Origin of the sequence: Sphingobacterium sp. ML3W (assembly GCF_000747525.1) — a bacterium.
Lineage (GTDB): Bacteria > Bacteroidota > Bacteroidia > Sphingobacteriales > Sphingobacteriaceae > Sphingobacterium.
In genome coordinates, this window is sequence record NZ_CP009278.1 from 3,112,738 (window position 1) to 3,343,423 (window position 230,686).

Annotated in this window: 186 protein-coding genes, 7 tRNA genes and 3 rRNA genes (2 of these 196 running past the window's edge); 116 read left to right on the forward strand and 80 right to left on the reverse strand. The window is 37.0% G+C overall.

Going from position 1 to position 230,686, the window contains the following annotated elements; genetic code table 11:
* The 5 genes from KO02_RS13300 to KO02_RS13325 form a co-directional block, all read left to right on the forward strand.
* On the forward strand, positions 1–2,007 hold the 3' portion of the coding sequence (locus KO02_RS13300) for an SEL1-like repeat protein (RefSeq protein ID WP_051959937.1). Its footprint begins 549 nt before the window's first position; only the last 2,007 of its 2,556 coding nucleotides appear in the window; its start codon lies beyond the left edge, outside the window; its stop codon occupies positions 2,005–2,007.
* A gap of 28 nt (positions 2,008–2,035) precedes the next feature.
* Positions 2,036–3,292 carry a hypothetical protein gene (locus KO02_RS13305; protein ID WP_051959938.1) on the forward strand — a complete coding sequence of 419 codons (1,257 nt, stop codon included), beginning with the start codon at positions 2,036–2,038 and terminating at the stop codon, positions 3,290–3,292.
* 23 nt (positions 3,293–3,315) lie between these two features.
* Positions 3,316–3,831 (forward strand): hypothetical protein, encoded by a 516-nt coding sequence (locus tag KO02_RS13310; RefSeq protein ID WP_038699021.1) that lies wholly within the window; start codon positions 3,316–3,318, stop codon positions 3,829–3,831.
* An 18-nt stretch (positions 3,832–3,849) separates the two neighbouring features.
* A complete protein-coding gene (locus KO02_RS13315) occupies positions 3,850–4,317 on the forward strand; it encodes a hypothetical protein (protein WP_038699023.1) in 468 nt (155 codons plus the stop codon).
* Positions 4,318–4,557: 240 nt separating this feature from the next.
* A complete protein-coding gene (locus tag KO02_RS13325) occupies positions 4,558–4,848 on the forward strand; it encodes a hypothetical protein (protein ID WP_038699027.1) in 291 nt (96 codons plus the stop codon).
* Positions 4,849–4,985: 137 nt separating this feature from the next.
* On the opposite strand, the gene KO02_RS13330 is transcribed toward KO02_RS13325, so the two are convergent.
* The 5 genes from KO02_RS13330 to KO02_RS13350 all read right to left on the reverse strand — a co-directional run bounded on the left by KO02_RS13330 (position 4,986) and on the right by KO02_RS13350 (position 13,321).
* Positions 4,986–5,870 (reverse strand): endonuclease/exonuclease/phosphatase family protein, encoded by an 885-nt coding sequence (locus tag KO02_RS13330; RefSeq protein ID WP_081918384.1) that lies wholly within the window; start codon positions 5,868–5,870, stop codon positions 4,986–4,988.
* Positions 5,871–5,977: 107 nt separating this feature from the next.
* A complete protein-coding gene (locus KO02_RS13335; protein WP_051959941.1) occupies positions 5,978–7,738 on the reverse strand; it encodes a RagB/SusD family nutrient uptake outer membrane protein in 1,761 nt (586 codons plus the stop codon).
* A gap of 20 nt (positions 7,739–7,758) precedes the next feature.
* The gene (locus KO02_RS13340; RefSeq protein WP_158500296.1) at positions 7,759–11,283 is read right to left on the reverse strand and encodes a TonB-dependent receptor; all 3,525 of its coding nucleotides are present in this window, start codon (positions 11,281–11,283) and stop codon (positions 7,759–7,761) included.
* 183 nt (positions 11,284–11,466) lie between these two features.
* A complete protein-coding gene (locus KO02_RS13345; protein WP_051959943.1) occupies positions 11,467–12,681 on the reverse strand; it encodes a FecR family protein in 1,215 nt (404 codons plus the stop codon).
* A 55-nt stretch (positions 12,682–12,736) separates the two neighbouring features.
* Entirely contained in the window at positions 12,737–13,321 is a 585-nt protein-coding gene (locus KO02_RS13350; RefSeq protein WP_038699029.1) for an RNA polymerase sigma factor, read from the reverse strand.
* A gap of 338 nt (positions 13,322–13,659) precedes the next feature.
* On the opposite strand from KO02_RS13350, the gene KO02_RS13355 reads away from it, so the two are divergent.
* The gene (locus tag KO02_RS13355; protein WP_038699031.1) at positions 13,660–13,938 is read left to right on the forward strand and encodes a hypothetical protein; all 279 of its coding nucleotides are present in this window, start codon (positions 13,660–13,662) and stop codon (positions 13,936–13,938) included.
* 111 nt (positions 13,939–14,049) lie between these two features.
* Here KO02_RS13355 and KO02_RS13360 read toward each other — a convergent pair whose 3' ends face one another.
* Together KO02_RS13360 and KO02_RS13365 are read right to left on the reverse strand one after the other, a co-directional pair.
* Positions 14,050–14,628: a hypothetical protein gene (locus KO02_RS13360; protein ID WP_038699033.1), complete on the reverse strand. Its 579-nt coding sequence runs from the start codon at positions 14,626–14,628 to the stop codon at positions 14,050–14,052.
* Positions 14,629–15,148: 520 nt separating this feature from the next.
* The gene (locus KO02_RS13365; RefSeq protein WP_038699035.1) at positions 15,149–15,835 is read right to left on the reverse strand and encodes an aspartyl protease family protein; all 687 of its coding nucleotides are present in this window, start codon (positions 15,833–15,835) and stop codon (positions 15,149–15,151) included.
* A 706-nt stretch (positions 15,836–16,541) separates the two neighbouring features.
* Between KO02_RS13365 and KO02_RS13375 the strand changes: the two genes are divergently transcribed.
* On the forward strand, positions 16,542–17,663 hold the full coding sequence (locus tag KO02_RS13375; RefSeq protein ID WP_200878551.1) for a glycoside hydrolase family protein: 1,122 nt from the start codon (positions 16,542–16,544) through the stop codon (positions 17,661–17,663).
* Between the two features lie 168 nt (positions 17,664–17,831).
* On the opposite strand, the gene KO02_RS13380 is transcribed toward KO02_RS13375, so the two are convergent.
* The 3 genes from KO02_RS13380 to KO02_RS13390 form a co-directional block, all read right to left on the reverse strand.
* Positions 17,832–18,272 (reverse strand): SRPBCC domain-containing protein, encoded by a 441-nt coding sequence (locus tag KO02_RS13380; RefSeq protein ID WP_038699038.1) that lies wholly within the window; start codon positions 18,270–18,272, stop codon positions 17,832–17,834.
* Between the two features lie 474 nt (positions 18,273–18,746).
* Positions 18,747–19,910 carry an iron-containing alcohol dehydrogenase gene (locus KO02_RS13385; RefSeq protein WP_038699040.1) on the reverse strand — a complete coding sequence of 388 codons (1,164 nt, stop codon included), beginning with the start codon at positions 19,908–19,910 and terminating at the stop codon, positions 18,747–18,749.
* A gap of 63 nt (positions 19,911–19,973) precedes the next feature.
* On the reverse strand, positions 19,974–20,849 hold the full coding sequence (locus tag KO02_RS13390; RefSeq protein WP_200878552.1) for an AraC family transcriptional regulator: 876 nt from the start codon (positions 20,847–20,849) through the stop codon (positions 19,974–19,976).
* A gap of 300 nt (positions 20,850–21,149) precedes the next feature.
* Between KO02_RS13390 and KO02_RS13395 the strand changes: the two genes are divergently transcribed.
* Entirely contained in the window at positions 21,150–21,503 is a 354-nt protein-coding gene (locus KO02_RS13395) for a bleomycin resistance protein (protein WP_038702699.1), read from the forward strand.
* A gap of 360 nt (positions 21,504–21,863) precedes the next feature.
* Here KO02_RS13395 and KO02_RS13400 read toward each other — a convergent pair whose 3' ends face one another.
* A complete protein-coding gene (locus KO02_RS13400) occupies positions 21,864–22,106 on the reverse strand; it encodes a hypothetical protein (RefSeq protein ID WP_038699044.1) in 243 nt (80 codons plus the stop codon).
* A gap of 330 nt (positions 22,107–22,436) precedes the next feature.
* A complete protein-coding gene (locus KO02_RS13405; protein ID WP_038702701.1) occupies positions 22,437–22,790 on the reverse strand; it encodes a lipocalin family protein in 354 nt (117 codons plus the stop codon).
* A gap of 340 nt (positions 22,791–23,130) precedes the next feature.
* Between KO02_RS13405 and KO02_RS13410 the strand changes: the two genes are divergently transcribed.
* Positions 23,131–24,495, forward strand: coding sequence for an aldehyde dehydrogenase (locus KO02_RS13410; protein WP_038699046.1), 1,365 nt, complete (start codon positions 23,131–23,133; stop codon positions 24,493–24,495).
* 109 nt (positions 24,496–24,604) lie between these two features.
* On the opposite strand, the gene KO02_RS24135 is transcribed toward KO02_RS13410, so the two are convergent.
* A complete protein-coding gene (locus KO02_RS24135) occupies positions 24,605–24,787 on the reverse strand; it encodes a hypothetical protein (RefSeq protein ID WP_038699048.1) in 183 nt (60 codons plus the stop codon).
* Between KO02_RS24135 and KO02_RS24395 the strand changes: the two genes are divergently transcribed.
* The 4 genes from KO02_RS24395 (at position 24,702) to KO02_RS13430 (ending at position 30,777) form a co-directional block, all read left to right on the forward strand.
* Positions 24,702–24,971, forward strand: a complete 270-nt coding sequence (locus tag KO02_RS24395; RefSeq protein WP_410528217.1) for a DUF2809 domain-containing protein — start codon at positions 24,702–24,704, stop codon at positions 24,969–24,971. The two genes, KO02_RS24135 and KO02_RS24395, sit on opposite strands and share 86 nt — an antisense overlap.
* 391 nt (positions 24,972–25,362) lie before the next feature.
* The gene (locus KO02_RS13420; RefSeq protein WP_051959944.1) at positions 25,363–28,341 is read left to right on the forward strand and encodes a SusC/RagA family TonB-linked outer membrane protein; all 2,979 of its coding nucleotides are present in this window, start codon (positions 25,363–25,365) and stop codon (positions 28,339–28,341) included.
* Between the two features lie 10 nt (positions 28,342–28,351).
* Positions 28,352–30,034, forward strand: coding sequence for a RagB/SusD family nutrient uptake outer membrane protein (locus KO02_RS13425; RefSeq protein WP_038699050.1), 1,683 nt, complete (start codon positions 28,352–28,354; stop codon positions 30,032–30,034).
* Between the two features lie 239 nt (positions 30,035–30,273).
* Positions 30,274–30,777 (forward strand): GNAT family N-acetyltransferase, encoded by a 504-nt coding sequence (locus tag KO02_RS13430; RefSeq protein WP_158500298.1) that lies wholly within the window; start codon positions 30,274–30,276, stop codon positions 30,775–30,777.
* A gap of 212 nt (positions 30,778–30,989) precedes the next feature.
* Here the strand turns inward: KO02_RS13430 and KO02_RS13435 are convergent, their stop codons facing one another.
* From KO02_RS13435 to KO02_RS13450, 4 genes are read right to left on the reverse strand one after another with little or no spacing between them, the layout of a single operon-like run.
* Positions 30,990–32,423, reverse strand: coding sequence for a c-type cytochrome domain-containing protein (locus KO02_RS13435; RefSeq protein ID WP_235212256.1), 1,434 nt, complete (start codon positions 32,421–32,423; stop codon positions 30,990–30,992).
* Entirely contained in the window at positions 32,420–33,301 is an 882-nt protein-coding gene (locus KO02_RS13440) for a sugar phosphate isomerase/epimerase family protein (protein WP_038699056.1), read from the reverse strand. Before KO02_RS13440 ends, KO02_RS13435 begins: the two co-directional genes overlap by 4 nt.
* Before the next feature lie 11 nt (positions 33,302–33,312).
* The gene (locus tag KO02_RS13445; protein ID WP_038699058.1) at positions 33,313–34,806 is read right to left on the reverse strand and encodes a DUF1501 domain-containing protein; all 1,494 of its coding nucleotides are present in this window, start codon (positions 34,804–34,806) and stop codon (positions 33,313–33,315) included.
* Positions 34,807–34,811: 5 nt separating this feature from the next.
* On the reverse strand, positions 34,812–37,568 hold the full coding sequence (locus KO02_RS13450) for a DUF1553 domain-containing protein (protein WP_200878553.1): 2,757 nt from the start codon (positions 37,566–37,568) through the stop codon (positions 34,812–34,814).
* Positions 37,569–37,970: 402 nt separating this feature from the next.
* On the opposite strand from KO02_RS13450, the gene KO02_RS13455 reads away from it, so the two are divergent.
* On the forward strand, positions 37,971–38,501 hold the full coding sequence (locus KO02_RS13455) for a GNAT family N-acetyltransferase (protein WP_038699062.1): 531 nt from the start codon (positions 37,971–37,973) through the stop codon (positions 38,499–38,501).
* Positions 38,502–38,577: 76 nt separating this feature from the next.
* Here the strand turns inward: KO02_RS13455 and KO02_RS13460 are convergent, their stop codons facing one another.
* The 3 genes from KO02_RS13460 to KO02_RS13470 form a co-directional block, all read right to left on the reverse strand.
* Positions 38,578–39,498, reverse strand: a complete 921-nt coding sequence (locus KO02_RS13460) for a dihydrodipicolinate synthase family protein (RefSeq protein WP_038699064.1) — start codon at positions 39,496–39,498, stop codon at positions 38,578–38,580.
* An 87-nt stretch (positions 39,499–39,585) separates the two neighbouring features.
* Positions 39,586–41,121 carry a SusD family outer membrane lipoprotein NanU gene (gene nanU, locus KO02_RS13465; RefSeq protein ID WP_038699066.1) on the reverse strand — a complete coding sequence of 512 codons (1,536 nt, stop codon included), beginning with the start codon at positions 41,119–41,121 and terminating at the stop codon, positions 39,586–39,588.
* 23 nt (positions 41,122–41,144) lie between these two features.
* The gene (locus tag KO02_RS13470; RefSeq protein ID WP_235212257.1) at positions 41,145–44,444 is read right to left on the reverse strand and encodes a SusC/RagA family TonB-linked outer membrane protein; all 3,300 of its coding nucleotides are present in this window, start codon (positions 44,442–44,444) and stop codon (positions 41,145–41,147) included.
* A gap of 138 nt (positions 44,445–44,582) precedes the next feature.
* Between KO02_RS13470 and KO02_RS13475 the strand changes: the two genes are divergently transcribed.
* The gene (locus KO02_RS13475) at positions 44,583–45,314 is read left to right on the forward strand and encodes a FadR/GntR family transcriptional regulator (protein WP_051959945.1); all 732 of its coding nucleotides are present in this window, start codon (positions 44,583–44,585) and stop codon (positions 45,312–45,314) included.
* Between the two features lie 331 nt (positions 45,315–45,645).
* Here KO02_RS13475 and KO02_RS13480 read toward each other — a convergent pair whose 3' ends face one another.
* Together KO02_RS13480 and KO02_RS13485 are read right to left on the reverse strand one after the other, a co-directional pair.
* Entirely contained in the window at positions 45,646–48,024 is a 2,379-nt protein-coding gene (locus KO02_RS13480) for a TonB-dependent siderophore receptor (protein ID WP_235212258.1), read from the reverse strand.
* 119 nt (positions 48,025–48,143) lie between these two features.
* The gene (locus tag KO02_RS13485) at positions 48,144–48,434 is read right to left on the reverse strand and encodes a hypothetical protein (RefSeq protein ID WP_038699070.1); all 291 of its coding nucleotides are present in this window, start codon (positions 48,432–48,434) and stop codon (positions 48,144–48,146) included.
* Positions 48,435–48,900: 466 nt separating this feature from the next.
* On the opposite strand from KO02_RS13485, the gene KO02_RS23605 reads away from it, so the two are divergent.
* Positions 48,901–49,218 (forward strand): hypothetical protein, encoded by a 318-nt coding sequence (locus KO02_RS23605; protein WP_158500299.1) that lies wholly within the window; start codon positions 48,901–48,903, stop codon positions 49,216–49,218.
* A gap of 5 nt (positions 49,219–49,223) precedes the next feature.
* Here KO02_RS23605 and KO02_RS13495 read toward each other — a convergent pair whose 3' ends face one another.
* Positions 49,224–49,553, reverse strand: coding sequence for a DUF3276 family protein (locus KO02_RS13495; protein WP_038699074.1), 330 nt, complete (start codon positions 49,551–49,553; stop codon positions 49,224–49,226).
* A gap of 283 nt (positions 49,554–49,836) precedes the next feature.
* Between KO02_RS13495 and KO02_RS13500 the strand changes: the two genes are divergently transcribed.
* The 5 genes from KO02_RS13500 to KO02_RS13520 all read left to right on the forward strand — a co-directional run bounded on the left by KO02_RS13500 (position 49,837) and on the right by KO02_RS13520 (position 55,183).
* Complete coding sequence (locus KO02_RS13500) at positions 49,837–50,754, forward strand: LiaF transmembrane domain-containing protein (protein ID WP_038699076.1); 918 nt, start codon at positions 49,837–49,839, stop codon at positions 50,752–50,754.
* 2 nt (positions 50,755–50,756) lie between these two features.
* Positions 50,757–51,800 (forward strand): sensor histidine kinase, encoded by a 1,044-nt coding sequence (locus KO02_RS13505; protein WP_038699078.1) that lies wholly within the window; start codon positions 50,757–50,759, stop codon positions 51,798–51,800.
* Positions 51,793–52,533, forward strand: a complete 741-nt coding sequence (locus tag KO02_RS13510) for a LytR/AlgR family response regulator transcription factor (protein ID WP_038699080.1) — start codon at positions 51,793–51,795, stop codon at positions 52,531–52,533. Before KO02_RS13505 ends, KO02_RS13510 begins: the two co-directional genes overlap by 8 nt.
* Before the next feature lie 36 nt (positions 52,534–52,569).
* Positions 52,570–54,000, forward strand: a complete 1,431-nt coding sequence (locus KO02_RS13515) for a serine hydrolase domain-containing protein (protein WP_038699082.1) — start codon at positions 52,570–52,572, stop codon at positions 53,998–54,000.
* Between the two features lie 211 nt (positions 54,001–54,211).
* Complete coding sequence (locus KO02_RS13520; RefSeq protein WP_038699084.1) at positions 54,212–55,183, forward strand: 2-hydroxyacid dehydrogenase; 972 nt, start codon at positions 54,212–54,214, stop codon at positions 55,181–55,183.
* Positions 55,184–55,325: 142 nt separating this feature from the next.
* Here the strand turns inward: KO02_RS13520 and KO02_RS13525 are convergent, their stop codons facing one another.
* On the reverse strand, positions 55,326–56,177 hold the full coding sequence (locus tag KO02_RS13525) for a mechanosensitive ion channel family protein (protein WP_038699086.1): 852 nt from the start codon (positions 56,175–56,177) through the stop codon (positions 55,326–55,328).
* 136 nt (positions 56,178–56,313) lie between these two features.
* Between KO02_RS13525 and KO02_RS13530 the strand changes: the two genes are divergently transcribed.
* The 8 genes from KO02_RS13530 (at position 56,314) to KO02_RS13565 (ending at position 64,390) form a co-directional block, all read left to right on the forward strand.
* Positions 56,314–57,183: a helix-turn-helix domain-containing protein gene (locus KO02_RS13530; RefSeq protein WP_038699088.1), complete on the forward strand. Its 870-nt coding sequence runs from the start codon at positions 56,314–56,316 to the stop codon at positions 57,181–57,183.
* 125 nt (positions 57,184–57,308) lie between these two features.
* Positions 57,309–57,620: a DUF983 domain-containing protein gene (locus KO02_RS13535; protein ID WP_316929676.1), complete on the forward strand. Its 312-nt coding sequence runs from the start codon at positions 57,309–57,311 to the stop codon at positions 57,618–57,620.
* Positions 57,621–57,645: 25 nt separating this feature from the next.
* Positions 57,646–58,830, forward strand: coding sequence for a cysteine desulfurase family protein (locus KO02_RS13540; protein ID WP_038699092.1), 1,185 nt, complete (start codon positions 57,646–57,648; stop codon positions 58,828–58,830).
* 90 nt (positions 58,831–58,920) lie between these two features.
* Entirely contained in the window at positions 58,921–59,247 is a 327-nt protein-coding gene (locus KO02_RS13545; RefSeq protein ID WP_038699094.1) for a HesB/IscA family protein, read from the forward strand.
* 281 nt (positions 59,248–59,528) lie between these two features.
* Positions 59,529–60,536 (forward strand): aspartate--ammonia ligase, encoded by a 1,008-nt coding sequence (asnA, locus tag KO02_RS13550; protein ID WP_038699096.1) that lies wholly within the window; start codon positions 59,529–59,531, stop codon positions 60,534–60,536.
* Between the two features lie 125 nt (positions 60,537–60,661).
* Positions 60,662–61,915 carry a DEAD/DEAH box helicase gene (locus KO02_RS13555; protein ID WP_235212259.1) on the forward strand — a complete coding sequence of 418 codons (1,254 nt, stop codon included), beginning with the start codon at positions 60,662–60,664 and terminating at the stop codon, positions 61,913–61,915.
* Between the two features lie 142 nt (positions 61,916–62,057).
* The gene (locus KO02_RS13560) at positions 62,058–63,917 is read left to right on the forward strand and encodes a CocE/NonD family hydrolase (RefSeq protein ID WP_038699100.1); all 1,860 of its coding nucleotides are present in this window, start codon (positions 62,058–62,060) and stop codon (positions 63,915–63,917) included.
* A 5-nt stretch (positions 63,918–63,922) separates the two neighbouring features.
* Positions 63,923–64,390, forward strand: coding sequence for a hypothetical protein (locus tag KO02_RS13565; RefSeq protein WP_038699102.1), 468 nt, complete (start codon positions 63,923–63,925; stop codon positions 64,388–64,390).
* An 8-nt stretch (positions 64,391–64,398) separates the two neighbouring features.
* Here the strand turns inward: KO02_RS13565 and KO02_RS13570 are convergent, their stop codons facing one another.
* Genes KO02_RS13570 through KO02_RS13580 form a run of 3 tightly spaced genes read right to left on the reverse strand, consistent with a single transcriptional unit; the run spans position 64,399 to position 67,180 of the window.
* Positions 64,399–65,184, reverse strand: a complete 786-nt coding sequence (locus tag KO02_RS13570) for an enoyl-CoA hydratase/isomerase family protein (RefSeq protein WP_038699104.1) — start codon at positions 65,182–65,184, stop codon at positions 64,399–64,401.
* A gap of 12 nt (positions 65,185–65,196) precedes the next feature.
* Positions 65,197–66,042, reverse strand: coding sequence for a hydroxymethylglutaryl-CoA lyase (locus KO02_RS13575; protein WP_038699106.1), 846 nt, complete (start codon positions 66,040–66,042; stop codon positions 65,197–65,199).
* Complete coding sequence (locus tag KO02_RS13580; RefSeq protein ID WP_038699108.1) at positions 66,035–67,180, reverse strand: acyl-CoA dehydrogenase family protein; 1,146 nt, start codon at positions 67,178–67,180, stop codon at positions 66,035–66,037. Before KO02_RS13580 ends, KO02_RS13575 begins: the two co-directional genes overlap by 8 nt.
* A 151-nt stretch (positions 67,181–67,331) precedes the next feature.
* On the opposite strand from KO02_RS13580, the gene KO02_RS13585 reads away from it, so the two are divergent.
* Positions 67,332–68,939, forward strand: coding sequence for an acyl-CoA carboxylase subunit beta (locus KO02_RS13585; RefSeq protein ID WP_038699110.1), 1,608 nt, complete (start codon positions 67,332–67,334; stop codon positions 68,937–68,939).
* Between the two features lie 122 nt (positions 68,940–69,061).
* Here KO02_RS13585 and KO02_RS13590 read toward each other — a convergent pair whose 3' ends face one another.
* Positions 69,062–70,984, reverse strand: coding sequence for an acetoacetate--CoA ligase (locus KO02_RS13590; protein ID WP_235212260.1), 1,923 nt, complete (start codon positions 70,982–70,984; stop codon positions 69,062–69,064).
* 127 nt (positions 70,985–71,111) lie between these two features.
* Entirely contained in the window at positions 71,112–72,158 is a 1,047-nt protein-coding gene (locus KO02_RS13595) for a ferredoxin--NADP reductase (RefSeq protein WP_038699114.1), read from the reverse strand.
* Between the two features lie 277 nt (positions 72,159–72,435).
* Here KO02_RS13595 and KO02_RS13600 point away from each other — a divergent pair, with 277 nt between their 5' ends.
* Positions 72,436–73,395: a helix-turn-helix transcriptional regulator gene (locus KO02_RS13600; RefSeq protein ID WP_038699116.1), complete on the forward strand. Its 960-nt coding sequence runs from the start codon at positions 72,436–72,438 to the stop codon at positions 73,393–73,395.
* Positions 73,396–73,401: 6 nt separating this feature from the next.
* Here the strand turns inward: KO02_RS13600 and KO02_RS13605 are convergent, their stop codons facing one another.
* From KO02_RS13605 to KO02_RS13615, 3 genes are read right to left on the reverse strand one after another with little or no spacing between them, the layout of a single operon-like run.
* Positions 73,402–75,237: a heme ABC transporter ATP-binding protein gene (locus KO02_RS13605; RefSeq protein WP_081918387.1), complete on the reverse strand. Its 1,836-nt coding sequence runs from the start codon at positions 75,235–75,237 to the stop codon at positions 73,402–73,404.
* 2 nt (positions 75,238–75,239) lie between these two features.
* Positions 75,240–76,274, reverse strand: coding sequence for a FecCD family ABC transporter permease (locus KO02_RS13610; RefSeq protein ID WP_038699118.1), 1,035 nt, complete (start codon positions 76,272–76,274; stop codon positions 75,240–75,242).
* An 8-nt stretch (positions 76,275–76,282) separates the two neighbouring features.
* Positions 76,283–77,137 carry a hemin ABC transporter substrate-binding protein gene (locus KO02_RS13615; protein WP_038699120.1) on the reverse strand — a complete coding sequence of 285 codons (855 nt, stop codon included), beginning with the start codon at positions 77,135–77,137 and terminating at the stop codon, positions 76,283–76,285.
* A 335-nt stretch (positions 77,138–77,472) separates the two neighbouring features.
* On the opposite strand from KO02_RS13615, the gene KO02_RS13620 reads away from it, so the two are divergent.
* The 6 genes from KO02_RS13620 to KO02_RS13645 all read left to right on the forward strand — a co-directional run bounded on the left by KO02_RS13620 (position 77,473) and on the right by KO02_RS13645 (position 84,948).
* A complete protein-coding gene (locus tag KO02_RS13620) occupies positions 77,473–79,794 on the forward strand; it encodes a TonB-dependent receptor (RefSeq protein ID WP_038699121.1) in 2,322 nt (773 codons plus the stop codon).
* An 87-nt stretch (positions 79,795–79,881) separates the two neighbouring features.
* Positions 79,882–80,592 carry an HmuY family protein gene (locus KO02_RS13625; protein ID WP_038699123.1) on the forward strand — a complete coding sequence of 237 codons (711 nt, stop codon included), beginning with the start codon at positions 79,882–79,884 and terminating at the stop codon, positions 80,590–80,592.
* Positions 80,593–80,602: 10 nt separating this feature from the next.
* Positions 80,603–81,163, forward strand: a complete 561-nt coding sequence (locus KO02_RS13630) for a biliverdin-producing heme oxygenase (protein WP_038699125.1) — start codon at positions 80,603–80,605, stop codon at positions 81,161–81,163.
* A gap of 12 nt (positions 81,164–81,175) precedes the next feature.
* Positions 81,176–82,270 carry a hypothetical protein gene (locus KO02_RS13635; RefSeq protein ID WP_038699127.1) on the forward strand — a complete coding sequence of 365 codons (1,095 nt, stop codon included), beginning with the start codon at positions 81,176–81,178 and terminating at the stop codon, positions 82,268–82,270.
* 388 nt (positions 82,271–82,658) lie between these two features.
* Positions 82,659–83,960 (forward strand): branched-chain amino acid transport system II carrier protein, encoded by a 1,302-nt coding sequence (brnQ, locus tag KO02_RS13640; RefSeq protein ID WP_038699129.1) that lies wholly within the window; start codon positions 82,659–82,661, stop codon positions 83,958–83,960.
* 271 nt (positions 83,961–84,231) lie between these two features.
* Positions 84,232–84,948 carry a superoxide dismutase gene (locus KO02_RS13645; protein ID WP_038699131.1) on the forward strand — a complete coding sequence of 239 codons (717 nt, stop codon included), beginning with the start codon at positions 84,232–84,234 and terminating at the stop codon, positions 84,946–84,948.
* A gap of 153 nt (positions 84,949–85,101) precedes the next feature.
* Here the strand turns inward: KO02_RS13645 and KO02_RS13650 are convergent, their stop codons facing one another.
* Together KO02_RS13650 and pyrE are read right to left on the reverse strand one after the other, a co-directional pair.
* Positions 85,102–85,500 carry an SRPBCC family protein gene (locus KO02_RS13650; protein WP_038699133.1) on the reverse strand — a complete coding sequence of 133 codons (399 nt, stop codon included), beginning with the start codon at positions 85,498–85,500 and terminating at the stop codon, positions 85,102–85,104.
* An 18-nt stretch (positions 85,501–85,518) separates the two neighbouring features.
* Positions 85,519–86,166: an orotate phosphoribosyltransferase gene (pyrE, locus tag KO02_RS13655; RefSeq protein ID WP_038699135.1), complete on the reverse strand. Its 648-nt coding sequence runs from the start codon at positions 86,164–86,166 to the stop codon at positions 85,519–85,521.
* A 22-nt stretch (positions 86,167–86,188) separates the two neighbouring features.
* Between pyrE and KO02_RS13660 the strand changes: the two genes are divergently transcribed.
* The 7 genes from KO02_RS13660 (at position 86,189) to gap (ending at position 92,080) form a co-directional block, all read left to right on the forward strand.
* Complete coding sequence (locus tag KO02_RS13660) at positions 86,189–86,776, forward strand: NUDIX domain-containing protein (protein ID WP_235212261.1); 588 nt, start codon at positions 86,189–86,191, stop codon at positions 86,774–86,776.
* A 53-nt stretch (positions 86,777–86,829) separates the two neighbouring features.
* Positions 86,830–87,546: a 3-ketoacyl-ACP reductase gene (locus tag KO02_RS13665; RefSeq protein ID WP_038699139.1), complete on the forward strand. Its 717-nt coding sequence runs from the start codon at positions 86,830–86,832 to the stop codon at positions 87,544–87,546.
* A 54-nt stretch (positions 87,547–87,600) separates the two neighbouring features.
* Positions 87,601–88,665 (forward strand): NADH:flavin oxidoreductase/NADH oxidase, encoded by a 1,065-nt coding sequence (locus tag KO02_RS13670; protein WP_038699141.1) that lies wholly within the window; start codon positions 87,601–87,603, stop codon positions 88,663–88,665.
* A gap of 6 nt (positions 88,666–88,671) precedes the next feature.
* On the forward strand, positions 88,672–89,064 hold the full coding sequence (locus KO02_RS13675; RefSeq protein ID WP_038699143.1) for a VOC family protein: 393 nt from the start codon (positions 88,672–88,674) through the stop codon (positions 89,062–89,064).
* A gap of 215 nt (positions 89,065–89,279) precedes the next feature.
* The gene (locus KO02_RS13680) at positions 89,280–90,365 is read left to right on the forward strand and encodes an AI-2E family transporter (RefSeq protein WP_051959946.1); all 1,086 of its coding nucleotides are present in this window, start codon (positions 89,280–89,282) and stop codon (positions 90,363–90,365) included.
* A gap of 98 nt (positions 90,366–90,463) precedes the next feature.
* Positions 90,464–91,072: a TlpA family protein disulfide reductase gene (locus tag KO02_RS13685; RefSeq protein WP_038699145.1), complete on the forward strand. Its 609-nt coding sequence runs from the start codon at positions 90,464–90,466 to the stop codon at positions 91,070–91,072.
* Positions 91,073–91,081: 9 nt separating this feature from the next.
* Positions 91,082–92,080: a type I glyceraldehyde-3-phosphate dehydrogenase gene (gene gap / locus KO02_RS13690; RefSeq protein WP_038699147.1), complete on the forward strand. Its 999-nt coding sequence runs from the start codon at positions 91,082–91,084 to the stop codon at positions 92,078–92,080.
* Positions 92,081–92,200: 120 nt separating this feature from the next.
* On the opposite strand, the gene KO02_RS13695 is transcribed toward gap, so the two are convergent.
* Positions 92,201–94,807: a TonB-dependent receptor domain-containing protein gene (locus KO02_RS13695; protein ID WP_038699149.1), complete on the reverse strand. Its 2,607-nt coding sequence runs from the start codon at positions 94,805–94,807 to the stop codon at positions 92,201–92,203.
* Between the two features lie 367 nt (positions 94,808–95,174).
* Here KO02_RS13695 and KO02_RS13700 point away from each other — a divergent pair, with 367 nt between their 5' ends.
* Positions 95,175–96,317, forward strand: coding sequence for a serine hydrolase domain-containing protein (locus KO02_RS13700; protein WP_038699151.1), 1,143 nt, complete (start codon positions 95,175–95,177; stop codon positions 96,315–96,317).
* Positions 96,318–96,400: 83 nt separating this feature from the next.
* Positions 96,401–97,237 carry an MBL fold metallo-hydrolase gene (locus KO02_RS13705; protein ID WP_038699153.1) on the forward strand — a complete coding sequence of 279 codons (837 nt, stop codon included), beginning with the start codon at positions 96,401–96,403 and terminating at the stop codon, positions 97,235–97,237.
* A gap of 63 nt (positions 97,238–97,300) precedes the next feature.
* Here the strand turns inward: KO02_RS13705 and KO02_RS13710 are convergent, their stop codons facing one another.
* The 4 genes from KO02_RS13710 to rpe form a co-directional block, all read right to left on the reverse strand.
* Complete coding sequence (locus tag KO02_RS13710) at positions 97,301–98,191, reverse strand: hypothetical protein (protein ID WP_038699155.1); 891 nt, start codon at positions 98,189–98,191, stop codon at positions 97,301–97,303.
* 66 nt (positions 98,192–98,257) lie between these two features.
* Positions 98,258–100,525 (reverse strand): aconitate hydratase, encoded by a 2,268-nt coding sequence (locus tag KO02_RS13715; protein WP_038699157.1) that lies wholly within the window; start codon positions 100,523–100,525, stop codon positions 98,258–98,260.
* A 52-nt stretch (positions 100,526–100,577) separates the two neighbouring features.
* Positions 100,578–103,340: a bifunctional aconitate hydratase 2/2-methylisocitrate dehydratase gene (locus tag KO02_RS13720; RefSeq protein ID WP_038702713.1), complete on the reverse strand. Its 2,763-nt coding sequence runs from the start codon at positions 103,338–103,340 to the stop codon at positions 100,578–100,580.
* A 458-nt stretch (positions 103,341–103,798) separates the two neighbouring features.
* Positions 103,799–104,479 (reverse strand): ribulose-phosphate 3-epimerase, encoded by a 681-nt coding sequence (gene rpe, locus KO02_RS13725; RefSeq protein ID WP_038699159.1) that lies wholly within the window; start codon positions 104,477–104,479, stop codon positions 103,799–103,801.
* A gap of 170 nt (positions 104,480–104,649) precedes the next feature.
* Between rpe and KO02_RS13730 the strand changes: the two genes are divergently transcribed.
* The 5 genes from KO02_RS13730 to KO02_RS22870 all read left to right on the forward strand — a co-directional run bounded on the left by KO02_RS13730 (position 104,650) and on the right by KO02_RS22870 (position 110,181).
* Positions 104,650–106,764, forward strand: coding sequence for an HD family phosphohydrolase (locus KO02_RS13730; RefSeq protein ID WP_038699161.1), 2,115 nt, complete (start codon positions 104,650–104,652; stop codon positions 106,762–106,764).
* Positions 106,765–106,885: 121 nt separating this feature from the next.
* Positions 106,886–106,975 (forward strand) — tRNA-Ser (locus KO02_RS13735).
* A 621-nt stretch (positions 106,976–107,596) separates the two neighbouring features.
* Positions 107,597–108,043 (forward strand): GNAT family N-acetyltransferase, encoded by a 447-nt coding sequence (locus KO02_RS13740; protein WP_038699163.1) that lies wholly within the window; start codon positions 107,597–107,599, stop codon positions 108,041–108,043.
* 1 nt (position 108,044) lies between these two features.
* Positions 108,045–109,160 (forward strand): alanine racemase, encoded by a 1,116-nt coding sequence (locus KO02_RS13745; protein ID WP_038699165.1) that lies wholly within the window; start codon positions 108,045–108,047, stop codon positions 109,158–109,160.
* Positions 109,161–109,305: 145 nt separating this feature from the next.
* Positions 109,306–110,181, forward strand: coding sequence for a helix-turn-helix domain-containing protein (locus KO02_RS22870; RefSeq protein WP_051959947.1), 876 nt, complete (start codon positions 109,306–109,308; stop codon positions 110,179–110,181).
* A gap of 169 nt (positions 110,182–110,350) precedes the next feature.
* On the opposite strand, the gene KO02_RS13755 is transcribed toward KO02_RS22870, so the two are convergent.
* Entirely contained in the window at positions 110,351–110,947 is a 597-nt protein-coding gene (locus tag KO02_RS13755; protein ID WP_038699167.1) for an NAD(P)H-dependent oxidoreductase, read from the reverse strand.
* Between the two features lie 269 nt (positions 110,948–111,216).
* On the opposite strand from KO02_RS13755, the gene KO02_RS13760 reads away from it, so the two are divergent.
* Positions 111,217–111,306 (forward strand) — tRNA-Ser (locus tag KO02_RS13760).
* 60 nt (positions 111,307–111,366) lie between these two features.
* Here the strand turns inward: KO02_RS13760 and KO02_RS13765 are convergent.
* A complete protein-coding gene (locus KO02_RS13765; RefSeq protein ID WP_038699169.1) occupies positions 111,367–111,588 on the reverse strand; it encodes a hypothetical protein in 222 nt (73 codons plus the stop codon).
* 415 nt (positions 111,589–112,003) lie between these two features.
* Between KO02_RS13765 and KO02_RS13770 the strand changes: the two genes are divergently transcribed.
* Entirely contained in the window at positions 112,004–113,179 is a 1,176-nt protein-coding gene (locus tag KO02_RS13770) for an NAD(P)/FAD-dependent oxidoreductase (RefSeq protein ID WP_038699171.1), read from the forward strand.
* A 236-nt stretch (positions 113,180–113,415) separates the two neighbouring features.
* On the opposite strand, the gene KO02_RS13775 is transcribed toward KO02_RS13770, so the two are convergent.
* The 3 genes from KO02_RS13775 to recQ form a co-directional block, all read right to left on the reverse strand.
* On the reverse strand, positions 113,416–114,507 hold the full coding sequence (locus KO02_RS13775) for an SGNH/GDSL hydrolase family protein (protein ID WP_051959948.1): 1,092 nt from the start codon (positions 114,505–114,507) through the stop codon (positions 113,416–113,418).
* A 211-nt stretch (positions 114,508–114,718) separates the two neighbouring features.
* Positions 114,719–115,534, reverse strand: a complete 816-nt coding sequence (gene kdsA, locus KO02_RS13780) for a 3-deoxy-8-phosphooctulonate synthase (protein WP_038699173.1) — start codon at positions 115,532–115,534, stop codon at positions 114,719–114,721.
* Between the two features lie 15 nt (positions 115,535–115,549).
* Positions 115,550–117,739: a DNA helicase RecQ gene (recQ, locus tag KO02_RS13785; RefSeq protein WP_038699175.1), complete on the reverse strand. Its 2,190-nt coding sequence runs from the start codon at positions 117,737–117,739 to the stop codon at positions 115,550–115,552.
* 99 nt (positions 117,740–117,838) lie between these two features.
* Between recQ and KO02_RS13790 the strand changes: the two genes are divergently transcribed.
* From KO02_RS13790 to KO02_RS13805, 4 genes are all read left to right on the forward strand, one after another.
* Complete coding sequence (locus KO02_RS13790; protein ID WP_038699177.1) at positions 117,839–118,804, forward strand: SIS domain-containing protein; 966 nt, start codon at positions 117,839–117,841, stop codon at positions 118,802–118,804.
* Between the two features lie 125 nt (positions 118,805–118,929).
* Positions 118,930–119,304 (forward strand): DUF1573 domain-containing protein, encoded by a 375-nt coding sequence (locus KO02_RS13795; protein WP_038699179.1) that lies wholly within the window; start codon positions 118,930–118,932, stop codon positions 119,302–119,304.
* 97 nt (positions 119,305–119,401) lie between these two features.
* Positions 119,402–120,601 (forward strand): pyridoxal phosphate-dependent aminotransferase, encoded by a 1,200-nt coding sequence (locus KO02_RS13800; protein ID WP_038699181.1) that lies wholly within the window; start codon positions 119,402–119,404, stop codon positions 120,599–120,601.
* Between the two features lie 113 nt (positions 120,602–120,714).
* Positions 120,715–121,008, forward strand: coding sequence for a hypothetical protein (locus KO02_RS13805; RefSeq protein ID WP_038702719.1), 294 nt, complete (start codon positions 120,715–120,717; stop codon positions 121,006–121,008).
* A gap of 14 nt (positions 121,009–121,022) precedes the next feature.
* On the opposite strand, the gene cmk is transcribed toward KO02_RS13805, so the two are convergent.
* From cmk to topA, 3 genes are read right to left on the reverse strand one after another with little or no spacing between them, the layout of a single operon-like run.
* Positions 121,023–121,709 carry a (d)CMP kinase gene (cmk, locus tag KO02_RS13810; RefSeq protein WP_038699183.1) on the reverse strand — a complete coding sequence of 229 codons (687 nt, stop codon included), beginning with the start codon at positions 121,707–121,709 and terminating at the stop codon, positions 121,023–121,025.
* Between the two features lie 4 nt (positions 121,710–121,713).
* The gene (locus tag KO02_RS13815; RefSeq protein WP_038699185.1) at positions 121,714–122,127 is read right to left on the reverse strand and encodes a hypothetical protein; all 414 of its coding nucleotides are present in this window, start codon (positions 122,125–122,127) and stop codon (positions 121,714–121,716) included.
* Positions 122,128–122,132: 5 nt separating this feature from the next.
* Entirely contained in the window at positions 122,133–124,562 is a 2,430-nt protein-coding gene (topA, locus tag KO02_RS13820; protein ID WP_051959949.1) for a type I DNA topoisomerase, read from the reverse strand.
* A gap of 518 nt (positions 124,563–125,080) precedes the next feature.
* Between topA and KO02_RS13825 the strand changes: the two genes are divergently transcribed.
* The 3 genes from KO02_RS13825 to KO02_RS13835 are packed head-to-tail and all read left to right on the forward strand — an operon-like array spanning position 125,081 to position 128,921.
* Positions 125,081–126,655 carry a glycerol-3-phosphate dehydrogenase/oxidase gene (locus KO02_RS13825; RefSeq protein WP_144243328.1) on the forward strand — a complete coding sequence of 525 codons (1,575 nt, stop codon included), beginning with the start codon at positions 125,081–125,083 and terminating at the stop codon, positions 126,653–126,655.
* Between the two features lie 18 nt (positions 126,656–126,673).
* Positions 126,674–128,182, forward strand: coding sequence for a glycerol kinase GlpK (gene glpK / locus KO02_RS13830; protein WP_038699187.1), 1,509 nt, complete (start codon positions 126,674–126,676; stop codon positions 128,180–128,182).
* A gap of 13 nt (positions 128,183–128,195) precedes the next feature.
* Positions 128,196–128,921 (forward strand): MIP/aquaporin family protein, encoded by a 726-nt coding sequence (locus KO02_RS13835; RefSeq protein ID WP_038699189.1) that lies wholly within the window; start codon positions 128,196–128,198, stop codon positions 128,919–128,921.
* 325 nt (positions 128,922–129,246) lie between these two features.
* Here KO02_RS13835 and rrf read toward each other — a convergent pair.
* From rrf to KO02_RS13860, 5 genes are all read right to left on the reverse strand, one after another.
* Positions 129,247–129,358 (reverse strand): 5S ribosomal RNA (gene rrf / locus KO02_RS13840).
* A 112-nt stretch (positions 129,359–129,470) separates the two neighbouring features.
* Positions 129,471–132,359 (reverse strand): 23S ribosomal RNA (locus KO02_RS13845).
* A 225-nt stretch (positions 132,360–132,584) separates the two neighbouring features.
* Positions 132,585–132,658: transfer RNA gene (locus KO02_RS13850), tRNA-Ala, on the reverse strand.
* Between the two features lie 11 nt (positions 132,659–132,669).
* Positions 132,670–132,746, reverse strand: a tRNA-Ile gene (locus tag KO02_RS13855).
* A 122-nt stretch (positions 132,747–132,868) separates the two neighbouring features.
* Positions 132,869–134,398 (reverse strand): 16S ribosomal RNA (locus KO02_RS13860).
* Together the 16S, 23S and 5S rRNA genes with 2 tRNA genes alongside form the textbook arrangement of a ribosomal RNA operon.
* 1,526 nt (positions 134,399–135,924) lie before the next feature.
* Here KO02_RS13860 and KO02_RS13865 point away from each other — a divergent pair.
* From KO02_RS13865 to KO02_RS13880, 4 genes are all read left to right on the forward strand, one after another.
* Positions 135,925–136,758 carry a helix-turn-helix transcriptional regulator gene (locus KO02_RS13865; RefSeq protein ID WP_038699191.1) on the forward strand — a complete coding sequence of 278 codons (834 nt, stop codon included), beginning with the start codon at positions 135,925–135,927 and terminating at the stop codon, positions 136,756–136,758.
* Between the two features lie 105 nt (positions 136,759–136,863).
* On the forward strand, positions 136,864–137,748 hold the full coding sequence (ygiD, locus tag KO02_RS13870; RefSeq protein WP_081918389.1) for a 4,5-DOPA dioxygenase extradiol: 885 nt from the start codon (positions 136,864–136,866) through the stop codon (positions 137,746–137,748).
* Between the two features lie 101 nt (positions 137,749–137,849).
* Positions 137,850–138,137 (forward strand): SelT/SelW/SelH family protein, encoded by a 288-nt coding sequence (locus KO02_RS13875; protein WP_081918494.1) that lies wholly within the window; start codon positions 137,850–137,852, stop codon positions 138,135–138,137.
* A gap of 76 nt (positions 138,138–138,213) precedes the next feature.
* Positions 138,214–138,675 (forward strand): copper resistance protein NlpE, encoded by a 462-nt coding sequence (locus KO02_RS13880; protein ID WP_038699197.1) that lies wholly within the window; start codon positions 138,214–138,216, stop codon positions 138,673–138,675.
* Positions 138,676–138,799: 124 nt separating this feature from the next.
* Here the strand turns inward: KO02_RS13880 and KO02_RS13885 are convergent, their stop codons facing one another.
* A complete protein-coding gene (locus tag KO02_RS13885; protein WP_038699199.1) occupies positions 138,800–141,655 on the reverse strand; it encodes a M16 family metallopeptidase in 2,856 nt (951 codons plus the stop codon).
* 89 nt (positions 141,656–141,744) lie between these two features.
* Here KO02_RS13885 and xerD point away from each other — a divergent pair, with 89 nt between their 5' ends.
* From xerD to KO02_RS13920, 7 genes are all read left to right on the forward strand, one after another.
* A complete protein-coding gene (gene xerD / locus KO02_RS13890; RefSeq protein ID WP_038699201.1) occupies positions 141,745–142,650 on the forward strand; it encodes a site-specific tyrosine recombinase XerD in 906 nt (301 codons plus the stop codon).
* A 252-nt stretch (positions 142,651–142,902) separates the two neighbouring features.
* Complete coding sequence (locus KO02_RS13895; RefSeq protein WP_051959950.1) at positions 142,903–145,215, forward strand: TonB-dependent receptor; 2,313 nt, start codon at positions 142,903–142,905, stop codon at positions 145,213–145,215.
* Positions 145,216–145,235: 20 nt separating this feature from the next.
* Positions 145,236–145,775 carry a hypothetical protein gene (locus KO02_RS13900; protein WP_038699203.1) on the forward strand — a complete coding sequence of 180 codons (540 nt, stop codon included), beginning with the start codon at positions 145,236–145,238 and terminating at the stop codon, positions 145,773–145,775.
* Positions 145,776–145,848: 73 nt separating this feature from the next.
* A tRNA-Arg gene (locus KO02_RS13905) sits at positions 145,849–145,920 on the forward strand.
* A 362-nt stretch (positions 145,921–146,282) separates the two neighbouring features.
* Positions 146,283–146,759, forward strand: coding sequence for a GNAT family N-acetyltransferase (locus tag KO02_RS13910; protein ID WP_038699205.1), 477 nt, complete (start codon positions 146,283–146,285; stop codon positions 146,757–146,759).
* Positions 146,760–146,828: 69 nt separating this feature from the next.
* Complete coding sequence (locus KO02_RS13915) at positions 146,829–147,680, forward strand: methylated-DNA--[protein]-cysteine S-methyltransferase (protein ID WP_038699207.1); 852 nt, start codon at positions 146,829–146,831, stop codon at positions 147,678–147,680.
* 79 nt (positions 147,681–147,759) lie between these two features.
* On the forward strand, positions 147,760–148,368 hold the full coding sequence (locus tag KO02_RS13920) for an alpha-ketoglutarate-dependent dioxygenase AlkB family protein (RefSeq protein WP_038699209.1): 609 nt from the start codon (positions 147,760–147,762) through the stop codon (positions 148,366–148,368).
* A 181-nt stretch (positions 148,369–148,549) separates the two neighbouring features.
* On the opposite strand, the gene KO02_RS13925 is transcribed toward KO02_RS13920, so the two are convergent.
* The 3 genes from KO02_RS13925 to recR form a co-directional block, all read right to left on the reverse strand.
* Positions 148,550–151,948 (reverse strand): DUF1080 domain-containing protein, encoded by a 3,399-nt coding sequence (locus tag KO02_RS13925; protein WP_038699211.1) that lies wholly within the window; start codon positions 151,946–151,948, stop codon positions 148,550–148,552.
* Between the two features lie 20 nt (positions 151,949–151,968).
* Entirely contained in the window at positions 151,969–153,237 is a 1,269-nt protein-coding gene (locus KO02_RS13930; protein ID WP_038699213.1) for a Gfo/Idh/MocA family oxidoreductase, read from the reverse strand.
* A 140-nt stretch (positions 153,238–153,377) separates the two neighbouring features.
* Positions 153,378–153,992 carry a recombination mediator RecR gene (gene recR / locus KO02_RS13935; RefSeq protein ID WP_038699215.1) on the reverse strand — a complete coding sequence of 205 codons (615 nt, stop codon included), beginning with the start codon at positions 153,990–153,992 and terminating at the stop codon, positions 153,378–153,380.
* A 119-nt stretch (positions 153,993–154,111) separates the two neighbouring features.
* Between recR and KO02_RS13940 the strand changes: the two genes are divergently transcribed.
* On the forward strand, positions 154,112–154,816 hold the full coding sequence (locus KO02_RS13940; protein ID WP_038702729.1) for a TIGR00730 family Rossman fold protein: 705 nt from the start codon (positions 154,112–154,114) through the stop codon (positions 154,814–154,816).
* Between the two features lie 125 nt (positions 154,817–154,941).
* Here KO02_RS13940 and KO02_RS13945 read toward each other — a convergent pair.
* Both KO02_RS13945 and KO02_RS13950 read right to left on the reverse strand, forming a co-directional pair.
* Positions 154,942–155,014: transfer RNA gene (locus KO02_RS13945), tRNA-Thr, on the reverse strand.
* Positions 155,015–155,037: 23 nt separating this feature from the next.
* A tRNA-Thr gene (locus KO02_RS13950) sits at positions 155,038–155,110 on the reverse strand.
* Positions 155,111–155,389: 279 nt separating this feature from the next.
* Here KO02_RS13950 and clpB point away from each other — a divergent pair.
* Positions 155,390–157,996: an ATP-dependent chaperone ClpB gene (gene clpB, locus KO02_RS13955; protein WP_038699217.1), complete on the forward strand. Its 2,607-nt coding sequence runs from the start codon at positions 155,390–155,392 to the stop codon at positions 157,994–157,996.
* A 117-nt stretch (positions 157,997–158,113) separates the two neighbouring features.
* On the opposite strand, the gene KO02_RS13960 is transcribed toward clpB, so the two are convergent.
* Complete coding sequence (locus KO02_RS13960) at positions 158,114–158,728, reverse strand: hypothetical protein (protein WP_038699219.1); 615 nt, start codon at positions 158,726–158,728, stop codon at positions 158,114–158,116.
* A 96-nt stretch (positions 158,729–158,824) separates the two neighbouring features.
* Entirely contained in the window at positions 158,825–160,732 is a 1,908-nt protein-coding gene (locus tag KO02_RS13965; RefSeq protein WP_038699221.1) for an AAA domain-containing protein, read from the reverse strand.
* Between the two features lie 136 nt (positions 160,733–160,868).
* Between KO02_RS13965 and KO02_RS13970 the strand changes: the two genes are divergently transcribed.
* The 5 genes from KO02_RS13970 (at position 160,869) to KO02_RS13990 (ending at position 165,736) form a co-directional block, all read left to right on the forward strand.
* Positions 160,869–161,789 carry a TIGR01777 family oxidoreductase gene (locus KO02_RS13970; protein WP_038699223.1) on the forward strand — a complete coding sequence of 307 codons (921 nt, stop codon included), beginning with the start codon at positions 160,869–160,871 and terminating at the stop codon, positions 161,787–161,789.
* Between the two features lie 157 nt (positions 161,790–161,946).
* Entirely contained in the window at positions 161,947–162,966 is a 1,020-nt protein-coding gene (locus KO02_RS13975; protein WP_038699225.1) for a methionine ABC transporter ATP-binding protein, read from the forward strand.
* Positions 162,959–163,612, forward strand: a complete 654-nt coding sequence (metI, locus tag KO02_RS13980) for a methionine ABC transporter permease MetI (protein ID WP_038699227.1) — start codon at positions 162,959–162,961, stop codon at positions 163,610–163,612. Before KO02_RS13975 ends, metI begins: the two co-directional genes overlap by 8 nt.
* 19 nt (positions 163,613–163,631) lie before the next feature.
* On the forward strand, positions 163,632–164,438 hold the full coding sequence (gene metQ, locus KO02_RS13985; protein WP_038699229.1) for a methionine ABC transporter substrate-binding lipoprotein MetQ: 807 nt from the start codon (positions 163,632–163,634) through the stop codon (positions 164,436–164,438).
* 83 nt (positions 164,439–164,521) lie between these two features.
* A complete protein-coding gene (locus KO02_RS13990) occupies positions 164,522–165,736 on the forward strand; it encodes an MFS transporter (protein WP_038699231.1) in 1,215 nt (404 codons plus the stop codon).
* 46 nt (positions 165,737–165,782) lie between these two features.
* On the opposite strand, the gene KO02_RS13995 is transcribed toward KO02_RS13990, so the two are convergent.
* The 7 genes from KO02_RS13995 to KO02_RS14025 form a co-directional block, all read right to left on the reverse strand.
* Positions 165,783–166,730 carry an MBL fold metallo-hydrolase gene (locus tag KO02_RS13995; protein ID WP_038699233.1) on the reverse strand — a complete coding sequence of 316 codons (948 nt, stop codon included), beginning with the start codon at positions 166,728–166,730 and terminating at the stop codon, positions 165,783–165,785.
* A 5-nt stretch (positions 166,731–166,735) separates the two neighbouring features.
* Positions 166,736–167,317 (reverse strand): dephospho-CoA kinase, encoded by a 582-nt coding sequence (coaE, locus tag KO02_RS14000; protein WP_038702732.1) that lies wholly within the window; start codon positions 167,315–167,317, stop codon positions 166,736–166,738.
* A 1-nt stretch (position 167,318) separates the two neighbouring features.
* A complete protein-coding gene (locus KO02_RS14005) occupies positions 167,319–168,269 on the reverse strand; it encodes a hypothetical protein (protein WP_038699235.1) in 951 nt (316 codons plus the stop codon).
* Between the two features lie 120 nt (positions 168,270–168,389).
* The gene (gene yajC, locus KO02_RS14010) at positions 168,390–168,701 is read right to left on the reverse strand and encodes a preprotein translocase subunit YajC (protein WP_038699237.1); all 312 of its coding nucleotides are present in this window, start codon (positions 168,699–168,701) and stop codon (positions 168,390–168,392) included.
* Positions 168,702–168,723: 22 nt separating this feature from the next.
* Positions 168,724–169,191, reverse strand: coding sequence for a DUF1573 domain-containing protein (locus KO02_RS14015; protein WP_144243329.1), 468 nt, complete (start codon positions 169,189–169,191; stop codon positions 168,724–168,726).
* 10 nt (positions 169,192–169,201) lie between these two features.
* A complete protein-coding gene (nusB, locus tag KO02_RS14020) occupies positions 169,202–170,149 on the reverse strand; it encodes a transcription antitermination factor NusB (protein WP_038699241.1) in 948 nt (315 codons plus the stop codon).
* 56 nt (positions 170,150–170,205) lie between these two features.
* Positions 170,206–171,279: a Glu/Leu/Phe/Val family dehydrogenase gene (locus KO02_RS14025; protein ID WP_038699243.1), complete on the reverse strand. Its 1,074-nt coding sequence runs from the start codon at positions 171,277–171,279 to the stop codon at positions 170,206–170,208.
* Positions 171,280–171,451: 172 nt separating this feature from the next.
* Between KO02_RS14025 and KO02_RS14030 the strand changes: the two genes are divergently transcribed.
* Positions 171,452–173,227, forward strand: coding sequence for an ABC transporter ATP-binding protein (locus KO02_RS14030; RefSeq protein WP_038699245.1), 1,776 nt, complete (start codon positions 171,452–171,454; stop codon positions 173,225–173,227).
* A gap of 200 nt (positions 173,228–173,427) precedes the next feature.
* Here the strand turns inward: KO02_RS14030 and KO02_RS14035 are convergent, their stop codons facing one another.
* The 3 genes from KO02_RS14035 to KO02_RS14045 all read right to left on the reverse strand — a co-directional run bounded on the left by KO02_RS14035 (position 173,428) and on the right by KO02_RS14045 (position 175,580).
* Positions 173,428–174,219 (reverse strand): zinc-dependent peptidase, encoded by a 792-nt coding sequence (locus KO02_RS14035; protein WP_038699247.1) that lies wholly within the window; start codon positions 174,217–174,219, stop codon positions 173,428–173,430.
* A gap of 6 nt (positions 174,220–174,225) precedes the next feature.
* Entirely contained in the window at positions 174,226–174,879 is a 654-nt protein-coding gene (locus KO02_RS14040; protein WP_144243330.1) for a hypothetical protein, read from the reverse strand.
* A 230-nt stretch (positions 174,880–175,109) separates the two neighbouring features.
* Entirely contained in the window at positions 175,110–175,580 is a 471-nt protein-coding gene (locus KO02_RS14045; RefSeq protein WP_038699251.1) for a Dps family protein, read from the reverse strand.
* A gap of 144 nt (positions 175,581–175,724) precedes the next feature.
* On the opposite strand from KO02_RS14045, the gene KO02_RS14050 reads away from it, so the two are divergent.
* Both KO02_RS14050 and KO02_RS14055 read left to right on the forward strand, forming a co-directional pair.
* On the forward strand, positions 175,725–177,434 hold the full coding sequence (locus KO02_RS14050; RefSeq protein ID WP_200878554.1) for a pseudouridine synthase: 1,710 nt from the start codon (positions 175,725–175,727) through the stop codon (positions 177,432–177,434).
* A 314-nt stretch (positions 177,435–177,748) separates the two neighbouring features.
* A complete protein-coding gene (locus KO02_RS14055) occupies positions 177,749–180,340 on the forward strand; it encodes a DUF5686 and carboxypeptidase-like regulatory domain-containing protein (protein ID WP_051959951.1) in 2,592 nt (863 codons plus the stop codon).
* A gap of 56 nt (positions 180,341–180,396) precedes the next feature.
* On the opposite strand, the gene KO02_RS14060 is transcribed toward KO02_RS14055, so the two are convergent.
* Complete coding sequence (locus tag KO02_RS14060) at positions 180,397–181,035, reverse strand: hypothetical protein (protein ID WP_144243331.1); 639 nt, start codon at positions 181,033–181,035, stop codon at positions 180,397–180,399.
* 84 nt (positions 181,036–181,119) lie between these two features.
* Positions 181,120–184,038 carry an FAD-binding and (Fe-S)-binding domain-containing protein gene (locus KO02_RS14065; RefSeq protein ID WP_038699255.1) on the reverse strand — a complete coding sequence of 973 codons (2,919 nt, stop codon included), beginning with the start codon at positions 184,036–184,038 and terminating at the stop codon, positions 181,120–181,122.
* 160 nt (positions 184,039–184,198) lie between these two features.
* Between KO02_RS14065 and KO02_RS14070 the strand changes: the two genes are divergently transcribed.
* The 6 genes from KO02_RS14070 to KO02_RS14095 all read left to right on the forward strand — a co-directional run bounded on the left by KO02_RS14070 (position 184,199) and on the right by KO02_RS14095 (position 189,549).
* Complete coding sequence (locus tag KO02_RS14070; RefSeq protein WP_038699257.1) at positions 184,199–184,717, forward strand: FUSC family protein; 519 nt, start codon at positions 184,199–184,201, stop codon at positions 184,715–184,717.
* Positions 184,718–184,922: 205 nt separating this feature from the next.
* Positions 184,923–185,396 carry an Lrp/AsnC family transcriptional regulator gene (locus KO02_RS14075; protein ID WP_038702738.1) on the forward strand — a complete coding sequence of 158 codons (474 nt, stop codon included), beginning with the start codon at positions 184,923–184,925 and terminating at the stop codon, positions 185,394–185,396.
* 21 nt (positions 185,397–185,417) lie between these two features.
* The gene (locus KO02_RS14080; RefSeq protein ID WP_051959952.1) at positions 185,418–186,482 is read left to right on the forward strand and encodes an EamA family transporter; all 1,065 of its coding nucleotides are present in this window, start codon (positions 185,418–185,420) and stop codon (positions 186,480–186,482) included.
* Between the two features lie 88 nt (positions 186,483–186,570).
* The gene (locus tag KO02_RS14085) at positions 186,571–187,335 is read left to right on the forward strand and encodes a 5'-nucleotidase C-terminal domain-containing protein (protein ID WP_235212262.1); all 765 of its coding nucleotides are present in this window, start codon (positions 186,571–186,573) and stop codon (positions 187,333–187,335) included.
* Positions 187,310–188,269, forward strand: coding sequence for a metallophosphoesterase (locus KO02_RS14090; protein ID WP_038699259.1), 960 nt, complete (start codon positions 187,310–187,312; stop codon positions 188,267–188,269). The genes KO02_RS14085 and KO02_RS14090 overlap by 26 nt, the downstream gene beginning before the upstream one ends.
* Before the next feature lie 68 nt (positions 188,270–188,337).
* A complete protein-coding gene (locus KO02_RS14095; protein WP_038699261.1) occupies positions 188,338–189,549 on the forward strand; it encodes an MFS transporter in 1,212 nt (403 codons plus the stop codon).
* A 62-nt stretch (positions 189,550–189,611) separates the two neighbouring features.
* Here KO02_RS14095 and KO02_RS14100 read toward each other — a convergent pair whose 3' ends face one another.
* Entirely contained in the window at positions 189,612–191,522 is a 1,911-nt protein-coding gene (locus tag KO02_RS14100) for a class II glutamine amidotransferase (RefSeq protein WP_038699263.1), read from the reverse strand.
* A gap of 97 nt (positions 191,523–191,619) precedes the next feature.
* The gene (locus KO02_RS14105; protein WP_038699265.1) at positions 191,620–192,117 is read right to left on the reverse strand and encodes a TlpA family protein disulfide reductase; all 498 of its coding nucleotides are present in this window, start codon (positions 192,115–192,117) and stop codon (positions 191,620–191,622) included.
* Positions 192,118–192,262: 145 nt separating this feature from the next.
* On the opposite strand from KO02_RS14105, the gene purN reads away from it, so the two are divergent.
* Both purN and KO02_RS14115 read left to right on the forward strand, forming a co-directional pair.
* Entirely contained in the window at positions 192,263–192,835 is a 573-nt protein-coding gene (gene purN, locus KO02_RS14110; protein ID WP_038699267.1) for a phosphoribosylglycinamide formyltransferase, read from the forward strand.
* A gap of 50 nt (positions 192,836–192,885) precedes the next feature.
* Positions 192,886–193,065, forward strand: a complete 180-nt coding sequence (locus tag KO02_RS14115) for a hypothetical protein (protein WP_038699269.1) — start codon at positions 192,886–192,888, stop codon at positions 193,063–193,065.
* Between the two features lie 7 nt (positions 193,066–193,072).
* On the opposite strand, the gene KO02_RS14120 is transcribed toward KO02_RS14115, so the two are convergent.
* Entirely contained in the window at positions 193,073–194,305 is a 1,233-nt protein-coding gene (locus KO02_RS14120; RefSeq protein ID WP_038699271.1) for an MFS transporter, read from the reverse strand.
* A gap of 91 nt (positions 194,306–194,396) precedes the next feature.
* Here KO02_RS14120 and KO02_RS14125 point away from each other — a divergent pair, with 91 nt between their 5' ends.
* The 9 genes from KO02_RS14125 (at position 194,397) to KO02_RS14165 (ending at position 204,920) form a co-directional block, all read left to right on the forward strand.
* Positions 194,397–194,876, forward strand: a complete 480-nt coding sequence (locus KO02_RS14125) for a DUF4442 domain-containing protein (protein ID WP_038699273.1) — start codon at positions 194,397–194,399, stop codon at positions 194,874–194,876.
* A 164-nt stretch (positions 194,877–195,040) separates the two neighbouring features.
* A complete protein-coding gene (locus tag KO02_RS14130) occupies positions 195,041–195,463 on the forward strand; it encodes a hypothetical protein (RefSeq protein WP_038699275.1) in 423 nt (140 codons plus the stop codon).
* A 1-nt stretch (position 195,464) separates the two neighbouring features.
* Complete coding sequence (locus KO02_RS14135) at positions 195,465–196,112, forward strand: SCO family protein (protein ID WP_038699277.1); 648 nt, start codon at positions 195,465–195,467, stop codon at positions 196,110–196,112.
* Position 196,113: 1 nt separating this feature from the next.
* Positions 196,114–196,539 carry a c-type cytochrome gene (locus KO02_RS14140; RefSeq protein ID WP_038699279.1) on the forward strand — a complete coding sequence of 142 codons (426 nt, stop codon included), beginning with the start codon at positions 196,114–196,116 and terminating at the stop codon, positions 196,537–196,539.
* A gap of 306 nt (positions 196,540–196,845) precedes the next feature.
* On the forward strand, positions 196,846–197,433 hold the full coding sequence (locus tag KO02_RS14145) for a TetR/AcrR family transcriptional regulator (protein WP_038699281.1): 588 nt from the start codon (positions 196,846–196,848) through the stop codon (positions 197,431–197,433).
* A 5-nt stretch (positions 197,434–197,438) separates the two neighbouring features.
* Positions 197,439–198,767 (forward strand): TolC family protein, encoded by a 1,329-nt coding sequence (locus KO02_RS14150; protein ID WP_038699283.1) that lies wholly within the window; start codon positions 197,439–197,441, stop codon positions 198,765–198,767.
* A gap of 25 nt (positions 198,768–198,792) precedes the next feature.
* Positions 198,793–199,932, forward strand: coding sequence for an efflux RND transporter periplasmic adaptor subunit (locus tag KO02_RS14155; protein WP_038699285.1), 1,140 nt, complete (start codon positions 198,793–198,795; stop codon positions 199,930–199,932).
* 35 nt (positions 199,933–199,967) lie between these two features.
* Positions 199,968–203,138, forward strand: coding sequence for an efflux RND transporter permease subunit (locus KO02_RS14160; protein WP_038699287.1), 3,171 nt, complete (start codon positions 199,968–199,970; stop codon positions 203,136–203,138).
* Between the two features lie 198 nt (positions 203,139–203,336).
* Positions 203,337–204,920 (forward strand): M60 family metallopeptidase, encoded by a 1,584-nt coding sequence (locus KO02_RS14165; protein WP_038699289.1) that lies wholly within the window; start codon positions 203,337–203,339, stop codon positions 204,918–204,920.
* 100 nt (positions 204,921–205,020) lie between these two features.
* Here the strand turns inward: KO02_RS14165 and glmM are convergent, their stop codons facing one another.
* A complete protein-coding gene (gene glmM, locus KO02_RS14170; protein WP_038699291.1) occupies positions 205,021–206,403 on the reverse strand; it encodes a phosphoglucosamine mutase in 1,383 nt (460 codons plus the stop codon).
* A 204-nt stretch (positions 206,404–206,607) separates the two neighbouring features.
* Between glmM and KO02_RS14175 the strand changes: the two genes are divergently transcribed.
* Entirely contained in the window at positions 206,608–207,192 is a 585-nt protein-coding gene (locus KO02_RS14175; protein ID WP_038699293.1) for a phosphatase PAP2 family protein, read from the forward strand.
* Complete coding sequence (locus KO02_RS14180; RefSeq protein WP_081918391.1) at positions 207,189–207,998, forward strand: ZIP family metal transporter; 810 nt, start codon at positions 207,189–207,191, stop codon at positions 207,996–207,998. Before KO02_RS14175 ends, KO02_RS14180 begins: the two co-directional genes overlap by 4 nt.
* Here KO02_RS14180 and KO02_RS14185 read toward each other — a convergent pair.
* Entirely contained in the window at positions 207,995–208,471 is a 477-nt protein-coding gene (locus KO02_RS14185; RefSeq protein WP_038699295.1) for a MarR family winged helix-turn-helix transcriptional regulator, read from the reverse strand. The genes KO02_RS14180 and KO02_RS14185 overlap by 4 nt on opposite strands.
* Positions 208,472–208,577: 106 nt before the next feature.
* Between KO02_RS14185 and KO02_RS14190 the strand changes: the two genes are divergently transcribed.
* The 4 genes from KO02_RS14190 to KO02_RS14200 all read left to right on the forward strand — a co-directional run bounded on the left by KO02_RS14190 (position 208,578) and on the right by KO02_RS14200 (position 212,800).
* Entirely contained in the window at positions 208,578–208,817 is a 240-nt protein-coding gene (locus KO02_RS14190) for a ferrous iron transport protein A (RefSeq protein ID WP_038699297.1), read from the forward strand.
* Complete coding sequence (gene feoB / locus KO02_RS14195) at positions 208,818–210,917, forward strand: ferrous iron transport protein B (protein ID WP_038699299.1); 2,100 nt, start codon at positions 208,818–208,820, stop codon at positions 210,915–210,917.
* Positions 210,918–210,923: 6 nt separating this feature from the next.
* Positions 210,924–211,091: a hypothetical protein gene (locus tag KO02_RS23820; RefSeq protein WP_158500300.1), complete on the forward strand. Its 168-nt coding sequence runs from the start codon at positions 210,924–210,926 to the stop codon at positions 211,089–211,091.
* 278 nt (positions 211,092–211,369) lie between these two features.
* Positions 211,370–212,800 (forward strand): amino acid permease, encoded by a 1,431-nt coding sequence (locus KO02_RS14200; protein ID WP_038699301.1) that lies wholly within the window; start codon positions 211,370–211,372, stop codon positions 212,798–212,800.
* 146 nt (positions 212,801–212,946) lie between these two features.
* Here KO02_RS14200 and KO02_RS14205 read toward each other — a convergent pair whose 3' ends face one another.
* Positions 212,947–213,804 carry an aminotransferase class IV gene (locus KO02_RS14205; protein ID WP_038699303.1) on the reverse strand — a complete coding sequence of 286 codons (858 nt, stop codon included), beginning with the start codon at positions 213,802–213,804 and terminating at the stop codon, positions 212,947–212,949.
* 13 nt (positions 213,805–213,817) lie between these two features.
* Positions 213,818–214,861 (reverse strand): RluA family pseudouridine synthase, encoded by a 1,044-nt coding sequence (locus KO02_RS14210; RefSeq protein ID WP_038699305.1) that lies wholly within the window; start codon positions 214,859–214,861, stop codon positions 213,818–213,820.
* Between the two features lie 54 nt (positions 214,862–214,915).
* Here KO02_RS14210 and KO02_RS14215 point away from each other — a divergent pair, with 54 nt between their 5' ends.
* The 5 genes from KO02_RS14215 to ppk1 all read left to right on the forward strand — a co-directional run bounded on the left by KO02_RS14215 (position 214,916) and on the right by ppk1 (position 220,115).
* Positions 214,916–215,821, forward strand: a complete 906-nt coding sequence (locus KO02_RS14215) for a 1-aminocyclopropane-1-carboxylate deaminase/D-cysteine desulfhydrase (protein ID WP_038699307.1) — start codon at positions 214,916–214,918, stop codon at positions 215,819–215,821.
* Positions 215,822–215,908: 87 nt separating this feature from the next.
* A complete protein-coding gene (locus KO02_RS14220; RefSeq protein WP_038699309.1) occupies positions 215,909–216,472 on the forward strand; it encodes an NADPH-dependent FMN reductase in 564 nt (187 codons plus the stop codon).
* Between the two features lie 74 nt (positions 216,473–216,546).
* Positions 216,547–217,125, forward strand: a complete 579-nt coding sequence (locus KO02_RS14225; RefSeq protein WP_038699311.1) for a DJ-1/PfpI family protein — start codon at positions 216,547–216,549, stop codon at positions 217,123–217,125.
* Between the two features lie 181 nt (positions 217,126–217,306).
* The gene (locus tag KO02_RS14230) at positions 217,307–217,684 is read left to right on the forward strand and encodes a hypothetical protein (RefSeq protein WP_038699313.1); all 378 of its coding nucleotides are present in this window, start codon (positions 217,307–217,309) and stop codon (positions 217,682–217,684) included.
* Between the two features lie 361 nt (positions 217,685–218,045).
* The gene (gene ppk1, locus KO02_RS14235) at positions 218,046–220,115 is read left to right on the forward strand and encodes a polyphosphate kinase 1 (RefSeq protein ID WP_038699315.1); all 2,070 of its coding nucleotides are present in this window, start codon (positions 218,046–218,048) and stop codon (positions 220,113–220,115) included.
* Positions 220,116–220,174: 59 nt separating this feature from the next.
* On the opposite strand, the gene guaB is transcribed toward ppk1, so the two are convergent.
* Entirely contained in the window at positions 220,175–221,650 is a 1,476-nt protein-coding gene (guaB, locus tag KO02_RS14240) for an IMP dehydrogenase (RefSeq protein WP_038699317.1), read from the reverse strand.
* A gap of 249 nt (positions 221,651–221,899) precedes the next feature.
* On the opposite strand from guaB, the gene KO02_RS14245 reads away from it, so the two are divergent.
* The 7 genes from KO02_RS14245 to KO02_RS14275 all read left to right on the forward strand — a co-directional run.
* On the forward strand, positions 221,900–222,373 hold the full coding sequence (locus KO02_RS14245) for a hypothetical protein (RefSeq protein WP_038702746.1): 474 nt from the start codon (positions 221,900–221,902) through the stop codon (positions 222,371–222,373).
* Between the two features lie 226 nt (positions 222,374–222,599).
* Positions 222,600–225,566 carry a protein translocase subunit SecDF gene (gene secDF / locus KO02_RS14250; protein ID WP_038699319.1) on the forward strand — a complete coding sequence of 989 codons (2,967 nt, stop codon included), beginning with the start codon at positions 222,600–222,602 and terminating at the stop codon, positions 225,564–225,566.
* A 145-nt stretch (positions 225,567–225,711) separates the two neighbouring features.
* Positions 225,712–226,146 carry a MarR family winged helix-turn-helix transcriptional regulator gene (locus KO02_RS14255; protein WP_038699321.1) on the forward strand — a complete coding sequence of 145 codons (435 nt, stop codon included), beginning with the start codon at positions 225,712–225,714 and terminating at the stop codon, positions 226,144–226,146.
* A gap of 7 nt (positions 226,147–226,153) precedes the next feature.
* Positions 226,154–227,158, forward strand: coding sequence for an NAD(P)/FAD-dependent oxidoreductase (locus KO02_RS14260; protein ID WP_038699323.1), 1,005 nt, complete (start codon positions 226,154–226,156; stop codon positions 227,156–227,158).
* A 2-nt stretch (positions 227,159–227,160) separates the two neighbouring features.
* Complete coding sequence (locus KO02_RS14265) at positions 227,161–227,490, forward strand: 2Fe-2S iron-sulfur cluster-binding protein (protein WP_038699325.1); 330 nt, start codon at positions 227,161–227,163, stop codon at positions 227,488–227,490.
* Between the two features lie 256 nt (positions 227,491–227,746).
* Entirely contained in the window at positions 227,747–229,048 is a 1,302-nt protein-coding gene (locus KO02_RS14270; RefSeq protein ID WP_038699327.1) for an NAD(P)/FAD-dependent oxidoreductase, read from the forward strand.
* 19 nt (positions 229,049–229,067) lie between these two features.
* Positions 229,068–230,686: the 5' portion of a DNA polymerase/3'-5' exonuclease PolX gene (locus tag KO02_RS14275; RefSeq protein WP_038699329.1), read on the forward strand. Its footprint extends 37 nt past the window's final position; only the first 1,619 of its 1,656 coding nucleotides appear in the window; it begins with the start codon at positions 229,068–229,070; its stop codon lies off the right edge, out of view.

The following is a 230,686-nucleotide window of genomic DNA, read 5'->3' on the forward strand; positions in this document are numbered from 1 at the left end:
GAAGAAAATAACTTAAAAGGACTAAAAAATGCAAAAGGTAATTGCATTGTACCTGCTATTTATAACGAAATATTTGAATTTATAGATGGTATTGCTGTCATTCAAAAAGACAACAAATTTGGCTACCTCAATACAGAAGGAACAGAACTGATACCTCCTATTTATGAGGAAGCTTTTGATGCATTTGAAATATATTATGGTGAAATCATCAATTACGATTATGCTTTTAAACAAAAAGTTGGGACTGTTTCCTGCAATAATAAATTTGGGCTTTTGGATATCACGAAGAATCAATTGTTTATTCCTATTGTTTATGAGGAATTAGAACTTATTTTCGGGAATTATTTCAATGCTAAAAAGGATGATCAATACCACTTAATCAATCATAAAAATGAACAAATCATTAAGGAAGAAAGTGAAAGCCCATTTAAATGTGACGGAATTGAGCTATTCTTTTTTAAAGTTAAAGGATCTTCAAAACGCAATTTTTTCAATGCGAATGGTATTTTTATTGGTGAATATGTAGAAGATGTACTACAAACATTGCCTCATCATTTTTTCTATGTAAAACCAAATAAATGGCAGAAAAAAACGGAAATTATACAAGCCAACGGTGAACTACTAGATACAGAAATAGACCAAGTCATCACCTTATCTTATTATCAATCTTTTGCTTATAGAAAAGCGAAAAAATGGTTTCTTTACGACACCCGTCATCAGAAAATATGCTTAGCTGAATTTGATATTCAAAAAATTAAGTTCGATTATTTAGCAGATTTCTTCCAAGATGTCTACATCATAGAAACCTCTGTGGGTAATGGTATTTTTGATGCTAAAAATGATTGTTGGTTGCTTCATCCTCATACCGATTATCTTAAAATCGAGCATCTCGAAAAACATTTCTTAAGTGTGCATCAAAAAGAGGGGGTTCATTACTGGGATGGAGAGCTCAATCATTTGAGCCCAGCGTACGATTATATATCAGAAGCCATCAATTTGGAAAGTAATGAACTTTTTCTCTATCAAAAGGAAGAACTCCTTTGCCTGAACTCTAATAAAGAAATCAGAAAAATAGCAGATGAAGAGATGGGGGAACTATACCATCGAAAATACAATTTAAGAGGTAAAGATTTGGTCCATTTCGATCAGTTTTATGAGCAATGGAAAGCAAACATTGGCCAGGATTACTTTCAATATTTTGATGACGAAAGCTTGTTTCAACTAGGACTAGATTTTTTTAAAGCGGATAAAATTGAGGAAGGCATTGAAGTCTATAAGCTGGGCGCTGCACGCAATCATCCACAAATGATGACGGAACTAGCAATTATCTATAGCAATACCGAAGAAACTCTGCATGCGAATTTGCCATTAGCAATCGATTTGTATAAGAAAGCCGCCACTTTGGGAGAAAGAAATGCCTGGAATAATTTAGGCTATCATTACCAGAATGGTATCGGAATTGAACAAAATATAACGAAAACAATTGAGGCTTACAGCAAAGCAGGTGAATTGAAAAATAGACTGGGCTGGAGCAATTTAGGAGATTTATATTATTATGGAGAGCTTGTTGAACAAGATTATGATAAAGCCCTTGAGTATTATTTGAAAGCGCAAAAATTGTATCAATTTAATTCGGATAAAATAACAGACATCTATTTTACGCAAGAGGATTACAAAAAAGTTTTACCACTACTAAAAAAAGATCGCGAGGAAGAATTTTCACCGATCTATTACGGAATCATGTACGAGCAAGGGTTAGGCGGATTAAAGCTAAACCTTAAAAAAGCCATCTCCTTTTATGAAAAAGCAATGGAAATCAATCATTATCCACATGCTGTAAAACAATTATTGTATCATTATCGCGCAGCATCGGATTTAGCGAATGAAGTGCAATTTAACGCATGGTTGCGCTATGCGGAGGTAAACGAGATTGAAATCGATCGAGAACTTTTAGGGTTAGAACCTCCTAAAAAAGAATCCTTTTTCAAAAAGATATTTAAGAAATAAACTGGCTAATCAGCATAAAACAAGAGCTATGTTCAATCTATTTAAAAAGAATAATTCCTTTCCTAAGGAAACAGAACCTGGGAATGTCTGCATTAAAGGTGATCAGCTCTTTTATGAAGATCATGGAAATGAAGAAGCCGTCGATTTATCAAAACTTAAATACGCGTATATAGAGATTTTAGGGGATAGACCTTTTTTACTCTTGTTTGATTATCATCAACATTATATAGGCATCGCACAAAAAGGCTTTTCGAACACTTATCCACTGTTATCGAAAAGATTTGGTTTTGATGACGTGCTATTCTTCAAGACCATAAATAGCAAAAAGGAACAGAAGCACCGTATTTGGATTAAGGAACAAACCAAAAACTACGAAATTCTACCTACTGTACACAACGATTTTTCGAAAGGATTCGAAGTCCTGTCTCAACCTGCTAAGTTTATCTCTTGGGACACGACCTATCATGAATTCCCAACATTGAATATCGGTCATATCTATGCATCAGAATTTGGTTCTAATTATTTCAAAATAGACTATCCCGTTCGCATTGGTTCGATGATCATTCAAGATCTAGAATTCTATTACGATAATGATCAAAAAAACATTGCTGTTCAAGCTTATTTTACTTCGCTGTATAGCAGTACAAATACCGATGATAGCTACAAAGAAATTCGTGATTTGTGGATGAAGGAAATCCCAACTGATATAGAGGATTTCGGTTACGAAAGAGCAGATCAAAGCTATGTGAGGTTTGATATGAATGACATGCAGTTAACGTTGTCCTACACTTATGTTGCAGCAAACGGTTATGATGATGGAAGTACGACTTTAGGGATCGATAACTTCAGAGATTACGCCGATGTTCTGCTGCAACCTCGCGATGATTTGAAAGCTGAAACTACTAAAATCATTACGTTTAAATTAGGTATGAATTTCTTACCTAAGTACCAAAAGAATCCGAATGTGACCACTATTCCCGATTTAATTTCACAAGAAGCGATGCATCGTCAGGCGCTTTGGCTAGATGTAGCCAATCAGAAATTCGGTTTTACGGGTGATCAATACGCTATTGAATATCAGCTGAAAGACGTGGATTATATCACCATTCAAAATGTACTTCCAGCCAAAGGTGGTGGCTATGTAGAATTGAGCGTACAACCTAAATCAGGCTATTCGGAAGGAATTTATTACGGGGAATTGAATTCCTTGGATGAATATGCTGTGCAAATAGAGCAGCTACTTGGCATAAAAGTCGAAATGCCCGAACCTTACTATAATTGTTAAGCCATCTTAAAGATGCATTGGTCATGAAATTACTTTATATACTCTTACTGCTTCCCATTATGAACTGTTTTGGACAGAACAAATTGAAAGTGGAAACAATTTTGACAAAGTACATTTCTGCTTGTAAACAAACAGAAAAAGGAGCTTATATACGCTATAGACAGCGAGTTCCTATTATAGACATTTTAGAGCCCCAAATAAATATTGTCCATCAAAAAGGTACTGAATTAAAATATCAATTGCAGGGAAATATTAGTTCTGGGGGTATGTCTATTTCTCAAATAAAAACAATTCGTTTAGAAAAGGAAATTATCGAAGACCAACTGATCCTCAAACATATTGTAATGGTTAAACACCCGCCTGGAAAAGAAGGTAACAATGTCATGGGCTACAATTATACGAAAGAAGAAAAATTCAAAATTCCGAATGGAATTAAAGTAATTAAGATTGAGTTGCACGAAGAAAGATTAAATCAACGTACTGGTAGCAAAATCCCAAAAAAACGATTGCTGTCTGAAAAAATTATTGGCGGATGCTAGAATTTTATTAAAAAAGATATGAATAGCATAAAAAAGATTTCCTACAACTATGTAATCTGCTTTTATTTGTTGAATATAGTGTTCAGTATATTCATCATTTCTTTTGAATATAATAAAGGCATACAATATCTAATTTCTACATTGCTTATCTTATTTTTTGGATTCGGAGGCTATTTAAATGCTAAAAAAGGGAGACGAATATTATCCATCTTTTGGGTCTTTATTTTAAATCTTATTTTAGGAATCGCCAGTATATATGCGTTAGAAATTCTTGGAGCCAAATTTAATATTCTTGGTGGTAGCCAAGGTGGTGGTACTGTTTTAATTGTTCTTTTTCAATATGGAATCAATTTATATTTATTCCCATTTATCGAATTTATAGAAACCACAGTTAATGAATCTGCATCAGTTGTATGCATTATAATCTGTTCTCTTATTATTCCTTTAATTGGATATCAAATTGGTAAATTAACGTTTAAAAAATAAACATGATATCAGCAGCTACTTTAAACCTAGAAGGGGCCCTCTTACAACTTGCATTTTTCCTATTTCTAGGCGTAGGGATACTATATACGCTCATCGTTTGGATCTATCATCTGATTAATAAAATAGAGAGAAATGGATCCTACTATGTACGCTCTTTCTTTATTTCCGGCTTCATCGTTCTGTTATTAGCCTTATTCATTTTTTGTATTGCATTACAGATCATTTAATAATAAATACCTTATGGATAATAAAAAAACAGTCTGTAGCATTCATGGCGAACCAGCGGTTGGATTACTTTGCACACATTTAGCTCATAGCTTATTAAATCAATCTCAGGTAGGGTTTCATGAATATAATGATGGTGATCTTGGCCGACCTGATGCATGGTGCAATGAATGCGAAGGAAAATTAGCAAGAGTTACAAATGACGCAGAACAAGAGCAATGGTTCTTGGCATGCGATTACAAAATACTTTGTGCAGGTTGCTGGGACGAAGCGAAAGAAATTGCTAGAAGAAGCGGTACTGCGTAGATCTGACCTGTCTATTTCATAGAAACGAATAGATTAAAAATGAATCAATCTTGTACTGAAAGTAGACCAGTTTGGATACAATAAAGAATCCCGACATATTTTAATATCGGGATTCCTTATTTACGTTACTCTTTTTGTTATTTCATCAAATCCAACTCGACATAAGTGGGATAATGATCCGATATATAATGGGTAAATTCATTTTTTATAACACCACTTTTAACAACCATCTTAGCAGCTCTAGCATTAGCCCAAATAAAATCAATCCGTTTTGGAACACCTGTATCACTTTGTTTAATATGACCGTTTCCATCTTTAAATGTAGGTACAGTACTTTCAAAATTTTGATGTAATAAACGATACGTATCTATAAATCCTGCATCTTTTAGTTTACCTAACACGCTATAATCAATCTGACCATTATTAAGATTACGAATATGTTCATGTTTTACTTCATTTCCCAGCATACCTACCAAAACTTTGTCATCATAATTTTCTTTATCAGATGCATCTAGCGAATTGAAATCGCCCATAATCAAAATAGGTTCATTTGCAGGAATTTCCTTTGCTTGAGCCAACACATCGGCCACTTCTTTTAATCTTTTTTGATAGTTAAAAGGTGAAAAATGGATTACAAAAAAATGAATTCCCTTTATTTTAGCATAGATGTAACTATGCCACATATTTTCTGTGACTTTACGAAAATTGACCAATGGATATATTGATGTTATGGCAACTGGAAAACCATCTTCTTTAGATTGCAAGACATAATCATGTTTTATTTGTTGACCCAATTGTTCCAATGTTTTCTGAGTGTATCCATTCATTTCTTCAAATGCAATCACATCAGGATTCCAATCTTTCGTAAAGTTGATAAATCGATCAATATTGACTGAATCTTTTTTGAGTCCATAAAGCACATTATAGGATACGATTTTCAAGTGCTCTTGTGCAACAGAAATCTGGGCACTGATCACCATAAACAGGATCAGTAACATGTTAGATGATATATTTTTTTTCATAATATTAGCATTAGAGAACCGTCAGGTTCCATTCTTATTTGTTATTAATAAAACAGATATGAGTAAGGTTCGGAGACCTTACTCATGAAAACTAGATAAATCAGCAACTATGTCCCTGATTTATCCCAACCCTCATTTTGTTCCAATTTATCATTCAATTGAAGTTCTTGGGTAGGAATCGGATAGTAATAATCTTTTGATTCTATCCATTTTTTATCAATGTCTGGTAAATTGACGATACGTCCACCATTATTCCCATTTTCTAATACAAGTTCTCCTAATTTTTGATATTGAACACCTGGCTTTCTTGTTGGTGCTGTCCCTTGGTAAATCACTAAGTCCAACTTACCATCTTGGTCCAAATCATATTCCCCTGCTCCCGGAAAATACATTCCATAGAAAGGTTGTGCGACCTTTGTACCCTCCTTCCAACGTAATAGATCTTGATATCGTAAACCTTCTTTCACCAGTTCAATGCGACGTTCCCGACGAATCTCTAATATAGCACCTGTCTGTCCACTTTTAGTTACATTAGGATAGCTTGCCAATAAATATGGGTCTGGAGTTGCAATCGCATCACTTAGCAAAAGATTAGGCATCGCAACACGGTCACGCAGTAGTTTGATACTTCTATCGATATCAGACTGCGTCAAATTTCCTAATTCAGCTTTTGCTTCAGCATAATTCAATAATACTTCAGCATATCGGATAATGGGCATATCATTGCTCGACTGCCCAGCATCAAACGCAGGAGCTAGAATATACTTGATATATTGATATCCTGTGACTGATGTTGCGAAATCAGGGACTGATGTAGTAGTAGCACCAATCCTTTTATAACCAGGGGTACGAATGGTCTGAGATAAGCGCGGATCCCTATTTTGCGTCTCTTCATAGAAACTTATCTTTTCAAAATTTGGCTTGTCAGTAAAGCGAGTACCATTCTTCATCAGGTAACTATTGACCAATTGCTTAACCATTCCTGGTCTGCCGTAAGATGCTGACAGGATATAAAAGTTGGCCGAATGCACATAGGGTACCGCAGCATTATACTGTCTGGATAAGATTATCTCAGAAGTAATGGCATCCTCTGCAATAAAAAGTTCATGATAAGCCGTATTCACATTGCTTTTGTAGATACTGTAGGTATTAGATTTCATCAGCTCATCAGCAGCTTTTACTCCCTCTTCCAGTATGGCTTCCCAATCTCCTAAACCATGATATTTGCGAAATGTACCTTCGAAAAGACACATTCTAGACTTATAGGCCAATGCTGTCCATTTGGTGATAAGTTGTCCATTTTTCGTATCGCTACAGTTTGCAATAGCATAATCGAGATCTTCTAAAACCTTTGCAAAAACTACTTTCCGAGAATCTCTAGCTTTGAACATGGCAGGATCATCTAGTTCGTTCACGGTTTCGTACAAAGGCACATCGCCGAATCGCTGAATTTTGTCAAAATAGAAATATGCTCTAAAAAAGCGAGCTACTCCGTCATATTGCAAACGCGCTCCTTCGTCAGGACATTTATGTGAATTAGCTAAATAAAAGTTGATCTTGCGCAGGACAGTCCAAGACCATCCTCCGTCACTAGAAGGAGTAGTTCGCGTGCCCTGAAATTCGGCAGCTAATGTATTTCGAGCCTCATCATCACCTTGACTAGGATTGTTATAATGAATAGCTAGTGCATCTGGCAGATCACTATAAAAAGCGTTGGTATAGGTTTGTAATTCTGATGCTGTACGAAAATAATTCTCTGGAGCTAGCTCAGATAAAGGGTAACGCTCGAGATATTTATCGTTACAGGAATTTAGGAGAAGAACTGCTGCGAATGCCGCAAATTTTATATAGGTGTTGTTCGTTTTCATTATTTAATTGGTTATGCGATTTACAATGAAACTTGTACTCCAAATGAAAATACTCGACCTACAGGATAACTTCTTCCTGTATTATCTGTCATCACTTGTTCTGGATCGATGTAATCTGTCTCTAACTTAGTCCAGGTATGTAGGTTTTCCCCACTAAAAAATACACGCAATTTATTGATGTGTACACGCTCTGTCAAAGAAACAGGAAGTGTGTATCCTACAGTCAGATTTCTCAGTTTCAAATAAGCGATATCTTGGATATACATATCATTGGCAACAGATAGTTCCGAATTCTGAGCAGTATAGCCCCTTAAGAATGGGAAATAGGAATCAGTATTTTCAGGAGACCAAATCTTATCTTGAAAATCAGCTGGGATGAAGGAATCATAAGGTCTTGCATATACGGACCAAAATGCTTGAGCTTCGAGATTTGGATACCAATTTTGGCGACCGACTCCCTGAAGAAAGATGGAAGCATCGATTCCATTCCAGTTGGCAGATAAATTGAGTCCATAGGAATAACGCGGCTGATCATTACCGAGAATAGTCCGATCTCCAGGATTGTTCAACGTATTATCGCCTGCATTAATAATACCGTCTCCATTCAAATCCAAAATTTTAATATCGCCGGCCTGCAACATCCGAAGATCTGCTGTAGGTGCTTGTACACGTCGTCTGTTAATTTGATCCTGATTGACAGTCTGAGCATAGGCTTGGGCTTCTTCAGTAGATTTAAAAAATCCATCATATTTATAACCCCATATTTCACCTAATTTTTGCCCTGTATAATAATTGTTCAACAGACCTGCATCATTAGCAAATTTTGTAATCTCAGCCTGATAATCGGATAGCATACCGCGCACAGAATAATGAAATGCTTTTCCCGCTACAGCGAATTGATCTTTCCATAGTAAAGAAACTTCAAATCCTTTGGTCTTGAGATCCGCAGCATTTTCTTTAGGCTCTGCTGCTCCGAAAACTGCAGGTTGTGTTTTCCCTCTACTGAGCATACCTTTTGTCTGCCGTACGTATATGTCTGATTGAAAATCCAACCGATTGTTGAACATACTGAAGTCCAAACCGAGATTACTGGTGGTAATCTCTTCCCAGGTCAATGTTGGAACTACAGGTGCTGGATTATTGGCAACATTCAATTTTTGCCCATTGACAAGATATGAGATCTGACCTGTACCCATTGATGAGATATAAGCATAGGTACTTACTTCTTGATTTCCTAAGGATCCATAAGAATAACGCACTTTTAAATTATTGATGGTGTTTTTCAACGGTTGGAAAAATTTCTCTTCACTGATGCGCCAACCTGCAGAAAAAGATGGGAAAAATCCGAAACGACTATGTTTAGGGAAACGCGAAGTACCATCATAGCGTCCGCTCACCTCTAACAGATATTTCCCTAAATAATCATAATTTAATCTATAAAATCCACCTCGAATGGCCCACTCATCCGCACCACCTTCAAATTGTTTTTCGCCAATGACCAAGTCTAGATCATTTAAGCTTTCAGAAAGTAAATCTTGTCCGATTCCGCCGATTCTTTTGTAGGCCCGATCTTCTTGATTGAATCCTGCCATTACGGTCAAATGATGATCCGCAAAATCTTTTTTATAAGTAGCAAATACATTGATAAAATGCCATGCATATTTACTCATACTTTCTCGCAGTTTATCTTGATTTAACTGCGAAAGAGAAGACAGCTCCATTACTCCTGGATATTTGGAGTAAAATTGCTTCGTCTGTCTGTAGGAATAATCAGATCTATACTCACGGTAGGAATAGTTACCGGTAACACTCAGACCTTTGCCAAGCTTAACAACCGCTTCTGTCATATTGGTAAACTCAGTACCGCGGGTGTACCCTTTCATATTGCCACTTTCAAGGGCATTGTGCAGCCCATAACCGATTGGATAACTATTGATCCCTGAATAGCCTGTTAATGTCCCATCAGGATTGCGTGGAACATACATGGCATGATAATGATAGGTTGGACTGTTACTGACATTATTAGCAACCGTACTAAAATTATTTTCCAATCCTGCCCAATCATAAGATGATTTAAAAAAGTGAGTACTGTTGCTTATAGTCAACCATTTTTTAACATCACTGGCGATATTAGCTCGTAAATTATATCTCCCAAACTGATCAGGATCAATATTAAAAATACCCTGTTCACTAGCTTTTGATCCGGACAGTGCATATCTGGTATTTCCTGTAGACCCAGAGAACGAAAGGTTATGTTCACTCTTTGGTCTAGTTTCATCATATAGGTAATTGAACCAATTAAAATTGCCATAATAGCGATTTATATCCTGGCCACTTGCATCTTTTTTAACAACGACCCAAGGACGATCAGGATTTTCTACTTTATCATTGACTCTAGCTAATAACTCTTCATAATCCTCATCGGTGTATCGTGTGGTACGATATCCCAACGCATTGTACATCGCATCATCATTGAGTTTGGCATTCCAATATCCACTGGTTATAAAGTCTGTATTAGTAGCATGTTTGGTAAATCCGATGTTATTACTATAATCAATAGTAGATTTACCATCTTTCCCTCCCTTCTTAGTGGTTACTAACACCACTCCAAATGCTCCACGTGCCCCGTATACTGCAGCTGCGGAAGCATCTTTTAATACCGTCACCGATTCCACATCATTTGGATTTACGCGATCTAATGTACCTAATATACCATCGATAAGGATCAGTGGACTTCCACCATTAATGGAGGTATTACCACGTATATTTACAGTTCCACTGTTTCCGGGTTTTCCAGATCCAAATACAATATTTAAATTTGGAATACTTCCCTGCAATGCCTGTGTTAATTGGGTGACGGGTCTATCCTCAAATTCTTTACCTGATATTTGACTAACTGCTCCAGTCAAATTGACACGCTTTTGCTCTCCGTAACCAACCACAACAACTTCATCCATCGCTGTAATCGCAGGATTCATATAAACAATCAAATCTGACTGATTATTTACAGTGATTTCCTGCGGTTGGAAACCTACAATTGAAAATTGCAATTGTACATTATTACCTGACAATTGAATTTCAAATTGTCCGGTTTCAGAACTACCGGTTTTATTTGACGTACCCTTTTCGGAAACCGTTACATTACCTAATGGTTGACCAGCTGCATCTAAAATTTTCCCCTTAATTTTACGTTGTTGGACAAGTTCTACAGGAACTGAAATTCCAGTTGAGATAGCAGTCATCGGCAATGCTTTACTCAACACTACATTATTATCAACAATCTTATATTTGATCTGATACTTGACTAGAATATCTTTCAGTACAGTTTCAAATGGTACGTTACGATAATTGATATCTATTCTTTTTGTATTGGAAACGAGCGATTCTTTATACAGAATATTGAAACCACTTTGCTTTTGTAAATCTTTTAGTAGCGTCTCCAGTTTAACATTTTGCTTCTTCATGTTTATACCCTGACCATAAGTAAGGGCGCTCACGTGTAAAGCTGTGGCAAATAATAATGGCAGTGCGATTGACAATTTCATAGCCAATGGGTTAATGGTGAAGGTTTGCCTAAAATCCATAGGCATTCCACACCGATTTTTTTTGTACTTTTGCATACGGTTGATATTGATTTTATACTGTTAAGATTTATTCGGCCTCTGTCTTTTTAAAAGACAAAACTTCAGGGGCGGTCGCAACGCTCCTGAAATTTTTCACATATGTCATTATTTCATTACATAAATTCTCCTTCCTTTTAATTGGAAATGTATACCTCCCACCAACTCAATAGTTTGAAGTAGTCGATTAATATCTTCGTATTTGGAAATTGTTCCAGAGAATTGAAAATCGGTCAATTGATCTTTAAATATAACTTCAACATCATACCATCTACTTATCGTTGCCATCACTTCTTCAATTGCTATTTTTTCAAAAGCAAATTTCCCATCTTTCCAAGCAGAAAAATAAAAAGGGTCAACTTGTATTTTCTTTACGCGCTGATCAGCACTATTAAATGTGGTTTGTTCGTCAGGTAATAAATACTGTTCTTCTTGACTACCATCCTTAAAGTTCAATTTCACTTTACCCTCTAATAATGTGGTGACAATATTTTGTCCATAATTTTGCAAATTGAAGACTGTACCTAGTACTTCCAATTTTTGAGCTCCCGTATGGATGATAAATGGTACGCGTTTTCCTTGATAAATTTGTTTCGCAATTTCAAAATAGGCCTCACCAGTCATTTCAATCTCCCGGATCTGTTTATTGAATTGAACAGGATATCGAAGGACTGTCTTAGCATTTAACCAAACCCTTGTCCCATCTGGTAAATTTAATTTATACTCCCCCCCTCCAGGTGTCACAATGGTATTGTATACCAATTTTGACACTTCATTGCTTGGATATTTTGCGCGATAAGATATGGAACCATCTGCAGTTTTTACAATTTCAAAATCGCCATTATCGATAACAGTATCACCTTTAATTTTTTCCAAGTCAATGCGTGATCCATTCTCTAAAATAATTTGGGCTTTATTTGTACCTGGTAAAACTTCCATCTCCGCATCTACAATTTGGTTATATGCTAAATTATCAGTCTTATTATGCTCATTCCAAATTAGGAAAGCTACTATTCCGACCAATAACATTACTGCTGCAGCTACTATGCTCTTAATTATTTTTATTTTGGAAGATGAATGATTTGGTATATCGGTTAAAACATCTTTTACGCGCTCATCATTTTTTATTTTGAAAAATAAAAAAGCTGAATCGGGTTCTTTAAAAGAAGTATTCTCATCCAATTCTTCTTCCATCAGCTGTTCCCAAGCTTCCAAAAACTCTGGATCTTCAAAATACTTGGCAAAATTTTCCTTCGCAGTTCCTTCAAGGGACCCTGCATAGAATTGACGGATAAGTTTTTTATAAGCTTCTACTTTGGACATCTTGTATTTATTGTACGCTATGATATTAATCGCACTAAAATGAAAGATGGACTAGTCAAAAGATGTTTTTTATAAAAAATATAAAAAATAAGATATTTTCTAGCCTTAAACGGACAAAATGATAAGCAGCAACAAGGTGATTCCGTACCGTATTTTTTGAAATCCCGATTTTATCTGATATCTCAGAATAACTGAGTTCATCAATCTTACTCATCCGAAAAATAAGCTGCTGTTGCGCGGGCAATTGATTAACTATAGTATCTAAAAACACAATCAAATCCTTATCTTCAATCTGTTTTCCCAACTGATCATGTGCTTCGTCCCATTGCGAGTACTGAGTTAATTGAAACCGTTGACGAACGACTTCTTTTCTAAATGCAGAAATAGCCATTCTTTTTGCAACGATAAATAGAAAAGGATAAATTGCTTGAACATCTGGTATATCATGACGCTTGACAAAGAGTTGAATAAAGACTTCCTGTAATATCTCTTCAGCATCAATATGGGAAGGACAAAGTCTACATAATCTTTGGAATAAGATGGGCTTGTAATATTCGAAAATCTTATAGAAAGCACGTTCATCTCCTAATTTAAAGCGATTAAACTCATCTAAACTACACGAAATTCCTTTCACATCCATTATAATATGACTCTTGGGTTATTTTTGGTTAAAGTAACGAAACTGATATTAAATCTATATAAATATAAGGTTATATCAAAATGAAATTATATCATTACATCCCAAATTGTCATTTATTTTGCATTCGAAATTACCATTTATATTATTCCATGTAAAGAGATACCCAGGGGACTCCATTACATGGGATACTATTTATAATCATCTCTATATATACGCTTACTGACCGTGCAAAAATGATCGTTTACCGAGTTTCTCTCCTCGTCCACCTATTTTCAATAATCGCTGAAAATATATAGTACTACTTTTGAATCATAAACAAATACATAAATTGATTTAACATGAAAACTAAAACAAACTTCGAAATCAATAGCAAAACAATCACAAATGTTTTTCAAAGAGCATTTGATTCGCTAAAAAATTCCAAATTAAAGATTACTTCTAGTATTGGAAAAGTATACATCCATATTTCACTACTATTGGCAATAGTTATTGGTATTATATTTCCTGTAGCTCTTATCATATTAGCCATATTAACAGTATTTTCAAAGCTTACTATTTCTATTGAACAAGAAGTAGAACAACCATCGCAAAGTAACAAAATCATAGAATTGAAATAATTAAGAATGAAATCAATAGCGTGCACCTAGCTATTGATTTCATCTTTTATCAGAGATTACGAGGTGCCAATCAACGATTGTACCTTCATAATATGGTTTTCCATTTTTTCGTTATTCCCTATCTGCATTAATTGTGTTATTGGTATCGAATAGTTTATTTATTCTGGGTTGAATAATCCATATCCCTATGGGAAAAAACCAAATTAGAAAAAACTCTCCCGCACAATCGTTAAAGGTTACAGTCCTTTGAAACTCAACAGCCTTGAGTGCTTTTGCATTAAAATAAAGGCAATAAAAAATACAGTACATAGAGAATAAATGGAGTGGAATTATTAAAACAAAAATTGCGAGATTTGGATGTTCGCCTACAGAAATGTCAAATATACCACCGAACATAAACACGGAGAAGAATAACATATACACAAGAGGAATAAAAACAAAAATCTTAAACTTAGTCAAGTTCATCTTCGCTGTCTTTGGAAGTTTCCTATGAAGACTTGTTCCAAGAGTATATAGCCACCCGAAAAAAAGCCCCATAACTAAAATAAGCAGAATTGGAAACGCGGTAGAAATAAATGTTAGGTTGCTACCTGTCAACATGTAACCTATTGTGATGAGCTGTAAAATCATTGGAAGTCCCACTAGAAGTCCGAAAAGTTGCCAGTGTTTTAGTGTCAGAAGTTTTGTCATCTTACTTTTTATTTAAATTATTATTTGCTTGTGCTACGTACGAATTAATTGCTAGTCGTTACGAGCTTTGCATTCGAGAGGGCTTCATAAGATTTCCTCAAAATTTTATTGAGAACATGGAACCTAGTTGACCGCAAAATCGTCTCGACATACGAAAAACACTCATTTCAAATGTACTATCAATTTTAATCTTTCTCTTCATTGCATAACTAGCATTTAAATTGGCTAGCGTCTATGAGTTTATAGAGGGAGATAAAATTCTGGTTAAAATTTTAAGCGAAAATTGTTTTGTAAAAAGTATGGTTCACTGGCTGATGCAAAAACAGTTTAAGTAGTTGTCAAGATAGAAAAATATGCTATGCTTACTAATTTGAAATAAATATTTTCTTCTTTGCAATATCTATGGTCAAAACTTTACCTAACCAATCTATACTAGTTTTGCCTTCATATATCAACCCCTCAACAAAGGCAATGTCTAACTCTTCTAGTTGTAGTTGTTTATCTACTGTATTTAATTTTGCTAGTTTCCCGTGTAATATATATTTTGCTTATTAAAGTCGCTTGTAATGGGGACGGGGTTAAAATCTGCTTTATTTAATGCCAACGGTTCCAAAAATTTGGAACTGAACCAATATGAATTTTTCCCAGCTCCGCTATCCAATAAAGTTTGGATTATCAAGGAGTCGTTCAGTTGCACATAGGTAAAGATATCAATAGCTTTCCCTGCGTAATCTCCTACCTGAATATCGATACTTTTTTCATTTTTTGTCGACTTATCAAAAAGGATTGTATTGTTGATATAATCAATAGTAATTGCTGTTTTTCGAAAAGGTTGTAATGAAATCAGACCGTCTATGTCTCCTGCTTCTAGATCTATAATAGCATATTGTTGATTGTCAAAGTCTTTATTATTGATTTTAACACTTTTCGCATTGTACAAGTCAAGGTTAACTTGTTCTCCAGTGGCTCTGTGCCCAACAAAAAAATTGTTTGTTTTTTGATTTTTTAATTTTTGAGAAAAGTTAAAAAAAAGAACATTTAACCCTGCCCCTGTGTCAAAGATAAATTTCCCTTCTACATCATTTATTTTAGCTTTAATGATAATATGTCCGCTTTTGTTGATTTCGAAAGGAATCTGTGCATTCATTTTTGTAGAAAAAAATAAAAGTATAATAAGTCCAATTATTGTAACAATCTTTTTTTTCATTGCCGCCTTTTTAAATTACTATTAATGTTTTGTTTTGCCTAACGGCTGATAATTGGAATACGTTAGCTCAAATAAAAATTGAATTAATGTTTAAATTTTGGAGATAGCTTCGCCCTCTTTAGTATTTATTAGCCTTCGGAGTAATCAAGCACAATAAGATTTATTTACTATAGATAATTAAAATTGTTCCCTTCTTTACAAACTGTTAAAGCCTTATATTTAGATATATAAATATAATAAAAAATTTATAGATTAAATATAATGACTTATAATCTAATCAAAATTAAGGATAGCGCGGTATTACTAAAATACATAGAACCGTATATTTTGAACAATCGGATACCTCGAATTCGTAGTTTTACATAATTTTTAAGTTATAGTCTACGCAAATGACGGATACTAATCGAAATTAAGTGAGTTCAGTGATCTAGTATTGCTCATTCCAGTTAATTGGATATCGTAATGAACGTATTGCACCAAACTAGGAAAATCGGTAGCTTCCTTCTTAACACTAACTGTATTTACAAAAACATCATTCAGTGAGGAAGGTTGTAAAACACTGTGCACACTATGATTTTCACTCAGTAATATGGTTTCAATTGAATGGTCTGTATAAAATATACCACTTTTAAAATAATTATATCGATTTAGCAAAATATTATATAAATTTATATGCATTAATAACCAATCCATAAATTTAATACACATGCAAGCATTTTCAAGAAGAAATTTCTTAAAAACCTTAGCGGTTGCTACTTCGACCCCCCTATTGATATCAGCTTCACTCACGACATTGCAAGAAGATAAGGGAGCTTTTATCGATAAACTATTACCAGCTCCAAAATTAGGAGGATTTTCCATGGACGACCATTGGGTATGGGATCCATCGGTAATCAAAGGCGAAGATGGTCGTTATCATATGTTTGCATCAGCATGGAGCAAAAAATATGGATTCGGTAATTGGGCTACTAATTCACAGGTTGTACGGGCAGTTTCTGACCGACCTGAAGGGCCTTATCATTTTGTTGAAGTTGTATTACCAGCACGTGGACGTCAATTCTTTGATGGACTTACCACTCATAACCCCCGGATTGTCAAGGCAGATGGCTATTATGTACTTTATTATTTCGGCAATACCTATGATCATCCGCAGCCAGCATATGATGAAGATGTTTGGGCCACAGGATTAGCTAAAGAAGCCTGGATGAACAAGCGCATCGGAATGGCCTATTCCAAATCCATCAAAGGGCCATGGATCCGTGCGGACCAGCCCATGCTAAATCCCAGGAAAGGTAAGTGGGATGCCTCTATCACGTCCAACCCCTCTCCTGTCGTATTACCCGACGGATCCGTCTATTTACTTTATAAATCATCGCCCTTTAACTACGATCCCCCCTTATTATTGGGTGCAGCAAAAGCCTCCAGTTTCAAAGGGCCCTTTGAAAGGCTGTCCGACAATCCTATTTTCTCGTTCCACACCAAAGAGAAGCATGATAATGATGTGGAAGACCCATTCGTATGGTGGAATGGTAAAGAATATGAGTTGATTATGAAAGATCGATTTGGACATATTTGTGGAGAAGAAGGCGGTGGTATACATGCTTTTTCAACCGACGGTGTCTCTTGGCGCTTAGCTGATCAGGTAAAAGCATATTCCAAAAAGATTCTTTGGGATGATGGATCAACTACTATCCAAGCTAATTTTGAGCGTCCTTTTCTATTATTTGAAAATGGAAAAGCTACACACCTTTTTGCCGCCACAGGATCAGGAAGTGGTCCCTATCAATTTGATAAAACATGGAATATGGTCATTCCTCTTAAAGAATAAAAGATTAGTTCAGCTTTCCACTGTTTTCGACAGTATAGGTCACCCAAGTGTGCTCTCAGGTTCTACAGAAGGTTTATCGGTCACTTAGACTCATACAAATGAAAAAGAGTTCGGCAAATTGCGAACTCTTTTTTTTAAAATTAATTATCATTATTTTGTGCGTGAAATTTAAGTTTCTTCAGCCATCTCTTTTACTTTAGCCATTGCCAGCGGCCAAGTGTCTTCCATATATGACACATATTGGTCATTCATATCCATATTAACCAGCCAAACCGTTGTATCACCCACCTCCTTTAAGGTGTAATTTTCCAATGCATCTCCCCACTGCTCACCTTTATAGGTTGTAGGATCTTCGACCCCATCTTTAACTTCTCCTAAATGATGAATGGAAAGAAATTTCCCTGGAATACTTTCAACAATCTCTGATACCATACCATTTCCTGTACCATCATGAAATAAGGCTTTGCTGCCTTTTTTCCAATCCGTTTCGACACTTGAACCCGCAGCAAATGGTGCAGTCCATTTCCCGTAAGAATCTTTGCCTATGATAATTTGCCAAACTTTTTCGGGATTGGCATTAATAACGATACTGAATTCTAATTTTTTCATCTTGCGCTATTTTAAGAAAAGTAATTTTGCTAGCTTTATTTTAGATATCTATATATTCGTCGTTAGCTTTATAAATTTCGCAATTAAATCTTAAAGTACAAAGCGCTACAAAACATTTAACTGACATCATTTTTTAACTGGACTTATTTGCTTTGTTTCTATAGCTAAAATACCTCCCATTATTATACAATTTGGTTAAAACAGACTCATGCTAGGATTAAACCCTCCCCTGTTTACTGTACACGGATAGGATATCAGCATATGGGGCTGGCGAGATTTGCTAGATCTATTCTTTTTATCGATGAATAGCACTAATAATTTCGGTACGTAGATATAGATGTATTCAACTTGAAACAATTGTATGCAAACTTGTTTAAAAAAGAACAGGAAATCATATTGATTTCCTGTTCTTTTTTAATTCCGTCTTGACCATATGCAAACCAATATGAATCGTTAGGTCAAACTGAATAACATTTATTTCACAACTTCTTCAGAGAACACAACACCCTCATAGCAAGCGTTGTAAATAGACTTCAACTCGTCTAATGTAGGGACGCGAGGATTGAAACCTGTACAAGGATCTATCAGTGCATTATTCGCAATAAAGTCCAAATTTTTCTCCCAAACTTCCTTTGAAATTCCAAATTCTTTGATGGAAGATTTGTTATTCACCTCCGAACGTAATATTTCAATTTCCTGAGCAAGATCTTCGGCAGTTTCTTTACCAATTACTTTGGCCAAATCGGGATAACGGTTGGTTACCTGAGCATTGTAGCGGATTACATTCGGAAGAAAAATTGCATTGGATGCCCCATGAGGAATACCATACAATGCACCTACTTGATGAGATAACGAATGTACAATACCTAACCACGCATTGTTAAATGCTAAGCCAGCCATAAATGATGCATCATGCATATTTTGACGTGCTTTAATATTATTTGGATTTTTCACTACCTCTTTCAGGTTATCAAAAACAAGCTCAAGGCCACCTTTTGAAAGTGCATCTGCATAATTGTTTTCAATATTTGACACATAGGCCTCTACACAATGTGTCAACACATCAAGGCCAGTATTTGACGTTACATGCGCTGGCATTGAAGCACAGATTTCCCCATCTACGATAGCAATGTCTGGCGTAAGCTCGTAAGAAACAATAGGATACTTCACTCCTTTTTCTCTATCGGTGATTACGGCTAACCCTGTGGTCTCCGTCCCCGTACCACTTGTAGAAGGAATAGCAATAAATTTAGCTTTATTTCTTAAAACTGGAACCGTAAAGGGTTTCGTAATGGTATCAAAATCAATATCTGGATACTCATAAAAAACCCACATGATCTTAGCTGCATCAATTGCTGAACAACCACCCAATCCAATGATCCAATCAGGTCCGAAAGCTTGAATCTGTTCAGCTCCTTTTAAACATGTTGTAGATGAAGGATCTTCCTCGACACCTTCGAAGATACTAACTTCTATTCCTGCTTCGGCAAGAAAAGCAACTGCTCTGTCCAATGTTCCACTATTTCTCATCGAGCTACCACCAGTAACAACTACTGCTTTCTTACCCTTTATGTTCTTCAGTTCTTCTAGACTCCCAGCGCCATGGAAAACTTCTCCTGCAATAAATAATTTACTCATTTCTCTGTTATTTTATTACACAAAAGTATGCCTATATACATCTTCGCCGTTATACAAACGAGACTATCCGTTATACATTTGCGACAGTTCCTGCTGAAGTTGAGTTGGTGTTTCTTTTAATTTGGATTTTACAAACTTATTTAATGCCGATGGAGAATTAAAGCCAAGGTCAAAAGCAATCTCTTTATGCGATAGTTCAGAGAACATCAACTGCCTTTTAATCTCCATTAAGATTCTATGATGGATGGATTGGATCGCTGTTTCGCCACAGTGTCTTTTCGTAATTGCATTTAATCGTTTTGGAGTAACCATTAATTGTTCTGCATAATACTGAACAGTTCTGTTCTGTTTATAATGCTGATTCAAAAGTTTTTTAAATCGGATATAAATGGGCTTATCGAGGGTTTCTTTATACAAAATCGGGTGTAAACCGTGTACAGACTCAATTAAGCCGAGCAGAAAAATCTTAATATGGAATCTAGCTTGCTCCTTTTTAACCAGGCTTGGATGCTGATAAATTCCTTGAATGGTTTTAATCGTACCCAAACTTTGTTGAAAATCTTCTACCGAAAGGATAGTACAATTCAATTGTGTAGATAGATTAACATTATAGGTGCTCAACTCATTCTTCAAAATATCGGAACAGAATAATATTTCTTCAAAAAGAATTATTTTCCCCTTTAAATTTTTGCTAAAGTCGGAGACTAAACTTACCTGCTCAGGAAATACAACTGTTATCTTACCTGCTTTAAGCTTATGTATTTTATCTTCAATACGAATCTGCAGACTACCATCTTCCATGACAAGAATACAGAAATGGTCCTTCTTATGGGGTGTTGTATATTGAAGCAAATTTTCTGCAGTAAGATCAAAAACCCGGAAAGATAAATCCTTGTCTTCCTTTTTTTGAATATTCTCTTTTATCTTCAACTTCTTCAAAATACGCTCTTTTGTTTCTTATAGAATTAAAAGGTAAATCTAAAAAAACAAATAACACTTGGACGTAAAAGTTTAACCTCAATATTTGATCGATAAATACGTCAGTTAGTGGTTTAAATTAAAAAAGACATCAACTCCATTAATTAGGAGGCCTTCATCACGGATCATTTACTTTGATTCATACCTGTTTGAGCTCTAAATAACAAAGCATTAATCCTATATTAGATAGGAATTTAAATGCACTATTCAATAATTTTTTAAATACCCCAGCAATATTCTACTTACATAACTTTTATGATTATGCTAACACAAATAAGTCCAAAGTTACCCATGCGCGATAGAGCGGTAACAAAATCCTATTACCAAAAATTATTAGGTTTTCAACTATCTGACGATTACGACCATTACTTGATCATTTACAAAGACAATATTGAAATCCATTTTTTTGAATTCAAAAACCTTAATCTGAAAGAAAATTATGGACAAGTGTATATCAGAACAAATGACATCGAAAGTCTATACAAATCACTCTTAGCTAATGGTGTTTCAATTCACCCCAATGGTCATTTAGCAACAAAACCATGGGGGCAAAAGGAATTTTCCTTACTCGACCCCAACAACAATCTATTGACTTTTGGAGAATCAATTATTTAAAAATTCATACATCAAGGAAAAAATCATCTTTTATGGCTGTGTCTCGAGATTTAGAATATACGTATTTCTAACATTCCAATATAAATTCAACATAGTTATATATGAGCATATTTACACTAACAAAATAATTAAGATAACAATTTTTACTATCATTTATTATTCTCAATGCCAATATTTCTGTCCCAAATACTTCAAATAGCAAGATTTTATTGAAGAATATGCCTCATTAGGAAAGAGGGTGAAATCAACAAGAAAACAGGGTGTATGTATAGGAATAATAAAAGATTATAACAGGGCAGACTAAAGTTGAAGAAGTAAACACTGGTCTAAGTTCGAGGATCGAACTCAGACCAGTATCAATTAATTTTCTTCCTCTTCTTCGTCTTCACCAGCTAATGAGAATTTAACTGATTTTTGCGGATAATCGCGAACACTTAGCTCACTTGTATTCGCAATTAATTTTTTGATGCTAACTTTATCGCCTAATCTAAAATTAGCTTCTGTTAATTTATAATCCAATAAATAAGGACCACAGAAGTAATTACCTTTTGCATCTCTTTCTATTATCCCTCGATAGAGTCCTTTTTTTGTTTCTTTTGGCATGTTATTAATTTTATCTCTCAAAGATACAAAGAGTAAAAGCATTTTAAACCATTATAGCTAAAGATAATGATAAAACAACTGATAATTAGTGCACTACCCTACCTTCTTATTCGTGGTTAGATTTTATAAAACTCTACTATGAGTAGCTTAACGTTTCAAATTAATCAATAAATAAGCGCTTAAGTTTTTCACAAAATTCAGCATAAGACCTACGTCCTAACGGAACCTTCAGGTTTTTCTTCTGCTCCTCTTATTGTTATAACCCTATCTTATTAGCCAGCAACCTGATAGGTATATGATGTAGCTTTTACCGTTGCAGAAAAACCTTTACTACTTCTCCTTGGTATACTTAATAATTTGATTGCCTTTTTTTAATATTAATTTTTCTTGCGTTAATTCTTGAATGGTTAAAGTATCTGAAAATGCACTGGTTTGATGATTACCTATGCTTTTACCTGATAGAATCAACTTATCACCTGTTTTCTCCCACGTTGAATATTCAAGAGTCGCCATGTTAATGGAATTAGCCATACCTCCCTTTTTTAAACTTACCCCTTGCATAGACTCTTCCATCCCTGGAATAGGTTCTACCCAATTCCCTTCGATACTTACAGTATTACAAGCAAACAGTGCTGTTGAAAACAGCAATCCAATTATTCCCTTAAAAACAATGTTACTCTTCATATTTGAAAATTTAGTATGAATCAACTGACAAGATCTCTCCTCTTTCACGATTTGCATGACTTCAAAAACTGAACCAAAAAATAAATTAAATCTTGCTGCAAGATCCGGGAGAAATCGTTCTTTAATAACCCAACTAAATGAATTAGAAAATTGTATGTAAAAAAAAGACAGCACGTTTGGACTTTACAGTGCATCATAAAACAATAATTAAATAGAATTACAATAAACTATCCTTATTTTTAGGTCCATAGTTAATATCTAACTGTGTAAGGATTTTCTGCGATTTAGCATTTTAAAAGTCCAACACATTAGAATTTATCGCATCCAAAATAACAGGGATATGAATTATCAAAACATACGACAAGCACAAAAGCGATTCTACCATTCAGGAGCAACACGATCCATTGCATTCAGAAAAGAACAACTCAAGTTCTTGAAAAACCTTATCCAATCAAACGAAGAGTTATTTTACGATGCTATTTACAAAGACTTCAGAAAATCACGTTTTGAGACCTATACCAATGAACTGAGCATCATCTATGCTGAGATAGATTATTATCTTAAAAATCTCAAGCGTATAGCAAAACCAAAACGCGTGCGTACAAATTTGACAAATATCCCTGGGCAAAGCTATATCTACCATGACCCGCTCGGCACGGTCCTGATTATCAGTGCATGGAACTACCCTTATCAATTGACCTTAACACCTTTGGTGAGTGCCATTGCCGGAGGAAATACCGCTATTATCAAACCAAGCGAACTTCCTATGCATACCATGTATCTCATGGAGAAGCTTATCAATACAAATTTTCCAAAAGAATACCTTCATGTCGTTACTGGAGCGATACCTGAAACGACTGCATTATTAGCACTCGCATATGATAAGATCTTTTTCACAGGAAGTCCTAAGGTAGGCAAAATCGTTTATGAAGCGGCGGCAAAACAGTTATGTCCCGTTACTTTGGAACTAGGGGGGAAATCGCCGGCTATCCTAACACCTTCAGCAAATCTGAAGGTTGCAATCAAGCGATTGGTTTGGGGTAAATTTCTCAACGCGGGCCAAACATGTATCGCCCCAGATTACCTATATGTCCACGAATCGATTAAAACCAATGTTTTACAGATAATCAAAGAAATACTCGAAAAGATTCCATACAATGATGGTGCTGATCATTATGTGAGTATCATCGACCAACACAACTACAATCGTCTGGAGAAAATGATGAATGCTGATAAAGTATATTACAAAAATGGTGAACACAATCCTGAAAAGCTGCATTTTGCACCCACAATCATGTCTGACGTAACATGGGACGATACCGTGATGCAAGATGAAATATTTGGTCCTCTCCTACCTGTATTAACTTACAACGACTTTCGTCAGGTCTTAGAAACAATCAATGACAAAGAAAAACCGCTTTCTGCATACCTCTTTAGTAATGATGCGAAAGAAAAGGATACTTTTCTGAACATCTTAACTTTTGGAGGAGGGTGTATCAACGATACCATCATGCATGTAGCTAGTGAGTATCTTCCATTTGGCGGTGTTGGAAATTCAGGTACAGGTAATTATCATGGAGAAGCAGGTTTTCGTTGTTTTACGCATCAAAAATCTGTGTTAAAAAAGGCGAATTGGGGTGAACCAAATCTTAAATATCCGCCATATACAGAAAACAAATTAAAGTGGATAAAAAAGGTCTTGTGAAAAAAATCACTTAAATACTACGTAGATAATCCTAAAGCCTCCAATTTTCCATATATTTCCGATACGGGTTATTAAAAATTTTTAGAAGTATGAAAAACACTAAAACTACTTATCTCGTTCTCGCCATAACTACAATAATATTGGGTTTAGTGATAAGAAAGATACCATTTATTCCTGCCATTACAGGTGACATGCTATATGCTGTTATGGCATATTGGCTCTGTCGATTTCTATTTTTTAAACGTTCTAAATCATTTTCGCTCATCTTGGCGGTTACATTTTGTTTTTTCATTGAATGTCTACAGTTAATCCAAACTCCTTTTTTTATTTATATAAGAAGTCATTCACTCTTACGTTTATTATTTGGGCAAGGATTCTTATGGTCCGATCTACTAGCCTATATGTTTGGTGCTTCTATAGCATATTTATGTGACAAGGCTTGTTTTACAGCTCGTTCCTATAAAGAACATGAATAGCTAAATTTTGCCTTTACATTTCTGATCAACCTATCCTCCATCTATACTACTCAAAGGCATTCTTAGAATAATTTTCTATTTCTTTGATTTTAGACCTTATGTATTATAAAACTGTACAATAGCATCTCTCCCATTGCTAAATAGGAAACAATCCTACAAATCGTCTCAAAAGATGATCAAATTGTCTCATCATCATGTTAAAGTTTTAAAAAATTATCAACTTAAATAAAACTACCAAACTAATTATGAGAACTGTTAACTATTTGTTTCGCCGACGGCATAGGCAGTTTCTGCCATTTACCAACTGTATAAATGCCTTCGTTAGTAATACTTAAAAGTAATAGTTTCATGCTATTATAATCGATAAAACCTATTGTAAACCTTTAAGCCTATGAATTTTAAAATCAATAATTTTAAAGTAGTTACCAAATTATTGCTATTCAGCACAAATTTTTATGCAATAACAGCACTTGCTTCGCCTGTTGCCATTTATAGCAACGTCGTCCAGTCAACACTTAATGGTAAAATTACGAACCAAACCGGTACTCCATTAGCAGGTGCAACAGTGCATGTAAAAGGTACCGCGCAGAGTACAGCCACAGATCAAACTGGAAATTTCAAACTAACCAATGTCAAAAAAAATGATATCATCTTAATTAGGATGATTGGATTTATGACACAAGAAGTTCACTATAACGGTGAACCAAACCTGCTAATAAAAATGGAGGATATGTCCCAAAATCTAGAAGAGGCAGTTGTAGTGGGATATGGTACCATTGATAAAAAAGAACTTACCAGTGCTGTGTCGACAATCAAACAAAAAGATATGATTGCGGGTTCTGCTTCGCCCTTACTCGCTATACAGGGGAAAGTCCCCGGCTTAAGTGTTGTTTCCACCAATGGTACGGATCCAAATGCTGGAATATCATTGCAGCTGCGGGGTGTCAACTCGGTGAAAGCTTCTCAAGGTCCCTTGGTCGTCATCGATGGTGTCCCTGGAGGAGATATCAATTCTGTAGCTAAGGAAGACATCGAATCAATCAACGTACTTCGAGACGCTTCAGCTGCAGCTATTTACGGAACAAGAGCATCAGGTGGTGTTATTCTGATCACGACAAAAAGACCCCAAGTAGGAAACGCACAGGTCACTTTTACTTCTGAGTATTTTATGGAAACGATTCGCAAAAAACCAAAGGTTCTTTCTGCACAAAAATTCCTGGAGCATGGATTGGGAAAAGACCTCGGACACAAAACGGATTGGTATGATGAAGTCACTAACGACAACCCTTTTAGCCACAGACAGGTCGTCAATATCAATGGAGGATCTGAAACCGCTAGTATTTATGCAACATTTACGAAAAGAGATGCGACGGGGATGGCTATTACCTCAAAACGGGAAGAAATTGGAGGACGTATCAACTCTTCATTTAAATTCTTTAACGGATTTGCTGAACTCAATTCAAATGTGAGTTACAATGAAGCGAAGGCCTTTAGCAGCAATAATGATATTTTTAACAATAATGATATCTTTAATATGGCTATGGTGCTAAATCCTACAGAAACTCCTTACGATATCAATGATGTAAGTGGATACAACGTATTGGTTGGTGGGTATGACACCTGGAATCCAGTTGCCGAAGCTAAACTAAGGTCTGATGTTAAACAATTTAAATACCTCTTGGCAAATAGCACTTTGAAACTTAATCTAAGCGAACATTTAAATACAAGTGCTACTATTGGAATAAAAAGTAACTCAGAACACGGCAGCTTTTACCGTTCTTCACAACATCGTATTTCGCGAGAAAATAATGTAGATGGGTATGCAGAGCAATATAACAATAAATATATTGACCGTGTATTTGAATGGACATTGAATTATAATAAACGCTGGGACGACCACAGTGTCAATGCCGTAGTTGGTTATAGTTATCAAGATTTTAATGGGCAAGGTTTTTCTGCTAAAAATTCTGACTTCCCAGTAGATGGAATCAAAGAGAATGACATGGAAACGGGTAGTTATCTTGTAGCTGGTAGAGCTGGTATGGGCTCATGGAAAAACCCATGGGTAAAATTAGCTGCTTTCTTTGGTCGTATAAACTACTCTTACTTGGATCGCTACATACTTACCGCAACAGCACGATATGAGGGGTCTAGTAAATTTGACCCCAAAAATAGATGGGGATTTTTCCCTGGTCTATCAGCAGGATGGCGCATATCGCAGGAATCATTCTTAAAAGATGTCTCGTTTATAAACGACCTAAAATTGAGAGCTGGCTATGGCGAAACAGGTAATGAAGGCTTTGATGCTAAGGTAGCCCGCCGTATGTACAGTGCCGACACCTGGTTTTTGCAAGATGACAAATGGTTTAGGACTTACGGAGTGATGCACAATCAAAATGCTGATATTAAATGGGAGGTAAAAAAAGAGTATAACTTAGGTCTGGACTTTTCAATCTTGAATAATAAAGTAAGTGGTCGCTTTGATATGTATAAACGGAAGATAGATGATCTGATTTACGAAATCAGTGTTTCTCAACCGCCAGCAATTCATGACAAAACAATCATGAATGTGGGTAGCATGCAAAATACCGGTTACGAATTTGAACTGAATTATAAAGCCGTTTCAAATGAAACCTTTACCTACACTACAGGAATTGTTGCATCTCACAATAAGAGTACACTCAACTCACTTTGGGGCAATCAAACATTTATCGATAAAAAAGGGTTTCCTGCACCAGGATCTCCAGGAACAGCTGTAAGGTTGTACCCTGGCGAAGATATCGGTCGCTTTTATATTTGGAAATTTGCCGGTTTTACTGAAGATGGGTACTGGAAACTGTATGATAAGGATGGTCAGGCTTTTGATGTGCGGGAACAAAGTAAAACACAAGCAGACAAATCGTTTGTGGGCAATGCTATACCAAAACTTCAGCTTTCTTGGAACAATCAGTTCACCTATAAAAACTGGGATGCCAGTATCTACATGCGCAGTTGGATTGGACATGATGTCTTCAATATGATCAATATGTATTACAGTTTACCAAATGTGAAATCTCAAAATGTGCTATCAGAGGCTTTTGACAAACATAAAGATATTAAAGGAGAGAAAGAATTAAGTGATTATTGGTTGGAAAAAGGAACCTTTCTAAAAGTAGATGCCCTGAGTTTCGGTTATTCTTTTAATGCCAATAAAATCAAACCAATAAAGGCACTTCGCCTTTATGCGACCGCTAGAGATCTTTTTGTATTCACAAATTATACAGGTTTAGATCCGGAGGTCAATATCAATGGACTCGAACCAGGTTTTGAAGAAAGGAATGCCTATCCAAAAACCAGAACTTTTATGATGGGACTACAAGTAAACTTTTAAAAAGAAAAGCATGAAAAAATACATATCGATATTAACATTAACCGCTGGTCTATTACTCCAAGGTTGTACTAAGTTGGATCAAGAATTTTATAGTTCGGTAACTCCGGAAACCTTTTACAAAAGTGAGAAAGATATCAAGGCCGCCCTTTTCAGACCTTTTACACATGCAAAATGGTATCTTGGAGAAGATAGATGGCGGTTACAGGAATATACAGCGGACAATTTTGCAATCAGTACAAAGGGTAGACATTGGTATAATGGCGGTGAAAATGAACGCTATCACTATCATAAATGGACAGCAGATGACGGTTGGATTTCGGAAAGTTGGAGAGGTACCCTGATGGGGATTGCTCTGGCTCTTGATGCAAAAAATGATCTATCAAAACTTGACTATACCAAATTTGCACTGACCGCAGAGAAGCAAGCTGCGGATTTAGCCCAATTGGATGCATTAATAGCTTATTTCTATTTAAGAGGTCTTGATTATTTTGGAGGAATGCCAATTTTTGAATCTCTGGATCAAGAATCTCTCCCTAGGAATACAGATCAAGAGCTTTTTTTACATATCGAGAAATTGCTTAAACAAGCAATAGACATCATACCATCAAAAAAAGCTGGTGACAAAGAAGAAGGTGCAATCAGAAAAGCAGCTGTTGCAGCTATGTTGGCACAATTGTATTTCAATGCGGAGTCTTATATCGGAAAACCGATGTATGAAGAGAGTAGAAAAATCAGTCAAGCTATCATCAATAAAGAATATGGCGATTACGAACTTGACCCTACATGGAATGGCGTTCATGGATTCAATAATAATCTTTCACCTGAAATCATATGGTCAATGCCATCAGAATTTAAAATGCTGGAGTATAACTGGTTTTACTCTAATTTTTATCATTATAATTCTCGGGAATATTTTAATCAGGATATGGGAGGTGATAATGGCGGCCATCTTAGCCCTTCTAAAAAACCGGATGGAACCCTATATAGCAGTGATTTCAAATTGGGTTCTCCCTACGAAACATTTGATAATGGAGACTTGCGAAAGGCCCCTTATCATTACTTAGGAGCTGAGAATTATGAAGGAATGTTTATTGTCGGCCTTCACCTATCCCCGACTGGAAAAGCGATTCTTGGAGGCGAAGAATATGATAAGCAACCATTGGTTTTTGTGGATCAGGTGGCACGTTTCTCAGAAGTGGGTATAGGGAAAAAATACAGCTCTATTGCTCAACTACCCTCCAAAATGTCTGAAGGTGAAGAAAATACGGGCATTCGACTTGTTAAGGTTCCTATCCCAAACTTAGCCAACAATACCTTAAGATGGGGTGCAGATATGCCAGCGATAAGATTAGCCGAAATTTACTATATGCTTGCTGAGTGTGAATTTCGTGTAGGCGACAAAGTAAAAGCTGCAGCATTATATAATGAGGTTAGAAAAAGAAATTTCAAGGATACAACAGATCCGAATCCGCTTACAAGTACGAACTTAGATAAATATCGTATCCTTGATGAATGGAGTATCGAATTTTTAGGAGAAGGACGCAGAAGAACAGATCTCATTCGATGGAAAGCATTTACTACCGAAAATTGGTGGGATCACAACGCGTCGAATGCCAATCATTTGAACCGCTTTCCGGTTCCTAATTCAGCTATCTCTGGCAATAATAGCTTAGAACAAAATCCAGGTTATTAACAACCTAATAAGCAATAATTTTAGCAAATAAAGCCCTTAATTCAAATGTATTAAGGGCTTTATCATGATTATAGATAATGGAATTAGCGTGCTTTAGTCTACGTTGAGAATCTAACCATTATGAACGGAAAACATATCGGTATGATAACATCATTAAAAAAAGTAGTGAGCTACCGGATGCTCTAGCACTAACAATGTTTAACTTTGAGCATCTCAAAATTTTAATAAGAACTGAGCATATGATGATCTCACTCAACTTTAAAAAATATAAAACTGAAGATTTTATGGACTATTATAATCTTGTAAAAGAAGACATCCATATGAAATACATTACGGGAAAAGGGATGTCTAAAGAAAATGCTATAAAGAGATTTGATTTTATATTGGACCTTGGTCAACACCATGATGATATAGGTTATTTTCAAGTACGAGATGCTGAAACTAACAGCATTATCGGTGACAGTAAACTCGTGTACAATAATGATGATAAGTCACTATTTGAAATCGGTTACTTACTCAAAGAAGAGTACTGGAGAAAGGGCTTAGGGACAAAAATATGTGCATACTTATTAGCACTAGCTTCGACAATCGATGAGAAAAAAGATATTATTGGGATTATCCATCCAGAAAATACAGCCTCAAGAAGATTACTTGAAAAGTTTGGATTCAAAAGCATTTTCAAAGGAGATGAAAATGGGGCAACAATAGAGAAACTCATATTAAAGCGAAACGGTGAGGATTGATTTCAACAAAAATCATACGGAATTCCATTTCAAGATTGTTATTTATTCAATATCCTTGACAACGAAATAAAACAGGTACTTACTTGCGTAAATTCTGTTCGTTAAACTTTGAATTACAGTTTAACGAACAGAGTCTTTAATGATCCAAAAAAACAGTAGTTTTATTATTTCATTGAATCAAATAAACTTATTTCTTAACACGCTTTTCAGCTTTAAAAACGAATGGTATCCGATGCTAAGAAAGGTAATTCATAAGCTCCAGTATCCATCATTACTTGTTTTGCTACTTTTTTTAAATTCATTACTGATGCTTCGGTTACTTTAGTTTGATAGGAATAGATCTGGTTCAGCTTAGGTAGATTATTTAATTTTTCTAAACCCTTATCTGTCACCGGAACGGCGAATAAATTTAGGTAACGTAAATTTTGATGTCCAGCCAGAAATGTTAACCCATCATCTGTAATCTGCGTATGCTCCAAATGCAACTTCATTAAGTTGGTAAATTCGGGAATAATCTTAAGGCCCTGGTTCGTAATGGCCGTATTACCCAACTTCAATTGCACGATGTTATCTTTTATTTTCAGCAAGTCAGTTAAATCTTGATCTTTAAATTCAGGATAATTGATTGCATTGATAACGACATATTCACTATTCTTATCAATAGGTAAAACCTTGATTCCTTTCGCCTGCAATTGTTGTACAAAATCTGTCGGTAACTTATTGGCTTCAGGTAATTCCTCAAATGGTGAAGTAGGTTCGCTCCCCTTTTCAAGCTTCGCTAATATTTCTTTCATTTCAGCAGTTTGCGCCAGTTCGCTTGTTTTTTTTCCAAAGTCAGCACCCTCTTTTACCCACCAACCGATTAGTTTTATCTGCTCAGCAGTAATTGGTTTCCGTCCTTTAGGAGGCATCCGCCCTTCATGCCCTTCTGGCAGAATCAATCGGGCGTATAATTCACTCTTTTCAGCATCATTCAACACCAATACATTACCATTATCGCCACCTTTCAATAGATGTACTTGATCATGCAGAGCCAAACCACCCTCTTTCTTCTTTTCTCCGTGACAACTCACACATCTTTGTTTCAATATGGGTTGAATGATCCCACTGTATACTTGCGCTTCCTGTACATTAGTCAGCAGAGTCATCTCCTCTATTGGTTCTTCGATACCAACGACTTCTTTAATTGCCGTCGGAAGTGCATCTTTAAAATATCCCTTTCCATGTGTCAGTGTACCACCAAAATGGCCAGTGAAAGCAATAAGAATAAACATCAGAAACAATAGCAACAGTCGATATGGTTTTATTTTTTCAATAAATGAATAGCGCGTACCCTCTCTATATAATTGGTATAAAAAAAGACTGATTACTGCGACAGCTATCCCTAACCATTGATGAAACTCCAATGTTTCCTGTTCATATCCTCCCTGTAAAGACAATAAATATCCTGTAAAACATGCCAATAAAGCAGCAACACCGCCAAGTAATAGAGATAAAGATATCGCTGGTCCAATAGTGCGATAGCTTTCCTTTCTTGAAAAGACTGCCAATATACAAGCTACAATCAACATTCCGATAGGTAAATGCACCAATAGAGGGTGCCATCTACCAGTAAAATTCATCAACTCTTCAAAAAACAACATCATGATTTATAGCGTGTTTTTAAAAGATTTAACATGAATACATTGATACTCCACTGATCAGCAACAGGTTGTTGTGTATAAGGTAAAGTAGGTAAATAGCCTGCAGGACCGAACTCGGTCGTAATCCTTAAAATTCCTGCATTATTCTCCTTATGAAGTCTCACAATTTCATCCCACCATGCTAAATGTTGGTCTAATGTGGATTTCCACTCTGGTGCTGCTGGATCATTGACTTGTGGCCCTTGAGGATGACCTACTCGAGCATGGATATGGCTTGTTCTTGATAATGCCAATTGAACTGCCTCTTTCTGATCAGATAGCATAGATTCATGAACATTGCACCAATGCGATATATCCAAAGTTAACTTCAACTCTGGGATTTGTTGCAAATAATTTTTTGTGATATGAGCTGCAAAACTAAATCTTCCACGGTGGGTTTCGTGTGTTATTGGAATACCTGTTTTTTTGGATATGGATGTTGTTGCATCAATCAATGCTTTATTCTGCTCGAAGGTATAATAATCTTTACCGGTATGGCAATTGATATAATCAGGTTTCTGTTGAGCAGCCTCCTCGACATTTTTGGCAAATGAGCTCAGGTACTGCTCAAAATTTGCACCACCACCTCCACTCAATAGTCCAAGTGAGAGTTTATGTTTCTTTAATGCCTCGAACATTGCTGTACGATCGGGCCCTGCAGCAGGTAACCAAGTCTCTAGACCATCATATCCTGCCTGGCTCACTTTGGCACAGTAACTGTCCCATGATTCTGCCATACCCCAGTTGGTACAGTAATACTTAATTTTAAGATTATCTTTCACTTGAGCTTGACTTAGTAAAGCCCACAAACAAAACAGCATGATGCTATATAAATATTTCATTCAGGTATAAGTTAAACAATTGCACTGATCAGGTTGCCTTCTACATCCGTAAGACGGAAAGGCCTTCCCTGAAATTCATAAGTAAATTTTTCATGGTCGAAACCGAGTAAATGGAGCATAGTAGCATGTACATCATGCACTGAAGACCTACCACTGACCCCAGTAAAACCGATTTCATCCGTCTCTCCATAGGTCACTCCGGGCTTGACTCCACCGCCAGCCATCCATATCGTATAAGCATCGGTATGATGATCACGTCCTAAGAAAGGCATATCGCTGTTATCTCGGTTTTCTTGCATCGGAGTTCTACCAAATTCACCACCCCACACGACCAATGTTTCATCCAACAATCCGCGCTGTTTCAAGTCCATGATCAATGCCGTCATCGGTCGATCTATCTCTCTACATTTATTTCGAAATCCATAATCGATAGAATCGGAAGCATTGGTTCCATGACTATCCCAGCCCCAATCGAATAATTGTACATAACGCACACCCTGCTCAACGAGCTTACGCGCTAACAAGCAATTATTTGCAAAGGATTCTTTCCCAGGTTCTGTACCATACAATTCATGAATATGTGCAGGCTCTTGGCTGATATCCATCACTTCTGGAACTGCGACCTGCATTTTGTAAGCCATCTCATATTGGGCTATTCGCGATAGTGTTTCAGGATCTTTGTAAGTATCATATTCGTCTTTATTCACTTCATTGATGGCATCTATGGCATGTCTCTTTAAGTCTCTATCCATACCATCGGGGTCAGCAAGATAAAGTACAGGATCACCTTTGGAACGACATTGCACACCTTGATAAACTGACGGCAAGAAACCCGAACCCCATACACTTTTTCCTGCATCGGGCGTTTTCCCTCCTGAGGTCAAAACAACAAATCCTGGTAAGTTACTATTCTCCGATCCCAAACCATAGGTTACCCAAGAGCCGATACTCGGTCTTCCAAGTCTTGCACTTCCTGTCTGCATAAATAATTGTGCAGGGCCATGGTTGAATTGATCCGTATGCACCGCCTTTAGGAAACTGACATCGTCCACCACTTTACTAAAGTGTGGTAAATGGTCCGATACCCAAGCACCACTTTGTCCATATTGTTTAAAGGTGGCCTGCGGGCCCAACATCTTAGGGATACCCCGTATGAAAGCAAACTTCTTACCCGCCAAAAGCGATTCCGGACAAGGTTGGTTATGTAATGTTTGTAGCACCGGTTTATAGTCAAACAACTCCAATTGAGAAGGTGCACCTGCCATATGCAGATAAATAACACTTTTTGCTTTTCCAGGAAAATGTGGAGATTTTGGAATCAATGGATTTAAAGCATTCAGATCAAAAGCTCCACCCGTATTCGTATTACCACCACAACTTGCTAGAAAGCTACCTAGCGCTATACTTCCAACACCTGCCACGCAGTCTTTCAAAAAATGCCTACGCGTGACTGCTTGCAATTTTTGTTGCTGCAATTCACTAAATAATTTATTAAGATCTTTCATTGTCCTTACGATTTTGTTAGAAATTCATCCAAGTTTAACAATGCATTTGCCACAACCATATAGGCGGCTTTTGATGTTAATGATGGGTCCTTAGATTCATCTGCACTAGCAGCCATAAATTTAGCGGCCTCAGCAGGTTTCTTATTAAAATTTTGGAGTGCCGCTTGATACAATTTCTCTAATGCCACGACTTTATCTTCAGTAGGGCTCTTTAACATGAGCTCTTTGTAACCATGACTAATTATAGATTTCGGACTACCTGCACCATCTTTTTGCATCCGTCGAGATAAATGCTTAGCAGCCTCTATATAGACTGGGTCATTTAATGTGGTCAGGGCTTGCAATGGTGTGTTCGTACGAATACGATCGCCCAAGCAGACTTCCCTACTGGAAGCATCAAATGAAATAAATGAAGGGTAAGGACTTGTTCTTTTCAGAAAGGTATAAAGTCCTCTTCTATATTGATCTTCACCCTCACTTGTAGCCCAAGACTCACCACTATATACGGTCATCCAAACACCATCAGGTTGAAAAGGCATCACCGATGGACCATACATTTTTTTACTTAGCAGACCACTAACAGCTAACGTTTGATCACGAATTTGTTCAGCAGAAAGCCTAAATCTTGGTCCACGAGCTAAATAAATATTTGCAGGATCCTTATCAGCATCACTCTTCTTTAAACTTGAAGATTGCTTATAAGTAGATGACATGACTATATCTTTGATTAAGCTCTTCATACTCCATTTTTTAGAGTGCATCAAATCTAATGCTAAGTAATCTAACAAGTCTGTATGCATAGAAGGAATACTTTGCGTACCCATATCACCAAGCGGTTCTACCAACCCTCTTCCAAATAATTGTGCCCATACCCTATTAACCAAGGTACGTGCAGTCAATGGATTATCTTTACTCACAATCCATTTTGCAAAACCTAATCTATTTTTTGGCGCTCCTTCAGGAAATGTATTCAAAGTTGCTGGTACTCCTGGTTGTACTTCTTCTCCTAATGTCAATCTATTCCCCCTTTCGAAAACATGTGTTTTTCGATGCATATCTGCTGGATTTTCAATCATTATCGGCACACTTTCAGGATTCGTATTGATCAGCTGTAAAAATGTATTTTGCATGCTTTGCGATTCAACATTATTTGCAACAGGTAGTCCTTCTCGTAGCGCAAACCACTCAATCATACAAATCGGTTGATCTTTTCCCGCGCTTGGATTTCTAAAGATGAGGTAGAGATCATGAACCCCAGCTTCATCTTTAATAGCTGCCTGAATCACCTGTCTACCAGAAGTATTAGGAAGCTGTACTTCACTTAACAATGGCCCATCCTTACTACCCTTTCTCACTTCAATGACTCCACCTTTTAAATCAGTCCAATAATTGATATAGAGTTGCTTCTTACCTTGCAGCGAAATATTTTTTAACCGTGCACTTCCTCCTGAACGTACCCCTAACCATTTGGTATCATATAAAGCACCATTTTCTACTTGATCACTGTAATGTGCATGAATTTTGGGTTCTAATGTTTGTAAAAACAAATCGGTCGAACGAATTAAATCTTGATGACCATTCTTTGTCAACCAATATTTGATACTATCTACACGTTTCTCATCCTCCGGTTTATAAAAGCGTAACCTCGGATGATCACCTTGTGTATCTTCATCTCGCGTGTTGTTAAAAAATGCAACAGATTGGTAGTATTCTTCAAATTTAAAAGGGTCGTATGTATGACTATGACATTGTATACATTCGAATGTGGTGCTCAACCAAACTTGATAAGTCGTATTGACCCGATCGAGTACAGATGCTACCCGAAACTCTTCATTATCTGTTCCTCCCTCATCATTATTCATGGTATTGCGATGGAAAGCTGTAGCGATTAACTGGTCTTTAGTAGGCTCTGGCAATAAATCACCGGCTAGCTGCTCTATGGTAAATTCATCATAAGGCATGTCCTTATTCAAGGATTTTATCAACCAATCTCGGTATGGCCATATACGTCTAGAAGCATCTTTCTCGTAGCCTTTTGTGTCGGCATAACGTGCCAAATCGAGCCACCAGCTCGCCCATTTTTCTCCATATTGTTGCGAGGCGAGTAAACTATCTACTCGCAGTTCATAGGCTTCTTCTCTGTTATCATTAATAAATGATTCCACTTCTGTTAGCGTTGGTGGTAAGCCCACAATATCCAAATAGAGCCTACGTAGTAAAGTTTCTTTATCTGCTTGATCAGAAAAGGTCAAGCCTTCTTGATTCATTTTATCCTGTACGAAAAAATCAATATTATTGGATATTCCTTTAGGTTTCATACCAAATAAGCTTGCAAAAGAAAAAGGTTTCGGTACTTCAACATGTTCTGGTAAAGTATAAGCCCAATGTTCTCCCCATTTCGCTCCTTCATTTACCCATCTAGTCAAAATACTGATTTCTTCATCAGTCAACTTTGGAGCATTGTAGGGCATCCTTAACTCAGGGTCCTCACTGGTAAGACGTTTTATAAATTCACTATGATCCGCATCTCCTGCGATGATAGCTGGCTTTCCCGACTCTGTTTTAGCAAAGGCTTCCTCTTCAAAAAGTAAACTAAAATTCCCATTTTTCTTTACTCCGCCATGGCAAGTAATACAATGCTTATTGAGAAGGGGCTTTACATCAGCACTAAAATCCACAGAATCTTCTTTCTGAAAGGTGAACAATCCGATAGCAACGATTGCACACAATAAGAGGGATACGACGACAAGTTTTCTTTTCATTTTCAATACGATTTATAACTTTAGGTATGATGGACAACCAAACTGGCTTTCAAAATGGCCTATCGCATTTTTCGTTATTTAGGTGTATATAATAAAAAAGGTTAGTGATGATTGATGTTGTATTAATCATCATTTTGTTAATTTACTAAATTACACGTTATAAAAACAAAATATTACAACGATATTTGCTATTACTGACACTATATTACCCCTTAGATTGGTTCAATAATTGAAAGAAGAATAATGATTATCTTTTTATTGCATTGCCTAATTGGAAATTAAAAAAGGAGGACAATCTTTATCTGGTACTTTTGGAATGATTTTATGTCTTAAATTCTATAATTTTATTGAAAATATAGAACTTTACAATTGACTATTGAATTTCAATAATCTCAACTTATTATGGAAGCAGAAATCAGAAAAGAAATGGAGGAGGACTTTAGTCAAGTTTTCAATCTAATTGAACTTGCATTTAAAAATAAAAAATATAGCGATCATCAAGAGCAATTTCTAGTGCAAAAACTTAGAGATTCGGACGTATTCGAGCCCGAATTATCATTGGTAGCTGAATTTAATAAAGAAATAGTAGGTTATATATTACTAACAAAAATTAAGATAAAAAATGGTATAGATGAACATCTGGCACTAGCATTGGCCCCAGTGGCTGTTCTACCAGCATATCAAAAAAGAGGAATCGGTGCTCAGCTCATCCGTACAGCGCACAGCAGAACTGCAACTTTAGGCTATGGTGCTGTGATAGTATTAGGACATGAAAACTATTATCCAAAATTTGGATATCAGCCAGCTGAAAAGTATGGTATTCAATTACCCTTTGACGTACCTAAGGAAAACTGTATGGTAAAAGAATTAAGAACAAATGCATTAAAAGGTGTACATGGAATGGTCGAATATGCAAAAGAGTTTTACAGCTAAGGGGCTTATGTATATGCACATAAGCCCCTCATCAACCATATTTATTATAATCGTAAAAAAACTATAGTCTATCTCATTATTTGGAAGAAAAGGAAGCGAATTCCAATTCTGCTACATCAGATTGAAATGCTACAAATTGTTCCTGAGACATATTCTTGATTGGTAATCTAAATTCTCCGCAATCTAATCCAATTAATTTCATATAGGTCTTCCCTACCGATATTCCACCATATTTAGCCAATAACGTAATCATATCGATAGACTTTTGCTGTAAAGCATTTGCGCGTTCAAAATCACCAGCATTAAATGCAGATATCAAATCATGATATAACGGTGCAGCATAATTATAGGTACTGCCAACAGCTCCTTTTGCTCCTAAAATCAAAGAAGAAAGCATGTTTTCATCTCTACCCCACAACATATCGTATTTACGACCAGCATAATTCATACAAGATAAGAAGTCCATAAAGTCTTCATGTGTATATTTAATACCGGCAAAGTTTGGAATGACACCATCTACTGCTTTCAATAAATCGATCATTGGATAGTTCCCTCCAGTCAGGACAGGGATATGATAATAATAAAAGGCAGTATTTGGAGCTGCTGCGGCAATCTCGACACAACAGGCCGCTAATTGTCCAACATTAGCAGGCTTAAAGTAGAATGGCGATGTGAATGAAATGGCATCGACTCCTTCTTCTTCCGAAATTTTAGCCAGCTCTATACACTCTCTAATATTGGTTCCTCCCAAAAGTACAATTAATTTAAAATCTGGATCAGTCTTGGTTAGGGTTGACCAAGCCTGTACCACTGCGACTTTCTCTTGAAATGTCAAGGAAACTCCCTCGCCCGTCGAACCGCAAATAAACCCACCTTTTACTTGATTACTTTTTAAGGATTGATAGTATGCGGGAATTTGCTCTAAATTTAAATCACCGTTTTCATCAAATGGTGTGAATGGAGCTGCAATTAAGCCTTCGATTTTTTTAATTATCATTTATTTTAAATGTTTAAGATCTATTAAAAATCCTAATCCATACTGATTTGTATGAATTAGAATAAAATTTCACATGCTTTTATCAAGTTAGAATTGAGGGTAGCCTGCTGTTTGTTTAAGTGCCCTATTGTTGGTAAGCGATTTGCGATCGATTGGCCAAAGGAGTTTATATGCTTCCTGAGAAGAAAGACCTGTATGTGCAAAGACATACTTATCACCAAATCTTCTTAAATCATACCAGTACTTACCTTCTGCCAAAAATTCTAATTTACGCTCGTTTAGAATCGCTTCTACTGGATCCTTATCGATAATTTGATTTGGATATCCAAAAATACTTTCCTGATAATGGCTACCAAAAGCTCGCGCACGAACTTGATTGATTTCCTCTTTTGGGCTTTCGCCTAAAATGACTTTCGCTTCAGCCATGAGTAATAAAAGATCTGCGTAACGGTATATTGGAAAATCATTGCTATAAGCTCTTGATCCAGCATTTTGCTCTCCTTGATACTTATATAGAAAACAACCTGCTATCTTGTAATTTCCCACATCATCCTTGCTATAAGCAGCCTGTATAGAACTGTTTTTTCGTTCATCTAAATCATGGTAGTTACGATAGGTATTGATCCGAGTCGGGACACGTAGAATACCACCATAATTATCCTGAGTGACGCTAAAACTACGATTAGATAATGAGTCATAGAAATTAACAAGAATATTTGCATTAGGGACGAAGTCACTGATGAACCCGAGACTAGCTTCATTCAATTTATGTCTAATACCCAATATCATTTCATTATTACCATTGCTTTTGACATCGAAAACATTTTTGAAGTCTGGTTGCAGACCCAATGATAAATTTGACTTAATATCTGTTAGAGCATTTTTAGCAATCGTCGCATCTTGCTTTCCTCCCTCACGATGTGCAGACCACAAATAAACTTCCGCCTGTAGCATCAGCGTTGCTCCTTTTGACCAAAATGAGCGTGCTTGACGAATAGAATAATCTGTACCAAAACCTGCATTAGAACTTTCGATATCGGATTTGATCAATTTTAATACTTCTGCTGCTGGCGATGCTTCTTTAGCTAAATTAGAAACGTCTATCTTGTCGATAGCATCTGTTTGGATAACCGCGTCTCCCCAAGATCTATACAATTGAAAATAATAAAATGCACGCATACCGTGCGCGATACCCAAATAATAGTTCTTACTATCCTCCGAAAGTACAGTGGATATATTCAACTTACTGATCAATAAATTGAGTTGATTGATCTGATCATATAGTCCTCCAAAGTTAGATACTCCTGGATTATCCATATCCAAATTATGTTGCCACATCCGTTCTATACCTTGCGAAGCTTCACCTGTAAAGGAGGCTGTAGTACCCGGATCATTACCAAAGGTACCTGAACGGAGTTCTCCTAAAAATAAAAAACTTCGTTCATGCGTACGAAAGCGAGCATGCAAACCCACTACAAAAGAATCGAATTGATCTGCAGTTTTCCAATAAACCGCATCACTATAGTTACTTATTGGACTGAGTTCTAAATTGTTGCTACATGAGCTCATGCCCATACAGGTTAAGCTGCCTAAAATAATATAGGTAAATATATTTTTTTTCATGATAATTTCAAGATTAAATACCGTTAAAAAGAAAGTTGAACACCCAATACATAAGACCTTGGTGTAGGATATGTTCCGCCATAAACTCCTGTAACCACATTATCTCCATTGACAGGTGGCTCAGGAGTTGGTCCTGTAAATTTGGTAATGTAAAACAGATTGTTTCCACTAACGTATACACGTGCTCTGGATAGGATATGCGTTTTTGAATGCAACCATTTTGGAAGATCATAAGAAAGTGTAATCTCACGAAGCGCCAAATAGTCCCCCTTCTCATAGAATCGAGAATTATTACTATTCAAATTCGGATTCGCATTATTACTTCTTGTATAGTTCTGCTTAGAGCCAACGACCTGATCTGCAAAATAGACTTTAGGAATATCGGTATCTGTATTCGTTGGAGACCAAGCTTGCTTTTGCATTTCCAAGTAATTAAAAGTACCTTGATAGTTGCCTAAAGTACGTGCAACTAAGTCATTATAAATGGTATGCCCTAATGCAAATTCCCAGTTTGTAAACATGCTGAAACCTTTATAACTCATATTGGTCGTAAATCCACCTGTCCATTTCGGATTGATGTTACCGATGTATACTTGATCACGTGAATCGATGATATCATTGCCATCTACATCTAACCAATTGACGTCTCCAGGTGTAATACGACCATTCGTGCCCGCTGGAAGATTAGGACCTGTAATACCTGCAATATTATCTTTTCTATTTCCTGCGATTTGATTAACTTCAGCCTCATCTTTAAAGATAGATACTTGTTTATAGGCATAGATATCTCCTAAAGTTCGTCCTTCTTGATATCCTCCTACCCACTCCACCTGACCAGATGAAGGGTCATATACCTGAATTCCACCTTGTCTATTAAATTCATTACCGTTACTAGGAAGTTCTAGAATTTTATTTTTAACATAAGCTGCATTTGCACCGATGTTTAGATTAAAACCTTCTGGATTACGGATAATCTGCGATTGAATGCCAATCTCATAACCTTTATTTTGTAAGGTCCCTAAATTGGTTACAATTTTCCCAAACCCAACATAACTAGGTAGTTCCAAATCGGTCAACAAGTTACTTGTACGACGGTCATAATAATCAAACAAAACGGTTACACGATTATTCAAAATACCAAGATCTAAACCAGCTCCTGTTGTTTTACTAGTCTCCCAGGCTAAATTCGTATTGACGGGCGAAGTATTAAGATAACCAGCTAAACCATTGTAGTTAGCTTGCTGATCGTATATACCTTGAACTTGGTAACGACCCAAACCAGCAATATTGCCATTTTCGCCGTAACTTACCCGAGGCTTAAGGGTAGTGATGTATCGGGATAGATTAGAATTCTTAAAGAAATTTTCTTGATGGATATTCCATCCAGCAGATGCTCCGGGGAAAAATCCAGTACGGTTTCCTCGTGCTAAAATTGATGTTCCATCCAAACGATAAACAGCATTTACCAATATTCTTCCATCATAGTCATACGCGAGCCTACCCATAGACGAAATAATCCGATATTCTGAAGCCGTTGTATTATTAAGGTCCGCGGGGAATACAGTTGAAGCATTTACAGTCGGGATATCATCTGTAGGTGCATTTCTTCCATATACTTGCATGTAATCAGTTTTCATTTTATAATATTCCGCACCCACCATTGCTGAAATATTATGCTTTTCTGCAATGCTCGTATTATAGTTTAAAATACCGTTGAACTGTGTTTGAAAATCTCTGTCCAATTTACGGTACGCATCACGTGAAGAGCTTCCAATGGTTTGAGGGTTCGCAAAAATATTGGAATAGGTCTGCGTAGACATTTGAAAGGATTCATTGAAGGCTTCTTTCATATAGCCATTACCACTCACCTTCAAATAGAGATTTGGTAATATATCCCACTTTACTGAAGCATTGGCAATAATACGGTTTGTTTCATTTTTCCTTTTGAGGCGTCCTAACCAATACAATGGATTACCATCATTAGTAGCCACTCCTGGATTTGGCTGTGTCTTTGCTTCATCCACCCAAGGGTTAAAAGTAGGCCAAATTGCTAAAGTACGGTATAATGCATTGGTTTCTGAACCTGGTGCACCATATTGTGAAGCAGTGGACAAGGTCACATTAGTAGAAATCTCGATGTTAGGTTTTATTTTATATGATCCATTGATATCACCTGTATATCTCTTATAATTAGAACCGACTATAACACCATCTTCATCAAAGGCATCAAAAGCCGCAAAGTATTTACCTTTGTCATTCCCACCAGAAACATTGACATAGTGATCTTTTGTGTATGTATTTCTGAACAGCACATCTTCTATTTCTCCACCATGATCTTTGTAGATAATCTGCCCTCCGTAAGGATCGTCAACAAGCTTCCACCCTTCGTTCAATAACGGTTTAAGTTCATCGGTATATTTTTTAATATCAAATGAAGAATTGTAAGCTGGATCCGTTGAAATCCCTAATCCCCTAGCGCTATTTACTGATTGCAATGATCTACCTGCATTTAAATAGCCCTGGCGTGTATATTGGATATAATCGCCTGCATTCATATATTTATAACCATCTCTACGTTGATTATAACCTCCGACAAATTTGTAAGAAACATTTGAAGTACCAGCCTTACCAGTTTTTGTTGTGACTAATAGCACGCCATTATTTGCCCGAGCCCCATAAATTGCTGTTGCCGAAGCATCCTTTAACAAATCAATCGATTCGATGTTATCTGAACTGATATCATTAAGGTCTCGAATTACCCCGTCTACAATTACCAAAGGTGCACCAGGATTATTGATGGAAGCTCCTCCCCTCAATTTAAGCATAGGAGCAGCTCCTGGTTGACCAGATTTATTGACAACCTGTAATCCGGGGATGTTTCCTTGTAAAGCAGTAGCCACATTAGATCTTGGAGAGTTTTGGAGGACTTCCTTATCCATTTTAGAAATCGAGCCAGTCACACTTCTTCTACTTTGCGTACCATACCCAACAACGACAACTTCATCAATCTGTTGATTGCTGGATTCCATTTTGATATCCAAAGATTCTCCTTGTCCAACTTTTACTTCAACAGACTGATAACCAGTAGAAGTAATGACTAATATCGCATTGGGATTGGTAGGCAGTACAAATGTACCATCTGGTTTAGTTTGTAAAGATTGTTTACTTCCCTTTACACTAATCGTGACATTTCCGAGTAGCTCTCCTGTGTTAGCATCTCTAACTTTACCTTGGATGTTTCGGTCTTGTGCATGCACTAAAGCTAGATTCCCTGCTAGCATAGACCAGATCAATAGATTTTTTAATTTACGGTTTGAATACATATTGGTTATTATTAAGTATTACATAAAGCAAATTTATATAATTTATTCAATAAAAAACAATAGTAAATTAACATTATGTATAACATAGATATTACAATTAATCCTTATCTTTGTTTTTAAGCGTATACGAGCATTTTTATGAGTACAAATCCAACATTAGTCAATTTCATGAACTCCATTGACACTTCTTCTTTAGTAGATAAAGTGGAGAAAGAAATTATCAATTTATTTATTAATCAAGGGCTAAAAGTAGGTGATGCACTTCCAAAGGAATTGGAGTTAGCAGAAACTTTAGGGGTTAGTCGAACTGTTATCCGTGAGGCCATGTTACGTTTACGATTAGTAGGCCTAGTAGACTCTAAAAAACATCGAGGTGCAGTATTGACAAGCCCAGATTTGATTAGCCCAATGAAGAAATCACTTTATCCAACGATTATGGATGATAAGACTCTTCGTGATTTATTTGAAATGCGATTGATTTTGGAACTCGGAATGGCAGATCTATTATATCAACGCATCACACCTGAAGATATTGAGGAGTTGGAAACAATTGTGGGTAAAGAGTCGAATGCGCTAGATAACAGTATATTTGATATTGAAACTGAAGTCGCATTTCATGGTAAGTTATATGAAATCAGTGGTAATATTATGCTGAAGGACTTTCAGAACTTACTCTTACCAGTTTTTAAATTTGTACACTCAAGTGGTATGCTGGTAGAGAAATTTAATTCGAAAAATTTCATATCTCATCGCGGGCTTGTGGATATATTAAAAGTTGGAACTCCTGAGGTGTTCCGTAATGCAATGCGTAAACATTTAGACAATCATTTTCTACGCATACAACAATATGATAACAAAATTGAAGATTAAATCGAATCATAAAATATGATGCGCGTTAGCCCATTTCTTTAGGGTATAAAGCGCATCATATTTTTATTCTAACTTAACTGTAGAACCAATATATCAGCATAGATTATTCTTAAATCATCAGGCTAAAGCAAGCTTCACCATGTTTTTAAGGAAATTGACAATAGGATAAGTAGCAATAAACAGCATAAAAACTAAGCTATCTTTTTAAAAAATCGTACACTTTTAAAATAAGTAAAAGAGCCTTATTATCGCAATTGGTAGAAAAGTGAACAAGCGATTAAAATGAACGATAGATAGGTTGTATACATGATTTACAAACATTAATACTACTTTAGAATTTATACGTAATACCTAAGCGCATATTACGTCTAGCTTCTACGATGTACGAATAATAATCAACCCCACCTTGTGCTTTAATAGCTTCACTTGCCTTACTGAAAGAGCCTGCAGTCAACAATTTCTGATTGTCCAATAAATTATTGACGACCAAAGAAATATTAAATTGTCCCTTTTGATAACTTATTCCCCCATCAGTACGTACATAATTTTTAAAATTAGCATCCTTTGTAGTTCCAATTGCTCTGTCTAACATCGTTTGAACACTTCCTGTGAATCCAATTCCTTGCAACATTCCTTTTTGAAAACGATAAGTAATCCATGCATTGGCGGTGTGTTTAGCTGTATTTGGCGTGATATTTCCTATCGTATTTTCATCAGTCGCTTTTGAAATCTTTGAATCAGTAAATGCATAATTGGCATTAATATTAAAACCTTGTGCTATTTCTCCTGTTATATCCATTTCAATCCCTTTAGTTGTAGTTTCGCCCAATTGGATTTGAAAAGTTTTACCATTCATAATATGTTCAGGATCAGTGTCGGCAACTAAAGCATTTTGTCTTTTTATTTGATAAGCACTTATAGATGATATCCATTTACCATTAAACCATTCTTTTTTCAACCCTACTTCCAAATCATTTCCACGAATAGGTTTGAAAGCGTTACCTTCCCAATCTGTTCCTGAAACAGGGACAAAGGACTGATCATATAAAGTATAAATACTAGATGTCTTATCGATAGAATAACTTAAACCAATGCGCGGACTCAAAACATTATCTTTTACATCAGCTAAATGTGAAGCACCTGTTATTTGAGAACTCGTTAAACGAAGCCCTAGAGAAAGGCGCAATCTATCTTCTAAAAATGCCATTTCATCGTGAGCATATACTGACATATAAGAAAGTGACGTGACATATCCGTTTCCACCAGCTCTGATTTTCACATTTTTCGAACGGTCGATAGCAGGTAGCACGTCTCCCTTAATTCCATACTTTGGATCATATACATTAAGCGGATTTGTAGGGATAGAGTCCAATAAGGTTCTAAAATCTCCCCAAAACTTTTTAGTACCGAAATCGGCACCGACTAAAATCCGGTGACGAATTCCGCCCGTATGTTCTTCTCCGGTAAAAGATAGCTGTCCAAAGGTATTCTCACCAACTTCATCTGCGATGGATAAATTTCTTGGCATATCGCCATTCGCTTTCATATAATTTAACCATGTACTATTGGCAATCATATTGAAATTGAAATAGGCTAGTTGCGTATGAAAATTCCAGTTTTGATTCAATTTTCGATCAAAATAAAGATATGCACTGTGGTCTTTCAATTTGTTGGGCTCAAATGAAGGGTCACCATAGAAAAAATCATTAGCAATACCTGGATCTGCAAATTGTTTGGGCGAAAACACATAGTTACCATTAGTCAAATATGTTGATCCTTGGTAGGTATATTCTAAAGTTAAGGAGCTAACTGTATCAATTAAATAAGTCAATACTGGCGCGACTACGATACGATTGCTATAATTATATTTGGTATAGAAGTCTTTCTGCTGCCCCGCCACGTTCAATCTATATAGTAGTTTGCCATCCTTTCTGAGCTTACCGTCCAAATCCAACGCTCCGCGATATGTGCTGAAACTTCCAATATTGAAGGTTGCAGAACCTCTGCTATGACCTGTAGGCTTTTTTGTAACTACATTGTAAAAACCACCAGGTTCTCCACTTGCCAACATAAAACCAGCAGGTCCTTTTACAAATTCAATTCTTTCGATCATTGAAGCATCTTCAGCTGTCGGACCCCAAGAAGCTTCGATATTCATTCCATTTCGAAATGCAGGAATTTTCGAACCCCGCATCCGTATGTTGGCATATTGATTATCCCAGTGGCCTTGACGGGTGGCTCCGCTGATATTACGCGTGATGCCATCAATAACATCAAACACTTGTTGATCAGCCATTAAGTCTGACGATATAACCTGAATATTTTGAGGGAGCTCTAAGATTGGGGTTTGTAAGCGCAAAGAGCCTGAGATACTATCAAATTTATATTTCTGATAGTATTTACCGTATACCGCAACTTCATCAATAGATTGTGACTTCGCAGATAGCGTAACTGCACCTAAATACTGACTTTCTACATCAATGTCGACTTTTAACTGTAATTTATCGTAACCAATTGCTCTGATAGCGAGCTGATAATTGTCGGCATTTAACTTATCAAATACAAAGTGACCTTGCTTATCAGTAGAAACTGCTTTCTCGCTATTTACCAATCGGATGGTTGCTCCGGAAATAGCTTCCTTCTTGTCATTAATTAAATAACCGTCGATAGTAAACATTTGCTGTGCAGAAACTTTGCCAGCAAAATTCATTGATATGAATAATATAATAAATAAAAATTTTTGCATAGTGGATGTGATTCGAAAAATCTTCGAACAGTTAAATTTGAAAGTATGTTTTAAATTTAGATTTTAGCTGACTAACATCGTGTTTAGTCTACTGTTAAGTAGGTTGTAGATCCTATCCAACTAGCTGCGAATGGTAACCTTTGAGGTTCTTCTCCAGATTCGTAAAGCCAAAGAGTAAAATTTCTCAAGTCTGAATACCAATTGGAATTAATTTCACGTTCATTATTGGCAAACTCTCCGTAAAAGATATTTACTTCTTGCGGTTTGTTAAGTTGACCCTGCGTATGGGTTTCGATCCATAAAGCGTGGGCATTGGTAGTTTTGCAATAAAAAAGCAGTACTGCAAAACAAAACAGGGTAATTACATTTTTCATAATACGTTGTTTTTGTATAAACTTTTCAACTAATTATGAAAGGGTGCTGCAATGCATCTAATAAATTCTCATTTTTTTATTATCTTGCAGGTCCTTCCATAGGTCACATTATCGGAGGTGAATCATCTAGTTCGCTAGACAATTCGGCTAAGGTCAGTTACAGCTGCCCTTAGCTTATTGCCATGTAGTTGATTAACGTCTGCTACATGGTTTTTTGATTCTATTTAATCAAAAGCAAGAAACTCTTAAAATTATAGGCCTCAAGTATCCCGCTTATTTAGACTCATTAAAAACAATACAAATATAGAAGGAATATTTTTTGATGCAACATTTATTTTACATTTCTCTAAAAACCGAACTTACGGCCTTGTAGTAAGTGAAGTAAACTTTCAAAAGACTAACGCCAGTAGTTATAAGATTTATTGATATCCGAATTCAATTTAGAACTCGATAGAGAGTTAGCGATATGCTTTCTAAAAGACCTATTGTACATCTAAAGAGTATGGGATATCCAAAATTATCTATGCCCCGCGATTATTATTTTCTTTGGTGCTGTTTTTCCTTTTATTTCTATTTGACTCCTGTAAAATTGATTGGTGGACATAAAGCCTATCTATTAGCATCTGCAGAACCTTTATCTGCAACACTAATGGCTGTGTTTTCGCTTCATGTTCCTCTTCCATCTGGGCTTGGCGGAGAACATGCTGTATCATTTCGACTGAATTTTTATTATGCAAAAGTAAAAAGGCTGTATAATACAGCCTTCCCCTTCATTAATTCATAAAATTTTTAGAAAGAAAAATCATCTTTAGATGATTCACTAGCATATGCTGGATCATCAAAATTGGGTTCGTAACGTTTTTCGACAACTTCTTGATTTGATTTTATGTAATCAATTACACCTGTCAAACCCTCCGCAAATTTTTCAAAATCCTCTTTATATAAGAATATTTTGTGTTTAATAAACTGCCCGTCTTCGAAACGTTTCTTACTCTCTGTGATGGTAATGTAATAATCGTTAGACCGTGTAGCCTTTACATCAAAAAAATAAGTACGTTTACCTGCTCTCACTTTTTTTGAAAAAACCTCTTCTCGCTCTTTGTTTTCAAAATCTCCCATTGGTTATTATTTAAGTTTAAGTTATCTTAATCTGTGATAAATATATAATAATTAGCATGAAACTTCCAAATATTATTCAAAAAAAATCATATTTGACAGCATATTAAGTAGAATTAACGAACTTACCCTCTACATTATAACAAATAAACTCAAGCTTCCTTAAACAAAGAAATCATTTCACCGAGGATTTTATTACATTTACCGAATAATATTGATCGATTACCTATTTCAATTACTCCAAGATACCTAACCAACATATCTTTGAGGTATAAATTTAAAAGTCATGGAAAAAGAGCCATTCATACCAAAAAGCAACAACAGTAAAAATATTATTGGTGGTGTTATCATACTTATCGGAATTCTATTATTATTAAAAAATTTAGACTTAGACTTCTTCTTCCCTTCTTGGATTTTTGGGTGGTATACATTTGCATTGATTATACCAGGACTGATTATTGGGATGAACTCCAATTTTAAAAACAAAGCATCCGTTATCTTGATTGCATTAGGTGTAGCATTTCTTGTAAAAGAAATCATGCATACAGATTTTGGGGGAGTTATATTTCCCATATTGATTATAGGATTAGGTGCTTATTTTATTATTGGCCGCAAAAATGGTATACCGCCACTTCCTCCTATGCCACTCAATCCCAACAGTCCTCCTCCATCCCCTACGGATTACGATTGGGACAAGCGCGTTGTCTCGACAACAATCGATGAGAATGTAAAAGTTGATGATGTTACAGATGAAGCAGGTAACCGATCAACCGGAGATTCGACCGCAAATGATAGTAATAATCAAGGTCTGCCTAACGGGCAGACCTTTGGTGCTCAACAATACGCGCAGACCGAAAATAATTTTGAAGATGTACTGAATGTCAACTCTATCTTTGCAAGCGTTAAAAAATTCATCCTATCCAAAAATTTCAGAGGTGGAAATATCGCATGTATGTTTGGTAGTGTATCCATTGACCTAACACAAGCGGATATAACAGATGTGGCAGTGATTGATGCCTTCCAGATGTTTGGAAGTGCCAAAATCACAGTTCCTGCAAATTGGACAGTTTATTCAAATGTCTCCTCAGTTTTTGGCGATGTAGATGACCGCCGCTATACACTGGGTCTTAGCAGAGATCCATCTAAAAAATTATATATTACAGGTACTTGTCTTTTTGGAAATTTAACCATTAGAAATGCCTAGTCATGAAGGATAAATTATTATTGCATAATAAAAACAAACTAATATTATTCATCTGCTTAAGCATATTGATTGGCTATTTTGCCATGCAATATGCTTTGATGTATCGGTCGGGTTTTCCAATTGAGATAACAATTAAAGACTCCATTATCAATAGTCTCATGATGATGCTTTGCTGCTATGCCATTTCAACAACATTAAACTACTATATCCCAAAACCCAATCAAATTTGGAAAGTATTGATTATAGGGTTTATTATGAGCGGCATCAGCATATTAGGAAGTCGACTTGTCGTTCAATATTATCTTCCGAAGGAACATTTGAAGATCTATGACCTAATTATTCCCTATCGTTATATCGTCAATTTCCTAATTCTAACTTCTGTTGCAATTTTCATCATTGTCTGGAATATCCAAGAAGAATACATTTCCAATATCAAAAGAAAACAAGATTCGGAAAACCAATTGCGAGAAGCCGAATTATATAACCTAAGACAACAACTTCAGCCGCATTTTCTTTTCAATAGCCTAAATTCAATCATAGCATTGATTGGCACCAAGCCAGACCAAGCCCGTAATATGACCTTTCAATTATCCGACTTTTTACGCGGAACTCTCCGAAAAGAAAACAATCAATTGATTGTCCTGCAAGAAGAGTTAAGTCATCTCGAGTTGTACTTAGATATTGAAAAAGTAAGATTTGGCCATAGACTGGATATTCACATCGAACACGATAATGAAGTCTTATCATCTAAAATTCCAGCTATGATTTTACAACCACTTGTCGAAAATGCCATTAAACATGGCCTTTACAATGTAACAGAAAGTGTAATCATCAATATTAAATGCTTACTCATTGAAAAGAACCTACATATTTCGATAGACAATCCATTTGAACCAAACGAACCTATCCAGTCTAAGGGCACAGGATTTGGACTTACGAGTATACAAAGACGGTTATTTCTTCTTTTTGGACGAAATGACCTCCTTGACACCCATAGTGAAAACAATATATTTACAAGTAGTATCAAAATCCCACAATATGATTAAAGTTATCCTAATTGATGATGAACCATTGGCGCGTTCTATTTTAGTAGAATATTTAAGCAAAGACCTGTCAGTTTGTATTGTAGCAGAATGTGGAGATGGATTTGAAGGCGTAAAAGCAATCCAACAACATCAACCTGACCTTTTGTTTTTAGATGTGCAGATGCCAAAATTAACAGGTTTCGAAATGTTAGAATTGGTTGAAAATCCACCAGCAGTAATCTTTACAACAGCTTTTGACGATTATGCCCTGAAAGCATTCGAAAAAAATGCTATAGACTATTTGATGAAGCCCATTTCTCCAAATAGATTTCAGCAAGCTTTTGAAAAATTCAAGTTAAATTTTGCTAAACCTGCTTCAGAACCGGCACCAAACTATGAAGCGGTGATACATCAGGAAGAATCAAAACTCGACCGTATCGTTGTAAAAACAGGTACACAGATAAAAATAATTCCGGTACCACAAGTTAAGTATCTGGAAGCTTATGATGATTATGTGAAAATCCATACCGCAGATGGACTATTCTTGAAAAATAAAACAATGGCCTTCTTTGAAAAACATTTAGATGAACAAGCATTTGTTAGAATCCACCGTTCGTATATCATCAAAGTAGACCAATTAGCACGTATAGAGCCCTGGGAGAAAGATAGCTTCGTCGCAGTTCTGACAACAGGTGAAAAACTCAATATCAGTAAATCGGGTTATGCTAGATTGAAACAAATGATTGGCATATAAATAAAGTTTATGTAAATTTGCAGCAGTATATTCATTATGAAAAATTTTATTGCTGCATTTTTACTCAGTAGTTCGTTATCTGCTGTTGCTCAAAACACCAATCAAGAACAAATAAACCATACGTTCTATAATAAAGTTGAGTTTTTTATTAATTCACAACAGACCGACTCCATCTATACATTAGCTAATGATAATTTTAAAAGAGCAAATCCCTATTCTTCATTTAAAAACCAATTGGAAAATGAAATATATCCATTAGGTAGAATACAACATGCTGAAAAATTAAATTTCCAAGATGGAATCACACAGTATCGCATAGACTTTAAAGAAAAGTCATACCAAATACCTTTTGGAGTCGATAGTACGCTGCACTACCATACCTTTGGTTTTCAACCCATCAGTAAGCCAGTAGCAGAAAAAGAACTACCTGTGATAACCAATACGGTGGTAGAAGACAAAGTGGATTTTTTCATAGACTCTATCGCAAATTTCTACACAAAAAAAGGCAATACACAGTCTTTGACAATCGGCATTATAAAAAATGGTCAACTCAGCACATATTTCTATGGAGAAACTGAGAAAGGTAATACGACCCTGCCTACAAGCAGCACATTATATGAAATCGGTTCGCTTTCAAAAATTTTTACTGCTACCTTATTAGCTGATTTGGTCGAAAAGGGCACATTAGACTTAGATCAACCAATTATTGATTTTTTACCCGACTCCTTAAAAACAAATATAAGCTTACAAAAAATTACTTTTAAGTCCTTAGCCAATCATACTTCAGGATTACCGCGACTACCTGACAATATGGAGAAAGTTAAAGGCTTTGATGTCAACAATCCGTATAAAGACTATAATCAAAAATATTTATATCAATATTTAGCGACATTTAAATCGAAGCACGAAAGTGGTGAAGATTACGAATATAGTAATTTAGGTTACGCTTTATTGGGAGACATAATAACAAGTCTCACGAACAAAAGTTACAATACGAATATCCAAGAAATCATCGCGAAACCATTAGGTTTAGTTGCGACTTCTGACCTACTTAATCCCAAAACACAACAGCTACCAAAAGTCTATAATATAAAAGGAGAAGAAACCACGGCCTGGGACTTTCAAACATTTAGCCCTGCTGGCGGTTTAAAATCTACTGTTACAGATTTACTAACTTTTGCACAAGTCCAGTTCAAAATGCCGGAGACATCATTAGAAAATGCGATGGCATTAACACGTCAATTCACTTATTTTCTACCTCCTAATACAGATATTGGTTTAGCGTGGCATATGGATTTGCTAGATGATATCACGTATTGCTACCATACGGGTGGTACGGGAGGAAGCAGTTCTTTTATCGCAATCGCTCCTGATAAGAAAACAGCAGTAGTATTATTATCAAATGCTGCCGAATCTGTTGAAAAAATTGGAACATCTATTTTTCATATGTTACTGACCCAAAAATAGCGATAAAAAGAATCAGAATCCTAGGGGACATATTCAAGAATATGTCCCCTATTTTTTTGTTACGCTATAAATTAAATCAACAAACACATGACCTCCAGGATAATCCAATAAATAAACGATTAAAAATGTTGAATTACTTTTCTCCAGATTATGATGTACATGTAAGCAAATTTATCTAAGTTTGATAATACGATAATTTGAAATCAGCATTATGAAAGTTTTTGTCTGCAGAAAAATTCCACAAATTGCAATTGATAGTTTACAAGCAGCGGGTTTTACAATAAATTACCGCAGCGAAGCAGGAAATATCGCACAAGTAAATCTAATTGAATCTTGTCAAAAAGTGGACTTCTTATTTGCCGCAGGACACAACCTTCTGAATAAGGCTTTCTTTGACGCTTGCCCACATCTAAAAGGCATCGCTTTAATGAGTGCCGGATATGATAGCGTTGACTTGCACGAGGCGACCAAACGAGGCATCCCCGTAAGCAATACACCTGACGTATTATCCAATGCAACTGCTGATGTAGCTTTTCTATTGATGATAGCAGTGGCAAGAAAAGCTTTCTACATGCACAAAAAGATTATTAATAATGAATGGAAAGATTTTGAATTAACAGATCACCTCGGAATAGAATTGGATGGTAAAACCTTAGGCATATTTGGGCTTGGTCGAATTGGTTTTGAACTAGCTCGAAAAGCAAAAGCAGCCTACAACATGGATATTATCTACCATAACAGACACCCAAACGACGCTGCTAAAAGTATTTTAAATGCAAAGTACGTGAATTATGAAGATTTATTGGCCCAGAGCGATGTACTGTCTATACATGCAAACCTTTCACCAGAAACTAAAAACAAATTCAACAAAAATGCTTTCAATAAAATGAAGGATACAGCCATATTTATCAATACAGCACGGGGGGGATTGCATCAAGAACAAGATTTATATGACGCATTGACGAATGGTCATATATGGGGCGCGGGACTAGATGTCACCAATCCAGAACCTATGTCTAGCGATAATCCGTTACTCAGCTTACCAAATGTAGCAGTCCTGCCCCATATTGGTTCGGCTACCGTTGAAGCAAGAACAAATATGGCCATGATGGCAGCCCATAATTTAATCTCAGTTGCCAATCAAAGAGAAATGCCACAACTACTGAACAAGGAAATCCGATGAAAATGAAAAAATTTTACAAACTACTCAATAAAATCAACAAAATGATTTTACCACGTTATTCCAAGAAGGACCCATCAAAACTAACAAAATACCAACAGGCAATTCTAGCCTATCGGTACTTTGTTTTAATTCGGTCACTCGATTAAGATTTCATGATACGGTCTGGACCTCCATTATCATCCGAAATGATTCGCATTTCTGTCTGTGGATATGGAATACCAATATTATGTTTATCTAAGGCATTTTTTATGACCTCTTGATTTTCATTTCTTGCTGGCCAATAATCTTCTTTCTTTGCCCAAGCACGAATGGTCAGGTTAACAGAACTATCACCTAAATCTTTCACAAATACATCAACAGCAGGAGTCTTCAAAATACGAGGATCGGCATTTAACACATTCTGAATAATTTCACGTGCCTCCTTAATATTGGCATCATAAGAAATGCCAACAGTATATTCAAACTGTCTATTGGTAATTTTAGTATAATTTTGAATAATAGAGTTCGCCAATGGACCGTTTGGACTAAATACTCGAACACCATCAGCCGCAATTAATGTCGTGTACAATATATCTATCCTTTCCACTGTACCTGAAGTATTATTACTACTGCTCACATAATCTCCCACTTCAAAAGGTCTAAACAATAGAATCAAAATACCACCAGCAAAATTACTTAAACTCCCCTGCAATGCCAGACCTGCTGCCAAACCAAATGCTGATAAAGCAGCAATAAAAGAAGTTGTCTCAATGCCCATAGTACTTGCTACAGTTAAGAACAATAAGGCATAAAATACAACACGTAATATACTCATGACGAATCCACGTATCGACAAGTCAACATTCCTTTTTTCAAAGCGTTTACTAATAACGTTAAGTAAGAACTTTACGACATAATTACCTATTATCAAGATAATAATCGCAGTAATTATACTTGGAGTTTTTAAGAGGACGACATCCAATAATTTTTCTAGACTTGTTTCTAATCTATTCATCTTGTAAATGTTTTTATTTCCTATAAATATAAGGAATGAGTCATAAACTGGCAATAAAATAGTTAATCGTTGAAAAACACCATTAATTCTACAATTGAAACACATATTAATGTGTATTTTGAAGTAAATTTGTATAGTGTTAAAGAAAAGTACCATACCTGTTTTAGATAACTGCTCGATTAATAATGATTCAAGCAGTCCGCTATTTGTCGATCACCTTGCCGATTACATCGCCAAGCATCACAATATGGTATTTCCTCATAAACACAATTTCTATCATTTTGTACTTTTCACAAAAGGGTCAGGCAATCATTTAATCGATTTTGAAAAATATGAAATAGAACCGTATCAAATCTATTTCATGGCACCCGGTCAGGTTCATACTTGGAATTTCAACGGTGACGAAGAAGGTTATGTCGTCAACTTTGACCCCGAATACTTTCAATCCTTCTTACTAAGAACAGATTATCTAAGTCGGTTCTCCTTTTTAAGTGGGCAGCAAGACCAGATTGTATTTACAATTCCTGCAACGCATCGAGCTGCAGCATTGAATACATTTGAATCCTTTTACAGATTAAACCAAAACACAACCGCCACAGATTTAATCCGTGTGACCCTGTTACAGCTCATACTATGGATAGAATCATGGCATGGTACCAAAACAGAAAAAACAAGTAATCCATATAATTACACCATTTTTCATAACTATCTACGATTAGTGGAAAAAAGTTTCAAAGAAATCAGATTGCCTAAAGCCTATGCGGAGCAATTATTTATCACACCCAATCATTTAAATGCGATATGCAAATCCTACATTGGTAGTGCTGCAGGTGAAATTATAAGGGATCGTGTACTTCTTGAAGCGAAAAGATTACTGGTCAACAAAAACCTAAACATCAATGAGATTGCTATTGAATTGAATTTTAATGACAACTCTTATTTTACAAAATTTTTTAAAAAAGCAACGGGAATGACTCCCGACGAATTCAGAAAAAACAATAGTTAGATATGAAAGAGAAGGAAACTACTTACGAATTATCAGAATTTAAAGCCGCCTCTAAAGCACTTTGCCCACGCTGTCGAAAAGGATCTATTTTCACAGGAAACACTTACGGCTTTAAGACGCAGAAGATGAATACACACTGTGATTACTGTGGCTTACGATATGAACGTGAACCAGGCTATTTCTATGTTTCTATGTTTGTGAGCTACGCATTTACAGTTGCAGAAATGGTATCTTCCTGCCTTCTGGCATTTCTAATAACAGGAAATGACGATTCATTTTGGCTTTATGCATCTGTGGCACTCTTAAGTGTGCTAATTTTAAGCCCATTCAATTATCGTTATTCGAGAGTCGTTTTGATGTATTGGTTAAGTCCGGGCTTGAGTTACGTTCCAAATATTCAGAAAAAAGAGATCAATTCGACAACACGCACGTTATAAAGCAGATAATCTTTAACTTTATAATATGAAGGATTTAATTTATCTTGATAATAATGCAACAACTAAAATTCTGGATAAAGTATGGGATACCATGGTTCCCTATTTTATCCAGAATTATGGAAATGCCTCCAGCATGCACCATAGCATGGGGCGCGAAGCAAATGCTGCAATAGAAAAAGCGCGTATGCAAGTCGCACAAGCATTAAACTGCCAAACAAAAGAAATTTTCTTCAATTCAGGTGCTACCGAAGCCATTAATACCGTTTTAAAAGGAATTTATAAGAACTATCAATCCAAGGGCAAGCATATCCTCACGGTCAAGACAGAACACAAGGCGGTGCTCACTACCTTGCAGGAGTTGGAAAAAGAAGGAGCATCTGTTACCTATCTAGATGTTGATGGTTCAGGAAAAATCAAACTTACCGACCTAGAAGACAATATTACGGATGAGACTATCTTGGTGTGCATTATGGCCGCAAACAATGAGACGGGATATATACACCCTATAGCCGAGATTGCAGCAATATGCAATAGAAAAGATACGCTATATTTTTGTGACGCCACACAATACATCGGTAAAATTCCACTGGACCTTAACCATATCCCAATTGATATATTATGCCTAAGTGCTCACAAAATACATGGTCCAAAAGGAATTGGAGCCCTATTCCTACGCCGTAAATCAAAACCCATACAAATCAATCCGCTCATTATAGGTGGCGGACAAGAAAATGGATTCCGAGCTGGTACATACAATGTGCCTAATATTATAGGATTAGGCAGTGCAATAGCACAAATGTCTCTTAACTTAGAAAAATCTGAATATATTACAACCTTAAGGGTCTATTTAGAAGAATCTTTAAGTAGCATACCTGAAGTATATATTCATGCAAAGAATACATCACGACTACCCAATACAACCTCCATTTGCTTTAGGCATATACATGCCAGCGAGCTGATGACACGTTGCCCGCAGTTAGCATTGTCCTCAGGTTCGGCCTGTGTTAGCGGTACAAGAGACCCTTCTCATGTACTTCTCGCAATGGGCGTCACCAAAGAAGATGCATTAGCTACAGTGCGATTTAGTTTAAGTATTTACAGTACGATGGAGGAAATAGAGACAACTATCAGGTTGGTTAGATATGCTGTCACTAAGATTAGAGAAAACTCCCCTATTTGGCAACTCTTCCAAGCTGGTCTTATTACTTAATTATTACATTTGCGACCACATTTAAATTGGAAATAAAAAAGAAGTTATCGTAATTTGTAACATTCAATATTAATATAATAATTCAGCGATATGGTAACCGTTACAGACAAAGCAAAATCTCGAATTGATGAGATAATGAGTACTGAAAAATATGACAGCAGTTATTTTGTTCGTGTTGCTGTCGAAAGCGGAGGCTGTTCTGGCTTAAGCTATAATTTACATTTCGACAACGAAGAAAAAAAAGGTGACCAATTTTGTGAAGATAATGGAGTTAAAGTTTGTTTAGATATCAAGTCATTCCTATATCTAGCGGGAACAGAACTTGATTACTCCGATGGATTGGATGGCAAGGGATTTGAATTTCACAATCCTAATGCAACGAGAACCTGCGCTTGTGGAGAAAGTTTTTCTGTCTAAAGAAAATAAACATATTAGAAATGAGGTCACCATAGGAATATGGTGACCTTCTTATTTATAAGATATCATCAATTATGGTAAATTCTTGCCATCACATCAAAAATATATCATGATGTAAATAAATTTACCAACGATACCTTGTTATATCTGAAATATTGTTATTTTTGAGGCAAATTGAAAAAAACAGAATTTGTTTTGAAGATGACTTCAATCAAATTCTTTACAGATACAAATGAAAAATAGATAACCAAGAGGCTATTTTTTGATATTATATACATTTCATGGATAAAAGAAAGTTATTAAAAACTGAAGTTGCGATTAGTTTTGTAAAGGATACTTTTGCACAACAACTTAGAAATAATTTAGGATTGATTCCTATCTCATCTCCTTTGGTTGTTTTAGATGGTACAGGTATAAACGATGATTTAAATGGTATTGAGAGACCCGTTGCTTTCCCAATTAAATCACTACAAGAGCGTAAAGCGGTTGTGGTTCATTCACTTGCTAAATGGAAACGTTTACGCTTAAAAGAATTAGAACTAGAAGTAGGTGAAGGAATATTGACAGATATGCGTGCCCTTCGTCCTGACGAAGATTACACACCCATCCACTCCATTTATGTAGATCAGTGGGATTGGGAGAAAACCATTTCAGCAGAGCAAAGAAATTTTACCATCTTAAAGGATACGGTACTTAAAATATATGATGCATTACGTTTCACCGAAAAACAAGTAGAACGTCAATATCCAGATATTAAAGCAGTATTACCAGAAGAAATCACTTTTATTTCGTCTGAAGACTTATTACAGAAATATCCTACATTCACCCCGAAAGAACGTGAAAATGCGATTGCTGAAGCCTGTGGTGCTGTATTTATTTATGGCATTGGTGGTGTTCTTTCAAACGGCGAACCTCATGATGGTCGTGCAGCAGATTACGATGATTGGAGCACAGACAATGGCAATGGCACCAATGGACTCAACGGTGATATATTGGTATGGAATACGGTTTTAAAGACTGCTTTCGAATTGTCATCTATGGGTGTCCGTGTCGATAAAGCAGCTTTACAAAAACAACTTACCATCAGAAATAATCCGGAACGTGCAACATTATCTTTTCACAAAATGCTTTTGAATGATGAGTTACCTGACGCTATCGGCGGTGGTATTGGCCAGTCAAGAGTATGCATGTTCATGCTAAAGAAAGCACATATCGGTGAAGTTCAAGTAAGTATATGGGACGAACAAGAAAAACAGTCTCTACAAGAAAAAGGAATTCATTTATTATAATCGAATTTGATTACAAAAAAAAGGTCTGCTGATAGCAGACCTTTTTTTTGTAATACTTTATGTACTTTTGTAACATGCAAATAGACGCCATATTACAAAAACTCCATATCTCTTCGCTAAACGAAATGCAGAAAGAGGTAATGGAAAAATTCCAAGAAAAAGAAAATCTCATCCTGCTTTCACCAACCGGCTCAGGAAAAACATTAGCTTTTGCACTAGCCTTGATGAAAACATTGGATAAAGACATTACAGACGTTCAGTCTTTGATCTTGGTTCCTACTCGCGAATTGGCTTTGCAAATCGAATCTGTATTAAAAAGAGTAGCCACTGGTTTTAAGATTACCTGTTGCTACGGTGGTCATGATACAAAAACAGAGAGAAATAATTTAAAAAATCCACCGGCTATACTTATCGGTACACCAGGACGTATTGTTTACCACCTTGAAGGGAAACATTTCGACCCTACACAAATCAAAACGCTGGTTTTAGACGAATTCGACAAATCCTTAGAATTGGGATTTCAAGAACAGATGTCTTTTATTATCGAACACTTAACAAGCTTACAGACAAGAATGTTAACCTCTGCTACCGCAATGAAAGAAATACCCACATTCACAGGGATTTCCTCGTCTATAGAAGTTAATTTTCTCAACCATACGCATAGCACGCCGGCATTAACCATTAGAAAAATAGTTGCTCCTATTCACAAAAAACTAGAAGCACTATTTCAACTGTTATGCAAAATAGGTAATCAAAAGGTACTCATCTTCTGTAATCACCGTGATGCAGTGGACCATATCAGTGAATTACTTCAAAATCGCGATATTATTCACGACGTTTTCCATGGTGGACTTGAGCAAAGTGACCGTGAGTTGGCACTATTGAAATTTAGGAATAACAGTAATCATATCTTAATCACCACTGACCTTGCAGCCAGAGGACTTGACATACCAGAGATTGATGCCATTATTCATTATCAGTTACCCTATAGAGAAGACGACTTTACACACCGAAATGGTAGAACCGCTCGTATGCAAGCAAAAGGAGAAGTATTCATTATCTTAAAGCCGGATGAAGACTATCCATACGTCGCTAATGATATTGCCATAGAAGAAATTGATGGTGAATATGATTTGCCAAAAAACTCGGAATTTGCTACTCTTTACTTTTCCGCAGGTAAAAAAGATAAGGTAAACAAAGTCGATCTCGTTGGTTTCCTATTGAATTTAGACGTGATTGAAAAAAATGACGTCGGTATTATTGAGGTCAAAGACAGGGAGTCATTCGTTGCTGTAAAACGCTCTTTAGTAAGTACTATCTTAAAATACTCCAATCAAGGAAAAATTAAAGGAAAAAAGATTAGAATTTTAAGAAGTTAAGAACCTTCTTCTTCATAAAATGGTAATTATCACCTATTAAAAAAATACCAGATTAGATTTTTCAATCTTTAATCTGGTATTTTTCATTTATCACTTTAGACTTTTTGCTTATCTTGTCCTTTCAAATCATTAATCTAAAACCATGAAAAAAGTACTAATCATTTTTTCAGTTTTCCTCATAACCATCTCACTTCAAGTGAAGGCTCAAGTAACACTCGAACCAAACTATGTAAAAGAACATTATGAGAAAAAAGAAATAGCAATCCCTATGCGCGACGGAGTAAAATTATTTACTACAATTTATACCCCCAAGGATAAAAGTCAGCAATATCCCGTTTTATTGAACCGTACCCCATATACCGTGGGACCATACGGCGAGGATAAATTCAAGGAAAGCTTAGGTAATTTTCCAGCCATGACAACCGAAGGATACATTTTTGTTTATCAAGATGTGCGCGGTAAATGGATGAGCGAGGGAACTTTTGAGGATATCAGACCAACAAACTTAAAAAAAGGAAAAAGAGAAATTGATGAAAGTACCGATACCTATGATTTATTAGAATGGCTAAGCAAAAACTTACAAAACTACAATGGTAAAGCAGGTATGTACGGAATTTCGTATCCGGGCTTCTATTCCACAGTAAGTCTTGTCAAAACACATCCATCACTAAAAGCCGTTTCCCCTCAAGCCCCAGTTACAAATTGGTATATGGGTGATGATTTTCATCACAATGGTATTCTATTCACCGGAGATGCATTCAAGTTTATGTCAAGTTTTGGTATCCCCCGTCCCAAGCCAATTACACCAGACCAAGCGCCACAGACTTTTCAGTATCCTTCAAAAGATGTTTACCAATTTTATTTAGATGCCGGCACAGCCAAGGATTTAAAAGATAAGTACTTCGCCGATTCGGTTAAATTTTGGAACGATGTGTTTGCGCACCCCCATTATGACCAGTTTTGGAAAGACCGTGAGATATTACCACATGTAAAAAATGTAAAACCTGCCGTAATGATCGTTGGTGGATTTTTCGATGCAGAAGATACCTATGGGACATTTGAAACCTATAAAACAATCGAAAAACAAAATCCAAACAACAATTCGATACTAGTAGTAGGCCCTTGGTTCCACGGTGGCTGGGTAAGAGGTGATGGAAGTTCTTTCGGCGATATACAATTCGACCAAAAAACCAGCGTAACCTATCAAGAGCAGTTCGAATTACCTTTCTTCAACTACTACCTAAAAGGAAAAGGTGACTTTAAGGCTTCTGAAGCAAACATCTTCATCACCGGTAGCAATCAGTGGAAAGCTTTTGAAAAATGGCCCCCGCAGGAAGTAGAGGATAAAAAGCTTTATTTACAGCCCCAAGGAAAACTCGGTTTCGATCAGGTAAAACGCACAGATTCTTGGGATGAATATGTCAGCGACCCCAATAAACCAGTACCTTACCAAGCAGGCATCATGGAAAGCAGAACGCGTGAATACATGATTGACGACCAACGGTTTGCTTCTTCAAGACCAGACGTAATGGTATATCAAACAGAGCCTCTGGCAGCGGATCTCACAATAGTAGGGCCTATTAAAAACTTTCTTAAAGTATCGACCTCAGGAACTGATGCCGACTATGTCGTAAAATTGATAGATGTCTACCCTGCTAATAGCCCTTCTTTCAATAACAAAGTGATGGACGGCTATCAAATGTTGGTGCGTGGAGAAATTATGGCCGGTAAATACAGAAATGGATTTGAAAAAGCAGAAGCTATGCAGCCCGGTTTTGTAACTGCAATTGATTATACCATGCCAGATGTTGCGCACACATTCAAAAAGGGACATCGTATCATGCTTCAAGTACAAAACACATGGTTCCCGCTTGCAGAACGAAACCCACAACAGTTTTTTGAAGGATATGAAGCAACAGCAGGCGACTACCGGAAAGCTACACATCGCATTTTCCATGACGTCAATAATTCATCTTATATACAATTTGCCATTTTAAAATAGGTAGCATGCTTTACCCCTTTTTTCTTGCCTTACATTCCGCTAGCAGATGGATTATTATCTGTTGTATCATCCTGCTCTTATTGCCGGCCTATTGGGGCTGGAAAAAAGGACATAAAGTAACCAAATTGGACCATAGCCTACAAATCGCAACAATTATACTACTCTACTTACAACTTATGATCGGCTTAACCCTTTATTTAGAAAGTCCGATTGTACAGTATTTTATCGAAAACTTCCAAACAGCAATCAAATTGCGTCAAGTACGTTTCTTTGGTATGGAGCATATCACGATGATGACCATTGGCATTACCGTATTTACAATAGGCTACATAAAAGCCCTTAAAAAACAAAGCAGCGCAGATAAATTCAGAACGATATTTATCTACACTGCTTGGGCTATGTTTATTATCTTCACTTCTATCCCTTGGGAATTCTCCCCATTAACGAGCAGGCCTAGCTTTAGAGCTTTTTAAACTTCACATTATACACCTTTCCAATTAGGCGTTCTTTTTTCCGCTCGCGCGGCCATACCCTCCTTAAAGTCATGACTTGATCTCAATTTTTCTAATTGCTCAAGTAAAAAAGCGTACTGTTCAGTCGATTTAAGACCACCCAATTGCTTAGCTGCCTCAAAGCCCATCTTAACCGCTAAAGGTGCCGCAGAACATAGCTTAGTAAACAAAGCGGGCAAGACCTCCGGCCTTTGGTCTAAAAGTTCATATACGATGCCCATACTCTTCATATCCTGCGCCGTAATTACCTCTGATTGGATACACATATCCAAAGCTTTATGATAAGGTAAATGTTTCAGTAAGCCAACTAAGACCTGAAATGGAAATAAACCGATCTGAACCTCAGGCAAAGAGAACTGCACAGCCGAATGCGCAAAAACATAAGTACATTCCAAAAGCAGCAGAAATCCTCCAGCAATAACATCTCCTTGCACGACTGCGATCGATGGTTTATTGAATTGAGACATGACTTCTCCCAATGATAAATTCACATGCGGAATCGCTTTTACCCGATCCTCAAAAACTGGATTTTCAAAAGCTTTCAAATCCATCCCAGCGCAAAATATTGGTCCTTCCGCATCTAATACCAATACCCGAATTTCAGGGTCTGAATTTGCGAATTGTAATGCATGATGAATCTCATCAATCATCGCCGCAGTGAATGCATTACGCTTTTCGGGACGTGCAAGTGTTAAGTAAAACACATGATTTTCGATTCTTTTCTTTATAAACCTATAATTTACATCAGAATACATAAAGTCTTGATTTTAAGATATTATTTTAATAAACTCACTACTTAAGGTCAGTATTTTATCCTCATATTTCCCTTCGAAATAGCCCAATAAATCTTCCGTCGGAATGTTACCGACCAATTCATCTTCTGCAAATGGACAACCACCAAACCCCAGAATAGCGCCATCAAATTTTCGACAGCCTGCTAAGTAAGCCGCATTAATTTTTTCAAGACTACTCCACTTTGGTGAATGAAAATGGGCACCGATATTCAAGGCAGGAAATTGTAAAATAGCCTGTTCAAAGAGCTGTGTTATCTGCGACAATGAAGCCTCAGAAGTTGTATCTGCGAACGAGAACTCGACAACACCCAACGCTGCAATTTTCCCCATCCAATCTAGAACTAGCTCATTGCTCCAATCATCACCAAACGGATTTCCAAAAGCCATTGAAATATAGACGACCATTTCTTTTTGATGGCTCATGGCCATCTCCACAATGCCTTTCAAACGTTCAAATGAATCCGCAATGGATGCATTTGTATTGCGTTGTTGAAAAACCTCTGATATCGAAAAGGGATAACCCAAATAGGTGAGATTTTCAGATTTCACTGCACGAGAAGCGCCTTGTTCATTGGCAACAATAGCCAATAATTTAGTTTTATTAGATGGATACAACTGTTCCAGTACTTCTTCCGTATCTACAAGCTGCGGAACAGCCTTTGGCGATACGAATGACCCACAATCAAGCCAATCGAAAAGTTCACTCTGCAAAAGCATATTTAAATACTTCACTTTTTTTTCCGTCGGAATAAATCGCGATATACCCTGAATGGCATCTCGTGGGCATTCCACCAAAATTATATCTTCTCTTTTAGGCATCTTTTTGAATCTCTCTGGAAATCACCATCTTCTGAATACTAGAAGTGCCTTCCCCAATTGTACATAATTTTGCATCTCTAAAAAATTTCTCTGCAGGGTAATCTTTTGTAAAACCATAACCACCAAAGATCTGCACCGACTCATTCGATACGGAAACCGCAGCTTCTGAAGCATACAACTTAGCCATCGCTCCGATTTTAGAAATACGCTCTCCTTTATCCTTCATATAGCCCGCCTTACGAGTCAATAATTCCGCAGCCTCAATGTCAGTAGCCATTTCAGCAAGCTTAAAGCCCACAGCTTGAAATTCAAAAATCTTCTGATTGAATTGCTCCCGCTCATTGGCATATTTCAACGCACATTCATAAGCGCCACGTGCTATACCAAGCGATAATGCAGCAATTGAAATACGTCCACCGTCCAGCAATTTCAATGCCTGAACAAAGCCCTGACCTTCCTCACCGATCATCTGCTCCTCATGAATACGACAATTGTCAAAAAAGAGACATGCTGTTTCTGAAGCACGCATACCGAGTTTGTTTTCTTTCTTACCGGCAGAGAACCCTTCTGTTCCCTTTTCGATAATAAAAGCAGTAACTCCTTTTTTATCACCTTTGTCACCCGTACGAGCAAGTACAACAGCCACATCTGAACTAATAGCATGTGTAATGAAGTTTTTAGATCCATTAAGCACAAAATAATCACCATCTCGAACCGCTACCGTAGCTAAACCTCCAGCATCAGACCCCGAACCTGTTTCTGTAAGCCCCCAAGCACCAAGCCATTCTCCGGTCGCCAATTTGGGCAAATATTTTTGTTTCTGGCTGTCATTGGCAAAACTTAAAATGTGATTTGTGCACAACGAATTATGTGCTGCCAACGAAAGGCCAATTGAACCGCATACTTTGGAGATCTCATCCAAAATAGTAATGTACTCCTGATATCCAAAACCAGAGCCACCATACGCTTCAGGAACAATAATACCCATAAAACCATGCTCACCTAATTTCTTAAATAAAGCCACAGGGAATGTTTGTGACTCATCCCATTCCATGATGTAGGGACGAATATGAATTTCTGCAAAGTCTCGAGCACTTTGGCGGATCATCATCATTTGTTGTTCATTTTCAATAAACATAAATGTTATCTTTAATTTATAATTGGAATTCTGTTATTTACAATAATAACAAAATTATAAGACCTTTTTTTAGACAAACTCAAAATATAATGTTAAATTTATCACATATTATCAAATCCTTAATTTGACAAGCTTAAAATCCAATTATAACATGAATGCACTACTTGTAGAGTTAGAACAAAAGAGAGCACAACTTCGTTTGGGAGGTGGTGAAGATAAAATCAAAAAATTAAAAGCTAAAGGAAAGTTGACCGCTTGGGAACGTATCGAATATTTACTCGACAGCAACAAGGAGTATATCGAACTTGCCCAATTTGCTGGAGATAATATGTACAACGAAGAAGGCGGTTGTCCAAATGCTGGCGTTGTATGTGTACTTGGGTATGTAAAGGACGAGTTATGCGTCATTGTCTCCAATGATGCGACAGTAAAAGCAGGTGCTTGGTTTCCGATCAGCTGTAAGAAAAACCTACGCGCTCAAGAGGTCGCAATGGAAAACAAGATTCCCATCATCTACTTGGTTGACTCCGCTGGAGTTTTTTTACCTATGCAAGATCAAATATTCCCAGATAAAGAGCATTTTGGACGCATTTTCAGAAACAATGCTAAAATGTCGGCCATGGGTATACCACAGATTGCTGCCATCATGGGAAGCTGTGTTGCTGGAGGTGCTTACCTACCAATCATGTCCGATTACGCATTCATCGTTGAAGGAATGGGCTCCGTATTCTTAGCTGGCCCCTACCTCGTTAAATCGGCTATAGGAGAAACTGTAGATGCTGAAACACTAGGTGGTGCAAGTACTCATTCTGATATCTCAGGGGTAACAGACAATAAGTTTCCAGATGAAGCAAGTTGTCTAGATGCAATAAAAGGCGTTATGGATAAACTTGGTACACATCCAAAAGCAGGTTTTAATAGAAAAGAATCGAAAGCCCCCGTAAGAAAAACCGAGGAAATAGCACAAATACTACCATTAGACCGTACCAAACCTTATTCCATGCACAAACTCTTAGAAACTCTGGTTGATGAAGGAAGTTTTGAAGAATATAAAAAGGACTATGGCAAAACGATAGTTTGCGGATTAGCACGCATAGACGGATGGGCAGTTGGTATCGTAGCCAATCAACGCGAAATTGTGAAAGCAAAAAAGCCTGCTGGTGCAATTGAAATGCAGATGGGTGGTGTTATTTACAGTGATTCGGCAGATAAAGCTGCACGCTTTATCATGAATTGTAACCAACAATTGATTCCTCTAGTCTTCTTACAAGATGTGACCGGATTTATGGTCGGCAGTCGATCAGAACAGGGCGGTATAATTAAAGATGGTGCTAAAATGGTCAATGCCATGGCAAATTCCGTAGTTCCAAAATTTACATTTATAATCGGGAACAGCTATGGTGCCGGAAATTATGCGATGTGTGGAAAGGCATATGACCCTCGATTAATCTATGCGTGGCCTACCGCACAAATAGCCGTTATGAGTGGCGCAGCAGCTGGCAATACTTTATTGCAAATTCAAGAATCAGCATTAAAATCCAAAGGGGTTAACATATCTGAAGAAGAAAAAAACAACTTGCTGGATGATATCAAAAAACGGTATAAAGAGCAACTCAGCCCATACTATGCCGCCGCAAGAATATGGGTGGACGGCGTAATTAGACCTGATGAAACCAGAAACGTAATCAGCCTTGGTATAGAAGCTGCCAATCACAATCCAATAACAGAACGCTATAATGTAGGCGTAATACAAACCTGATTAGTACAGCCTATATAACGGGTATTTTAGTTGCTCTAACCTTAATGAGATGAAAGTAATAAAAAGGTCCAGACAAAAAAACTGGACCTTACATCTATAGTAAACCTTTAGGTTAAATAACACTAAACTTTGTTATTCAGTGTATTTATCCAAAAATCTAAAGATTTCGAATCTTTTAAAACATCAAGACTTATAGCTTTTTCCACAGGGGTTCCCATCATGATCTTCTTTACAGGAATTTCCAGTTTCTTACCACTCAGGGTATAAGGGATTGCAGGTACCTCCAAAATTTCATCAGGTACATGTCGAGGACTATAGCTTTTTCTCAACTGTAACTTAATGGCCGATTTAAGATTTTCCGTCAACAGCATTCCATGCTCCATTTTCACATACAACGGCATCGTTGATGTCCCATCATCATGATCCAAACAGATGATTAAACTATCAGCTATTTCTGGAAATGTATTCAGTACATTGTATATTTCAGCCGTACCGATGCGAACCCCACCCCTATTCAAAGTCGCATCAGAACGACCATATACAATAATACCCTGATGCTCCGTAAACTTTATCCAATCACCATGGCACCAAACTCCCGGATATTTCTCAAAGTAACTCGTATGATATTGCACATTACCATTATCATTCCAAAAATATATGGGCATAGAAGGCATGGGCATCGTAATCACCAATTCGCCAACCTCATTCACTACGGACTCTCCATTTTCATTATACGCTTCGATCTTTGACCCCAAAGTTAGGCATTGGATTTCTCCTGCATATACCGGAAGCATAGGGTTTCCAGATAAGAAAGCACTACAAACATCGGTACCACCACTTAGCGAAATGATTTGCGTCTGCGGAAACTGCTTTTGCAGCCAAGAAAAAGTCTGCGGCGGAAGCGGAGAGCCTGTAGAACCAATTGTTTTGGGTTGAAAGCGCGGTTGTGTCAGCTCAGCGTGCTGACTTGCAATATAATAAGCAGCACCCGCTCCCACATGGTCGATTTTATATTCTTCAATAAAATCCCAAAAAGACAATTTTTCAGGATACACCAATGCCCCCTCATATATACAAAGTGTAGCCCCAAGCAAGAGAGATGATAAAGCATAGTTCCACATCATCCATCCTGTGGTCGCATACCAAATAAAGCGTTCTCCTTCCTGCACATTTTGATGCAAGCCCAAAGCTTTAAAATGCTCCACCAATATCCCTCCACAACTATGTGTTATCGCTTTGGGTTTTCCTGTAGTCCCTGAAGAATATAAGACCCAAATTGGATGGTCAAAAGGAACTGCCTTAAAAGTTAAAGGTTGTCCCGTATCCTGCGATAGAATACCCTTCCAAACTTCTCCCTCCACAAAAACAACATCTTGCACTAAAGTCTCTAAACTAGAACCCAAGGCAGTCATGGCGTCCTTAATATTAAACAATTTACCATTATACGAGTATTGTGCATCAGCGAATAAGAGCTTGGGGGTCACTTGAGCAAATCGCTCCAAAACACTGGCCTGTCCAAAGTCGGGTGAACAACATGACCAAATAGCCCCAATGCTATTCACCGCTAAAAATAACGCAATAGAGGCGGGGCTATTTCTCAATACAGCAACTACGCGGTCGCCTGACACTATTCCCTGACCCAAGAGGTATTGTTGCAATGAGCGGACCATTCTCTCTAGGGTTTCCCAAGAAACAGCCTGCAGAGGCTTATTTTCCTCTTTAAACAATAGTGCTGGTCGTTGGGTAGTAGCCTTTCGAAAAATATGCTCCGAATAGTTCAGTGTGCCGTCAATAAACCATTTAGAACCGATAAAACCTTGTGAAGTTGATTCAAAAATCTGTTGATAAGGATGATGGAACTGCACATCAAAAAACACAACGATATCTTCCCAAAATTCTTCTTTTTGCGATACCGACCAGTCCCACAGTTCGGAATAGGCCTCTAGTTTTAGATGCCTTTTCTGAGCTACAAATTGCTTAAATTGGTACAGTGAAGACTCTTGTTTATAGGTCACAGAGGGCTCCCATAGTAAATTACTCATCATATCCGATTCATTTGGTTTGAATCAAATCTAATGAAAATTACACGAAAAAACATCAGGTCAATCCATTGATTTAAAAAGAAATGAGCATGACCTTCTTACACAACCATGCCTTACTTTAGTCGTAAAATCAATACACGTCCACCACCGTGCCCTCTTCAACAGGATGAGCCGTACATAGCAAAATCCGCCCATTATCAACCTCGCGATCAGTCAATACTTCATTGTAGTCCATACGTACTTTACCCTGCGAACAATTTGATATACAGGTGCTGCACATACCCGACTTACAGGAATAGGGTAACTTAATTTTATGTTCAAGACCTACGTCGAGGATGGATTTATTGTAAGGAATCATTAAATCATAACTTTGTCCCTGAAAATTTAACTTAATGGAGTAACTCGTTTTATTAACCTCCTTTTCCGTTTCGTCATCATCATCCTCTTCATTTTCAGGAAGTAAAAATGTTTCCCGCTTTATTTGCGATTCTTCAAACCCCATTCCCAATAAAGTAAAACGGCATAAATCCATATATACAACAGGTCCGCAAGTATAAAACAAAACTTCTTCAGGGCTAACTGGCATATGATTCTTAAGAATAGAAAAAATGTAATCCCTATTTAATCTAGCCGTCATCAGGTGCTTACTGTTTGAATAAATCCAAATAATCTGCAAACGATCCGGATACTTTGCAGCCCATTCTTGTAATTCTTCTTTAAATGGAGTCACTTCAGGAGAACTATTACTATAGACCAATACAATCTTGGAGCTATTCTCTCGAACCAATGCGGTCTTCAGAATGGAAAACAATGGCGTGATACCGATACCTGCAGCGAATAAAAACACAGTCCGATTCGTATCCACAACAGGCTCATAAGTAAATAACCCCTGCGGTTCTAATGCATGAACGACATCACCTTGCTGAATCTTATGGTGTAAAAAACGAGAGATTTCACCATTCTCAACCCGTTTAACTGTAATGCTCAGAGATTCATCGACATCAGGGGAACTGCTAAACGAATACGACCTCCTCACCTCTCGATCTCCAAATTCAAAGGATAGTGTCAAAAACTGACCGGCTTTATAAGTAGGGAAATCTCCTGAAACAGATTCGAAATCAATGGATACATTTTGATTTTCACGTGTGATAATATTCGTAATTTTTAGCTTGTGCATACACCAAAGATAAGATACAACCATAGTTTTATCAAATCAAAAATAACAATAGCCCATAGGCTGAAAAATAGAATTCAGTCTCCTATCGAATATGCGACAACAACCCATTGGATATAAATCAAATAGCATTAAAACAACCATTGGGATAAAGTTCTCTGTTATGCTTTTCTCCAAGCATATTGGTTTGTAGGCTGCTAAACGGGCATAGTCATCTAGAAGTCCAATTTGAGCTATTTAATTTAGATTTATTACAAATAATGTATATTTGTAATAAGGTATGATTATAAAAGCAAAGATAAAACAACATAATGAATGGCTATTTTGGGAAGAACTTCCTGAAATAAGCTCTATCAATACCACTTTATCTGAGAAACATATTGCAATCAGTAAAAACCCCATTAATATCAGTACGTATCAGATTTTAAGTAGAGGCTTATTTGTTCTCTGTGCTGATATGCATGTCTCCGCTCCTGTTGATATCATCTCAGAAATCGAAGGCGAAGCTGTTGTCAGTCAGTTCATCCTCAGCAAGTCAGAATCCGTACAAGGTTTTACTTTTAGCAAACATAATATACGCTATATCCCTTCTCTGTATGAAGAACATCCCATACAGAGCAATCAAGATTTCTTATACTTCATGGTCATTATGACACCTGAACTCTATCAGAACATGATCAGTATCCATACTCCACTTCATCTGGAATTTAAAGAAAAAATGAAAGAAAAAAAGGTGATTTCTATTGTAGAAGAGGATCTATATGTTACTACAGAAATGAAGGCTCTCATTGATGATATCCGAACCACAACCAACAAAAACGAATTGAAACAAATATTTGTTAATGCGCGCATCCTCGAACTGATTATGCTTCAATTTGAGCAATTTAGCTTCATAAGTGATAAATTAAACGATATTCTAAAAATTGAAGATGTACAGAAGCTAGAGGAAGCACAACGTATTCTTCGCAATAACTTTATGAATCCGCCGACTCATAAGCAATTATCAAAATTAGTTCTCTTAAATGAATTTAAATTGCGTAATGGATTCAAACAACACTTCGGTACAACAATATACAATTACATCACTCGAATACGCATGGAAGAAGCGAAGCGTCTCATTTTGAATGAAAATAAAAACATGTATGAAGTAAGCACTATCGTAGGCTTCAAGCATCAAGCCAGTTTCACGCATGCCTTTAAAAAATATTACGGCTTACTCCCCTCAGAAATAAGCCGTTAGTCTATATTAATTTTCTATTTTTTGTACTTGTAGCAGTGATCTCCAAGATTCCAACTCGGGAATACCTGGTTTTCGCTTACCAAAAAGTTGAACAATCAGATTTCCTTTTTTGTCGTACACTTCCAATGCATGCACATCGCCATCTGTCGATGGTTTACGGACCAACCAGATTTGATCGATTGCGTCTATATTGAGGTGCAGATTGAAATTAGTATCTAGCACATTAAACCAATTGTCCATCGTTACCAGTTTAGTGATAAGACCAGAGTGTATTTGAATACATCCTTTATTACTCACAAAAACCATCACAGGAACTTCTTGCACTGAAGCTTGATTCAATATTTCAAAAAATCTATCTGCTGCCAATTGTTCGGCAAACCCATCCGGTGCTAAGCGTAAAGCCTGTGTACGCTGCAGGTTATGTTTCCTCAAAAGGCCAAAAAATTCGTGACTATCTTTCATTTTTAGCCAATCCTCTTGAAATTGATCGATGTGAATTTCAGTATCTGGAACGGAAATATCACTTAATGCTGTAGGTGCCTGAATCGTAAAATACGATTGGTCTTCAGCGCGGTAGGCATGCACTAATTCTTCATAAACATGAATGCTGTCCGACTCCTTTGTTAAGTAAACTTTATGAACCGCCAACCCTGCTGTATCAAAAAACTGAACACTCCACAGGTCTTTGACTTTGACAGCAAATGAATATGCCCAACTTTGGATAAAGATGCGCAGATCAATATCATCATTATGAAAGAGTACTACATGCCCCTCGTTAGAAGGCGTAGGGTAAATCCCTTTTCGCTCGTGTACACAAGCATCATTGCGCGTCAGCGCCATGACATGCCCTAAACGAGGTAATTCCTGCAGAATAGCCCATATATCATTTTTTAATAAAACGACGTCATCAGACAATTGTGTTAATAAGAGTTGTGCCTCGCTTACAGCAAGCGCCTTGGCACAGTCATATATCCTTGCCTTTGGGTTGTCTTTTTTATAACTTTCGTATTTTTCTTTTAATTCCATAGCCAATTCATGTTTATAATTTGAATTAAATCTTGCTGCCGAATAGTGTACCGTACAAGCCTGAACAGATGGTGTTAATGTTGCTATATCTGTTATCACTTTTGTTTGCACACCGAATACGGCATATATATTTTCAGGTTTGAGCACCTCTATTGGGGCTCCTTCCCACCACTTTCTTCCCGATTTAAGCATCAACACACGATCTGCATATTGCGCTACAAGATTCAACTCATGTAGAATCGCCACGACACTAAAACCTACAGCGGTCAAGGCTTTTGCAATCGCAAGCGTCTGATGTTGAAATTGAATATCCATACTAGCCACAGGTTCATCGAGCAAAAGCAAAACATCTTTTTGATCCCAAACTTGTGCCAGTACCCGTGCAAAATGCACACGTTGTTGCTCCCCTCCAGATAATTGTTGTATTTTCCTTTCCGCTAGATCTTCAACCTCACATATACGCATGCACTCCGTAATAGCGAGATCATGCTGCTCTTGAGAAGCTTTTAAATGATAACGTCCCATACGAACCACCTCCTCCACTGTAAATGCCATAGCCATACTATTGGATTGATGTAGGAAAGCACGTGCATAAGCCAACTCCTTCAGGGAATACGAACGTAAAGGTTTGCCTTTAAACAAAATCTCACCTTTATTGGGTTTCAGGTCGGAAGCAAGCATACGTAACAACGATGTTTTACCAGCACCATTTGCTCCAACAATTGCGTAAAATTCTCCTTTTTGAATAGAAATATCGATATCTCTTAAAATTGGGCGACCTTTAATTTCATATGACAATGACTGTACGTGTAGCATAATTAGATTTTATTCTTGTCTCTAATAAGTATAAATAGGAAAACTGGTGTGCCCAGCAATGCTGTAATAACCCCAATCGGAAGTTCCAATGGTTGAATTATAGATCGCGATAGTAAATCCGCAAGGGTCAGTACCAATGCTCCAGCAATACTTGAAGCAATCAATACATAGCGATTATCCACTCCACCTATCAATCTAATGGCGTGTGGCACCAATAGGCCTACAAAGCTGATAACTCCCGAAAAAGCGACAGCAGCCCCCACTGCCAAGGTTGAGAACAAGATAACAACAATTTTCAAACGGCTAGTATTGACACCCATCATTTCTGCTTGAGATTCACCCAAGGCAAAAACATTTAACTGCTTTGCAAAGAGAGGCAATACAATCAAAGAAAGCAATATACAAGGATATAGCACCTGGATATTACCCCATGATGCACCAGCCAAACTCCCAAGCGACCAAAAAGTAATCGAGCGCAATTGTTGCTCTGTGGCTAAATAACTTAATAAACCAGTTAATGACCCAGCAAATGCGTTCATAGCAACACCTGCTAAAAGCATCGTAGCAATATGCGACTTACCATTATTCATAGAGATACGGTAGACGACAAGAACGGTCAATGCAGCACCAATAAAAGCTGCAAACGCCAGTACATAATAACCCAAGCTGGCAGAAATAAGCGGAAGTAATAAACCTTCAAAAGAAATAACCAATGCCGCAAAAAATGAAGCCCCCGAAGATATTCCCATCAAACCTGGTTCTGCCAAAGGATTACGAAATATACCTTGAATAGCTGCACCACTGATCCCTAAAGCAGCACCTACTGCAACACCCATTAAAATTCTGGGTAAGCGTATTTGCGCTAAGACATTAACGGTCAGCTCATCAACACCGGAAGAAGCCTTTAATCCTATTTTATGTAATATAATAGAACAAACATCCCAGAATGAAACCGAAATCGACCCCATGCCCAGTGAAAAGATGACAATAATTAGGAGTAATATACTGAGTAATAGATAAATTAAAGTATTTCTCATTACAGCAACTATTTCCCAAATAACTTTTCATGCAATTGCTGTATAGCTTGTGGCAGTCGCATACTAAAACCATTTAATAATGATGCATCCATCGCAATGACGCGCTTATTTTTTCCTGCAGTAGTTAAATTAATACCTGGAAGTTTCAAAATGGCATCTTTACCACCTAAGCTTGACATTCCAAAATCAAACAATAGTATAACCTCGGGGTTAGCCTGCACCAATGCTTCGGTATTATAAGTTTTATATCCATTAAAACCTTGCATCACATTTTGCGCACCAGCCAACTTAATGACCGCATCCACTGCAGTTCCTGACCCGGATACGCTCATAGCACCGGCACCACGAGCATATACAAACATCATTTTGGTTGCCTTCGCAGATTTTGCTTTTGCAACTGCCCCCTTAATATCTTTTGCCAATTGATCAGCTACTTGATTTCCTTTAACACTAATATTTAAAGATTGCCCTACTTTTCGAACTAAATCGGTAATACCGGCAGCAGAAAACTCTTGTTTAAACAGTACACATGGAATATTCAGGGTTTTAAGTTGGGCCAATACAGCTGAACTTACTTCTCCTTCAAAACCCAATACCATATCAGGACGAAAGGATGCAACTCCTTCAGCAGTGATTGATCTATTTTTACTTACTTTTGAAATCTGCTTTACATAACTCGGATAATCACTCGTGACATCGACAGCAACCAAATTTTCACCAAGCCCTAAAGCGTCCACAATCTCCGTTAAACTACCGCTTAAAGACACAATCCTTTTAGGTGTGCCTACCTGTGCTATGGAAACCGTAGTACATAAACATAAAATCATTACGAGACCAAGGTTATTTATAATTTTCTTTATCATATCTATTCATTTATGAGTAGCAAAAATGGGCTTATTTAAACTAATTACAAATAAGGGTTTGTTTTCAGAATACACCTTAACTAATGCAGGCAACCTCATTAAAACACATTCAACTAACTGCTCTTCAAATCATTAACACCTTAAAAACACCAATTCAGAAGACAAGGACACATCATAATGCACAAATATTAATACGGATAGCACAAATATTAATACAGAATGCATAAATATAATTTGGTATATTATAGAGATACTTGCATTATTATTTAGAATTATTACAAATAACATTGAGAACAACACCGCATCTTTTTCTGTTTATTAGTTTTCTATTCCTTATGGGAACAGCAAAACAGCTATTCGCGCAACAAAATGCGCAGTTTCAGGGATTGATATTTGATGAACAACAAACTCCCCTTTCAGGTGTTAGCATCCTGATTACACCTGACCATGCATTAACAAAATCAGACAATCAAGGTAGCTTTATATTACGAAAATTATTTACAGGAACTTACACCTATACGATAACTGCAATAGGATATCAAACAAAAACCGGAACTGTAGAATTACACGCCAAGGACAAAAAAATCCACCACTTTCAACTCCAAAAATCAAATCAAGTATTAGATGAGGTAGCAATAACTAAGGAGCTACAAAACAGACCATCTTTGATTGATTCTAAAAATTCTGCTATGCCGGTGACCATTATAGATAGAAAAGCGATTGAGTTAATGGGCAGTCGCCGCTTAGATGAAGTACTAAAAGAACAGACCGGAATAGCCATAGTCAGCAATACAGCTGGTGGCAATCGATCTGTTGGCGTACAATTACAAGGTTTTTCAAGTGAGTATGTGATGATCCTAATTGATGGCCAACCCATGCTGGGTAGAAGCTCTGGAAATTTTGACTTGTCACGTATCTCGGTATCCAATATCGAAAGAATCGAAATAATTAAGGGAGCATCCTCTTGCTTATATGGTAGTGAGGCATTGGGAGGTGCCATCAACATCATCACACGATTAGGCAAGGTAACCCCTCAGTTACATGCCAATGTTAATTATGGAAGTTTCCAAGTGCTCGATGCTACCGTTGAAGGAGAATCATCATTTAATAAGAATAAGGGAACTGCCTTACTTTCAACCAACTACTACCGTACCGATGGGTTCAATACCAATAAAGATTATCAATCAAACGGTACAACCATTCCTCCTTACCAAACTTTTTCCATTCAAGGAAAAGTGAGACATCAGTTGAAAGACGATCAACATTTTATCGGAGCATCCGGACGCTATAATTATCGTCATTCGGATATGTTACGTGCTTATGGGTCCGATTATAGTACCCTTGATCAACAAAAAGAAACGGACATAAATGCTTCCCTATTCTATGATAGTCGCTGGAATGATCGCTGGAGATCACTATCTACTTATTATCTATCACATTATAGTTCCGACAACAGCGTGACGATGCAAGAAAGCAATACGAATTTAACCTCAGATAATTTCACACAAATGGTTCATCGCTTGGAGCAACAGTTTGCATATCAATCCGATGACCTGAACATTACGATGGGTGTAGGCGGTTCATTAGAAGCCATGGAGGTAAAATCAAGCTTTAATTCCAAAGATCAAAACAACTTTTTTCTATATGCTCAAGCAAACAAAACATTTGGCTCAAAAACGACAGTAGTAACTGGTCTAAGATATGACCAGTCCCAAGGTTACGGAGGAAAATTGAATCCTAGCTTCGGAATCACCTACCAACTTCTTCCACAATTGGCATTAAAAACGGGGATTGGAACCGGATTTAAAGCTCCTGATTTCAAAACACGCTATCAAGTGTTCTATAATCCTGCCGCCAATTATTATGTTATAGGAAATGAGGTCTTACGCAGTACCATTGATGAAATGGATGCCAATGGTCAAATTTCAGAACGAAGGACTTACATCATCAATCAACTCGATCGCAATCTTCAAGCAGAACGGAATACCTCTATCAATGCGGGCATTACATGGAAACCAATGGCCAACACGACGATGGATGTGAATGTATTCCATCATCAATTAAGAAATCAGATCAACAGCATTCAAGTAGCTACGGGCATGCAAAATATGGCGATATTTTCATATCAAAATCTTCCGAAATCAGTGAATAAGGGATTTGATGTATCAATTTCAACAAAACCTTTAAAACAATTAACCATTAATGCTGGATATCAATATCTGATATCAAAAGACATGAGTATTGCAGATAGTATAAAACAAGGGAGCTGGCCATACAATTCATTATACGATGCTAAGACCGGCAACTCCTATACTCCTACTCCAAAAGACTACTGGGGATTAGAAAATAGATCGAGACATCAATTCAATATAGGAGCGATCTATCAGGCTCCTTGGAATATCACAATCAATGCACGTGCAAATTTCAGAGGAAAATATGCTTTTGGAGATGCCAATGGGAATCACTTCATTGACCGCTATGATGTTTTTGTCAATCAGCATGTTTTATACAATGCCACAATAGAGAAAAAATTTGACAAGCTCCCATTTACATTACGACTAAGCGGAGAAAATCTAAGCAATTATTTGAATTACTTAATCCCTGGACAAATGGGACGTAGCATCCTGATGGGGGTATCATATAGAATTACAAAATAAAAACACATGAAATATTCATGTAACACAGGTTACATAATCATGCATGAATATCCCATGTGACTATTTAAAAAATAAAATTAAAAACATATGAATTCATTATTTAAAATAGGATGTTACATCTGCATCTGCTTATTGTTTGCCTCCTGCAATAAAGAAAATGTGGACCCGAACAAGCAGTTAGAGGATGGCATCAGCACGATCATCAGTGATTTGGCAGGTGATGTAGAAGCTCATGTTGGCTCAGGGGGAACAGGTGGTGAAGTGAAAGAACAACGCGATTTTCACACTTTCTTATTTAGATTTTCAGATCAAAAACAGACTTGGTTAAAAACGGCTGCTGATTCCTCTACCAGCTTTGCTAAAAAGGATTGGGATCTTGCATTTTCCAATCAGTACAACAGCATGCTATATGTTAACGATGGTACAATGAAGGGCAATCCAGCATATGGAAATGGCTCTAAACATAAAGTATTATTAGTGAGAAAAAACTACGACCAAATCCTTACCGCTCCAACTGATGCTGAATTTGACAGTAGTTCAATCAATGCATTCGGAATGATTACCGATGAGTACTCTCAAGGGTGGTTCAACTACGACCTAACCTCACACTTAGTAAAGGTTATGCCAGGCTTAACGTATGTAATCCGACTGAGCAATGGGAAATATGCAAAATTACAGATGATAAATGTCTACAAAGGAAACCCACCAGCCGTAACCGATATTACTTGGGCTGCACCTTATTTCACATTCAAATATTTCGTCCAAGAGGACGGTTCTAAAAATTTAAAAACTAAATAACGCAAATATCATGTTAAACTTAAAAATCAAAGAAGCAACTAAACAAGGTCATCAAGAGTTAGAGAAAAACGTTATTTTCAAATTGAAAGCAATTGAAAACAACACTGACTATGCAGAAGTATTAAAATATTTCTATGCTTATTTCAAGGCAGCTGAAGTACAGATACAACGCGCTTTACCAAGTAGCTTAACGACCTATTTTGAGACACGTAGAAATGCATCTCATGTCGAAAAAGACATCTTAGACCTAGGTGGTAACTTAGAGAATCTTCCAGAAGTAGTTTTGCCTAATATTGAAACTAAAAATCAAGCAATCGGAGCACTATATGTATTAGAAGGATCGATTATGGGAGGCCCACATATCGTTAAAATGCTACAACATAAAGGTATACAAACGGGTTTTAATTTCTTCAACGGCTACGGAGACAAATCTCAAGAAAAATGGGCAGAATTTACAGCCATCATCAATGAGGAAGTTGCTGAGGCAGACAACCAAGAAGCTATTGATGCAGCATTAGCAACCTTCTCAGCCTTTACAAATACCTTTAATTCTAAATCAGTTTTATCATAAATATATTTAAACATGAATTTTTCATTTAAATTTAAACATGCTATTTGCATCAGTGCTCTTGCACTTGCAGTAACACATCTAGCTTCGTGTAAAAAGGATGATGTTAAGAACCCCGATGAAGAAATAGTATTACCTGATAGCAGTAAAATTGAAGTACTAAAAGGTGCCACAGTGTATTATGATTTAAATAAAAAGAGTATTTCTGATGAAAGCTCAAGTACTTTTACACTGTCTGGCATGTATGGTTCTACTTTAAAAGCAGGAAACCAAGGTTACAAATTAGGTTATTTTGATTTAGAGAACACTAAAATTGAAGACATTAAATTAGAAAACTACGCTGACTACTTGAATTTAAAAATACAAGAGACTCCATCTTTGACTATTGATGCTTCAAGCGCTGGTCAGCCAGCAAGTGGACCGACTTGGATTATATATGATTTCAAAAACAACCATGCTGTATATCCTACTGCCAATCGCTATGTAGTATTATATAAGAAAGTTGAATCTTCAGATAATTCATATCAGTTTTTCATTATGCAGGCTAAAAATATTACGGCACTTGACGGAAATGCTACATATGAATTAAATATAAAAGAATTCACATTTGACATTCCTTCTTTTGAAGATAGTAAAGCAGTTTTAAAAACGAGTACAATTATAGTACCTCCATCTTCAACTTTATATTATGACTTAATTAAAGATGTCGTAGCCGAGGAAGAAACAAGTACGATCAATTTATCAGGAATGTATGGTTCAACTTTAAAACCTAGTACAGCGGCTTATAAATTTGGATATTTTGATTTAGAAGGCAAGACGATTGATGCTATTCAGGTGGCAGACCTAGATGGCCTTGAATTTGCAGAAGCACCATTTTTGGGTATCGATGCTTCAAGTGCTGGTGCACCAGCATCCGGACCTACTTGGATTATTTATGATTTTAAGAATAATCATGCAGTATATCCGACAAAAAATCGTTTCATTGCGCTATACAAAGGAGAAAAATTATCCAAATATGCAGAAGAAGTCATTATCTTCAATGCAGAAAATATAGTTGCATTAAATGGGGAAGCTACTTATACTTTAAAAGTAAAGCATTTCACAAGATAGACCAAAGGTCCAATCTGATATAATAAGAAAGCATCCTCACGAAAGTCAGGATGCTTTCTTATTTATAACCTCTCCTACTTAATCGCACAATTAGTCAGTAAAACTTACGTTATGGTGCATGATAGGTAGAACACTTCTAGCCTTGGCCCCTTTATTTACAATTTTACCTAAATAACCATATTTAACGAAGCCATCACCGTGAAAAATCAATTTAAATGCAGTAAAAACACAGCAACTAGTTCTTGTTTAATTGGAAAGTCCTATTATATTTGCTCATTCATAAATCAGTTTACATCCCAATTCTCTTCAGCGGTCTAACTATCAACAGTAAAATATTGATATACAAACCATAAGATTACACAGGATATAATTAAAGATACACATATTGATGAAACAAATCAGAGATACTACCACATTAGGATTCGCCTTATTTGCCATGTTTTTCGGTGCCGGAAATTTATTACTACCTCCATTTATAGGTTTTAATTCAGCAGGTCAATGGGATTGGGCTATTATAGGATTTGCTCTTACAGGTATATTACTTCCTCTCTTAGGCGTTTTATCAATCATCAATTCAGGAGAATCGTTCCATGATTTGGGCAATAGAACACATCCATTAATAGCCACGATATTAGGTATTGTAATCATGTTAGGGATAGGTCCCCTGATAGCGATACCGAGGACAGCCGCTACAACATTTGAAGTGGGCCTACTACCAACCTTCCCAAATCTATCACCTATTTGGGGTTCTATCCTGTTTTTTTCGGTTACTTTTGTTCTTTCTATCCGACCTTCTAAAGTCGTAAATGTTATTGGCAATTTTTTAACGCCATTGTTATTGATCCTATTGATCAGTATGATTATCATGGGCGCTCTATTTCCATTATCAGCGAATTACGCACACGATATCGAACGCTTAACAGCATTTAAATTAGGTTTTATAGAAGGCTATCAGACTTTGGATGTCCTAGCCTCTGTTATTTTTAGTGGTATCATTATTTCTGCAGCAAAGACCAAAGGCTATGTTAACGTTAAAGATAAAAACAGAATCGTTACTAGTGCTGGATGCTTGGCAGCTTTTTGCTTGTTGCTGATATATGGTGGTCTTGTCTTTTTGGGTGCTCAATCAGGATATCCAACAACTACAGATGTCAAACGAGCAGAATTACTCTTATTCATTTCGCACAAAATATTTGGAGGCTATGGAGTAGCAGCAATTTCCATAAGCATCGCATTAGCATGTCTCACCACTGCGATTGCATTGACATGTGCAGTAGGGACTTTCTTTAGCCAACTCCTTCACAATAGGATTAGTTACCAATGGGTTGTTACTATTTGTTGTCTTTTCTCCGCAGTACTAGCTATTACAGGCGTAGAATATATCATCCAAGTTGCTTATCCATTTTTAGCATTCATTTATCCCATAGTCATCACATTGGTATTGTACGTCCTTATTTTTGGACGGATAATAAAGTCCTCTCTTCCATTTATTGGCGCGATGGCAGGTACAACACTAACTTCTACTATTTACCTCTTTGCTGGCTTTGATATCCACCTTAAAGGAGCAGAAAATATGCTGCAATCCATTCCGTTAGCAACCTACGAGCTGTGGTGGGTGATTCCATCCTTTGTCGGATTCCTTTTGTTTCTTATGTGGGATAAAGTCAGAGGAAATCGCATAACTCCATAATATATACAATATCATATAGAGTTGTTAAAAAGGTCGCTAATTCAGAAGCATGAGATAGCGACCTTTTTCTTGCACATTTAATACCCAGAATAATTCCCAAGCTTCAATAAAATGAACTTCTTCAAATACCGCAAGGTCGTATATAGACCATTCCATATAAAAAAGTCATGGTTTGGTAACATTATCGTTCTATTTTATATTTTATGCCAATTAAGAATAATAAAACTAAAAAAACACGTTATCTTACTACTATTAACATAATAATAAAAGAATGCAAACACGTAGAAACTTCCTTAACAACACCGCTAAAGCAACATTGGCTGTTGCTGTATCGGGCAGTGTTTTAAATAATCTAGCTCAAGCTGAACCTGCACGTAATCAAGCCGCTCCCCTTTCTTTTAGTCAAATTAAATTACCCTATTCATATTCCGAATTGGAACCTAATATTGATGCTTTGACAATGGAAATCCATTACACAAAACATCATACAGCATATATCAAAGCGATCAATGAAGCTATTCTAACGGAAAATATTTCAGAAACATCCGAAGAGCAATTGTTAGCAAATATTTCAAAATATTCAGCCAAAGCACGTAACAATGCTGGTGGCGCTTGGAATCATAATTTCTTCTGGGAAAATTTAGCCGCAAATACAACTGAGCCTTCTGAAAAAGTAGTACAACTTATCAATGCATCTTTTGGGACGATTGATAAATTTAAAGAAGAATTTACGGCTGCTGCAATGTCAAGATTTGGTTCCGGATGGGCATGGTTAATATTAGATGACGCTGGTAAATTACAGATAACATCAACAGCCAACCAAGATAATCCGTTAATGGACGTAGTAGAACAAAGGGGAATACCAGTTTTGGCCCTTGATGTATGGGAACATGCTTATTATTTACATTATCAAAATAAAAGAGCAGACTACATTAAAAACTGGTGGAATATCGTGAATTGGAAAAAAGTCCACGAAAGACTTGCATAATACGATAAAATGAAACGATTTAAGCTTGAAGGTAATATTCGAGTCTGGATAGTTTCATTACCTTAAAAAGGTAAAATATTAAACTGAAAATGTCTTCCAAATTGGAAGACATTTCTTTATAGACTGAAAATTTCAGGTTAACATAGGGATAAATTATCCTAAAATCTCTTTCAATTTATTCACTTGAAAATCAGCTAGTTTTTGCAGTGGACCTGAAGCGACCATTTTCATCATCATATTCAAATCCGCTTCAATAGTAAATGTGACCATTGTTATATCAGCCGAAACGGTTGACAAAATCCAGTTTAAAGTAACATCAAAAGGAGCTTTTTCAGATGGCACTAATTTTATTAATTGATTTTCTACCCTTTCATCAACTTTCAAAGCTAACTTGGCCATGTTCTGAATTGTAAAACGGGCTTCATCATTGGTTGAGGACCAATTATAAATATTTTCAGGCATCAATTGCTCATGATTATTCAAATCTGTCAAAAAAGCATATACCTCTTGAACGGACTTTTCAATCGTTACATTATTCTGAATAGTTGTCATATAAATATCTTATTATCTTTAAACTGTTTGAGACCAAGTTGAAGGATTTTTTCTCCAATCTTTCAGCAACTCTACATCTTCTTCGAAAATAAAACCATTTTCTGCAGCCACTTGAATCATAGAATCGTAATCACAAAGGCTATGGAAAGTACATTTTGCCTCAGCAAAATTCTTCGCAGCTTCATCCAACCCATAGGTAAAGATAGAAACTAAACCTACTACATTACATCCAGCTTCGCGCAATGCTTTTACTGCAACTAAACTACTTTTACCCGTAGATACTAAATCCTCGATAACAACAACACGCTGTCCGCTAACAACTTCACCTTCAATCATATTTTGACGACCGTGGTCCTTAGCACTACTTCTTACATAAGAAAATGGTAAACCCAAATCTTGTGCAACTAATACCCCTTGTGGAATACCTGCAGTAGCGACACCAGAGATCATATCCACTGATCCAAATTCATCTTGAATCAATTTTGAAAGCTTCTGACGTATGTACGTACGGATTGCTGGATACGATAAAGTAATACGATTATCACAATAAATTGGAGACTTCCAACCCGATGCCCAAGTAAAAGGGTTTTTAGGTTGCAATTTTATTGCTTTAATTTGCAATAAGGATTCAGCAACTTTTTGTTCAACCTCATTTAAATTATTCATGTCGCAAATTTATAAAATTTATATGAACCAATCTGTGCTAATTTTGGCAGATTTTGTTCCTACGGGCGTTAAAAACCCCCAAACTATTGATGTTCAAGATATTGAATTGGAAAAACTTTTTAAATTATCTGAACAAAATGACATTCCCAAATCATTTCTATATATACACAAGGATTGCGAATTGGTTTTTCACAAATTAAAAGAAAATAATAAAATCATTAAAGCCGCTGGCGGACTGGTCAAAAATGGCGAAGGTGACTATTTATTTATCTTTCGATTGGGCAAATGGGACCTTCCAAAAGGAAAGGTGGAAAGCCATGAAAAGATGAAAGAAGCAGCTGTGAGAGAAGTAGAAGAAGAATGTGGTTTAAAAATTGATTACCTGGGAAAAAAAATACAAACCTCGTATCATACCTACTATTTACGCAATGGTGAATTTGTGTTAAAACAAACAAACTGGTATGAAATGGGTGCCAATAAAATACCGAAACTCATACCACAGACAGAGGAAGATATTACACAAGCAGAATGGCTTGATATCCATAGTATAAAACAAGTCAAACAAAACACCTATCCGATAATAGCTAATATTTTGGATGAAAACTTGTAAAAATTTTAAATTATATTGACATTCATCAATACTGCAATAGTTAACTTTGTAATATGGAAAATATAGCTGGTAAAAAAGCATTAGTAACAGGTGGTTCACGTGGATTGGGAAAAGCAACTGCCATTGCATTAGCAAAAGAGGGAGTTCATGTTGCTATTACAGGCCGCAATGAAGAACAATTGAAATTGACAGTTAAAGAATTGCAAGATTTAGGCGTAACTGCCACCTATGCAGTTTTTGATGTTTCCAATTTGGCAAACGTTCAGCATGAAATTGAAAAGTTAAACACATCATTTGGCACATTTGATATTGTCATCAACAATGCTGGTATTGCTTCATTTGGCTCACTATTAGATATGGATCCAGAAACATGGACCAACATCATCAATACCAATGTGCTGGGTAGTTATTATGTAACAAAGGCTCTTTTACCACAATTAGTGGAAAAAAATGAAGGTGATATTATCTTTGTTTCTTCAACCGCAGGATTAAATGGTGCCGCTACCACTTCTGCCTATAGTGCTTCTAAATTTGCCGTCATCGGTATGGCAGATTCATTAATGCGTGAGGTACGCAAACACAATATCCGTGTATGTACCTTGATGCCGAGCACAATTGCGTCGGATATGTCTAAAGACCTAGGTCTGACAGACGGAGATCCAGATTCTGTGTTACAACCAGAGGATTTTGCAGAATTAATCATTGCCAATTTAAAGTTGCCAAGAAGAGCCATGTTAAAATCGGCATCGCTATGGTCAACAAACCCTTAATAAGATTTAAAGGAGCTTTTGCTCCTTTTTTTATTTTCATATTAGCCCTTTCATATGAGCATTTTATTTTCACCACTTACGCTAAAAAACATCACCCTAAAAAACCGGCTGGTAGTCTCTCCTATGTGTCAGTATTCGGCAACGGACGGTTTTGCTAACAATTGGCATTTGGTACATTTAGGTCAATTTGCAACTGGAGGTGCTGCCGCTGTTATACAGGAAGCCACCGCTGTAACTCCAGCAGGAAGAATCAGTGCCGGAGACCTCGGTATCTGGAAAGATGAGCATATAGAAAAACTAAAAGAAATCACCCGCTTTATTAAGGAGAATCAGGCGATTCCAGGGATTCAATTAGCGCATGCAGGACGTAAAGCCAGTACCGGAAAACCTTGGCTCAACCATTATCAAATTGCTCCTGATCAACAGGGTGGATGGCATACTATAGCACCCTCAGCATTAGCTTTCCGGCCTGATAAAGAGGTCCCACCCCTATCCATGGCCATTGATGACATCAAAGAGACGATCATAGATTTTCAACGTGCTGCAAAAAGAGCAGTAACAGCTGGATACGATATCATCGAAATTCATGCAGCCCATGGTTACCTCATCCATCAATTCCTCTCTCCTTTATCCAATCTTAGAACTGACCAATATGGGGGTTCTTTTGAAAATAGAATCCGATTTTTATGCGAAATTGTTGATGCAATCAAAGAAGAATTGACTACACAGTCGCTTTGGGTGCGCATATCTGCTACTGATTGGGCAGCGGGAGGATGGGACCAGCAACAATCTATTCAACTAGTCGAAGTCTTGAAGACGAACGGCATTGAAGTAATCGATGTCTCTTCAGGTGGGGCTGTTTTGCATCAGGAAATTAAAGCTGAAAGGGATTATCAACTTCCCTTTGCCGAGTCAATAAAGCAAAAGACAGGAGTGCTCACTGCAACCGTCGGACTTATTAAGGACGCCGAGCATGCAGAACAAATCTTACAGGATCATAAAGCGGACCTAATTATGATCGCTAGAGCTTTTCTTAAGGATCCACATTTGCCATTTCACTTTGCAGAAGCATTAGGTACCCATATTGATTGGCCCCCACAATACGAACGCGCAAAATAACGCTATATGTCATTAAATTTACAACAGGTACACCACATCGCTATTCTATGTAGTGACTACGATAAATCCAAAAACTTCTATACGACAATACTTGGATTGACCATCATACAGGAGGTGTACCGCGAAGAACGAGACTCTTACAAATTAGACTTAGCCTTGAATGGCACATACATCATCGAATTGTTTTCATTCCCCAATCCTCCAAAACGTCCATCCAGACCCGAGGCCGTAGGGTTAAGGCACTTGGCTTTTGCAGTTCATGATATTGAAAAAGAAGTCAAAAATTTACAACAATTGGATATAAGAGTAGAACCGATCCGAATAGATGAATTAACAAACAAAAAATTCACCTTCTTTGAAGATCCCGATGGTTTACCACTCGAGCTTTACGAAAATTAACATCTATTTAGGCTAGCTACCATTTGAGCTAGCTTTTTTATTCCTTTCCAAAAAATTTATCAGCAATATTTGATATATTTCCGCTATAAAATAATTCTTGTCGGTAGCAGAGATATCGATAAATTTGTTTTATATTATGATGCAATCAGATAAAACAAATTTATCTGATTTTAGCAAATAAAGTGCTTAGTATTTATTATTCTGAGGAACCGGCCATGAAATACAAACAAATAAATAACAATTCGATCAATCAGATCATGTTGATCACGATCATCCTCCTGATCTGTATATTGATATTCAAAAACTTATCCTATTATCTACCCGGTTTTTTAGGAGCAATTACCCTTTACATCCTTTTCAGAAACATCTATTTTACGTTAACGGAAAAGAAAAAGTGGAATAAATCCCTAGCCAGCATCTTCCTCATCGTATTATCGATTATATTCATTGTATTTCCGCTATGGGGACTTATTAACTATCTGCTTCCACAATTGGAACAACTAATTCTCAATCAAAAAGATATTCTTTCCAAGTTTGATTCCGTAAAAGACTATATGCAGGATAAGCCCGTTTTGAAAAACATTGACTTATCCGATCAAGCTATCCTCAATTCGCTACAGAAACTAGCAAAATACATCCCTAACCTTTTAAATTCAGTAGCAGAGACTGTAATTAATATAATTGTAGCATTCTTTGTACTCTATTTCATGCAATACTACAGTAAGGAAATGGAATCGACAATCCTACATGCAATCCCCTTTTCTCAAAAAAGTAAAGAAGAACTGTGGAGCGAAATCAGCATGATGGTACGTTCGAATGCCATTGGAATTCCAATTTTAGGTATTTGCCAAGGAATAGTCGCAGGTATTGGCTATTGGATTTTTGGCGTTGATAGCCCCATTTTACTAGCTATAATTACTGCAATTTCTACCATAATTCCAGTATTGGGAACAATGACCGTCTATGTTCCTACGGCAATTTACTTATTAGCCATTGGTTCTACCGGAAACGCCATCGGTTTGGCCTTGTATGGTTTTATCTTAATAGGCGGAATTGACAATGTACTCCGCTTCACGATTTTGAGAAAACTTGGTGATGTACCACCGCTCATTACGGTTTTCGGAGTCTTATTAGGATTGAATCTATTTGGTATGTTGGGGCTGATTTTTGGCCCACTTATTATTTCATCTGTACGCGTGCTACTGAAAGTATACAACAATGAATACGGTAGAGGAAAATCACAAATTATCGAATCCACCTCACTAGAAAATTATGACAATGATAATAATACCATAACCTGATAGATCAATTATACAGTACAATGTCATTAATCGCCTTTTTTAAGGTTTAAATTCAATATTTTTTATAGTTTTGATAGATAAATTGATACCCCATTACCATGAATAAAAAATTAATATTAGGCATAACAGGAATTTTCACAGCGTCCCTGCTATTCTCTTGCAATTCTAATAATAAGACGCAACAAACGACAGCGACCGAAGCACATGATGAACATGATGGGCATGACCACAGTGAGCACAATCATAGTGCACATGCAGCTCCAGCAACGACGATGCAAAAAGAGGCTGCTAAAACGCTACCAGATTTCACCTTCTACCAATTAAAATCCGGTATTCAAGTAACAAAATCTGATGTCGCAAAAGATAGAAACACTGTTTTTCTATTATTCGATCCAGGATGCGGACATTGTCAACAAGAAGCCGCTGCTCTAGAAAAAAACATCGATCGCCTTAAAGACATTAATATCTATTATGTTTCTATGAATGACCCAGCGTTGATTTTAGGTTTCTTTGATAATTTTGCCCCAAAGTTATCAAAACTGAGCAATGTTGAAATTTTAGTGGATAAAAATCAAGAGTTTATTCAAAAAATACACGTGCCCAATCAATTTCCTGCAAATTATGTCTATGGAGCCGATGGTCAGCTAAAAGCACAATGGGAAGGTGATAAAAATATAAATGAAGCAATTGCTGAATTTCATAAATAACGAGCTGCCATGCATATTGCAATAAATGGATTTGGACGTATTGGAAGGAATACACTACGCAATATTTTCATCAGGAATATAAATCACTTAAAGGTCGTTGCAATCAACGACCTCACTGATACGAAAACATTAGCCCACCTATTCAAATATGACTCGGTACATGGTCCCTTCACAGGTACGGTTGATTTCAACGAAAATCACCTCATCATCAATGGACAAGAAATCTTAGTCACAAATGAGAAAAATCCACAAAATCTACCTTGGAAAACCTTAGGTATAGATGTTGTTATCGAATCAACAGGTCATTTTACAAGTAAAGAAAAAGCTAATTTACATTTGCTTGCTGGAGCAAAAAAAGTAATCATTTCTGCACCTTCCACTGATAAAGATGTACCAACAATTGTATTAGGTATAAACGACAAAGATTTTGACTTAAATGTTCCTATCCTTTCCAATGCTTCCTGTACAACCAATAATGTTGCCCCATTGGTGAAAATATTAGATGAAAACTGGGGTATCAAAGATGGTTATATCACTACGGTACATTCCATGACTGGAGATCAAAATCTACATGATGCGCCGCACCGTGATCTACGTCGTGCACGTGCAGCATCTTCATCCATTATTCCAACAACAACAGGTGCCGCCAAGGCAATCACCAATGTATTCACACATTTAGAAGGTAAGTTAGGAGGCGCCGGAATCCGTGTTCCAGTTCTGAACGGTTCATTGACAGATTTCACCTGTACATTGACCCATCAGCCAACAGTCGCAGAAATAAACGCAAAATTTAAAGAAGCTGCTGAAGGAGAATTAAAAAATGTACTTTATTACACCGAAGATCCCATTGTATCCGTAGATATCATCAACAATCCATACTCTTGTGTTTTTGACTCCGAACTAACATCAATCGTCGGTGGTCTAGTCAAAGTAGTGGGCTGGTACGACAATGAGTTTGGATATTCCAATCGACTTGTTGATCTATTGGAAAAAATCAGCAAGCTATAAAGTCGGCATCACCAGTATAAATAATTTTCATTTGATATGATAATTATCTCCGCAGCATCTATTTAACAAAATAAAAAAGGGCCTAAAGGCCCTTTTTATTAAAAAAATCAATAAAACTTTTTAAAATCTATACGTTAATGTCGTCATGAAACTTCTAGGAGGAATTGGATTCACACTATAGTTTTCATGGATATAGTAATTAAATGCATTATTGACATTGGATATCTTTGCTAAAACACTCCACTTCTTTAACGAGTAACCAGCAGAAAGATCAACTGTCGTAAATGGGCTGACGCTAATCAAGCGATCGACACCATCTCTTACATTAATTTTCGAATTATTCCAACCTGCATTTCTTCTTCCCGTATAAAATGCCGAAACACCAAATTTCAAACCCTTTACGCCATCATTTTGCAAGGTATAGAATATCGTTCCATTAGCAGTATGCGCAGTTGTACCTACCAAACGTGAGTTTTCCTCACTCCCAGATACTTCAGTTATTTTAGTACTACCATTGACAATAGTAGAGATCTCCGTTATAGGATTCGTTTCCGTATAACGCATATAATTATAGGAATAACCTGCCAATAAATCCAAACCAGGTAGAATCGAACCTGTTACATCGATTTCCACACCGTCCGATGAAGTTTTACCCGTAAATTCTTTCATGTTGGTATCCCCATTATCAGTGCCGTCTGGCTTCAACAGCAATTGCTGCGCAAATTTATTATTGTTGATTCTATAAACAGATACATTTGCAGTCAAACGACCATGAAAGAAATCATTTTTCACTCCAGCCTCGTACTGATCGATTGTCGAAGGAGCCATTGGCTTATAATTAACATCGTATCCTGCATTTGAAGTAAAATTATTAGCATAAGTCACGTAAATACTCGACGTTGGAATAGGTTGATAAATCAAGCCAAATTTGGGAGACCAAGCTTGATCAACTTTAGCACCCAATTCATTTTTGTTGATATCCAGATTTTTGACTTCCTCCGTTTCACCAGTAGCATATGTATATTTTTCAGCATAAGGCGTTCTTTGATACGTATAACGTAAACCAGCTAAAACCTTGAATTTCTCCGTAACTTCAATCAAATCCTGAAAAAACACACCATAGCGATAAACATTGGTTGTTGTTCTTGTTAAATAATCAACAGCGGGCATATCAGTCCTTACACCTGTTTTTGTGACTTCAGGAATTGGGACTTTAGGAATTGCTAAATTATTTTCAAAATGACCTGGAATAAAAGGATAAATGGTCGATCCAATATCAAATATATTAATATTATCGTATACAGATCCCGGTGCTATAATCGGTAATCCATTTTTATCATAGGTAACCGTGCGTATATTCAGAGCATTATCAATATTATAAGCATATGCTTTTGTATTAGACTGATCCGCATCTGCTCCAACCAAAATTTTATGTTTAATCGTCCCAGTTCTTAAATTTCCGGTCAAATTCAATTGCTGATTAAACGTCAGTTCTTCCGATTTTGAACGCGTCAAATTGCGAGGTGCCATACCATTCACATCAGCTTGAATACGATCTGACCCGTAATAATCACGATCATAACCTTGATAACTGGCAATCACATTTAATTTCCAGTCATCATTAAACTGATGATTTAAATTAATTTGACCATTTGTTGAATTTGTTTTATTAAAAGCCCAGGGCGTATTTAAGAAAGTGTGACGCCCAACTTCCTTATTTAACTTACCATCTACCGAACCAATACCAAAATCAGGTGTATAATCACTTTTTAAATAATCGAACACAAAATTAAGCTCAGTACGATCATTAATCTTATATAATAACGAAGGGTTAACGTACAATCTATTCGAGTTCACATAATCCCTAAAACTACCTGATTTCTCATAAGTACCAATCACTCGAAAAGCGACTTTATCAGATATAGGTCCATATACATCAACAGTAGGTTTATAGAAATCATAGCTGCCAACACGCATTGATGCTTCGCCACCATACTCAAATTTCGGCTTTTTAGTTACCAGATTCACGACAGCACCACCAGAAACACCACCATAAAGTAAAGCAGCACTCCCTTTCAATATCTCCACAGATTCAAGAGTACTTGCTTCAATAGATCCACCATTATTAGTTCGAGCACCATTTTTGAAGATATTATTGGCACCAAGACTATAACCACGAGCATAAAAGTTTTCATTCACACCACCCCTATTTGCTCCCATAGCTATACCATTCGCATTCTTCAAAGCGTCGCTCAATCTATTTACCTGTTGATCTTTTATCACCTGTTCATTGATAATCTGAACGCTCTGAGGTAAATCCTTATCTACGATACCTGCTTTCCCAATGCTGACCGTCTTATTATTATGAGAATTATAACCACGAATATCAACCTGTTCCAACTTCGAGTCAGTGCTGTTCCCTACCAAATTGACCAAGTGCGATGCTCCATTGACAACTTTAACACGCTCTTCATCGATTACATTACCCATGCTTTTCACAACAATCGTATAGATACCGTCAGGCAATGTTCTGAAGAAAAAAGCACCATTACGATCCGTTGCAGTAGATTGTCCCAATTCTTTTACTGTGATAGTTGCAGCTTCAATTGGAATACCTGATTTGTTTTTTAATTTCCCATGAATTCCACTGTGTTGAGCAACCCCCTCAAGTTGTACCCCTCCAACTAATCCTAGGCTTAAAACTAAGCCGAGAAATGACTTTTTCATATGTATAAATAATTAGATTAATTTTATTTCGGTTGCAAACTTACAATCTTTTCTTGATTCTATTTAGATTTATTTTAAATAAAAACAAGTAGCATCTGATGTATATTAAAAGAAAGTAAAAAAACAAAGAACAAACTCATTAAAAGTATTTTACATCGACAAACTGCACAGTTACCCCTAAACAAATTGATTTTTACAAGAACTAAATAAAGCTTAATCTTCCGAATTATAGTTTTTTACAATAATTTATAGAAAAAAGTTTGCAAGTGAAATCAAGGTAAAATCTGCAATACAATTGTGCAAAAATGCAAACTAATGCAACGATACTTATTAATTATTTATACCTTTCAATACTAATTTATAAATCATGAAAAAATACTTATTTATTCTTATACTCGGAGTCTTATCCTGTAGTCAAATAAGCTGGGCTCAACAAAATACATTTGACCACAAAATCACCGATATCATAAAGCAATATCAAGCCATCGGTTTATCAGTTGCTGTAGTGAAAAATAATAAATTACTATTTTCTCAGTCTTATGGGCTTAAAAACAAAGAAGAGAATCAAGCCCTGCGTAATGATGATATATTTAGAATAGCATCGATCTCAAAATCCTTTTCAGCTACAGCAATCATGCAATTGATAGAACAAAAGAAATGTCATCTTGATGATGATTTCAGTGATTTGATAGGGTTCAAAATTCGAAATCCAAATTTTCCTGATAAAAAGATTACATTAAAGATGGTCCTTTCCCATACCTCAAGTATCAATGATAAAAATGGATACTTTGATTTGGAAGTCATCAACCCTACACAATCTAAGAATTACGCCAACTCTTATAGCACCTATGAACCTGGAACAAAATACGCATACTGCAACCTTAATTTCAATATGATTGGAGCAGTCATTGAACGCTTGTCAGGACAGCGCTTTGACTTATACATTAAGGAACATATCTTAAATCCCTTGCGGTTGTATGCAGGATATTGTGTAGACTCCTTAGATAAAAAGAAATTTGTGACGCTTTATGAATATGATATTAAAAAAGAAGCATTCAGTCCCCAACCCAATGCTTATAATCCACGGTCATTGGAAATAAAAAATTATACATTAGGCCATTCGACTCCTATTTTCTCCCCTACTGGAGGAATGAAAATTTCAGCCGTTGATTTAGCGATGTATATGGGCATGCATATGAATTATGGTAAAGGGTTTAATGGTCAGCGAATCATCAAAAAAGGCAGTTCAAAAATAATGCAGATCCCCATCACATCCGATGAAGGTTATGGACTCGCTCTAAAGGCAACAGACAAATTAATTCCTAATAAAACGTTGATCGGACATACAGGATCTGCATATGGTTTATATAGCGCGATGTTCTTTGATCCTAAAGAAAAATTCGGAATCGTAGTCATCACAAATGGAGTACATGTACCAGAATACACGGATTTCAACCCATTTTTAAAAGATTGCATTCAACTAATTTATAAGGAAATGATTCAGAATTAATAGTCATATTATCTTATTATTAAGGTCTATATTTTACAAGGCAAAACCTGTATATTCGTATTACATCGTAAAGAACAATTCGTATGCAACTATATACTATTGAAACTCAAAACTTCAAACTAGATGGAGGAGCCATGTTTGGAGTCGTTCCAAAATCAATATGGCAAAAAACAAATCCTGCAGATGCCAATAACATGTGTACTTGGACCAATCGCCTACTCTTAATTGAAGATGGTGCAAAACTAATATTGATCGACACCGGTCTTGGCGACAAACAATCTGAAAAATTTTTTGGACATTATTATATACATGGAGATAATACCATTGATAAATCTTTAGCAAAACATGGGTTTAATAGAGAAGATATCACAGATGTAATATTGACGCACCTGCATTTTGACCATTGTGGTGGGGCCATAGCACAAGTTGGAGATAAACTTCGGCCATCCTTTTCCAATGCAATTTACTGGAGTAATGCTGAACATTGGGATTGGGCAGTCAACCCGAATCCGAGAGAGAAAGCCTCGTTCTTAGAAGAAAACATAAAACCTATAAAAGAAAGTGGTCAACTCAAGTTTGTAGAAAAAGAAACAAATCCTTTTGGCCCAAATATCCAAATCAGATATGCTCATGGTCATACAGAAGCTATGATGTTGCCCCAGATTCAATATAAAGGTAAAACCATTTTATATATGGCAGATTTACTGCCTTCTGTAGGACATATTCCTTTGCCCTATGTCATGGGATATGATATTCGGCCATTAACCACAATGGAAGAACGTAAAAATTATTGGCAGGAAATTGTCGATCAAGAGTACATTCTATTCTTAGAACATGACGCCCAAAACGCCTGCTGTACCTTACAAAATACGGAAAAAGGGATACGCCTTAAAGAAACATTTAAGCTAACAGATCTATAAAACAAAAGCGGATGATAAATTATTATCATCCGCTTCTACAACGTTATTAAACGATAGGATTGCTTAGAATTTGAAACCAAGAACCCAATAGTTCTCAAAGAACCAAATCGCTTGACTTGCTTTATCTATACCATTTCTACCCGTCGTGCGGATATTATTAAGATCGGTCCACCCCGTTTTAAAACTTGTTTGCAAATACAATCCTTTAAAAAAATGATATTGTAAACCAACTTTTGCAGCAGCACCATAACCCGCCACGTTCCAGAAGTTATTCTCACCTACATTAAACAATCGAACATCAGTTCTCGGTATTAGCAAACCAAGCTCGGCACCAGTTTCCATAGAAAGATAAGATTTTCCTGTTCTAGAAACCCAGATATCATCATGTCTTTCCAAAGCAACTGAAGCAAAGTTATAACCATCTGTATGTTCAAATTTCAATACCGAATCGACAAGAGTGACCTGTTCGCCATCATAAGTACCGGCCATACCACCAGTGGGTATACCGGGTTCTGAAATCTCAGGACTAATATGCCCCTTAATACGAACGGTCTGCGGAATATCTACCACATACTTCATATGATCCCAACCCAAGGAAATGGAATAATTATCCTTAATGAAATAACCAAAATGCAGATTAAATTGTGGAATTGAGATCGTAGCTGGATTAATGTAAGTCATCGAAAGTTTAGTCGGTCTATCCGAAGCTTTAACATCCAATAAAGTAAAATCGTATCCAGGTCCCTGGAAGCGTATATCACTTTTCGCGAACGATGAAAAATTATATCCCCAATGAAAATAAAACTTACCCTTATTACTTTCGGTACGTGAGTACTTCGGTTTAAAAATGCTTTTAGCAATTGGTTTTACAGAGGATCCGATATGATCGTCTTGAGCAAATAATGAAGAAGCAGATAAAGTTAGCACACTTAAGGCTAATAAAAATTTATTCATATTGTTTTAAATAAAAAACCCGGCACAAAAGTACCGGGTTATATGTTCATAAGCAAATAATACAGATTATTTTACTTGGTTCTTGCGAATAATATTCAAAGCACCACCTTCTTTAAACCACTCAATTTGCTGTGCATTGTAAGTATGGTTTGCTAGGATTTCGTCATGAGATCCATCAGCATGGTGTAACACTAATGTTAATGGTTTCTCTGGCGCAAATTCTGTTAAACCTAAGATATCGATTGTATCGTTTTCTTGAATTTTATCGTAATCTTCTTTATTAGCGAAAGTCAAACCTAACATCCCTTGTTTTTTCAAGTTAGTCTCGTGAATACGAGCAAAAGATTTAACCAATACCGCACGAACACCTAAATGACGAGGTTCCATTGCAGCATGCTCACGTGAAGAACCTTCACCATAGTTTTCATCACCTACTACGATAGTTCCGATACCCGCAGCTTTGTATGCTCTTTGAGTAGCAGGAACTGGGCCATATTCTCCTGTTAATTGGTTTTTAACCGAATCTGTTTTTTCATTGAAAAAGTTAACAGCACCAATTAACATATTGTTAGAGATATTGTCCAAGTGACCACGGTATTTCAACCAAGGACCAGCCATAGAGATATGGTCAGTAGTACATTTACCTTTAGCTTTGATTAATAATTTCAAACCTCTCAAGTCTGTACCTTCCCAAGCAGCAAATGGCGCTAACAATTGAAGACGATCAGAATTAGGATCAACATCAATCACTACAGATGAACCATCGGCTGCAGGAGCTTGATAACCCGCATCTTCTACTGCGAATCCTTTTTCAGGTAACTCATCACCAGTAGGTGGATCCAATTTAACTTGCTCTCCATTGGCGTTTGTCAACGTATCCGTTAATGGATTAAAACCTAAATCACCTGAAATTGCAATCGCAGCCACTATTTCAGGAGAAGCTACAAAAGCAAAAGTATTTGGGTTACCATCAGCACGTTTTGCAAAGTTACGGTTAAACGAGTGAACGATGGTGTTTTTCTCTTGCTTTTCAGCACCTACACGATCCCACATACCAATACAAGGGCCACAAGCATTTGTAAAGATTGTGGCGTTAAGATCTTCGAAATTTTTCAATAATCCATCACGATCAGCCGTATAACGAACTTGCTCAGAACCTGGGTTAATACCAAACTCAGCTTTCGTTACCAAACCTTTATCAACAGCTTGCTTAGCGATAGAAGCAGCGCGTGCCAAGTCCTCGTAAGAAGAATTGGTACATGAACCGATCAACCCCCACTCTACTTTTGTAGGCCATCCATTTTTAGCCGCTTCTTCACGCATACGTGATACAGGCGTATATAAATCTGGAGAGAAAGGACCGTTCAATGAAGGTTCTAATTCAGATAAGTTGATTTCTATTAATTGATCGAAATATAATTCTGGATGAGCATAAACTTCAGCATCTGCAGTTAAATGCTCTTTAATTGCATTTGCAGCATCAGCAACATCAGCACGATCAGTAGCACGTAAGTAACGCTCCATCGACTCATCATAACCAAATGTAGAAGTAGTCGCACCGATTTCAGCACCCATGTTACAAATTGTACCTTTACCGGTACAAGACATGGATATAGCGCCCTCCCCAAAGTATTCTACGACAGCACCAGTACCACCTTTTACAGTTAAGATACCCGCAACTTTCAAAATAACATCTTTAGGAGAAGTCCAACCGCTTAATTTACCAGTTAATTTAACACCAATTAATTTAGGAAATTTTAGTTCCCAAGGTAAACCAGCCATCACGTCGCATGCATCAGCACCACCGACACCAATAGCCAACATACCTAGACCACCTGCATTAACAGTATGCGAATCGGTACCGATCATCATACCACCTGGAAATGCATAGTTCTCCAATACTACTTGGTGAATAATACCAGCTCCTGGTTTCCAGAAACCAATACCATATTTGTTTGCTACCGAACCTAGGAAATTGAAAACTTCTTTTGACTCTGTATTTGCTCTTTGTAAATCCACTTGAGCACCTTCTTTTGCTTGAATCAAGTGATCACAGTGTACTGTTGAAGGTACAGCTGCTTGCGGACGACCAGCTTGCATAAATTGCAACAATGCCATTTGAGCAGTTGCATCCTGCATTGCTACACGATCCGGAGCGAAATCTACATAAGAGACACCTCTTTCGTATGTCTCAGTAGCATTTCCATCCCATAAGTGAGTATATAAAATCTTCTCAGATAGGGTCAAAGGTTTATTGACCAATTTACGAGCAGCGTTTACACGCTCCTCATAACGGCCATATACCTTTTTAATCATTTCTATATCAAAAGCCATATATTTCTAATTTAAGATATTTATTAAATTACTAAAACTTCAATACTAATATTTACTTAGTCGGAATAGGTGCAAATTTTGTCAAGTTGATTCCCTCAACAGCAGCTTTGTATTCATCCATATTTGGAATTCGACCTAAGATAGCAGAAAGCACAACCACTGGAGTAGAAGCCAATAAAGACTCCCCTTTTTTACCATCTCTGTCTTCCACAACACGTCCTTGGAAAAGACGAGTAGAAGTAGCCATTACTGTATCACCCTTTGCTGCCTTTTCTTGGTTACCCATGCAAAGATTACAACCAGGACGCTCTAAATACATGATGTTCTCATACTCCGTACGAGCATTACTTTTTGGTAAAATATCACTAAATTCAAAACCAGAGTATTTCTGTAGGTATTCCCAATCTCCTTCTGCTTTCAACTCATCAATGATATTGTAAGTAGGAGAAGCAACAACTAATGGTGCCTTAAATTTAACTTCACCGTGTTGTTTCTCTACGTTCTTAAGCATTTGAGAAACGATTTTTAAATCGTCTTTATGTACCATACAAGAACCGACGAAACCTAGATCTACTTTTTTAGCACCTCCATAGTAAGACAATTCTCTGATGGCATCATGGGTATAACGTTTAGAAACGTCAACGTTGTTAACATCAGGATCGGCAATCATTGGCTCATCAATAATATCAAGATCAATAACTACTTCAGCATAATATTTAGCATTTGTATCTGGCGTTAGAGCTGGTTTTTCACCTGTTCTTATTTCTTCAATACGTTTATTTGCTTTATCGATTAAACCTTGTAATACTTGCCCCTTGTTTTCCATACCCTTATCAATCATGATTTGGATACGGTTCTTCGCAATTTCTAACGATTGAATTAATGTCTCATCTTGAGAAATACAGATAGAAGCTTTGGCTTTCATCTCAGCAGTCCAATCCGTAAATGTAAAGGCTTGATCAGCTAAAAGTGTACCGATATGTACCTCAATGATTCGACCTTGGAAGACATTCTCTCCCCCAAATTGTTGTAACATTTGAGATTGTGTCGCATGAACCACATCACGGAAATCCATGTGTTGTTTCATAGTACCTTTAAAGGTTACTTTTACTGATTCTGGAATTGGCATAGACGCCTCACCAGTAGCTAATGCTAAGGCAACAGTTCCTGAGTCAGCTCCAAAAGCAACACCTTTAGACATACGTGTATGTGAATCGCCACCAATAATGATTGCCCATTCATCAATAGTAATGTCATTTAATACCTTGTGAATAACATCCGTCATCGCGTGATATTCGCCCTTAGGGTCACGAGCTGTAATTAATCCGAAGTCATTCATGAACTTCATCAATTTAGGAATATTAGCCTGCGCTTTCTTGTCCCATACAGATGCTGTGTGACAACCCGATTGGTATGCACCATCTACCGTTGGAGAAATAACTTTAGCCGCCATTGCCTCTAACTCTTGAGCAGTCATTAAACCGGTCGTATCCTGAGAGCCCACAATGTTCACTTTAACACGAACATCAGACCCAGCATGTAATACTTTTCCTGGAGTTGCACCTACCGCATTATTATTGAATATTTTCTCAACAGCTGTTAAACCTTGATTTTCAATAGAGATCTCTTTAGAAGGAGCAAATACCGTCGGAATTTCAATTCCTAAAACCCCTGCTGCAAAAGTTTGTATCTTCTTCCCAAATACAATAGCATATGATCCACCTGCTTTGATAAACTCTCTTTTTTGAGGCGTCAATGATTTAGAAATGTCAATCAATTCTTGATCTCCATTATACAATTTCGCTGTTTTCGTATTGATAGTCAAAACAGTACCTGTAGCAACCGAGTAAACCTCCTCTAAAATAGGCTCATTATCCTCATTACGCACCACTTCACCATTTGCATCTACTTTCTTTCTCCAGTTTTGAAGATCGATACCGATACCACCTGTAACATCTACTGTAGTTAAGAAAATCGGAGAAATACCATTAGTACCACCCACGATTGGAGCAATGTTGACAAATGGAATATATGGACTTGCAGGTTTACCTGTCCATAATGCGACATTGTTCACACCAGACATTCTCGAAGAACCAACACCCATTGTTCCTTTTTCAGCGATCAACATCACACTTGCATCAGGATATTGTGCCTGTAAAGCTTTAATTTCTTTTTGGGCTTCAGCTGTAATCATACACTGACCATGCAATTCACGATCAGAACGAGAATGTGCTTGGTTACCTGGAGATAATAAATCCGTTGAGATATCACCTTCACCAGCGATAAAAGTAACTACTTTTATTTCTTCTGGCACCTCTGGTAATTTAGTAAAGAATTCTGCTTGAGCGTAACTTTCTAGAATTTCTTTGGCTATTACATGACCACGATTAAACGCATCTTTCAAACGCGCTGTATCTGCCTCGTAAAGGAAAACTTGTGTTTTAAGAACTTCTGCAGCTTGTTTAGCAATAGCCACATCATGACCCAATGCTAAATCCAGCAGCACCTCAATAGAGGGACCGCCTTTCATATGAGATAACAACTCAAATGCGAAAGTTGGCGTAATTTCTGCAACCGCTTCTTCTCCAAGAATAATCTCTTTCAAGAACGTTGCTTTTACACCAGCCGCACTAGTCGTACCAGATAAAGTGTTGTAAATAAACAACTGCAGAGACTCAGCTCTATTTTCGTTGTTTAAATCTTTTATTTGAGCTATAACTTCACTTAATAATTCAGCTCCGTCAATTGGTTTAGGATTTAATCCCTGACCTTCTCGTTCTACAACCTCTTGTACGTAATCGTTGTAAATACTCATAGTATATAATTCTTTTTTATATGTTAAAGGCAGCTCAAAAAACAGCCACTGCTGCATTTTAACACGACCACACGTTTAATAATTAAGCTAAAAAAATATCATTTCATGTATTGCACGCTGATACTTAAATTTAGCTCCACATTTTCTTCATTTTGATGACCCTTTTTCGATAAAAATAAGGACCATCTCTTAGCACAAAAATACTAAAAATCAATGGTTAATAACAATCAATAAGATGTATTCTCACAATTTGGAAATATTCTAAACAAGAATTACCTCCAAATTACATATGAAAATAAAACACTAAAAAACAATCAATTGCAATGCAAAATCTTCACCCATAACATGAGTTAAGAATTGAAAACTTTGACAATTAGATTAAATATCACATGCCAAAAGTGTATAAAAAAGGGGGAATCATGTCCGATTCCCCCTTTTTTATATTGATTTTATTTTGATTAAATATTTTGCAATTGAATATCAACAGCTTTTAGATCTGCTATTGACTGTGTTGGATTCTCAGCAGCAAACACAGAACTACCCGCTACCAATACATCTGCTCCAGCTTGTAAAAGTGCTCCAGCGTTACCAACTCCAACTCCTCCATCGATTTCAATCAAAAGACCATCGTTTACCCCAGCAGCCATAGCACGCAGTTGTTTCACTTTACTATAGGTGTTTTGGATGAATTTCTGACCACCAAAACCAGGATTTACAGACATTAAGCATACTAAGTCTAAATCTGCAATCACATCCGACAACAAAGAGACTGGCGTATGTGGATTTAAGGCTACACCTGCTTTACAACCCAACTCCTTAATAGCAGCTAGCGTGCGGTGCAAATGTGTACATGCTTCATAATGCACGGTAATAACCGCGGCACCAGAATCTTTACATAATTGTAAATAACGATCTGGATCTACAATCATTAAATGTACATCTAAAGGCTTTGTTGCATGCTTTGCAATTGCTTGCATAACAGGAAAACCAAAAGAAATATTTGGCACAAATACGCCATCCATGATATCGATATGAAACCAATCGGCCTCACTATTGTTTACCATTACAATATCATCGTATAATTTAGCGAAATCCGCTGCCAAAACTGAAGGTGCAATAAGATGCTTTTTACTTGACATGAGTCTTTGATTTGTTTTTACAAAGATAATTAAGTCTAGCGGATGGTTCGAATTTAAATCAAAAAAATTAATTACAACCCTGATTACTATTGACAATGGCCTTCATATTAGCACATTTTTAAGTACATTTGCTTGATTAATTCTTTATTATCCAACAACAATCCAACCCCGTGAGTAGATTAAAAATTAAATATAATCGTGAGTCCGACAACAATATGAACCTTATTCGCAAGGTAAGTTTGATATTGGCAACCATTATTCTTATTTGTATTTTCCTTCCAAAGCAAGCTCGTTTTCGTTACGAATTTCAGAAGGGAAAAGTCTGGGATCATGAAAACTTAATTTCTCCTTATAATTTTGCCATTCTTAAAACGCAAGAGGAGTTAAATGAAGATAAAAAAAACATCCTAAAAACCATTCAGCCTATTTATGATGTCAACTCAACAATAAGCAGAGAACAGATAGACCAATTTGAAACCGATCTAGCGGAAAAATGGCAAACCAATAAACTGGACACCACTCCCCAAAAAATACAAGATTATCGTACCGTAGGCAATGCAATCCTGACCCATCTTTACGATCGTGGTATCTTATCGTTAAACAATAGGTTCCAAAACCGTAATGACGATAAAAGTCCTGCGGCCAAACAATACAATTTCACCCTGATCCAAGATAAGGTAGCGACACAAAAAAACACAGCAGACTGTTACACCATCGAATCGTCATATGAGTATGCAAACTCCGTTCTCAGCAATTCGCCCAAGATTGTATACAAAAAGTGGCTACTGGAAACCTTAAAAAACTACATTACACTCAATTACGTCTATAATGACCAGCAGACCGAACGCTTGGAACAAACAGCTTTAGCCAATATTTCCTCTACTCGAGGTGTCGTGCAAAAAGGCGAACTAATTGCGGAGAAAGATAAAATTATAAGCAATGAAACCAACCAAAAGTTAGAGTCACTCCGTAAGATTTACGAAGACGAAGGTAAAATATCAGGCAACCAGACTTATGTAACTCTAGGGCAATTTTTAATCATTTCGCTTGCCCTGTCCATTTTAATGGTTTTCCTTTTTCTCTTCAGAAAAGACATCTATTACAATAATCGCCTGCTATCTATCATTATGATTGTTATCATAGGTATGTTAGCCGTATTATCATGGGCGATCAAAATTAAGATACCCAACCTATACTACATCCCATTCTGTTCCGTCCCCATCATCATCCGCATACTCTTTGATTCTCGCGTGGCCTTGAACATACATTTACTTATGGTCTTATTAGCTGCATTGTTTGTCCCCAATTCATATGAATTTGTGTTTTTACAATTCATGGCAGGTATTGTGGCAATCTACAGTATAAAAACGCTGGTTAAAAGAGAGCAATTTTTCATATCATCCGCTATCATACTGGCGACCTATCTAATTGCCTATTTCGGCCTCTTATTGACGCGAAACGGCTCATTAAGCACCATCAACTTGATGGATGTGACACCATTCGTGGTGAGTGTGATGATTACGTTAATGGCCTATCCATTAGTATATGCCTTTGAGAAGCTATTTGGAATCGTATCCGACCTGACCCTCATGGAGCTTACCAATAGTAATTCGAAGCTACTTAGAGAACTATCTTTCAAAGCTCCCGGTACATTCCAACACTCCCTTCAAGTAGCCAATCTAGCAGAAGCAGCTATTTATCGTATTGGGGGCAACCCCCTATTGGTACGTGCAGGAGCGCTGTACCATGATATCGGAAAAATGACAAATCCACAATTCTTCATTGAAAATCAAAAAACAGAAAAGAACCCGCATGACGAACTATCTCCAGAGCAAAGTGCGCAGATTATTATTTCCCATATCATCAAAGGGGCTGAAATTGCTAAAAGAAATCAACTTCCCGACGTCATCATCGACTTTATCCGCACACACCATGGTACGACCAAGGTAGATTACTTCTACAACCTATTTATCAAGAATAATCCAGACAAGCTCGTTGATGAGGCATTATACCAGTATCCAGGTCCTATTCCTTATTCCAAAGAAACGGCAGTACTCATGATGGCTGATTCTGTTGAAGCTGCATCTAGAGCATTAAAAGAACACACAGAAGAATCCATCAATACACTAGTCGATAAAATCATCGAACACAAATTAAAATTGAATCAATTTGCAAATAGTAACATCACCTTGAAGGAAATTACCGAGTCAGCAAACATTTTTAAGGCGATGTTAAAGAGTATTTACCACGTCAGGGTGGATTATGACCTCAGTAAGAAAAAATAAGTTAAATTTATTGTATCAGCAATAAATTGACATACAATCGCTTACTAAAAACTTATGTTTATTTTGCAAAATAGGCTTTGCATAATAAAATAATTGGCTTATGTTTGCATAGTCAAAACAAGGAAGAATGCCTGAGTGGCCGAAAGGAACAGTTTGCTAAACTGTCGTACTGGAAACGGTACCGAGGGTTCGAATCCCTCTTCTTCCTCCAAGACACAACAAAGCCCGACTTTAAAGTCGGGCTTTGTTGTTTATGGATTAAAATTAACGCAATCTCAATCATTCCCACAACCCAACTTATTATCATTAATGAATGATTTCCTATCCAAAAAACAAATCAATCCATCTTATCATTCATTTCTTTTATCAAGTATTTATTTTGTCCGGAAAATAAACAAGACAGGCATTATAAAAATTTATCTTTCTAATAAATAACCAAAAACAGTAAAATATACCACTTTACAGATCTTTTCTAACACGTCTTTCATTACATCCTTAGTAATTTTGCATCATCATAATCGATGATAACAAAAAGACGAAGATGAAAATCAAAATAAAAAATACAACAGTCCCGACCTTCTTTCACAAAAACAGAATAGCTATGCACAGCTAATGCGGCACAATATGTGTGATGCCCTTTCACATCACTACAAACTATTTCATGATTGACCGAAACTGAAACAAGGTTCTGGCTACGAAACCATTAAATAGCATGTGAAAACTAAGAAATCAGTTTAAATACACTGATAACGACATTGACTAAAAAACACCATAATACTCCCAACCAATACGATACAACACTTCCCTATCCGGAATAATTAAAAAAAAGAAAATGATTACATTACATACCTATACAGAACAAAAAATAGCTGATGAACAGCAAAGACAAGAAATCATTGCGTTTCTTTTCCATCATCTGGAACAATATGGAGATCCAAAATCTGATATAGAAAAAGCCATCAACTATGCTATGGGCGAAGATAATAAGCCGGGTGGAATTTTATTGACTGCAATAGATGACAGTACCGGTGCATTGGCAGGGGTTTTGGTCATCAATAAAACAGGAATGCACACCTATATACCGGAAAATATTCTGGTATATATTGCCACCGACAAGAATCTCCGCGGAAAAGGGATCGGCAAAAAACTCATGCAACATGCTATTGAAATTTCAAATGGAGATATCGCACTCCATTGTGAACCGGATAATCCGGCAAAGCATTTGTATGAAAAACTGGGATTTACCAGTAAATATCTTGAAATGCGGTTAAAAAAATAACATGTCATATATCACCATAAATTCTGCTAAACTTCTTCATAATTTCACTTTTCTAGATAAACTTTTCAGCCGTAATCATATTGATTGGGCTATTGTAGGAAAACTATTGTGTGGAAATGAGAAATTTCTGAATGTTTTATTGGAAATAACAAACAAAGATGTTTGCGATTCGCGATTAAGTAATTTGAAAACGATCAAAAAACTATCGCCTACAACGCAAACCATTTACATAAAACCTCCAGCCCAAAGACTTGCAAAAAGTATTGTAGAATTTGCGGATGTAAGTTTTAATACAGAACTTAACACCATCAAAGCCCTTTCCGAGGAAGCTGTAAAACAGCAAAAAATTCACAAAATCGTTATAATGGTAGAAATGGGTGAACTTCGAGAGGGAATTATGGCTAAAAATCTACCTCAGTTTTATGGAGATATTTTACAATATCCCAATATTGAAATCGTAGGGATAGGCACCAATCTGAATTGCCTTAACGGAATACTTCCGGATGAGAAAAAACTGTTTAAGCTCAATCGTTACAAAGAAATCGTTGAAGAAACATATGGAATAAAAATATCTTATATTTCAGCAGGCTCATCGGTTACGATTCCTTTAATTTTCAGGAATCAGATTCCTGATGGGATCAATCATTTTAGGGTTGGAGAAACCTTATTTTTCGGAACTGATGTGTATCAGGACTCTCTGATCAGCGGAATGTATCAGGATGTCTTCAGACTTACGGTAGAAATTATTGAGATTATAGAAAAACCAATGATTCCAGCTGGCGATGTGGGAACCAACCTCACAGGGGAAACCCCTCAATATGACGCGAAAGATCTGGGTAAAAAATCAACGAGAGCAATCGTAGATATTGGATTGCTGGATATTGACCCCAAAAATATAACGCCCTTGCTTCAGGGAATAGAAATTATCGGTGCCAGTTCAGATATGCTTATTTTAGACTTGGGATCGAACACTTCCAAATTTAAAGTTGGCGACACACTGGATTTCAACATGGATTATATGGCCGTATTACGTGCTATGAATTCAGATTATGTTGACAAGAAAGTTGAGAGAACCTTTTCTCCGAGAGAACTGAAAATTTTAGAATTTAAAAATTAATTATCAACAGTTAAAAACCAAATTACACAAAGGACTCGCCTTGTCATTAAGATGGGTCCTTTGTATAATATACATAAAAACACGAATCAAAATTGAATAGTCAAAAAGATTATTTTATATTTAGGACTGTGCATAAAAATCGCCCATGTTGAATCAAGATATTCAAATTCTAACGTTAAATAAGCTGAACACCCATATCAGTCTACGGTCTGAACTGGGAATACTGACTATGGATAATTTTTTAGAAAAAGTGAACAAAAATGGAAATTTCAAAAATAAATTTTATGCTGTTTTCCTTTTCACTGATTGCAAAGGTTCTTTAAAAATTGATAATCAGTGCTATGATCTAATTCCACATCAGTTCTTTTTTCTCAATTACAATCAGGTTTTTAGTTTTCAGGATACCGAATCCTGCAAAGGTTATGTTCTATTGTTTACAAAGTCATTCTACAACTACATCTATACTGGAAACAAGATGATAAACAGTGATACTGCACTAGTAGAGATGTCGCCTTACATCATCCTAAAAAATGAAAGTAGAAAAGACCAATGGCAAAGTTTTGAAGAGCTAAAAAAAGAATACCAGTCAGAGAAAATTCTATTTAAAGAAGTAATCTGTCTGTTGCTGAAAGTTTTCGTTTTAAAATACATTCGCTACTCTCACAAAACGTCTCATCTCAATACCCAATCCGATCGAAAAAAAACGCTAGTTGATCATTTTAATAATCTTGTCAATATTAATTTTAAAGAACTAAAAACCACTTCTACCTATGCCAAAAAATTAAACATCACCCCTAATTATCTCAATGCCATCATCAAGGAAAGTCTGGATATCTCAGCTGGAAAGATCATTAAAAATCGTGTCATCCTAGAAGCAGAAAGGCTTTTATTACACACTACCCTTTCCGTTACAGAAATTTCCTACGAGCTAGGTTTTAGCGATAAATCTCATTTTGGAAAGTACTTTAAGGCTGAGAAGGAATATTCCCCAAATCAATATCGAAAAGCAAATACAGGATGATTTTGTTGTTTCGCTTCCCGAGTGCTCCTGTAACATCTATCCGTGGAGGTTTTTCAAAACATTTCAAAGTACAAATTGACTCCCAAACTTAGAAATTCTCACCTTTACAAGCCGTTTACGGGATAGCTAATACATTTTCTTTTCTGACTCGACTTTTTACAATTAGCGGTTATCCACAACAGTTTATCAAATTGACCAATAACTTTTTAATTTGTTCTTTATGCTTTTCTCTTACATTTTCAATTTCTAATGTTCCCCCAAGTATAAGCATTTCCTTCTGTTCATAACGTTTCCCTAGCCTGTCATCAAGCATGACACTTTGCATGCTCTGAGCAATGCCGATTTCATTTAAAAACTCGTTAGCATGTCCTGCTGTACAAATTATGGCTCCATATTTAATAATTTTCATTTTGGGTAAGTCTGCCTTTTGTCCATAAGCATAGCCTACTGAATACACTCTATCAAACCAACCTTTCATCATTGCCGGACAGTCACTCCACCAGACCGGATAAATAAAAATAATACGGTCAGCATTTTCTATTTTTCTATGTTCTTCAACCACATCTTTCGAAATTGGCAATTCAGTATTTGCAGCTCCTTCTCTACGGTATTCATTTTCTGTCAAATTACTTTGAAAATTGTTGGCATACAAATCAGAAACTTCAAGGCTACAGTTTTGTTCCATCAACATATTTTTCACTTGGTTTAATACCTGAAAAGTATAAGAGTTTTCACTTGGGTGACAGTAAACAATTAAAATATTCATCCTAATTCTATTTTGTTATGAATTCTATTGATTAGACCAATAAATTGCTTTTCGTAAGCTTAAAGTTTAAGTAACCAGATTATTTTCTTTAAACTCTTTTATACATAATTTGATATTCCCAATTTAAAATTTAATAAATAACGCAATAACAGCCGAGTTTTGTGATTTATCAACATTAGTAAACGGAAATTTTAAAAAAAAGGACAAAAAACAAGCATCTAGGCTTTGCAAAATAAAATAATTCGCTTATGTTTGCAATGTCAAAACAAGGAAGAATGCCTGAGTGGCCGAAAGGAACAGTTTGCTAAACTGTCGTACTGGAAACGGTACCGAGGGTTCGAATCCCTCTTCTTCCTCCAAGACAAAACAAAGCCCGACAACAGTCGGGCTTTGTCGTTTATAGTCATTACAATCTTCCCCTAATCATTGATCAACCGCTGCACTTCCTCAGCAGATTCAATAACATCAAACGATGTTGCACTGTGCGTGGAAGTAAGGATACAAAATATAGTGGTAAGCATTCGACCCTGATAATCATTTTGAACAAAATGCACAATGTTTTCTGCTATAAAATAAATGGGTCTTTCTATTACATCATCACCCTTTTTAACCCTTTGAGTTAGTTTAATTGATTTAGCCATATCCTTGTCTTTTATATATTAAATATAATCAAATCCTATCTTGAATCCAATGGTTAATTTCAAGCTATGCTAACATTGATAGATTGAATTCCAGATGTTTTCAGCAACAGTGGTGAAATTATAGAGAATTTAATTTACCAGAAAAATACCCCATCAATTCATTAGCCTTATTAAATAGCATCATACCTAATATTTGAACAACATTTTAGACGACGTAATAGATTTTGACGATAAAATCAAGCAAGCGTTCAATAAGGAAGCTTTAAGCCTTAAAAACGCTTATTTGGATAAATTGAGATTAGATTCGAAAGTACACTACAGCATGCACACATTATCGTCAATACTTTATCATCGTCTTTTGATATCTAAACCTAAGTAAGTAATTCCTTAGCATAAATGCTTATTTTTACACACAATGAACGAAGATCCTATTATTATCATTGGAGCTGGTCCAGCGGGATTAATGGCAGCACAGCAGTTGGCCACTAAAGGCTATCATGTACACATCTATGAAAAAAATAAAGCCGCTGCCAGAAAGTTTTTGGTCGCTGGGCATGGTGGTTTTAACCTCACACATAACGAACCGATAGATACCTTCGTTGAAAAATATGATGCGCATGAGATACAATGTATCGTTCGTTCTTTTGACAACTGCGCAACGGTCGCATGGCTTTCTTCTATAGGAATATCTACATACGTGGGTAGTTCAGGAAAAATATTTCCTAAAAAAAACATCAAACCCATCCAAGTATTACAAGCATGGCTCGATCATCTCAAACATTTGGGAGTGTCCATACACTATGGACATCGTTTGATTGATTTTGATACAAAATCAATCACTTACAGCCACAATGACATCACAATACACCAAAATTACCAAAAACTCATATTGGCTTTAGGGGGTGGATCATGGCAAAAAACAGGGTCAGATGCGGCATGGGTACCACTATTGGAGTCCAAAAACATCCGCATAAATCCCCTTCAATCAGCCAATTCAGGATACAACACAAGAGATAACTGGAAAAGTTTAGAAGGACAGGTTTTAAAAAACATACAGGTTTCATTTAATGGTTCCAAAAAATTAGGAGAACTGGTATTTACCACATATGGTATTGAAGGAAGTCCGCTGTACTACTTGAATCGCTACACAAGACCTTTTGACTTTCCACTAGATATCCAAATTGATTTAAAACCCAATATGGCAATAAATACTATTTTAAAACAACTTCAATCTGGTGGAAATGTTAGTTCGCTATTAAAAAATAACCTCAAACTATCAACCACAGCAATAGCACTTTTAAAAAAATTGGATAAATCAACATTTACAGATCCACAAGCCTTAGCGCGTGCCATAAAAAGCTATTCCATCCCGGTTACTGGACTTCGACCTATTGATGAGGTTATTTCTACTGCAGGTGGAATACCATTTACAGAACTAAACGAAAATCTTGCATTTCATCAATTTCAACAGGTATATTGTGCAGGTGAGATGATCGATTGGGAGGCTCCTACAGGTGGGTACTTGCTACAAGCTTGTTTTAGTACCGGAATGTGGGTAGCACAAGCAATTTGCAATCAAGATCGCTCCTGACGAGCAAATTACAGCAATAGACCATGTTAAATGGATTTTCGATGAATTTCCGAGGAATTGAAATAATACACCATGAATAGTGCAAAAAGCTCCTAAGATTAGCTTATTGAAAAACTACGCTTAGGAGCTTAAATTTTGATGAGATAGTATCGGCTCTAACGATAGGCCACAGAACCAATTTTACATTGACCTCCGATTCAGATGCTATCAAATTCAGGAGACATTTCAAAACGCAATTACCGCTTCACTATTTTATGAATTAATTTCTGGTAAGCATCGGCTATTTTTTTCATCCCAATATCATTAGGGTGGGCATAATCAACAGTAGAATTAATGTCTAAACCAATATCCTTATTCGTCAATAAATACACCTGCTTATCTCCCGTTTTTTTTGTTCGGTTTACAAATGCACTTGCCACAGCACTACTCTTTTTATATTCTTCGTTTTTATCTAAATTAAAAATCGCATTGTTGAAGCCCGAGCTATGCTCTGTTATGATGATGGGTGTTACTGGATGCTTTTTCCTAATTTCAGAGACAGCATTGGCTAATAATGAGTCCAATTGCTCTGCAGTTCGATCATTCGTTAAGGCCAAATTAGGAATACAATCCAAAATAAAAACTGCTGCATCAACCTGATTAATATGATCAATAATAGGTTGCTCCAATCGCCCATTTCCTGAAAATGCAACGTTAATAACGGGGTTGGTAATTTCTCTGCCTAAGATATTGGTCCAAGCCAAACCGGGGCGCGTCGCACAAGCTCCTTGCGCGATTGATGTCCCATAAACCACGATAGGATTTCCTTTTCCTGCAACAAATTCAAACTGCTTATTGGCAGCAACTCCAATTTCTAGCCATTCAACGGTATTATACAAAGGCAGATATAATCGGTAAGTGAAATTAGTATTCTCACCCAATGCCTTGTATTGATAGGTCACCGTATCTGCAAAATTATAGTTACCATAGGCCCAATTCCAAGCTCCCTTTTCATCCTGTGCATACAGATCTACACCGCTTACACCAGTAGTCGGCATATGCGGCATATTCATAGCTCCATTTACTTTATAGCGCACCGAAATGGCCTCTGCATCGGTCTGAAAGTCGATATACAATCCGGCACTATTGGTACCTAAGCTCCATACAGGAGATCGCACCTGACTTTTTAGATCCTCAGGCAAGCGGTAATAATTGGGCAACTCTGCTGAATGGACTCGTCCCTGGATTACCTTGCTCTCAAGTGGATTATTCCATTTGATAGTTTGTTGCGCAAAAGAGTTTACAGCAATAACAAGTCCCGCGAAAGTGAAAAATAAATTTAATTTCATAAAGTTAGATTGAAACTCAAATCTAACAATAAAGGAGTTAACTCGGAATAAGTATTTTAAATTATTCGGAAGGTGTTCCCAACACCTAATAGTAATCCTTTCCAAAAGAATCAAAAAGGGAGAGCACGACACAGTATAAATAATTGATGAGTACACAAAAAGGGTCATCACATGACATGATGACCCTTTTTTATATCTTGATAAACGACTATTAAAGAATAGCTTGTCTCACACGAACTAACTTCTCCATTAAATCTTCCAAATAATCCAAATGAAGCATATTAGCTCCGTCAGATTTCGCTTGTGCAGGGTTTGGATGTGTTTCAATGAATAAACCATCAGCTCCTACTGCAATGGCAGCCTTAGCAATTGTTTCAATTAACTCGGGTTTACCTCCTGTTACACCTGATGTTTGATTAGGCTGTTGTAACGAATGCGTACAATCCATGATTGTAGGTACTCCAAAACCTTTCATCTCAGGTATACCACGGAAATCAACAATTAGATCTTGATAGCCAAAAGTATTACCGCGATCTGTCAACAAAACATTCGTATTGCCAGATTCAATAACCTTATCTACAGCAAACTTCATCGAAGCTGCATTTAAAAACTGCCCCTTTTTAATGTTAACCACTTTACCTGTCTGCGCAGCAGCAACAAGCAGTTCAGTTTGACGACATAAAAATGCTGGAATCTGCAAAACATCTACATAAGCTGCTGCTAAAGCTGCTTCGTGACTTTCATGGATATCCGTTACCGTAGGAATTCCAAATGTTTTACCAACCTTCTCTAGAATACGTAATGCTTTCTCATCCCCTATACCCGTAAAAGAATCTACACGTGAACGATTAGCCTTACGATAAGAGCCTTTAAATATATAAGGAATATTTAATCTATCTGTAATAGTTACGATTTTCTCGGCGATACGTAAAGCGATTTCCTCTCCCTCTATCGCACATGGCCCTGCCATTAAAAAGAAATTCGTAGAATCTCCATTTTTAATTTGAGGTAGTACTGTATTTATCATTTAATATATGCGTTTCTAATTCCCTAATTCAGACATAAACTTTATTCGCATCAATTGAATATCTTCATACGAATAATCATCTCCATCTAAATCTTTCAATGCTTCATCAATTGAATCTGAATCAGCCTGTTTAAAATAATCATACACTTCGTCCTGACGATCTTGATCGATCATCTCATCAACAAAATATCCGATATTAAGCTTAGTTCCAGCATTAACGATGGTCTCCACTTCCTTCAGCAATTCTTCATAGCTGATTCCTTTTGCTGCAGCGATATCATCTAAACCTATTTTTCGATCAATATTTTGGATGATGGCAACTTTCAGCGCAGATTTATTTGCAGTTCCTTTAATCACAAGATCAACTGGACGATCGATATCATTTTCCTCTACATAGTCCTTGATCAACTCAACGAACTGCGCTCCGAATTTGACTGCTTTACCATTCCCTACTCCTTGTATCTGTTTTAACTCATCCAGTGACACTGGATAATGTGTACACATCTCATCCAAGGATGGGTCTTGAAAAATAACAAAAGGAGGTAAAGATTTAGATTTCGCAATTTTTTTACGAAGATCCTTTAACATCTTCAATAAAGCGGTATCAAGTGTTCCGGTTGAATGTCCTGAATCTTCAGATGAAGAATCATCAGAAAAATCCAAAGGACGATTCATGATAAATTTAATTGCATAAGGATTTTCCAAATAATGACGACCGATGTCAGTCATCTTCAATAATCCATAATGATCGATATCCTTCGCAAGGAAATTACTGAGCACCGTTTGACGAACTAAAGATTCCCAATAGACAACTCCTTTTTCTTTACCTTTTCCAAAAAGTGGATGTTCATCATGCTTGTAAGCAGACACCGGTTGGTTATTTTGTCCGACCATCACATTGATAACATGTAGATCATCAAAATTTTCACCTTGCTCCTTAATAAAGGAAAGAATATCTAAAATGGACTGTTCAGCGTCAAAGTAAGTCTTTTCCGTACGACAGTTATCACACATACTACTGCAACCTGCTTCATCAAAATTCTCACCAAAATAGTGTAAAATTTGTTTACGACGACAAACTGCTGATTCAGAATAATCGATTACTTCCTTCAGAATCTGAGTCCCTATTTCCCTTTCGGCAACAGGTTTATCCTTCATGAATTTTGTCAATTTCTCGACATCTTTCTCCGAATAAAAAGCCAGACAGATACCTTCTCCACCATCACGGCCAGCACGACCTGTCTCTTGATAATAGCCTTCCATTGATTTTGGAATATCGTGATGGATGACAAAACGTACATCCGGTTTATCGATACCCATACCAAATGCAATTGTTGCTACGATAACGTCTACATCTTCCATCAAGAACTTATCTTGTGTATCTGCACGCGTTTTCGCATCCAATCCGGCATGATAAGGGAGTGCTTTGATTCCATTGATATTTAAAACCTCACTAATTTCCTCCACCTTCTTACGGCTTAAGCAATAAATGATACCGGTCTTACCAGCCTGGCCTTTAATAAAACGTACAATTTCTTTGACCACATTTTTCTTCGGTCTTACTTCATAGAATAAATTCCCTCTATTAAAAGATGATTTAAAAAGCAGTGCATCATTCATTTGAAGATTCTTACGAATATCAGACTGCACCTTAGGGGTAGCAGTAGCCGTCAATGCAATAATGGGGATATTATCACCAATACCATTGATAACTTGACGAATCTTGCGGTATTCTGGACGGAAATCATGTCCCCATTCGGAGATACAATGTGCCTCATCGACAGCAACAAAAGAAACCGTAATCTGCTTCAGAAACTCGACATTCTCTAATTTAGAAAGTGATTCTGGAGCAACATACAGTAATTTTGTTTTCCCTGCCGTAACATCCTGTTTAACACGCATGATGTCACCTTTATTCAGTGAAGAATTCAAAAAGTGAGCAATACTATCCTCTCCGCCAAATGCGCGAAGCTGATCAACTTGGTTTTTCATCAAGGCAATTAATGGTGAAATGACAATCGCTGTCCCTTCACTCATCAATGCCGGTAACTGATAGCAAATGGATTTTCCACCACCAGTAGGCATTATGACAAATGTGTCTTTTCTCTGTAGCACATTTGTTATGATTGCTTCTTGATCCCCTTTAAAAGTATCAAAACCAAAAAAATCTTGTAAATTGTCGAAAAGTGATTTTTCTATTTCCATCGAGCCTCGGGCAAAAATAAGATAGATAAATGACCAAAAAATCTGTAAAATAACCTATTTTTGTATTCATTCTTTAATATAAAAGTAGATATTTTTTTTGTGAAAAGCAACATCGATATAAAAAATATAGCTATTCAAGCTATACAAGAAGAAGCTAAAGCGGTAGCAGATTTAGCACAACGGATTGATGACGACTTTGTTAACGTGGTTAAACACGTAATAAACTTACAAGGACGTGTCATTGTTACGGGTATTGGAAAAAGTGCGATTATCGCACAAAAGATTGTCGCAACAATGAATTCCACTGGTACACCATCCATTTTCATGCACGCAGCAGATGCCATTCATGGTGATTTAGGGATTATCCAAAAGCAGGATTTAATCATCGCAATTTCAAAAAGCGGTACAACTCCTGAAATAAAAGTCTTGGTACCTTTCTTAAAACAAACCGGCAATACTTTGGTTGCATTGGTTGGTAATATCAATTCTTATTTAGCCGATCAGGCCGATTACGTCTTGGACACCACCGTTGAAAAAGAAGCCTGCCCGAACAACCTCGCTCCTACTTCCAGTACCACTGCACAATTGGCCATGGGCGATGCCCTAGCTGTATGTCTTCAGGAATGTCGTGATTTTTCAGATAAAGATTTTGCTAAATACCACCCTGGAGGTGCGTTAGGTAAAAAGCTATATCTGAAAGTTGCCGATCTGTCAGATCAAAATGAAAAACCGAAAACACAAAGCAATGCCAACATAAGATCTGTCATCTTGACCATCACACAAAGCCGACTGGGTGCTGTTGCTGTTTTGGAACAGGAGAATATAATTGGTATCATAACCGATGGTGACATCCGTCGTATGCTCGAGAATCATGAAGACCTAACAGGACTTACTGCTGCCGATATCATGGGTGCAAATCCAAAGACAATCGATAAATCAGAATTAGCTGTAAATGCTTTACATATGATGCGTCAGAATAACATCTCACAACTTATTGTTATGGACGCAAACAAATATGAAGGTATCATCCATATTCAAGATTTATTGAAAGAGGGTATTATTTAACGACTGTTAATGTAATATTATTGTTATTAGCCTCTTTTCTAAAGCAAATGAAAGTTCAAATATCTACTTTGGTACATAGTTTGACAATCAAAAAGAAACAGTAAAAAATAAAAGAAGAAGAAGATATGAAAAAATTTATAGCCGTATTAGCTGTTATTGTCGCATTTGTAGGGTTCACTGCAATGCAAACGAGTCAAAGCGAATTTAAATTTGAAAAGGAAACGCATGATTTTGGAAAGATTGCTCAAGGAACTCCAGTTTCATATAGTTTCAAATTTTCAAATGCAGGAAGTCAGCCTATTATTATTTCTGATGTAAAACCTTCATGTGGTTGTTCCGTCGCTGAATTTACAAAAACGCCTATCAAACCAGGTGAAGCAGGAACCATTAAAGTGACATATAATGCCGCATCAAAAGCTCCTTTTACCAAAAGCTTTACAGTAACATCAAATACAAAAACACCTGTAAAAACATTATACATTAAAGGAATTGTAGAATAAACCTTTAACATAACATTGTACTCAAAAGCCACTTTTACAAAAGTGGCTTTTTTTGGTTTTTATTCATTAAATTTGTTTCGCTAATTCATATAAAATAATGCCATCAATATCAAGAAAAGGGTACAATATGCCCGCATCCCCAATTAGGAAATTAACACCATTTGCTGATCAAGCGAAGAAAGAGGGAAAAAAAATATATCATTTGAATATCGGACAGCCTGACATTGAAACACCGGAGGTCATGCTTAATGCATTAAAGAACATTGATTTCAAAGTGTGGGCATATACGGCATCGGAAGGAACAGAATCCTACCGAAATAAACTCACAACCTACTACAACAAATTGAACTATAATATCGAACCAACTGATATTTTAGTGACAAATGGGGGATCTGAAGCTATTCTAATTGCGATGCAAGCTTGTCTTAACCCTGGTGAAGAAGTGATTATCCCCGAACCGTTCTATGCCAACTATAATGGTTTCGCTTGTTCGGCTGATATCGTTGTAAAGCCCATCATGTCCTATATCGATAGTGGTTTTGCTTTACCTTCAATCGCAGAGTTTGAAAAGGTCATCACTGAAAAGACCAAAGCTATAGCGATCTGTAACCCAAATAACCCAACGGGCTATTTATATTCAAAAGAAGAGCTAGAAGCCTTACGCGAACTATGCTTGAAATACGACCTGTACCTATTCTCTGATGAGGCCTACCGTGAGTTCTGCTATGATGGTCGTGAATTCATTTCTCCTATGCACATGGAAGGCTTAGAACAACATGTGGTAGTCTTTGATACCGTATCAAAGCGCTACTCCGCTTGTGGTGCTAGAATCGGGTGCATGATCACCAAAAATAAAGAATTGTATCAAGTAGCACTTAAGTTTGCTCAGGCACGCTTGAGTCCCTCTTTAGAGGGGCAAATTGCTGCTGAAGCTGCTGTTGATACACCCGACAGCTATTTTGAGGCTGTCTCTAAAGAGTACACTGCTCGTCGTGACACGCTAGTTAATGGTTTAAATAAGATTGAAGGTGCATTTTCACCAAATCCAGGTGGTGCATTTTATGTCGTTGCGAAACTACCAATTGATAACGCAGATAGATTTTGTCAGTGGATGCTTGAAGAATTTTCGTATGAAAATGAAACCGTGATGATGGCTCCCGCAACAGGCTTCTATAGTACGCCTGGTGCAGGAAACAACGAAGTACGCTTAGCTTATGTTTTGAAGCAAGCCGACCTCCAAAAAGCACTGATCTGTTTAGAAAAAGGGTTACAGGAATACCCAGGTCGTACACAGTAATTACTAAAAAATAGTTATAAAAGGTTCCAAAAATTTGGAACCTTTTTTTTTGTATGAAACAAATCGACCATTTTATACGTTATTATTATAATAGATTACTAAATTTTAATAATATGGATAAATTGAAAAAATTTGAATTGATGGAAAAAATAGCCCGAGAATTAGAGGATGTTAGGAAAAGTCAGCAAGCCGTATTAGAAAAAATCGGGAAAATAGAAGTGGATAATATCGAACTTGGAGACAAAAATCTCGAAAAAATACTACCCGATATTTTCCAACGTACAGCAGACAATTCAGATGCAATTCGTCAGTTATTGGATTCTTTTCAAGAAAAAACAGAAGAGTTTGGAGAGAAAAACAATGTTACTAAACTCAAAGAACAGCAACAAATTAATAGTGTTAAATAAAAAAGAAGAGCTTCCTAATGGGAAGCTCTTCTTTTTTTATATTCTTCAATGACAAATGTCAATTGATCATCTTGTGTCATATAGGAGTTATCCAATACTAACGCATCTTCAGCTTTTCGTAATGGACTTTCTTCTCGGGTACTATCAATATGATCACGATGAGCCAAATTTTTGACAATTTCATCCATCGTCACCTGCTCACCCTTATTCGTCAATTCTAAGTAACGTCTATTCGCACGCACCTGCGGGTCGGCAGTCATGAATATCTTCATATCAGCATCCGGAAATACCGTGGTGCCGATATCACGACCATCCATCACAATGTTTCTTTTCCGCCCAAGCTTTTGTTGCTGTGCCACCATTGCCTGGCGCACCGCTCTGATCGTGCTCACTTCACTTACTTTATCCGAAATATACATCTGACGAATTTCTTCCGAAATATCTTCATCATTAAGATGAATCTCTGTCTTGTCCAAATTAGGGATGAAGTCAATATGAATATCTTCTAAAGCCTGCGACACCGCTGCTTCGTCTTCCATATCAATCCCTTCTCTGATGAAGTAGAGTGTTACGGCACGATACATGGCACCACTGTCAATGAAAACAAATTTTAATTTTTTAGCTAATGCTTTTGCTACTGTACTTTTTCCACAAGATGAAAAGCCATCAATAGCAATGATAAAGTTATGTCTAGTTGTCATAAAACTAATTCATCCCTCCTATTATCACCCCGAGCTTATTTACTACAGGAACAAGTATTAAATTTCCTTCAATAATGCTTTCGGGTAAGAAGATATATTTTTTATCGTAAATAATGTTGTCTATGTAAAAGCTTAACCAATATTCATTGGTTAGGCCAAACACCTCCTCATCTATAGCTTCGATTTTGTCAAAAGAATGTGCTCCTACATTACCGATGAAATGACGTAATGTGCTTGTTTGTACCTGCACACCATCCTTCTCACCATAACCTTTTGAAGTAACCAAAACATTTTGAATCTCTTGATTTTTTTCATTAATCAAATAGACATTCCATATTTTCGACTCCGGGCTCTCACTTTCCAAAATAACAGCAATGGTGATATTTTGAACAATGTTTTCAGGTAAATCCTTTTTCATTTCAATTATTTCTCTTTCGTTGCTTTTACTGTAGCCGCTTTCTTAGCAGTTGTAGCCTTTTTAACAGTTGTCGCTTTTTTTGCTGGAGCTTTTTTAGTCGTTGTCGCTTTTTTAGTAGCTACTTTAGCTTTCCCCTTTGGAGCATCAGCTTCTGCCCACTTAACGACATCTTCGTAAGTAATGTTTTCAACCTCCGTACCTTTAGGGATTTTTAAGTTCTGTTTTCCAAAACGAATAAATGGACCCCAACGACCTTGTTCAATCTGCGCTTCTGGATTTTCATCAAAAACACGAATCACTTTCTCGATATCCTTCTGTCTCTTTTCCTTGATGATCTGGATGCACTCTTCTTCAGTAACGTCTAAAGGATCAAGATCTTTTGGTAAAGAGTAGAAAGAGGAGTCGTGACGAATATAAGGTCCAAATCGACCAATCGCAACAGTCATTTCTTTTTCTTCAAAGATCCCTACTTTTTTAGGTAGTTTGAACAACTCCATCGCATCTTCAAAAGTAATCGTTTCGATCATCTGACCTTTACGTAAGGATGCAAATCGTGGTTTCTCTTCATCATCCTGTGCTCCAATCTGAACCAAAGGACCAAATTTACCAATACGAACAGAAACTGGCTTTCCCGATACAGGGTCTACACCGAGTTCTCTTTCGTTATTTGCACGTTCAGCATGCTCTAAAGTTTTCTGTACTTCAGAATGAAAAGGTCCATAAAACTCACGCAACATATCTGTCCATTCAGTCAAACCATGTGCAATCTCATCAAATTCCTTTTCGACTTTAGCCGTAAAATTAAAGTCTACTATACCTTTAAAGTGTTCAACAAGAAAATCATTGACTACAATACCGATATCAGTAGGGAACATTTTCCCTTTTTCCGCACCCGTGATTTCTGTTTTCGTAACGGCAGAGATCTCTGCGTTCTCCAATGTCAAAACACGGTAATCACGTGAACGACCATCACGTTCCTCTTTCACAACATAACCACGATTTTGAATTGTTGAAATTGTTGGCGCATAGGTAGAAGGTCTACCGATACCCAATTCTTCCAATTTCTTCACCAAAGCAGCTTCAGTGTAACGTGCAGGAGGTCTCGTGAAACGTTCCGTTGCATTCATGCTTTTCAATACAACAGCTTGTCCAGTTGTTAAAGGAGGTAACAATGAATTATCGTTTTCCTCCTCATTACCAGAATCATGGTCATCATCTGTAGATTCAAAATAAACCTTCAAGAATCCGTCGAATTTCATTACTTCACCCGAAGCAGATAAATCTTCCTTACGTGTAGAAATAGAAATTTTAGCCAAAGTCTTCTCAAACTCCGCTTCACTCATTTGAGAAGCGATAGCACGTTTCCAAATTAAATCGTACAATCTTTTTTCTGCAGCATCACCTTCGATACTATGTTCAGAAAAATAAGTTGGACGAATCGCCTCGTGGGCCTCTTGTGCTCCTGAAGTCTTCGTTTTATATTTTCTTAGTTTGTGGTAACGATCACCATAAGCTGAGCGAATTTCTTTTTCTGCCGCTTCTATTGCTGTATCACTTAAGTTGACCGAGTCGGTACGCATATAAGTAATGCGCCCTGCTTCATATAACCGCTGCGCTACCTGCATCGTCCGTGCAACAGAGAATCCAAGCTTACGACTGGCTTCCTGCTGTAGGGTTGAAGTGGTAAATGGAGCCGCAGGAGATCGTTTCGCAGGTTTTGTTTCCAAACTCTTAACAGCGAACTCTGCAGTCCTACAATCGTCTAAAAACTGCTTTGCTTCAACTTCTGTAGCAAAGCGATGAGGCAACTCTGCCTTAAAACTATCTTTTACTTTTCCTGTATGAAAAAATGCAACAATTCGGAATGATGCTTCAGCATTAAACCGAATGACTTCACGCTCGCGATCTACGATTAAACGTACAGCAACGGATTGAACACGTCCTGCAGATAAAGAAGGTTTTACTTTTTTCCATAACACAGGAGAAAGTTCAAATCCGACTAATCGATCCAGTACACGACGTGCTTGTTGTGCATTAACTAAATTATAATCTATTTTACGAGGATTCTCAATGGCTTTTAAAATCGCTGGTTTCGTGATCTCATGAAAGACAATACGTTTAGTACTCTCATCCTTTAAACCCAACGTCTCAAATAAATGCCAAGATATCGCCTCTCCTTCACGGTCCTCATCGGACGCTAGCCATACTGTTTCTGCAGCTTTAGCTAATTTCTTTAATTCACTGACTATTGCCTTTTTATCAGTAGGAACTTCATATTTTTGTTGAAAATCTTTATCTGTATCAATAGCATCATCGGTCTTCACCAAGTCACGAATATGCCCGTAACTAGACTTCACTAAAAAGTCCTTCCCTAGATACCCTTCTATTGTTTTCGCTTTCGCAGGAGACTCTACTATGAGTAAATTTTTAGCCATTTAAATTTGAGATTTGTGCAAATAAAGGCATTTCTTTAACGAATGACAATATTTTTAGTCTTTTTTTACATTATTTAAGGAAAATAATGATAAACAACCTATTTTTTTATTAAAAACAATCGTTGTTTATCTATTTTAACATACCCATTAATTATTCTTTTAAGAGGCTCTTTTCCAATCATTCTTTCTATTTCCTCTCGTTATCCCCCAAGCTGTGAAAAAACAACTACAGCACCTTATGCGCGTTATAAATCCATACTCATGGTAACCTTAGAGAAATCCAAATTCTTCCTCAACTCTGTAACAATAATATATCCATTTATTTTCAGCACAGCAAGAATATCGCATTCTTATAAATGAGATATATAAAATTGGGACATTTGAACAATGTACCAATTAAAAAATAAATAAAACAAACTTTCATCCTATTTCGTTGTATAAAAAAGACCTTTCATTTATATTTATACTAGACCAAAAAAGCATACAAATGAAACCAAATGTAATTATTAAACAAGCGTATGATTAACTTTAAAAGAGACAAAAACCTAGAACGGGTAAAGAAAAACTCGAAATGGGATGTCGTCATCATTGGGGGGGGTGCTACCGGCCTCGGTATTGCTGTTGATGCCGCATCACGTGGATATAAAACACTCCTGTTGGAAAAATACGATTTTGCAAAAGCGACCTCGAGCAGGAGTACTAAATTGGTTCATGGAGGTGTCCGCTATTTAGCAAATGGTGATATAAAGCTCGTTTATTCTGCTTTAAGAGAAAGAGGATTAATATTCAAAAATGCACCTCATCTAGCTAAGGTGCAAAGTTTTATTATACCCTGTTATTCCTTTTATAGTAAATGGAAGTATCTGATTGGATTAAAAATTTACGATTGGATGGCAGGATCATACCGCATTGGTGCGTCCAAATTCCTATCCAACGAACAGGTGGTATCCAAACTAACATCCATCAAAAAAACAGGCCTGAAAGGTGGAATTATCTACTATGATGGACAATTTGATGACGCTAGATTTGCTATTAATTTAGCGCAAACAGCAAGCATGTTAGACGCCACGATCCTCAATTATTGCGATGTAAATGCCATCCATAAAGATGAAAATGGACATGTTTCTGGCATCTCATTTACAGATCTTGAATCGGAAGAAACGATTGAAATAACCGCAAAAACGGTCATCAATGCTACTGGTATTTTTGTTGACGACATTCTCAAAATGGAGTCTCCTACCCATAAGAACTTAGTTAGACCCTCACAAGGAACACATATTGTTATCGATAAAAAATTCTTGGGAGAAGATGATGCCTTAATGATTCCAGAGACAGATGATGGCCGGGTTTTGTTCGGTGTTCCATGGCATGACCACATCTTATTAGGTACGACAGATACCCCGCTGGATATCCACACCATTGAACCAAGACCTTTGGAGGAAGAGGTTGAATTTATACTCTCCACTGCTAAAACATACCTCAATCCAGCACCTACGAGGAAGGATATACTGAGTGTTTTTGCAGGTTTAAGACCATTAGCTGCCCCAAAAGATGAGAACTCCAAATCGACAAAAGAGATTTCAAGAGACCACAAACTGATTACAAGCAAGTCAGGATTGATTACCATCACTGGAGGAAAGTGGACTACCTATCGAAAAATGGCAGAGGATACTGTAAATAAGGCCATTGAAATCGGAAAATTAACCGATGCACCTTGCATCACTAAAACCCTCAAAATTCATGGTTATTTAGAAGATAAACAAGAAGGTCATTGGCAAATTTACGGTGCTGATGCTGACCTGATTAAAGATTTAGCAATTAAAAACCCCGAACTCAATCAAAAGATACATCCCAAGTTTGATTATATCGCTGCTGAAGTTGTATGGGCGGTAAGAAATGAAATGGCTAGGCGACTCGAGGATGTCTTAGCAAGAAGGATGCGGATGCTGTTTCTAGACGCTAAAGCTGCTATGGAGGCCGCACCTGTTGTAGTTCATATTATGGCGAATGAACTTGATCAGACAGAATCGTGGGAAGAAGAAGAGCTTCAACAGTTCTTAGCGCTTGGCAAACACTACAGTTATGAGGCATAATCTAAAACCCCTAAATCAATGAGTACAAAAGAATACATTTTAGCATTAGATCAAGGGACAACCAGTTCCAGAGCTATTATTTTTTCAAAATCAGGAAAAATAGAAGCCATAGCACAGAAAGAGTTCAAACAGATATATCCGCATTCAGGATGGGTAGAACACGACCCTAAGGAAATATGGGCCAGCCAATTATCTGTCTTTACCGAGGTTATGGCTAAATTAAAAATCACGCCCAAACATATTAAAGGTATCGGAATCACAAATCAACGCGAGACAACGATTATTTGGGATAGAAACACAGGTGAACCCGTCTACAATGCCATTGTTTGGCAAGACCGTAGAACAGCCAATTATTGTAAAAACCTCGAAAAAGAAGGATATAGTGATACCATACAGCAAAAAACTGGCTTACGTATTGATTCCTACTTTTCAGCATCCAAAATTAATTGGATATTAGAACATGTTGAAGGTGTCCGCGAGCGAGCAAATCGTGGAGAACTCGCTTTTGGAACTGTGGACACTTGGATTATATGGAATTTAACGGATGGAAAAGTACATGTAACCGACGTATCCAATGCTTCGCGTACAATGCTCTATAATATTGAGACATTAAACTGGGACGAAGAGCTTCTAAACCTATTTGATATCCCAAAGAGTCTCTTACCTCAAGTGGCATCATCTTCGGAGGTCTATGGTTATACTTCAGGACAAATACTATCAAGTGTGGTACCTATCGCTGGTATAGCTGGAGATCAACAGGCAGCACTTTTCGGACAAATGTGCACGAAGAAAGGTATGGCCAAAAACACATACGGAACTGGTTGTTTCTTATTAATGAATATTGGCTCAAAACCGATATTTTCCAAAAACAATTTAGTTACCACTATTGCTTGGAAAATTGGGGATAAGGTAACGTATGCCCTAGAGGGGAGCGTCTTTATCGGAGGAGCAGTTATACAATGGTTAAGAGATGAGTTGGGGATTATAAAAACAGCAGCAGAAGTCGAAAGATTAGCCACTAGTGTAAAAGACAGTGATGGTGTATATTTGGTTCCTGCTTTTTCAGGACTTGGTGCGCCGCATTGGAACCCTTATGCTAGAGGAAGCTTATTGGGGCTTTCAAGGGGAACTAATGTCGCACATATCGCCCGTGCTGCACTTGAGGGCATTGCTTTCCAAGTTACCGATGTGCTGACAGCGATGCAGTCTGATTCACAAATTGAAGTCAAAGAGCTTCGCGTAGATGGCGGTGCGAGTGCTAATAATTTTCTGATGCAAACCCAGGCCAATTTCATTAATGCGACTACAGTAAGACCTGAAGTAATTGAAACAACGGCACTTGGTGCGGCTTATTTAGCAGGTCTAGCAGTTGGTTTTTGGCCTAGTATTGAAGAGATTGCCGAACAATGGCAATTAGATACAATATTCAAGCCGATTGGTGACGATAGAGTAAAACAATCTTTACGAGAATGGAAAAGAGCAGTAGAGACCACAAAATTTTGGGCAAACTATGATATGAATGACTAATTAATTTTATAATATGAATGTATTAATTGCAGAATTTATAGGCACAGCCATCCTCATTCTATTAGGTGGCGGGGTCGTTGCAAATGTGGTATTAAAAGATACTAAAGGAAATAATTCGGGTTGGATAGTTATCAGTACGGCTTGGGCATTGGCAGTATTTGCAGGTGTTACCATCGCAGGACCTCACAGCGGAGCACATCTAAATCCCGCAGTCACTCTTGCCAATCTTCTTTTAAATAAGATGACGATAAGCTTGGGCTTACAATACATCCTTATGCAAATTTTAGGCGCAATGTTTGGATCTTTTATAGTTTGGCTCATGTACAAAGACCATTTCACAGAAACCGATGATGCAGGAGCCAAAGAGGCTGTATTCTGTACCAGACCAGCCATATTCAACCCTAAAATTAATATTATTAGCGAAATCGTTGGCACATTTGTCTTAATATTTTGTATACTAAATTTCACGAGTCCAACGACTTACCAAGGACAAACCTTTGGACTAGGTTCCATAGGAGCAATACCTGTAAGTTTTGTCGTTTGGGGTATCGGCCTATCATTAGGTGGTACCACTGGATATGCCATTAATCCAGCACGTGATCTAGGCCCTCGCATAACGCACGCCTTATTACCAATAAAAAACAAGAAATCTTTCAATATAGCCTATGCTTGGGTTCCTGTCATTGGACCACTTATAGGGAGTGCCTTAGCAACCTTAATCTATGTATATATCAAGTAGCAATCCAAAACTTAACAGCGAGGAATTAATATAGGTAACGAGAAAAAAAAACCTCATGAGAGACTAACGATAAGGCATATCCGATATGTTTTAGCATTTTTATAGCAATGAGATATGCTCCAACAGCATCACATAGAGCCAGAGATAATCGCTAATATGCAAGGACTTCAGTATAAGAAATGGTACCGACCTAATTTCCAGTCCATTATAGTATATTAAGGCAAGGCCATCGGTTGCTGGGTGATGTCCGGTCCGGCGGTGCTGTCCCCCAGAAAATACGGAACACAAAAAAGCCCTTGCTGTCATGCAAGGGCTTCCGTATAAAAAAAGGCACCGACCTACTCTCCCACCTGTTACGGCAATACCATCGGCTCTGGCGGGCTTGACTTCTCTGTTCGGAATGGGAAGAGGTAGACACCGCCGATATAGGCACCTAAAATAAGGTTATCAGAATATAGAAACAATATCCTTAACGGATAAAAGTCACCATCTGATCTATAGACAATTGAAAGAAAAACTAAAAGAGGAAGACAACAGTGTCTGCGTTGCTTGAGAAAGCTTCGGGTGATTAGTATTGCTCAGCTATGGTATCTCTACCTTTACACCTGCAACCTATCGACGTAGTAGTCTTCTACGGCCCTATAAGGAAGTCTCATCTCGTGGCTAGTTTCGCACTTAGATGCTTTCAGCGCTTATCTATTCCCGACGTAGCTACCCAGCCGTACACCTGGCGGCATAACTGGTTTACCAGCGGTCAGTCCATCCCGGTCCTCTCGTACTAAGGACAGATCCACTCAAACTTCCAACGCCCACAACAGATAGGGACCGAACTGTCTCGCGACGTTCTGAACCCAGCTCGCGTGCCACTTTAATGGGCGAACAGCCCAACCCTTGGGACCTTCTCCAGCCCCAGGATGTGACGAGCCGACATCGAGGTGCCAAACCTCCCCGTCGATATGAGCTCTTGGGGGAGATCAGCCTGTTATCCCCAGCGTACCTTTTATCCTTTGAGCGATGGCCCTTCCATACAGAACCACCGGATCACTATGTCCGTCTTTCGACCCTGTTCGACTTGTTGGTCTCACAGTCAAGCAAGCTTATGCCATTGCACTCCTCGTACGGTTACCAAGCGTACTGAGCTTACCTTTGAAAGCCTCCGTTACCTTTTTGGAGGCGACCACCCCAGTCAAACTACCCACCAAACAATGTCCTCGATATAACCGAGTTAGAAACCGGATACAGAAAGGGCGGTATTTCAAGGTTGATTCCATGACTCCTAGCGAAGCCACTTCAACATCTCCCGCCTATCCTACACATCCTGTACCCAATTCCAATGTTAAGCTATAGTGAAGGTGCATGGGGTCTTTCCGTCCCGTTGCGGGTAATCGGCGTCTTCACCGATACCACAATTTCACCGAGCTCATGGCTGAGACAGCGCCCAGATCGTTACACCATTCGTGCAGGTCGGAACTTACCCGACAAGGAATTTCGCTACCTTAGGACCGTTATAGTTACGGCCGCCGTTTACTGGGGCTTCGATTCAATGCTTCTCTTACGATGACATCCCCTCTTAACCTTCCAGCACCGGGCAGGTGTCAGGCCTTATACTTCATCTTTCGATTTTGCAAAGCCATATGTTTTTGTTAAACAGTCGCCTGGGCCTTTTCACTGCGGCTTCTCCATTGCTGGAGGAAGCGCCCCTTCTCCCGAAGTTACAGGGCCATTTTGCCGAGTTCCTTAGCCATGATTCACTCGAGCACCTTAGGATTCTCTCCTCGACTACCTGTGTCGGTTTACGGTACGGGTTTTTATAACCTGAAGCTTAGCGGGTTTTCTTGGAAGTCTGTTTACCTGCTCTATCAACGCCGCCGAAGCTTTGCTGTACTATTGGGTTTCAGCAGGGTCGGCGGATTTGCCTACCGTCCCTATACCTACGCCTTTCAACGAACTATTCCGTCAGTTCGCGGCAGTGTCACTACTCCGTCACCACATCGCAGTTATAAAAAGTACTGGAATATTGACCAGTTGTCCATCGGCTTACTCCCTTCGGATGCGCCTTAGGCCCCGACTAACCCTGATCCGATTAGCGTTGATCAGGAAACCTTAGTCTTTCGGTGGGCGGGTTTCTCACCCGCCTTATCGTTACTTATGCCTACATTTGCTTTTCTATACACTCCACGACCCATTACCAGATCGCTTCACCGTAAATAGAATGCTCCCCTACCAGACATACATATTTCAGTATGAATCCATAGCTTCGGTAATACACTTGATGCCCGTTTATTATCCACGCCCGGCCGCTCGACTAGTGAGCTGTTACGCACTCTTTAAATGAATGGCTGCTTCCAAGCCAACATCCTAGCTGTCTAGGCAACCGGACCTCGTTAGTTCAACTTAGCGTATATTTAGGGACCTTAGCTGATGGTCTGGGTTCTTTCCCTCTCGGCCTTGGACCTTAGCACCCAAAGCCTCACTGCCGGCCATATCTTATAGCATTCGGAGTTCGTCTGGATTTGGTAGGATTTGACTCCCCCGCACCCAATCGGTAGCTCTACCTCTATAAGACTCTATGCCGACGCTGTTCCTAAAAACATTTCGGGGAGTACGAGCTATTTCCCAGTTTGATTAGCCTTTCACCCCTACCCTCAGGTCATCCGAAAACTTTTCAACGTTTATCGGTTCGGTCCTCCATTACATGTTACTGCAACTTCAACCTGCCCAAGGGTAGATCACAAGGTTTCGCGTCTACCTCATCTGACTATGCGCCCTATTAAGACTCGCTTTCGCTTCGGCTGCGTGGCTGAACCACTTAACCTTGCCAGACAAGAGTAACTCGTAGGCTCATTATGCAAAAGGCACGCCGTCACTGCACCTGGCAGCTCCGACCGCTTGTAAGCACACGGTTTCAGGTTCTTTTCACTCCTCTGTTCGAGGTTCTTTTCACCTTTCCCTCACGGTACTAGTTCACTATCGGTCTCTCAGGAGTATTTAGCCTTATCAGATGGTGCTGACAGATTCCCACAGGGCGTCTCCGACCCCGCGGTACTCAGGGTACTGCTAGGCTAGCATTCTATACGTGTACCGGGCTATCACCGTCTATAGCTGGGCTTCCCATCCCATTCCACTTCTGTTTGCTAATGCCACATCGCAGCCCTACAACCCCACTGATGCCGTAACATCAATGGTTTGGGCTCTTTCCCGTTCGCTCGCCACTACTTGGGAAATCATTATTATTTTCTTCTCCTACGCCTACTTAGATGTTTCAGTTCAGCGCGTTCGCGTATTATACAACATACCTTCAGTATGCTAGGTTGCCCCATTCGGAAATCTTCGGATCGAACTCACATTTGCTAATCCCCGAAGCTTATCGCAGCTTATCACGTCCTTCATCGCCTCTGAGAGCCTAGGCATCCCCCGTGTGCCCTTATTTACTTTCTTCACCTCATAGCCCTTTTGCTACTATGGGTTGCTTTTTGATATATATAACCATGATGCTACGCATTAATCCGTTCGGCCTTGACCGAGGGTCTTCATAATACATCGAACACATCACAGTATTGTCTCTACTGTTGTCTTCTCTTGTAATTTTTTTCTTTCAATATGTCAAAGAACTCTTTGTCGCCCTTATCATGAACACAATATCTTGGTGTTCGGGCAGACCTGTGGAGAATATCGGAGTCGAACCGATGACCCCCTGCGTGCAAGGCAGGTGCTCTAGCCAGCTGAGCTAATTCCCCGTATCGTTTTATGGTAGTCCCGAGCAGATTTGAACTGCTGACCCCTACATTATCAGTGTAGTGCTCTAACCAACTGAGCTACGGGACTAGCTTATCATTCTCTCTCTGGACCATCCTACAGGGATGGGCACATTTCTTCAAATGTTTCTTTTTGTTTCTAAAATATAAATCATGTGTATACGTAACGAGCTTCAATCTTGAATGCTCTAGAAAGGAGGTATTCCAGCCGCACCTTCCGGTACGGCTACCTTGTTACGACTTAGCCCCAATTATCGGTTTTACCCTAACACGCTCCTTGCGGTTACATGCTTTAGGTACCCCCAACTTTCATGGCTTGACGGGCGGTGTGTACAAGGCCCGGGAACGTATTCACCGCGTCATTGCTGATACGCGATTACTAGCGAATCCAACTTCATGAGGTCGAGTTGCAGACCTCAATCCGAACTGTGAATGGCTTTTAGAGATTAGCATCATATTGCTATGTAGCTGCCCGCTGTACCATCCATTGTAGCACGTGTGTAGCCCCGGACGTAAGGGCCATGATGACTTGACGTCGTCCCCACCTTCCTCACTGTTTGCACAGGCAGTCTGTTTAGAGTCCCCGACATAACTCGCTGGCAACTAAACATAGGGGTTGCGCTCGTTGCGGGACTTAACCCAACACCTCACGGCACGAGCTGACGACAGCCATGCAGCACCTAGTTTCGTGTCCCGAAGGACTGATCCGTCTCTGGATCATTCACTAACTTTCAAGCCCGGGTAAGGTTCCTCGCGTATCATCGAATTAAACCACATGCTCCTCCGCTTGTGCGGGCCCCCGTCAATTCCTTTGAGTTTCAATCTTGCGACCGTACTCCCCAGGTGGATAACTTAACGCTTTCGCTTGGACGCTTACTGTGTATCGCAAACATCGAGTTATCATCGTTTAGGGCGTGGACTACCAGGGTATCTAATCCTGTTTGATCCCCACGCTTTCGTGCATCAGCGTCAATGCTAACTTAGTGAGCTGCCTTCGCAATCGGAGTTCTAAGACATATCTATGCATTTCACCGCTACTTGTCTTATTCCGCCCACTTCAAATAGATTCAAGTCCTACAGTATCAAAGGCACTGCGACAGTTAAGCTGCCGTCTTTCACCACTGACTTATAGGACCGCCTACGCACCCTTTAAACCCAATAAATCCGGATAACGCTTGGATCCTCCGTATTACCGCGGCTGCTGGCACGGAGTTAGCCGATCCTTATTCTTCAGGTACATTCAGCTACTTACACGTAAGTAGGTTTATTCCCTGACAAAAGCAGTTTACAACCCATAGGGCAGTCATCCTGCACGCGGCATGGCTGGTTCAGAGTTGCCTCCATTGACCAATATTCCTTACTGCTGCCTCCCGTAGGAGTCTGGTCCGTGTCTCAGTACCAGTGTGGGGGATTCTCCTCTCAGAGCCCCTAGACATCGTAGCCTTGGTGAGCCGTTACCTCTCCAACTAGCTAATGTCACGCGAGCCCATCCATATCCTATGAATATTTGATCAGAAAATGATGCCATTCTCTGATGTTATGCGGTGTTAATCTCTCTTTCGAGAGGCTATCCCCCAGATATGGGTAGGTTGCTCACGCGTTACGCACCCGTGCGCCACTCTCATCAGAACTAAGCAAGCTTAGTCCTGAATCCCGTCCGACTTGCATGTATTAGGCCTGCCGCTAGCGTTCATCCTGAGCCAGGATCAAACTCTCCATTGTAAAATGAAGTGTAAGATCAAGACTATTTATAATAAATAGAATTGTCTTGTATTTTATTTCTGATTCTAAAATTGAACAGGTTGTTTTTTTTAACTTTCGTCGTTTCTCAACACTACTCGTTACGTTACATGATTATATTTTTAAAGAACTTTTTTCGCTTCCGCATCTCGCTTCGGCTATATGATGTCGGCATTGCGCCGTTATCGATCTTGTTTTGATTCCCTTCGTTTCCGTTGGGACTGCAAAGGTAGAGATCTTTTTGGTATATCCAAAATAAATGTGAAAATTTATTTTTGGAGACCTTTTCGATTTCTGCGTCTAAATAACATAGACCCTCTTTTTTTCAGTGTCAGCCCTTTCGGACCGACCGTTCCTCCCTTGCGGAGTGGTGCAAAGATAGACCATTTTTATAATCACTTCCAAACGTTTTCTTGCTTATTTATTGAGAAAGGAGGTAACTTGCTGTATCATTGGATGATTTATTTCTGAAAGAGCCGAACTGAGGGCTGGATATCGACCAAAAAGCAGGTGCTATGGCCGATCGCTCCTTTATCATGGCCGATCGCATGCTTCTTATAGTATCGCTATAGATAAGTATGGATGATTATCAATCGACTGGAATAGCAGATCACTCCTTATATATAGTATAAGCACTTATTGTCTCTCTGTAGAAATAAGTGTGAATGACTATAATAGACCGGAATAACCATTCACTTTTTATAATAGCATCCCTTACCTACTTATTCCATCGCTATAGGTTAAGTATGGACTGACTATAATCAGACCAGAAGAGCAGCTAGCTTCTTTATAGATAGTATATAGTAAATACATATTGTACCGCTATAGATAAGCATGGACACAACAGCAGATATTCAATATGCAGATCCTACTTGGATTATAACCTAAGTAATATGAACTAGGTACCAACTTCGGTATTAAAACAGGTGTAGACCAGAGATAGCTTGGTATTAGTAGGGGGTTAATAGGGATATACCCCTATTAACCCCCTACTAACCCCCTATAATCCCCCTCTTAATACACTATTAAATCTGAAGTTGGTACTAATTTGATATCAACTTATTATCAAGATGATTTCCGAAACTTATTAATCACCTAAAAGGATTCCATATTACTGCACGTTATGGATACCATGATAACCATCCCTATAAATGAAAAAATAAACCATCCACTATTTATAGGTCATAGCAACATGAAAGTATTAAGAAGAAATACGAATGAAATATATTCAGTAAAGAGGTATAGGATAAAAAATACTAGGTTAGGATAACCAAATCAAGAGCGCCTCAAAAAGCTATACAAATCAAACGATATATAGTTGGTCCCATTAACCCTAAAAAAGATTATCTCTTTCGGAATCTTAAAGTAATACTAATTTCTAAAATCGTTCGATGAACCTTCAGACAACATAGATTACAAAAGAAAATGACCGAAATATTAAGCTTCAATAGAACTCCGTACTACATTTTTACATAACTTTAATCGCTAAGGGAAAACAATAAAATACTTTGAAAGAAATTTTTAAAATATATCAACTCGATGCCGCAGAGGCAGACCGCATCGCAGATAGCGAAAACAATTTGCATCATCATGATTTCGAAGAGTTGATTATTGGCACAGAAGGTCAATTGGAACATTTTATAGATTTCAAATCTGAAATTTTTGTGGCTCCATTTATCAGCTTTGTAAGCAAGGGAAAGATACATCGTGTTAAACCGCAGCCTAGAGCAGGGAAATGTCAATTTTGGGTTTTACGATTCAAAAGTGAATTCATTCCAGAAACAACATTCCAACTGTATAATCATTTTCATGACCACGCGACCTTTAGTATCGAGTCCTCCCCTTGCTTTCAACGATTGGTTACAGTTTCACAAATGATAGCAGATGAGATGCAGACAAAAAATGCCGACCTGGGCATTGTTCGTCAATTACTAAGTACGTTATTTACCATGATTGAATCCGAATATAGGAAACAGTTTCCAGAAGGCTTACTTGCCCCATCGAATACCAGTACTACTTTCAAGAATTTTTTAACCATACTAGAGGAGAACTACCACCGTCCGGAATCGGTCAATTTCTATGCTGAAAAACTTTTCATGAGCGCCCGCGCCCTCAACCTTATCTGTCATCAAATATTGCAACAGAGTGTTTCCGAAATCATTGAAACCAGAAAGTTAATTGAAGCCAAGAGTTTATTGATGAATACCGACAAAACAATTTCAGAAATAGGTTTTGAACTTGGTTATACCGATAAAGCCTACTTTGCAACTGTTTTTAAAAGGAAATCTGGACAAACACCTACAGACTTTAGAAATGACATGAAGAAGATAATTTCCAAATAACACAACTTTCTTTCCGATAAACAATACCCACTCCATCAGATAAAACTGATATTTGTATGTCGTGTTTGAACACTCCAAAACGACAAAAGATATTAGGAGTAAAAAATGACTAGAAAACAAATGATAACCGCTATGGCTGCAATCCCTTTCGCAGGAGCTGCTTTAAAAGTAAGTTCCCTACATGATCTATCTAAATCTTTCCAAGCAACGGAAAAATTTCCAGTTTTATTTTTGGGACATGGCAGTCCTATGATTGCAATTGAAGAAAACGAGTTTGTTGACGGATTCAGAAATATAGGAAAGACATTTGACACACCAAAGGCAATCTTAGTAATTTCTGCTCATTGGGAAACACAGGGTACTTTCGTGACAGCAATGGAGAATCCACCAACAATTCATGATTTCGGCGGATTTCCTCAAGCGTTATTTGATGTACAATACCCTGCCCCTGGTAGTCCTTCATTGGCACAAGAAACGAAAAGAATTATCACAAAAGCAGATGTCCTACTTGATGACAAATGGGGGCTTGACCACGGTGCATGGTCCGTTGTCAGACACCTATACCCCAATGCTACTGTTCCAGTTATACAAATGAGCATTGATTATACCAAACCCGCATCTTATCATTACGCTTTAGCGAAAGAGTTAGCTTCTCTGCGTCAGAAAGGTGTTTTAATAATTGGAAGTGGCAATATGGTTCATAACTTACGTATGGTGGCATGGGATAAATTGAACGAATCTGGATTTGCGTGGGACTGGGCACAGGAGGCTAAAGAAAAAATGAAAGGATATATTTTAGATGGTGATCACAATTCCTTAATAGATTTCAAAAACCAAGGGAAAGCTTTCGAATTAGCAATCCCGACACCAGAGCACTATTTACCATTAATTTACAGCTTAGCCTTAAAAGAGCAGCACGATGAGCTCATGTTGTTTAATGACAACTCTGTTGGCGGGTCACTAGCCATGACTTCACTTAAGATAGGTTAATTGTTATTCTTAAAAAATGAATATAAAAAAGCAGCTAAAAAGAGGCCGCTCATATCAAAATGAAATAACTTATATTCGCTACTCATTCGATGATAGGAAATATGAATAAATCCAAACCAACCATTTCAATAGAATACTGTCCAAAATGCAATTGGATGTTACGCGCAGCTTATATGGCACAAGAGTTACTCAGCACTTTTACGGAAGATGTTCACGGTGTCTTATTGATTCCAAGTGAAATTGCAGGAAAATACACCATTTCTAGTGACGGATACACGCTATTTGATCGTAAGGGTATGGGCAGATTTCCTGAAGTAAAAGAGTTGAAACAACTGGTGAGGGATCATATTAACCCGAATAAGGATCTGGGACACTCAGAAAAAAAATAAAATAATTTTGTAACTTCATGAAATTCTAAAACTATAACGGAATAATTCTGTTGAATAACTTAAAGAATAAAATATCATGAAAAGAAACATCATAGGTCTATTCATATTTGTGGCAATGCTTTCGGCTTGTCAAAATAAAACACAAACTAAAGAAAAAGCTGAATCTGGAAATACCCCAGTAGAAGTTAAACAAGATAGTTTATTTTACGATGAGCATAACACAAAAAATTCAGTAGACTGGGCTGGTACTTATGAAGGTACGTTACCTTGTGCTGATTGCTCAGGAATTCACGTCATTATTACACTAAAATCTGATGATACATATGAAAAATCAGAACAATATCTTGAAAAAGGAGACCCCATAAAAGTAACTGGTCAATTCACTTGGACACCCGATGGAGGATCAATAATAATACAAGAAAAAGATCGGGAGACAAAATATAGAGTTGGAGAAGGTATCATGAAAATGTTAGATATGCAAGGCAAAGAGGTACAAGGAGAGCTTGCAGAATTTTATGACTTGAAAAAAATAAAATAGTAAGCATCCAAATCCGATAAATAAAATTACTAATCCTTACTATCGGTTTAGATTTTAAAACACTTTTTTTAATAAAAAATCTCCTGATAAATATCAGGAGATTTTTATTTGAAATAGAAAATATCTACTTAGCGTCTGGTAATAGAATAAATTCGAACATACGGTCTTCTTTCAGATATTTTTCAGCTACAGCTTTTACACTTTCTACTGAAACTTGATTTAGATCTTCTAATTTCCGCTGTATTGCTGTGACATCCTCCTGGTTTTGATATGATCCTGACAGATAATTTGTCCAAAAACCATTTTCTTTCAACTGTAATTCAAGCTGACGTTTTTGCTCAATGACAAATTTTTCAATATCCTCCTTGATAGGGCCATCTTTCTTGATCTTTGATACCTCATCAACAGCCGATTTAATCAATACATCCACCTTATCGGGAGCCGTTCCAAAGCCGATTCCGAAACTATAACGTGCGCGTGGCAATTTACTATAGCTTGCTGAAGCTCCTACGCTATAAACTCCACTTTCAGCTTCACGAAGACGCTCCAATAATTTGATTGTCAAAATGCTTTCTAAAGCATCCATGTTGACATTTTCTAATTCACTGTACGTGTAATCGCCGTAATACGCCAATTGCACAGACGCTTTATCCTCCTTACCTTTTTGCACAACAACGCGATTACCTTTCGCTGGTTCTGTTAATGCCAAATCTTTGTATGATTCCTTTCTCCCCAAATTAGGTAATGCCGCTAAATAATTTTCAAGATAAGGCTTAATTTCTTCTTCTGTAAAAGATCCTACAATCGTAAATGTAAAATCCGATGCATCAGCAAATCGTTCCTTATAAATTTCGAAGGCACGATTTTTATCGATGGTCTTTATTAATTCCACCGTTGCATTTTTCCTTCTAATATTATCCCCATACAACGCTTCCTTAATTTTATCTGAGAAAACATTAGATGGGTTACTCTCTCGGTTTTCCAAACTTCCCACGGAGCGCGCGATAATGCTTTGGTAAACATCATTATCCAATCGTGGTTCTGTAAAATAGCCATAAATCAACTCAAATGCATTCTTCAGTCCCTCTTTATCCGAGCTACCATATAAACCTTCATATCTTTCTGAAATATATGGCGTGATCGCAATATTTTTACCTGTCAAATATTTTTGAAGTTCTACATTATTCAATTGACCAAGACCACTTGCGTCAACTAAACCTGCAGCATTACTTGCGGAATAATAATCTTGATCCGGATATAATGATGAACCTCCGGCACTAAATGCCGAAATTCTTATCTCATCATTTTTGAAATTGGTAGGTTTTAAAATAACTTTGACTCCATTGCTTAACGTCATTTCTTTAACATGGATATCCTTTAATTCCTGAGTAGAAACAATAGATCCCTTTACAGGTTCCTTCGCTAATAATGGCAGTTTGGACACCTTATCTTCATAGGCAGTCAAACTTTGAGATTCCACTTCTTTTATCCAAGTATTAATTGTTTGTTCCGCAGGTAAAGTAGCCTTATCTTTCTCCGGCCCCATAATGATGACATCGCGATTCAAATCTGTATAATATTTCGAAATCAATGCGTTGACTTCTTTTAATGTCAATGTTGGCAAAAGTTGCTTCGTAATTTTATAACTATCCTCATTACTTAAGGCCGCATCATCTTTTAAGAAGTTATTCAAATAGCGACTCACATAGCTATCTGATTTTTTCTTACTCTTTTCTATGTAAGCTGTTTCATTAGCTTTATTCATCGATATGACTGCTCTATCCAATTCAGACGCGGTGAATCCAAACTTTTGAATTCGCTCAAACTCTGTCATCATCTTTTTGAAGCCCACTTCCAATTGATTTGGCTTTGGAACCACCATCAGTGAAAACACATCCAATCCAGCTATGAAACCTGATATGCTACCACCAGCTTGCATAAAGGGAGCATCTGCCTGTTGCATAATTTCAGAAAAACGCTCTGCGACCATGGTGTTAAACGCCGAAATCAACAATTGGGTCCTGTAATCCTTTACCGTAACCGTTTTCTCTTCTTTACTCTTAATCATGATCTGAGCAACTGTATAAGGAAGTTCAGGGTCGGTAATCGCTATAAATTGATTCTTATTGAGCAAGTCAACACTGTATTTAGTGCGTTCCAATTTCTTTACAGGAGTTTTCAAATCCGAAAACAGCGCTTTAACACGCTCCTCCATATCTTTAACATCAATATCGCCTACAATAATAATAGATTGCAGATCTGGTCTATACCAGTCCTGATGAAATTTACGGATAGTTTCCGGATTAAAAGTTGTAATGATCTTCTCCGTTCCAATAGGCAATCGTTTGGAATAACGAGAACCATTCAAAACGATGGGGAAATATTGATCTTGCAAACGCTGGCCAACACCACGTCCACCACGCATTTCCTGCATCACAATACCACGTTCCTTATCAATTTCTTCCGTCGTCAACAAAGCATCTTGTGCCCAGTCACGCATCACTTGCAATCCATTTTTCAATAACTCAGGGTCGTCTGATGGAATGGGCAATTGATAGACAGTTTCGTCAAAACCTGTATACGCATTAAGGTCTGAACCAAATCTTACCCCTGCTTTTTGAAGGTAATCGACTAATTCATTTTTTGGAAAATGTTTTAATCCATTGAAGTTCATATGCTCCAAAAAATGTGCTAGACCGAGTTGATCTTCAGTCTCTAAAATAGAACCTACTTTATTCGCCAAATACATGGTAACCCTTTTTTCGGGTTCTACATTACGGCGTATATAATAGGTGAAACCATTTTTAAGTTTTCCTTTAACTACCTCATTGTCAAATGGAAGATTTTGATTCCAGTTAACGGTGTCCTGTGCTAAAATCGCTCTCGCTTCAGCACGAAATGATGTTGCCGCTGTACTTGGGGTCGTACAATAAAGAGATGGCAACAAAAATGTTAATGCAATTGGTTTAATAAATCTCATGTTTTTGATTTACCTTAAATAATTAATTTAGTTTGTTTTATAAAATTAGTGCTCGAAATTACAATTAATCTATTGTATTTTTGTTATTCATGATAGAAGAAAATAATTGGTTGCATTTAAAGAAGAATTTCGAACGTTTTTTAAAATTTGAGCGTGGACTATCCGACAATTCTATTGAAGCGTATCTAAATGATGTATCTAAATTAGAGGTATATAGTGATGAGCATAATTTGACTCTCCAGCAACTCACAAATAAAGATTTACAACGTTTTCTAATCTGGATCAATAACTTTGGTATTTCCCCATTTACCCAATCGCGCCTCCTATCTGGGCTCAAAACCTTTTACAATTTCTTACTCTTGGAGTACGACTGGGAAAGCAATCCTGTAGAGTTGATACAAGCACCGCGTATGGCCAGGAAGATACCAAGTGTTCTGAATATACAAGAAATCGATCAACTTATCAATGCAATAGACCTTTCAACCGCCGAAGGAATGCGCAACAAGACTATCATTGAGGTATTATATGGTTGTGGCCTTCGAGTCTCTGAATTGGTTGGTCTAAAAATATCTAATCTCTATCTCGATGTCGAATTTATTAAAGTGGAAGGAAAAGGGAATAAAGAACGTTTGATACCGATAGGTAGCCAGGCAATTAAACATTTAAAAATATACCTCGACGAAGTTAGGCTGCATATCAAAAACAAACCAGGGCAAGAGGATTATGTTTTTCTTAATAAAAGAGGTGCCGCATTGTCACGTGTGATGGTGTTTATTATGATAAAAGAATTAGCAAGTAAAATTGGGCTTCAAAAAAACATAAGTCCTCATACCTTTCGACACAGTTTTGCCTCACATCTGGTAGAAGGTGGTGCCGATTTACGTGCTGTCCAAGATATGTTGGGCCATGAAAGCATTACCACTACCGAAATCTATACCCATATTGACCGAGATTACCTTCAAAGCGTTATCACGCAATATCATCCCCGCTCCTAATAGCATCGTAACCTATTCAGAAACCCTAAAATCTCTACTTTATCTTTAAAGTTAGCTGACTAATTGCGTAATCCCCGTTTCATTTCGATTATCATTTGGAACAATGCCAGGATTCAAGAAAATAAAATGCTTCTCATTCGTATCGAAAAACGGCATAAATGACGACTTTTAAAATTATATACAACATTGTTGCATTATTATTTTAATTTAATGCAACAATGTTGTATTTTTGAAGCGTAATTTAATTTAAGCATGACAAAACAGTTCAGCGTCATCTCGATATTGGCACCCGTATTCATCTCATTATGGCCTTCTTACAGCTTATTTGCACAAAAAAAACAAATAAGCGGAAAGATCATAGCGCTAGAAAACACCAGTCCCATTCATGGAGCTAACCTACACTACGAAGGACATAAGAAAGCGATAACTTCCAACTTTTCGGGTGAATTTCAATTTAGTACCGAACAGAACTTCCCTATAAAATTAGTGACTTCACTCGTTGGCTACGAAAATGACACTACTTATGTGAAAAATGACCGTCCCGTACTGATAAGACTAAAAAAAGACGTTAAGAGACTCGCCGAGACACAGGTTTACGGATATCAGGTTGCTGCCAAAACACAGATTTCGCAACAGGTCAATGCGACAGCTTTAGCTGAAAATAGAAACCGTTCGCTAGCAGAAGTATTAAAAAATATTGCTGGAGTCCATCTCCTGCAGACCGGATCTACCATCAATAAGCCCATTGTTAACGGGCTTTATGGAAACCGACTTGCGATATTGAATGATGGTATGAAACTGGAAAGTCAGCAATGGGGGAATGATCATGCTCCTGAAATTGATGTATATGCTGCCAATACGATAACAGTTGTGAAAGGAGCAGAAAGTCTACGTTATGGAGGAGAGGCTTTAGGTGGAGCAATTCTGTTATCCACCAAGCCTTGGAATAAGATTGATAGCCTTAGAGGGCAAGTCAGTCTTAACGGTTTCACAAATGGCAGAGGTATGCAAAGCGCATTAAACCTAGAGGGCATCACTCCGATGGCAGGACTAAAATGGTCTTTTAATGGTAACTACAGCAAAAGTGGTAATCGAAAAACTCCCGATTATTACCTGAACAATACCGGACAACGCATTTACAACCTAAATGCTGCAGTAAATTATCAATACAAAGACGCTAATTTTGAAGCTTCCTATAAACAATATCACAATGAAGCGGGCATTTTATCATCTACTCATATCGGCGATATTACCTCTTTTCAAGAACGTCTAGCCTACGGGCGACCATATCCCAGCGAACTTTTCGGATTCTCATACAATATTGATGCTCCCCGTCAAGAGGTTAAACACGAGGTATTTCAGTTTGCTTACAGCCAGCGCTTAAGCGATGCTAAAACCTTATCCATAAAATATGCTTACCAGAATAACCACCGCCAGGAATACGATAAAAGACGTGCAGGCCGTAGTGCAATTCCAAGCATGGATATGGTTTTACGGACACATGCACTTGATGCATCTTATACTATTGAGGGCTTAAATCAAAAATTTATCACAGGCCTTCAGGGGCAGACACAGGTTAACAACAATATTGCTGGGACTTTTAATACCCCATTAATACCAAATTACAATGCCTTTAACATCGGAGCATACGGTATATATCAATGGCAAAAAGACCGATTTGCCTATGAATTAGGAGCTCGTTATGATTTCAAGAATTTCGATGCTGCAGGGTATGACTTTTATGGCAAAGCTTATGGCGGCAACAATCAGTTTCATAACTTGTCGACCAACCTCGGTTTATCCTATACTGTCGATAACCATATGACTCTTAAATCAAACTTAGGACTTGCTTGGAGAGCGCCGTCCGCTCAAGAACTGTACAGCCAAAACGTCCACCAGAGTACAGCACGCTATGAAAGAGGATATGCGTCCTTAAAAGCGGAGAAAGGATTAAAGTGGATCACCAGTTTAAATATCCATGAACAGAAGAATTTCTTAAACATTGACATCTATGCTAACTACATCAATAATTACATTTATGTAAAACCAACCGAAGAATATGTACAAAATCTTTCCGGTACATTCCCGATTTGGCAGTATAGTCAAAACAATGCTTTACTGGCAGGAATCGATATACAGGGGAAATATGCCATCCGTGAACATTTAGAATACAGTGCAAATACATCATTTATCTATGCCCGTAACCTAGATGAAAACAACTACCTGCCGCTTATTCCACCCCTATCATATACACATGAAATTGCTTTTACAACAAAAGGCAAGGCGAACTGGATGCATGATGTGAAATTTGCCTTAGGTCAAGAAATCTATGCGAAACAGTTTTTAACAACAGCAAGTATGGAGATGGCTCCGGCACCGTCGGCGTATCAGCTCATCAATGGTTCCATTAGTTTTGGCTCTCTTGTTGGCAACAATAAATTGCAAACTCGCCTTTTGGTAGAAAACATCTTAAATAGCACATACAAATCTTACACCGATCTATTCCGTTATTACAGTCATGGTGTAGGCCGAAATATACAATTGACAATTAATTACACATTCTAATCATAACAAATACAGCTATCATGAAAAAAATCATTAACAGCAGCAATTTAGTCCTGATCGCAGCGGTTCTCCTTTTCAACTCATGTAAAAAAGATGATCCTGTCCACGAACATGATAATGAAGAAATGAAAACCATGACTTTAAGTTTTACAGAAAAAACAACAAATGCCAAAGTCGAAGTTATCATCGATGCTACCGATACAAAAACACAGTCTTTAAACTTAAAAAAGGGCAACTATGATTTAGATATTAAATTAAAAGATTTTGATGGACATGAGGTACAACAGGAAATTTCAGACGATGCCGATGAACATCAGTTTTTCTTCGTAGGCCCTACAAAGGAACAGATCACCTTTACGTATCTAGACCAACAAGTAGGTTTAAAAAGCAACTGGAAAGTATTAGATAAAGCAAGTGCTATTCCAATGAAAATTGTCTTGATGCACGGTCTAAATAAAACAAAGGTTACCGCAGCAGACTGGAACAATTCAAGCTACCAAAGCATTGGTGGCGGTACTCCAGACATTTCAGTAAATGTAACTTTAAATCTTATTGACTAAAGATGAGGATGTTGGCAAGAGATTGCATTTAGCTATTTTCATTTTTCATGAAATAGTATATCTTTGCTAGCATGTCCCTGTAGTTTAATGGATAAAATTGCAGATTCCGGTTCTGTTGATATGGGTTCGACTCCCTTCGGGGACACACAAAAACAGCGTTTAATAATATTAAACGCTGTTTTTTTATGTAGGAATTCCATCCTTAATCTTCTATGAAATGATCGCATCAGCACATCCTTTTTTAGATAAACCTATCCTTGTCAAAAACATCATTTTTATGGAAGTATCGTATATTTATGTAAGATCTAATCGGTGGGCTATTTAATAATAAAGTAGACATAATAACCTATTGAACTCCATAATAACACATAAATGCGAAGTTATACATCAATATTATTGTATTTAAAATGCAATATTAGTAAGTTTGAATAGCATCATGATTGCGAAACGCGAACAACAATCTGGAAGAATATAGCACTACACACCTTCAAACCCCCATCAGATAATTTGAAAACATATACTTTTCGAGCAGGAACATTAGATGACCGCGATGAGCTACAACAATTGTTTGTTGGTACGATCAAAACAGTATGTATAAAAGACTATAATTCGGAGCAAATCGAAATGTGGAGCTCTTCGATTCATAACGAACAGCGTTGGGCAGATATCTTAATACATCAATTTGTCTTGATAGCATTACATGACAGTAAAATCGTTGGTTTTTGCACTTTAGACAAGTGGACATACATTGACCTACTTTTTGTGCATAAGGATTATCAGCGAATAAAAGTTGCCCAGCAGTTATATCATATTATCGAAGATGCAGCAAAGCGACAGCATATAAAGTCCATAACTGCCGACGTAAGCAAAACAGCAAAATCTTTTTTTGAAAAGATGGGTTTTAGTACTGTTCAAAAACAAGTAGTTAGGTTAAAGGAAATTAAATTTATCAATTATAAAATGATAAAAAATATCAATGCATAATAAATTGCGCATGTTTCGGATTGTATAATTCTGAAATCATGTTGAAATTTGTGTATTAATTAATATAAAATGGAAACACAATCAAGTCTTAATTATAATCGAGTTGCTTCCGCTATTGCGTATTTACAACATCATTTTAAGGAGCAACCTCATCTCGATGAAGTTGCAGCGGAAATCCATTTAAGTCCAGCTCATTTTCAGCGATTGTTTACGGAATGGGCAGGTACAAGTCCCAAAAAATTTTTACAATACATAAGCATTGAACACGCGAAAAAATTACTTGCTGAAAATAGGGATTTAACACTATTTGACACTGCCTATGAGACCGGCTTATCCAGCACAAGTCGCTTGCATGACCTGTTTATCAATATTGAAGGCATGTCGCCTGCTGAATACAAGAACGGAGGACAAAATCTGAGCATAAATTATCGTTTTGCCGACAGTCCGTTTGGCAAAGTTATCATTGCTTCTACAACAAAGGGTATTTGTTATATCGCCTTCGAAAGTAACGAAGCAAAAGCTTATCATGACCTACATGCCAGGTTCCCAAATGCTTTATTCAATCAATATGCAGATGCATTACAGGAAAGTGCACTGATTATTTTTCGAAACGATTGGTCTACTTTATCAGAAATAAAACTACACCTTAAGGGGACCGATTTTCAGTTGAAGGTATGGGAAAGCCTACTAAAAATACCCATGGGTAAGCTTGTTACGTATGGCGATGTCGCGCAACAGATTGGAAATGCAAAGGCCTCTAGAGCTGTTGGAACAGCAATTGGCAGCAATCCCGTGGCCTTTCTTATCCCCTGTCACCGTGTCATTCAAGCATCCGGTATTACGGGTGGTTATATGTGGGGACCTACGCGAAAAACAGCCATAATCGGTTGGGAAAGTGCTCAGCTAAATCAAGAAGAGTAAATATCTTCAAGATTATATTGCGATGTCCTATTGCTGTTTTTACAATATTGAATTACAAAAGAACGTTAGAAAAGATACCATGAAATTATTTAATTACCCTGTTGATACAACAAAAAACTGGCTTCATCGAGATGGTACTGTTCATTATTATGGTACAATTCTGGACGTTGAAAGTGCGGATTACTATTTTCAGAAGCTTTTGACAACAATCGAATGGCGAAACGATGAAGCTGTTATTTTCGGTAAACATCTATTGACTAAGAGGAAAGTGGCTTGGTATGGTACAAAACCCTTTGAATATACCTATTCAAATACAACAAAACGGGCATTACCCTGGTCAAAGGAACTACTGGAATTGAAAAATATAGTTGAAGAAACAACTGGTGAAACTTTCAATTCTTGCTTATTGAACTTGTATCACAATGGAGAAGAGGGCATGGCTTGGCATAGTGATGGTGAGAAAGATTTAAAGAAAGATGGTGCAATTGGTTCTTTGAGTTTTGGAGCAGTCCGAAAATTTGCCTTCAAACATAAAATTAGCAAAGAAAAAGTTGAATTATATCTGGAGCATGGTAGCTTATTGATTATGAAGGATGAAACACAATCTCATTGGCTACATCGACTTCCACCGACAAAAAAAGTATTTACACCAAGGGTTAATCTCACGTTTAGAACAATTACTGAATAGCTATAGTATATTCGTGGGAAAAAGAAATATCCGTAACCAATTCTAAATTAAACACGAGGACCTTGCGATATTTGGCAACAACTTGTACCGTAAAATCAAGGCAATCAAATGCCCTTATATTATAAAAGGTCCTTATTAGCATATGCAATAAGGACCTTTTCATGAAATGGAGTGATTAACGCTATTTCAATTTTTTAACTCTTATATTTTTAAAGAATACTTCAGATCCATGACCTAGGAAAGCCAAGTGTCCGGAAGTACGTTTCAACCCTGGATGAGCTTTACCGTCCAAAGTGCCATTTTTGCTTGCAGTTGCAATATCCGTATCAAGAATCAAGACACCATTCAATGTTACCTGAACACGATTACCTTTTACCACAATCTCTTCGCTATTCCACTCCCCTACCGGTTTCAAATGACCTTTTTTTGAAGTCGAGACACCGTATACAGAACCATGGTATTGATAAGGTTTTAAATCTTTATAGATATCAGCAGTATTATCTAAAATCTGAATTTCCATACCCTCATAAGCAGCATCTCCCTCTAGAGGGGCTCTGACACCTACACCATTGTTAGCACCATCTGTCAGTTTGAAATCAAACCGATATACAAAGTCTCCATATTGTTCTTTTGTGTACAGATTACCACCAAATTTAGCATCTGGCACTACCCTTAAGTGTCCTTCATCATTGATGACATAACCATCATTCTTCGTCCACTTATCTAAGTTTGTACCATCAAACAAAACCTCAAAGCCCTGTTTCTTTTCATCAGCGCTCAATTGAAAGACTTCTTTTCTTGCCAGTTCTTTTACATAAATATCCCTGTAAGACACGACCGTACCATGCGCTTGCAATTCGATTTGCTCGGTTGGGAAAATAGATTGATTGCGATCCCAATAGTTTTCTAAAGGAACATTATCCGTCACCAATTTACCATTCAGATAAACAGTGACCTTGTCGTCAATCATCTTGATTTTAAACGTATTCCACTCTCCTAAAGCATTATCTGCTACCAATAAAGGTTTAGACTCCGCCTTTTGGTTATTATATAAACCACCAGATCCCACTTGCGCACCATCCTTTACCCTAGATATATCCCAAATTTGTACTTGAGGTGTACCACGAAGGTAAATACCTGCATCGCCTTCCGAACCATTTTTATCCAACTTCCAATCGACTAACATTTCAATATCACCGTATTGTCTGATCGTTGCTATGTTATCTCCTTTTCCATTAAAAATCAATTCATCATTTTGAGCAGCCCAGCCTTGATGCATTTGTTCATCAGCTTTTACTTGAGCAGCAGCCAATTCTTTTTCAGTCATTTGACCTCTTTTAATTGGGTTTGCCACCAAACCTTTCCAAGCCGTCAAATCTTTGCCATTGAATAGACTTACAAAGCCTTCAGATTGTGGCATTTCGGCAAGATGCTTAATCACTGCTTCTTTTAAATACGAACTCTCGCTACCACTCAAATTACCAATAACTTCATTTAGGATATTGCGCACTTCTGTACCTACAAACGACTTATCATCCAACGCGATATTCATCGCTGTATTGATAGCAGCTCCCTTTAGATTGGGATCTTTCATGTATTTAGCTGCAAATACCATTGCTTGATAAGTACCCGTTGCTTGCAAAGACCCTAACACTGCCTTTTTCTGATTGTCGGTTTTTGCTACAGCAAATGCATCCTTCAATAAAAGTGTCTTTTGATCATTGGTTATGATTGACTTATTGATATTTTTAACCAAGCCTGTAAAAACCTTTTCATTTAGAGAAGTCGATAAATCCGTTCTTGACAACTGGATCAACTCATTTAATGCTAAAGGTGTAGACCAATCAGCAATAGCTGCAACAGCTGCTTCTTTCAATGCAGGGTTATCTGTTTTCAAATAATTAGTAACCGCATTCAATGACTCTTGATCACCTAATCTTGCGAAGATTGGAAAAAACTTCATCGCACTCGGTGCTGCAGAGCGAGAAATATTTGCTGCTAGCTTTTGAATATGTTGATCTCTATTTTGACTTGATTGGATTACATTTGCAATCGCAACTTCCAGATTCTTTTTAGAAGCATCATCTGCATCGGCTAGCAAATTGACAAGGACATCTAAATCTTTTTCTTGAGCTACATTAGGTAATGCTTTGTTAATGGCTTTATTAACGTCTGGGTTTGAGCTTTTCAATGCCAATACCGCTTGAGACGAATTGCTATTCGCACGTGTGCTTAAAACATCCAATAACTGGATTTTCTTAGCATCATCTACGCTTGCCAAAGCATTATTCACTTCATCAATCGTATTGTCATTTTTCGAACTCAATATCAGCGCTTTGATTGATTGATTCAGCTGCTCATCAGCAGATAAATTAGCGATCAAAATCTTTGAATCAGCACCTTTCGACAATAAATTGATGGCTGTTAGTCCAGCTAATTTAGCATGTGCATCTGTCGATTTATCAACAAGTTTCTCAATCGTTTTCAGCTGACCAATCGAGCCATTTTGTGCTATATAGTTAAATAGAGACTCTTGAACAGCAGGACTCGATTTTGCAGCAATTGCAAGTAATTTCTTAGTATCGTTTGCATCACCATACTGCTGTAACAGACCCAAGGCAACATGACGATAGACATTATTATCATTTCGAGCTGCAGCTAACAGATTTTTTTTCTGTTTTTTGGCATCAAGTGCTGTTAATAATGTTAAAGATCCTGCTTGTGCATTGATCGCTTTGATTTTAGATGCTTGTGCAAAAAGTGTGTTTAAATAAGAAATGGCTTCTGTATTTTTCTTGTTCTCGATTAAAGACTCTGCATAATCTAATCCTAAGCCAATACTATTCAAATTATCATAGCTGTAATTTGCAGCTTTAAGCTCTTTTTCAAAAATTGGTATCGCAGCAGTTCCACCGATTTTACTCAATGCGATAAGGGCTGTGCGCTTAAAGGAGTCTGATTTATATTTATCCAGTAAGGCAATAATAGCTTGTTCAGCCGATTGATTTCTAACATCACCAAGAGCTGTTACTACTGCTATAGCAGATTTCTCGTCTGAAACACTTGTTAACCCTTGGGCTAAGGCATCACTCGATTCCTTTGTATTAATCGAAACCAATGTACGCGCTGCGCCATCTGCCAAATAAGCATTGTTCAAATAAGTCGATACTTTAGTCACGGCTGAATTTCCTGCACATTGACGTAAAAGACGTAACACAAACGCTTTATTTGTATCTTCTTTAACTGTACCTAATGCATCTAACAATCCTTGGACAAAGACTTCTTTTTGTTTTTCTTTTCCAGGTTGATTAACAAAAAAAGAATAGCTATTGGTCGCATATTCTACTTCAGCATTATTTTGTCCCTGTGGTTTCAATTGATTCAACATTGCCGAAATCTCATTTGATGTAAAGTTTTCCAACTCATTCATCGCGTATAAAAACTTCACCTTCTCATCAGCAGGTTGTTGCCCCAATACATCGGCTATTTTAGTAGCAGTTGTTCTATTTTGAGGTTGTTGTGCATAAGCTGCCCCTTGAAGTATTAATAAGGCAGATATGGTATTAAAAACTTTTTTCATTTTTTAGATAGCTTAAAGAATTACATTGACCAAGGGCCACGCATTGGTTGATAAATTAAACGGTTTGCAGCATCGTCATTAATAAATTCATCTTTCGTAGAATCAAATTTTAAAGAACGATTTAAACGTAGGGCAATTAAGCCCATATTGACCAATGTACATGAACGATAACCGTTTATTTCATTTAATGCAAATTTCTCACGCGTGCGTACTGATTCTAAGAAATCTGTAATTTGCGGAGCAGGCTCTGGATATTGTGCTAGTTTTCTTTCCATATCTGGTATGTCAGAAACGAAACCTTTATATAGTTTACCTTTTGGTCCATCTATATACGCCATTCCTTCGTCTTTACCTTCGCCATCTAAAATGATTTGGCAACCATCTGCGTAAGTGTAAGTGATTCTTCTCCACGTTCCAACAGCATCACTATGCTGCTGAGGAGCATCCACTTCCACAGAAACAGGGCTTTCGCCATCTTTACCTAAGAAATATTGTACGGGATCTAAGTAATGTTGTCCCATATCGCCCAATCCTCCACCATCATAATCCCAATATCCTCTAAAGGTAGTATGCACACGATGTGTACTGTATGGTTTATATGGAGCTGGACCTAACCACATATCATAATCCAGTTCTGCAGGAGGTTGCTCTACAGGAAGGTTCTCTTTACCTACCCAATAGAATTTCCAATCGAAACCAGTATGCTTGCTAATGGTGACTTTCAATGGCCAACCTAACATTCCGGTATCCACTAATTTTTTAATCTTTTTTACAGGAACATTCATTCCGTAAAAATCATCACTAAAACGAAACCAAGTATTTAATCTAAAAATATTCCCATGTTGCGCGATTGCTTCTTTAACCTTTTTACCTTCCCCGATGGTCCTTGTCATTGGTTTTTCACACCAAATATCTTTTCCTGCACGAGCAGCTTCTAGAGACATCAAACCATGCCAATGAGGAGGAGTCGCGATATGTACGATATCGACTTCTGGATTTTTGATTAAATCGCGAAAGTCGTGATGCTCCTTAACTCCACCACCTAACGTTTGTTGAGCAATAGCTAAATGCCTCGTATCTACATCACAAATCGCTACCGTTTTTGTTCCTGCGTATCCAAAATGACCACGTCCCATAGAACCTACACCAATAATACCTTTCGTGAGATGGTCACTTGGAGCCAAGTATCCTTGCCCCCCTAATACGAATCTAGGGACAATTGTAAATGCCGCTGCTCCTGTGATGGATTTCTTTAAGAAATCTCTTCTGGAGCTATTTTTTTCTTTCATACTTAAATTAATAAATGATAGATTGGTTTTGTAAGATTTAATAATTTGTTAAAATACGACTTTTCACTAAAAAGCAGGCCAAAAAAAAGCCTTGTCGAGTAACAAAGCTTTTACAACTATAAAAATAAAGGTTTCAGCCCCTATATAGCAGGCCTTTCATACAGTGTTCTTGTTGCTATTGACCTCCCTAAAGTCAATTCATCCACATATTCCAGTTCTCCGCCGAAGGCAATACCTCGAGCGATTGTAGTTATTTGAACATTGAATTCTTTTAATTTTCTATATAAGTAAAAAATAGTCGTATCGCCTTCCATAGTGGCACTTAATGCCAATATAACTTCCTTTATGCCTTGCTTTTGCATACGTTCTACCAAGGCATCTATTTTTAAATCAGAGGGACCTACACCATCCATTGGAGAGATAAGTCCACCTAATACATGATAACTCCCTTGATATGAGTTGGTATTCTCAATTGCCATAACATCTCGTGTATCTTCAACAACGCAAATAAGGGAATGGTCACGCTTTGAGGAAGTACATATTTCACATTCATCAAAATCTGAAATATTAAAGCAGATACGGCAGTATTTAATTTCTCCCTTTAATTGACTAATAGTTGACGTAAATCTACCCACCTCAGCATCCGATTGTTTCAACAAATGTAAAACTAATCTCAATGCGGTTTTTTGACCTACGCCAGGTAATCGTCCAAACTCTGACACAGCGTTTTCTAATAATTTAGAAGAAAAATTCATGTTGCAAATTTAATAATATATTAGACAAAGAAACTGCTCGAATTAAAAATATTCCTTATCTTGTATTCCCTTGAAATGGGTGGGAATACTAATTTTTACAATAACATTATAGAATGGATATTACAAAAGACGATAAAATAAGAAGTGCCTTTGAAAACAAGACGTGGCAAGAGATAAAAGTAAAGGATTCGTGGCAAATATTTAAAATTATGTCCGAATTTGTAGATGGCTTTGAAAAATTGGCTAAAATTGGTCCTTGCGTTTCCATATTCGGGTCTGCACGGACGCCTCAAGACCACAAGTATTATCAAATGGCTGTCGATGTCGCTAGCTTACTGACAGCGCGTGGATATGGTATCATTTCTGGTGGTGGCCCTGGTATTATGGAAGCCGCTAATAAAGGCGCATATGAATCTGGCGGTAAATCTGTGGGATTAAATATCGAATTACCATTTGAGCAATTTCATAATAGATACATCGATCGCGATAAATTATTAGAGTTCAATTATTTCTTTGTGCGGAAAGTTATGTTTATGAAATACTCTCAGGGGTATATTGTGATGCCTGGTGGATTCGGGACTATGGATGAATTGTTTGAAGCCATCACCTTGATTCAAACAGGGAAAATCGCACGTTTCCCGATTGTATTGGTCGGTTCAGAATATTGGGGTGGACTTTTCAAATGGATTCAGGACACCATGTTAGGTAATAAATACATCAGCGAGGAGGACTTGAAGTTATATCGAATCGTGGATACAGCGGAAGAAGCTGCTGACCATATCTTTAGGTTCTACGATAAATATCTATTAAAACCAAACTTTTAAGGATAGAGTGCCAATCAAAAAGGGGTTCCATATGATAATTATGGAACCCCTTTTTGATTGGCTTAAAAAACGAATCTCCAGTTCTGAAAATAAAAAAAGGTCAATCTGTTTGAGATTGACCTTTGAGCCTCCTATCGGAATCGAACCAATGACCTACTGATTACAAGTCAGTTGCTCTACCAGCTGAGCTAAGGAGGCATCATGATGAAAGTTTAAAAAAGAGCCTCTTATCGGAATCGAACCAATGACCTACTGATTACAAGTCAGTTGCTCTACCAGCTGAGCTAAAGAGGCTTTTTTAAATAACCCTTTCGAATTATGATGGTGCAAATATCGAAACCTTTTACAACATAATCAAGCTTTCCGGCATTTTTTTTCAGCATAATTCAATAATTTTCTGAGAATCAAGTCATTTATTTTTATCCTCCACGTCAATTTTATCATTAAAACAATCTAAAACTGAAATTTTGTCATTTCACAATAAAAATAAGAGACATTTTTTCCGAAAAAGGAAAAAAAACAGGAATGGCATTTTGATTGTTATTCATGTATTAAATCAAATTAAAAAACACGATGAATTTCAATAACTACACCATTAAAGCGCAAGAAGCGATTCAAAAGGCTTCGGAGATTGGTAGCGGTAATCAACAGCAAGCTATTGAAACCGCTCATATACTTAAAGCATTGTTGACCGTTGACGAGAATGTTATCAACCATCTGTTGAAGAAATTAAATGTCAACATCACTTATTTAAGTGGGGAGCTAGATAAGCAGATCGAGGGATTCCCAAAAGTAAGTGGTAGTAATGTCTATTTAAGCAATAATTCGAATACAGCATTACAAAAGGCACAAAACTACTTGAAGGAGTTCAATGACGATTTTGTATCAGTTGAGCATCTCCTTTTAGGGATTCTAAATGCAGGTGACAAAACTTCGAGCTTACTAAAAGACCAAGGTGTCAATGAAAAAGACCTCAAACTTGCTATTAAAGAATTAAGAGGAAACAGCAGGGTAACGGACCAAAATGCCGAAGCAACCTACAATGCATTGGGTAAGTACGCTCGTAACTTAAATGAATTTGTAGAATCTGGAAAATTAGATCCTGTCATTGGTCGCGATGAAGAAATACGTCGCGTCATGCAGATTTTATCGCGTAGAACAAAGAACAATCCCATTCTGGTCGGTGAGCCTGGCGTTGGTAAAACTGCCATTGCCGAAGGAATAGCACATCGCATCATCAATGGGGATGCACCAGAAAACTTAAAGTCCAAAATTGTATTTTCTTTGGATATGGGCGCTCTGATAGCAGGCGCTAAATACAAAGGTGAATTTGAAGAAAGGTTAAAAGCCGTTGTTAAGGAGGTTGCTGATAGCAATGGTGAAATTATCTTATTCATTGATGAGATCCACACCCTAGTTGGAGCTGGTGGTGGTGAGGGAGCTATGGATGCTGCAAATATCCTAAAACCTGCACTTGCTCGTGGTGAATTACGCGCCATTGGAGCAACAACACTGAACGAATATCAAAAGTATTTTGAAAAAGATAAAGCATTGGAGCGCCGGTTTCAAAAGGTAATGGTCGATGAGCCTACTACCCAAGATGCCATTTCGATATTACGTGGACTGAAAGAACGCTACGAAACGCACCATAAGGTACGCATACTAGACGAGGCAATCATAGCAGCGGTGGAATTGTCTACACGCTATATTTCGGATCGTTTTTTACCCGATAAAGCAATCGATTTGATGGATGAGGCAGCTTCCAAACTACGTTTAGAAATGGATTCGGTACCTGAAGTTGTTGACGAATTGAACCGTCGGATTATGCAACTAGAAATCGAACGTGAGGCGATTAAGCGGGAACAAGATGAAAAGAAAGTGAGTGAACTTTCTGAAACGATTGCAAATTTATCTGCCGAACGCGACTCTTTGCGCGCTGCTTGGCAATCGGAAAAAACTTTGGTTGATAGTGTCAATCAAGAAATTGAAAATATTGAGCACTACAAGCAAGAAGCTGATCAAGCTGAACGTGCTGGAGATTATGGCAAGGTAGCAGAAATTCGTTATGGCCGAATCAAAGATGCGCAAGATAAAGTCGAAGAATTAAAAGCGGAATTAGCAGAGAAACAAGGTAGCAAACGCATGTTAAAAGAGGAAGTAACCTCTGAGGATATCGCCGATGTGGTATCGAAATGGACTGGTATCCCGGTTAATAAGATGATTCAATCTGAGCGAGATAAGCTACTTTCTCTAGAAGAGGAGTTACATAAACGTGTTGCCGGCCAGGAAGAAGCTATAGAAGCCATTGCTGACGCTATACGTCGATCAAGAGCGGGACTGAGTGATGCTAAACGGCCAATCGGCTCCTTTATCTTCTTAGGGACAACCGGTGTGGGTAAAACTGAACTGGCGAAAGCTTTAGCGGAATACTTATTTGACGATGAACATGCATTGGTTCGGATTGATATGTCTGAATACCAAGAACGCCATGCGGTATCTCGTCTTATTGGAGCGCCTCCGGGTTATGTAGGCTATGAGGAAGGTGGACAATTGACTGAAGCAGTTCGTCGTCGCCCATACTCAGTGGTTCTATTAGATGAGATTGAGAAGGCCCATCCTGATGTATTCAACATCTTACTGCAGGTATTGGATGATGGTCATCTAACCGATAACAAAGGTAGGACGGTGAATTTTAAAAATACCATTATCATCATGACCTCCAATACTGGGTCGCATATCATTCAGGAGAATTTCTCTCAATTGAATGATAACAAAAGAGATGAGGTCATTGGAAAAACTAGAGGCGAAGTGTTTGAGCTGTTGCAAAAATCAATTCGCCCAGAGTTCTTGAACCGTATTGATGAGATCATTATGTTTACACCTCTAAGCAGAAATGAGATAGCGAGTATCGTGCGGATGCAGTTTAGCAATATACAAAAGCAACTGGCTGAACAAAATATATTTATTACGGCTTCTGATGAGGCAATGGATTGGCTTGCACAACTGGGTTATGACCCAATTTATGGTGCTCGTCCATTGAAACGGGTTATCCAAAAAAGAATTTTGAATGAGTTATCCAAAGAAATTCTTTCCGGTAAGGTGAATAAAGATGCCATTATCCAATTGGATGTCTTTGATGGACAATTTGTTTTCTTAAATAAAAACGAAATAGCAGAATAAAGGCACCAAGGCTATTACCAAAATAAAAGGGGCTAACGCTAATGCGTTGGCCCCTTTTATTTTGGTAATACTCAACTATAATTTGAAATACATCTTGAACACTTAAGCTTGGTACTGCTATTTTCCCCAAACATTTCTTTTTGTATTCGAGCTTTTATAGATTGTATAGGTGAAATAAGCAAACCCCGAAACGATAACAATTGCTAATATCAGACATCCTAAAACACCTAGCTGCTCGGCAATTGAAGCTAAAACATGCTTAATACCAGACCTTTTCCCACTTACATCGAGCGTTATCCCCGACTCTATTTCCTTCGCCATCATGACTAATGAATAACCAAAAAATGCCGAAGCCATTGTATACAACAGATTTCTTATCCAAGCCTTATTTTTAATAACCTCTACCCTTTCTTTCAGGCCTGAATGGATTTCAATTTGTTTAATAGCGTCCTCCAATTGAGATTCAGTTTCGAAATCTGCAACGATTGCTTGGTAAGCTTTTGCGTCGAATACTTCAATATCAAGAAGTGGTGGCTCATTACCAGCAATTGGAATCACCTTCTTTATTTGACTAAAGGGAATATATATAATATCATCTTCCAGTGTTTTGGACTCGCTTAGATACGCTTCTAAAGAAGCATCTTCCAACTCCTTTTCTGAAAAATAGAATCCCTCATCTGTCATCCAACGTGTTTTAAAAACAAGTTCTTTACTTTGATAATACTGTTTCATATTGATTGTATGCTGTTAAATTAATCCGCTAAAATAACAGATTAACTTAATTTTGACTAAAATAAAGTTAGATTAATTCGCCACAACGTTATATACCTACTCCATCTCCCATTCCCACACGCTATGATAATGTGCTATAGTCTCCATATATTGCATGAAATTTTCATAAAACTCATGCTTACCTACTGTCGCACTATCACCGATCACGATTAGTTTTTTCTTTGCTCTTGTCATAGCGACATTCATCCGCCGCACATCTGACAAGAAACCAATCGTCTGTTGTTCGTTACTACGCGTGAGACTAATGTAAATAATATCTTTTTCCTGTCCTTGAAAACTGTCGATGGTATTGATTTGAATATATTTAGCGTAGGCCTTAATAGCTGGATCAGCGTATACTGCATCCTGGAGCAATATGGCTTGTCGTCGATACGGAGCAATAATACCTATACTCGGGAAGTCGCCTTCTCCATAATGGTTTGAAAGCGTTGCTAGGAGCTCGGCTAAATGACGTCTTAAGAAATTAGCTTCTCCAGGATTACTGATCGCGTTCGATTCCTGTTCTTCCTCAAAGCCAGCTCCAGCTGTATCGATATACAGTACGGGTTCATCATCGGCAATTAAAGTCCAACCTTTCACCTGTTCTCCAGCCAATAAATTGCCATTATAAAGAGCTTCCGACGGAAATCTCATGATTTGTTCATGCATCCGATATTGCACATTCAATAAGGTTACATGATCAGGATAACGTTTTGCTAACTTTTCAAATAGTGTATAGTAAAGGCCTTCACTGCTATTCGAACTCGACTTTACAGTAGGTGGGAGTTGACAGTGATCTCCGGCAAGCACCAACTTTTTTGCTTTCAATATTGGAATCCAACAGGCTGGCTCCAATGCTTGAGCAGCTTCGTCAATGATGACGACTTCATAGGTCCTATTTCTAATACTATACTGATTTGAACCCACCAAAGTCGCGGTCACAACTTGGGCTTTATTCAAAATATCTTCAACCATAAAATCTTGGATTTGGCCGATTTCTCTCGTTATTTTTCGCGCTTCATAAAATAGTGCTTTACGCTGTTCACGCTCCGCCTTTCCAAAACTTCGTTTGTACTTTTGAGCCATATCCATATAAGCTCGAGATTGCTTTTTCAAGAGCTTCACCTCTTTATTGGCAGGATGAAGATCCACCTGTGCGTCCAACGTCAATTGCTGCAAATGATCTGAAACCTTAACGGGATTGCCAATACGTGTCACTAAAACACCTATAGCACCCAATCTCTCGGTCAATACATCAACCGCCGTATTACTAGGCGCTACAATCAGAATTTGCTTGTTCTCTTTTTTCAACAATGCTTGGACAGCTTTTATCAACGTTGTGGTTTTTCCAGTACCAGGCGGCCCATGCACAATCGAAATTGGATTATCACTTAAAATATGTGAAATAGCTTCATGTTGACTCTGATTTAAACTTGCATCGTTATCACAGGCATTCTTAGGGTATGCGATCAACTCATCCTCACCTATTATTGCTCTGATGAATTTACCCTTTTGCAAATCTAGGCGAAGATCTTTTGCTGCTTTCAGAGCATCATGCATCTCTTTGTATGAATTTTCGTCAAATAACAAATCCACTCCCAATTTCCCATTTCTGGTCCAATCGGGTAATTCGTCTACTCGGAGGGCAATCTTCATCGTATCGCGGCTTACATATGAAATCAATCCTTCCAAACGATCCAATCTAGGATCGTGGTTAGAGAAGAGCACCACAGGCATTCCAAAACGAAACCGTTGTGGTTCATCCAAATCATTTGTTTTACCCAATGTAATAGTCAAATAATCGCCTCTCCCCATTTCATCTCCCTTAATCTGAATGGGAAACCAAGTAACGCCTTTTTGTTTCCTTTCGTTTAAGCTAGACTTTAACAACAAGGACTCATATTGCTCACGGTCAAACTTTTGTTCGGTATCCAAAAGTACTATAAGCTCTTCAAAATAATTCATATAATTCAATTCTCTCCAACTATGTGCAGCAAAATAACCAATTTTTAAATTGAATAAGACTGGAAATATGATAAATATGAATTAAATTGCTTTTAGAAAAATTCTTATTTTTTTTAAATATAGGAGATGTGATCATATGGAAACAGTCATTATTGCTGGAGGAACGGGAACTATTGGTAAACGTTTAGCAGAGCTGCTTATACGCGAAGGCTATCGTGTCATCATATTCAGTCGAAATCCGATGTTAAATCAAGAAACCAATCAAATGCAACACCTACACTGGGATCCTGATGCAAAAAAAATAAACAATAATGCAATAAGGCAAGCTGATTATATCATCAACTTAGCTGGAGCTTCTATTGCAGATAAACGTTGGTCTAAAAAACGACGCCAGGAACTTATTTCCAGTCGGGTGAGTAGTTGTAAGCTCATTGCAGATGCACTGCAACAAATCCCTAATGAGATCAAGGCTGTCATCTCTACCTCTGCAGTTGGTTGGTATGGTGAAGATAAATCGGATACACATGCCTTTACTGAGAACGAGGAACAAGGAACGGATTTTCTGAGCTGGACCTGTAAGCTTTGGGAAGATAGTATCAGGCCAATAGAACTTCTTCATAAACGCATGGTCATTTTTAGATTGGGTGTCGTATTTAGTCAACATGGAGGTGCACTAAAAGAGTTAACCAAATCATTTAGGTATAAAGTAGCAACTCACTTAGGATCTGGTAAACAAAAAATGAGTTGGATTCATATTGATGATGTTTGTCAATTATATTTGACTGCAATTCGCAATAACAATATATCCGGAATTTACAATGCTGTAAGTTCGGAAGTCCTGCCACAAAAAACAATCCTTAGTCGTCTTGCAAAGCAAAAAATAGGCCGATTCTACCTTCCTGTCTCCGTTCCTGCATTTGCTATAAAACTAGTTTTAGGACAGATGGGCAAAGAGGTACTGCTGAATAGCACAACAGTAAGTAACCAAAAAATACTGGATACAGGTTTTCAGTTTAAATACCCACTTTTAAATGAGGAATGCATCAAAAATCTCTAATTTGAAGAATAAGTATTGTGATTTAAGGGTACATTTGATACATTTGCGCTAAAGTAGCGCTGGACGAGCTTTAGGTTGTCAGATTGCTTAAAAAAATATTAGCCTTTCAGGACATGTTTGAAAGGTTTTTTTGTAAGATTAGTTTTTACTCTACTAAATGATAGAATTAATTAACATTTCCAAGACATTTGCGGTAAAAAATAAGTTTACGAAGGCTTTAGATCAAGTATCTTTATCTATTCCGAAGGGACAAATATTTGGTGTTATCGGCAGTTCTGGCGCAGGAAAAAGCACATTAATCAGATGTGTTAATTTACTGGAAAAACCAGATACGGGACAAATTTTGATACATGGTGTTGATTTAATGGCTTTATCAAATCAAGATCTGATTCAACAGCGTCGAAAAATTGGAATGATCTTTCAACATTTCAATTTATTATCTTCTCGCACAGTTTATGAAAATATTGCTTTCCCATTAGAGCTTATCGGAGAATCAAAGGGTAAAATCAGCGATAAAGTAATGGAGCTGTTAGCTTTGGTAGGTCTTGAAGACAAAGCACATGATTATCCTGCCAGTCTTTCTGGTGGGCAAAAACAACGTGTAGCGATTGCAAGGGCGTTAGCTAGTGATCCGGAAATATTATTATGCGATGAAGCAACCAGTGCACTGGACCCTGCAACAACGAAATCCATTTTGCAGTTGCTTAAAGCAATCAATTTGAAGCTTAATTTGACCATTCTACTCATCACGCATGAGATGGAAGTCATTAAGATTATTTGCGATCAAGTTGCTGTTATTGATGGAGGACAACTTATTGAAACAGGTACTGTGGAACAAATTTTTACATCACCGAGAGAAGCTTTAACAAAACATTTCATTCAGTCATCCCTTCATGCGGAATTACCGGCCATCTATCAAGAGCGATTGAAAGAAAGTGGGCGTCCTATCGTGCAAATTTATCTCGCTGAACACCACAGTCAAACTTCAATAATTAAGCAACTACACGACCAATACGGCATTGAAGTAGCTATTATCAGTGCTCAGATTGACTATGTGGGCTCAATAAAATTTGGCATAATGAATTTGGAACTAATCGGTCCTTCAGATAAGATTGCGGATAGCCTCCACTATTTAAAATCAAATTATTCACAAATTGAAATCATAGGATATGTCTGAGACAGTTATAGATTTATTGATTAAGGGTACAATAGAGACTGTTGTGATGACTTTTTTATCAGGCTTTTTTGGCTTTGTGATTGGTCTACCAACTGGTATTTTTCTTTTTTTAACTCAAAAAAATCAGTTACATGAGAATAAGTTTATACATCAACTATTAGCCCTATTGGTCAATATATTCCGCTCTATCCCTTTTATTATCCTTATTGTTTGGATGATACCTTTTACCAGACAGATCGTTGGAACTTCTATTGGTGTCAATGCTGCTTTAGTCCCACTCAGTTTTGCTGCAGCTCCATTTATAGCCCGTTTGGTCGAAAATAGTCTTTTGGAAATTCCGAACGGATTAATTGAGGCTGCCCGTGCAATGGGAGCCACAACAACACAAATAATATACAAAGTATTACTCCCTGAATCACTCCCATCACTCATTAATAATCTGACGATTACATTGATTACCTTAGTTGGTTATTCAGCTATGGGAGGTGCAGTAGGCGCAGGTGGTCTTGGACAGATTGGCTATCAATATGGTTATATTGGCTATGACACATTTATTATGAATGCCGTATTAATTTTACTAATTTTAATTGTATTTATTCTACAGTTTACAGGAGATTATTTGTCTAAAAAAGCTAATCATCGTTAACATTCTATTTTAAATAATTATGAGATTACATTCTAAAATTTGCGTACTCGCATTGACCTTAATTGTTCTGGTCTCTTGTAACGGAAAAAAAACAGATTCAAAGGTACTTAAGGTAGGAATTGTAGCAGGCCCAGAGCAAGAGTTGGCGGAGACCGCAAAAAAAATTGCTAAAGAAAGGTTCAATCTTGATGTAGAACTTGTAAGCTTTAGCGATTATGTAATCCCGAATGAAGCTTTAAACCAAGGTGATATCGATATCAATTCATTCCAGCACTTACCTTATCTTCAAGAACAATCGAGACAACGAGGCTATAAATTAGCTGCAGTTGCCAATACATTTGTCTTTCCTATTGTCGCTTATTCTAAAAAAATAAAATCGATAAGCGAATTGCAACCCGGCGCCACTATCGTAATTCCCAATGACCCTACAAATGGTGGAAGATCTTTGCTATTATTACAAAAAGAAGGATTAATAAAATTAAAAGATGATGTTGGCCTTCTGCCTAAAAAGACAGATATCGTGGATAACCCTAAGCGGTTAAACATCATGGAATTGGAAGCGCCGCAACTACCACGAGTTTTAGATGATAAAGAAGTAATAATTGCAATCATTAACAATACATTTGCTGCTCAAGCTGGATTAAGCCCAGATAAAGAAGGTTTATTCTCGGAAGACAAAGACTCACCCTATGTGAATCTCATCGTATCTCGGGAAGATAATCGCAATGATGAACGTATCAAACAATTCATCGAAGCATACCAATCTGCTGAAGTTGAAGCTACTGCTAAGAAAATCTTCAAGGGCGGAGCGATAAAAGGCTGGTAATGATTCTCGATAAAACCCAAAATTCTATGCTGTAATTTTGGGTTTTATTTTTTTATCCCCATAAGGTTTCCTTCCTTTGCAACATGTTATCAAAATCTCTACAAAAAACGGCTCTTGATTACCGTTTTCAGATTGCTAGCTACGCGATATTAACTTTTTATGGCTATTTCACTATTGGCCTTTCGCTAGCTGTTCTTCCAATATTCATACATGAAACTTTAGGTTACAATACGATTATAGCGGGTGCTGTAATAGGTTCACAATATATCATGACCTTTTTTATGCGTGCCTATGCCGGTACGATCGTAGACAAAAAGGGTCCAAAACCAGCAGTTATTATCAGCATGATTTGCTTTATGATAACGGGCATATTACTTTGGGCGGCATTTTACACCAGTGCGTCTCCCTTGCTTTCCATCTCTCTACTTGCATTATCTCGATTACTTACGGGTTGTGGAGAAGGAATGGTGGGTGCTAGTCCTGTCAATTGGGCAATCTTGCGTGTTGGGGACCAACATACCAGTACAGCAATCTCGTATAATGGTATCTTCAACTACAGTTCCATGGCTATAGGCGCACCATTAGGCGTTATTCTATCGCAACAATTTGGCAATTGGACTATAGCGGCATTGACCCTATTTATTGGGAGTGTTGGGCTCGCTTCTACTCTAAATAAAAAAGCCCTTTCGTCGGTTTCAAAAGAAATAAGAAATTCCTTTTTCACTGTGCTCAAAGCAGTCTCTCCCTTTGGAATGGGGCTTGCCTTAGCAGGAATAGGTTTCGGTACGATATCCACCTTTATTACGCTTTATTACAATTACAAAGGTTGGGATAATGCAGCACTCTGTATCACCTGCTTTAGTACGATGTTTGTTTTAGGAAGATTCGTATTGACCAACAGCATTAATAAGATTGGAGGGATTAAAATAGCACTTTTTTGTATGGTGATTGAAAGTTTTGGTTTATTACTCATTTCTTTCGCGCCCTCTCCGTTTCTGACTATAATTGGTGCGGCTATTACGGGTTTAGGCTTTTCAATGGTATTCCCAGCACTTGGCGTTGAAGCTGTCAATAGCGCCTCAGCGGCCAACAAAGGTGCTGCATTGGGAGCGTATGGCCTGTTCATCGATATATCACTTGGCATCTCGGGCCCTTTAGTTGGACTGATTGCAAAACAATTTGGTATGAATTTCATTTTTCCATTTAGTCTGCTCTTGGTCCTATCAGGGGTAGTAGTCTGCTTTTTATTGATAAGATCTAAAAGAAATTCTGTAAAAAAAATAACCACATTTGTTTAAAGCTAAAATTTAAACAAATGTGGTTAAATACCTGAAATAAAAAGAATTAATAAATATCTCTTACTGAAAGTACACCTTCAAAATGTTGTTTCAATATTCGGCCATCTCCATGAAGAGTCCATACCTCTTTCGGTTTTACTTCTTGGATAAAAAACAAGATATCGTTCCAATCTACATGATCTGATATATAGAGTGACAGGTCGTTATTCTGCTGCAATCTTTTCCACCCTGATGCAAAAGCTCGGACAACTTTAGTTGCTCGAATGTAGCTATTGAAAGTCATCGGCGGCACCATATACACCTTATTGGGTTCGCCGATCTTCATCTCTCTTCTGTTATACTGCTCGTAAACTAGCTTATTAAGCCCCATGTCGTCATAAATACGATGCAATGGAGCAATACCATGATGAACTAACACCCTACGCTCTGGACAGTGCTTATTAATCAAATCCGTCAATCGTTGTGCTTTTCCAAGTGCATAAGTCCCCAACAAGATATTGAAGGGCTGGTCATTCAATTTTTTTATCTCCGCAACAGGATCCGGGTGGACTACTTCTGGATCTGCAAACGTACATTCTGTAATTAAGACATCTGCTTGCACCACCTCAATCGCTTCACATGTCGCATCCCCCTGCAGCTTATAATCACCCGTATAAAGATACCTGACACCCTTATACTCCATTAAAATTTGAGCTGATCCTAATATATGCCCTGCCGGTATAAGCGTTAATGCAACTGCACCAATCTTAAAAGTTTGACGGAAAGCTATCGTCTTATAACTTGACAAAGGTTGTTGCGAATAGCGGTAACGCATAATTGCCGCAGTAACATCCGTACAATATATCGTTGCATGTCCAGGTCTTGCATGATCCCCATGACCATGCGAAACAACATCTACCGGAACTGGCAGTAAAGCATCAATATAAAAATCCCCATACTGACAATAGTAGCCTTCTGGTTTTCTAACCAGAAAGTCTGATAAAATATTTAACATAAATTTTATTTCTGAAATTGATGGTGAAGGGCCATCACTTGTGGAATAACTGCTGTTATCCCATCATTAATAATCACAAAATCTGCTAGCTTAGCCTTTTCTTCATCAGACATTTGACTATTCATCCTTGCTAGCACTTGCTCTTTGGTCACGTGGTCACGTTGCATAACACGAGCTATCCTTAGGTCGATAGGAGCCGTTACCAATATACTATAATCAACCTTTTTATAAGAGCCACTTTCAAAAAGAATGGCAGCTTCTTTTAATGAATATGGACCCGTTTGTACCTCAGCCCAATCTTCAGCTGCTTGTATCACGGCAGGGTGGACAATGCTATTTAACTGTTTTAGTTTCTCTGAATCATTAAAGACCTGAGTGGATATAAATTCCTTATTTAGTAAACCATCATGATACGACTCCTCTCCAAACGCCTTGATAATCGCCATCCGAACTTGATCACTTTTATTCATAATCAACTTTGCTTCCAAATCTGCATTATAAATAGGAATCCCTAAAACTTTAAAAACTTGACATACAATCGTTTTTCCTGAGCCGATTCCACCAGCTATACCTACTTTGATTCCCATATTATTTACGTACAAAAAAATCAACATTTTGTGGCTCGACTCGTAAAACAGAGCAGAAATCGGGTACTTTTGTCAAAATAACAGGCAAGTATTTCACCTTAGCCTCCTCCCAATCATGAATATCTACTACGGCTTCGAAATCTCTTGCTGTATAATTATTATAGTCTTTTACAGACATCAGGACTGTAATTGCGACTTTACTTGGCATAGTTCTTACAGATTTAAAATGCGTGTTATTTTCAACTTTCAATGGAAGTTCTATAATTTTCTCAGTCAATTCGCCAACTGGCATCAATACCTCTACAGATGTTGGATAGACATTGATATTAGCTCTCTGGTTCCGATTTAAATAAGCAACCGTTCGCAAGTCTGTTTCAACATCTTTGCCCCTTATTGTATCTGTATCCCAATATTCAATATTCGCAACATCTTCATAAGGTCCTGAAATCGTCACATACTTGGGGTTTACAAGCGTTTCACCAATAAAACCATACTGTTTTTTAAAATTAATGTCAGCCATAGGTCTTACAGGCACCTTACGTTGGGTCTGTTTTGAAAAGTCAAAGTATAATGTATCTGGACTGACAGAAACCACCAGTTGCTCGTGTGGAAACTGACGATTAATGAAACCAATCTGATTTGAGAAAACAATCCAATTTTTAGTCTTTAGGCTACTGATATCAACATGCACGGTCGGGACTTCCGATTTAATCTTGGAAAACAAAACTTGCCATCCCGTCATTTTCAATTTAATGTTAACTGTATCGGATTGTTGTGGATGGAAAGCACGCTTCTCTGGCAAGTTCACATATTCAATCCCAGCTTTTACAGTAATTATATATTCATTTGAAATTGAAAATAATAACCATGCAAATAAAGAAATAAGAATACAACGTGTAAACGTTACTAATTTCCTTTTTTGAGATTTGCTGATACGAATAATACTTGCCATAATACAAACTTAAACATTTTGACATTGATATCCTGATGAAATACAAGGCAATCTTATCGCGTCAAAATAAAGAAGCCGATCCTATTGTGATAAGATCGGCTTCTCTACATGTATATTTAATTATGCTTTTGCATTGGCTGCTTTTGAAGCATCTAGTGAAACGGCTGATTTATCGAAACGAATTCTTACACCAGAACCTACATCAACTAAAAATGTTGTTTCTGAAACTTCAACAATACGGCCATGAATACCCGCATTTGTAATAATTTGAGAATTAACACCTAATTCCTCAATATATTTTTTGTGATCTTTTTGTTTCTTCATTTGTGGTCTGATCATAAAGAAATAAAAAACAACCACGATAAGAATCATCGGTAAGAAGCTCATCAATCCGCTTCCTGCTCCTCCCGCCTGTAAAAAAACTGTATTCATATGTTATCTTTTTTATATTTAGTTATTTAGCTGCTAATACTTCACCTTTTAATTGAACAGTTGTGAGTCCATTTGATGCATTAGAATGAATGGTTATTATTTTCTGTTGCTTACCGACCTGACCCTCGCTTTTAAAGGTAACTTTAATATCTGAGGTTTTTCCCGGAAGAACAGGGTTTTTAGAAAACTCCGGTTGAGTACATCCACAAGATGCTCTTACTTCTGAAATGATCAAAGGTGCATTTCCAGTATTCGCTAGCGTAAAGATATGTGTTACCTCTTCTCCTTCTTTAATCTGTCCAAATTCGAATGCAGGCTCTGCAAACTCAATGGTTCCAATAGCTCCTAATGCTGCTTCATTATTTGCAGAAGGATCCGCTACAGTCATCGTTGAGTCTGTAGATGTGTTTTCACTTTTAGTACTTGAACCACATGAGCTCAATGTCCAAATGCCTAATGCCAAAAAAAGTGAATAGTTCAATTTTTTCATAAATATCTTTCTAATTATTCAATCCACGACCTTGTTTTTGAATACGGCCATCTTGATTTAAATCACTCAAAATTTTATCTAAAATACCATTAATAAAAGTATTACTTTTTAATGTACTGAATACCTTAGAGATTTCAATATATTCATTGATAGTAACTTTCACTGGGATAGAAGGGAAATTCACCAACTCGCAAATCGCCATACGCATCAATAAAGTATCCATTAGTGCGATACGATCCGATTCCCAATTTTTCGTTTTCTCCGTAATCATTTTTTGATATTCATTTGTATAACGGATTGTTTTTGCAATCAGATTCAAAATGAAATCTTTATCATCGTACCAATTTTGGGTAAGATCTGCCAACTTATTTTGTCTTGGTTCTTCTGAACTAAAGTTTTTGAATGTTTTAGCAATTAATGCCTGTAAAACTTCTTTATCCACTGGCCAGTTGATAAACTTTTCTTCAAATACCTGTTCGATAACCGGAGATTTCAAAATAATTTTTTTGAAAATAAATTTAATGATATCCTTCTCAACGGCGATTGAACGATCTGAAGATTGCATATAATAAGCGTAATCCTCAGTATGTTTTAATTGTGCAAAAACAGTGCGAACTATTTCTGGGTCAAAGCCCCATGACACGTCATACTTTTTCACAGCTTCTCCATATTGTGGATTCTGTCTAAGAGACTCAATAAAAGTATTGCTACTTAATTTGGTGTTGTGTGATAAATCTTTTTCAGTTGGTAAAAACTTATTGGCACGACCTTCTGCATCAATTAATGCATAGTCTGTCACTTCATCCAGGAGATTCAAAGTCCAAATGTACATTTCGTACACTTCATCCACATTTTGCAACAATGCCTTTTCGAAGGCTTTAATATCTTTATCTTCAGATAAACTGTACGCATAGAGCGTCTGCACTACTTTGACCCTTAGGTGTCTTCTATTTAACATAGTATTTTAAAGAACGATTTGTATATAAGAACGATTGTATTTTTTTTATTTTCACTCTATCTTTTGAGTTTTCGAATGTCAAAGATACGCTTTTCTGCGATTTCATTAGCAGCTTGGAACGAAGAAATATTTTCTTGCTTCGATTTTTGGAAAACTTCGCGTGTTGCGCTATAGATATTTTTGATTACAAATTCGGTATGATCAGCGCCATATCCTTGTATTTCTGAATAACAACTAACCAACGCGCCGGCATTAATTAAGTAATCTGGCGCATATAAAATACCCCTTTCATGTAGGATATTACTGGTCATTAATTCTTCCTTCAATTGATTGTTCGCAGCTCCTGCAATGATCTTACATTGCATTCTTGAGGCTGTCTCTGGGTTAACCGTACCTCCAAGTGCACAAGGGGCGTAAACATCGCAATCAAAATCAAAAACTTTATCGAATGCAATTGTTTCGACTTTATATTTAGCGGCTATCTTAAGCATTCGATCTTCTGTGATATCACTTACATATACGCGTGAGTTTTCTTCGCGTAACATCTCGATTAATCGTTCTCCAACACTCCCGATACCATGTACAATGACTTTTCGTCCAGCTAGACTGTCCGAACCATACAGCTCTTTTAAAGATGCTTTTATTCCATAAAGAACACCCTGTGCTGCAAACATAGAAGTATCTCCTCCTCCATTTATGGCTTTTGGAAGCCCTGCTACGTAAGATGTTTCCGTAAAGATATGCTCCAAATCACGTTGTCCAATGCCAACATCTATCGAAGCAATAAAATTACCATTTAATCCTTCAATAAATTGTCCAAATCTTCGAAGTAAAACCTCCGTTTTATCAATTCGGTGATTTCCGATAATAACGGCACTCCCTCCTCCTAGATTAAGACCGCTAATAGCGGACTTATAGGTAATCGCTTTAGACAGTCGAAGTGCATCTTCGATAGCCTCTTCTGTACTGGAATAAGGCAACATGCGAACACCTCCTATCGCTGGACCTAACGTCGTGTCATGAATAGCGACAATTGCTTTCAAACCAACTACTTCATCATTACAAAAAAATAAATTTTGGTGACCAAATTGGCCCAATAATTCGAAAATTGGAGTTTGCGTTGCTGACATAAAATTATGCTTCAAGTTTTACTTATGGTAATTTGACAACAAAAATAGAAAATATATTTCACACTAAATTTTTCTTTGAAAATAATTCCAAAACTTATGAATTGTCTATGACAGTTTAAGTTCTGAAAATTGAAAATTAAATGCTGAATATGTTTTACATTTGTATTATTATATGAAAGAATTAGCTTATTTAAATAAATACTTCTACAAGTACCGCTGGAAATTAGTTCCAGGTGTTATTTTCGTCATCATTTCGAATTACTTTGGTATCCTTCCTGCAAAAGTCATTCGTGAGGCTTTTGACCTGGTTCAGGAAAACATCTATTTATATAAACTCTATAATGGATTTGAAAGACAGGAACTCATCTATAAGGTTTTTGGTTCAAGTTTGTTGTTTTTTGGAACAGTTGTATTATTACTGTCCTTACTAAGAGGTATATTCCTTTTTATGATGCGCCAGACAATTATCTTGACATCGCGTCATATTGAATATGATTTAAAAAATGAGATCTATAGGCATTATCAAAAATTAGATTTTGCTTTTTTTAGGCGGAACAATACAGGAGACCTAATGAGTAGGGCTACTGAAGATGTCAATCAGGTGCGGAATTATCTGGGGCCTGCCATCATGTATGCAATCAATACTGTTGTCTTATCGATTATGGTCATTTATGCCATGTATGACGTCAATGCGCGCTTGGCGACCTATGCGCTTATCCCTATCCCAATCCTTTCAGTTGTTATTTTATTCGTCAATAAAATCATCAACAAGAGAAGTGAAAAAATTCAAAAACAACTGGCTCGTTTAGCATCTTTTGTACAAGAGAATTTCGCTGGAATTAGAGTTATTAAAACATACAATCGCGAAAAATATAAAATGGATGCCTTTGAAGACGAGAGCACAATATACCGAAATACTGCTTTGTCATTGGTAAAGGTACAAGCTGTTTTCTTTCCTTTAATATTATTGCTAGTAGGCTTAAGTACAATTATAACAATTTATGTCGGTGGTATTGAAGTTGCAAAAGGAACGATTACCGCCGGTAATATTGCTGAATTCATTATTTACGTCAACCAATTAACCTTCCCTGCCATGTCTTTAGCATGGGTAACTTCACTAGTCCAAAGAGCATCAGCTTCTCAAAAAAGAATTAATGAATTTTTGAACACAAACTCACCGATTGTTAATGGAACAAATAGAAAAACACTTACTGGGGATCTAAAAGTAGAGAACATTTCGTTTACCTATCCAGAAACCGGCATTCAAGCTATCAAAGATCTATCTTTCCATATTCAAGCAGGAAAAACTCTTGCTATTATTGGGAAGACGGGTTCTGGAAAATCGACGTTAGCCAATCTACTCCTCCGTATGTATGATATCGACAAAGGGAGTATTAAATACGACGACACCCCTATTCCAGAGCTTGATTTTCAAGATTTAAGACAACAGATAGGTTTTGTACCCCAAGAAATTTTTCTATTTTCGGATACCATCAGTAACAATATTGCCTTCGGAATTGACCATTTTACGCAAGAACAGGTGGAGCAAGCGGCTAAAGATGCAGCTGTGTATGAAAACATCATCGCATTTGATGAGGGTTTTGAAACGTCTGTGGGCGAACGTGGCATTACATTGTCGGGCGGACAGAAACAAAGAGTCTCTATCGCTCGGGCACTAATTAAGGAGCCTAAGATATTAATCTTTGACGATTGTTTATCAGCAGTAGATACCAAGACGGAAGAGCAGATACTTACTTCTCTAAGTCGTATCATGAAAGGAAAAACCTGCGTTTTTATTGCTCATCGTGTGTCTACAATCAAAAATGCGGATAAAATCATTGTCTTAGATGATGGGAAAATTGCAGAAGAGGGTTCTCATGAAGAACTCATGAACTTAAAGGGACAATACTTTGAATTGCATGAGAAACAATTGCTAGAGGCCATATAGGTTTCTTATAATACCTGGGAATACGTCTCAAAACGAAAGCCCTTCAAATATTTGAAGGGCTTTCGTTTTGAGAAGGCAATGCTAATGTTAATCTGTTCAATAGAACCACAAGCGATTTATATCATTTTCACCTCCGTATTGATGTGAAAATGATAAATAATTCGGCTAAAATCAAATTATGGGAATTTCCCCCTTCAGAATTAAGCGAAGCTTAGATCCTGTTTAAAAACGATGCATAAAGCTCTATACAAATCGGGATGGTGACTTTTTAGGCGATCTGGATTCTCGAAAAAATACTCAGATGCTACAGCGAAAAACTCGGCTCTATTCGTAATACCATATGGATCAATATCCGATTTACCATCTTGAATTTTGATAATTTCTTTTCGTATCATTTCTAACCAAGCTAAGGTGTAAGTATGATCCACTAAAAAATCAGGTAAACCGTCCACTTCCCCATCCGTCTTATCCAATAAATGGACAAATTCATGAATGGCAGTATTTTGGCCATCTTTTGTATTTGCGAAACCAGCTTCTAGCGCTGCTTTTGATAAAATCATTTGACCGTTCATAGCGCCTTCTCCAACCATACCTAAAATGGTACGATCTTGATTGCCCTCAAATTGGTAATCTGGATTAAATGTATTTGGATAGAGCATTACTGTTGTTAAGTTGGCATATTCCCATTTTTTAAAAGCAAAAACAGGTATGATAGCACTTGCTGCAACAAGCATGTAGTCTTTTAAAGAAACTTCAACCCCGACTCCTTCGACAGCAATCTGGTCCAAAAAATGCAGGCAACGTTCTTCAAATTCAATTTTATCGGTAGCACTCAGACGCTGATAATAAGACACTTCCTTTTCTAAAATACCCTTACCTTCCTGACTCAAAACCCTTCTAATGGCTTTACTGTTTTTCTCTGTTTTATTTAATAGAAAATAGACAAAGTAAATAGCAGCAGGAACCAAAATGATAATAAACAATTTCTCCATATTTTTTTATTTAACAATTTTCCAATCCTGATTACGCTCTCTCAAATGTCTCAAGAAGCCTTTGTAGTGCGCAGCCCCAAACATAATCAGAATTTTCTTTTGCGCAGCATCCGAAACCAAAGCTGCTAAATTTTCTTCTCTTCTTTTCATAATAAATTCCTTGTCGAAAAGAATTCTCAACCTCGGTTTTATCGGTTTACAAGTATAAGATTCATTTAGAGGGGTATTCCAGTCACAAGAATCCAAAACAATATCACCATACGTATACTCAAATTCATCCAGCAATACATTTTTGGGTATATCCGCCACCACAGCATTATTATAATCTACCTTAAAAAATGAATACTCCGGCTGTTGAATGATTCGACTACCTAAATTTCGATAAATAGGGGCCATTAATATCCTGGAGGTATCAGATGAATTTTCATATAACTTCGTACTGCCCATAACGTGTCCCACCAATTTTCTGAATTTCCGATCATATAAATCTCTTTGTTGCGCACTATCGACCTGGTATGCAATGCTTTCATAAAAGACAACAAAGCCTTCCTTTTGAAGAGAATCGACATGATGTTGAATAAAATCATAATAATTGCGCTTACCTAAATGTCGCATGGGAATGAAAATAATTTCGCGGTCACCATTTTTTAAATGATGCATCCTAGAAGCATTTTGTAAAACTCCTGTTGATTGCAACACAAGAGATTCTGCACAAGATGAAAATAAAAAAAGAAAAGTGATTAGAACAAGATGGTAACGCATATCTAAATAGAAAACTAATTTACAAATATACCTTTGGTTTAACAATTATCATGCAGTATTTACTGCATTTACCAAAAAAAAAGCAGTAATCGAAATGATTACTGCTTTCCTAAACATTATGTTATATCTTAAGCTGTATGGGCACGTAACATCCACGCCATTTTTTCATGTTGCGCCAATAAACCCACTAAGAAATCTTCTGATGCTTGGTCTCCCGCTTTATCGACAGCATCCAAATTTCCTCTTATATTCATAATAACAGACTCGTGATCTGACAGCAATTCCTTATAAAAACCTTTACTATCTGTATGCTCATATTGGGTTTCCTGTAGATGAGTCATTTCTAAATATTTTGAATATGACCCCACTGCATAATGTCCAATCTTACGGATACGCTCGGCTACCTCATCAATGATTTCAGCCAACTCATTATATTGTTCTTCCAAAAATAGATGCGCCGCATGAAAATCAGGACCTTCTACATTCCAGTGTGCATTTCTCGTTTTCTGATATACGATACTCTCGTCAGCTAATAGATTATTTAAAATAGCGGCTACCTTAGCCAAATCTACTTCTTTAATACCAATTTTTGCTTTCATAATGAATAAATTTAAAACCTACTTAATTATTAAAATTTATGCTACTTTATATACAATATTAACAAAAACAAACGTGGATTCCTTTTAAATTAACATGTAAAATTGTCATCTAAATAGCATCATTTTCGTACTTTTGTACGTATAATGAAAACAACAATATTGAAAGCGAATTGTTTGAGTACGGATACTTACTTTCATAAGTTCACAACAGAAATCGCAGCAACTCCATTACCGCTACATTTTACTTTTCCATTCTGTTATGAGCCTCACCTTTTGGCAAAAAAAGCGAGCGCACATGTCCAAGAATATATTTTAACACAAGATGAATGGACACATAATTTTGGTTTAGATGCTACGGTTCAAGGGCAAGCTATTGGGAAAATGTTTGGTGTTTTGGTTGTCCAGGATAGAAATGGAAATATTGGCTTTTTAGCAGCTTTTTCTGGAAAATTAGCAGGAAAAAATGATCATCGTTATTTTGTGCCACCAGTTTTTGACATGTTAACAGATAATTCCTTTTTCCTCGTAGAAGAAGAAAATCTAAATCAGATTAATAATCAAATAACTAAATTGGAACAAAGTGGTGTAGGAATAGTACTCGAAAAGAAGTTAGACGATACAAAAATGACTCTTGACCAAGCTTTAGCTAACTTCAAAAAGAGACTTAAGAACCAAAAGAAAGAGCGTAAGGTTTTAAGAGAGGAGAGCCGTTTAAATCTTTCTGATGCTGCTTATCAGCTATTGGAAGATGACCTCATTAAACAAAGCCTTCGAGACAAATATGAGTTACAAATTTTTCAGAAGCAATATCATGACGATCTTTCATTAGCAAAGCAGCCTTTACTTGATTTTCAAAATAAAGTAGCTGCTTTAAAAGATGATCGTAAAAAACGATCATCACAATTGCAAAATCAATTATTTGCACAATACAATTTTCGGAATGCGCTGTCAGAGACCAAAAATGTCATTGCTATATTCAAAGACTTCAACGACATACAACCTCCAGCTGGTTCAGGAGAATGTGCTGCTCCAAAATTATTACAATATGCCTATCTTCATGACTACGTTCCAATCGCCTTAGCTGAATTCTGGTGGGGACAATCGCCATCGGCTGAAGTTCGTAGGCACAAACATTTTTACCCAGCTTGCAGAAATAAATGCGAACCTATTTTGGGATTTATGTTACAGGGATTAAGTATAGATAAAAATCCTATGCTTGAAAGCCCCGATGAAGCTACTGAGATTCCCATTATATTTGAGGATGATCATGTATTGATCATTAATAAACCCGAAGAATTCCTATCTGTCCCTGGTATTCATGTACAAGATTCTGTCTATACACGTATGATCAAAAAATATCCTAATGCGGGTCCACTAATCGTACATCGCCTAGATATGTCTACTTCCGGGATTCTCGTCTTAGCAAAAACGAAAGAATCCCACAAAGCAATCCAAAATCAATTCCTCAATCATCGTATCATCAAGCACTATATTGCGCTATTAGATGGTATTATTGTGGAAGATGAAGGTGAAATTTCCTTACCCATCCGCGTAGATCTTGACGATCGTCCACGTCAATTGGTCTGCTACGAACATGGAAAAAGTGCTGTAACAAAATGGCAAAAAATTAGTGTTGATAATGGTAAAACTAAAGTTAAGTATTTTCCTATAACGGGACGTACTCATCAACTTCGTATTCATTCCGCTCATCCAAATGGCATGAATTGTCCAATTGTTGGGGACGACCTCTATGGTCAAAAGGCAAATCGATTACATTTACACGCGGCATATATCGAATTCAATCATCCCATGACAAATGAACGAATTCACTTCCAAGTAGAACCAAATTTTTAGAACTACAACAACCGCACTGACCTTTTTGTTACAATAGTCAGTGCAAATGATTTTATTTAGGTCAATATTCATCATACAGAAGTAAAATTACAGTCAATTTATTCTGACATTAAAACAAACAATCTGCTTATCAATAGGTTAAAGCATAGTATCTAAAAATCACCAACATTAAAATAATGTAAATGCTTTATTAATTCTTTATTTTTTATTTCTTTTGCATACGCATTATTAGAACTTTTAAGTTAAAAAGTCAGAAATTAAGATTATGTCACAACATGCATCTATTCATTATGATGTAATTAAGGCTAAAAAATATGGAACACCAACATACTACCAATAATAATATAAAAACACTATTCCTACTTTTGACAATCGGAGTCTTGAGCATAACAACTGCATTAGGGCAATTGAAAACTGTGGCTGGTATAGTTAAGGATAGTAAAACAAAACAGCCCATTGCGTTTGCCACTGTTGCTGTTGTAGGAGCTCCTTCTGCTCCTGGCAACGCTACATCGACTCAAGAATCTGGCCGATTTAGTTTAAAATTCCCAAGTAACTATACGAAAATTCGGGTTTCGAGCATTGGTTATGACTACAAAGATGTATTTGTTACCAACGACGAATTGCAACAAATCGAAATATTGATGGAATCGCAAGACAACACGCTCGATGAGGTTGTGGTTAGGGGTAAAAAGAGAAAATATACAAATAAGGATAATCCTGCTGTTGCCCTTATAAGAAAGGTCATAGAGAATAAAAGTAAAAATAGATTGACGGGCCAACAGTATGCAGAATACAATCAATATGAGAAGATCTCTTTAGGATTGAGTAACCTTTCTGAGAAATTCGTCAATAAAAAGATATTCAAAAACTATCAATTTCTTTTCGAATTGGATGACTCAGCCAAAACAGCAAATAAATATATGCTTCCTGCGTTCATGGAAGAAAAGCTTTCAAAAGTTTATTATCGAAAAGACCCAAAAAAGACAAAACAATATATATTGGGAGAGCAACGTGCTCAATTTGATCCTAAATTTATTGACAATGACGGTCTAAGTGCATATTTCAATAAATTATATGAGACTGTGGATATTTACGATAACAATATCACTTTGGTTACAAATCAATTTTTGAGTCCAATTGCAAACTCTTCACCCACGTTTTATAAATTCTTCATCACAGATACGATAAAAACACAACAACCATGGTTGGTAGAGCTTAGTTTTTTTCCGCGCAATAAAGCTGACATGCTTTTCAAAGGGCAACTGTATATTACTTTAGATGGCAACTATGCAGTTCAAGCGGCTAATATGACTGTTGCTGACGATATCAATCTGAATTTTGTTAGGGATATGAATATAGAGTTGCAATTCGAGCAAGATAATAGTAAAAGATTTTATTTGAGTCAAAGTACGCTTGGCATTGATTTTTCTTTAACAGACAAAGGAATGGGTATTCGTGGAAATCGGACTGTCAATTACAAAAACTATGAGACAGGATTAGCCCAACCCGATAGTATCTATGAGGGGCCAGAAACCGTTATTGCATACAATTTAACTGATGGAAAGGGAACTAAAAATCTATTTGATACAAAACGTCAAATTCCACTGACTAAAAACGAACTGAACATCTATCATAATATTGATACTCTTCAGCAGATTCCCTCTTTCAAAAGTTTTATGGATATTGCTGCTTTATTGTTTTCAGGATATAAGCAGGCAGGTCCCGTAGAGATCGGACCAGTTAATACGTTTTATAGTTTCAACCCTGTCGAAGGGTTCAGGTTACGTCTTGGAGGGCGAACAACGGAGTCGTTAAGTAAAAGATTCTATGCTGAATCGTATGCTGCATATGGTTTTAAAGATGAGAAATGGAAATATTTTTTAAGTGGAACTTATGCCTTTAATAATAAATCTGTTTATTCATTTCCACAGCATTATATCAGGGGATCATTTCAGCGTGACACAAAAATCCCTGGCCAACAACTGGAATTCGTACAAGAAGATAATTTCTTATTATCATTTAAAAGAGGAGAGAATGAGAGTTACATTTATAATGATGTGTATCGCGTCGATTACCGTAAGGAATTTGAGAACCACCTCAGTATCGGTCTAGGTTTTAATGCAACTAAGCAATCACCTGCGGGTACTTTAATTTATCAGATCACAGATAAAAATGGCAATGCGCAGGTTTTTAATGAAATTAATTCAACTGAATTATCTGTCAATATACGTTATGCACCAAATGAACAGTTTTATCAAGGAAAATTATATCGCACACCAATTTTCAACCAGTACCCTATCTTCAATTTCAACTATACTGCTGGTCTTAAAGATGTATTTAATGGGGATTATAGTTACCATAATTTCAACATCGGTGCATTTAAAAGATTTTACCTTAGCCAACTAGGTTATGCGGATATTGATGTAGCAGGGACTTATATTGCAGGGAAAGGGATACCTTTTCCATTCTTGACTATTCATAGAGCCAATCAGACTTATGCTTATCAACTAAATTCTTACAACTTGATGAACTTTTTAGAATTTGTCAGCGATCACCATGCATCAGCAAATATCCAATACTATATGAATGGGTTTTTATTAAATAAAATTCCTGTTATTAAAATGCTTAAACTTCGTGAGGTTTTTAGTTTCAAGGCAGTATATGGAGGATTAAGAGATGAGAACAATCCTGAAAATTCAAATCAAGTATTTGATTTTCAAAAAAACAAAGATGGCCAGCAATCATCGTATACTTTCGGGTCTAAACCTTATATGGAAGCCAGTGTCGGTCTATCGAATATTTTCAAAATTTTACGTGTAGATTATGTCCGAAGACTGAACTATTTGGATAATCCCGGTGCTCCTAAATCTGGAATCAGAGCACGAATTAAATTTGATTTCTAAAAAATAAAAAAGGGCTTTCTAAATATTTAGAAAGCCCTTTTTGTTCGTATCAACATTTATTTACCTTCCAGCGCGGATATAAACGGTGCGCGAAATTTAGGGTCTTTTTCTTGGAATTCAATCGATTTTTTATACGTATCTACATTTAAAAACATCTCAGCTGGATCTCCTGCTTTCTGTTCTAAAAATAATTTAAAACTATAAGTTGCAGTTTTATCAAGGTCTACATTTACTTTATTAGAAGAAAAAACAGTCGGCAGAAGCGTCGTATTAGAAAAAGAGGCTGATGCAGGCAATTCATAAATTGCACCTAGAGCTTTTACAAAGGCGTCGCTTTCCGATCCTAGAGAAGAAAACTTAATTTTCCCTTTTGTAAAACCAACTTCTTCATTTGCCTGATCACTGATGATTCCTGCGGGAATCATATTAACAACTTCTACCTTTAAGCCTACTGTATCTCCCTTATAAACACTTTTAGCTGTATAGATATGGCTAGAATCTGTTTTTACGTCGTCAACAATTCTTAAAAAAAGATGCTTATTATTGGTCACAGGCCCATCTAGTGTCAACTCTTCCACTCGTGGCTCATTTTTATTCGACTTAGCAGCACCTTCTTGCTTTTGGTTCGTGTTGCCACATGCTGTTGCAAATGCCAACGCAGATAGAACAGCAATTTGATTCAATTTACTCATCATGTTCAGTAATTATGTTTATCAGTATAATCGTTTACTAAAATTAACGATTTTTACTGATAAACAAATAAATTAGAATGATTGTTTTTACTTAATCAAAGCATCATATAATATTTCTACAGGATGATAGGAATGCCTCCCTACCCCATCTTTAATCTGATGCCTACAAGAAGTTCCGGCAGCAGCTATTAATGTTGACGTTTCTGTATTTCGGACGGCAGGTAGCAGCACCAATTCTGCAACTTTCATCGACAACTCATAATGTTCCTTTTCGTAACCAAATGACCCCGCCATACCACAACAACCTGAAGGAATTACTTCTACTTCGTAATTCATGGGAAATGAAAGTACCTGCGTCGTAGTCTCTACCAAATGAAAGGCTTTTTGATAGCAATGTCCATGTAACTTAATTTTTTTCTTTTCAGAACTGAACTGTTCTTTATGCAGACGTCCAGCTTCAATTTCTTTTAACAAAAACTCATCAAACATCAATGCATTCTTAGCTACTCGCTCTGCATCCTGCATTAATTCAGGGTCAACCAAAGCTAAGTACTCATCTCTAAAAGTAATGATAGCAGAAGGTTCTATACCTAATAAAGGGGTTCTTTCTGAAATGAAATCTTTCAAGAAATTAATATTTTTATTGGCAATTTTCTTAGCTTCTTTAACCAAACCCTTTGAAAGATATGTACGTCCACTTTGTATATGCTTTGGTATAATTACTTCGTACCCAAGTGCCGTCAGTAATTTATAAGCTTTAATGCCAATTTCTGCGTCATTGTACTCTGTAAATTCATCCGCAAATAAATACACTTTCCTTTTTGCCTTCGGATTTTCAATCTGTTTATTTACCCATTGCGTCAATGTCGTGCCACAAACCTTTGGAAGAGATCTCTTAGGTGCAAAACCAATAGTTCTTTTAATGATACTGGCTAAAAAGCTATTTTGAGTCACAAAATTATAAACTGGAGCAACCATAGCTCCCAATTTCTGGGATTCTGTAAAATTAGCGATTACTTGCGTTCGAAATGGCACACCGTGCTCATCGTAATAATGCTGTAAAAACTCTGCTTTCATTTTAGCTACGTCAACACTAGATGGACATTCCGTCTTACATCCTTTACAAGAAAGACACAAGTCCATCACATCCTTCAGCTCTTCATGGTCAAAACGATTTTCTTTTGTTGAATTTGTCAGAAATTGACGCAGCATATTTGCTCGCGCACGAGTAGTATCCTTTTCTTCTCGCGTAGCCATAAAGGACGGACACATCGTACCTCCAGTGATTTCTGTCTTCCGACAGTCCCCCGAACCCGAACATTTCTCTGCTAATCGAAGTATACTCTCCTCTTTAGAAAAATCAAAATAGGTCTTAATTTCAGTTGTATTCTTATTGTTATCATACCGAAGAAAAGTATCCATAGGTGGTGTATTGACAATCTTATTCGCATTAAAAATGCCTTTAGGATCAAAAATAGCTTTTACTTGTTTAATCAGTTCGAAAACTTTTTCACCTAAAACCTTTTCAATAAATTCTCCTCTAAGGCGACCATCTCCGTGTTCGCCACTTAAAGACCCATTATATTTTAAGACAAGATCTGTTGTTTTTTCTAATATCGATCGAAAAGTTTTTACCCCCGCCTCAGTTTTTAAGTTTACAAAAGGCTCAATGTGCAGCTCTCCTGCTCCGGCATGTGCATAATAAGAAGCATGAACTCCCTCTTCAATCAATAAGTTTTGGATATCTGCTACATATGCCGGTAAATCTTCAGGAGAAACCGCGCAATCTTCGATTAAATTAACAGGCTGACTATCTCCCGGAAGATTTCGAATCAAGCCTAAACCAGCTTTTCTCACATCCCATACTAAGTTTGTCTGCTCGCCGGTGATATAAGGGTAGGCATAACCTAGTCCCTTTTCAATCAATGCTGCTTTTAAAGCCATAGCTTTGGCTTCTACCTCCAGTGGGGTGCTTCCTCTAAATTCTACAATTAGCAAAGCTTTGGGATCTCCTTCTATAAAAAAGCGATTATGTTGATAGGTACGATGCCCTACCGTAAAATCCATGATATATTTATCGACAAGTTCTGAGGCTTCTGGTGCATGAGATAAAGCGACGATATTGCCTCTCATACACGCAATCATATCGTCAAAGTGGATGCATAAAAGACCTAAGTTTTCGGGTGGTAAAGGCATCAATTGGAGTTTGGCTTCTGTCACAATACCAAGTGTACCTTCGGAACCGGCAAGCAGCTGGCACATATTGAAAGGCTTATTTTGATCCAATAACATATCCAGAGCATAGCCCGTATTTCTCCTTGTTATGGAACGTTTTGGATAACCAGCTGTTATGGCTTGAATGTTTTCCTCATCCGTCAACATGGCATTTAACTCACGATATATTACACCTTCTCGATTTTTTTGAATTAGTTTCTTAAAGTACGAATCTGCGCTCAAAGCCTCAAAGAGAACTTCAGACTGATCATCTAAAATAACATTTGCCTCCAGTAAATTTTGTCGGGTATCGCCCCAAACGATGGAATGTAGTCCCGATGAGTTATTCCCAATCATACCGCCAATCATTGCCCTACTTGCGGTTGAAGTTTCGGGACCAAACATCAATCCAAAAGGTTTGAGAGCATGGTTTAAATCATCCCGAATAACACCAGGCTCTACACGTACCCACTGCTCACTTACATTTACCTCGAGAATCTTATTAAAATACTTTGAGATATCCATGATTATTCCATTTCCAACAACCTGACCAGCTAAGGAAGTGCCAGCCGTCCTCGGGATAATGGTAACTCCATTTGAGGTGCCAAATTGTAATAAAGCTTTAATGTCTGCCCTGTTTTTAGGAATTGCGACAGCTAATGGTAATTCCTGGTATACGGACGCGTCGGTAGAATAAGCGATACGAATAGTATGATGTTGCGTTGAATCATCATAATATAATTCACCATTCAACGATTGCGCTAATTGATCTAAAGAGGTATTTTCCTTCACAGTATGATTTAATTTGTGTAAACAAATTTAATTATTTAAAACAATCAAAAGAATTGACACTGCAAGATAATGAAAATATTATCTTAAACACGCATAAAAATGCATTAGATCAAGTTTTTCCTTTTGCAAATAAGCTGTATTTTTACAGAAATAATTTAATATGCGAAAAACGCTACTTCGATATAGTCTTCATTCTGATTTCATCATTTATTTAATTCGAATTTTAATTGGTTTTTCTATCGGTTACTTTCTTTATATCAGCTTTCCTCAATACTCCGTGACATGGACACTCATTTCTATTGTGCTTGTAATATCTCCTGATGATAAAGAGGCTACCCAAATAGCTATTGACAGAACGAAGTCCAATTTTATTGGTTCTGCAACTGGTATTCTCTTTTATTTCACTAACCTGCCAGAAATGTGGTCTATGCTGTTTGGCGTGATTACTTCGGTTGCCATCTGTCGATTATTCAATGTATTGAGTGTGGCACGTACAGCTATGGTTGCTATGATTATCGTCGTTATTCATGAACAGCAATTAAAATCATTCGTGGCTGCCCTGGAACGTTTTGCATGCGTCACAATTGGTTGTATAATTGGTTTACTTGTGACCCTTATGACGAGCTATTTTATTAAGGCATTACGAAACAAATACGCAATTGAATTTTTAGAAGAATAATATTCGACAATTAGGAGCAATTACCAAATATTATACAGTAATGAACAACTACCTTAAAATCAATATATTATAATAATATTAGGTGTTTTTACTTACGTGAACATCTATTTATAAAAATAAAATAGCCTTTTAAAATAGAATAATATTCTGAATTAACTACAATAATTTGAATATTATTCGAAATATGCTTATCTTTGCACTCGATATGACAAACATAGAATATAATTTAGATCATGTGGATTACAAAATCTTGCGTTTAATGCAAGATAATGCGCGTATTAACAATGCAGATATTGCTAGGGAACTCAGTATGGCCCCTTCTGCGATATTAGAGCGTGTTAAAAAATTGGAGCAGAAGAATGTAATCCTTCAATACAATGCTAAGATTAATCCGGCAGCGATTGATCAAAAATTATTGTCATTCATCTTCATTAAGGCCAATGATATTATTGGTGAACAAAAAGTTGGGATACTATTAGCTGAAATACCAGAAGTACAGGAAGTCCATGATATTGCTGGCGATGATGGCTACCTTATTAAAGTACGTACCGCTGATTCTACGGCCTTAGTAGATCTAATGCGAAACACATTAGCAAAAATTGAAGGAATAATTTCAACGCGAACCACAATTGTTTTACAAACAGTTAAAGAGGAGCATCAATTAGTGATACCAGAATAATTTAAGAAAGGAATTTATAAGATGTTAAATAATAAAGTACAACAGGCAAGCTCCCTCATGATCATACTCGCATATGCAATCGTATACATTGTATGGGGGTCAACTTTTTTCTTTATTGAAAAAGCTCTTCACAGTTTCCCTCCCTTCATATTGGGGTCATTTCGATTTGCTACTGCAAGTGTTTTATTGATGGGCTATTGTGCATTGAAAGGCTACAAATTATTCAATAAAAGAGCGATCCGCGATTCTATTGTCGTAGGTTTTTTACTTTTATTCATTGACATGGGAGGTCTAATCTGGGCCGAGCAATATATCTCTGGGGGTGTCGCAGCTATTATTTCTGCTGCTGCTGCAATTTGGTTTGTAATTCTAGATAAGCCCAAATGGAAAGAGAATTTCAGTAGCAAATCCACCATCGCGGGATTGATTTTAGGTTTCTGCGGCGTTGTTCTCCTTTTTGCAGAACAAATCATGGCAAGCAGATCATCTGCCAATAAAGAAATTACTGTTATTGCGCTCGTCATTATGGTTTTGGGATCTATCGCATGGACTGCAGGCTCCCTCTATTCAAAATATCAAAAGAAGGCGCATCAGGAAGAAGAAAACTTACATGTTTCCGTTAGAACGGCATGGCAAATGATTACCGCAGGTATACTATTTACCTTAGTTGCTAGTTTCAATGGTGAATTTGCTAATTTCAAATTTGAGCAAGTTACACCTATCGACTGGTTCAATATATCCTATTTAATAGTGTTTGGATCGATATTAGCATTTAGTTCTTATATCTGGCTATTGCAAGTAAGACCCGCAACTGAAGTCAGCACCTATGCGTATGTAAATCCAATCGTCGCATTGGTATTGAGTTACTTTTTTAGTAGCCATGCTGTTACATCCACACAGGTCATAGGGTTAATCATCATATTATTTTCAGTACTACTGATGAACTGGAAGCTCTATAAAAACAATAAAATGGTCGCAAAAATAACGAAAACAACAATAGCTGACCGTAGAAAATCAATAAAACTGAGAAACCAAAGAGATGCAATTGCTAGAAGAGACTCTAAAAAACCAGAGATTGCAAACTAAAAAACGCTCTTTTCACCAAATAGATAATAAAAGCTTAACAAAATGTTAGGCTTTTATTATCTACATTTGTATCGAAAATACTTATTACATGATGAAACTAAATACACATCAACTTCAATATGTAACCTTCGGGTTTTTAGCTATTCTTCTTAGCACATCCTGCAGCAAAAGCCTAAGTCCGACCCAAAAAGATTTTAGACAGTATGAGATTAATAAAAATACCGTTGAGGATACCGATATCGTCGCTATTTACAACCCTTATAAGCTGCAGATGCAGGCAGAAATGAATCGTGTCATCGGTTTTTCTGAGGTGCCACTGACAAAGGAAAAGGCTCCAGAAACTTTAATGGGTAACTTCTTTACTCAAGCTTTATTAAATGCAAGTGCGCAGGTTAACAATAAAGCTGACATCGCATTTGCAACAAAAGGAGGTATTCGTAATGAAATGAAAGCTGGAGATATTACTGTTGAAAGTGTATTCGAAGTGATGCCTTTTGAAAATCAATTAACCGTAGTGGAGCTCAATGGTCTACAGATTCAGGAACTTGCAACCTTCATTGCTGCAACTGGTGGGCAACCCGTGACAGGTCTTACATTATCCATTCGGGATAAAAAACCAATCGACATTCAGGTTCAGGGTAAGAATATCGAAAACGATAAAATTTATAAGGTTGTGACATATGATTACTTGGCCAATGGAGGCGATAATCTGGACTTATTTACACATGCACTAAAACGAACGGATTACCCGCAAAAAGTACGCGAAAGTTTAATGGACTACATCTCGGGCTTTACTAAAAATGGTCAAAAAATTAATATGCAATTAGATGGAAGAGTTAAAATCATTAAATAGAAGAGGTTTTCTGAAAACAGCAGCTGGTCTTTCCGCTGTTGCCACGTTTGGAGCTTTACCACTCCTTTCATTCGCAGGTTCAAAAAAAATAAAACTAACGATTCTACATACCAATGATGTGCATAGTAGAATTGAGCCCTTTCCAATGGATGGCGGAAGGTACCAAGGTCTAGCAGGAGTTGCGCGTCGCAGTACACTTATAAAAAAAGTAAGAGCAGAGGAAGACCATGTCCTATTATTGGATGCTGGTGATATGTTTCAAGGAACCCCCTATTTCAACCTATTTGGCGGAAAATTAGAACTCGATTTAATGACCAAATTGGGATATGATGCTGGAACATTTGGTAATCATGAATTTGACAACGGTTTAAATGGCCTTATCAAATATTTAGACCATGCGAAGTTCCCATTCTTAACGGCTAATTATGACTTTACAGGTACTGTATTGGAAGGTAAGACACAAGATTACACCATCTTCAAAAAAGCTGGTATTAAAATCGGAGTTTTTGGACTTGGCGTTGATATAGAGGGGCTAGTCGATCCAAATAATTTTAAAGGGATGAAATACCTAGACCCTATTGCGGTCGCAAATCGCGTGGTAAAGGAGCTCAAGGAGCAGCATAAATGTGATTTAGTTATCTGCCTTTCACATCTGGGCTATCAATATGAAAGTGATAAAGTATCCGATATTGTATTGGCTTCGAAAACTAGCGATATCGATTTGATTATAGGTGGGCATACGCACACATTCTTGAAAGAACCAACTTTAGTCACCAATTTAAAAGGGACAAAAACAGCAGTCAATCAAGTGGGTTTTGCAGGAATTAACTTAGGTAGAATTGATATTTTCTTCGAGCCATCAACAGGTAAAAAGAAACTATTGGCTTTGACTTATGAAGTCAATGAGTCTATACCTGCGTCATCATTGGTTTAAAATAACTATTCTATTTTTCATCTAGCCAAAGGTTCGTCATATTCCTTTGGCTTTTTCTGCAAATTCAATTGAAAAAACTCTTATCCATTTATATCGGTTCTTTTAAAGGGCTATCTCGCTCTGCATGGCTACTCGCAATTGTGATGCTAATAAACAGAATGGGGAGTATGGTCATACCTTTTTTAGGTATATATATGACCAAAGCGCTTGATTTTAACATCAAACAAGTTGGTATTGTATTGATGTGCTTTGGCTTTGGTTCTGTATGTGGTTCTTACGCTGGAGGTTGGCTTACAGACAGATTTGGAAGCTTTAAAGTACAACTCTTGAGTTTGAGTTTGGCCGCCCCCCTATTTATGATTGCCCCGTATTTTAAAACTGTCGAATCATTGGGGATTATGATTTTTGTGCTAAGTGCTGTTTTTGATGCTTTCAGACCTGCTAACTCAGTTTCGGTTGCCAGTTATGCTAAACCTGAAAATATAACACGTGCTTTCTCCTTAAATAGATTAGCCGTTAATCTTGGTTTTTCAATCGGGCCTGCAGTAGGTGGCTTCTTAGCTGGTATATCCTTCAATTGGATTTTCTACGGTAATGCTATTGCTGCTACGGCAGCGGCAATTGTATTCTTCCTATTCTTCCATAGGAAGGAGAAAAACAACTTGAAAGCTTTAAAAGCAAACCCTGTTGTAGTAAGCTCTCATAATAAACAAGAAAGAAATCCCTACAAAGACGGGCCATTCATTGCCTTTAATATTTTGTGTTGTATATTCTCTATCTGTTTTTTCCAATTGATATCGACACTACCGATTTTCTATCGCGAGGTACACCAATTGAATGAGCATGAGATTGGTTTTTTGATGGGTTGGAGCGGTTTGATTATTGTTTTACTGGAAATGTTTATTGTACATATAGCAGAAAACAAACTTTCGATTACAAAAACGCTCGTCCTCGGAACGCTCTTGTGTGCTATTTCTTACGCCATGTTTAATATACATGCAGGTGTATTCATGCTATATGTGACATTTCTGGTGTTTGGACTGGGTGAAATGCTCACACTCCCCTTTATGGCAACTGCCACGATCAATCGGTCAACACCTAAAACACAAGGAGCCTATATGGGTTTCAACTCTTTGGCATTTTCTGCTGCTAATATCTTTTCACCATTATTAGGTACGAATATTGTCGGATCCTTCGGTTTTACAACACTATGGTGGGCTACGTCGGCTGTATTAGCCTGCACAGCACTGGGTTTCTATTTTGTATTAAAACGTCTATAAAAAAATAGCATAAAAAAGGCTGATATTAATAATATCAGCCTTTTTTATGCTTATTGTAACGATTAACTACTAAAGTAACCTCTTACATTTTTACCTTCTACCCAATTCATAAAAGCTTTATTCACGACCTTATTCCCACCGGGAGTTGGATAATTACCAGAGAAGTACCAATCTCCTTTATGATCCGGACATGCAATATGTAAGTTATCTAAAGTTTGGAAAATCACTGTAACTTCCGCTTTTAAATGGTGTGGCGTAATAATTCTCGCAATTTCATTGGATATTTCATCATCTGTAAACGGCTCGTAAATGGCTTTTACATAATTGTCAATATCATTAATATCAGCCGTAATGGAAACTAAACATTTTTGATAAACTTCATCAATAATGTGTGCTAAACCGCGTTTTCTCAATAAAGAAACAGCTGCTTCAAAAGCAATAAATTCGCCCATTCTAGACATATCAATACCATAACAATCTGGGTATCGAATCTGTGGTGCCGACGAAACAATTACAATTTTTTTAGGATTCAGGCGATCTAAAATCGTTAAGATACTTTGTTTTAAGGTAGTTCCTCTTACAATCGAATCATCGATTGCTACGATTGTATCTTCATAATCCTTTACAATACCATAAGTTGTATCATAAACATGCTGAACCATATCTGTCCGGTCGGCATCTTGTGTAATGAAAGTACGAAGTTTGGCATCTTTAACATTCAGTTTTTCGAATCGAGGTTGAATATTTAAAATCTCCTCTAATTCGCCATCTTCAATCTTATCCGCTCTATTTAACAAAGCATCCTTTTGAAACTCTCTAACGTATGTGTTAATACCATCCATCAAACCATAGTAAGACACCTCAGCTGTATTGGGAATGAAAGAGAACACTGTATTTTTGATATTATTATCAATAGCACTTAACACTTGTGGGCATAAAAGAAGTCCTAATTTCTTACGTTCCTTATAAATATCAGCATCCGAACCTCTAGAGAAATAGATTCTTTCAAAAGAACAAGATTTTTGTTCAACAGGCTCTCTAAACATCTCTTCAGTAACCGTACCGTCTTTCTTGGCAATTAAAGCATAACCAGGTTTAATTTCCTGTACTTTATCGATTGGAATATTGAATGCAGTCTGTATTACAGGTCTCTCTGATGCAACAACAAGTACTTCATCATCTTTGTAATAAAAGGCTGGGCGGATACCCGCTGGGTCACGCATCACGAAAGCATCTCCATGTCCAAAGATACCAGCAATCGTGTAACCACCATCCCAAGTTTTAGCTGATCGCGTTAAGATTTTTGGAACATCTAAGTTTTTAGCAATTAGAGAACTGATTTCAATATTAGAATATCCCTCTTTCTTAAACTCATCAAATAATTCTTGGTTTTCATCATCTAGGAAATGACCTATTTTTTCCAAAACGGTAACAGTGTCTGCCTTTTCTTTTGGATGTTGTCCCAATTCATACAATTGTTGCAATAATTCGTCAACATTGGTCATATTAAAGTTACCAGCAAGGACTAAATTACGAGACATCCAATTGTTTTGTCTTAAAAATGGATGACAGCTTTCAATACTGTTTTTACCATGGGTGCCGTAACGTAAATGGCCTAATAATACCTCTCCAGTAAAACTAACATTATCTTTTAACCACTGTGTATCTTTAGACTCTTCGGGATAAGCCTTGTGTACAGAAGCAAATTTCTTTTGTACGTATTCAAAAATATCGGCAACAGCGCTAGATCCCATTGCTCTGTAACGAGATATGTATCTATTTCCTGGCTTCACATCGAATTTAATGGTTGCAATACCCGCACCATCTTGGCCGCGATTGTGTTGCTTTTCCATCAATAAGTACAATTTGTTTATGCCATAGTAAGGCGTACCGTATTTTTCCTGGTAATAAGAAAGGGGCTTTAACAGTCGAATAAGTGCAATACCGCACTCGTGTTTAATTGAGTCGCTCATATCTTGATTTGATGTCGCAAAAGTAGCAAATAATTGTAATTAATTGTATCAAAAAAGTAAGCTGTTTGGAAAAATTACAAGAAGAAGACATCCAAAACTATTTGGTTACCTGCTGCAAAGCCACTTGCAACTCTTTCACATCGTCTACACCATCCAAATGTTTTAGTAATTTTTTTGTTTTTGCGTCATATATATAGATTGATGGTGTCTGGCTAGGCTTAAACAATGTGATAAACTGTCCTTCCTTATCCCAAATAAACGAAACTTTAGGATTAGATTTCAATTTCTTAGCAAACATATTTATAAACCCTTCAACGTAATCCAAATCATTCATGGCTACAAAATAGAATTTCACATTTTTAAATGAATCTAAATTTTGGGCTATCCCTGCTCCCATTTTCTGGCAATGACCACAGCCTGTCTCGTAAAAATTAAAAATAATAAAACCTTCTTTAGGTAAATTATCAGGTCCAAAAGCTTTAGCTGTAAACAGCTCTTGCATAGCGAATGCTGGTATTTGAGCAGGTGCCTGCGCATGCACTATGTTGCTTGCCAAGAACAAAAAAGCTATTATTAAATATTTAAACGTTTTCATCGTATTAAAAATAAACTACATTATACAAACCTAAAGATACATGACAAATCACAGATATGGAGCCAATATGTTAGTTTATTTACAAAATAAAACGTAAGTTTGGTTGATTAACTTTATTTTAAACGTCATTTAACACAATTAAACTGTGAAAAAACGTATTGCCATATTCGCTTCAGGTTCTGGCTCCAATGCCCAAAAGATAATGGAATATTTTAAATATTCTGAAGATGCCGAAATCTCTTTAGTATTGAGTAATAATGCTGATGCTTATGTCATCCAGAGAGCTGATAATTTTGAAATACCTGCCCATATCTTTGACCGCGATGAATTTTTTAAATCGGATGAGATTGTAAAAATGTTGAAAAACCTAAACATTGACTTAATTGTCCTCGCAGGATTTTTATGGCTAGTTCCCAACAGTTTACTTCAAGCTTTTCCTAATAAGATTATCAATATACACCCGGCGCTATTGCCTAAGTATGGAGGAAAGGGAATGTATGGAGACCATGTTCATAAAGCTGTATTGGCAAATAAGGAAGTCGAACATGGTATTACAATCCATTTTGCCAACGAACACTTTGATGAGGGAGAAATTATTTATCAAGGAAAATTTAAAGTAGAACCTGGTGACACATTGGAAGTCATTAAATTTAAAGGTCAACAACTAGAGCACCAGCAATATCCCAAAGTAATTGATAGCTTACTTAAAAAAATGTAATTTAACATTTTTTATTTAGACTGTTTATAAATAATGTATATCTTTGCACTATGAATACGTCAGAAATGCAAAGTGGTGGTTATCAAGAAACTTTTTCAAAGGAGAAAATAGATTTTTGCATGGATTCTAAAGCTTCAAATCCATTTTCTCCTTTTTCATGTGCTTGTTTCAAAAAATGTTGTAAAAAATATAAAAAAGGGAATCGTTGTGGAAAATGTCCAAAGCGCTAGCTGAGAATTATTCTTCCACATAATTCAGGTCCTTATCAAAACTCTCTTCCAGCTGCGTGAGTGCATAGATTGCAATTCCAGATAATATAAAGACCATGACAAAGGCCGCAATAATGATTCCCCAGAAATTGACAAGAACACCATAAAGCATCGTGGAGGGGATTAAAGCCCCTCGAACAAAATTTGGAGCCGTAGTCGCTACAGTTGCTCTCATATTGGTTCCAAACTGTTCTGCCGAAATAGTGACAAAAGTAGCCCAATAACCAACACCAAGCCCCATAAAGAAGGATAACCACATAAACTTAGTTTCAGATAAACCGTCACTCAGCAAATACCATGACGAGCTTATCAGGATAACCATCTGACAAAGTAATACTACCTTTTTTCGAGATTTTAGCAATTGTGCCAGTAAACCTGCCAATAAATCCCCTAGAGATATTCCTAGATATGTAAATAATACGCCTTTTCCAGCGCTCAAGGTGATTGGTGCATGGAGTGCTTTACCGATCTCAGGTGCCTGAGTAACCAATACTCCAACCACAAACCAAATAGGGAGTCCGATACATAAGCAATACATATACCTCTTGAATCGTTTCTTATCTGTAAAAAGCATGCTAAACTTCCCTTTGGCAATTGACTTTTGTTCTGCTGTCTTAAATAAACCAGACTCCAGCACACCTACGCGCATAAAAAGAAGTAACAGCCCCATTCCTCCTCCAACAAAATAAGCTGTCCTCCAGTCGTACTGTTCAGAAATGAAATATCCCAAAACCGCTCCCAAAACACCAACTGTCGCCACCAACATTGTTCCATAACCCCGCTTTGATTTATGCATACTTTCACTAACTAAAGTAATTCCTGCACCCAATTCGCCTGCAAGACCGATACCCGCAATAAAACGAACAATACCATAGGTCATAACATCTTGTACAAAACCATTTGAAATATTTGCTACAGAATATAACAAAATGGAACCAAACAACACCTTCAATCGTCCAAATTTATCACCAATAATGCCCCAAATAACCCCTCCTATGAGTAGTCCACCCATTTGCATATTCAAGACAAATTCACCCTGCTTACGCATATCTCCAGGCGCTACGCCTATTTCTTCAAATGATTTGACACGTACGATAGAAAAGATAATAAGGTCATAAATATCCACAAAATATCCTAGTGAGGCGACTAAGATGATGACCCAAAGATTCCTGTTCGACGACATTTTAGATTCAATAGTCATAGTTTAATTTTTCAATAAAAATATCATTGTATATTGGCTTTTCCAAACTAAATAGCAAACGAAATTTAATTAATTATAGTAACTTTGCTTGATGTTGTATAGTCCCAAATCCCTGAAATGGTTATTAAGAATTTACCCTCCATTTTTATTCCAACGCATATGGGTTAAAAGAATTCATACAGACTTTCAAGGCGTTGATGTTAAAATTTTCAAAAGTATTTTCAATAAAAATTCAAACAATAGTATTTTTGGAGGAACGATATTTTCTGCAGTAGATCCATTTTATGCGATTCTCATTGATCAACGTTTGCAATCCCATGGTTTTAAAAAAACCGTAGCATGGTTAAAATCCGCTTCTATTGAATATAAGAAACCTGGTCTAACCAACCTCCAATTCACCATAAATATAAGTGATCAGGACTTCTATGAATGTATAGACATCCTTAGAAGTCGAGGAAGGCTTGTTAAAACTTTTTCTGTAGAAATCTTCAATGATCAAAATGAAATATGTGCCATTGCAAAAAACGAAATCTACATTCGTGATCTGAATTTTACATATGTAAGAAGATAAATGTACTTAATATCTACTTGATGTATTAAGTACATTTCCTTTAAAAAACATCACTTGATGGAAGTGGGGAAATCAATAACTTTGTCTTATATATGACACAATTAAAATTGTAAATAAAACAAATTTATCTAAGTTTGTCATTAATAGACAACAAATATTTCGATATGAAAAAATTAGCTTTTTTAATTACATCAGCTTTTGCAATTACTTCATGTGCAAATAACTCCAGCAGTCAAAATGATTTAGTAAAATCGCAGGAGGAGACCATGAAAATTCATGATGAAATCATGCCGCAAGTCAGTGTGTTTGACAAGAGTGCCGTTACTATTGATTCAATTCTTACGAATCTTAATGCTATAAAAGCATCTAAACCAACTTTAGATACAGCCCTAACTCGTCAAGAATTGACGCTATTGAAAAAAGATCTAGAAGATGCAACGGACCATATGATGGATTGGATGAAAGAGTACAGTACGGACTCCACCACTGTGGATTATGCTCATCGCGAGTTAACTCGAGTAAAGGAGATGAAAGCTGTCTTTGATCGGGTGTCTAAAGAGCAACAACAAATTCTAAGTAAATATTAATATGATAAAATCACTGCATTTGCGTGCTTCATTTATTGTAGCACTTACAGCACTAAGTTTTATTAGTTGCCAATCTAATACCCCTACCCTTCCTATTTATGGACAGCGTGAACCTGTTGAAAAAATTGTTGACGGCGTAACCGTAACCGACACAATCTATCATACTATCCCCGCATTTCAGTTTTTAAATCAAGATAGCACTTATACCACGAATAAGGATTACGACGACAAAGTTTATATTGCCAATTTCTTTTTTACGCATTGTCCAAGTATCTGTCCGACAATGAATAGAAATCTATTGAAAATTTATGAACAGTATAAAAACGATGACCAAGTTTACTTCTTATCTCACAGTATCGATTTTAAATATGACCAACCGTCAGTTTTAAAAGAATATGCCAACAAGCTAGGCGTCACCAATAACCATTGGAATTTTGTAACTGGAACAAAAGCCGATATCTACGGAATAGCCAATCAATATTTGGTTTTTACAGCAGAGGATAAGAATGCTCCGGGGGGTTACGACCATCAAGGACTTTTAGTTTTAGTAGATAAACAAAAGCGAATTCGCGGTGCTTATGACGGAACAAATGACGAACAGGTAGAAAAGTTGCAAAAAGAACTTGCTATTCTATTACAAGAGAAATAAAATGGCTAAATTATATCTTATAGGGATTTTGATTTCTATCTATTTCTTAAGTTCAATGAGCAGTTGCCAACCAGGACAGGATATCAAAACTGCCCAGTATGCTGTAAATGGACAAAAAATATATAATACGCACTGCAAAAATTGCCATGGTGACAAAGGAGAAGGTTTGGGTTTATTATACCCACCTCTAACCGATGCTGACTTCCTTGCGAAAAACAGAAATCGCCTCTCCAGTATTGTGAAAAATGGATTGGATGAAGAAATTGTTGTTATGGGAAAAACCTTTAACAGTAAAATGCCTGCTAATGAAAACTTAACAGACATCGATATTGCGTACGTACTCACATATATTACAACGAATTTCGCGAAACAGAAAGAAATATTTAGTCTTGAAGAAGTCCAAAAAGATTTGAAAGATTATAAATAGACAAGATTAATACTATAAAAAGAAGCTTAGTTATCATGACTAGGCTTTTTTTATTTTAACACTAAGCTCGGTAAAAAAGAAAGGTTTTCAAACGGGGAGAATGAAAACCTTTACTAACCAATTATAAACCTAAATTATGATAGTACAAATATAGCCTATCCTAATTAATTAGCAAACTAACTAAATGTTAAATTCTGTTAACTTTTCCGTTACGGATAAATGACTGTCAGCAATGAATAAAATCACCTTTTTCATTACATTATTTTGACATTTAGATTTAATAAAAATTTCTACATTTGAAACCGAATGAACGTTCAATATACAATAAATAATCCAAAAGTGATTTCCATCTTCGAGACAACCCTTCGGTTGATCAAAGATCATGGATTTCATGGCACAGCCATGAGTAAGATAGCTCAAGAGGCTGATGTCGCAATCGGCACGATTTATCATTATTTCCCATCCAAAGATGATTTAATCGTTAGTTTGTTTCAATATTGCGGAAATATTTTAAACAAATCAATTTTTGAATCCGTACATGAGGAGCTAACGTATAAAGACACATTTTTCCATATTTGGAAAGGCTTTGTAAAATATTACCGAGAAAATGTAGAAATGTTCAGTTTTTTTGAACAATTTTACTCTTCTCCATATTATCAAGTGAACAGTTGCGAAATTAACGAAACTATTAGTGGTCAGAGAAATATACTTAAATTCTTAACAGAAGGCATTGATAAAGGCGAACTAAAAAACACCAACGTAGAAGCATTAGCATGCATCTTTTTTGGGACAGCTGTTTCAGCTATTAAAGGAGTAAAGTACAACAAATTAAAATCAAATGAAAGCATCGAAGATGTTGTTAACATCATTTGGGATGGAGTTAAAAATAAATAATATATATGAAGTTTAGACAAATAGCCTTTTCTTTGGCCGCCATGACGACAGTATGCAATGTCGGTTATGCCCAACAAACAGGCAATGAAGCACTGCCTGCTAAAGCAAGTCTGCAGCAGCTCATTGACTATGCTCTTAGCAATAAGATTAGTCTTATGCAAGCTGCAATTGATGAAGAGATTGGTGAAAAAGATATAGACATAGCATTGTCAGGTTGGTTGCCACAAGTAAATGCATCTGGATCTTATAACTATAATGTTAAGATTCCGACATCTGCTATAGATGGAAAAAATATTGCTTTAGGACAAAAGAACGCTAGTGCTTTGGTACTGCAGGCTGATCAGCAGATTTTAAATCCGGCACTGATGCAAGCTTCTAAAGCCGCAACATTAATCCGTCAGTCGAACAAACAAAACACGGAAAGTCAAAAAATAAATACTGTCGTTGAGGTGAGTAAGGCCTATTATGATATTTTGACAAGTGAAGAGCAAATCAAAATTGTTCGCGAAAATATCGCTAGACTTCAAAAACAGTACAATGATGCCAAGGTGCGCTATGAAGTTGGTCTGGTTGACAAAACTGACTTTAAAAGAGCGCAAATTGCCTTGAGTAATGCAAATGCCGACGAAAAACGTACAGTAGAATTACGTAGATACAAATATGAATACTTGAAGAATGTCTTATCAGTGGATAAAACTGCTGATATCACGTTGTCTTTCGAGAATACAAGTATGGAAAATGAGATTTTACTCGATACGACTTCCAGCGCAGTAGTAACAAATAGAATTGAGTTCCAACAATTGCAAACTTCCAAAAAGATGCAAGAATTAGAAACACAATACTATAAGTGGACCTACCTACCGAATGTAAGTGCTTTCTATAATTATTCATTCAATTATAGAAATGATAAGTTCAATGATTTATACAGTAACAATTTTCCAAGTTCGATAGCTGGACTATCTGTTTCTATTCCAATTTTCCAAGGATTTAAAAGAAAACATCAGATTAATCAATCTAAACTTCGCGAAAGTAGGATTGATTTAAGTATGGAAGATTTGAAAAACCAGGTCAACACGGAGTATGCGTTAGCTACGGCATCTTACAATGCAAATTTGATTGATTGGAAAACGTCAAAGGATAATGTTGATTTATCTAAAGAGGTATATGATACTATCAAATTACAATATGATGAAGGTATCAAAACTTACTTGGATTTAATGACAGCTGAGACTGATTTAAAGACAAGTCAATTGAATTATTTAAATGCGCTATATGCACTTCTATCAACTAAGTTAGATGTTCAGAAAGCATTAGGAACCGTAGAAATAAAATAAACAACTTTAAGAAACCAAGAATATCATGAATAAAAAACATTTATTAGCAGCTTTTTTTATCGGGACTACGCTTATCTGGCAGTCATGTGGCAATAAAGATGCACAGAAACAACAAGCTGCACAACAAGCAGAACGTGTTGTACCTGTAAGTCTTGCAGCTGCAACAGAAGAGGTCGTGACAGGAAGCCAGACTTATCCCGCTACTGTAAAACCTTTAAACGAAGCTGATTTATTTGCTGAGGTTTCTGGTTATGTAACGCAAATATTTGTAACTGATGGCGCATCTGTTTCTAAAGGACAAAAACTATATGAAATTGATGGTACACGATATACTGCAGCATTAGATCAAGCGAAAGCTAATCTTGCTATAGCCCAGTCAAACTTAGATCGCGTTCAAACAGATTTAAATCGTTACCAAGCATTAGCAGATAAAGATGCGATTGCAAAACAAACCTTGGATTATGCGAAGACTGATTTTGCAAACCAAAAAGCACAAATCTTGGCAGCTAAGGCTGCAGTGACTACAGCGCAAACAAACTTAAATCGATCTACTATCCGTGCTCCATTTGCTGGTATTGTAGGAATTTCAGATGTTCGCCTTGGTGCTTTGGTTAACCCTGGTAGTACCCGCTTAAATACGGTATCTTCTATCAATCCGATAGCTGTAGAAATTCAAGTTAGTGAGCGTGATATCCCACAATTTGTAAGCCTACAAAAATCAGGAACTGCTTCACAAATTGGCGCGATACTACCTGATGGAACAGCATATACTGCTCCTGGTAGAGTTTCTACTATTGACCGTGCGGTAGATCCTCAAACAGGAACAATTAAAGTACGTGCTAATTTTGACAACCCTAACAATTCCTTAAGAGCAGGAATGAACTTATCGTTGAATATTAAGACGAACTCTGCAAATGAAGAAATTGTCATTCCGTATAAAGCAGTTCAAGATCAATTAGGTGTATTTAATGTTTATGTAGTTGGTGACAGCAGTAGAGCAGAACAACGCCCAGTTGTGTTGGGATTAAAATTAGGTGACAAAGTAGTGATAAAATCAGGACTTAAGGCTGGTGAAAAAATTGTTGTTGATGGTATTATGAATGTGCAAACCGGTGTAAAAGTGGCCGAAGCTCCTGCACCAGATGCCAATGCGCCAAAAAAATAATTTTTCACAGACTTTAATAAGATATACAAAAACATATGATTTCAGAAGTTTTTATAAAAAGACCCGTCACTGCCATTGTGATTTCCATACTGATTATGATCGTAGGGGGAATTTCAATTGTGTCTTTGCCGATCAGTCAGTATCCATCCGTAGCTCCTCCGACTGTATCGGTTACAGCAAACTATACGGGTGCTGATGCACAAACTGTTGAACAGACAGTTACGACTCCCATTGAGAGTCAAATTAATGGTACTCCAGGCATGCTTTACATGTCTTCTAATAGTACATCGAATGGTCAATCTCAGATAACAGTAACCTTTGAAGTAGGTACCGATATTGATATTGCGACTTTAGATGTACAAAACCGAGTTGGTATTGCCGAACCTGCGCTACCTGAAGCTGTAAAGCGTTTAGGAGTAACAACACGTAAAGCAAACACGGATATTTTGATGTTGGTTTCTCTTGTATCTCCAAAAGGTACACGCGATGCTAAATTCTTGGATAACTATGCCAATTTATATATCAAGGATGCGCTTTTGCGTATCAATGGTGTCGGTGAGGTAACTGCATTTGGACAGCCATTCTCTATGCGTGTTTGGTTAGATGCAAATAAATTAACCAGTTTAAATTTAACACCTGCTGATATATCAGCCTCGATCTCTGAGCAAAATCTAAGAATTCCGGGAGGATCCGTAGGTTCTACACCTCAAAAATCAGATCAGGTATTTGAATATCCAGTAATTACGGATTCCGATTTATCTTCTGTAGACGATTTCGAAGAAATTATTGTTAAATCAAATACGGATGGGTCGATTGTTTTATTAAAAGACGTAGCTCGAGTTGAGTTGGGTCAATTCAGCTATGCCACTAGCACACGTGTAAATGGTTTGGTTTCTTCTGGTATGATGGTTTCCCAAACTCCAGGAGGTAATGCTGTTCAGTCGGCAGAAGGTATTTATGCAGCACTAGAACAGTTGAAAAAATCATTCCCAGATGACGTTGACTATGTAGTAGGTTATGAGACAATCTCTGTTGTAAATGCTTCCATTGAATCCGTTATACATACTCTAATTGAAGCCTTGCTATTGGTAACTTTAGTTGTTTTCTTCTTCTTACAATCTTGGAGAGCAACATTAATTCCAGTGTTAGCGATTCCGGTTTCAATTGTTGGTACATTTATCTTCTTCTTGTTATTTGGTTTCTCCATTAATAACTTGACTTTATTAGCATTCGTACTTGCCATTGGTATTGTGGTGGATGATGCGATTGTGGTCGTAGAGGCGGTACAACATTATATCGATCATTATAAAATGTCAGCCGCGGATGCAACCCGCCGCGCGATGAAAGATATTACAGCTCCTGTTATTGCGATTGCCTTAATTCTTTCAGCAGTATTCGTACCGGTAGGATTCATTCCAGGTATGGTCGGTCAATTGTACCAACAATTCTCCATCACCATTGCCGTTTCGGTTATGTTGTCGGCTTTTATTGCCTTATCATTAACCCCGGCATTATGTTCGATCATGCTAAAACCTACAGCGGTTCACGCTGAAGCGAAAGGTCTTAACAAATTCTTTTACAAGTTTAACGTCTGGTTTGAAAAAGCAACGAACAGTTACTCAAATGGTGTAAAACATTGTATTAAAAAAGCACCATTAGCACTTATTATTTTGCTTTGTATCTTCATTGGTACGGGCTATATGTTCAATAAAAAACCAACTGGATTTATACCAGGCGAAGATAACGGAATGTTCTTTGCGGGTATTACTCTACCAGAGGGCTCTTCTACCACACGTACACAGGAAATTCTACATGAAGTAGAGCAAGAACTACGTAAGGATTATCCGGAGATTAAAGATATTACTGCTATTGCTGGTATCAATATACTTAACCGTGCTTTTCAACCAAACGTAGCAACGGTCTTCGTTTCATTAAAACCTTGGAAAGAGAGAACCCGTACTGCAAACGATATTACGGGTGGTATCATGGGGAAATATGCTGGTTACAATAAAGCTCGCGTACTCGCTGTTACCCCTCCTGCTATTCCAGGTTTAGGTACTTCGGGTGGTTTCAGTTTAATGATTGAAGATCAACAAACTGTTGACATCAAAGTGTTTGAAGGTGTAGTTGGAAAATTCTTAGCTGCAGCAAATCAAAGACCAGAAATCGGAATGGCTTATACGTTATTCAATACGAAAACTCCAAACTACAAACTCTCTGTCAATAGAGAGCAAGCTAAAAAAATGGGGGTTCCGATTTCTACGATCTATACGACTATTTCAGCTTATCTAGGTTCGTCCTATATTAATGATTTCACACGGTACGGACGTAATTTTAGAGTAGTATCACAAGCTGACCAAGATTATCGCATGAATATAGAAGACATTAACAAGCTTTATGTTAATAATATGAAAGGCGAATCTGTTCCTTTAAGTTCATTGGTTACTTGGGAATTGGTGCAAAACCCAGCTATTATCAATCACTACAACATCTTTAGAAGTATCGAGGTTAGTGGTAGTGCTGCTCCTGGATTCTCATCTGGTGACGCCATTAGAGCATTACAAGAGGTTGCAGCAGAAACATTACCAAATGGTTATAGTTATGATTTCTCAGGATTAGCCTTACAAGAGACTAAATCTGGGAATATGACCATCATGATTTTTGGATTATGTATCTTATTTGTGTTCTTGCTATTGGCAGCCCTTTATGAAAGTTGGTCTGTACCATTCTCCATTTTATTATCGGTTCCACTTGGCGTGTTTGGGGCAATTTTGACTTTAACTTTGATACCGACTTTGGATAACAATATATATGCTCAAATTGGTTTAGTTGCTATTATCGGTTTGGCCGCGAAGAATGCTATTCTAATCGTTGAGTTTGCCAAAGAACGTGTAGATATCGGTATGAACTTATACGATGCAACATTAGATGCCGTTAAACTTCGTCTTCGACCAATTATCATGACATCATTTGCTTTTATCTTGGGTATCATTCCTTTGATGCTTTCTACAGGTGCTGGAGCCATTTCTCGTCAAACTATTGGTTGGACAGTGTTTGGTGGTATGACTGCGGCGACAGTTTTAGCTATCTTTTTTGTACCCGTGCTGTTCGTTGTGATTACACGATTAGCATATGGTAAGAAGAAATTAGCCGAATTGGAAGCGAATTTTGATGAAGAAAAAGCGAAGAATTTATCTGCGCATTAAGCTTATCATTAAATTATCTCAATTTTATAAAGAAAGCCTTTCAATTCAATTTGAAAGGCTTTCCTTTTTAATAAGATATTTCAAACCATTAACTATATATAGATTTGAAGCTTTAAACTTAACAATAATCTTACAATTCAAAAATGGGTTAATGTTATCCGTATTTGATACTTTAGCAAATCAACTAACCTTCAAAATATGAAGCTAAAATTTATTACCTTACTATTATTCGCTAGTAGCATAAGCATTCTGCATGCACAATCTGCCAAAGATTATGCAGATGCTTATCATGACTTACAAGTATTTGAGACCCCTCTAGCCGTTAAGCTAAAAAAAGGAGTCAAAAAATCTGATTTGAATAAAATCAAAAATCCGCAGGTTAAAGCAACTGCAATCTCCTTACTTAATAATCAATATGACCAAAAGTATCGGTTTGCAGAATACAAACCAGTCCTAAGTCCTACTGCCTTAGGACATAGCTTAATGATCGGTGATGGCTATAGTAAATATGAAAACATGACAGGAATCTATCTTCCGATAGGTCGTCATATTATATCTGTTGACCATATCTCTCCCGAAAATAATGTTAAATTGATTGTTCCTAATTGGAACCGTCGTGCTCCTGAAGGAACAGATCCCACCAAAGACCCAAAGGGATGGGGTATCGTGAAGCAAGAATTTAAGCTTAACAATGGAATCAATATCATTGATGTAAAGAACTTTGATGGATTGGCTTATATTGACTATTTCTCCGATGAACCGACAAAAGAAACCCCTATATCTGTGCATTTCATAGGAAGTCAAGTAAATGGTTATTTTGATATCGCCAAAAATAATGATCAAGATTGGGATAACTTAATCGATCACGCCGTTTATCCCATCATTGATGCAAAAGGTAAACATATTCAAATTGCATACCCTACTGCTGACATCAAAAAATATGCTTATGGTAAAGGCGTTGAGCTAATCAGTAACTATGACTCTCTGATTTACAGACAACATCGTATTATGGGACTTATTAAATACAATAAGGTACCAGATAATAAAATTCTTTCACGTGTAAATTATAATTATTATATGTTTCGTGATGGTGACGGTGTTGCCTATATGGGTACTGAGCCAGGTAATGCTATGCCACTTGTTGTAGATCCGGCTCGCGTAATCAAAGGGGACCCGTGTTGGGGTTTTTCACATGAAGTCGGCCATGTACACCAATTAAGACCTTATCTCAATTGGGGAGGACTGGGTGAAGTGAGCAACAATATTTTCTCACTCTATGTAACCACTTCTTACGGCAATAAAAGTCGTCTTTCAGAGCAAGGGAATTACAAAAAGTCCAGAGCAAGCATCATTGATGGCAAAATAAGCTACTTACAGGACCCAGATGTATTCAATCGCTTAGTGCCTTTCTGGCAATTGCAATTGTATTTTGCAAATCAGGGCAACAATCCTAATTTCTATCCCGATCTATTTGAAGCCTTCCGCAAGCAGAATCCAGAGCGTAGAAGCAGGCGTGGTGACGGTCAAGTTATGGGCGGTCGTGGAAACAACCCAGCTGTCCATCAGTTAAATTTCGTAAAAACTGCATCCGAGGTTTCAAAACTTGATCTGACAGATTTCTTTGATCTGTATGGCTTCTTTCATGTAGACAAATTTACGTACGATGATTACGGCACCTATACATATGAAATGACCCAAGAAATGGTTGACATGTGTAAACAGGAAATTAAAAAGCTGAATTTCCCTAAACCAAGTATGGATATCTCGACTTTAGCAGATTAATATCTGAATATAAAACGAAATCGAAAATTGCCTCTCCTAGTTAATAAAAATGGGCTATTCATTTATCATGAATAGCCCATTTTTATATTACTTTTTATACTTATTTCGTGATTGCTTCAATCTCTGTCATTATTTTTTGTGCAATAGCTTCTGCAGCTTCTGCAGTAGGACCTTCGGAATAAATACGAATAATAGGTTCTGTATTAGATTTCCGTAAATGAACCCATTCGTTTTCAAAATCGATCTTCAATCCGTCAACAATGGAGTGTTCTTCATCTTTATATTTTTCCTGCATTTTGGCCAATAGGTCATCGATATCCAATTCAGGGGTTAGCGTAATCTTGTTTTTAGACATGAAATATTGCGGTAACTCAGCTCTGTATGTAGAGACTTTTTTACCTAATTTCGCCAGATGCGTTAAAAATATTGCAACACCCACCAATGCATCACGTCCGTAGTGGGATGCTGGATAAATAACACCGCCATTACCCTCTCCTCCAATCACCGCATTTACTTCTTTCATTTTAGTCACAACATTCACTTCTCCGACTGCTGCTGCAAAATATTGACCACCATGTTTCACCGTTACATCACGCAAAGCTCTAGTTGATGATAAATTGGAGACTGTATTTCCTTTTGTATGTTGTAAAATATAATCTGCTACAGCTACTAAGGTATACTCTTCTCCAAATAAATCTCCATCCTCCATCATGAAAACCAAACGGTCTACATCTGGATCTACTGCAATTCCCAAATCGGCACCATTATCTAATACGGCTTTGGAAAGATCCCTTAGATTTTCTTTTAATGGTTCGGGATTATGCTGAAAATGACCGTCCGGCTCACAATGGATTGTATAAATAGTTTCGACACCTAAAGCTTTAAGCAAAGCTGGAATAAATAAACCTCCAGTACTGTTGACAGCATCAACTGCAATTTTGAAGTTTGCATTTTTTATTGCTTCAACATCAACAAGATCTAGTGCTAATACATCGTCTATATGCTTCTGCATATAACTAGTGTCTTTCGTTACGGAACCTAAGTTATCAAATTCAGCAAAGTCAAAATCTAAACTTTCACCCAAGGCTAATACTTCTTTACCTTCTTCATCATTGATAAATTCACCCTTTGCATTTAACAATTTCAGGGCATTCCATTGTCCTGGGTTATGAGAAGCAGTTAAAATAATCCCCCCACCTGCATTTTCCTTAGGTACTGCAATCTCAACGGTAGGTGTTGTGGATAAACCGAGATCAATTACATCTACACCAATGCTTTGTAATGTACCAATAACCAAATTACTGACCATTTCACCAGAAACTCGAGCATCGCGACCTACAACAATTTTATTGATGCCAGTCTGTTTCACAATGATTTTACCATAAGCTGCTGTGAATTTCACGATATCGATTGGAGTCAACCCTTCTCCAGAACGACCACCAATGGTACCTCTAATACCAGATATTGATTTAATTAAAGTCATGTTAAATTACGTTTATTCTGTAAAAATAAGACAATAGTCCTAATATTTATAATAAAGAGCTTCCTTTTCTAAAATAATTAACATACTTTTGTTGCAACATTGTTTCTTTTACATATATATCAACATCAAATTGAAATTATTTATACATTTGAAATCAGATTAGAGAAATCTGTCTTTAAATAATTTCAATTTAAAAGCATCAAAATGATTGACCAAATTGTACATATAGATCAGGAAATTTTTTTAGCCATCAACCAAGGATTAAGTAATCCGGTTTTTGACTGGCTACTTCCTATTTTACGCAATCCATATACTTGGGCACCATTATACTTATTTTTAGTGATTTTCTTCATTAAGACTTATGGTAAAACAGGCATTCTGATTGTCGTAATGACTCTTGCTACATTCGGTGCATCTGATGCTATATCGTCACATGTGATAAAAAAAACAGTCAAACGAGTAAGGCCTTGTAATGACATCGAATTCAAAGAAGATGTCAATATACGAGTAAGATGTGGCTCTGGATTCAGCTTTACCTCCTCCCATGCGACCAATCATTTTGCTTTGGCATTTTTCTGGATCGTTCTATTTAGAAGGAAATGGAAACATGCGATGTGGCTATGTATCACATGGGCTACATTAATCTCGGTATCCCAAATCTATGTAGGTGTCCACTATCCATTCGATATCCTCTGTGGCGCCATTTTAGGCATCCTTATTGGTCTTGCAACCGGATACATCTTTAAAAAAATCATGCCAACATTCTTTAATCCCGTAATAGCGAAATGAGCGCAATCATCTTAGTCAGTATTCTATTCTTCTCCGCATTAGCAAGTGGTTTAGCCGTATTTTTTGTCAAAAGGAATAATACTAATTTACTTAAATTAATATTATCTTTCAGTGGTGCATATTTATTCGCAATCACTGTATTACACCTCATACCGCACGTATATCAAACACGTACTACAGATGCTGAAGTCTTAGGTATATATGTATTGGGAGGATTTTTGTTTCAACTTGTCTTAGAGCAATTTTCACAAGGAATTGAACATGGGCATCTGCATCAAGACGAAGGCCATCAACATGCCTTTCCTATGGGAATCATGATTAGTTTATGTCTTCATGCATTCTTAGAAGGGATGCCATTGGCTGCGACACATCAAACAGAGCTTGTCTTTGGCATTGCAATTCATCATATTCCGGCAGCATTTGCTTTAGGAAGTTTATTAATTAGCACACATCTTTCCAAAAAGAAGATTACAACCCTTTTAGTAATCTTTGCAGCCATGACTCCACTAGGTTTCTCTTTTAGTAAAGCAATCAGTACCGGAGAAATTGGTAATATTCATCAATATTTCGATAAGATTATGGCCGTAGTTATTGGTATATTTCTACATATATCAACAACGATTTTATTCGAGTCAGGATCTGCTGACCACCATAAATTCAATAAAAAGAAAATGATAGCCGTCTTTGTTGGTGTTGCGATTGCATTGATGAATTTCTTATTCGATGGACATGACCATAGTCATCCATCTTCAGATAGCCAAGAGATCAATCACAATCATGATCACAGTCATGACCATGATCATTAAAAGTTTTTAACGTCGGATTCTAAACCTCCTCGGAATTTGTCAAGGAGTTCATTTAATAGCTTACAATCTGATTCGGTAAGATGATTTGGCAGCATATCACTCAAGAGCATATCTTGTTCTAATTCTTCCAAAACCTGAAGTCCTGTTTCTGTAATCAAGAGATTTACAGCTCGTTTATCTGCGTTAGATTTACAACGATCGACCAATCCTTTTAAGACTAAGCGGTCTATTAATCTGGAAATATCTGGCGTATTCGTCAACATTCGAGATTTAATTAAATTATTGGTAACAGGATTTGGAAATTGCCCTCGTAATATGCGAAGAACATTGAATTGACGTAAAGTTATTTGCTTCTGCTCTGCCCTTTTTTCCAAAACGGCAGTGACCCAATTACTTGTGTACAGTAGGTTAACCGTGGCACGCTGCCACTCTGTACTAAATTTTTTCACTTGTATGGCTTCATCAATTTTCATAATTTAAATATATCACATATTTATCATAAATACATAAGAATTACATTAGAATCATTCTAAATCAGATAAAATCCCTATATTTGAGAATTACATAATAAGATAAATAATGCGCGATAAATCTAGTTTAGACAAGCTAAAAAAGGGAGAGAAGGCGGTAATAGTGGATTTGAATTCGAACGAAATTCCTCCTAAGTTTTATGAAATGGGGTTCCTACCTGGAACTGAAATTGAAGTCAAACATATTGCTCCTCTAAATGGTCCGATCTGTCTGAATATAATTGCTAGTAACTCATTGATTGCTATCAGAAAATCTGAAGCCAAAGTAATCATTATCGATCCAAAATAAATGAACAATCCTATTATTGCACTTTTGGGTAATCCAAATGTGGGTAAAACATCCTTGTTTAATCGTATTACCAAACTCAATCAGAAAGTTGGAAATTATCCTGGTATAACGGTTGAAAAACGCGAGGGCTCGCTAACAGCAAATAATAAAACCTACAAGATCATCGATTTACCAGGTACCTATACTTTATTTCCGAGCTCCTTGGATGAAGAGGTGGTATTCAATACTTTGGTGGATCAAAATAATAAACTGAAACCAAACTTAATCGTTGTAGTCGGAGAACCATCCAACTTAAAAAGGTCTATCATTCTTTACCAACAAGCTAGAGAACTGGGGTTACCTGCCATTTTCGTTATCAATATGATAGATGAGGCAACAACGAAAGGTATACATATTGATATCTCAAAACTTGAATCTTTATTAAAGACAAGAATTTTTCAAACAAATGCGCGAACTGGCGTAGGAATTGATAAATTAATTTCGGCTTTCGATTCAATACCTCCCATATATATCGGAAACTTTGACATTCCTGAGCAGCATGCTTTGGCACTTGCAGAGGCAAAAAAGCTTTTCCCATTAGAGAGTGAATACAATACATGGCAATATTTAGCTAAAGGAAATATCGAGTTCTTCTCAAAAGAGACAAATGATAAGCTAGAGAATATTAGGGGAAAACATAAAATCACGCCACAGATCCTTCAAAAAGAAGAGTCAATCCAAAGAAATAAGAACTTAGAACAATCGCTAAGCTCCATAATTTCAAAAGATTCAGGTTTGAAAAGCATAACAAATGCAATTGATAAAATTTTACTACACCCCATATTAGGCTACATAATATTCTTTGGAGTTCTATTTTTAATATTTCAAGGTATCTACAATTGGTCTGGCCCAGCTATGGATTTCATTGATATGCAATTTGGAGATTTAGCGGCCTATGTGCAAAGTGTGCTACCAGCAGGCCCCCTACCTGACTTATTATCAAACGGTATCATCAAAGGTATCGGTGGTATTGTAATTTTTGTTCCGCAAATTGTTATTCTGTATATTTTCATTTCATTGATGGAAGAAACGGGCTATATGAGTCGTGTTGTATTCCTTATGGACCGTTGGTTACGTCCCTTTGGTTTGAACGGAAAGTCGGTCATCCCGCTTATATCTGGTGTTGCCTGTGCTGTTCCTGCTGTTATGTCTGCACGAAATATTGAAAACAGTAAAGAGCGCTTAGTGACCATGTTGGTTACACCATTCATGACCTGCTCTGCTCGTCTACCAATCTATATTGTTATCATCGGCTTAGTAATACCAGAAAGTACCTTTCTAGGTTTCAATATTCAGGGTATTATTCTATTTGCCCTTTATATTTTAGGTATTTTAGCCGCACTAGGTTCGGCATGGTTACTCAATAAAATAATTAAAACAAAACATAAGTCTTTCTTAATTTTTGAATTACCGACATATAAATTCCCCGATTGGAAAAATTTACTCTTAAATGTTTGGGATAAGTCATCAAGCTTTGTATTTGGAGCTGGTAAGATAATTTTAGCAATTTCTGTCATACTTTGGGCATTAGGAAGTTTTGGTCCTGGTGATAAATTTAAAAATGCAGAAGAAATCGTTACTCAAAATAATCCTACTTTATCTGAAGAAGACTTAAGTCATGAAATTTCTTCCTATAAAGTGGAACACTCTTATTTAGGCTATCTAGGCATGGTAATTGAGCCTATTGTAGAGCCTTTGGGCTATGATTGGAAAATGGGAATTGGTTTAATTTCTTCATTTGCCGCACGTGAAGTTTTTGTTGGTACAATGGCTACAGTATATAGTATTGGTGACGATGCTGATATTGAAGATGATGCCTCGAAAAGAACAATCTTGAGTAAAATGAGAGCTGAGGTTAACAAGAATACTGGTTTACCTGCTTACAATTTAGCTTCAGGTGTTTCTCTATTGCTATTTTACGCTTTTGCAATGCAATGTATGAGTACAATTGCAATTGTAAAGAAAGAAACGGCTTCTTGGAAGTGGACTTTGATTCAAACAGGATTTATGACGGGTCTTGCCTATATTGCGGCTTTAATCGCATATCAAACTCTAAAATAAAATATTATGACGAATTTAATTATTCAATATATTATCGTTGGAGCAATCATTATTGTGGCCATCATCTACTTTTCAAAGACCATGCGAGCTTCCTTTAGCGGGAAGAAAACTTGTGGTAAGGGCTGTGGTTGTGATATGAACAAGGCTCCGATTAATAATAAAAGTAACTCATAATAGAGGTTGGCCGCGCTAGCTTCTAGCGCTTAGCTTGCACCTTCTCATCAATACAAAAACCGTTGTTCATTTAATATGTCAACGGTTTTTATCTTCCTTTCAGGGTGTGATAGATGCTATAATTTTATTGACAAAGGACAAATATAGATTTAATTGATACTTATGGTTTTTCTTAATGTCTGTTATAACCTGTCCTAAACATCCTATTTCTATAGATAAAATACTATATTAGCTCTATCTAAATATTAGCCCGTATATTAACTTTAAAAAACTCATACGTGGATCAAACTCCAAAAGAAAATAACGAATTAAAAAGAGGTCTCCAAAATCGACACATTCAATTAATTGCCCTAGGCGGTGCGATTGGAACAGGACTATTTCTAGGCATAGGTAAGGCCGCTATTCTAGCTGGCCCTTCTGTAATTTTAGGCTATGCAATAGCGGGTATCATTGCCTTTTTTATTATGCGCCAACTGGGCGAAATGGTCGTGGAAGAACCTGTATCAGGAAGTTTCAGTTTTTTTGCCAACAAATATCTCGGTTCATTTGCTGGTTATGCCTCCGGTTGGAATTATTGGGTATTATATGTATTAGTCAGTATGGCTGAATTAACAGCTATAGGCTTTTATGTCCAATTTTGGTGGCCTGAAATTCCGCTATGGACATCGAGCTTAATATTCTTTTTTATTATTAATGCGCTAAATTTAGCTTCTGTAAAAGTCTATGGAGAAGCCGAATTTTGGTTTTCGATAGTAAAAGTTGCTGCAATTATTGCTATGATCTTATTTGGCTCTTATTTGCTTATTAGTGGTACGGGAAATCCAGATTCGTCAATAAGTAACCTATACAATAATGGTGGATTCTTCCCCAAAGGTTGGTTATCTCAAGGTACTGATGGTAAATATGAAGGTCTTCTTGCTGCTATTGCCTTGATTATGTTCTCATTTGGTGGCTTGGAACTAGTAGGCATTACTGCGGCTGAAGCTGAAAACCCAGAGAAAAACATCCCAAAGGCGACCAATCAGGTAATCTACAGAATTCTTATCTTTTATGTAGGTGCTTTAGTCGTTTTATTTTCATTATCTCCTTGGCAGAACATAACTGCTGAAACGAGTCCATTTGTTACAGTGTTTGAATCTTTGAAAAGTTTTCAGTTTTCCTTCTTTGGGAAGACAGTCTACGTGACAAGTTTAATCGCGAATGTTTTAAATCTAATCGTATTAACAGCCGCTCTCTCTGTTTATAATAGTAGTGTATACAGCAATAGCCGCATGCTATATGGATTAGCTAGTCAAGGAAATGCACCAAAATTCTTACATAAATTAAGTAAGAATCATGTACCTGTCAATGCCATTTTAGTTTCAGCCTTATTCGCTGCACTTTGTGTATTAATCAATAAAATTATACCTGAAAATGCATTGGAAATTCTCATGTCTTTGGTCGTTTCTTCATTGATTATAAACTGGGTGATGATTACAGTAACGCATTTTTTCTTTAAAAAAGATAAAATAAAACGGGAAATCAAAACAAAATTTCCTTCTTTTTTATTTCCCATCAGTAATTATATATGCATTCTATTTCTACTCGCAGTTTTAGTTATCATGTGGATAACAGGAATGAAAGTACCCGTTGAGCTCATACCAATTTGGGTGGTTCTTCTATATATATCCTACCTACTTGTGAAGAAGAATAAAATGAAAAAACAGTAATTAACATGTTCTAGAACGCTTGTTTTTTATCATGTTCTTCATTCCATCATTACTTGACTTGTCGAAATTTCAATACAAAACGTTATAAACGCAAAAGCTCCTAAAGAATTTTATATCCTTAGGAGCTTTTCATTTTTGTTCTTCAACTATTCGGGCTCGTTATAATTCCATCCTAATAATTTATTTTGCAAAATTCTAGAAATCTTATTGAAATATCTCTTTTGTTTATAACCCATGACCCACTGTACACCTTGAACTGCATTGGTCAAAAATATTTCTTCGGCTTCCTTCATAATCTGTGGACTAATTTGCGCTTCTACCACTTCTAATCCTTCATCTATCGCCATATCGATTACGACCCTACGCATAACACCCTCTATACAGCCTTCAGATATTGCTGGTGTATATAAAGTTTTTTCATAATGTACAAAAATATTAGAACTCAATGCCTCACATAAAAAACCTTCTTGGTTTAGCAAAAGCACATCGTCAAAACCCATTTTTTTCTTGTGGATACCCGCTAAGACATAAATTTGCGAATTTAATGACTTTATCTTTGATAAGTCACTAAAAGGCTTTTTATACTCTGTATATAAATCTACAATCAATCCCACTTTCTTATCTTTGAGATTAGGTTCTGGCCTCGATACTTGAAAAACGTAAGAGGGTTTATTAGAGTTAGGACTGTATAAACCGCCTCCATTTCTAAAAACTGTAAGTCGAATACGCACAAGCTGCCCGACCATATTATTTTTACGTATCAGTTCTTCTACTTTTGAACGAAAGAAAAATTCATCAAACAAATTGACATCGTCAAAGTGTAATGCAATCATACCCTTCTGTAACCGTTCTAAATGAAAATTTAAAAACTTAATTTCACCATCCTTAAAGAGCATCGTCTCAAACAAGCCATCGCCGTAACGTACTGCTCTATTCTCGATAGAGAAAATTTCTTGTTCTTCAGGTACAATGTTACCGTTAAAATTGATATATGTTTTTGGCATCTAAGTATAAGTATTATTCACCCGTTGGTTTCGATAAAGCAGCATAGTGACGCCACTTCTCTAGTCCTAAACGAAAATCTTCTGGTAATGGTACTTCAAATTTACTATTTTCTTTTGAAGTAGGGTGTATAAATCCGATCACTTGGGCATGAAGAGCTTGCCTTGGCAATATCTTAAAGCAATTTTCTACAAATTGTTTATATTTTGTGAAAACTGTGCCTTTAATAATTTTATCTCCACCATACATGGCATCATTAAATAATGGGTGTCCAATAGATTGCATATGTGCACGGATTTGATGTGTTCTCCCCGTTTCTAATTGACATTCTATTAATGTGACATAACCTAATTGCTCCAAAACACGATAATGAGTAACTGACCATCGTCCATTTGCCTCACTACCATACATAGCCATAATACGCCTGTCTTTTTGGTGACGTCCAATATAGCCTGTTACCGTACCATCTTCTTTGATATCTCCCCACACTAATGCAATGTATTTCCGAGTGATACTATGATCATAAAATTGCTTCGCCAAGTGAGTCATGGACTTTTCATTCTTTGCAATCACAAGTAAACCTGACGTGTCTTTATCAATTCTATGCACTAAACCAGGACGATCCGAGTTGCCTGGCAGCTGTGGTAATTGTTGGATATGATGTGTCAAAGCATTTACCAATGTTCCTGAATAATTATTAAAACCAGGATGAACGACCATCCCTGATTCTTTATTAACGATCAATACATCATTATCTTCAAAAATAATATCCAAAGGAATATCTTCAGGATAAACTTCAGTATCTCTTGGAGGATCCGGCAGAACCATAGTGATGACATCAAGGGGTCTCACTTTGTAACTTGCCTTTATAGGCTTCTCATTTACTAATACGGACTCTGCTTCAATAGCCGCCTGAATCTTATTTCGAGAAGCATTCTCTACTCTATTCATCAAGAATTTATCGATTCGCAGTAACGCTTGTCCTTTATCTACCTCTATACGCAAATGCTCAAATAACTCTTGATCATCTTGCTCTTGTAACTCTAAATTTTCAGCCATCGTACAAAAATAACCTAATTCATACAATTTCTACTAACTTTGTAAACAAAGTGTATGATATCTTTTAATTTTTATAGTCCCGAGCAGAAAATCAGCCTTCCAGATTGGCAAAATAAGTCTATTCATGTCAGTGTAAAGCGCGATGACATGATTCATCCCTTTATATCAGGTAATAAATGGCGGAAATTAAAATTCAACGTTGAGGAGGCTTTAGCACAAAACAAAAAGCATTTGGTTACTTTCGGTGGTGCTTGGTCTAATCATATCTTAGCAACAGCATGTGCTGGTGCAACATTCGGTTTTAAAACGACTGCTTTCTTACGTAGCGAAGAAGGTATTAATAACCCCCTTATTGCTATGTGCAGGTTATTTGGAATGAACCTTATCTATATAAATCGCGTAGATTATAAAGATAAAAGATTTCTTTTTAACACACACTTTGGACGCGATTCACAGGCATATTTTATAGATGAGGGCGGCCATGGAGCTCTCGGCTCAAAAGGTTGTGAAGAAATAATTACTTCCTTGAATGAAACATATGACCATATTTTCTGTGCTTGTGGCACAGGAACAACTGTTGCAGGAGTTCAACAAGCTGTCTCTGAATCTGGATTAAAGACCGAAGTACATGGTATCCCTGTTCTAAAAGGTGGGGGGTTTATTCAAGATGAAATTCAAAAAATACACCCAAATAATAAACCTGTTACCCTGCATACTGAATATCACTTCGGCGGATATGCCAAAACAAAACCTGAACTGCTACAGTTTGTCGAAAAATTCGTTTCCAATACAGGCATTATGATTGAACCAACCTATACGGGCAAGCTTTTTTTTGCTATTAACGATTTAATTGCCAAAAATTATTTTAAGCAAGACGCCCGTATTTTAATCATTCACACTGGAGGCTTAACTGGTTTTTTGGGTATGTACGAACGTTTTAATCTTGACCTAGATCAATAAAACATCACTTTTAAAGGTTTCAAACATTATTTTGACATTGTCTTAAAAATATTATTGTACGTTTGAACATCAAACTTAACATATACAATGAAAATATTAGCATTTGCTGCTAGTAATAGCAGAAATTCAATTAACAAAACATTCGTTACCTCAGTTTCTAAATATTATAAAGAAGAAGACGATATTATCGATATTTTAGATCTAAATGACTACGAAATGCCCTTGTATTCAATAGACAGAGAGCTAGAATCTGGTATTCCGCAGTTGGCATTAGATTTTGCAGCAAAGATTGATGCATCTGATTTTCTATTGATTTCAATTGCAGAATATAATGGTTCATACAATGTTGGTTATAAAAACATTATTGATTGGGTTTCAAGAATTGCGGGCCGTAAAACATTTAATGGCAAACCAGTTTTTTTATTAGCAACCAGCCCAGGCCCTATGGGTGGCTCTACGGTATTGACTACAGCTGTAAATAGAATTGCTTGGGATGGTGCTGAAGTATTGGACTCATTCTCTTTACCAGAGTTTGGGAATAACTTCGAGTCAGGAAAAGGTGTTACTAACATCACATATAGAAGTAAATTGGAAGCTAAGGTTCGTGCAACTAAACGTGCTTTAAGAGAAAAGTTCCCTTTATTGACTTAATCATTTCTTTACAAAAAAAGTCATAGATCACTATGACTTTTTTTGTAACTTGGAACTATTAAAAAAATAAGATTATGGCGAAGAAAATATTATTACTTGTCGGTGACTACGTAGAGGACTATGAAGCAATGGTTCCTTTTCAGGCTATGGGTGCAATAGGTATTGATGTTGATGCAGTCGCACCTGACCGAAAAAAGGGTGACGTCATTCCTACGGCAGTGCATGACTTCACTGGAGACCAAACCTATAAAGAATTGCGTGGTCACAACTTTACAATCAATAAAGATTTCGATAGTATCCAGGTTGATGATTATGATGGTCTTTACATTGCTGGTGGTCGTTCTGCCGAATATATCCGTCTAAATAAACGTGTACTGGAAATCACGAAACATTTTTTTGACAGTAATAAACCTGTTGCTGCCATCTGTCATGGCATCCAAGTCTTGACTGCAGCAAAAGTACTTCAGGGACGAACATTGACAGCTTATATAGCCGTGGGACCTGATATTGAATTGGCTGGAGGAACATGGAAAAACATACCTGCTGATCAAGCTATTATTGATGGAAATCTGGTTACTTCTCCAGCTTGGCCCGGTCATCAAGCAATACTGAAAGAGTTTTATAAACTACTAGGAGTTACAATCTCACTTTAGTCGGGATGATTTTAATGGCTTCTGCCTTAATCATACATCGCAAGCTGGATTGAAATAACGATGGTCGCTACTGCACTTTCAAATATCGGTATCCGGTCCTTGAAAAACTATCCTCATGAAATAACTGAAAATTATTCATGTGTTTCATAAAAAATGAACAACAATACATAATTATATTCTGATGAAAAAAAATAAAAGAATCTGGCTTATCATTGTCCCCATTCTTGCAATTCTAGCATTCATGTTTAAGGATTCGTTTACACAAAAGAGTATCGAAGATCTTCCTGGCAATTTTAAGGAAGTTGCTTTTGTTCGAAATGAGCAAAATAAAGGTGGCATTATACGCATTTACGCAATTTCTGTTGGCAACCCAACCGAAGCAGATTATAAAGCATGTCTAGACCTACTTCCTGTAAATGATTATGGAAGTACAACTACAGCTTACTTTTTTGACCAGCATGCTCCGTACCCCACTTCACTTACTTTAGAAGCTCCACATTATGATGGAAATCAGTTTCATGCTATCCAAATTTCAAAGAAATCAGGAATGGACAAATAATATGCTGCTATAATACCTAATGAAGTCAAATGTTCCAACAATAATTGCAGAGCATTCTTGAATACCTATATTAAAACAATTACAAAAGAATAAATTTACTTTTATATCGATGTAATTATATTGCATATCTGAGCAAATTTATCTAAGTTTAAAGAGAATACTTTATGTATTCTCTTTTTTTGTTGTCGATTGACGTTATCATGATATGCGCAGATTTTATCACATTCCTAAGTCACAAAAGAGGCGTTCAAACAATTGTCAGTGTGGTTATATTTAACAATTATTTAATGTTATTTAAACAATACATTAAGTAAGTAAATTTACATTTGAAGCTCATTACATTAAAGAAGTATTAAAGAATATGGCTCGAAAATTCATTCCTAGAGATGTCAGCTGGTTAAGTTTTAATAGTAGGGTATTGCAAGAAGCTGCTGATGAAACAGTACCTCTACCTTCTAAAATAAAATTCTTAGGGATTTTTTCTAACAACCTAGATGAATTTTTTAGAGTACGAATACCAGGGTTAAAGCGTGCAATCGATATTAAAGATAAAGAAGCTAATTCATCTTTTTTTGAGGACCCTCAAATAATACTTGATGAGGTCAATACTATCGTTAGTAAACAGCAAAAAAAGTTTGATAGCATTTGGACGCTGATACAAAAAGAGATGGCTAAACAGCATGTCTATATGAAAGACGCTTATCAATTAAATCCGAAGCAAAAGGAGTTTGTGAAAAATTTCTATTTTGAAGAAATTGAATCTAATGTCATACCCCTATTGTTAGATGATAACCGTCCTATGCCCTACCTACGGGATAAAAGTCTCTATTTAGGCATATCGATGCGAAAAAAAGAATGGGAATATGAAACCCGATTTGCCATTATTGAAATCCCAACTACGTTAAATGGCCGCTTTGTTATATTACCGGCTTCAGCTAAAGAAAAGCACATTATTTTATTAGAAGATATTATTAAATTTAATCTTCCTTACATTTTTTCATATTTCGATTTCGACGAATTCGACGCTCATGTCTTCAAAATCACAAAAGATGCTGAATTTGACATCGATAATGATATCAATACCACATTAGCTGAAAAGATATCAAAAGGAGTCAAAAACCGAAGAAAAGGTAAAACAACAAGGTTCATTTTCGACAAGGAAATGGATGCTAGACTAGTAGAGTTTTTAATTAAGAAGTTGCAGTTGACAAAGAAGGATAATATTATACCCGGTCAAAAAATCCACAATTTCAAACATTTTATGGACTTTCCAAATGTCTTTAAACAACCTATCCTTCCTATTACGAATCCAGCATTTACGCATCCACAGCTTAATAAAACGCAACGGATAACGGATATCATCATCAAAAAGGATATTTTATTATCATTTCCTTATCACACCTTCCGCCCAGTAATTGACCTGCTTCGTGAGGCCGCGATGGACCCCGACGTTAGAACGATTCAAATCACAGCTTACCGACTTGCTACGAACAGTAAAATCGTTAATGCTTTGATCAATGCTGCAAGAAATGGGAAAGATGTAACGGTCATGCTCGAGCTCCAAGCTAGATTTGATGAAGAGAATAATCTATTCTGGAAGGAAAAGCTCGAGCTGGAAGGCATTCGAGTTTTAACAGGCGTGCCTAATAAAAAAGTTCATGCTAAACTCTGTATCATAAAAAAAAGGGTGGGTAATAAAACAATTCAATATGGCTTTGTCAGTACTGGGAATATAAACGAGAAAACAGCGAAACTTTACGGTGATTACTGTCTTCTTACGAGCAATAGAAGTGTTATGGCTGATATCAACAAAGTTTTCCATTTTCTCAAAAAACCAAAAAGCAATCCCCATGAAGTCATTAAAAATTGTAGTAGCCTCCTCGTCTGCCCCACCGATATGCGTAATGGAATTGCTCATTACATCGATAAGGAAATCGAGGAAGTTAAAGCCGGTAGAAAAGGACGTGTCATATTGAAAGTAAATTCTCTCAGTGACAGGATATTGATAAAAAAACTTTATGAAGCTGCTGAAATTGGTGTTCAGGTCGACCTGATCGTAAGAGGGATTTATTGTGCAACTAATCAACCAAAATTTAAAAAGGCAATCAATGCCATCAGTATTGTAGATGAGTTCTTAGAGCACGCTCGAGTGATGTATTTCTATTCTTCTGGCAAAGAAGTAATTTATATATCGTCTGCGGATTGGATGTCAAGAAATCTAGATCACCGTGTCGAGGCAGCTGTAAAAATTAACAGTAAAAAAATTAGAGATGAGATTAAGGATATGCTACAGATTCAATTACGAGATAATGTGAAAGCACGTATTCTGAATAACGAACTTAACAACCACTACGTTGAAAACGACAAAGAACCTTGTCGTTCGCAGATTGAAATCTATCATTACCTCAGGAAAAAAACTGATGAATTATAATCATAAAAAAAGGTCACTCAAAAAAATAGAGTGACCCTTTATTATGATTCATTTTTGAATTATCCTCTACTATTGTAATTAGGAGCTTCTTTCGTAATCGATATGTTATGTGGGTGTGATTCACGTAATCCAGCACCTGTAATACGAACAAATTGTGCTTCTTGCAACTTCTCAATAGTCGCAGCTCCACAATAACCCATTGATGCTTTTAATCCGCCCATATATTGATATACAACTTCTGCCAAAGTTCCTTTATATGGAACACGTCCAACAATTCCTTCTGGAACTAATTTCTTGATATCATCCTCCACATCTTGGAAGTAACGGTCTTTAGATCCTTTTTCCATAGCTTCTATAGAACCCATTCCACGGTATGATTTGAATTTACGTCCTTCATAGATAATGGTTTCACCAGGAGCTTCTTCAACACCAGCGAATAATGAACCAGCCATAATGGTATAAGCACCGGCAGCAATTGCTTTAGCAATATCACCCGTCTGTTTAATACCCCCGTCTGCAATTAAAGGAACACCTGTACCTTTTAAAGCTTTTGCCACTTCGTAAATCGCGTACAACTGCGGAACGCCTACACCCGCAATGATACGAGTTGTACAAATCGAACCTGGTCCAATGCCTACTTTCACGGCATCAGCACCTGCTTCTGCTAAAGCTTTCGCCGCCGCACCTGTAGCAATATTTCCAACGATAACTTGTAAGTCCGGAAAAGTAGCTTTAACCAACTTCAACTTTTCAATTACACCTTTTGAGTGGCCGTGAGCTGTATCAATAGTAATAACGTCCACCCCAGCCTTTACGAGCGCTTCTACGCGCTCTAATGTGTCGGGCGTAACACCAACCGCTCCGCCAACCAATAGTCGTCCGTGCGTGTCTTTAGCGGCATTTGGATAATGCTTATATTTTTGGATATCCTTAAATGTGATGAGGCCTTTTAGTACACCCTCACGATTAACAACAGGAAGTTTTTCTATTTTATGATTTTGTAAAATTTCTTCTGCTTTTACTAAATCAGTACCCTCTGGAGCAATAACTAAGTTATCCTTAGTCATCAACGATGCGATTGGTTGACTCATTACCTTTTGAAAGCGTAAATCGCGATTAGTAACAATCCCTACTAATTTACCATTCTCATCTATTACGGGAATACCTCCAATTTTATGATCTTTCATAATCTTGAAAGCATCTCCTACGGTCGCTGATTGCAATAAAGTAACGGGATCTTGAATCATACCGCTTTCTGAGCGCTTTACTTTTCGCACTTCAGCAGCTTGTTCTGCGATCGTCATGTTTTTATGTAACATACCAATACCGCCGGCTTGTGCAATCGCAATAGCTAAATCAGCACCCGTCACCGTATCCATAGCCGCAGAAACTAATGGAATATTTAATTTGATTTTTTTTGTCAAGAAAGTACTTGTATCGACATCACGTGGTAATATTTCAGAATAAGCTGGAATTAATAATACGTCGTCGTAGGTAAGTCCTTCTGCTACGAATTTTTGTGGATCTAATTGCATGGCAAATATGTATTGGGGTTTCTATTTGCCAGGCAAAATTAAGAATTATTAATGAAAACTGAAAATTAATTTCACTAATTACATTTAAATGATTATTGTAACATGAACTTAACATCTCGTTCTCATTGGTTTAATGACTAAACGTATGGGGATTTTCACAGGCTTGCTGCTTGATTGAAGATATATAGGCAACTTTTGGCAGGTTATTTGCATATGTTTTCTAAATTGAATTTTAAAAAAACACATATTATGAAAAAAGTATTACTTTCTATGGCTACAGCGGCTGTTTTAGCTTTAGGAGCACAAGAAGCAAAGGCACAATCACCACAGCGAGCAGCTATAGGCGTTGTATTTGATGGTACAATGGGCGATTTGTGGGGTGTTCAATATAAACAATCTATGGGTGGTGCTAACAACGGGCAAGCCCAAATCATGTTCGATGATAACGTGGTCGCTATTGGAGCTGATTGGCAACATGCAAGACCGTTTTCTGGCACTAATGGTTTAGGTTGGTACGCTGGAGTCGGTGCTCAATTAGCTTTTCTTGATCATGGTGATAATAAGACTTGGGTTTCATTACGACCTCAATTAGGGTTGGAATTTAAGATTCCAACAGCACCGATTGGTCTGCATGCAGATTGGAAACCAGACTGGAGATTAAATAACAATTCTGACTTTGATGCATCAACTTTTTCATTCGGTATTAAATATACTTTAAGATAAGTAAAATCGCAATTTTCATAAAAAAAGCCTCCCAAACGGAGGCTTTTTTTATGAAACTACATGGTAATAATCTTTTAATCGGATTTTATCATAAGCTTAATCAAATAAAGCTTTCCATTTTACAAAATTTTTATACCTTTGGCATTCTTGGAGAATTGTAATTTTCACACAAGAATGAGTTATCAATTATATCAATAATATCAAACTAATACACTAAAAACAGACGATGCAAGGTAAAGGGCTGATTAAATTTTTGGTGATAGCGGTATCTATAGCATGTCTATACGCCCTATCATTCACTTTTGTAACCCGCAAAGTTGAGCGTGATGCTGAGAATTATGCACAAGGAGATATGGCACGTGAAAAATCGTACTTAGACTCTATCGCTGGCGAGGTTGTTTACAATTTAGGTTTTGCTAAATACACCTATAGAGAAGCTAAAGCACAAGAACTTGCTTTAGGTCTTGATCTAAAAGGGGGTATGAACGTTACGATGGAAATCTCAATCGATGAGTTGATTCGTAACTTAGCGGATAATCCTAAAGACGAGAAATTCAATGCAGCACTTACTGCTGCCATTTCGAAAAGTAAAACAAGTCAAAAATCTTTAGTAAATTTATTCATAGAGGAATATAAAGCTACAGGTAATACGACTCCACTTTCAACTTACTTCGCTACTAAAGATAATGCTTCTTTAATCAAGGCGGGGGACACAGATGCACAATTGGAATCTTTTTTACAAAAAGAAGCTGAAAATGCTATTCAAAACTCATACAAAGTACTTCGTACTCGTATTGACAAATTTGGAGTCGCTTCTCCAAACATTCAAATTCAACAGGGGACTAATCGCATTCTAATTGAATTACCGGGTGTTAATGATGAGCAACGTGTTCGCAAATTATTACAAGGTTCTGCGAAGTTAGAATTTTACGAAACTCATGGTAACCAAGAGGTTTATCCTTTGTTAGAAAATATTAACAAGACTTTATCAGCTACCTTAAAAATAGCGTCTACGAATGATAAAGCAACAACAGATTCAACTAAAAACGGTGATGACTTATTGGCTAATCTTGGTGTCAATAAAAATACAAAAGATAGTGCTGCCGCTAAATTATCACAAGAAAATCCATTGTTTGATGTTTTGAGACCCGCAGTTTATATGGGTGAAAATCAACAAATGGCTTTAATGCCTGGAGCTATGGTGGGTAGTGCAGAGCTGAAAGATACAGCGAAAGTAAATGCTTACTTAAGTAGACCAGAAGTTAAATCGATTATCCCTGGAAATTTAAGGTTATTATGGTCAGTAAAGCCTGAGGCTAAAACACCTAATCTCCTTTCGCTATATGCGGTAAGACCTGCAGGTGTAGATAATGGACCTGTTTTAACAGGTGATGTTATTGTAAATGCACGTGACGAGTTTAATGAAAGAAATGAGCCTGTTGTTTCTATGCAAATGAACAACGAAGGGGCACGTGAGTGGAAAAAAATCACAGCTAAGGCTGCACAAAGCCAGCAATCTATAGCGATTGTCCTTGACAATGTGGTATACTCGGCGCCGGGTGTATCTGAAGAAATTGCAGGTGGTAATTCATCCATCTCAGGTTCATTCACCGTTGAAGACACAAAAGATTTAGCTAACGTATTGAAAGCAGGTCGTCTACCAACAACAGCTAAAATCGTAGAAGAGGCAATTGTAGGTCCTACTTTAGGACAATCTGCTATTGATTCTGGTGTGAATTCAGCAGTTATAGGTATTGTGCTTGTTCTTGTGTTCATGATAGCTTATTACAATACCGCAGGCTTGGTAGCAAACATAGCGGTTCTTGTAAACGTATTCTTTATCATGGGGGTACTCGCATCACTAAATGCAGTGCTGACCTTACCTGGTATTGCGGGTATCGTATTGACAATGGGTACAGCCGTCGACGCAAACGTCTTGATTTATGAACGTATCCGTGAAGAATTGGCTGGAGGAAAATCCATCCGTCAAGCTGTTGCAGATGGTTATAAAAATGCATTACCCTCTATCTTAGATTCACAAATCACAACTTTCTTAGTAGGTTTGGTGTTATTCTTCTTCGGAACAGGTCCAATTTTAGGATTTGCGACTACATTAATGGTAGGTATTATCACATCATTATTCACTAGTATCTTCCTGACTCGAATTATTTTTGAGTGGATGCTGGAACGTGATATGAAAATTAAAGTTTCCTTCCCTTGGTCCGCGAAGACATTGCAGAATGCGAACTTTCAATTCATTAAGAAAAGAAAAGGATTTTATATCGTTTCAATTGTTGTTGTTATTGCTTGTTTTGCATCGATTTTTATTAAAGGATTCAGTCAAGGTGTGGATTTTCAAGGAGGTCGTACGTACACTATCCGTTACGAAAGACCTGTTGATTTGGAAGCGGTTCGCCAAAACTTAGATGATATTTTTCAAAAAACAACTGAGGTTAAGGTGTTTGGAGCAGCGAACCAACTTCGTATAACAACAACGTATCACATTGATGAGACTTCGGACGAGGCTGATAAAGATGTATTGACTAAATTGAATGAAGGCTTATCTAAAGTTGATGGCGGAAACAAACATGAGATTCTTTCTTCTCAAAAAGTGGGTCCGAGCATTGCTACTGATATGAAAGCAAGATCAATCTATGCGACGATTTTTGCCTTATTAATCATAGCGGTTTATATATTGGTCCGTTTCCATAAATGGCAATATTCTGTAGGTGCTGCAATTGCAACTGTACACGATGCGATTATTGTGTTAGGTCTGTTCTCTATTCTAGATGGTATCGTTCCATTCTCATTAGATATTGATCAACATTTTATTGCAGCTATTTTAACGGTCTTGGGCTATTCGGTAAATGATACAGTAGTTGTATTTGACCGTATTCGTGAAGATGTTAATAAACCAAATGCATTGAGTAAAGACTTTGGTGAAACAATCAACCATGCCATTAACACAACATTGAGTAGAACTGTTATCACTTCATTGACAGTAATATTCGTTTTGGCGGTATTATTCATTTTCGGTGGTGAGGTTATCAGAGGTTTCTCTTTCGCTATCTTAATTGGTATTATTGTAGGTACATACTCTTCAATATTCCTTGCTGCTCCTGCAGTATACGATTTGAGTAAAGGAAAACACTTGGCAAGCGCTCCTAAAAAAGCAGAACCAGTGACACCATAAAATTAAAAATCATTAATAAAAAAGGCTTTCAGATTAAATCTGAAAGCCTTTTTTATTTTACAATAAATTCACTATAATACTTGTTGCACTAAGTATTATAATTACTATATTTGTTGTACGAAATATTATTGCAACAAATATTAATATGCAAGACGGAAAATTCAATAAATACTCATTCATTTTAGAGCGAACAGCAAAAAAAGTGAAGCAATTCGCACAAAATTCATTTTCAGAAAACGAATTTGACATCACTGTGGATCAATGGACAATCCTGAAAACACTTTACGAGAATGATAATCTCCTGCAAAAAGAACTTGCTGAGAAATGTTGTAAAGATCAACCTACACTAACACGAATTGTTGATTTATTAATCAAGAAAGGATTAACAGAACGAGTTGTCCATCCATCTGATCGCCGTGGTCTCTATTTACATTTAACAGATGATGGTCAAAAAAAAGTCGAAGCATTCTCCCCTATTGTTTCAAGCATTAGAATGAAGGCATGGGAAAATTTGACTGACGAAGATTTTAATGCATTCACACGTATATTGGACAAAATTTATAAAAATTTAAGTAATTAAAATTGATATGATTATAACGGACATATGTATCATAGGTGCTGGACCTGTGGGTTTATTTGCTGTATTTGAAGCAGGATTATTAAAAATGAGGTGCCATCTAATTGATATTCTTCCTCAAGTAGGTGGTCAATTATCCGAAATATATCCGCATAAGCCGATTTATGATATACCTGGGTACCCCACTATTCGTGCTCAAGAGTTGGTTGACAATCAGATGAAGCAAATTGAACCATTCCATCCCACATTTACGCTTGGCGAACGGGTTGAGGGTTTAGAAAAACAAGAAGATGGTTCCTACATCGTTGTAAGCTCTGAAGGAACACGTATCCACTGTCAAGTTGTTGTTATAGCAGGAGGATTGGGCTGTTTTGAACCACGAAAGCCTGAACTTGCCAATTTAGCCAAATATGAAAGAAAGGGTGTTGATTATATGGTCAAAAATCCTGAAGAATATCGTGATAAAAAAATTATTATTGCTGGTGGTGGTGACTCTGCACTGGATTGGACAATCTATTTGTCAGGAATTGCAAAAGAGCTTACTTTGATCCACAGAAGTGACTCTTTTAGAGGTGCACCAGATTCTGCAGACAAAGTATATGAACTTGCTCAACAAGGGGCAATCAATTTATTAATGTCCCATAATCTTGCAGATGTGCACGGATCAGATTTTTTATCTCATGTAATAGCAATTAATAAACAAAGAGAAGAAATCAAAATGGAGGCAGATTATTTCATCCCGCTATTTGGTCTAACGCCAAAATTAGGCCCTATCGCAAACTGGAGTTTAAATATAGACAAGAATGCGATTGAGGTGAATACAATGGACTACTCGACTAATGTAGCACGTATATACGCTATTGGGGATATAAATACATACCCGGGTAAATTAAAATTGATATTATGTGGGTACCACGAAGCTGCATTAATGGCTCAAAGTGCCTTCAAATTCGTATACCCCGATCAGAAATTGAGTTTTAAATATACAACTGTAAATGGAATCAATACTTTTTAACCATGGAAAATATTATTGAAATAGAAATTGAAGACCGGGATGGTAGTACACAGAAAATTGAAGTGCCAACAGACGTGAACTTATCGCTCATGGAATTACTAAAGGCTACTAATTATGAAGTATTGGCAACTTGCGGTGGTATAGCATTATGTGCCACATGTCATGTACAGATAAAATCTGGCGCAGAAAATCTTTCAGAACCACAGGAGCAAGAATTGGATATGCTTGACACGCTACCTGATGCCGATGATGATAGTAGATTAGCTTGCCAACTGTGGTTAAAGAATGAAAATGATGGCTTAAGAATCAAAATAAAGGGGGCATTACAATAGCAAAGTGTACTTTTTACACCCAATTTTTTCAAACAACAAAAAAACACATTAATAATCTATGCAATTAATCTGCTTTACAAATTACTGATTAACAACACTTAATAAACGTAGCAAAACAATAGAAGAGCATTTTTTGAGCAAAAATGACAATAAAAAGCAACTATATATAAAGATATTTTAGTTTTTTGAATGAAAAATTAAGATATTTGCAGCAGGATTACAATTTTCCGAATATTTTATATAAATTTCAAATAATATGCTAAGCAATCGTTCAGATAGAAAATTCCCAAAAGTTATCATAATTGGTGCAGGTTTTGGAGGAATTGAAGTTGCTAAAAAGTTAAAAAATAAGGATGTAGAGGTATTATTATTAGATAAAAATAATTTTCATACATTCCAACCTTTAATGTATCAAGTTGCTACAGGTACATTATCTGCAGATTCTATCTCATTTCCTATACGTAAGATGTTCAAGTCTCAGGAAAATTTTAGTTTCAGAATAGCAAGTGTAAATCACATTGACTCTTCCAATAAGACGGTTCAAACGGATATCGGTGATTTTGAATATGATTATTTAATCGTGGCTACAGGTGCTACTACAAATTTCTTCGGAAATCAGCAGATTGCAAAATATGCTCTACCTATGAAAAGCATTCAAGAAGCGTTAAACATTCGTAGTTATGTCTTACAAAATCTTGAAAAAGCTGTTCAAATTGAAAATCCAGAAGAGCGTAAACCATTCTTAAACTTTGTAATAGTTGGCGGTGGTCCCACGGGCGTTGAGCTTTCCGGTGCAATTGCTGAAATCAGAAATAATATTCTTGAAAAAGATTATCCTGAATTGCGCAAGGAAGAAATGAATGTGTACTTAGTTGAAGGTCAAAGTAAAGTTTTGGCGAATCTATCGGCTAAATCCTCTGAAGATTCTGAAAAATACTTAAAAGCTTTAGGTGTTAAAATATTATTGAACGTTTCTGTTACTGGCTTTGATGGCACTGCAATTTCTTTCGGAGACGGTAGCGCGATTGAAACAAAGACTGTAATTTGGGGAGCTGGAGTTGCTGGTCAGTTTCCGGAGGGCTTCAAAAAAGAAAACATCCAGCGAGGAAATCGTATTCAAACTGATGATCAATGCCGTGTATTAGACATGGAGAATGTCTACGCTATCGGTGATGTATCAGCTTTTATTACGGATGAATTACCACGGGGTTTACCTGGCGTGGCTCCTGTAGCACAACAACAGGGTAAATATGTTGCTCAGCATATCTGCAATGTGATGAATAATCAATCTACAGAAAAATTCTCTTACTTTGACAAAGGTTCAATGGCAACAATAGGCCGTGCTAAAGCAGTTGTTGATATGGGTAAAATTCACTTCAATGGATTCTTTGGTTGGATTGTGTGGATGTTTGTCCATTTAATGTCTATTTTTGGATTTAGAAACAAAGTCGTTACCTTTATCAATTGGACTGTGAAATTCTTCACAAAGAACTCTGGTGTACGATTAATTTTTTACAAATTCAATCAGCCAGCTCCAGAAGTAAAAAAAGAAGATTAAATACTAGAAGATAACTAAAATGGATAACAAGACAATTGCTAAAAAATTCAAGTTATGTAGTCAACTTATGGAGCTGCATAATGAAAACCCTTTCCGAACAAAAGCAATTGCTAGTGCATCCTTTAAATTAGATAAAGTACCCTTTCTTTTGGAAACTGCATCTTTTGAAGAGATTAGTAGCCAACCAGGTATTGGAAAAAGTACCGCAGAAAAGGTTAAAAAATTAGCCGAAACTGGTTCATTTGATGAACTCGACGCTATGTTAAGCATCACTCCAGAAGGTATTTTGGAAATGCTTAACATAAAAGGCTTAGGTCCTAAAAAAATTCAAATCATTTGGAATGACCTCCAAATTGAAAGTGTAGGTGAATTGTTATATGCTTGTAATGAAAACAGGCTAATAGAAGCTAAGGGTTTTGGTTTAAAAACGCAGGAAGATATTAAAAAATCCATTGAGTTTTCAATATCCAATGAAGGCTGGTTTTTATATGCAAAGGTTTTATCTCATGCGGAAAAACTATTTACCAAACTCCAAAAAAGCTTATCCCCCACCTTGATTTCTTTTACAGGTGATTTTCGCAGAAAATGTGAAGTATTAAGCTCTGTTGATATCTTATTGGACACAGATAAAAATAGTACATTAACCTACTTAAATACAAACTATCCAAATAGTCTGAAAGAAGAAATCGAATACACCGCTCTGCGAGATGAAAACGGATTTTCTTTTCACATCTATTTAACTACTACAGGAGACTTTCATAAAAACCTACTGTTAACAACGGGTTCAAAAAAACACCTAGAGGGTCTAAACCATGACCTTATTACGGCTTTAGCTTCCGAACAAGCTCTTTATATGGCTCAAGGCATGGATTATATCGAACCTGAATTAAGAGAGGGCTTAAATGAAATCATTTTGGCTAAGGCGCATGAATTACCGATACTGATTAATTTTGATGACCTAAAAGGGACTTTACATAATCACTCGACCTATAGCGATGGAGTGCATAGCTTAGCTGAAATGGCTCGCTATTGTAAGGACGAGCTTGGACTCAACTACTTTGGCATTTGTGATCACTCTAAAACTGCAGTTTATGCGAATGGTTTATCTATCGAACGTGTGCAAAAACAGTGGGAAGAAATTGATTTACTTAATCAAGAATTAGCACCTTTTAAAATTTTCAAAGGTATTGAATCTGATATTTTAGGCGATGGTTCCTTAGATTATCCTGATGAAGTTCTAGCTGGCTTTGATTTTGTGGTTGCATCCGTTCATTCCAATCTCAAAATGGATGAGGAAAAAGCAACTGCTCGCTTATTGAAGGCAATAGAAAATCCATATACTACTATATTAGGTCATCCGACGGGACGCTTATTATTAAGTAGGTCGGGCTATCCTTTAGACTACAAAAAAATTATTGATGCATGTGCAGTCAATAACGTTGTTATTGAAATTAATGCGAATCCGTTACGGTTAGATTTAGATTGGAGATGGCATCGCTACGCGATAGAAAAAGGTGTGCTTTTAGCCATTAATCCTGATGCACACCGTACTGAAGGCTTAAAGGATATGCATTACGGTATATTTGTTGCAAGAAAAGGTGGTTTATCTGCCAAAAATTGCCTTAATAGTTTTTCTTT

Coding starts and splice junctions, on each gene's coding strand:
- KO02_RS13305 (WP_051959938.1), top strand. CDS start 2,036: ATGTTCAATCTATTTAAAAAGAATAATTCCTTTCCTAAGGAAACAGAA.
- KO02_RS13310 (WP_038699021.1), top strand. CDS start 3,316: ATGAAATTACTTTATATACTCTTACTGCTTCCCATTATGAACTGTTTT.
- KO02_RS13315 (WP_038699023.1), top strand. CDS start 3,850: ATGAATAGCATAAAAAAGATTTCCTACAACTATGTAATCTGCTTTTAT.
- KO02_RS13325 (WP_038699027.1), top strand. CDS start 4,558: ATGGATAATAAAAAAACAGTCTGTAGCATTCATGGCGAACCAGCGGTT.
- KO02_RS13330 (WP_081918384.1), bottom strand. CDS start 5,870: ATGAAAAAAAATATATCATCTAACATGTTACTGATCCTGTTTATGGTG.
- KO02_RS13335 (WP_051959941.1), bottom strand. CDS start 7,738: ATGAAAACGAACAACACCTATATAAAATTTGCGGCATTCGCAGCAGTT.
- KO02_RS13340 (WP_158500296.1), bottom strand. CDS start 11,283: ATGAAATTGTCAATCGCACTGCCATTATTATTTGCCACAGCTTTACAC.
- KO02_RS13345 (WP_051959943.1), bottom strand. CDS start 12,681: ATGTCCAAAGTAGAAGCTTATAAAAAACTTATCCGTCAATTCTATGCA.
- KO02_RS13350 (WP_038699029.1), bottom strand. CDS start 13,321: ATGGATGTGAAAGGAATTTCGTGTAGTTTAGATGAGTTTAATCGCTTT.
- KO02_RS13355 (WP_038699031.1), top strand. CDS start 13,660: ATGAAAACTAAAACAAACTTCGAAATCAATAGCAAAACAATCACAAAT.
- KO02_RS13360 (WP_038699033.1), bottom strand. CDS start 14,628: ATGACAAAACTTCTGACACTAAAACACTGGCAACTTTTCGGACTTCTA.
- KO02_RS13365 (WP_038699035.1), bottom strand. CDS start 15,835: ATGAAAAAAAAGATTGTTACAATAATTGGACTTATTATACTTTTATTT.
- KO02_RS13375 (WP_200878551.1), top strand. CDS start 16,542: ATGCAAGCATTTTCAAGAAGAAATTTCTTAAAAACCTTAGCGGTTGCT.
- KO02_RS13380 (WP_038699038.1), bottom strand. CDS start 18,272: ATGAAAAAATTAGAATTCAGTATCGTTATTAATGCCAATCCCGAAAAA.
- KO02_RS13385 (WP_038699040.1), bottom strand. CDS start 19,910: ATGAGTAAATTATTTATTGCAGGAGAAGTTTTCCATGGCGCTGGGAGT.
- KO02_RS13395 (WP_038702699.1), top strand. CDS start 21,150: ATGCTAACACAAATAAGTCCAAAGTTACCCATGCGCGATAGAGCGGTA.
- KO02_RS13400 (WP_038699044.1), bottom strand. CDS start 22,106: ATGCCAAAAGAAACAAAAAAAGGACTCTATCGAGGGATAATAGAAAGA.
- KO02_RS13405 (WP_038702701.1), bottom strand. CDS start 22,790: ATGAAGAGTAACATTGTTTTTAAGGGAATAATTGGATTGCTGTTTTCA.
- KO02_RS13410 (WP_038699046.1), top strand. CDS start 23,131: ATGAATTATCAAAACATACGACAAGCACAAAAGCGATTCTACCATTCA.
- KO02_RS24395 (WP_410528217.1), top strand. CDS start 24,702: ATGGCATATTGGCTCTGTCGATTTCTATTTTTTAAACGTTCTAAATCA.
- KO02_RS24135 (WP_038699048.1), bottom strand. CDS start 24,787: ATGAAAAAACAAAATGTAACCGCCAAGATGAGCGAAAATGATTTAGAA.
- KO02_RS13420 (WP_051959944.1), top strand. CDS start 25,363: ATGAATTTTAAAATCAATAATTTTAAAGTAGTTACCAAATTATTGCTA.
- KO02_RS13425 (WP_038699050.1), top strand. CDS start 28,352: ATGAAAAAATACATATCGATATTAACATTAACCGCTGGTCTATTACTC.
- KO02_RS13430 (WP_158500298.1), top strand. CDS start 30,274: ATGATGATCTCACTCAACTTTAAAAAATATAAAACTGAAGATTTTATG.
- KO02_RS13435 (WP_235212256.1), bottom strand. CDS start 32,423: ATGATGTTGTTTTTTGAAGAGTTGATGAATTTTACTGGTAGATGGCAC.
- KO02_RS13440 (WP_038699056.1), bottom strand. CDS start 33,301: ATGAAATATTTATATAGCATCATGCTGTTTTGTTTGTGGGCTTTACTA.
- KO02_RS13445 (WP_038699058.1), bottom strand. CDS start 34,806: ATGAAAGATCTTAATAAATTATTTAGTGAATTGCAGCAACAAAAATTG.
- KO02_RS13450 (WP_200878553.1), bottom strand. CDS start 37,568: ATGAAAAGAAAACTTGTCGTCGTATCCCTCTTATTGTGTGCAATCGTT.
- KO02_RS13455 (WP_038699062.1), top strand. CDS start 37,971: ATGGAAGCAGAAATCAGAAAAGAAATGGAGGAGGACTTTAGTCAAGTT.
- KO02_RS13460 (WP_038699064.1), bottom strand. CDS start 39,498: ATGATAATTAAAAAAATCGAAGGCTTAATTGCAGCTCCATTCACACCA.
- nanU (WP_038699066.1), bottom strand. CDS start 41,121: ATGAAAAAAAATATATTTACCTATATTATTTTAGGCAGCTTAACCTGT.
- KO02_RS13470 (WP_235212257.1), bottom strand. CDS start 44,444: ATGTATTCAAACCGTAAATTAAAAAATCTATTGATCTGGTCTATGCTA.
- KO02_RS13475 (WP_051959945.1), top strand. CDS start 44,583: ATGAGTACAAATCCAACATTAGTCAATTTCATGAACTCCATTGACACT.
- KO02_RS13480 (WP_235212258.1), bottom strand. CDS start 48,024: ATGAATTTTGCTGGCAAAGTTTCTGCACAGCAAATGTTTACTATCGAC.
- KO02_RS13485 (WP_038699070.1), bottom strand. CDS start 48,434: ATGAAAAATGTAATTACCCTGTTTTGTTTTGCAGTACTGCTTTTTTAT.
- KO02_RS23605 (WP_158500299.1), top strand. CDS start 48,901: ATGCTTTCTAAAAGACCTATTGTACATCTAAAGAGTATGGGATATCCA.
- KO02_RS13495 (WP_038699074.1), bottom strand. CDS start 49,553: ATGGGAGATTTTGAAAACAAAGAGCGAGAAGAGGTTTTTTCAAAAAAA.
- KO02_RS13500 (WP_038699076.1), top strand. CDS start 49,837: ATGGAAAAAGAGCCATTCATACCAAAAAGCAACAACAGTAAAAATATT.
- KO02_RS13505 (WP_038699078.1), top strand. CDS start 50,757: ATGAAGGATAAATTATTATTGCATAATAAAAACAAACTAATATTATTC.
- KO02_RS13510 (WP_038699080.1), top strand. CDS start 51,793: ATGATTAAAGTTATCCTAATTGATGATGAACCATTGGCGCGTTCTATT.
- KO02_RS13515 (WP_038699082.1), top strand. CDS start 52,570: ATGAAAAATTTTATTGCTGCATTTTTACTCAGTAGTTCGTTATCTGCT.
- KO02_RS13520 (WP_038699084.1), top strand. CDS start 54,212: ATGAAAGTTTTTGTCTGCAGAAAAATTCCACAAATTGCAATTGATAGT.
- KO02_RS13525 (WP_038699086.1), bottom strand. CDS start 56,177: ATGAATAGATTAGAAACAAGTCTAGAAAAATTATTGGATGTCGTCCTC.
- KO02_RS13535 (WP_316929676.1), top strand. CDS start 57,309: ATGAATACACACTGTGATTACTGTGGCTTACGATATGAACGTGAACCA.
- KO02_RS13540 (WP_038699092.1), top strand. CDS start 57,646: ATGAAGGATTTAATTTATCTTGATAATAATGCAACAACTAAAATTCTG.
- KO02_RS13545 (WP_038699094.1), top strand. CDS start 58,921: ATGGTAACCGTTACAGACAAAGCAAAATCTCGAATTGATGAGATAATG.
- asnA (WP_038699096.1), top strand. CDS start 59,529: ATGGATAAAAGAAAGTTATTAAAAACTGAAGTTGCGATTAGTTTTGTA.
- KO02_RS13555 (WP_235212259.1), top strand. CDS start 60,662: ATGCAGAAAGAGGTAATGGAAAAATTCCAAGAAAAAGAAAATCTCATC.
- KO02_RS13560 (WP_038699100.1), top strand. CDS start 62,058: ATGAAAAAAGTACTAATCATTTTTTCAGTTTTCCTCATAACCATCTCA.
- KO02_RS13565 (WP_038699102.1), top strand. CDS start 63,923: ATGCTTTACCCCTTTTTTCTTGCCTTACATTCCGCTAGCAGATGGATT.
- KO02_RS13570 (WP_038699104.1), bottom strand. CDS start 65,184: ATGTATTCTGATGTAAATTATAGGTTTATAAAGAAAAGAATCGAAAAT.
- KO02_RS13575 (WP_038699106.1), bottom strand. CDS start 66,042: ATGCCTAAAAGAGAAGATATAATTTTGGTGGAATGCCCACGAGATGCC.
- KO02_RS13580 (WP_038699108.1), bottom strand. CDS start 67,180: ATGTTTATTGAAAATGAACAACAAATGATGATGATCCGCCAAAGTGCT.
- KO02_RS13585 (WP_038699110.1), top strand. CDS start 67,332: ATGAATGCACTACTTGTAGAGTTAGAACAAAAGAGAGCACAACTTCGT.
- KO02_RS13590 (WP_235212260.1), bottom strand. CDS start 70,984: ATGATGAGTAATTTACTATGGGAGCCCTCTGTGACCTATAAACAAGAG.
- KO02_RS13595 (WP_038699114.1), bottom strand. CDS start 72,158: ATGCACAAGCTAAAAATTACGAATATTATCACACGTGAAAATCAAAAT.
- KO02_RS13600 (WP_038699116.1), top strand. CDS start 72,436: ATGATTATAAAAGCAAAGATAAAACAACATAATGAATGGCTATTTTGG.
- KO02_RS13605 (WP_081918387.1), bottom strand. CDS start 75,237: ATGCTACACGTACAGTCATTGTCATATGAAATTAAAGGTCGCCCAATT.
- KO02_RS13610 (WP_038699118.1), bottom strand. CDS start 76,274: ATGAGAAATACTTTAATTTATCTATTACTCAGTATATTACTCCTAATT.
- KO02_RS13615 (WP_038699120.1), bottom strand. CDS start 77,137: ATGATAAAGAAAATTATAAATAACCTTGGTCTCGTAATGATTTTATGT.
- KO02_RS13620 (WP_038699121.1), top strand. CDS start 77,473: ATGGGAACAGCAAAACAGCTATTCGCGCAACAAAATGCGCAGTTTCAG.
- KO02_RS13625 (WP_038699123.1), top strand. CDS start 79,882: ATGAATTCATTATTTAAAATAGGATGTTACATCTGCATCTGCTTATTG.
- KO02_RS13630 (WP_038699125.1), top strand. CDS start 80,603: ATGTTAAACTTAAAAATCAAAGAAGCAACTAAACAAGGTCATCAAGAG.
- KO02_RS13635 (WP_038699127.1), top strand. CDS start 81,176: ATGAATTTTTCATTTAAATTTAAACATGCTATTTGCATCAGTGCTCTT.
- brnQ (WP_038699129.1), top strand. CDS start 82,659: ATGAAACAAATCAGAGATACTACCACATTAGGATTCGCCTTATTTGCC.
- KO02_RS13645 (WP_038699131.1), top strand. CDS start 84,232: ATGCAAACACGTAGAAACTTCCTTAACAACACCGCTAAAGCAACATTG.
- KO02_RS13650 (WP_038699133.1), bottom strand. CDS start 85,500: ATGACAACTATTCAGAATAATGTAACGATTGAAAAGTCCGTTCAAGAG.
- pyrE (WP_038699135.1), bottom strand. CDS start 86,166: ATGAATAATTTAAATGAGGTTGAACAAAAAGTTGCTGAATCCTTATTG.
- KO02_RS13660 (WP_235212261.1), top strand. CDS start 86,189: ATGAACCAATCTGTGCTAATTTTGGCAGATTTTGTTCCTACGGGCGTT.
- KO02_RS13665 (WP_038699139.1), top strand. CDS start 86,830: ATGGAAAATATAGCTGGTAAAAAAGCATTAGTAACAGGTGGTTCACGT.
- KO02_RS13670 (WP_038699141.1), top strand. CDS start 87,601: ATGAGCATTTTATTTTCACCACTTACGCTAAAAAACATCACCCTAAAA.
- KO02_RS13675 (WP_038699143.1), top strand. CDS start 88,672: ATGTCATTAAATTTACAACAGGTACACCACATCGCTATTCTATGTAGT.
- KO02_RS13680 (WP_051959946.1), top strand. CDS start 89,280: ATGAAATACAAACAAATAAATAACAATTCGATCAATCAGATCATGTTG.
- KO02_RS13685 (WP_038699145.1), top strand. CDS start 90,464: ATGAATAAAAAATTAATATTAGGCATAACAGGAATTTTCACAGCGTCC.
- gap (WP_038699147.1), top strand. CDS start 91,082: ATGCATATTGCAATAAATGGATTTGGACGTATTGGAAGGAATACACTA.
- KO02_RS13695 (WP_038699149.1), bottom strand. CDS start 94,807: ATGAAAAAGTCATTTCTCGGCTTAGTTTTAAGCCTAGGATTAGTTGGA.
- KO02_RS13700 (WP_038699151.1), top strand. CDS start 95,175: ATGAAAAAATACTTATTTATTCTTATACTCGGAGTCTTATCCTGTAGT.
- KO02_RS13705 (WP_038699153.1), top strand. CDS start 96,401: ATGCAACTATATACTATTGAAACTCAAAACTTCAAACTAGATGGAGGA.
- KO02_RS13710 (WP_038699155.1), bottom strand. CDS start 98,191: ATGAATAAATTTTTATTAGCCTTAAGTGTGCTAACTTTATCTGCTTCT.
- KO02_RS13715 (WP_038699157.1), bottom strand. CDS start 100,525: ATGGCTTTTGATATAGAAATGATTAAAAAGGTATATGGCCGTTATGAG.
- KO02_RS13720 (WP_038702713.1), bottom strand. CDS start 103,340: ATGAGTATTTACAACGATTACGTACAAGAGGTTGTAGAACGAGAAGGT.
- rpe (WP_038699159.1), bottom strand. CDS start 104,479: ATGTCAAGTAAAAAGCATCTTATTGCACCTTCAGTTTTGGCAGCGGAT.
- KO02_RS13740 (WP_038699163.1), top strand. CDS start 107,597: ATGATTACATTACATACCTATACAGAACAAAAAATAGCTGATGAACAG.
- KO02_RS13745 (WP_038699165.1), top strand. CDS start 108,045: ATGTCATATATCACCATAAATTCTGCTAAACTTCTTCATAATTTCACT.
- KO02_RS22870 (WP_051959947.1), top strand. CDS start 109,306: ATGTTGAATCAAGATATTCAAATTCTAACGTTAAATAAGCTGAACACC.
- KO02_RS13755 (WP_038699167.1), bottom strand. CDS start 110,947: ATGAATATTTTAATTGTTTACTGTCACCCAAGTGAAAACTCTTATACT.
- KO02_RS13765 (WP_038699169.1), bottom strand. CDS start 111,588: ATGGCTAAATCAATTAAACTAACTCAAAGGGTTAAAAAGGGTGATGAT.
- KO02_RS13770 (WP_038699171.1), top strand. CDS start 112,004: ATGAACGAAGATCCTATTATTATCATTGGAGCTGGTCCAGCGGGATTA.
- KO02_RS13775 (WP_051959948.1), bottom strand. CDS start 114,507: ATGAAATTAAATTTATTTTTCACTTTCGCGGGACTTGTTATTGCTGTA.
- kdsA (WP_038699173.1), bottom strand. CDS start 115,534: ATGATAAATACAGTACTACCTCAAATTAAAAATGGAGATTCTACGAAT.
- recQ (WP_038699175.1), bottom strand. CDS start 117,739: ATGGAAATAGAAAAATCACTTTTCGACAATTTACAAGATTTTTTTGGT.
- KO02_RS13795 (WP_038699179.1), top strand. CDS start 118,930: ATGAAAAAATTTATAGCCGTATTAGCTGTTATTGTCGCATTTGTAGGG.
- KO02_RS13800 (WP_038699181.1), top strand. CDS start 119,402: ATGCCATCAATATCAAGAAAAGGGTACAATATGCCCGCATCCCCAATT.
- KO02_RS13805 (WP_038702719.1), top strand. CDS start 120,715: ATGGATAAATTGAAAAAATTTGAATTGATGGAAAAAATAGCCCGAGAA.
- cmk (WP_038699183.1), bottom strand. CDS start 121,709: ATGACAACTAGACATAACTTTATCATTGCTATTGATGGCTTTTCATCT.
- KO02_RS13815 (WP_038699185.1), bottom strand. CDS start 122,127: ATGAAAAAGGATTTACCTGAAAACATTGTTCAAAATATCACCATTGCT.
- topA (WP_051959949.1), bottom strand. CDS start 124,562: ATGGCTAAAAATTTACTCATAGTAGAGTCTCCTGCGAAAGCGAAAACA.
- KO02_RS13825 (WP_144243328.1), top strand. CDS start 125,081: ATGATTAACTTTAAAAGAGACAAAAACCTAGAACGGGTAAAGAAAAAC.
- glpK (WP_038699187.1), top strand. CDS start 126,674: ATGAGTACAAAAGAATACATTTTAGCATTAGATCAAGGGACAACCAGT.
- KO02_RS13835 (WP_038699189.1), top strand. CDS start 128,196: ATGAATGTATTAATTGCAGAATTTATAGGCACAGCCATCCTCATTCTA.
- ygiD (WP_081918389.1), top strand. CDS start 136,864: ATGACTAGAAAACAAATGATAACCGCTATGGCTGCAATCCCTTTCGCA.
- KO02_RS13875 (WP_081918494.1), top strand. CDS start 137,850: ATGAATAAATCCAAACCAACCATTTCAATAGAATACTGTCCAAAATGC.
- KO02_RS13880 (WP_038699197.1), top strand. CDS start 138,214: ATGAAAAGAAACATCATAGGTCTATTCATATTTGTGGCAATGCTTTCG.
- KO02_RS13885 (WP_038699199.1), bottom strand. CDS start 141,655: ATGAGATTTATTAAACCAATTGCATTAACATTTTTGTTGCCATCTCTT.
- xerD (WP_038699201.1), top strand. CDS start 141,745: ATGATAGAAGAAAATAATTGGTTGCATTTAAAGAAGAATTTCGAACGT.
- KO02_RS13895 (WP_051959950.1), top strand. CDS start 142,903: ATGACAAAACAGTTCAGCGTCATCTCGATATTGGCACCCGTATTCATC.
- KO02_RS13900 (WP_038699203.1), top strand. CDS start 145,236: ATGAAAAAAATCATTAACAGCAGCAATTTAGTCCTGATCGCAGCGGTT.
- KO02_RS13915 (WP_038699207.1), top strand. CDS start 146,829: ATGGAAACACAATCAAGTCTTAATTATAATCGAGTTGCTTCCGCTATT.
- KO02_RS13920 (WP_038699209.1), top strand. CDS start 147,760: ATGAAATTATTTAATTACCCTGTTGATACAACAAAAAACTGGCTTCAT.
- KO02_RS13925 (WP_038699211.1), bottom strand. CDS start 151,948: ATGAAAAAAGTTTTTAATACCATATCTGCCTTATTAATACTTCAAGGG.
- KO02_RS13930 (WP_038699213.1), bottom strand. CDS start 153,237: ATGAAAGAAAAAAATAGCTCCAGAAGAGATTTCTTAAAGAAATCCATC.
- recR (WP_038699215.1), bottom strand. CDS start 153,992: ATGAATTTTTCTTCTAAATTATTAGAAAACGCTGTGTCAGAGTTTGGA.
- clpB (WP_038699217.1), top strand. CDS start 155,390: ATGAATTTCAATAACTACACCATTAAAGCGCAAGAAGCGATTCAAAAG.
- KO02_RS13960 (WP_038699219.1), bottom strand. CDS start 158,728: ATGAAACAGTATTATCAAAGTAAAGAACTTGTTTTTAAAACACGTTGG.
- KO02_RS13965 (WP_038699221.1), bottom strand. CDS start 160,732: ATGAATTATTTTGAAGAGCTTATAGTACTTTTGGATACCGAACAAAAG.
- KO02_RS13970 (WP_038699223.1), top strand. CDS start 160,869: ATGGAAACAGTCATTATTGCTGGAGGAACGGGAACTATTGGTAAACGT.
- KO02_RS13975 (WP_038699225.1), top strand. CDS start 161,947: ATGATAGAATTAATTAACATTTCCAAGACATTTGCGGTAAAAAATAAG.
- metI (WP_038699227.1), top strand. CDS start 162,959: ATGTCTGAGACAGTTATAGATTTATTGATTAAGGGTACAATAGAGACT.
- metQ (WP_038699229.1), top strand. CDS start 163,632: ATGAGATTACATTCTAAAATTTGCGTACTCGCATTGACCTTAATTGTT.
- KO02_RS13990 (WP_038699231.1), top strand. CDS start 164,522: ATGTTATCAAAATCTCTACAAAAAACGGCTCTTGATTACCGTTTTCAG.
- KO02_RS13995 (WP_038699233.1), bottom strand. CDS start 166,730: ATGTTAAATATTTTATCAGACTTTCTGGTTAGAAAACCAGAAGGCTAC.
- coaE (WP_038702732.1), bottom strand. CDS start 167,317: ATGGGAATCAAAGTAGGTATAGCTGGTGGAATCGGCTCAGGAAAAACG.
- KO02_RS14005 (WP_038699235.1), bottom strand. CDS start 168,269: ATGGCAAGTATTATTCGTATCAGCAAATCTCAAAAAAGGAAATTAGTA.
- yajC (WP_038699237.1), bottom strand. CDS start 168,701: ATGAATACAGTTTTTTTACAGGCGGGAGGAGCAGGAAGCGGATTGATG.
- KO02_RS14015 (WP_144243329.1), bottom strand. CDS start 169,191: ATGAAAAAATTGAACTATTCACTTTTTTTGGCATTAGGCATTTGGACA.
- nusB (WP_038699241.1), bottom strand. CDS start 170,149: ATGTTAAATAGAAGACACCTAAGGGTCAAAGTAGTGCAGACGCTCTAT.
- KO02_RS14025 (WP_038699243.1), bottom strand. CDS start 171,279: ATGTCAGCAACGCAAACTCCAATTTTCGAATTATTGGGCCAATTTGGT.
- KO02_RS14030 (WP_038699245.1), top strand. CDS start 171,452: ATGAAAGAATTAGCTTATTTAAATAAATACTTCTACAAGTACCGCTGG.
- KO02_RS14035 (WP_038699247.1), bottom strand. CDS start 174,219: ATGGAGAAATTGTTTATTATCATTTTGGTTCCTGCTGCTATTTACTTT.
- KO02_RS14040 (WP_144243330.1), bottom strand. CDS start 174,879: ATGCATCATTTAAAAAATGGTGACCGCGAAATTATTTTCATTCCCATG.
- KO02_RS14045 (WP_038699251.1), bottom strand. CDS start 175,580: ATGAAAGCAAAAATTGGTATTAAAGAAGTAGATTTGGCTAAGGTAGCC.
- KO02_RS14050 (WP_200878554.1), top strand. CDS start 175,725: ATGAAAACAACAATATTGAAAGCGAATTGTTTGAGTACGGATACTTAC.
- KO02_RS14055 (WP_051959951.1), top strand. CDS start 177,749: ATGGAACACCAACATACTACCAATAATAATATAAAAACACTATTCCTA.
- KO02_RS14060 (WP_144243331.1), bottom strand. CDS start 181,035: ATGATGAGTAAATTGAATCAAATTGCTGTTCTATCTGCGTTGGCATTT.
- KO02_RS14070 (WP_038699257.1), top strand. CDS start 184,199: ATGCGAAAAACGCTACTTCGATATAGTCTTCATTCTGATTTCATCATT.
- KO02_RS14075 (WP_038702738.1), top strand. CDS start 184,923: ATGACAAACATAGAATATAATTTAGATCATGTGGATTACAAAATCTTG.
- KO02_RS14080 (WP_051959952.1), top strand. CDS start 185,418: ATGTTAAATAATAAAGTACAACAGGCAAGCTCCCTCATGATCATACTC.
- KO02_RS14085 (WP_235212262.1), top strand. CDS start 186,571: ATGATGAAACTAAATACACATCAACTTCAATATGTAACCTTCGGGTTT.
- KO02_RS14090 (WP_038699259.1), top strand. CDS start 187,310: ATGGAAGAGTTAAAATCATTAAATAGAAGAGGTTTTCTGAAAACAGCA.
- KO02_RS14100 (WP_038699263.1), bottom strand. CDS start 191,522: ATGAGCGACTCAATTAAACACGAGTGCGGTATTGCACTTATTCGACTG.
- KO02_RS14105 (WP_038699265.1), bottom strand. CDS start 192,117: ATGAAAACGTTTAAATATTTAATAATAGCTTTTTTGTTCTTGGCAAGC.
- KO02_RS14115 (WP_038699269.1), top strand. CDS start 192,886: ATGAATACGTCAGAAATGCAAAGTGGTGGTTATCAAGAAACTTTTTCA.
- KO02_RS14120 (WP_038699271.1), bottom strand. CDS start 194,305: ATGACTATTGAATCTAAAATGTCGTCGAACAGGAATCTTTGGGTCATC.
- KO02_RS14125 (WP_038699273.1), top strand. CDS start 194,397: ATGTTGTATAGTCCCAAATCCCTGAAATGGTTATTAAGAATTTACCCT.
- KO02_RS14130 (WP_038699275.1), top strand. CDS start 195,041: ATGAAAAAATTAGCTTTTTTAATTACATCAGCTTTTGCAATTACTTCA.
- KO02_RS14135 (WP_038699277.1), top strand. CDS start 195,465: ATGATAAAATCACTGCATTTGCGTGCTTCATTTATTGTAGCACTTACA.
- KO02_RS14140 (WP_038699279.1), top strand. CDS start 196,114: ATGGCTAAATTATATCTTATAGGGATTTTGATTTCTATCTATTTCTTA.
- KO02_RS14145 (WP_038699281.1), top strand. CDS start 196,846: ATGAACGTTCAATATACAATAAATAATCCAAAAGTGATTTCCATCTTC.
- KO02_RS14150 (WP_038699283.1), top strand. CDS start 197,439: ATGAAGTTTAGACAAATAGCCTTTTCTTTGGCCGCCATGACGACAGTA.
- KO02_RS14155 (WP_038699285.1), top strand. CDS start 198,793: ATGAATAAAAAACATTTATTAGCAGCTTTTTTTATCGGGACTACGCTT.
- KO02_RS14160 (WP_038699287.1), top strand. CDS start 199,968: ATGATTTCAGAAGTTTTTATAAAAAGACCCGTCACTGCCATTGTGATT.
- KO02_RS14165 (WP_038699289.1), top strand. CDS start 203,337: ATGAAGCTAAAATTTATTACCTTACTATTATTCGCTAGTAGCATAAGC.
- glmM (WP_038699291.1), bottom strand. CDS start 206,403: ATGACTTTAATTAAATCAATATCTGGTATTAGAGGTACCATTGGTGGT.
- KO02_RS14175 (WP_038699293.1), top strand. CDS start 206,608: ATGATTGACCAAATTGTACATATAGATCAGGAAATTTTTTTAGCCATC.
- KO02_RS14180 (WP_081918391.1), top strand. CDS start 207,189: ATGAGCGCAATCATCTTAGTCAGTATTCTATTCTTCTCCGCATTAGCA.
- KO02_RS14185 (WP_038699295.1), bottom strand. CDS start 208,471: ATGAAAATTGATGAAGCCATACAAGTGAAAAAATTTAGTACAGAGTGG.
- KO02_RS14190 (WP_038699297.1), top strand. CDS start 208,578: ATGCGCGATAAATCTAGTTTAGACAAGCTAAAAAAGGGAGAGAAGGCG.
- feoB (WP_038699299.1), top strand. CDS start 208,818: ATGAACAATCCTATTATTGCACTTTTGGGTAATCCAAATGTGGGTAAA.
- KO02_RS23820 (WP_158500300.1), top strand. CDS start 210,924: ATGACGAATTTAATTATTCAATATATTATCGTTGGAGCAATCATTATT.
- KO02_RS14205 (WP_038699303.1), bottom strand. CDS start 213,804: ATGCCAAAAACATATATCAATTTTAACGGTAACATTGTACCTGAAGAA.
- KO02_RS14210 (WP_038699305.1), bottom strand. CDS start 214,861: ATGGCTGAAAATTTAGAGTTACAAGAGCAAGATGATCAAGAGTTATTT.
- KO02_RS14215 (WP_038699307.1), top strand. CDS start 214,916: ATGATATCTTTTAATTTTTATAGTCCCGAGCAGAAAATCAGCCTTCCA.
- KO02_RS14220 (WP_038699309.1), top strand. CDS start 215,909: ATGAAAATATTAGCATTTGCTGCTAGTAATAGCAGAAATTCAATTAAC.
- KO02_RS14225 (WP_038699311.1), top strand. CDS start 216,547: ATGGCGAAGAAAATATTATTACTTGTCGGTGACTACGTAGAGGACTAT.
- KO02_RS14230 (WP_038699313.1), top strand. CDS start 217,307: ATGAAAAAAAATAAAAGAATCTGGCTTATCATTGTCCCCATTCTTGCA.
- ppk1 (WP_038699315.1), top strand. CDS start 218,046: ATGGCTCGAAAATTCATTCCTAGAGATGTCAGCTGGTTAAGTTTTAAT.
- guaB (WP_038699317.1), bottom strand. CDS start 221,650: ATGCAATTAGATCCACAAAAATTCGTAGCAGAAGGACTTACCTACGAC.
- KO02_RS14245 (WP_038702746.1), top strand. CDS start 221,900: ATGAAAAAAGTATTACTTTCTATGGCTACAGCGGCTGTTTTAGCTTTA.
- secDF (WP_038699319.1), top strand. CDS start 222,600: ATGCAAGGTAAAGGGCTGATTAAATTTTTGGTGATAGCGGTATCTATA.
- KO02_RS14255 (WP_038699321.1), top strand. CDS start 225,712: ATGCAAGACGGAAAATTCAATAAATACTCATTCATTTTAGAGCGAACA.
- KO02_RS14260 (WP_038699323.1), top strand. CDS start 226,154: ATGATTATAACGGACATATGTATCATAGGTGCTGGACCTGTGGGTTTA.
- KO02_RS14265 (WP_038699325.1), top strand. CDS start 227,161: ATGGAAAATATTATTGAAATAGAAATTGAAGACCGGGATGGTAGTACA.
- KO02_RS14270 (WP_038699327.1), top strand. CDS start 227,747: ATGCTAAGCAATCGTTCAGATAGAAAATTCCCAAAAGTTATCATAATT.